The 228,285-nt window shown below is 54.8% G+C and carries 204 protein-coding genes, 5 tRNA genes, 6 rRNA genes and 2 riboswitches (1 of these 217 cut by a window edge); of the genes, 117 read left to right on the top strand and 98 right to left on the bottom strand.

Annotation, left to right across the window (positions count from 1 at the left end):
- A protein-coding gene (gene kup, locus AC6I8N_RS20185) for a low affinity potassium transporter Kup (RefSeq protein WP_021183621.1) crosses the window boundary here: on the top strand, positions 1–1,043 show its 3' portion. Its footprint begins 826 nt before the window's first position; only the last 1,043 of its 1,869 coding nucleotides appear in the window; the start codon falls outside the window, past its left edge; it ends in the stop codon at positions 1,041–1,043.
- Positions 1,044–1,061: 18 nt separating this feature from the next.
- On the opposite strand, the gene qseC is transcribed toward kup, so the two are convergent.
- Both qseC and qseB read right to left on the bottom strand, forming a co-directional pair.
- Positions 1,062–2,393 (bottom strand): quorum sensing histidine kinase QseC, encoded by a 1,332-nt coding sequence (gene qseC, locus AC6I8N_RS20180; protein WP_497829765.1) that lies wholly within the window; start codon positions 2,391–2,393, stop codon positions 1,062–1,064.
- Positions 2,390–3,052, bottom strand: coding sequence for a quorum sensing response regulator transcription factor QseB (gene qseB / locus AC6I8N_RS20175; RefSeq protein WP_497829764.1), 663 nt, complete (start codon positions 3,050–3,052; stop codon positions 2,390–2,392). The genes qseC and qseB overlap by 4 nt, the downstream gene beginning before the upstream one ends.
- Before the next feature lie 181 nt (positions 3,053–3,233).
- On the opposite strand from qseB, the gene AC6I8N_RS20170 reads away from it, so the two are divergent.
- Complete coding sequence (locus AC6I8N_RS20170) at positions 3,234–3,629, top strand: YgiW/YdeI family stress tolerance OB fold protein (RefSeq protein ID WP_497829763.1); 396 nt, start codon at positions 3,234–3,236, stop codon at positions 3,627–3,629.
- A 30-nt stretch (positions 3,630–3,659) separates the two neighbouring features.
- Here AC6I8N_RS20170 and AC6I8N_RS20165 read toward each other — a convergent pair whose 3' ends face one another.
- Entirely contained in the window at positions 3,660–4,415 is a 756-nt protein-coding gene (locus AC6I8N_RS20165; RefSeq protein WP_497829762.1) for a carbohydrate-binding protein, read from the bottom strand.
- Between the two features lie 271 nt (positions 4,416–4,686).
- On the opposite strand from AC6I8N_RS20165, the gene rbsD reads away from it, so the two are divergent.
- From rbsD to rbsR, 6 genes are all read left to right on the top strand, one after another.
- Positions 4,687–5,106: a D-ribose pyranase gene (rbsD, locus tag AC6I8N_RS20160; RefSeq protein ID WP_013511083.1), complete on the top strand. Its 420-nt coding sequence runs from the start codon at positions 4,687–4,689 to the stop codon at positions 5,104–5,106.
- A 7-nt stretch (positions 5,107–5,113) separates the two neighbouring features.
- A complete protein-coding gene (gene rbsA / locus AC6I8N_RS20155) occupies positions 5,114–6,622 on the top strand; it encodes a ribose ABC transporter ATP-binding protein RbsA (RefSeq protein WP_497829761.1) in 1,509 nt (502 codons plus the stop codon).
- Positions 6,619–7,590 carry a ribose ABC transporter permease gene (rbsC, locus tag AC6I8N_RS20150; RefSeq protein WP_021183615.1) on the top strand — a complete coding sequence of 324 codons (972 nt, stop codon included), beginning with the start codon at positions 6,619–6,621 and terminating at the stop codon, positions 7,588–7,590. The genes rbsA and rbsC overlap by 4 nt, the downstream gene beginning before the upstream one ends.
- A gap of 26 nt (positions 7,591–7,616) precedes the next feature.
- On the top strand, positions 7,617–8,492 hold the full coding sequence (rbsB, locus tag AC6I8N_RS20145; RefSeq protein WP_021183614.1) for a ribose ABC transporter substrate-binding protein RbsB: 876 nt from the start codon (positions 7,617–7,619) through the stop codon (positions 8,490–8,492).
- 65 nt (positions 8,493–8,557) lie between these two features.
- Positions 8,558–9,487 (top strand): ribokinase, encoded by a 930-nt coding sequence (rbsK, locus tag AC6I8N_RS20140; RefSeq protein WP_497829760.1) that lies wholly within the window; start codon positions 8,558–8,560, stop codon positions 9,485–9,487.
- 4 nt (positions 9,488–9,491) lie between these two features.
- On the top strand, positions 9,492–10,484 hold the full coding sequence (rbsR, locus tag AC6I8N_RS20135) for a ribose operon transcriptional repressor RbsR (protein WP_367998811.1): 993 nt from the start codon (positions 9,492–9,494) through the stop codon (positions 10,482–10,484).
- On the opposite strand, the gene mdtD is transcribed toward rbsR, so the two are convergent.
- A complete protein-coding gene (gene mdtD, locus AC6I8N_RS20130) occupies positions 10,481–11,884 on the bottom strand; it encodes a multidrug transporter subunit MdtD (RefSeq protein WP_208724445.1) in 1,404 nt (467 codons plus the stop codon). The two genes, rbsR and mdtD, sit on opposite strands and share 4 nt — an antisense overlap.
- A gap of 528 nt (positions 11,885–12,412) precedes the next feature.
- Between mdtD and AC6I8N_RS20125 the strand changes: the two genes are divergently transcribed.
- The 4 genes from AC6I8N_RS20125 (at position 12,413) to rrf (AC6I8N_RS20110) (ending at position 17,456) form a co-directional block, all read left to right on the top strand.
- Positions 12,413–13,954 (top strand): 16S ribosomal RNA (locus tag AC6I8N_RS20125).
- Between the two features lie 90 nt (positions 13,955–14,044).
- Positions 14,045–14,119, top strand: a tRNA-Glu gene (locus AC6I8N_RS20120).
- 214 nt (positions 14,120–14,333) lie between these two features.
- A 23S ribosomal RNA gene (locus AC6I8N_RS20115) occupies positions 14,334–17,235 on the top strand.
- Between the two features lie 105 nt (positions 17,236–17,340).
- Positions 17,341–17,456 (top strand): 5S ribosomal RNA (gene rrf, locus AC6I8N_RS20110).
- Together the 16S, 23S and 5S rRNA genes with 1 tRNA gene alongside form the textbook arrangement of a ribosomal RNA operon.
- 158 nt (positions 17,457–17,614) lie before the next feature.
- Here rrf (AC6I8N_RS20110) and mobB read toward each other — a convergent pair.
- Together mobB and mobA are read right to left on the bottom strand one after the other, a co-directional pair.
- Positions 17,615–18,127, bottom strand: a complete 513-nt coding sequence (mobB, locus tag AC6I8N_RS20105) for a molybdopterin-guanine dinucleotide biosynthesis protein MobB (protein ID WP_021186426.1) — start codon at positions 18,125–18,127, stop codon at positions 17,615–17,617.
- On the bottom strand, positions 18,124–18,699 hold the full coding sequence (gene mobA / locus AC6I8N_RS20100; RefSeq protein ID WP_021186427.1) for a molybdenum cofactor guanylyltransferase MobA: 576 nt from the start codon (positions 18,697–18,699) through the stop codon (positions 18,124–18,126). The genes mobB and mobA overlap by 4 nt, the downstream gene beginning before the upstream one ends.
- 71 nt (positions 18,700–18,770) lie before the next feature.
- Between mobA and AC6I8N_RS20095 the strand changes: the two genes are divergently transcribed.
- The 5 genes from AC6I8N_RS20095 to spfP all read left to right on the top strand — a co-directional run bounded on the left by AC6I8N_RS20095 (position 18,771) and on the right by spfP (position 24,213).
- Positions 18,771–19,046, top strand: coding sequence for a YihD family protein (locus AC6I8N_RS20095; protein ID WP_497830717.1), 276 nt, complete (start codon positions 18,771–18,773; stop codon positions 19,044–19,046).
- 45 nt (positions 19,047–19,091) lie between these two features.
- Positions 19,092–20,078, top strand: coding sequence for a serine/threonine protein kinase (locus tag AC6I8N_RS20090; RefSeq protein WP_021186429.1), 987 nt, complete (start codon positions 19,092–19,094; stop codon positions 20,076–20,078).
- 26 nt (positions 20,079–20,104) lie between these two features.
- Entirely contained in the window at positions 20,105–20,734 is a 630-nt protein-coding gene (gene dsbA, locus AC6I8N_RS20085; protein ID WP_021186430.1) for a thiol:disulfide interchange protein DsbA, read from the top strand.
- 368 nt (positions 20,735–21,102) lie between these two features.
- Positions 21,103–23,889 (top strand): DNA polymerase I, encoded by a 2,787-nt coding sequence (polA, locus tag AC6I8N_RS20080; protein ID WP_497829759.1) that lies wholly within the window; start codon positions 21,103–21,105, stop codon positions 23,887–23,889.
- 276 nt (positions 23,890–24,165) lie between these two features.
- Positions 24,166–24,213 (top strand): small protein SpfP, encoded by a 48-nt coding sequence (gene spfP, locus AC6I8N_RS20075; protein ID WP_071892919.1) that lies wholly within the window; start codon positions 24,166–24,168, stop codon positions 24,211–24,213.
- Between the two features lie 88 nt (positions 24,214–24,301).
- Here the strand turns inward: spfP and yihA are convergent, their stop codons facing one another.
- Positions 24,302–24,940, bottom strand: a complete 639-nt coding sequence (gene yihA / locus AC6I8N_RS20070; RefSeq protein ID WP_021186432.1) for a ribosome biogenesis GTP-binding protein YihA/YsxC — start codon at positions 24,938–24,940, stop codon at positions 24,302–24,304.
- A 621-nt stretch (positions 24,941–25,561) separates the two neighbouring features.
- On the opposite strand from yihA, the gene yihI reads away from it, so the two are divergent.
- Both yihI and hemN read left to right on the top strand, forming a co-directional pair.
- On the top strand, positions 25,562–26,080 hold the full coding sequence (yihI, locus tag AC6I8N_RS20065) for a Der GTPase-activating protein YihI (RefSeq protein WP_497829758.1): 519 nt from the start codon (positions 25,562–25,564) through the stop codon (positions 26,078–26,080).
- Between the two features lie 236 nt (positions 26,081–26,316).
- Positions 26,317–27,690, top strand: a complete 1,374-nt coding sequence (hemN, locus tag AC6I8N_RS20060; protein WP_497829757.1) for an oxygen-independent coproporphyrinogen III oxidase — start codon at positions 26,317–26,319, stop codon at positions 27,688–27,690.
- Positions 27,691–27,721: 31 nt separating this feature from the next.
- Here hemN and AC6I8N_RS20055 read toward each other — a convergent pair whose 3' ends face one another.
- The 4 genes from AC6I8N_RS20055 to glnA form a co-directional block, all read right to left on the bottom strand.
- On the bottom strand, positions 27,722–27,847 hold the full coding sequence (locus tag AC6I8N_RS20055; protein ID WP_021186435.1) for a YshB family small membrane protein: 126 nt from the start codon (positions 27,845–27,847) through the stop codon (positions 27,722–27,724).
- 99 nt (positions 27,848–27,946) lie between these two features.
- The gene (gene glnG / locus AC6I8N_RS20050; protein WP_013511066.1) at positions 27,947–29,356 is read right to left on the bottom strand and encodes a nitrogen regulation protein NR(I); all 1,410 of its coding nucleotides are present in this window, start codon (positions 29,354–29,356) and stop codon (positions 27,947–27,949) included.
- A gap of 7 nt (positions 29,357–29,363) precedes the next feature.
- Entirely contained in the window at positions 29,364–30,413 is a 1,050-nt protein-coding gene (gene glnL, locus AC6I8N_RS20045; protein ID WP_013511065.1) for a nitrogen regulation protein NR(II), read from the bottom strand.
- A gap of 260 nt (positions 30,414–30,673) precedes the next feature.
- Positions 30,674–32,083 (bottom strand): glutamate--ammonia ligase, encoded by a 1,410-nt coding sequence (glnA, locus tag AC6I8N_RS20040; RefSeq protein ID WP_013511064.1) that lies wholly within the window; start codon positions 32,081–32,083, stop codon positions 30,674–30,676.
- A gap of 444 nt (positions 32,084–32,527) precedes the next feature.
- Between glnA and typA the strand changes: the two genes are divergently transcribed.
- The 5 genes from typA (at position 32,528) to fabY (ending at position 37,483) form a co-directional block, all read left to right on the top strand.
- Complete coding sequence (gene typA / locus AC6I8N_RS20035) at positions 32,528–34,348, top strand: ribosome-dependent GTPase TypA (protein ID WP_021186437.1); 1,821 nt, start codon at positions 32,528–32,530, stop codon at positions 34,346–34,348.
- 224 nt (positions 34,349–34,572) lie between these two features.
- Positions 34,573–35,169, top strand: a complete 597-nt coding sequence (yihX, locus tag AC6I8N_RS20030; protein ID WP_021186438.1) for a glucose-1-phosphatase — start codon at positions 34,573–34,575, stop codon at positions 35,167–35,169.
- Between the two features lie 3 nt (positions 35,170–35,172).
- The gene (locus tag AC6I8N_RS20025; RefSeq protein WP_021186439.1) at positions 35,173–36,042 is read left to right on the top strand and encodes a virulence factor BrkB family protein; all 870 of its coding nucleotides are present in this window, start codon (positions 35,173–35,175) and stop codon (positions 36,040–36,042) included.
- Positions 36,039–36,476 (top strand): D-aminoacyl-tRNA deacylase, encoded by a 438-nt coding sequence (dtd, locus tag AC6I8N_RS20020; RefSeq protein ID WP_021186440.1) that lies wholly within the window; start codon positions 36,039–36,041, stop codon positions 36,474–36,476. The genes AC6I8N_RS20025 and dtd overlap by 4 nt, the downstream gene beginning before the upstream one ends.
- 59 nt (positions 36,477–36,535) lie before the next feature.
- Positions 36,536–37,483 carry a fatty acid biosynthesis protein FabY gene (gene fabY, locus AC6I8N_RS20015; RefSeq protein ID WP_021186441.1) on the top strand — a complete coding sequence of 316 codons (948 nt, stop codon included), beginning with the start codon at positions 36,536–36,538 and terminating at the stop codon, positions 37,481–37,483.
- Positions 37,484–37,586: 103 nt separating this feature from the next.
- Here the strand turns inward: fabY and AC6I8N_RS20010 are convergent, their stop codons facing one another.
- The 3 genes from AC6I8N_RS20010 to AC6I8N_RS20000 form a co-directional block, all read right to left on the bottom strand.
- A complete protein-coding gene (locus tag AC6I8N_RS20010) occupies positions 37,587–39,269 on the bottom strand; it encodes an AsmA family protein (protein WP_497829756.1) in 1,683 nt (560 codons plus the stop codon).
- A 119-nt stretch (positions 39,270–39,388) separates the two neighbouring features.
- Positions 39,389–40,768, bottom strand: a complete 1,380-nt coding sequence (locus AC6I8N_RS20005) for a nucleobase:cation symporter-2 family protein (RefSeq protein ID WP_208724437.1) — start codon at positions 40,766–40,768, stop codon at positions 39,389–39,391.
- A gap of 84 nt (positions 40,769–40,852) precedes the next feature.
- A complete protein-coding gene (locus AC6I8N_RS20000; protein ID WP_497829755.1) occupies positions 40,853–41,788 on the bottom strand; it encodes a quinone oxidoreductase family protein in 936 nt (311 codons plus the stop codon).
- A gap of 70 nt (positions 41,789–41,858) precedes the next feature.
- On the opposite strand from AC6I8N_RS20000, the gene AC6I8N_RS19995 reads away from it, so the two are divergent.
- Positions 41,859–42,347 carry a MarR family winged helix-turn-helix transcriptional regulator gene (locus tag AC6I8N_RS19995; RefSeq protein WP_021186445.1) on the top strand — a complete coding sequence of 163 codons (489 nt, stop codon included), beginning with the start codon at positions 41,859–41,861 and terminating at the stop codon, positions 42,345–42,347.
- A gap of 63 nt (positions 42,348–42,410) precedes the next feature.
- Here the strand turns inward: AC6I8N_RS19995 and recG are convergent, their stop codons facing one another.
- From recG to gmk, 5 genes are read right to left on the bottom strand one after another with little or no spacing between them, the layout of a single operon-like run.
- Complete coding sequence (recG, locus tag AC6I8N_RS19990; RefSeq protein ID WP_497829754.1) at positions 42,411–44,489, bottom strand: ATP-dependent DNA helicase RecG; 2,079 nt, start codon at positions 44,487–44,489, stop codon at positions 42,411–42,413.
- Complete coding sequence (gene trmH / locus AC6I8N_RS19985) at positions 44,486–45,181, bottom strand: tRNA (guanosine(18)-2'-O)-methyltransferase TrmH (RefSeq protein WP_021186073.1); 696 nt, start codon at positions 45,179–45,181, stop codon at positions 44,486–44,488. The genes recG and trmH overlap by 4 nt, the downstream gene beginning before the upstream one ends.
- A gap of 3 nt (positions 45,182–45,184) precedes the next feature.
- On the bottom strand, positions 45,185–47,293 hold the full coding sequence (spoT, locus tag AC6I8N_RS19980) for a bifunctional GTP diphosphokinase/guanosine-3',5'-bis pyrophosphate 3'-pyrophosphohydrolase (protein ID WP_021186074.1): 2,109 nt from the start codon (positions 47,291–47,293) through the stop codon (positions 45,185–45,187).
- Positions 47,294–47,313: 20 nt separating this feature from the next.
- Positions 47,314–47,589, bottom strand: coding sequence for a DNA-directed RNA polymerase subunit omega (gene rpoZ, locus AC6I8N_RS19975; RefSeq protein WP_013511051.1), 276 nt, complete (start codon positions 47,587–47,589; stop codon positions 47,314–47,316).
- Between the two features lie 54 nt (positions 47,590–47,643).
- Positions 47,644–48,267: a guanylate kinase gene (gene gmk / locus AC6I8N_RS19970; RefSeq protein WP_036627742.1), complete on the bottom strand. Its 624-nt coding sequence runs from the start codon at positions 48,265–48,267 to the stop codon at positions 47,644–47,646.
- 239 nt (positions 48,268–48,506) lie between these two features.
- Between gmk and ligB the strand changes: the two genes are divergently transcribed.
- Positions 48,507–50,243 (top strand): NAD-dependent DNA ligase LigB, encoded by a 1,737-nt coding sequence (ligB, locus tag AC6I8N_RS19965; protein WP_497829753.1) that lies wholly within the window; start codon positions 48,507–48,509, stop codon positions 50,241–50,243.
- On the opposite strand, the gene AC6I8N_RS19960 is transcribed toward ligB, so the two are convergent.
- The 8 genes from AC6I8N_RS19960 to AC6I8N_RS19925 all read right to left on the bottom strand — a co-directional run bounded on the left by AC6I8N_RS19960 (position 50,190) and on the right by AC6I8N_RS19925 (position 58,064).
- Positions 50,190–50,807 (bottom strand): trimeric intracellular cation channel family protein, encoded by a 618-nt coding sequence (locus tag AC6I8N_RS19960; RefSeq protein WP_013511048.1) that lies wholly within the window; start codon positions 50,805–50,807, stop codon positions 50,190–50,192. The two genes, ligB and AC6I8N_RS19960, sit on opposite strands and share 54 nt — an antisense overlap.
- A 324-nt stretch (positions 50,808–51,131) precedes the next feature.
- Positions 51,132–51,779, bottom strand: coding sequence for an oligosaccharide flippase family protein (locus AC6I8N_RS19955; RefSeq protein WP_036627745.1), 648 nt, complete (start codon positions 51,777–51,779; stop codon positions 51,132–51,134).
- Between the two features lie 75 nt (positions 51,780–51,854).
- Positions 51,855–52,202, bottom strand: coding sequence for a hypothetical protein (locus AC6I8N_RS19950; RefSeq protein ID WP_235056630.1), 348 nt, complete (start codon positions 52,200–52,202; stop codon positions 51,855–51,857).
- Between the two features lie 355 nt (positions 52,203–52,557).
- The gene (locus tag AC6I8N_RS19945) at positions 52,558–52,953 is read right to left on the bottom strand and encodes a polyketide cyclase (RefSeq protein ID WP_497829752.1); all 396 of its coding nucleotides are present in this window, start codon (positions 52,951–52,953) and stop codon (positions 52,558–52,560) included.
- Positions 52,954–53,065: 112 nt separating this feature from the next.
- Positions 53,066–54,211, bottom strand: a complete 1,146-nt coding sequence (locus AC6I8N_RS19940; protein ID WP_497829751.1) for an alanine racemase — start codon at positions 54,209–54,211, stop codon at positions 53,066–53,068.
- Between the two features lie 70 nt (positions 54,212–54,281).
- Positions 54,282–55,703: an efflux transporter outer membrane subunit gene (locus AC6I8N_RS19935; protein ID WP_021186081.1), complete on the bottom strand. Its 1,422-nt coding sequence runs from the start codon at positions 55,701–55,703 to the stop codon at positions 54,282–54,284.
- 169 nt (positions 55,704–55,872) lie between these two features.
- Positions 55,873–56,796 carry a kdo(2)-lipid IV(A) palmitoleoyltransferase gene (gene lpxP, locus AC6I8N_RS19930; RefSeq protein WP_208724428.1) on the bottom strand — a complete coding sequence of 308 codons (924 nt, stop codon included), beginning with the start codon at positions 56,794–56,796 and terminating at the stop codon, positions 55,873–55,875.
- Positions 56,797–57,200: 404 nt separating this feature from the next.
- Positions 57,201–58,064 (bottom strand): YicC/YloC family endoribonuclease, encoded by an 864-nt coding sequence (locus tag AC6I8N_RS19925; RefSeq protein ID WP_208724427.1) that lies wholly within the window; start codon positions 58,062–58,064, stop codon positions 57,201–57,203.
- Between the two features lie 151 nt (positions 58,065–58,215).
- Between AC6I8N_RS19925 and AC6I8N_RS19920 the strand changes: the two genes are divergently transcribed.
- Positions 58,216–58,659 carry a DUF3574 domain-containing protein gene (locus AC6I8N_RS19920; RefSeq protein ID WP_021186095.1) on the top strand — a complete coding sequence of 148 codons (444 nt, stop codon included), beginning with the start codon at positions 58,216–58,218 and terminating at the stop codon, positions 58,657–58,659.
- 79 nt (positions 58,660–58,738) lie between these two features.
- On the opposite strand, the gene AC6I8N_RS19915 is transcribed toward AC6I8N_RS19920, so the two are convergent.
- A complete protein-coding gene (locus tag AC6I8N_RS19915; RefSeq protein WP_036627752.1) occupies positions 58,739–59,923 on the bottom strand; it encodes a NupC/NupG family nucleoside CNT transporter in 1,185 nt (394 codons plus the stop codon).
- 144 nt (positions 59,924–60,067) lie between these two features.
- Here AC6I8N_RS19915 and rph point away from each other — a divergent pair, with 144 nt between their 5' ends.
- Positions 60,068–60,784, top strand: a complete 717-nt coding sequence (gene rph, locus AC6I8N_RS19910) for a ribonuclease PH (protein WP_021186097.1) — start codon at positions 60,068–60,070, stop codon at positions 60,782–60,784.
- A gap of 49 nt (positions 60,785–60,833) precedes the next feature.
- Positions 60,834–61,475, top strand: a complete 642-nt coding sequence (gene pyrE, locus AC6I8N_RS19905) for an orotate phosphoribosyltransferase (RefSeq protein ID WP_021186098.1) — start codon at positions 60,834–60,836, stop codon at positions 61,473–61,475.
- 36 nt (positions 61,476–61,511) lie between these two features.
- On the opposite strand, the gene slmA is transcribed toward pyrE, so the two are convergent.
- The 3 genes from slmA to coaBC form a co-directional block, all read right to left on the bottom strand.
- The gene (slmA, locus tag AC6I8N_RS19900; RefSeq protein WP_021186099.1) at positions 61,512–62,108 is read right to left on the bottom strand and encodes a nucleoid occlusion factor SlmA; all 597 of its coding nucleotides are present in this window, start codon (positions 62,106–62,108) and stop codon (positions 61,512–61,514) included.
- A 117-nt stretch (positions 62,109–62,225) separates the two neighbouring features.
- Positions 62,226–62,684: a dUTP diphosphatase gene (dut, locus tag AC6I8N_RS19895; RefSeq protein ID WP_013511034.1), complete on the bottom strand. Its 459-nt coding sequence runs from the start codon at positions 62,682–62,684 to the stop codon at positions 62,226–62,228.
- Positions 62,662–63,882, bottom strand: coding sequence for a bifunctional phosphopantothenoylcysteine decarboxylase/phosphopantothenate--cysteine ligase CoaBC (gene coaBC, locus AC6I8N_RS19890; RefSeq protein ID WP_497829750.1), 1,221 nt, complete (start codon positions 63,880–63,882; stop codon positions 62,662–62,664). Before coaBC ends, dut begins: the two co-directional genes overlap by 23 nt.
- Before the next feature lie 193 nt (positions 63,883–64,075).
- Between coaBC and radC the strand changes: the two genes are divergently transcribed.
- From radC to mutM, 4 genes are all read left to right on the top strand, one after another.
- Positions 64,076–64,729 carry a RadC family protein gene (gene radC / locus AC6I8N_RS19885; RefSeq protein WP_497829749.1) on the top strand — a complete coding sequence of 218 codons (654 nt, stop codon included), beginning with the start codon at positions 64,076–64,078 and terminating at the stop codon, positions 64,727–64,729.
- A gap of 243 nt (positions 64,730–64,972) precedes the next feature.
- Positions 64,973–65,209 (top strand): 50S ribosomal protein L28, encoded by a 237-nt coding sequence (rpmB, locus tag AC6I8N_RS19880; RefSeq protein WP_013511031.1) that lies wholly within the window; start codon positions 64,973–64,975, stop codon positions 65,207–65,209.
- Positions 65,210–65,220: 11 nt separating this feature from the next.
- Complete coding sequence (gene rpmG, locus AC6I8N_RS19875; RefSeq protein ID WP_001051798.1) at positions 65,221–65,388, top strand: 50S ribosomal protein L33; 168 nt, start codon at positions 65,221–65,223, stop codon at positions 65,386–65,388.
- A gap of 69 nt (positions 65,389–65,457) precedes the next feature.
- Complete coding sequence (mutM, locus tag AC6I8N_RS19870; RefSeq protein WP_415175002.1) at positions 65,458–66,267, top strand: bifunctional DNA-formamidopyrimidine glycosylase/DNA-(apurinic or apyrimidinic site) lyase; 810 nt, start codon at positions 65,458–65,460, stop codon at positions 66,265–66,267.
- Here the strand turns inward: mutM and coaD are convergent.
- The 12 genes from coaD to rfaD all read right to left on the bottom strand — a co-directional run bounded on the left by coaD (position 66,264) and on the right by rfaD (position 78,506).
- Positions 66,264–66,749 (bottom strand): pantetheine-phosphate adenylyltransferase, encoded by a 486-nt coding sequence (gene coaD / locus AC6I8N_RS19865; RefSeq protein WP_497829748.1) that lies wholly within the window; start codon positions 66,747–66,749, stop codon positions 66,264–66,266. The two genes, mutM and coaD, sit on opposite strands and share 4 nt — an antisense overlap.
- A complete protein-coding gene (locus tag AC6I8N_RS19860; RefSeq protein ID WP_021186105.1) occupies positions 66,746–67,522 on the bottom strand; it encodes a glycosyltransferase family 2 protein in 777 nt (258 codons plus the stop codon). Before AC6I8N_RS19860 ends, coaD begins: the two co-directional genes overlap by 4 nt.
- A complete protein-coding gene (waaA, locus tag AC6I8N_RS19855; protein ID WP_021186106.1) occupies positions 67,522–68,796 on the bottom strand; it encodes a lipid IV(A) 3-deoxy-D-manno-octulosonic acid transferase in 1,275 nt (424 codons plus the stop codon). Before waaA ends, AC6I8N_RS19860 begins: the two co-directional genes overlap by 1 nt.
- A gap of 92 nt (positions 68,797–68,888) precedes the next feature.
- Positions 68,889–70,022 carry a glycosyltransferase family 4 protein gene (locus AC6I8N_RS19850; RefSeq protein WP_021186107.1) on the bottom strand — a complete coding sequence of 378 codons (1,134 nt, stop codon included), beginning with the start codon at positions 70,020–70,022 and terminating at the stop codon, positions 68,889–68,891.
- Positions 70,015–71,091: a putative lipopolysaccharide heptosyltransferase III gene (rfaQ, locus tag AC6I8N_RS19845; RefSeq protein ID WP_415175000.1), complete on the bottom strand. Its 1,077-nt coding sequence runs from the start codon at positions 71,089–71,091 to the stop codon at positions 70,015–70,017. The genes AC6I8N_RS19850 and rfaQ overlap by 8 nt, the downstream gene beginning before the upstream one ends.
- Before the next feature lie 72 nt (positions 71,092–71,163).
- Positions 71,164–72,147, bottom strand: a complete 984-nt coding sequence (locus AC6I8N_RS19840) for a glycosyltransferase (protein ID WP_497829747.1) — start codon at positions 72,145–72,147, stop codon at positions 71,164–71,166.
- Positions 72,148–72,168: 21 nt separating this feature from the next.
- The gene (locus tag AC6I8N_RS19835) at positions 72,169–73,422 is read right to left on the bottom strand and encodes an O-antigen ligase family protein (RefSeq protein ID WP_415174998.1); all 1,254 of its coding nucleotides are present in this window, start codon (positions 73,420–73,422) and stop codon (positions 72,169–72,171) included.
- A gap of 35 nt (positions 73,423–73,457) precedes the next feature.
- Positions 73,458–74,450: a glycosyltransferase family 8 protein gene (locus AC6I8N_RS19830; RefSeq protein ID WP_036627767.1), complete on the bottom strand. Its 993-nt coding sequence runs from the start codon at positions 74,448–74,450 to the stop codon at positions 73,458–73,460.
- Between the two features lie 9 nt (positions 74,451–74,459).
- A complete protein-coding gene (locus tag AC6I8N_RS19825) occupies positions 74,460–75,536 on the bottom strand; it encodes a glycosyltransferase family 9 protein (protein WP_497829746.1) in 1,077 nt (358 codons plus the stop codon).
- Positions 75,533–76,510: a lipopolysaccharide heptosyltransferase RfaC gene (gene rfaC, locus AC6I8N_RS19820; protein WP_497829745.1), complete on the bottom strand. Its 978-nt coding sequence runs from the start codon at positions 76,508–76,510 to the stop codon at positions 75,533–75,535. The genes AC6I8N_RS19825 and rfaC overlap by 4 nt, the downstream gene beginning before the upstream one ends.
- 2 nt (positions 76,511–76,512) lie before the next feature.
- On the bottom strand, positions 76,513–77,556 hold the full coding sequence (rfaF, locus tag AC6I8N_RS19815; protein WP_208724418.1) for an ADP-heptose--LPS heptosyltransferase RfaF: 1,044 nt from the start codon (positions 77,554–77,556) through the stop codon (positions 76,513–76,515).
- A gap of 17 nt (positions 77,557–77,573) precedes the next feature.
- Positions 77,574–78,506 carry an ADP-glyceromanno-heptose 6-epimerase gene (gene rfaD, locus AC6I8N_RS19810; protein ID WP_021186115.1) on the bottom strand — a complete coding sequence of 311 codons (933 nt, stop codon included), beginning with the start codon at positions 78,504–78,506 and terminating at the stop codon, positions 77,574–77,576.
- A 231-nt stretch (positions 78,507–78,737) separates the two neighbouring features.
- On the opposite strand from rfaD, the gene AC6I8N_RS19805 reads away from it, so the two are divergent.
- Positions 78,738–79,934 (top strand): glycine C-acetyltransferase, encoded by a 1,197-nt coding sequence (locus tag AC6I8N_RS19805; RefSeq protein ID WP_497829744.1) that lies wholly within the window; start codon positions 78,738–78,740, stop codon positions 79,932–79,934.
- A gap of 10 nt (positions 79,935–79,944) precedes the next feature.
- Positions 79,945–80,973: an L-threonine 3-dehydrogenase gene (tdh, locus tag AC6I8N_RS19800; RefSeq protein WP_497829743.1), complete on the top strand. Its 1,029-nt coding sequence runs from the start codon at positions 79,945–79,947 to the stop codon at positions 80,971–80,973.
- A gap of 30 nt (positions 80,974–81,003) precedes the next feature.
- On the opposite strand, the gene AC6I8N_RS19795 is transcribed toward tdh, so the two are convergent.
- Positions 81,004–81,909 carry a divergent polysaccharide deacetylase family protein gene (locus tag AC6I8N_RS19795; protein ID WP_497829742.1) on the bottom strand — a complete coding sequence of 302 codons (906 nt, stop codon included), beginning with the start codon at positions 81,907–81,909 and terminating at the stop codon, positions 81,004–81,006.
- A gap of 3 nt (positions 81,910–81,912) precedes the next feature.
- On the bottom strand, positions 81,913–83,214 hold the full coding sequence (envC, locus tag AC6I8N_RS19790) for a murein hydrolase activator EnvC (protein WP_208724414.1): 1,302 nt from the start codon (positions 83,212–83,214) through the stop codon (positions 81,913–81,915).
- A gap of 249 nt (positions 83,215–83,463) precedes the next feature.
- Between envC and AC6I8N_RS19785 the strand changes: the two genes are divergently transcribed.
- From AC6I8N_RS19785 to cysE, 5 genes are all read left to right on the top strand, one after another.
- The gene (locus AC6I8N_RS19785; protein ID WP_013511012.1) at positions 83,464–83,895 is read left to right on the top strand and encodes a rhodanese-like domain-containing protein; all 432 of its coding nucleotides are present in this window, start codon (positions 83,464–83,466) and stop codon (positions 83,893–83,895) included.
- Between the two features lie 17 nt (positions 83,896–83,912).
- Entirely contained in the window at positions 83,913–84,167 is a 255-nt protein-coding gene (gene grxC, locus AC6I8N_RS19780; RefSeq protein WP_013511011.1) for a glutaredoxin 3, read from the top strand.
- Positions 84,168–84,206: 39 nt separating this feature from the next.
- Positions 84,207–84,674 (top strand): protein-export chaperone SecB, encoded by a 468-nt coding sequence (gene secB / locus AC6I8N_RS19775; protein WP_021186120.1) that lies wholly within the window; start codon positions 84,207–84,209, stop codon positions 84,672–84,674.
- Positions 84,674–85,693 (top strand): NAD(P)H-dependent glycerol-3-phosphate dehydrogenase, encoded by a 1,020-nt coding sequence (gene gpsA / locus AC6I8N_RS19770; protein WP_036627773.1) that lies wholly within the window; start codon positions 84,674–84,676, stop codon positions 85,691–85,693. The genes secB and gpsA overlap by 1 nt, the downstream gene beginning before the upstream one ends.
- A gap of 67 nt (positions 85,694–85,760) precedes the next feature.
- Positions 85,761–86,579 carry a serine O-acetyltransferase gene (gene cysE / locus AC6I8N_RS19765; RefSeq protein WP_013511008.1) on the top strand — a complete coding sequence of 273 codons (819 nt, stop codon included), beginning with the start codon at positions 85,761–85,763 and terminating at the stop codon, positions 86,577–86,579.
- Here cysE and trmL read toward each other — a convergent pair.
- The 3 genes from trmL to cpxR are packed head-to-tail and all read right to left on the bottom strand — an operon-like array spanning position 86,576 to position 89,156.
- Positions 86,576–87,049: a tRNA (uridine(34)/cytosine(34)/5-carboxymethylaminomethyluridine(34)-2'-O)-methyltransferase TrmL gene (trmL, locus tag AC6I8N_RS19760; protein WP_497829741.1), complete on the bottom strand. Its 474-nt coding sequence runs from the start codon at positions 87,047–87,049 to the stop codon at positions 86,576–86,578. The genes cysE and trmL overlap by 4 nt on opposite strands.
- Before the next feature lie 35 nt (positions 87,050–87,084).
- Positions 87,085–88,461 (bottom strand): envelope stress sensor histidine kinase CpxA, encoded by a 1,377-nt coding sequence (cpxA, locus tag AC6I8N_RS19755; protein ID WP_021186123.1) that lies wholly within the window; start codon positions 88,459–88,461, stop codon positions 87,085–87,087.
- Complete coding sequence (cpxR, locus tag AC6I8N_RS19750) at positions 88,458–89,156, bottom strand: envelope stress response regulator transcription factor CpxR (protein ID WP_013511005.1); 699 nt, start codon at positions 89,154–89,156, stop codon at positions 88,458–88,460. Before cpxR ends, cpxA begins: the two co-directional genes overlap by 4 nt.
- 149 nt (positions 89,157–89,305) lie before the next feature.
- Between cpxR and cpxP the strand changes: the two genes are divergently transcribed.
- The 5 genes from cpxP to AC6I8N_RS19725 all read left to right on the top strand — a co-directional run bounded on the left by cpxP (position 89,306) and on the right by AC6I8N_RS19725 (position 94,085).
- Complete coding sequence (gene cpxP, locus AC6I8N_RS19745) at positions 89,306–89,815, top strand: cell-envelope stress modulator CpxP (RefSeq protein ID WP_497829740.1); 510 nt, start codon at positions 89,306–89,308, stop codon at positions 89,813–89,815.
- 178 nt (positions 89,816–89,993) lie between these two features.
- A complete protein-coding gene (gene fieF, locus AC6I8N_RS19740) occupies positions 89,994–90,896 on the top strand; it encodes a CDF family cation-efflux transporter FieF (protein ID WP_497829739.1) in 903 nt (300 codons plus the stop codon).
- Between the two features lie 208 nt (positions 90,897–91,104).
- Positions 91,105–92,067, top strand: coding sequence for a 6-phosphofructokinase (gene pfkA / locus AC6I8N_RS19735; protein WP_084877898.1), 963 nt, complete (start codon positions 91,105–91,107; stop codon positions 92,065–92,067).
- A 143-nt stretch (positions 92,068–92,210) separates the two neighbouring features.
- Entirely contained in the window at positions 92,211–93,200 is a 990-nt protein-coding gene (locus tag AC6I8N_RS19730; protein ID WP_208724409.1) for a sulfate ABC transporter substrate-binding protein, read from the top strand.
- A 129-nt stretch (positions 93,201–93,329) separates the two neighbouring features.
- Positions 93,330–94,085: a CDP-diacylglycerol diphosphatase gene (locus tag AC6I8N_RS19725; protein ID WP_497829738.1), complete on the top strand. Its 756-nt coding sequence runs from the start codon at positions 93,330–93,332 to the stop codon at positions 94,083–94,085.
- 41 nt (positions 94,086–94,126) lie between these two features.
- On the opposite strand, the gene tpiA is transcribed toward AC6I8N_RS19725, so the two are convergent.
- From tpiA to fpr, 3 genes are all read right to left on the bottom strand, one after another.
- Positions 94,127–94,894, bottom strand: coding sequence for a triose-phosphate isomerase (gene tpiA, locus AC6I8N_RS19720; RefSeq protein WP_013510999.1), 768 nt, complete (start codon positions 94,892–94,894; stop codon positions 94,127–94,129).
- Between the two features lie 120 nt (positions 94,895–95,014).
- Positions 95,015–95,605, bottom strand: a complete 591-nt coding sequence (locus tag AC6I8N_RS19715; RefSeq protein ID WP_497829737.1) for a YiiQ family protein — start codon at positions 95,603–95,605, stop codon at positions 95,015–95,017.
- 104 nt (positions 95,606–95,709) lie between these two features.
- Positions 95,710–96,456 carry a ferredoxin--NADP(+) reductase gene (fpr, locus tag AC6I8N_RS19710; RefSeq protein ID WP_497829736.1) on the bottom strand — a complete coding sequence of 249 codons (747 nt, stop codon included), beginning with the start codon at positions 96,454–96,456 and terminating at the stop codon, positions 95,710–95,712.
- 290 nt (positions 96,457–96,746) lie between these two features.
- Between fpr and emrD the strand changes: the two genes are divergently transcribed.
- On the top strand, positions 96,747–97,943 hold the full coding sequence (gene emrD, locus AC6I8N_RS19705) for a multidrug efflux MFS transporter EmrD (RefSeq protein ID WP_497829735.1): 1,197 nt from the start codon (positions 96,747–96,749) through the stop codon (positions 97,941–97,943).
- Here emrD and glpX read toward each other — a convergent pair.
- The 3 genes from glpX to AC6I8N_RS19690 all read right to left on the bottom strand — a co-directional run bounded on the left by glpX (position 97,933) and on the right by AC6I8N_RS19690 (position 101,426).
- A complete protein-coding gene (gene glpX, locus AC6I8N_RS19700; RefSeq protein WP_497829734.1) occupies positions 97,933–98,943 on the bottom strand; it encodes a class II fructose-bisphosphatase in 1,011 nt (336 codons plus the stop codon). The genes emrD and glpX overlap by 11 nt on opposite strands.
- Before the next feature lie 95 nt (positions 98,944–99,038).
- Positions 99,039–100,553: a glycerol kinase GlpK gene (glpK, locus tag AC6I8N_RS19695; RefSeq protein ID WP_497829733.1), complete on the bottom strand. Its 1,515-nt coding sequence runs from the start codon at positions 100,551–100,553 to the stop codon at positions 99,039–99,041.
- 30 nt (positions 100,554–100,583) lie between these two features.
- Entirely contained in the window at positions 100,584–101,426 is an 843-nt protein-coding gene (locus AC6I8N_RS19690) for an MIP/aquaporin family protein (protein WP_208724402.1), read from the bottom strand.
- A gap of 430 nt (positions 101,427–101,856) precedes the next feature.
- Between AC6I8N_RS19690 and zapB the strand changes: the two genes are divergently transcribed.
- Positions 101,857–102,096: a cell division protein ZapB gene (gene zapB / locus AC6I8N_RS19685; RefSeq protein ID WP_208725598.1), complete on the top strand. Its 240-nt coding sequence runs from the start codon at positions 101,857–101,859 to the stop codon at positions 102,094–102,096.
- Between the two features lie 59 nt (positions 102,097–102,155).
- On the opposite strand, the gene rraA is transcribed toward zapB, so the two are convergent.
- The 6 genes from rraA to priA all read right to left on the bottom strand — a co-directional run bounded on the left by rraA (position 102,156) and on the right by priA (position 109,182).
- Positions 102,156–102,641, bottom strand: a complete 486-nt coding sequence (gene rraA, locus AC6I8N_RS19680; RefSeq protein WP_497829732.1) for a ribonuclease E activity regulator RraA — start codon at positions 102,639–102,641, stop codon at positions 102,156–102,158.
- Between the two features lie 150 nt (positions 102,642–102,791).
- On the bottom strand, positions 102,792–104,123 hold the full coding sequence (hslU, locus tag AC6I8N_RS19675; protein ID WP_208724401.1) for an ATP-dependent protease ATPase subunit HslU: 1,332 nt from the start codon (positions 104,121–104,123) through the stop codon (positions 102,792–102,794).
- Between the two features lie 11 nt (positions 104,124–104,134).
- Positions 104,135–104,665: an ATP-dependent protease subunit HslV gene (gene hslV, locus AC6I8N_RS19670; RefSeq protein ID WP_071883917.1), complete on the bottom strand. Its 531-nt coding sequence runs from the start codon at positions 104,663–104,665 to the stop codon at positions 104,135–104,137.
- Positions 104,666–104,753: 88 nt separating this feature from the next.
- A complete protein-coding gene (gene ftsN, locus AC6I8N_RS19665) occupies positions 104,754–105,632 on the bottom strand; it encodes a cell division protein FtsN (RefSeq protein WP_208724400.1) in 879 nt (292 codons plus the stop codon).
- Between the two features lie 152 nt (positions 105,633–105,784).
- Positions 105,785–106,816, bottom strand: coding sequence for a DNA-binding transcriptional regulator CytR (cytR, locus tag AC6I8N_RS19660; protein ID WP_497829731.1), 1,032 nt, complete (start codon positions 106,814–106,816; stop codon positions 105,785–105,787).
- 167 nt (positions 106,817–106,983) lie between these two features.
- Positions 106,984–109,182 carry a primosomal protein N' gene (priA, locus tag AC6I8N_RS19655; RefSeq protein WP_497830716.1) on the bottom strand — a complete coding sequence of 733 codons (2,199 nt, stop codon included), beginning with the start codon at positions 109,180–109,182 and terminating at the stop codon, positions 106,984–106,986.
- A gap of 226 nt (positions 109,183–109,408) precedes the next feature.
- Here priA and rpmE point away from each other — a divergent pair, with 226 nt between their 5' ends.
- Positions 109,409–109,624, top strand: coding sequence for a 50S ribosomal protein L31 (gene rpmE / locus AC6I8N_RS19650; RefSeq protein ID WP_013510985.1), 216 nt, complete (start codon positions 109,409–109,411; stop codon positions 109,622–109,624).
- A 79-nt stretch (positions 109,625–109,703) separates the two neighbouring features.
- Here the strand turns inward: rpmE and metJ are convergent, their stop codons facing one another.
- Positions 109,704–110,021, bottom strand: coding sequence for a met regulon transcriptional regulator MetJ (gene metJ / locus AC6I8N_RS19645; protein WP_013510984.1), 318 nt, complete (start codon positions 110,019–110,021; stop codon positions 109,704–109,706).
- Positions 110,022–110,298: 277 nt separating this feature from the next.
- Between metJ and metB the strand changes: the two genes are divergently transcribed.
- The 3 genes from metB to metF all read left to right on the top strand — a co-directional run bounded on the left by metB (position 110,299) and on the right by metF (position 115,008).
- The gene (metB, locus tag AC6I8N_RS19640) at positions 110,299–111,459 is read left to right on the top strand and encodes a cystathionine gamma-synthase (RefSeq protein ID WP_013510983.1); all 1,161 of its coding nucleotides are present in this window, start codon (positions 110,299–110,301) and stop codon (positions 111,457–111,459) included.
- Between the two features lie 2 nt (positions 111,460–111,461).
- Positions 111,462–113,897, top strand: coding sequence for a bifunctional aspartate kinase/homoserine dehydrogenase II (locus AC6I8N_RS19635; RefSeq protein WP_497829730.1), 2,436 nt, complete (start codon positions 111,462–111,464; stop codon positions 113,895–113,897).
- A 217-nt stretch (positions 113,898–114,114) separates the two neighbouring features.
- Positions 114,115–115,008 carry a methylenetetrahydrofolate reductase gene (gene metF, locus AC6I8N_RS19630; RefSeq protein WP_208724397.1) on the top strand — a complete coding sequence of 298 codons (894 nt, stop codon included), beginning with the start codon at positions 114,115–114,117 and terminating at the stop codon, positions 115,006–115,008.
- A gap of 126 nt (positions 115,009–115,134) precedes the next feature.
- Here the strand turns inward: metF and ppc are convergent, their stop codons facing one another.
- Complete coding sequence (gene ppc, locus AC6I8N_RS19625; RefSeq protein WP_208724396.1) at positions 115,135–117,786, bottom strand: phosphoenolpyruvate carboxylase; 2,652 nt, start codon at positions 117,784–117,786, stop codon at positions 115,135–115,137.
- 244 nt (positions 117,787–118,030) lie between these two features.
- Positions 118,031–119,179, bottom strand: a complete 1,149-nt coding sequence (argE, locus tag AC6I8N_RS19620) for an acetylornithine deacetylase (protein ID WP_415174988.1) — start codon at positions 119,177–119,179, stop codon at positions 118,031–118,033.
- 167 nt (positions 119,180–119,346) lie between these two features.
- Here argE and argC point away from each other — a divergent pair, with 167 nt between their 5' ends.
- The 5 genes from argC (at position 119,347) to oxyR (ending at position 125,018) form a co-directional block, all read left to right on the top strand.
- Positions 119,347–120,351, top strand: a complete 1,005-nt coding sequence (gene argC / locus AC6I8N_RS19615; protein ID WP_208724394.1) for an N-acetyl-gamma-glutamyl-phosphate reductase — start codon at positions 119,347–119,349, stop codon at positions 120,349–120,351.
- Positions 120,352–120,369: 18 nt separating this feature from the next.
- A complete protein-coding gene (gene argB / locus AC6I8N_RS19610) occupies positions 120,370–121,146 on the top strand; it encodes an acetylglutamate kinase (protein ID WP_208724393.1) in 777 nt (258 codons plus the stop codon).
- Positions 121,147–121,170: 24 nt separating this feature from the next.
- Complete coding sequence (locus AC6I8N_RS19605) at positions 121,171–122,388, top strand: argininosuccinate synthase (RefSeq protein ID WP_415174985.1); 1,218 nt, start codon at positions 121,171–121,173, stop codon at positions 122,386–122,388.
- 73 nt (positions 122,389–122,461) lie between these two features.
- Complete coding sequence (gene argH, locus AC6I8N_RS19600; protein WP_208724391.1) at positions 122,462–123,835, top strand: argininosuccinate lyase; 1,374 nt, start codon at positions 122,462–122,464, stop codon at positions 123,833–123,835.
- A 265-nt stretch (positions 123,836–124,100) separates the two neighbouring features.
- The gene (oxyR, locus tag AC6I8N_RS19595; protein ID WP_013510974.1) at positions 124,101–125,018 is read left to right on the top strand and encodes a DNA-binding transcriptional regulator OxyR; all 918 of its coding nucleotides are present in this window, start codon (positions 124,101–124,103) and stop codon (positions 125,016–125,018) included.
- Here the strand turns inward: oxyR and sthA are convergent.
- A complete protein-coding gene (sthA, locus tag AC6I8N_RS19590; RefSeq protein ID WP_013510973.1) occupies positions 125,001–126,401 on the bottom strand; it encodes a Si-specific NAD(P)(+) transhydrogenase in 1,401 nt (466 codons plus the stop codon). The two genes, oxyR and sthA, sit on opposite strands and share 18 nt — an antisense overlap.
- 193 nt (positions 126,402–126,594) lie before the next feature.
- Between sthA and fabR the strand changes: the two genes are divergently transcribed.
- Positions 126,595–127,239, top strand: coding sequence for an HTH-type transcriptional repressor FabR (fabR, locus tag AC6I8N_RS19585; RefSeq protein WP_208724390.1), 645 nt, complete (start codon positions 126,595–126,597; stop codon positions 127,237–127,239).
- A gap of 18 nt (positions 127,240–127,257) precedes the next feature.
- Positions 127,258–127,614: a YijD family membrane protein gene (locus tag AC6I8N_RS19580; RefSeq protein WP_208716880.1), complete on the top strand. Its 357-nt coding sequence runs from the start codon at positions 127,258–127,260 to the stop codon at positions 127,612–127,614.
- Positions 127,615–127,646: 32 nt separating this feature from the next.
- On the opposite strand, the gene trmA is transcribed toward AC6I8N_RS19580, so the two are convergent.
- The gene (gene trmA, locus AC6I8N_RS19575; RefSeq protein ID WP_208724389.1) at positions 127,647–128,750 is read right to left on the bottom strand and encodes a tRNA (uridine(54)-C5)-methyltransferase TrmA; all 1,104 of its coding nucleotides are present in this window, start codon (positions 128,748–128,750) and stop codon (positions 127,647–127,649) included.
- 115 nt (positions 128,751–128,865) lie between these two features.
- Positions 128,866–129,043: riboswitch (cobalamin riboswitch) on the top strand.
- Between the two features lie 68 nt (positions 129,044–129,111).
- Here trmA and btuB point away from each other — a divergent pair.
- The 9 genes from btuB (at position 129,112) to AC6I8N_RS19530 (ending at position 137,592) form a co-directional block, all read left to right on the top strand.
- Complete coding sequence (gene btuB / locus AC6I8N_RS19570; RefSeq protein ID WP_497829729.1) at positions 129,112–130,986, top strand: TonB-dependent vitamin B12 receptor BtuB; 1,875 nt, start codon at positions 129,112–129,114, stop codon at positions 130,984–130,986.
- Complete coding sequence (murI, locus tag AC6I8N_RS19565; RefSeq protein WP_415174983.1) at positions 130,931–131,785, top strand: glutamate racemase; 855 nt, start codon at positions 130,931–130,933, stop codon at positions 131,783–131,785. The genes btuB and murI overlap by 56 nt, the downstream gene beginning before the upstream one ends.
- 367 nt (positions 131,786–132,152) lie before the next feature.
- Positions 132,153–133,694, top strand: a 16S ribosomal RNA gene (locus AC6I8N_RS19560).
- A gap of 74 nt (positions 133,695–133,768) precedes the next feature.
- A tRNA-Ile gene (locus tag AC6I8N_RS19555) sits at positions 133,769–133,845 on the top strand.
- Positions 133,846–133,953: 108 nt separating this feature from the next.
- Positions 133,954–134,029: transfer RNA gene (locus AC6I8N_RS19550), tRNA-Ala, on the top strand.
- A 204-nt stretch (positions 134,030–134,233) separates the two neighbouring features.
- Positions 134,234–137,135: ribosomal RNA gene (locus AC6I8N_RS19545) — 23S ribosomal RNA — on the top strand.
- Positions 137,136–137,240: 105 nt separating this feature from the next.
- Positions 137,241–137,356, top strand: a 5S ribosomal RNA gene (gene rrf / locus AC6I8N_RS19540).
- A 74-nt stretch (positions 137,357–137,430) separates the two neighbouring features.
- A tRNA-Asp gene (locus tag AC6I8N_RS19535) sits at positions 137,431–137,507 on the top strand.
- 9 nt (positions 137,508–137,516) lie between these two features.
- Positions 137,517–137,592, top strand: a tRNA-Trp gene (locus AC6I8N_RS19530).
- Positions 137,593–137,761: 169 nt separating this feature from the next.
- On the opposite strand, the gene hdfR is transcribed toward AC6I8N_RS19530, so the two are convergent.
- Positions 137,762–138,583, bottom strand: coding sequence for an HTH-type transcriptional regulator HdfR (gene hdfR, locus AC6I8N_RS19525; RefSeq protein WP_021184985.1), 822 nt, complete (start codon positions 138,581–138,583; stop codon positions 137,762–137,764).
- A gap of 121 nt (positions 138,584–138,704) precedes the next feature.
- On the opposite strand from hdfR, the gene AC6I8N_RS19520 reads away from it, so the two are divergent.
- Positions 138,705–139,043 carry a MaoP family protein gene (locus AC6I8N_RS19520; RefSeq protein WP_013510966.1) on the top strand — a complete coding sequence of 113 codons (339 nt, stop codon included), beginning with the start codon at positions 138,705–138,707 and terminating at the stop codon, positions 139,041–139,043.
- A 24-nt stretch (positions 139,044–139,067) separates the two neighbouring features.
- Here the strand turns inward: AC6I8N_RS19520 and AC6I8N_RS19515 are convergent, their stop codons facing one another.
- A complete protein-coding gene (locus AC6I8N_RS19515; protein ID WP_497829728.1) occupies positions 139,068–140,588 on the bottom strand; it encodes a YifB family Mg chelatase-like AAA ATPase in 1,521 nt (506 codons plus the stop codon).
- A gap of 328 nt (positions 140,589–140,916) precedes the next feature.
- On the opposite strand from AC6I8N_RS19515, the gene ilvL reads away from it, so the two are divergent.
- The 6 genes from ilvL to ilvA all read left to right on the top strand — a co-directional run bounded on the left by ilvL (position 140,917) and on the right by ilvA (position 147,475).
- Positions 140,917–141,015, top strand: a complete 99-nt coding sequence (gene ilvL, locus AC6I8N_RS19510) for an ilv operon leader peptide (RefSeq protein ID WP_071783595.1) — start codon at positions 140,917–140,919, stop codon at positions 141,013–141,015.
- A gap of 149 nt (positions 141,016–141,164) precedes the next feature.
- On the top strand, positions 141,165–142,811 hold the full coding sequence (gene ilvG / locus AC6I8N_RS19505; protein ID WP_497829727.1) for an acetolactate synthase 2 catalytic subunit: 1,647 nt from the start codon (positions 141,165–141,167) through the stop codon (positions 142,809–142,811).
- Positions 142,808–143,065 (top strand): acetolactate synthase 2 small subunit, encoded by a 258-nt coding sequence (ilvM, locus tag AC6I8N_RS19500; protein ID WP_013510963.1) that lies wholly within the window; start codon positions 142,808–142,810, stop codon positions 143,063–143,065. The genes ilvG and ilvM overlap by 4 nt, the downstream gene beginning before the upstream one ends.
- A gap of 18 nt (positions 143,066–143,083) precedes the next feature.
- Positions 143,084–144,013 carry a branched-chain-amino-acid transaminase gene (gene ilvE, locus AC6I8N_RS19495; RefSeq protein WP_013510962.1) on the top strand — a complete coding sequence of 310 codons (930 nt, stop codon included), beginning with the start codon at positions 143,084–143,086 and terminating at the stop codon, positions 144,011–144,013.
- Positions 144,014–144,073: 60 nt separating this feature from the next.
- Positions 144,074–145,924 carry a dihydroxy-acid dehydratase gene (ilvD, locus tag AC6I8N_RS19490; RefSeq protein WP_021184982.1) on the top strand — a complete coding sequence of 617 codons (1,851 nt, stop codon included), beginning with the start codon at positions 144,074–144,076 and terminating at the stop codon, positions 145,922–145,924.
- 3 nt (positions 145,925–145,927) lie between these two features.
- Positions 145,928–147,475 (top strand): threonine ammonia-lyase, biosynthetic, encoded by a 1,548-nt coding sequence (gene ilvA / locus AC6I8N_RS19485; RefSeq protein WP_021184981.1) that lies wholly within the window; start codon positions 145,928–145,930, stop codon positions 147,473–147,475.
- On the opposite strand, the gene ilvY is transcribed toward ilvA, so the two are convergent.
- Complete coding sequence (ilvY, locus tag AC6I8N_RS19480) at positions 147,476–148,357, bottom strand: HTH-type transcriptional activator IlvY (protein ID WP_013510959.1); 882 nt, start codon at positions 148,355–148,357, stop codon at positions 147,476–147,478.
- 160 nt (positions 148,358–148,517) lie between these two features.
- On the opposite strand from ilvY, the gene ilvC reads away from it, so the two are divergent.
- Entirely contained in the window at positions 148,518–149,993 is a 1,476-nt protein-coding gene (ilvC, locus tag AC6I8N_RS19475) for a ketol-acid reductoisomerase (RefSeq protein WP_021184980.1), read from the top strand.
- Between the two features lie 256 nt (positions 149,994–150,249).
- Here the strand turns inward: ilvC and AC6I8N_RS19470 are convergent, their stop codons facing one another.
- The 3 genes from AC6I8N_RS19470 to AC6I8N_RS19460 all read right to left on the bottom strand — a co-directional run bounded on the left by AC6I8N_RS19470 (position 150,250) and on the right by AC6I8N_RS19460 (position 153,807).
- Positions 150,250–151,584 carry an MFS transporter gene (locus AC6I8N_RS19470; RefSeq protein ID WP_021184979.1) on the bottom strand — a complete coding sequence of 445 codons (1,335 nt, stop codon included), beginning with the start codon at positions 151,582–151,584 and terminating at the stop codon, positions 150,250–150,252.
- Between the two features lie 276 nt (positions 151,585–151,860).
- Complete coding sequence (yhjD, locus tag AC6I8N_RS19465; RefSeq protein WP_021184978.1) at positions 151,861–152,868, bottom strand: inner membrane protein YhjD; 1,008 nt, start codon at positions 152,866–152,868, stop codon at positions 151,861–151,863.
- A 39-nt stretch (positions 152,869–152,907) separates the two neighbouring features.
- Positions 152,908–153,807: a LysR family transcriptional regulator gene (locus AC6I8N_RS19460; RefSeq protein WP_021184977.1), complete on the bottom strand. Its 900-nt coding sequence runs from the start codon at positions 153,805–153,807 to the stop codon at positions 152,908–152,910.
- A gap of 115 nt (positions 153,808–153,922) precedes the next feature.
- Between AC6I8N_RS19460 and AC6I8N_RS19455 the strand changes: the two genes are divergently transcribed.
- Positions 153,923–154,681, top strand: coding sequence for an SDR family NAD(P)-dependent oxidoreductase (locus AC6I8N_RS19455; RefSeq protein ID WP_497829726.1), 759 nt, complete (start codon positions 153,923–153,925; stop codon positions 154,679–154,681).
- Positions 154,682–154,764: 83 nt separating this feature from the next.
- On the opposite strand, the gene AC6I8N_RS19450 is transcribed toward AC6I8N_RS19455, so the two are convergent.
- The gene (locus AC6I8N_RS19450; RefSeq protein ID WP_497829725.1) at positions 154,765–155,613 is read right to left on the bottom strand and encodes a PhzF family phenazine biosynthesis protein; all 849 of its coding nucleotides are present in this window, start codon (positions 155,611–155,613) and stop codon (positions 154,765–154,767) included.
- 113 nt (positions 155,614–155,726) lie between these two features.
- Between AC6I8N_RS19450 and AC6I8N_RS19445 the strand changes: the two genes are divergently transcribed.
- Positions 155,727–156,350 (top strand): glutathione S-transferase family protein, encoded by a 624-nt coding sequence (locus tag AC6I8N_RS19445; RefSeq protein WP_021184975.1) that lies wholly within the window; start codon positions 155,727–155,729, stop codon positions 156,348–156,350.
- On the opposite strand, the gene AC6I8N_RS19440 is transcribed toward AC6I8N_RS19445, so the two are convergent.
- Positions 156,317–157,807 carry an aminotransferase-like domain-containing protein gene (locus AC6I8N_RS19440; protein ID WP_497829724.1) on the bottom strand — a complete coding sequence of 497 codons (1,491 nt, stop codon included), beginning with the start codon at positions 157,805–157,807 and terminating at the stop codon, positions 156,317–156,319. The genes AC6I8N_RS19445 and AC6I8N_RS19440 overlap by 34 nt on opposite strands.
- 135 nt (positions 157,808–157,942) lie before the next feature.
- Here AC6I8N_RS19440 and AC6I8N_RS19435 point away from each other — a divergent pair, with 135 nt between their 5' ends.
- Entirely contained in the window at positions 157,943–158,530 is a 588-nt protein-coding gene (locus tag AC6I8N_RS19435) for a LysE family translocator (RefSeq protein ID WP_208724381.1), read from the top strand.
- A gap of 40 nt (positions 158,531–158,570) precedes the next feature.
- On the opposite strand, the gene mqo is transcribed toward AC6I8N_RS19435, so the two are convergent.
- Positions 158,571–160,184, bottom strand: a complete 1,614-nt coding sequence (mqo, locus tag AC6I8N_RS19430) for a malate dehydrogenase (quinone) (protein WP_497829723.1) — start codon at positions 160,182–160,184, stop codon at positions 158,571–158,573.
- Positions 160,185–160,693: 509 nt separating this feature from the next.
- The gene (locus AC6I8N_RS19425) at positions 160,694–161,149 is read right to left on the bottom strand and encodes a carboxymuconolactone decarboxylase family protein (protein ID WP_497829722.1); all 456 of its coding nucleotides are present in this window, start codon (positions 161,147–161,149) and stop codon (positions 160,694–160,696) included.
- A 64-nt stretch (positions 161,150–161,213) separates the two neighbouring features.
- On the opposite strand from AC6I8N_RS19425, the gene pdxR reads away from it, so the two are divergent.
- Together pdxR and AC6I8N_RS19415 are read left to right on the top strand one after the other, a co-directional pair.
- A complete protein-coding gene (pdxR, locus tag AC6I8N_RS19420) occupies positions 161,214–162,656 on the top strand; it encodes a MocR-like pyridoxine biosynthesis transcription factor PdxR (RefSeq protein ID WP_497829721.1) in 1,443 nt (480 codons plus the stop codon).
- An 81-nt stretch (positions 162,657–162,737) separates the two neighbouring features.
- Positions 162,738–163,382 (top strand): FMN-dependent NADH-azoreductase, encoded by a 645-nt coding sequence (locus tag AC6I8N_RS19415; RefSeq protein WP_497829720.1) that lies wholly within the window; start codon positions 162,738–162,740, stop codon positions 163,380–163,382.
- Here the strand turns inward: AC6I8N_RS19415 and AC6I8N_RS19410 are convergent.
- Entirely contained in the window at positions 163,372–163,614 is a 243-nt protein-coding gene (locus AC6I8N_RS19410) for a DUF1158 domain-containing protein (protein ID WP_084877774.1), read from the bottom strand. The two genes, AC6I8N_RS19415 and AC6I8N_RS19410, sit on opposite strands and share 11 nt — an antisense overlap.
- 388 nt (positions 163,615–164,002) lie before the next feature.
- Between AC6I8N_RS19410 and mntP the strand changes: the two genes are divergently transcribed.
- The 11 genes from mntP (at position 164,003) to AC6I8N_RS19355 (ending at position 175,292) form a co-directional block, all read left to right on the top strand.
- Entirely contained in the window at positions 164,003–164,575 is a 573-nt protein-coding gene (gene mntP, locus AC6I8N_RS19405; RefSeq protein ID WP_415173616.1) for a manganese efflux pump MntP, read from the top strand.
- The gene (locus tag AC6I8N_RS19400; protein WP_497829719.1) at positions 164,494–164,790 is read left to right on the top strand and encodes a hypothetical protein; all 297 of its coding nucleotides are present in this window, start codon (positions 164,494–164,496) and stop codon (positions 164,788–164,790) included. The genes mntP and AC6I8N_RS19400 overlap by 82 nt, the downstream gene beginning before the upstream one ends.
- A 252-nt stretch (positions 164,791–165,042) precedes the next feature.
- Complete coding sequence (dgcN, locus tag AC6I8N_RS19395; protein WP_021184967.1) at positions 165,043–166,050, top strand: N-acetyltransferase DgcN; 1,008 nt, start codon at positions 165,043–165,045, stop codon at positions 166,048–166,050.
- 1 nt (position 166,051) lies between these two features.
- A complete protein-coding gene (gene dgcA / locus AC6I8N_RS19390) occupies positions 166,052–167,017 on the top strand; it encodes an N-acetyl-D-Glu racemase DgcA (protein ID WP_021184966.1) in 966 nt (321 codons plus the stop codon).
- An 18-nt stretch (positions 167,018–167,035) separates the two neighbouring features.
- Positions 167,036–168,907: an ABC transporter ATP-binding protein gene (locus tag AC6I8N_RS19385; protein ID WP_036626743.1), complete on the top strand. Its 1,872-nt coding sequence runs from the start codon at positions 167,036–167,038 to the stop codon at positions 168,905–168,907.
- Positions 168,908–168,927: 20 nt separating this feature from the next.
- Complete coding sequence (locus tag AC6I8N_RS19380) at positions 168,928–170,469, top strand: glutathione ABC transporter substrate-binding protein (RefSeq protein WP_497829718.1); 1,542 nt, start codon at positions 168,928–168,930, stop codon at positions 170,467–170,469.
- A gap of 145 nt (positions 170,470–170,614) precedes the next feature.
- Complete coding sequence (locus tag AC6I8N_RS19375; RefSeq protein ID WP_021184963.1) at positions 170,615–171,544, top strand: ABC transporter permease; 930 nt, start codon at positions 170,615–170,617, stop codon at positions 171,542–171,544.
- Complete coding sequence (locus AC6I8N_RS19370; RefSeq protein WP_021184962.1) at positions 171,544–172,428, top strand: ABC transporter permease subunit; 885 nt, start codon at positions 171,544–171,546, stop codon at positions 172,426–172,428. Before AC6I8N_RS19375 ends, AC6I8N_RS19370 begins: the two co-directional genes overlap by 1 nt.
- A gap of 2 nt (positions 172,429–172,430) precedes the next feature.
- On the top strand, positions 172,431–173,477 hold the full coding sequence (locus AC6I8N_RS19365; protein ID WP_497829717.1) for a DmpA family aminopeptidase: 1,047 nt from the start codon (positions 172,431–172,433) through the stop codon (positions 173,475–173,477).
- A 73-nt stretch (positions 173,478–173,550) separates the two neighbouring features.
- The gene (locus AC6I8N_RS19360) at positions 173,551–174,372 is read left to right on the top strand and encodes a M55 family metallopeptidase (protein ID WP_021184960.1); all 822 of its coding nucleotides are present in this window, start codon (positions 173,551–173,553) and stop codon (positions 174,370–174,372) included.
- Positions 174,373–174,455: 83 nt separating this feature from the next.
- Entirely contained in the window at positions 174,456–175,292 is an 837-nt protein-coding gene (locus AC6I8N_RS19355) for a fumarylacetoacetate hydrolase family protein (protein ID WP_497829716.1), read from the top strand.
- Between the two features lie 68 nt (positions 175,293–175,360).
- Here the strand turns inward: AC6I8N_RS19355 and AC6I8N_RS19350 are convergent, their stop codons facing one another.
- The 7 genes from AC6I8N_RS19350 to AC6I8N_RS19320 form a co-directional block, all read right to left on the bottom strand.
- A complete protein-coding gene (locus AC6I8N_RS19350) occupies positions 175,361–176,872 on the bottom strand; it encodes a serine hydrolase domain-containing protein (protein ID WP_497829715.1) in 1,512 nt (503 codons plus the stop codon).
- Positions 176,869–177,609, bottom strand: coding sequence for an ABC transporter ATP-binding protein (locus AC6I8N_RS19345; RefSeq protein ID WP_021184957.1), 741 nt, complete (start codon positions 177,607–177,609; stop codon positions 176,869–176,871). The genes AC6I8N_RS19350 and AC6I8N_RS19345 overlap by 4 nt, the downstream gene beginning before the upstream one ends.
- 113 nt (positions 177,610–177,722) lie before the next feature.
- A complete protein-coding gene (locus AC6I8N_RS19340; protein WP_021184956.1) occupies positions 177,723–178,550 on the bottom strand; it encodes an ABC transporter ATP-binding protein in 828 nt (275 codons plus the stop codon).
- Positions 178,551–179,450, bottom strand: coding sequence for an ABC transporter permease (locus tag AC6I8N_RS19335; protein WP_021184955.1), 900 nt, complete (start codon positions 179,448–179,450; stop codon positions 178,551–178,553).
- Positions 179,447–180,457: an ABC transporter permease gene (locus AC6I8N_RS19330; protein ID WP_021184954.1), complete on the bottom strand. Its 1,011-nt coding sequence runs from the start codon at positions 180,455–180,457 to the stop codon at positions 179,447–179,449. The genes AC6I8N_RS19335 and AC6I8N_RS19330 overlap by 4 nt, the downstream gene beginning before the upstream one ends.
- Entirely contained in the window at positions 180,457–182,052 is a 1,596-nt protein-coding gene (locus AC6I8N_RS19325) for an ABC transporter substrate-binding protein (RefSeq protein ID WP_036626742.1), read from the bottom strand. The genes AC6I8N_RS19330 and AC6I8N_RS19325 overlap by 1 nt, the downstream gene beginning before the upstream one ends.
- A 22-nt stretch (positions 182,053–182,074) precedes the next feature.
- Entirely contained in the window at positions 182,075–182,254 is a 180-nt protein-coding gene (locus AC6I8N_RS19320) for a hypothetical protein (protein WP_036626739.1), read from the bottom strand.
- Between AC6I8N_RS19320 and AC6I8N_RS19315 the strand changes: the two genes are divergently transcribed.
- Together AC6I8N_RS19315 and AC6I8N_RS19310 are read left to right on the top strand one after the other, a co-directional pair.
- Entirely contained in the window at positions 182,253–183,317 is a 1,065-nt protein-coding gene (locus AC6I8N_RS19315) for a dipeptidase (protein ID WP_497829714.1), read from the top strand. The two genes, AC6I8N_RS19320 and AC6I8N_RS19315, sit on opposite strands and share 2 nt — an antisense overlap.
- Positions 183,318–183,319: 2 nt before the next feature.
- The gene (locus AC6I8N_RS19310) at positions 183,320–184,234 is read left to right on the top strand and encodes a LysR family transcriptional regulator (RefSeq protein ID WP_497829713.1); all 915 of its coding nucleotides are present in this window, start codon (positions 183,320–183,322) and stop codon (positions 184,232–184,234) included.
- 702 nt (positions 184,235–184,936) lie between these two features.
- On the opposite strand, the gene AC6I8N_RS19305 is transcribed toward AC6I8N_RS19310, so the two are convergent.
- Both AC6I8N_RS19305 and AC6I8N_RS19300 read right to left on the bottom strand, forming a co-directional pair.
- Positions 184,937–186,289: an MFS transporter gene (locus tag AC6I8N_RS19305; RefSeq protein ID WP_497829712.1), complete on the bottom strand. Its 1,353-nt coding sequence runs from the start codon at positions 186,287–186,289 to the stop codon at positions 184,937–184,939.
- A gap of 173 nt (positions 186,290–186,462) precedes the next feature.
- Positions 186,463–187,365, bottom strand: a complete 903-nt coding sequence (locus tag AC6I8N_RS19300; protein ID WP_208724367.1) for a GntR family transcriptional regulator — start codon at positions 187,363–187,365, stop codon at positions 186,463–186,465.
- A 135-nt stretch (positions 187,366–187,500) separates the two neighbouring features.
- Between AC6I8N_RS19300 and AC6I8N_RS19295 the strand changes: the two genes are divergently transcribed.
- Entirely contained in the window at positions 187,501–188,529 is a 1,029-nt protein-coding gene (locus tag AC6I8N_RS19295; RefSeq protein WP_021184948.1) for a zinc-binding alcohol dehydrogenase family protein, read from the top strand.
- A gap of 112 nt (positions 188,530–188,641) precedes the next feature.
- Here AC6I8N_RS19295 and AC6I8N_RS19290 read toward each other — a convergent pair whose 3' ends face one another.
- Positions 188,642–189,559, bottom strand: a complete 918-nt coding sequence (locus AC6I8N_RS19290) for a nucleoside hydrolase (RefSeq protein WP_497829711.1) — start codon at positions 189,557–189,559, stop codon at positions 188,642–188,644.
- A gap of 130 nt (positions 189,560–189,689) precedes the next feature.
- Positions 189,690–189,765, top strand: a riboswitch (Fluoride riboswitch).
- 91 nt (positions 189,766–189,856) lie between these two features.
- On the opposite strand from AC6I8N_RS19290, the gene crcB reads away from it, so the two are divergent.
- Both crcB and AC6I8N_RS19280 read left to right on the top strand, forming a co-directional pair.
- Positions 189,857–190,234: a fluoride efflux transporter CrcB gene (gene crcB, locus AC6I8N_RS19285; protein ID WP_021184944.1), complete on the top strand. Its 378-nt coding sequence runs from the start codon at positions 189,857–189,859 to the stop codon at positions 190,232–190,234.
- A 107-nt stretch (positions 190,235–190,341) separates the two neighbouring features.
- Positions 190,342–191,157, top strand: a complete 816-nt coding sequence (locus AC6I8N_RS19280; RefSeq protein WP_208724366.1) for a sugar phosphate isomerase/epimerase family protein — start codon at positions 190,342–190,344, stop codon at positions 191,155–191,157.
- Here AC6I8N_RS19280 and AC6I8N_RS19275 read toward each other — a convergent pair.
- The 3 genes from AC6I8N_RS19275 to AC6I8N_RS19265 form a co-directional block, all read right to left on the bottom strand.
- A complete protein-coding gene (locus AC6I8N_RS19275; RefSeq protein ID WP_021184942.1) occupies positions 191,154–191,759 on the bottom strand; it encodes an alpha/beta hydrolase in 606 nt (201 codons plus the stop codon). The two genes, AC6I8N_RS19280 and AC6I8N_RS19275, sit on opposite strands and share 4 nt — an antisense overlap.
- Before the next feature lie 11 nt (positions 191,760–191,770).
- The gene (locus AC6I8N_RS19270; RefSeq protein WP_497829710.1) at positions 191,771–192,712 is read right to left on the bottom strand and encodes a glutathione S-transferase family protein; all 942 of its coding nucleotides are present in this window, start codon (positions 192,710–192,712) and stop codon (positions 191,771–191,773) included.
- Between the two features lie 99 nt (positions 192,713–192,811).
- Positions 192,812–193,711: a LysR family transcriptional regulator gene (locus tag AC6I8N_RS19265; protein ID WP_021184940.1), complete on the bottom strand. Its 900-nt coding sequence runs from the start codon at positions 193,709–193,711 to the stop codon at positions 192,812–192,814.
- Between the two features lie 188 nt (positions 193,712–193,899).
- Here AC6I8N_RS19265 and AC6I8N_RS19260 point away from each other — a divergent pair, with 188 nt between their 5' ends.
- Positions 193,900–195,015 carry a GNAT family N-acetyltransferase gene (locus tag AC6I8N_RS19260; protein ID WP_497829709.1) on the top strand — a complete coding sequence of 372 codons (1,116 nt, stop codon included), beginning with the start codon at positions 193,900–193,902 and terminating at the stop codon, positions 195,013–195,015.
- Here AC6I8N_RS19260 and AC6I8N_RS19255 read toward each other — a convergent pair.
- On the bottom strand, positions 195,012–196,844 hold the full coding sequence (locus AC6I8N_RS19255) for an ABC transporter ATP-binding protein (RefSeq protein ID WP_497829708.1): 1,833 nt from the start codon (positions 196,842–196,844) through the stop codon (positions 195,012–195,014). The genes AC6I8N_RS19260 and AC6I8N_RS19255 overlap by 4 nt on opposite strands.
- 63 nt (positions 196,845–196,907) lie before the next feature.
- Between AC6I8N_RS19255 and AC6I8N_RS19250 the strand changes: the two genes are divergently transcribed.
- The 10 genes from AC6I8N_RS19250 to AC6I8N_RS19205 all read left to right on the top strand — a co-directional run bounded on the left by AC6I8N_RS19250 (position 196,908) and on the right by AC6I8N_RS19205 (position 209,248).
- The gene (locus AC6I8N_RS19250) at positions 196,908–197,414 is read left to right on the top strand and encodes a GNAT family N-acetyltransferase (protein ID WP_497829707.1); all 507 of its coding nucleotides are present in this window, start codon (positions 196,908–196,910) and stop codon (positions 197,412–197,414) included.
- Positions 197,415–197,784: 370 nt separating this feature from the next.
- Positions 197,785–199,179: an MFS transporter gene (locus AC6I8N_RS19245; RefSeq protein WP_415173624.1), complete on the top strand. Its 1,395-nt coding sequence runs from the start codon at positions 197,785–197,787 to the stop codon at positions 199,177–199,179.
- A complete protein-coding gene (locus AC6I8N_RS19240; RefSeq protein WP_021184935.1) occupies positions 199,160–200,119 on the top strand; it encodes a 2-hydroxyacid dehydrogenase in 960 nt (319 codons plus the stop codon). The genes AC6I8N_RS19245 and AC6I8N_RS19240 overlap by 20 nt, the downstream gene beginning before the upstream one ends.
- 116 nt (positions 200,120–200,235) lie before the next feature.
- On the top strand, positions 200,236–201,402 hold the full coding sequence (locus AC6I8N_RS19235; RefSeq protein WP_497829706.1) for an HD-GYP domain-containing protein: 1,167 nt from the start codon (positions 200,236–200,238) through the stop codon (positions 201,400–201,402).
- 108 nt (positions 201,403–201,510) lie between these two features.
- Positions 201,511–201,600 (top strand): K(+)-transporting ATPase subunit F, encoded by a 90-nt coding sequence (gene kdpF / locus AC6I8N_RS19230; RefSeq protein WP_071783594.1) that lies wholly within the window; start codon positions 201,511–201,513, stop codon positions 201,598–201,600.
- Positions 201,600–203,279: a potassium-transporting ATPase subunit KdpA gene (gene kdpA, locus AC6I8N_RS19225; protein ID WP_497829705.1), complete on the top strand. Its 1,680-nt coding sequence runs from the start codon at positions 201,600–201,602 to the stop codon at positions 203,277–203,279. The genes kdpF and kdpA overlap by 1 nt, the downstream gene beginning before the upstream one ends.
- Positions 203,280–203,286: 7 nt before the next feature.
- On the top strand, positions 203,287–205,335 hold the full coding sequence (kdpB, locus tag AC6I8N_RS19220) for a potassium-transporting ATPase subunit KdpB (RefSeq protein WP_497829704.1): 2,049 nt from the start codon (positions 203,287–203,289) through the stop codon (positions 205,333–205,335).
- A gap of 11 nt (positions 205,336–205,346) precedes the next feature.
- Complete coding sequence (gene kdpC / locus AC6I8N_RS19215; protein WP_021184930.1) at positions 205,347–205,919, top strand: potassium-transporting ATPase subunit KdpC; 573 nt, start codon at positions 205,347–205,349, stop codon at positions 205,917–205,919.
- A 101-nt stretch (positions 205,920–206,020) separates the two neighbouring features.
- Positions 206,021–208,696, top strand: a complete 2,676-nt coding sequence (kdpD, locus tag AC6I8N_RS19210) for a two-component system sensor histidine kinase KdpD (protein WP_021184929.1) — start codon at positions 206,021–206,023, stop codon at positions 208,694–208,696.
- 54 nt (positions 208,697–208,750) lie between these two features.
- Positions 208,751–209,248, top strand: a complete 498-nt coding sequence (locus AC6I8N_RS19205; RefSeq protein ID WP_013510903.1) for a TIGR00645 family protein — start codon at positions 208,751–208,753, stop codon at positions 209,246–209,248.
- 28 nt (positions 209,249–209,276) lie between these two features.
- Here AC6I8N_RS19205 and AC6I8N_RS19200 read toward each other — a convergent pair whose 3' ends face one another.
- Positions 209,277–210,218 carry a LysR family transcriptional regulator gene (locus AC6I8N_RS19200; RefSeq protein ID WP_497829703.1) on the bottom strand — a complete coding sequence of 314 codons (942 nt, stop codon included), beginning with the start codon at positions 210,216–210,218 and terminating at the stop codon, positions 209,277–209,279.
- Positions 210,219–210,310: 92 nt separating this feature from the next.
- Between AC6I8N_RS19200 and AC6I8N_RS19195 the strand changes: the two genes are divergently transcribed.
- From AC6I8N_RS19195 to AC6I8N_RS19185, 3 genes are all read left to right on the top strand, one after another.
- Positions 210,311–211,519, top strand: coding sequence for an MFS transporter (locus tag AC6I8N_RS19195; protein ID WP_208724355.1), 1,209 nt, complete (start codon positions 210,311–210,313; stop codon positions 211,517–211,519).
- Positions 211,520–211,611: 92 nt separating this feature from the next.
- Entirely contained in the window at positions 211,612–211,938 is a 327-nt protein-coding gene (locus AC6I8N_RS19190; protein ID WP_021184926.1) for a hypothetical protein, read from the top strand.
- A gap of 173 nt (positions 211,939–212,111) precedes the next feature.
- On the top strand, positions 212,112–213,008 hold the full coding sequence (locus AC6I8N_RS19185; protein WP_208725596.1) for an alpha/beta hydrolase: 897 nt from the start codon (positions 212,112–212,114) through the stop codon (positions 213,006–213,008).
- Positions 213,009–213,016: 8 nt separating this feature from the next.
- Here AC6I8N_RS19185 and AC6I8N_RS19180 read toward each other — a convergent pair whose 3' ends face one another.
- Positions 213,017–213,931, bottom strand: coding sequence for a bestrophin family protein (locus tag AC6I8N_RS19180; protein ID WP_208724354.1), 915 nt, complete (start codon positions 213,929–213,931; stop codon positions 213,017–213,019).
- A 238-nt stretch (positions 213,932–214,169) separates the two neighbouring features.
- Between AC6I8N_RS19180 and AC6I8N_RS19175 the strand changes: the two genes are divergently transcribed.
- Positions 214,170–214,811 carry a hydrolase gene (locus AC6I8N_RS19175; protein ID WP_021184923.1) on the top strand — a complete coding sequence of 214 codons (642 nt, stop codon included), beginning with the start codon at positions 214,170–214,172 and terminating at the stop codon, positions 214,809–214,811.
- Here the strand turns inward: AC6I8N_RS19175 and AC6I8N_RS19170 are convergent.
- Complete coding sequence (locus AC6I8N_RS19170; RefSeq protein ID WP_497829702.1) at positions 214,808–215,704, bottom strand: LysR family transcriptional regulator; 897 nt, start codon at positions 215,702–215,704, stop codon at positions 214,808–214,810. The two genes, AC6I8N_RS19175 and AC6I8N_RS19170, sit on opposite strands and share 4 nt — an antisense overlap.
- A gap of 95 nt (positions 215,705–215,799) precedes the next feature.
- Here AC6I8N_RS19170 and AC6I8N_RS19165 point away from each other — a divergent pair, with 95 nt between their 5' ends.
- From AC6I8N_RS19165 to AC6I8N_RS19155, 3 genes are all read left to right on the top strand, one after another.
- Positions 215,800–216,621, top strand: coding sequence for an SDR family oxidoreductase (locus tag AC6I8N_RS19165; protein ID WP_497830715.1), 822 nt, complete (start codon positions 215,800–215,802; stop codon positions 216,619–216,621).
- Positions 216,622–216,667: 46 nt separating this feature from the next.
- Entirely contained in the window at positions 216,668–217,804 is a 1,137-nt protein-coding gene (locus tag AC6I8N_RS19160; RefSeq protein WP_497829701.1) for an epoxide hydrolase family protein, read from the top strand.
- A gap of 144 nt (positions 217,805–217,948) precedes the next feature.
- The gene (locus tag AC6I8N_RS19155) at positions 217,949–218,965 is read left to right on the top strand and encodes a zinc-dependent alcohol dehydrogenase family protein (protein WP_208724351.1); all 1,017 of its coding nucleotides are present in this window, start codon (positions 217,949–217,951) and stop codon (positions 218,963–218,965) included.
- 124 nt (positions 218,966–219,089) lie between these two features.
- On the opposite strand, the gene AC6I8N_RS19150 is transcribed toward AC6I8N_RS19155, so the two are convergent.
- From AC6I8N_RS19150 to gorA, 3 genes are all read right to left on the bottom strand, one after another.
- Positions 219,090–219,869, bottom strand: coding sequence for an L-threonylcarbamoyladenylate synthase (locus tag AC6I8N_RS19150; RefSeq protein WP_021184918.1), 780 nt, complete (start codon positions 219,867–219,869; stop codon positions 219,090–219,092).
- A 320-nt stretch (positions 219,870–220,189) separates the two neighbouring features.
- Positions 220,190–221,122, bottom strand: coding sequence for a nucleoside recognition domain-containing protein (locus AC6I8N_RS19145; protein WP_497829700.1), 933 nt, complete (start codon positions 221,120–221,122; stop codon positions 220,190–220,192).
- A gap of 231 nt (positions 221,123–221,353) precedes the next feature.
- Positions 221,354–222,706 carry a glutathione-disulfide reductase gene (gene gorA, locus AC6I8N_RS19140; RefSeq protein WP_415173631.1) on the bottom strand — a complete coding sequence of 451 codons (1,353 nt, stop codon included), beginning with the start codon at positions 222,704–222,706 and terminating at the stop codon, positions 221,354–221,356.
- Positions 222,707–222,831: 125 nt separating this feature from the next.
- Between gorA and rnz the strand changes: the two genes are divergently transcribed.
- Entirely contained in the window at positions 222,832–223,743 is a 912-nt protein-coding gene (rnz, locus tag AC6I8N_RS19135; RefSeq protein WP_497829699.1) for a ribonuclease Z, read from the top strand.
- Positions 223,744–223,749: 6 nt separating this feature from the next.
- Here the strand turns inward: rnz and AC6I8N_RS19130 are convergent, their stop codons facing one another.
- Positions 223,750–224,592 (bottom strand): 23S rRNA (adenine(2030)-N(6))-methyltransferase RlmJ, encoded by an 843-nt coding sequence (locus tag AC6I8N_RS19130; RefSeq protein WP_021184914.1) that lies wholly within the window; start codon positions 224,590–224,592, stop codon positions 223,750–223,752.
- 186 nt (positions 224,593–224,778) lie between these two features.
- On the opposite strand from AC6I8N_RS19130, the gene prlC reads away from it, so the two are divergent.
- The gene (gene prlC / locus AC6I8N_RS19125; protein WP_021184913.1) at positions 224,779–226,821 is read left to right on the top strand and encodes an oligopeptidase A; all 2,043 of its coding nucleotides are present in this window, start codon (positions 224,779–224,781) and stop codon (positions 226,819–226,821) included.
- 8 nt (positions 226,822–226,829) lie between these two features.
- Positions 226,830–227,579: a 16S rRNA (guanine(1516)-N(2))-methyltransferase RsmJ gene (gene rsmJ, locus AC6I8N_RS19120; RefSeq protein ID WP_497829698.1), complete on the top strand. Its 750-nt coding sequence runs from the start codon at positions 226,830–226,832 to the stop codon at positions 227,577–227,579.
- 52 nt (positions 227,580–227,631) lie between these two features.
- On the opposite strand, the gene uspA is transcribed toward rsmJ, so the two are convergent.
- Positions 227,632–228,066 (bottom strand): universal stress protein UspA, encoded by a 435-nt coding sequence (gene uspA, locus AC6I8N_RS19115; RefSeq protein WP_013510885.1) that lies wholly within the window; start codon positions 228,064–228,066, stop codon positions 227,632–227,634.
- Between the last annotated feature and the right edge of the window lie 219 nt (positions 228,067–228,285).

The raw sequence follows: 228,285 nt of genomic DNA, 5'->3' as shown, positions 1-228,285 counted from the left end.
CGTTCTTCCTGCTGGCCCCCGATTGGGCGCTGATTCCGTTGTTGATCCTCGCCACGCTGGCGACGGTGATTGCCTCGCAAGCGGTGATTTCCGGCGTGTTCTCGTTAACGCGTCAGGCGGTGCGTCTCGGCTATCTGCCGCCGATGCGTATTATTCACACCTCTGAGATGGAGTCCGGCCAAATCTATGTGCCGGTCATCAACTGGCTGCTCTATTTCGCGGTGTTGATTGTTATCGTCAGCTTCGAACACTCCAGCAACCTCGCGGCGGCATACGGTATCGCGGTGACCGGTACTATGGTGCTGACCACCATTCTTTCCTGCACTGTGGCGATCAAAAACTGGCACTGGAACAAAATTGCCGTCAGTTTCATTCTGGTGGCAATGCTGTGTATCGATGTCTCGCTGTTCTCTGCCAACCTGGTGAAAATCTTCTCCGGCGGTTGGTTGCCGCTGTGTCTGGCGCTGGTGATGTTTATCGTCATGACCACCTGGAAAAGCGAGCGTTTCCGTCTGCTGCGCCGTATGCATGAACACGGCAATTCGCTTGAGGCGATGATTGCCTCGCTGGAGAAATCGCCGCCGGTGCGAGTTCCTGGTACCGCAGTGTATATGTCGCGTGCATTGAACGTGATTCCGTTTGCGATGCTGCACAATCTCAAACATAACAAGGTGTTGCATGAACGCGTGGTGCTGCTGACCTTGCGTACCGAAGATGCGCCTTATGTACATAACGTACGACGTGTGACGATTGAACAGCTGTCGCCCACGTTCTGGCGCGTGGTAGCCAGTTACGGCTGGCGTGAAACGCCTAATGTGGAAGAGATTTTCCATCGTTGCGGGCTGGAAGGGCTGAACTGCCGCATGATGGAAACCTCGTTCTTTATGTCACATGAATCGCTGATAATTGGCGACCGTCCGTGGTATCTGCGTCTGCGCGGTAAGTTGTTCCTCGCCCTGCAACGCAATGCGCTGCGCGCACCGGATCAGTTTGAAATCCCTCCTAATCGGGTGATTGAGCTGGGAACCCAGGTCGAGATTTAATGTTGTTGTGCGCGTCCGTTACCAGCTTAGCGTGACGCGCAACCCCCCTGCTTCTCTCTGACTGAATGCTACGCGGATAGCGTGCAGTTGCGCGATATTCTTCACAATCGACAGCCCCAGCCCACTGCCGGTTTGCGTTTGTCCCGGAGGACGCCAGAAACGTTCGCCCAGGCGCGTTAATGCCTCAACACTAACCCCTGGGCCATTATCATCGATAGTCAGGGTGCGAGCGGTCAGGTTCACTGTTACCTGCCCTCCGTCAGGGGTATAACGCAGCGCGTTATCCAGCAGATTGCGCAGCATTAAAGCCAGCAGAAGTTGATGACCGTTCATCACCGGTTGGAATGTCGTGTGTAACTGCAAATCGATATGTTTCTGTTCAGCCTGGGGAAAATGCTCGGCTAACACGCTTTGCAGCAGCGGGGCCAGGGCGGTTGGCTGGAATTCACTGCGCAGATCATCCGCCTCCACTCTGGAGAGCGTCAGCAGTTGATCCACCAGCCGGGTGGCACGCTGGATCCCGGTATCCAGTTGTTGTAGCGCCCGTTTGCGTACGATCTCATCGTCATCTGCCAGTTGGATCACTTCACTCTGCACCCGCAGCGCCGCCAGCGGGCTGCGCAACTCGTGAGCTGCATCGGAGGTGAAGCGGCGTTCACGCTGCACCAGGTCCGCCATGCGGCTGAACAAACCATTCAATGCCAGTACCAGCGGTTGGACTTCTTTCGGCAGGCGCGCCAGGGGTAACGGTGTGTCATCATCGGCTGCGCGCTGGTGGAGTGAGGCGGTGAGGCGTTTTAACGGGCGCAGTTCAAACCACACCAGCGCCAGCAGCAGTGCCAGCATAAAAGGCAGTGCAATCAGCCACGGCACAATGCTGCTTTGCGCCAAATCGCTGATCATATCGTCGCGGTAATCCCACTCCTGTCCCACTACCACGCGATAGCGTTGATCGGGCGACGTTAGCCACAGCAGACGCCAACTGTCATCATCACCGCGCAGGTGTCCATTGCGAAAACCATCGCGTCCATCCGCAAACTGCAAATCACGACCCTTTTCGCCATCATTGAGCAGCAACTTGCCATCACCACTAAAAATGGCGAAAGCCAGCGCGTCATCATCCTGTTTACCGCGATGATGGTTCAGTAACGCCTTGTTTTTCGGCAGAGTGACGTTTTGCAGCGTGGCTGGTTCGAGCGCCAGCAGGCGCTTGGCAAACAGCATTTGCTGGGTATCAAACAGTTCATTGACGGTTTCGCGTGTCTGATGCCAGGCGCTCAGGCTGGCGCTGCCCCAGCACAGCATGATCAACAAGATAAAACCGATGGCGAGGCGCAGGAACAGACTCATTCTGCCGCTCCCAACGTATAACCGACGCCATGCACGGTACGGATAAACTGGCTGCCGAGCTTTTTACGCAGATGATGGATATGCACCTCGACAGCATTGCTGGAGACATCGTCATCCCAGCTATAGAGTTTTTCCTCCAGCTGGCTGCGTGTCAGGACCCGGCCGGGATTACGCAGGAACAGTTCCAGCAACGCCAGTTCACGGCTTTTCAGGGGGATCGGTTCGCCAGCAACCATCACGCTGTGGCTTGCAGGAGACATTACCACCTTGCCATGACGCAGCTCCGGCTGTAACTGACCATGACGTCGACGAATCAGTGCCTCCAGGCGTGCAGCCACTTCGGCCAGGGCAAAAGGTTTGCCAAGATAGTCATCCGCGCCCAGTTGCAAACCCTGAACCCGCTGATCGAGCGCATCGCGTGCCGTGAGGATCAATACCGGTACATCCTGACCTTGCTGACGCCATTGGCGCAGAATATCGAGTCCATCTTGTTCCGGCAGTGACAAATCCAGAATCACTGCATCCCAGGGGGCGGAGTTCAACGCCTGAAATCCAGCTTCGCCTGAAACCAGCCAGTCCACGCTGAAACCGAGTTTGGTCAGGCCGACTTTGAGGCCGTCGCCAATCAAGGTGTCGTCTTCAATCAATAAAATCCGCATGTATGCTCCTCCCTTTAGCCTGGAGTTATACGAAGCAGAAGCGTTCATGTACAGGAGAAATCACGACATTTGACCTGATTTTCACGAATTTTAATAAATTGATCGGCCTTAAGATCCTGTTAAGAACCTTATGTTGAAATAGCCCCCGTCTTCCGCACATTCATGGAGAAGAGGTGAAAATATGAAAAAGCATGCAGCACTTTTCGCAATCATTGCACTGGCTTCCATGCCGGTTCTGGCGGCACAGCAGGGTGGATTTGTTGACCCGAATGCGCCGGCGGTACAAAGTCACTCCGGTGGCTTTCAGGCTGGTAACACCAGTGTCGTGACGGTTAAGCAGGCTGAGGAGATGAAGGACGATAGCTGGATCACCGTGCGTGGTTATCTGGATAAGCAAATCGGCAAAGAGGATTATCTGTTCCGCGATGATACCGGCACCATGAAGGTTGAAATCGATCACAAACGCTGGGGCGGGCAAACCATTTCGCCAAAAGATCGCGTTGAGTTAACCGGTGAGTTGGATAAGGATTTCAACGCCATTGAACTGGACGTGAAACAGGTCAGAAAACTCCCCTGATAATCTGGCGGGGCTGCTCCGGCAGCCCGCTTATAATTCCAGCCAGACGGAATGTTCTCCTGGCGTATTCCCCTGCGTCCAGTACGCCGCTTTCCAGGCTTTTCCCTGCCAGCTGACTTTATCTTTGCGGGAATAAGACATTGATTTGTTCCATTCCCGCAACTGCTCCGGATCTGCAAACTTCCAGCCTGCGCCATTAGCGGGTGTAGATTGTGTCCATTTTGTCGCGATGTACTTAATCCCGGCGAAGGTGACCTTATCTCCCGCCATATATGTGTTTTCTTCACCCCAGTCGGGAAATTCAGTGGGTTTAGCCAGATTTTCCTCAACGGATGAATAAAACGGGGAAATGGCGGTCATGGTGACTTGCCGGGTATCGATGTTGCCATCTTTGTCCGTTACGCTGACTTCATAAACTGCAATGCCGGTATGGTTTGTCGGGACCAGCGCTGTTGCTTTCGCTTGATTAACCTCGGTTCTCCATCCTCCCCCCGGTTTTTCCTGCAACCAGAAGACACCCTTTCCTTCTGCTACTCGCCAACGGAAAGAGACAGCATTCTGACTTGCAGAAGCATCCAGTTCATACAGGACGGATTCTTCTGCTGAACTTGTAACACTAAAATCGGCAGAAGCGATGGCGACAGGGCCTGTCGTGGCGTAATTAGCTGTTATGTCCCCCTCATTGGCATAAGCGGCGGCCACCAGTGAAACGGTAATCAAGCTGGTGAGTGCTTTTAATTTAAAATCCATTAGCTTCGATCCTTCGATTCCTGCGTTGTTATCCATGACAAATACACATTTCGTTACCTCTGAAAAAACTTAACATAAGGATGAGAAGGGAATTTCTTCTGACTGCGTGGGGTATTTCTCTTCTTCATTGTGAAAATTCTTATGCTGTTGTCAGCGGAGGTTGATTTATTCCTCGCCTAACTCAAATATTTTCTGGCACAAGCGAAACGTTTCGATGGTGATCACATTTCCGTGATGCCGCCATTGAGTTGCTATGCATTTTTTATACACTCCGGTCAGCGAAACGTTTCGCTGTGGAGTGGAAGAAATGAAAAAAGGTCGCTTGTTAAACGCTGAAATCTCTCATGTGATTGCCCGTCTGGGACACACGGATACGCTGACGATTGCCGATGCGGGTTTACCCATTCCTGTGGGGCCGCAACGTATTGATCTGGCGCTGACGCCGGGTACGCCCGAGTTTTTACAGGTTGTTGAGGTGGTCACTCAGGAGATGCAGGTTGAGAGCGCCCTGATGGCGGAAGAGATCAAGCAGTTCAACCCGCAGCTCCATAGCGCACTGCTCGCCGTGCTCGATGCCTTGCAACGACACCAGGGAAATACCATCGCTATTCGTTACACCAGTCATGAACAGTTCAAACAACAGACTCAGCGTAGTCAGGCGGTCATTCGCAGCGGAGAGTGTTCTCCGTATGCGAATGTCATCCTGAGCGCGGGCGTTACCTTCTGAGGCCGCTATGCAACCGTTATTGCAACTCAAAGGGATTGAAAAGTCATTTCCCGGTGTGAAAGCGCTGAAAGGGGCTTCACTGGCCGTCTGGCCTGGTCGGGTGATGGCGCTGGTGGGAGAAAATGGTGCCGGTAAATCCACCATGATGAAAGTGCTGACCGGTATTTACAGCATGGATGCCGGATCGCTGCATTGGCTGGGTAAAGAAACCACGTTCTCCGGGCCAAAAGCGTCTCAGGAAGCGGGCATTGGCATCATTCATCAGGAACTTAACCTGATCCCGCAATTGACGGTGGCGGAGAACATCTTCCTTGGCCGCGAATTTGTGAACCGTTTTGGCCGCATCGAGTGGAAAAAGATGTATGCCGAGGCGGATGCGCTGTTAGCGCGTCTGAACCTGCGTTTTAACAGCCATAAGCTGGTGGGTGATTTGTCGATTGGCGACCAGCAGATGGTGGAGATCGCCAAGGTTCTCAGCTTTCAGTCGCGCGTCATCATCATGGACGAGCCGACGGATGCGCTGACCGATACCGAAACCCTGTCATTGTTCCGCGTGATCAATGAGTTGAAAGCGCAGGGTTGCGGCATTGTCTACATTTCCCACCGCATGAAAGAGATCTTTGAGATTTGCGATGACGTCACGGTGTTCCGTGACGGTCAGTTTATTGCCGAACGTCCAGTCAGCGAGCTGAGTGAAGAGAGCCTGATTGAGATGATGGTCGGACGCAAGCTGGAAGAACAATACCCGCATCTTGACCAGGCTCCGGGTGTCGTGCGTTTGCAGGTGGAAAACCTGAGCGGACCGGGAGTGCATGACGTTAGCTTTAACCTGCGTAAAGGCGAAATTCTGGGCGTTTCCGGCCTGATGGGCGCGGGGCGTACCGAACTGATGAAGCTGTTATATGGCGCACTGCCACGTAGCGGCGGAAAAGTCACGCTGGATGGTCGTGATGTGGTGACGCATGCGCCACAGGATGGTCTGGCAAATGGCATCGTCTATATCTCCGAAGACCGCAAACGCGACGGTCTGGTGCTGGGCATGTCGGTAAAAGAAAACATGTCACTGACCGCGCTGCGCTACTTCAGTCGGGGTAATGGCAGCCTGAAACACGCGGAAGAACAGTTGGCGGTGGGCGATTTTATCCGCCTGTTCAATGTAAAAACCCCGTCGATGGAGCAGCCGATCGGCCTGCTTTCTGGCGGTAATCAGCAAAAAGTGGCGATTGCCCGTGGGCTGATGACGCGACCGAATGTCTTGATCCTTGATGAACCGACGCGCGGTGTGGACGTTGGGGCAAAAAAAGAGATTTATCAGTTAATTAACCAGTTTAAAGCCGATGGGCTGAGCATCATCCTGGTGTCGTCCGAAATGCCGGAAGTTCTGGGCATGAGCGATCGCATTCTGGTGATGCATGAAGGCCATCTGAGTGGCGAATTTACCCGTGAGCAGGCTACCCAGGAATCCCTGATGGCAGCGGCAGTCGGTAAGCAACACAGCGAGGAGTTAGTTGTATGAGTACCCAAACCTTACCCGCCAGCCGTCGCTGGTTCAGCAAAGCCTGGTTGCTGGAGCAAAAATCGCTGATTGCGCTGATTGTGCTGATCGCCGTGGTCGCCAGCCTCAGCCCGAATTTCTTCACCGTCGCCAACTTGTTCAACATCCTGCAACAGACCTCGGTCAACGCCATTATGGCGGTGGGAATGACGCTGGTGATCCTGACCTCTGGCATCGATCTGTCCGTTGGCTCGCTGCTGGCGTTGACCGGCGCGGTGGCCGCCTCGATTGTCGGGCACGAAGTTAATGCGCTGGTGGCGGTAGCGGCTGCGCTGGCATTGGGTGCCTTGATTGGCGGCATCACCGGCACCATTGTGGCACGCGGCAAAGTACAGGCGTTTATCGCCACCCTGGTGATGATGCTGCTGCTGCGTGGCGTCACTATGGTTTACACCGACGGCAGCCCAATTAATACCGGCTTTAGCGACAACGCCGATCTGTTTGGCTGGTTCGGTATTGGTCGCCCTCTGGGCATCCCGACCCCGGTATGGTTGATGGCGGTGGTGTTCGCGCTGGCCTGGTACATGCTGCATCACACGCGTCTGGGGCGTTATATCTACGCGCTGGGTGGCAATGAAGCGGCCACGCGTTTGTCTGGTATCAACGTTAACCGCGTCAAAATTATCGTCTATTCACTGTGCGGCATGTTGGCGGCGCTGGCGGGCACCATTGAGGTAGCGCGTCTTTCATCAGCGCAGCCGACAGCGGGCACGGGTTATGAACTGGATGCGATCGCCGCTGTGGTGTTGGGCGGTACCAGCCTGGCGGGAGGTAAAGGTCGCATCATGGGGACGCTGATCGGGGCATTGATTCTCGGCTTCCTGAACAACGGCCTCAATCTGTTAGGTGTCTCCTCTTACTATCAAATGATTGTAAAAGCAGTGGTAATTCTGCTGGCAGTGCTGGTGGATAACAAAAGCAGTAAATAACTCTGACCTTCACACAGGATGAATTAATGAAAAAGTTAACCGCATTGGCCGTCATTCTTGGCGCCACTCTGAGTGCCAGCGCGATGGCGAAGGATACTATCGCTCTGGTGGTTTCTACCCTGAACAACCCGTTCTTTGTGGCGCTGAAAGATGGCGCACAGAAAGAAGCCGACAAGCTGGGTTATAACCTGGTGGTGCTGGACTCGCAGAACAACCCGGCGAAAGAGCTGGCGAACGTGCAGGACCTCACCGTGCGTGGCACCAAGCTGATGCTGATTAACCCAACCGACTCTGATGCCGTAGGCAACGCCGTGAAGATGGCGAACCAGGCGAATATTCCGGTGATCACCCTCGACCGCGTAGCGTCACAGGGTAAGGTGGTGAGTCATGTGGCATCTGACAACCGCTTTGGCGGCAAAATGGCGGGTGACTTCATTGCGAAGAAACTGGGGGATGGCGCGAAAATCATCGAGTTGCAGGGTATTGCCGGTACGTCAGCGGCGCGTGAGCGCGGTGATGGCTTCAAACAGGCTGCCGATGCACATAAATTCAATATCCTCGCCAGCCAGCCAGCGGATTTTGACCGTACCAAAGGTCTGAACGTGATGCAGAACCTGTTGCAGGCGCATCCGGATGTGCAGGCTGTATTCGCACAGAACGACGAAATGGCGCTGGGCGCACTGCGCGCACTGCAAACCGCCGGTAAAACCGATGTGGTGGTGGTGGGCTTTGACGGCACCGCTGACGGTGTAAAAGCGGTAGAAGCCGGTAAACTGACTGCGACCGTTGCGCAGATGCCTGACAAGATTGGTATCATCGGCGTAGAGACTGCGGATAAAGTATTGAAAGGTGAAAAAGTGCAGGCGATCAACCCGGTCGATCTGAAACTGGTTACCAAATAACACGCGAAGAAAAGCAGGGCAACGCGCCACCATTGAGGTGGCGCAACTTTGATGGATCACTCCCTATGAGCAAAAGCGCAAAACTGGCCGTACTTGGCAGCATCAATGCCGATCACATCCTTAACCTCGCCCACTTTCCACGTCCGGGCGAAACGGTGATCGGGAAACAGTATCAGATTGCCTTTGGCGGCAAAGGGGCTAATCAGGCGGTAGCAGCCGGGCGCGCAGGTGCCGATATCGCCTTTATTGCCTGTGTGGGCGCTGATGATATTGGCGAGCGTATCCGCCAGCAGCTGCAACAGGACCGAATTGATACCGCGCCGGTGGAAACCGTAGCGGATGAAGCCACCGGTGTGGCGATGATCTTCGTGAATGGCGAAGGTGAAAACAATATCGGCATCTATTCCGGTGCCAATGCGGCGTTAACGCCTGCCTGCGTTGATCGCCATCAACAGGTGATCGCGGATGCAGATGCGTTGTTGATGCAACTGGAATCGCCGCTGGAAAGCGTGCTGGCGGCGGCGAAAATCGCCAAAGCGCAGCAGACGCAGGTGATTCTTAATCCGGCTCCTGCCACGCATCTTTCCGATGAATTGCTGGCGCTGATTGATATCATCACGCCGAACGAAACCGAAGCGGAAATTCTTACCGGCATCGCAGTGAAAAGCGATGAAGATGCGGCCCGTGCAGCGGCGGCATTGCACAGCAAAGGTATTCAGACGGTGTTGATTACGCTGGGCCGTCGCGGTGTATGGTTGAGCGAGAAAGGCGAGGGTGTGCGCATTCCTGGCTTTAGCGTACAGGCTGTCGACACCATCGCGGCTGGCGATACCTTCAATGGCGCGTTTATTACCGCCCGTCTGGAAGGTGTCTTGATGCATGATGCGGTACGTTTCGCGCATGCGGCGGCGGCTATTGCCGTTACGCGCCCAGGCGCTCAGCCCTCGGTGCCGTGGCGTACCGAGATTGATGCCTTCCTGCAACAACAGGGCTAAGCGTTTGGCTACCATGAAAGATGTCGCCCGTCTCGCGGGCGTCTCCACCTCCACCGTTTCACACGTCATTAATAACAATCGCTTTGTTAGCGAGCAGGTGCGTGAAAAGGTGGAGCAGGCCATCCGTTCCCTGAATTACGCCCCATCTGCCCTCGCACGTAGCCTGAAAATAAATCAGACACGCACCATTGGTATGCTCCTGACGGCCAGCAATAATCCCTTCTATTCCGAAGTGGTGCGCGGCGTTGAGAACAGTTGTTATGAGCGTGGCTACAGTTTGATTCTGTGTAACACCGAAGGTGATGAGGAGCGCATGAATCGCAGCCTGGAAACGCTGTTGCAAAAGCGCGTTGATGGCCTGCTGATCATGTGTACGGAAACCCACCTGCCCTCGGCGGATATTCTGAATCGCTATCCGTCGATTCCGATGGTGATGATGGATTGGGCACCGTTTGAAGGGCGTGGCGACATTATTCAGGATAACGCGCTGCTGGGCGGTGAGATGGCCACCCAGCATCTGATCGATCGTGGCTATCGTCGTATTGCCTGCATTGCCGGGCCGCTGGATAAAACCCCGGCGCGACTGCGTCTGGATGGCTTCCAGAAAGCAATGTCCAACAGTGGATTGCCGGTGCTGCCGGGCTACGTCGTTGATGGTGACTTTGAGTTTCAGGGTGGTTTTAACGCCATGAATCAGTTGCTGACGCTGGATCCGCTGCCGGAAGCGGTCTTTACCAGCAATGATGCGATGGCTGTGGGTGTCTACCATGCGCTGTTTCAGGCTGGTCTGCGCGTACCGCAGGATATTGCGGTGATGGGATACGACAACATTGAATTGGCGCGTTATCTCACGCCGCCGTTAAGCACCGTCCATCAGCCAAAGGATGAGTTGGGAGAGCTGGCGATTGATACCCTGATTCATCGCATGAGCGATCCCGACGCCAGTCAGCAAACGCTGGTCCTGACGCCGGAGCTGGTGGAGCGCGGTTCGGTTTAAGCGCTTTTCTTCTTTTTATCGCGGTTAGTGATCAAATGGCGGCCATCGCCATTGCGCAGCAACATAAAGGTAAACGCGGCCAGTACCGTGATCACCCCCATCGTCAGGAAGGTGGCATGGAAATGTTGCACCGTGGTGCCGTCAAATTCCTGATAAAAGCGCAACACGGCGGCACTCACCGCCACCCCAAAGCTGATGGACAGTTGCTGCGTTACCGCCAGCACGCTATTGCCACCGCTGGCGTTCTCATCATTCAGATCCGCCAGGGTGATGGTGTTCATCGCCGTGAACTGTGTCGACATTGCCATTCCCAGCACAAACAACGCCAGCAGCAGCAATAACACACTTCCTCCTGGCGTTTGCAGCGAGAAGGAGGCAATCAGGAAGCCGATAATGACCGAAATACCAACCAGCGTGTGGCGATAACCAAAGCGTCGCAAGACCTGGGTAACGGTGGATTTCGCCAGTAACGAACCGATGGCGGTCGGCCCCATCATGCAACCGGCGATAATCGCGGGATAACCAAAGCCAACCTGCAACATCAACGGCATCAGAAAGGGAATACAACCAGTTCCAAGACGTGAGGCGATATTGCCAATGATGCCGATGGAAAAGGTGCGGGTTTTAAACATCGGCAAACTGATTAACGGTGCCGGATGGCGGCGCGCATGTACTATATAAAGAAGCAACAACAATACACCGGTAAACAGGACGGCGGTTGCCTGCCAGGGCGACACAATACGTTCGCCGAACAGTTCGATGCCAATCGAGATCAACACTAAACCTACGCCAAATAACACAAAGCCGCCAAAGTCGAAGCGGCGTTTGGGTGTCGTGAAATCCGGCATGTACTTGCGCGCATAAAAAATACCAAGCAGGCCGATGGGAATGTTAATCAGGAAAATCCAGTGCCAACTGGCATAGGTGACCAGCAAGCCGCCGAGCATGGGACCGAGTATCGGCCCAACCAGACCGGGCATGGTGACAAAGTTGAGAACCGGCAGTAATTCACTGCGTGGATAGGCTCGCAGCAACGCCAGTCGCGCAACGGGCATCATCATGGCTCCGCCAATCCCCTGCACCACGCGCGAAATTACCAGCAGGCTCAGGCTGCCAGACAAGGCGCAGGCCAGTGAACCGAGGGTAAACAGGGTTACTGCAAGGATAAAGATTTTGCGTGTACCGAAGCGATCGGCCAGCCAGCCGCTGACAGGAATTAGCATCGCTACGGTCAGTGTGTAGCTGATAACGGCGGATTGCATGGCAAGGGGAGAGCGTTGGAGGCTGGTCGCAATGGCAGGGAGCGCGGTGTTGAGGATAGTGGCATCAAGCGATTGCATGAAAAATGCCATAGCGGCGATCCAGGGCAAACCGGCCATACTGCGCGCGGAGCGAATCATTTAAAGTCCTTCTTTAATAAAATTCTGTCTGCAGCAGGGGAAAAACTGCGATTGGACCAACAGGATAGCACTTACGTTTGAGGCCATTACGATGATTTGTGCCGAGAGGGCGGCGCTTTTGGCTGTTTCTTCATCGCAAAATGCCTGTTTTTAAATCGTTCGTATAAAAAAGTAGCGCCCAGTCAATTTTTTGCAATAAACGCTTGTCAGTCAGAATTATCTCCCTATAATGCGCCTCCACTGACACGGCAAAGCGGCAACGCAGACGGTCAGCAAGGGACGAAGTGATTCATCCCGCCAGAGAAAAATCTCGAAAAAGAGATTGACTCTGAAGGAGGAAAGCGTAATATACGCCACCTCGCGACAGACGGTTAACCCGCTGCTCGCACTGCTCTTTAACAATTTATCAGACAATCTGTGTGGGCACTCGCAGGATTGATATCAAAAGTCTACGGACTTAAAAAATATCAAGTCTCAAGAGTGAACACGTAATTCATTACGAAGTTTAATTCTTTGAGCATCAAACTTAAATTGAAGAGTTTGATCATGGCTCAGATTGAACGCTGGCGGCAGGCCTAACACATGCAAGTCGAACGGTAGCACAGAGGAGCTTGCTCCTTGGGTGACGAGTGGCGGACGGGTGAGTAATGTCTGGGGATCTGCCCGATGGAGGGGGATAACTACTGGAAACGGTAGCTAATACCGCATAACGTCGCAAGACCAAAGTGGGGGACCTTCGGGCCTCACACCATCGGATGAACCCAGATGGGATTAGCTAGTAGGTGGGGTAACGGCTCACCTAGGCGACGATCCCTAGCTGGTCTGAGAGGATGACCAGCCACACTGGAACTGAGACACGGTCCAGACTCCTACGGGAGGCAGCAGTGGGGAATATTGCACAATGGGCGCAAGCCTGATGCAGCCATGCCGCGTGTATGAAGAAGGCCTTCGGGTTGTAAAGTACTTTCAGCGGGGAGGAAGGGATGATGTTTAATACGCATCATCATTGACGTTACCCGCAGAAGAAGCACCGGCTAACTCCGTGCCAGCAGCCGCGGTAATACGGAGGGTGCAAGCGTTAATCGGAATTACTGGGCGTAAAGCGCACGCAGGCGGTCTGTCAAGTCGGATGTGAAATCCCCGGGCTTAACCTGGGAACTGCATTCGAAACTGGCAGGCTAGAGTCTTGTAGAGGGGGGTAGAATTCCAGGTGTAGCGGTGAAATGCGTAGAGATCTGGAGGAATACCGGTGGCGAAGGCGGCCCCCTGGACAAAGACTGACGCTCAGGTGCGAAAGCGTGGGGAGCAAACAGGATTAGATACCCTGGTAGTCCACGCTGTAAACGATGTCGACTTGGAGGTTGTGCCCTTGAGGCGTGGCTTCCGGAGCTAACGCGTTAAGTCGACCGCCTGGGGAGTACGGCCGCAAGGTTAAAACTCAAATGAATTGACGGGGGCCCGCACAAGCGGTGGAGCATGTGGTTTAATTCGATGCAACGCGAAGAACCTTACCTGGCCTTGACATCCAGAGAACTTAGCAGAGATGCTTTGGTGCCTTCGGGAACTCTGAGACAGGTGCTGCATGGCTGTCGTCAGCTCGTGTTGTGAAATGTTGGGTTAAGTCCCGCAACGAGCGCAACCCTTATCCTTTGTTGCCAGCGATTCGGTCGGGAACTCAAAGGAGACTGCCGGTGATAAACCGGAGGAAGGTGGGGATGACGTCAAGTCATCATGGCCCTTACGGCCAGGGCTACACACGTGCTACAATGGCGCATACAAAGAGAAGCGACCTCGCGAGAGCAAGCGGACCTCATAAAGTGCGTCGTAGTCCGGATTGGAGTCTGCAACTCGACTCCATGAAGTCGGAATCGCTAGTAATCGTAGATCAGAATGCTACGGTGAATACGTTCCCGGGCCTTGTACACACCGCCCGTCACACCATGGGAGTGGGTTGCAAAAGAAGTAGGTAGCTTAACCTTCGGGAGGGCGCTTACCACTTTGTGATTCATGACTGGGGTGAAGTCGTAACAAGGTAACCGTAGGGGAACCTGCGGTTGGATCACCTCCTTACCTGAAGATACTTTCCTTCGAAGTGCTCACACAGATTGTCTGATGAAAACGTAATGAGCAAGACGGCTGCGAAGTCGTGACACTTCATGTGTCCCCTTCGTCTAGCGGTTAGGACTCCGCCCTTTCACGGCGGCAACAGGGGTTCGAATCCCCTAGGGGACGCCACTTGCTTGGTGACAGGTGAAAGGTGTCGCTGCTCAGTATCTCAAAACTGGCTTACGAGTCATGTTTGAGATATTTGCTCTTTAACAATCCGGAACAAGCTGAAAATTTGAAACGACACGTTGTTTCATTTCTCCGTAATAAGAAATGAAAGCGATGTGTTCGAGTCTCTCAAATGCTTGCAGTCTGCATGCGTGAAAACGTCTGTGGGTTGTGAGGTTAAGCGACTAAGCGTACACGGTGGATGCCCTGGCAGTCAGAGGCGATGAAGGACGTGCTAATCTGCGAAAAGCGTCGGTAAGGTGATATGAACCGCAACAGCCGACGATGTCCGAATGGGGAAACCCAGTGCACTTGTGCACTATCGTTAACTGAATACATAGGTTAACGAGGCGAACCGGGGGAACTGAAACATCTAAGTACCCCGAGGAAAAGAAATCAACCGAGATTCCCCCAGTAGCGGCGAGCGAACGGGGAACAGCCCAGGACCTGAATCAGTTTGTGTGTTAGTGGAAGCGTCTGGAAAGTCGCGCGATACAGGGTGACAGCCCCGTACATGAAAATGCACATTCTGTGAGTCCGATGAGTAGGGCGGGACACGTGGTATCCTGTCTGAATATGGGGGGACCATCCTCCAAGGCTAAATACTCCTGACTGACCGATAGTGAACCAGTACCGTGAGGGAAAGGCGAAAAGAACCCCGGCGAGGGGAGTGAAACAGAACCTGAAACCGTGTACGTACAAGCAGTGGGAGCACCTTCGGGTGTGACTGCGTACCTTTTGTATAATGGGTCAGCGACTTATATTCTGTAGCAAGGTTAACCGTATAGGGGAGCCGCAGGGAAACCGAGTCTTAATTGGGCGTTAAGTTGCAGGGTATAGACCCGAAACCCGGTGATCTAGCCATGGGCAGGTTGAAGGTTGGGTAACACTAACTGGAGGACCGAACCGACTAATGTTGAAAAATTAGCGGATGACTTGTGGCTGGGGGTGAAAGGCCAATCAAACCGGGAGATAGCTGGTTCTCCCCGAAAGCTATTTAGGTAGCGCCTCGTGAACTCATCTCCGGGGGTAGAGCACTGTTTCGGCTAGGGGGCCATCCCGGCTTACCAACCCGATGCAAACTACGAATACCGGAGAATGTTATCACGGGAGACACACGGCGGGTGCTAACGTCCGTCGTGAAGAGGGAAACAACCCAGACCGCCAGCTAAGGTCCCAAAGTCATGGTTAAGTGGGAAACGATGTGGGAAGGCCCAGACAGCCAGGATGTTGGCTTAGAAGCAGCCATCATTTAAAGAAAGCGTAATAGCTCACTGGTCGAGTCGGCCTGCGCGGAAGATGTAACGGGGCTAAACCATGCACCGAAGCTGCGGCAGCGACACTATGTGTTGTTGGGTAGGGGAGCGTTCTGTAAGCCGCTGAAGGTGGACTGTGAGGTCTGCTGGAGGTATCAGAAGTGCGAATGCTGACATAAGTAACGATAAAGCGGGTGAAAAGCCCGCTCGCCGGAAGACCAAGGGTTCCTGTCCAACGTTAATCGGGGCAGGGTGAGTCGACCCCTAAGGCGAGGCTGAAAAGCGTAGTCGATGGGAAACAGGTTAATATTCCTGTACTTGGTGTTACTGCGAAGGGGGGACGGAGAAGGCTAGGTTATCCGGGCGACGGTTGTCCCGGTTTAAGCGTGTAGGCTTGCATTCCAGGCAAATCCGGAATGCTTTAAGGCTGAGGCGTGATGACGAGCCACTACGGTGGTGAAGTAACTGATGCCCTGCTTCCAGGAAAAGCCTCTAAGCTCCAGGTAACACGAAATCGTACCCCAAACCGACACAGGTGGTCAGGTAGAGAATACCAAGGCGCTTGAGAGAACTCGGGTGAAGGAACTAGGCAAAATGGTGCCGTAACTTCGGGAGAAGGCACGCTGGCATTAGGTGAAGGGACTTGCTCCCGGAGCTGAAGCCAGTCGAAGATACCAGCTGGCTGCAACTGTTTATTAAAAACACAGCACTGTGCAAACACGAAAGTGGACGTATACGGTGTGACGCCTGCCCGGTGCCGGAAGGTTAATTGATGGGGTTATCCGTAAGGAGAAGCTCTTGATCGAAGCCCCGGTAAACGGCGGCCGTAACTATAACGGTCCTAAGGTAGCGAAATTCCTTGTCGGGTAAGTTCCGACCTGCACGAATGGCGTAATGATGGCCAGGCTGTCTCCACCCGAGACTCAGTGAAATTGAAATCGCTGTGAAGATGCAGTGTACCCGCGGCAAGACGGAAAGACCCCGTGAACCTTTACTATAGCTTGACACTGAACATTGAGCCTTGATGTGTAGGATAGGTGGGAGGCTTTGAAGTGTGGACGCCAGTCTGCATGGAGCCAACCTTGAAATACCACCCTTTAATGTTTGATGTTCTAACGTAGGCCCGTAATCCGGGCTGCGGACAGTGTCTGGTGGGTAGTTTGACTGGGGCGGTCTCCTCCCAAAGTGTAACGGAGGAGCACGAAGGTTGGCTAATCCTGGTCGGACATCAGGAGGTTAGTGCAATGGCATAAGCCAGCTTGACTGCGAGAGTGACGGCTCGAGCAGGTGCGAAAGCAGGTCATAGTGATCCGGTGGTTCTGAATGGAAGGGCCATCGCTCAACGGATAAAAGGTACTCCGGGGATAACAGGCTGATACCGCCCAAGAGTTCATATCGACGGCGGTGTTTGGCACCTCGATGTCGGCTCATCACATCCTGGGGCTGAAGTAGGTCCCAAGGGTACGGCTGTTCGCCGTTTAAAGTGGTACGCGAGCTGGGTTTAGAACGTCGTGAGACAGTTCGGTCCCTATCTGCCGTGGGCGCTGGAGAATTGAGGGGGGTTGCTCCTAGTACGAGAGGACCGGAGTGAACGCACCACTGGTGTTCGGGTTGTCATGCCAATGGCATTGCCCGGTAGCTAAGTGCGGAAAAGATAAGTGCTGAAAGCATCTAAGCACGAAACTTGCCCCGAGATGAGTTCTCCCTGACTCTTTGAGAGTCCTGAAGGGACGTTGAAGACGACGACGTTGATAGGCCGGATGTGTAAGTGCAGCGATGCATTGAGCTAACCGGTACTAATGACCCGTGAGGCTTAACCTTACAACGCCAGAGGCGTTTTGAGTTGAGAGACGCGAGAATTTTCAGCTTTGTTCGAACGGATTGATTCGTATGGCCTGTGAGGGCGGTACGGATAAACAGAATTTGCCTGGCGGCTGTAGCGCGGTGGTCCCACCTGACCCCATGCCGAACTCAGAAGTGAAACGCCGTAGCGCCGATGGTAGTGTGGGGTCTCCCCATGCGAGAGTAGGGAACTGCCAGGCATCAATTAAGTGAAGAAGCCCTGAACGAAAGTTCAGGGCTTTTTTACGTCTGCGCATTTCGTAGCGGCGCGATTTATCGCGCAGGTTTTACGTGAAGCTGCGCTGAAATGCGCGCGATAAATCGTATCGCGACGAATATGATGCGTATCAGAAAAAAATCACGGATTTTTCTGTGAAAAACACCATTCAGCAATGAAATTGGCAACCTGCTGTGGCTGATTAATATCCAGAGCGGCCACTGGCAACGCCACTTCCACATCACTCGCCACCGCAATCACGTAATCATCGAGTAAGTCGGTAATATTCCCCTTCACACCTGTGCGCCACAACACGATCTTGGCAACCGGTTCGTCTTTGAATCCTTCAACCAGTACCAAATCCAACGAAGAACTGTCCATTCGTGCCGTCATCTGATGCAGAGTTAAGGGCTTATCTGGAGTCTCGCACATCAATGCCCAGCGCTGATTACTGGCAACGATCACCTGATCCGCCCCCGCTTTTCGCAGCAGAAAACTGTCTTTTCCCGGCGTATCAACGTCCATATTATGATGCGTGTGCTTAATCAGTCCCGGGCGGATCCCTTGTGCTTTCAGCAATGGGATCACTTTTTCCAACAAGGTGGTTTTACCCGTTCCGCTCCAGGCAGCAATCGCCAGCAAAGGTATCGTCATGATGGTATTTCCTCATCCCGTAAGTCGTCTGGCGTGTTGATATTACGGAATGCCGATTCAGGATCAGGAAAGGTCACCGCATGGCCGCCACTTTCCCGTAAAAACTGCATCAGACGACGTTCCCCACTCAACAGCCAGGCTTCGAGTGCATCGGCTAAAGAGCGATTAACTAAAGCCAGTGCCGGATGATCGCGTAAGGATGATTTCACCCACACCGCCGGGGCATCGGCTTTGCTTTGCCATAAGCGCGCGACGAAATCATCAGGGATCCACGGGGTATCGCAGGCACAGAATGCCACCCATTCGGATGGGCTGTGACGCAAACCGCTCAGCATTCCCGCCAGAGGGCCGGGGTAATCCGGCAACGAGTCGCTGACAACCTGACAACCGCTTAACTGATAACGATCAATGTTGCGGTTGGCGCTTATCAACACAATATTGACCTGTGGCCGAAAACGGCGCAGAACGTGTTGATAAAGTGGTTCACCTTGCAACAGCAACAATCCTTTATCCTCACCGCCCATACGGCGCCCCTGGCCACCTGCCAGAATCACGCCGGTTAATGCTGTCATCTTCGTCTCCTTATCAATAGTGGACGATACTTACAGGCTGGCAGCCTCACACCTGCATAAAGGAAAAAATGATGAAATATCACCGTCTCAACGAACTGCTCGAACTTCTGCAACCTGCGTGGCAGAAGGAGTCTGATCTTAACCTGTTGGCATTTTTACAAAAACTGGCCCAGGAATCAGGTTTCAGTGGCCCATTAAGTGAATTAACCGACGACATATTGATTTACCATCTCAAAATGCGTGATGCAGACAGTGATGCTGAGATTCCCGGTCTGAAAAAGGATTATGAAGTGGACTTCAAAACCGCGCTATTACGCGCACGCGGTGTGATTAAGGACGATGAGTAGTGCTATCCTTGCGCATTAAAGCAAAGGTAACACACAGGCGAAATGATGAGCGAAGCCACCTTTAATTTCCAGACGTTGAACCCAGATGTGATCCTCGATGCACTTTGGGACACGGGTCTGCGCGTAGAATCTGGCTTAACCGCCCTCAACAGCTATGAAAACCGCGTTTATCAATTCAGTGATGATGAGAAACGTCGCTATGTGGTGAAGTTTTATCGCCCGCAGCGCTGGAGCGCTGGCCAAATCCTGGAAGAACACCAGTTTGCGCACGATTTACTGAATGATGAAGTACCGGTTGCCGCACCTCTGACGTTACAGGGAAATACACTGAACAATCATGCCGGTTTTATGTTCGCGGTATTTCCCAGTCTGGGTGGGCGGCAGTACGAAACCGATAATGAAGAACAGATGGAGTGGGTCGGTCGCTTTCTGGGACGGATTCATCAAACTGGTCGCCAAAAAGACTTTCAGCAACGTCCAACCATCGGACTGGATGAATATATTTTACAGCCGCGCCAACAGCTCGAGCAGAGCATGCTGGTGCCGGATGCGCTCAAAGCACAACTGATGGCGGCGATAGACAGATTGAGTCACACACTGCATCAGATATGGCACACGCGCTGGCAGCCGTTGCGACTACATGGTGACTGCCATCCCGGCAATATTCTATGGCGTGATGGCCCCATGTTTGTCGATCTTGATGATGCACGTACCGGACCGGCGGTACAGGATCTGTGGATGCTGGTGAATGGCGATCGGCAGGAACAACTTATCCAGTGGGATATTTTACTGGAGGCTTACAATGAATTCAGTGACTTTGATATACATGAATTGTCACTGATTGAACCTTTACGCGCGATGCGCATGGTTTATTATTTAGCCTGGGTCGTGCGTCGCTGGCAGGACCCTGCTTTTCCGCGTGCTTTTCCGTGGATGACCGATGAAGATTTTTGGCGTCGGCAAATTACACTTTTTACCGAGCAGGAAAAGCTGTTACACGAACCGCCGTTGCAGCTTAGCCCGCAATTTTAATGAAGCAGTCAGGAGAATTTTTCACGATGAAAAAGATTTGGTTCGCGCTGGTAGGTTTAATGCTGGCATTTAGCGCCTCCGCGGCACAATTTACCGATGGCAAACAGTATGTCACGCTGCCGAAACCCATCGCCGGTGAACCGCAGGTAATGGAGTTTTTCTCTTTCTTCTGTCCGCATTGCTATCAATTCGAACGCGTTTATCATGTCAGCGATGCCGTGAAAAAGAATCTGCCTGCCAACACTAAAGTAACTAAATATCACGTTGATTTCCTGGGGGGTGATTTTGGCCCGGTAGTGACGCACGCGTGGGCAGTAGCAATGGCGCTGGGGGTAGAGGATAAAGTCACGGCTCCAATCTTTGATGGTATCCAGAAAACTCAGACGGTCACTGATGCGGCTAGCCTGAAAGATACCTTTATTAAGGCTGCGGGGATTACCTCTGAAGATTACGATGCAGCGTGGAACAGCTTTGCGGTTAAAGCGCTGGTTGCGCAGCAGCAGAAAGCCGCTTCCGATGTAAATCTCCAGGGCGTACCGGCGATGTTTATCAATGGCAAATACATGGTTAACAACGGTGGCCTTGATACCAGTTCGATGGACAATTTCGTGGCAGATTACGCCAACGTAGTGAAATTCCTCGTCGAGAAGAATTAATTTAAGCAGTTAAAACGCCGGCTATGTCGGCGTTTTTCAATTATCCCTCAGCCTTTTATTTACCTTCCTGCTGCAAACCTTGTGGTTAATATCCACATGGACGATCATCTTTTCAAAAAGATGCTTGCTATCACGGAAACTTAATAACCATATGAAAAACATCAGTTTTTACTGGGTGTTTACTTGTGTTTAAAGGAAATAACAATACGTTATGAAATTTACGCACAAAGTTATCCACAATAAGATCCCTGCGATCCACCCCGCGTAATGAGGAAAAAGCATCACATCTTCTGGTGCTAATTCAACATTCGTCTCCGGTTATGGCATCCTTATACATCTCTTAATCGCAACGAAGAAAAATCAAACTTATGGCGCACATTGCAGAAAATCCCCTGATTCTGGTAGACGGATCCTCCTATCTCTACCGTGCATATCATGCCTTTCCGCCCCTGACCAACAGCGCAGGCGAGCCAACTGGCGCCATGTATGGTGTTCTCAACATGTTGAAAAGCCTGTTGATGCAGTATCAACCCAGCCATGTTGCTGTGGTCTTCGATGCGAAAGGAAAAACATTCCGCGATGAATTGTTCGAGCACTACAAGTCACACCGCCCCCCTATGCCTGACGACTTGCGTGCGCAGATCGAACCGCTCCATGAAATGGTTAAAGCAATGGGCTTGCCTCTGCTGGCGGTAACCGGTGTGGAGGCGGACGACGTCATCGGCACGCTGGCACTGGAAGCAGAAAAGCAGGGACGAGCGGTACTGATCAGTACCGGTGATAAGGATATGGCCCAATTGGTCACGCCTGGCATCACGCTGATCAACACCATGACCAATACGGTGCTCGGGCCAGAAGAGGTTGAGCAGAAATATGGTGTGCCACCCTCACTGATTATCGATTTCCTCGCCATGATGGGTGACAGCTCGGATAACATTCCTGGCGTACCCGGCGTGGGTGAAAAGACTGCGCAAGCTCTGCTGCAAGGGCTGGGTGGCATGCAGTCTATCTATGACAACCTGGAAAAAGTGGCCGACCTGTCATTTCGTGGTGCCAAAACGATGGCGGCGAAACTGGAACAGAATCGTGACGTGGCATTCCTTTCTTATCAGCTGGCAACCATTAAAACCGACGTAGAACTGGAACTCGGCTGTGAGCAGCTGACGGTGAATGATCCGGATGTCGCCGTACTACAGACGCTATTCAGCCGGTATGAATTCAAGCGCTGGCTGGTCGATCTGCAAGAAGGAAAATGGTTGCAGGGCAAAAAGGGCAACGCGCAGGCACCGCAAGCACTGCCGGATCAGCCTGTGGCCAAAGCTGAAACGGCGAGTGTGTTGTCATCTGATGGTTATGTCACCATTCTGGATCAAGATACCTTTGCGAGTTGGTTAGACAAGCTGAAAACAAGCGAGCTGTTTGCTTTCGATCTGGAAACCGATTCGCTGGATACCCTGAGTGCCAACATTGTGGGTATCGCCTTTGCCGTTGCCCCGGGTGAAGCAGCCTATCTGCCGGTGGCCCATGATTATCTTGATGCTCCTGATCAGCTGGACAGAGCTGAAGTACTGGCTCAACTGAAACCTTTGCTGGAAGACAGCAACGCCGCCAAAGTCGGGCAAAATCTCAAATACGATCGCGGCGTTCTGAAGAACTATGACATCGAGCTGAACGGTATTAAATACGACACCATGCTGGAGTCATATTGTCTGAACAGCGTGGGTGGGAAGCACGATATGGACAGCCTCGCAGCGCGCTGGCTGAATCATAAAACCGTTACCTTTGAAGAGATTGCCGGGAAAGGTAAAAATCAACTGACCTTTAACCAGATTGCCATCGAGCAGGCAGGGCATTACGCCGCAGAAGATGCGGATGTCACCTTGCAGTTGCATCTGAAAATGTGGCCGGAGCTGGAGAAAGAAGCGGGTCCGAAAAAAGTCTTCACAGAGATCGAGATGCCGCTGCTGAAGGTGATCTCCCGTGTAGAACGCAATGGCGTGTTAATTGATCAGAACATCCTGGCAAAACATTCCCAGGAGCTAACAACACGTCTGGCTGAGCTGGAGCAGCAAGCGCACGAGCTGGCGGGTGAGCCGTTCAACCTCTCTTCAACCAAACAGTTGCAAACCATTCTGTTTGAAAAGCAGGGGATCAAACCGACGAAGAAAACCCCGGGTGGCGCGCCATCAACCAGTGAAGAAGTGTTGGCGGAGTTGGCGCTCGATTATCCGTTGCCGAAGGTGATACTGGAACATCGTGGTTTGTCGAAGTTGAAATCAACTTATACCGATAAATTGCCGCTGATGATCAACCCGGTCACCGGTCGAGTGCACACTTCATACCACCAGGCGGTTACGGCAACCGGTCGTTTGTCATCCACCGATCCCAACCTGCAAAATATCCCGGTACGCAACGATGAAGGACGGCGTATTCGCCAGGCGTTTATTGCCGGACCGGATAAGCGCATTGTCGCGGCGGACTACTCACAGATTGAGCTGCGTATTATGGCGCATCTGTCGCAGGATAAGGGGCTGCTGGACGCTTTTGCGCAAGGGGAGGACATTCACCGTGCTACCGCAGCAGAAGTGTTTGGAGTGGCGCTGAGTAAGGTTTCTGGTGAACAGCGCCGTAGCGCGAAAGCGATCAACTTTGGTTTGATCTACGGGATGAGTGCATTTGGCTTGTCGCGGCAGCTGAATATCGGTGCCGGTGAAGCGAAAAAGTATATGGATCTCTACTTTGAACGCTATCCGGGCGTATTGCGTTACATGGAAGAGACACGGGAGCTGGCGGCGGAGAAAGGCTATGTTGAGACCCTGGATGGTCGCCGCCTGTGGCTGCCGGACATCACCTCCAGCAACGCGATTCGCCGTAAAGCAGCAGAGCGTGCGGCGATCAACGCCCCGATGCAGGGAACGGCGGCGGATATTATCAAGCGTGCGATGATTGCGGTGGATGGTTGGTTACTGCAACAAAATGACGACAACGTCAAAATGATCATGCAGGTGCACGATGAATTGGTGTTTGAGATTCATCAGGACGCGGTGGACAGCGCCAGCGACAAGATCCGTCAATTGATGGAGAGCAGCATGAAGTTGGACGTTCCGTTGCAGGTTGAGGTCGGTACCGGCGAAAACTGGGACCAGGCACACTAAGTCACACCTCATAAGCGGTGAAAAGCCGCTTATGACAATGTCATAAGAAAAAAGTTTACTTAATCGGTTCAGCAAGCCGGTAAAGCGGTCTGTAAAATGCGCGTTTTGTAACTGCTTAACGTCTAAGCATTTTTTTGGTAATTAAACTACATCGGATGCGCGTTTTTGTGACGAACCTGGTAAAAAAGATGTCGATTCCTGAAACTAAACAACAAAAAATCCTTTGTGGGTCAGGAAAAATCAGGTAAAGTTTCTCGCGTAGGGTACAGAGGTAAGATGTTCTATCTTTCAGACCTTTTACTTCACGTAATCGGATTTGGCTGAATATTAGCCGCCCCAGTCATTTATGACTGGGGCGTTTTTTATTGGGCGTTTATCTGAAAATGCGGGTCATTACACCCGCAGAGACGCGTTATGCAGAGGGCGGGGTGTCATCTTCCTGTGCCGGTTCCAGTTCACTGAACCAGTTATCCAGTTTTTGACGCAGTTTATCGACACCCAGCTTCTTCAGGGACGAAAACATTTCGACCTGCACATCCCCCTGAAAAGCCAGCGACGCTTCGCGTACCATATTCAGTTGTGCTTTACGTGCGCCAGAAGCCAGCTTGTCAGCTTTGGTCAGCAACACTAAAACCGGGATCTGACTCTGCACCGCCCATTCAATCATCTGTTGGTCTAGGTCTTTCAGTGGATGACGAATATCCATCAGCACCACCAACCCCTTCAACGCCTGACGTTTTTGTAGATATTCCCCCAGCGCGCGTTGCCATTTGCGCTTCATCTCCTCAGGGACTTCGGCGTAACCATAACCGGGTAAATCCACCAGACGTTTGCCTTCCACCACCTCAAACAGGTTGATCAGTTGGGTGCGACCCGGCGTTTTACTGGTACGCGCCAGGCTTTTTTGGTTGGTCAGGGTATTCAGCGCACTGGATTTGCCTGCATTCGAGCGACCGGCAAAGGCAACTTCAATGCCTGTATCTGAAGGCAAGTGACGAATATCCGGGGCACTGAGAACGAAATGGGTGATGTGATAGTTCAAAGCAGACAAAGTAAAACTCCAGCAAAATGATTCACGCAATTGCGCAGAGTATACCTGTTATGGCGCAAAAGTGCCCGATGGCGTCTTTGCGCGCCATTTTGTAAGAGATATGCGATAAGTGCTGCCAGTCATTAACGTTTCTCGTTACTAGGTTATGAATGTTTATTTTTTAATTTCAATGAATTAATAAAATTCGTGGCATTTTCACTATAAATAAGAGAAGCGTCTTACTTGTTCATTTTACCTATTGGTCTACATTTGGAGTCAGTGCAAGGCCGCACGCATCAGATGATGTGCTCAGGAGCGTCAGGGGGGACGAAGAGCAGGCAGGACTCGATTCAGGAACGAATCGGACAAGGACAGGGAAATTCGCAGGAGCGATTTGGCGAGGGAAAAACCGGGACGTTGTGAGCCATTAATGGATTTATCTCGTGTTTCCTTCGTATGAAGGTGCGAAATAAGGCGACAGCATTGGCTGTCGCCTTTTTTCTTTGTCTGCTTTCTGCTAGATTTCGCCGCAATTCTATACCTTAAATCATTCGGGCTGCGGGAAGGCGAAAAGCGCACTCACCTCACCAGTCCGTAATATGACGGGTATATACTGATTAAAAATTGCCGAGACCCAACACCATGAAGCAACCTGCACAATCCCCCCGCGGCAAACCGGCCGCGAAAGCGAAACGTAAATCGCGTGAAGATTTGAATCTTGAAGCGCGCGACCGTAAACGCGACAAAAAGCACCGTGGCCATGCTGCGGGTAGCCGGGCGAATCCGGAAAAACAGGCCGCAGGAAAAGGTCAGGGCAAAACTGCCCAGGATCCGCGTCTGGGCAGCAAAAAACCGATTGCCCTGGTGGCGGAAGGACAAACTTCAGTCGTGAAAAAACCGGCTCCTAAAGCAAAAGCGGAAAAAGCTCGCCTCACACCGCAGGAAGAGCTGGCAAAGCTGGAGAATGATGAGCGTCTGGATACATTGCTGGATCGTCTGGAAAGCGGTGAAACGCTGAGCGGTGAAGAGCAGGCCTGGCTGGATGAAACGCTGGACCGTATCGATGAGCTGATGGAAACGCTCGGTATCGCGTTGGATGATGACGCTGAAGATGATGAGCAGGCGGAAGAAGACATGATGCGCCTGCTGAAAGGCAAATAAGGGCATTTTTGATCGGCATGCGTATGTGCGCATGCCACGCTAAACAGGTATTGACCGATGTTTTGGCCTGGATCAATTTTAGCGCTGCTGCTGGCATGTTATCTCATCAGCTTATTGTTTAAACTACGCCGTCTGTCGCGCCTGAAGTCGCGTTTACGCCGGGTTTCTGCTCGTCACCCTGTTCACTCTTCTGCTTCGCGACCCGCCTTCAGACGACGTCACCGTAAGGAGTGAGCATGTCATCGCAGCAGATTGAATGGGATCAGCGGCTAATAGAAAAGTATAATTACGCCGGTCCACGCTACACCTCCTATCCTACTGCGCTGGAATTCAGTGAGAATTTTGGCGAAGCCGATTTTCAGCAAGCGGTGGCTCGCTATCCCGAACGTCCTCTCTCACTTTATGTGCATATCCCGTTTTGCCATCGCCTGTGCTACTTCTGCGGTTGCAATAAAATCGTCACGCGTCAGCTGCATAAAGCGGACCGTTACCTTGATGTGCTGGAGCAGGAAATCCGTCAGCGTGCACCGCTGTTTGCCGGGCGTAGCGTCACCCAGCTGCACTGGGGCGGGGGCACGCCTACGTTCCTTAATCAACAGCAGGTAAGCCGGCTGGTGGGCCTGTTGCGCAGCCATTTTCTCCTTGCTGATGATATCGAAATGTCGATCGAGATTGATCCGCGCGAAATTGAGCTGGAGATGATCGATCATCTGGGCGCGCTGGGTTTCAACCGCCTTAGCATGGGCGTACAGGATTTCAATAAAGCGGTGCAGGAGAAGGTCAATCGCGTGCAGGATGAGGCAATGATCTTTGCGCTGGTGCAACGTGCGCGTGAGCAGGGTTTTCGCTCGGTCAGTATCGACCTTATCTACGGATTGCCCCTGCAAACGCCAGAGAGTTTTGCATTTACCTTGCAACGCGTTATCGACCTCAACCCTGATCGTCTCAGCGTATTTAATTACGCGCATCTGCCCGCGTTATTCGCCGCCCAACGCAAGATCAAAGATGATGAGCTACCTAGTGCTACGCAAAAGCTGGAAATTTTGCAGCAGACCATTGCCACGTTAACCGGTGAAGGCTATCAGTTCATTGGTATGGATCACTTCGCCCGGCCGGACGACGAACTGGCGGTGGCGCAGCGTGCTGGCAAATTGCACCGTAATTTTCAGGGATATACCACGCAGGGTGAGACGGACTTGCTGGGGCTGGGGGTGTCGGCAATAAGTATGATCGGCGACAGTTACGCGCAGAACCATAAAGAGTTAAAAACCTGGTACGCCAGCGTGGAGGAGCAAGGTAACGCGCTATGGCGCGGCCTGACCCTTAGTGACGATGATTGCCTGCGTCGTGATGTTATTAAGGCGCTGATTTGTAACTTCGCACTGGATTACGCGGCTATTGAGGCGCAGTGGCCGATCGCCTTCAGGCGCTATTTTGCTGAGGATTTGCAACTGTTGGCACCGCTGGTGGCGGATGGTTTACTGGAACAGCATGAAAGGGGATTGCGCATCACTGGTGTGGGCCGCCTGCTGATCCGTAATATCTGCATGTGCTTTGATGCGTATCTGCGGCAGAAAGCGCGCCAGCAGCAGTTTTCGCGGGTGATTTAAAACGACAAAGGGAGCCAAGGCTCCCTTTGTATTAACTGAACAGACTCACGGTAATGGCGCACATCACAGCAGCAATGGCCGTTTGCGGTGAATGGCTGGCCGCGTTGCCGATCGCCGCGATGTTATGCGTGATCACCTGGATGACTGACTGGAACATGTTCTCTTCTCCCGATTGCCGCCCGTATGATACTGAACGGCACCGGTCTGTACAGATGGGGTGAGCATAAAAATCGTGCAATAAGCCCGCTTTTTACACTTACTCCATGCCCAGCTCTTTCAGTTTACGTGTCAGGGTATTACGTCCCCAGCCAAGCAAACGCGCCGCTTCCTGTTTATGTCCCTGCGTATGACGCAAAGCGGTTGTGAGCAGGGTGCGCTCCATCTCCGGCTGTGCCTCAGATAGCAGGTTTTGATGACCGGAGCGCAGTGCACGATCCGCCCATTGTGCCAGTAAGGTGGCCCAGCTATCCGGCAGCGACTGCACCGGACTTTCCGGCGTACTGGATTCAAACAGTTCAGCGGGCAGATCCTGAATCAGTACTTCCTGGCCCGCAGCCATCACGGTCAGCCAGCGACAGGTATTTTCCAGCTGGCGCACGTTACCGGACCAATGCAAACGCGTCAGCGCCGCTTCGGTTTCCGGGTGCAAAATTTTCGCCTCTACACCCAGTTCGCGTGCAGCAACTTGCAGGAAGTAGCGGGCCAGGCGCGGAATATCTTCACGACGTTCACGCAGCGGTGGCAGATGAACACGAATTACGTTGAGACGATGGAATAAGTCTTCACGGAATTTGCCTTCCTGTACGCGCATTTCCAGGTTTTGGTGGGTTGCGGCGATGATACGCACATCCACTTTAACTGGCGCATAACCGCCAACACGGTAGAACTGACCATCGGCCAGCACGCGCAGCAGGCGGGTTTGCACGTCGAGCGGCATATCGCCGATCTCATCAAGGAACAGCGTACCACCATCAGCTTGCTCAAAACGTCCCTGACGAATCTGATTGGCACCGGTAAATGCGCCTTTCTCATGACCAAACAGCTCAGACTCAATCAAATCTTTGGGAATCGCCGCCATGTTCAGCGCGATAAAGGGGGCTTTAGCGCGCGGGCTATGGCGATGCAGGGCATGCGCCACCAGTTCTTTACCGGTCCCGGATTCACCGTTAATCAGCACGCTGATAGAAGAACGCGACAGACGGCCAATAATGCGAAACACATCCTGCATCGCTGGCGCTTCACCGATAATATCGGTCGTCGGGCCGCTTACCGGTTGATTGCGCGGCTGCTGCTGCTCCTGATAGTGGCTGATGGCGCGTTCTACCAACGCGACCGCTTCATCAATATCAAATGGCTTTGGCAGGTAATCAAAAGCACCCTGCTGATAAGCACTGACGGCGGCATCCAGATCGGAGTGCGCCGTCATAATGATGACCGGCAGCATCGGATGGCGCTGTTTGATTTGTTTCAGCAATGCCAATCCGTCCATGCCTGGCATACGAATATCTGACAGTAAAACATCTGGGGTTTTGGTCGAGAGCGCTTCCAGCACCTCGTTGCCGCTGTCAAACGTTGCACAGCTCAAACCGGCTCCAGTGAGCGCACGTTCAAGCACCCAGCGGATGGAGCTATCGTCATCGACGATCCAGACTATCCCTCGTTGCATAGAAACCTCACTGGCGAATAGGCAGGTAAACCGAGAATTCGGTGTGACCAGGCCAACTGTTAAATTCTATTTTTCCTGAATGCTGATCGATCAGACTGCGGGCAATCGACAGACCTAAACCGGTGCCGCCTTCGCGCCCACTCACCATCGGATAGAACAGCGTATCCTGCAGTTGAGCCGGAATGCCTGGGCCGTCATCTTCAATATCAATGCGTGCCACCAGGCGATATCGCACACCATGCAGCGTTAACTGGAACGCGGTGCGGGTGCGGATAATAATTGTGCCGCCTTCTTCACCCAACGCCTGAAGCGCGTTGCGTACTACATTCAGCAGAACTTGTTCGATTTGATCCGGGTCGTGTGGCAACTCCGGCAGGCTGGGGTCGTAATCACGCACCAGCGAAACGTTATCCGGCAACTCCATCGACACCAGATTGACCACGCGTTCAGCCACCTGATGAATGCTTTGAGTGACATGCAAACCAGGCTGCTGAGGGCCAAGCAAACGATCTACCAGATTTCTCAGTCGATCGGCTTGCTCAATAATGACCTTGGTATATTCATTCAGCGAAGGGTCGGGTAGGGCGCGAGATAGTAATTGCGCGGCACCACGCAAACCCCCCAGCGGGTTTTTAATTTCATGTGCCAGACCACGTACTAAATCGCGGGCGGCGACCTGCTGAGCATGCTGAATTTGTTCCTGACTGAGGCGGCGTTGATTATCCATCGGCGCCATTTCCAGCAAAATTAAGCCATCAGGCAGACGTTGCGCCGTGAGCGACATAATATGCGCGCGGCCATCCACCACTAAGGTCACTTCGCTGTCTGTAAAGCCCTGGCCGGCCTCAAGACTCTCGCGCATAACCTCAATATTCAGCGAAAAATAGCCGGTTAATTCAGGTAACGGCGTGCCAAATAATTTCCGTGAACTCTGCGCCAGTAATTGCTGTGCCGCCGGATTGGCGTAATGAATAACTAATTCATTATCAACCAGCAAAATACTGTTTATCAGGGAGTTGAGAATCTGCCCCGCATCGGGCAGCGTGCCAGTTGCCATACAGCGTTCCTCTGCACTAATTTAGTGCATTATAGCCTTTGGTTGTAAAAACCGTAATTTGAACGATGAATTCGTGGAGAAAAAAGCCCATCCGAAGATGGGCTGAAAGTTTCCACGGCAACAAAAAATCTTCAGCGTCTTTCGTGCCGCAGCCGCGTTGGCTGCCCTCACTCACCCGGGTCACTGAGCTATCTCAGCTCCCCGGGATCCATTCGGCTGCCGCCTTGCTGCAACACGAAATCCGCGGAATATTTAATTAATTACACGCTGTAGTACAGCTCGAACTCTACCGGGTGCGGAGTCATGCGAACGCGGTCGTTTTCAGACTTACGCAGTTCGATGTACGCGTCGATAGCGTCGTCGGTGAACACGCCACCACGGGTCAGGAACTCGCGGTCTTCGTTCAGGCAGTTCAGCGCTTCTTCCAGTGAACCAGCCACTTTTGGAATCTCAGCTTCTTCTTCCGGCGGCAGGTCATACAGGTTTTTGTCCATTGCATCGCCCGGGTGGATCTTGTTGATGATGCCGTCGAGGCCAGCCATCAGCAGCGCGGTGAATGCCAGGTACGGGTTAGCAGCCGGGTCCGGGAAGCGCGCTTCAATACGACGTGCTTTCGGGCTGGCAACAACCGGGATACGGATTGAAGCAGAACGGTTACGGGCAGAGTAAGCCAGCATTACCGGAGCTTCGTAGCCTGGGACCAGACGCTTGTAAGAGTTGGTGGTCGGGTTAGCCAGGGCGTTGATGGCTTTAGCGTGCTTGATGATACCGCCGATGTAGAACAGAGCAGTTTCAGACAGGCCGCCGTATTTGTCGCCAGAGAACAGGTTCACGCCGCCTTTAGACAGAGACATGTGGCAGTGCATACCTGAACCGTTGTCACCGAACATCGGCTTCGGCATGAAGGTTGCAGTTTTGCCGTAAGCGTGAGCAACGTTGTGAACAACGTATTTGTAGATCTGAATTTCGTCAGCTTTTTTGGTCATGGTGTTGAAGCGGGTTGCCACTTCGTTCTGACCAGCAGTTGCCACTTCGTGGTGATGAGCTTCAACCACCAGACCCATCTGCTCCATGGTCAGACACATAGCAGAACGGATGTCCTGAGCTGAGTCAACCGGCGGAACCGGGAAGTAACCACCTTTGATGGCCGGACGGTGGCCTTTGTTGCCGCCTTCGTATTCTTTACCGGTGTTCCATGCTGCTTCGATATCGTCGATAGCAACGTGTGAACCAGAAGTTGAAGAACCGAAACGGATGTCATCGAACAGGAAGAATTCCGGCTCAGGTCCGAACAGAACGGTATCAGCGATACCAGAAGAACGCAGGAAGTCTTCTGCGCGCTTGGCGATAGAACGCGGGTCGCGATCGTAGCCCTGCATGGTGCCTGGCTCAAGGATGTCACAACGGATGATCAGCGTCGGATCTTCGAAGAACGGGTCCAGAACGGCAGTGGTTGCGTCCGGCATCAGTACCATGTCTGATTCGTTAATGCCTTTCCAGCCACCGATGGAGGAGCCATCGAACATTTTGCCTTCTTCGAAGAAGTCAGCGTTAACCTGGTGAGCAGGGATAGTAACGTGCTGTTCTTTACCTTTGGTATCGGTAAAACGCAGGTCAACAAACTTAACTTCGTGCTCGTTCATCATCGAGAGAACGTGTTCAGCGGACATACTCAACTCTCCTGGAAATTGTCATTGTCGTCGTGGTGAGAGAACTTCGTTGCCTGGAATGTGTCATGGGTTCTGACATCTCCTAACCAAAGATCTCGGCAAGCTCTTCAACCGTTGTGCAACTGTCGTTTTCGCTTGAGAATACCAAAGCGAATTCTGTGCCAACTTTATTACAGCGGATAAAATCGTGCTGTGATGCGCCCTGTCGTGAGTCGGTGACTGCACCAGGATGGATTTGATGCACCGATATGGTGCCTTTATGGCAAATAAAAGCACCATTTCAGTGCAAAATGCCATCGCAGTGCAGATTAATGCACCGCAATTGGTGCTAAAAACCAGCGCTGTAAGAAACTTTAGGCGAAATCTGTGATCATGTTCAGTCTTCCGCTTAATCCGTGTACAATAGCGCGTTATTTCTATTTCTATAATGCCTGAGGCAAAGCTGTGACCGAAAATTTGCGTAACATCGCCATCATCGCGCACGTTGACCACGGTAAGACCACCCTGGTTGATAAACTGCTGCAACAGTCCGGTACTTTTGACGCCCGTACCGAAGCGACTGAGCGCGTAATGGACTCCAACGATTTGGAGAAAGAGCGTGGAATCACCATCCTCGCGAAAAACACCGCCATCAAATGGAATGACTATCGTATCAACATCGTTGATACCCCGGGACACGCCGACTTCGGTGGTGAAGTTGAGCGCGTGATGTCCATGGTGGACTCGGTGCTGCTGGTTGTCGATGCGATGGATGGCCCGATGCCGCAAACTCGCTTCGTAACCAAAAAAGCCTTTGCTCACGGCCTGAAGCCGATTGTTGTTATCAACAAAGTTGACCGTCCTGGCGCGCGTCCGGACTGGGTGGTTGACCAGGTATTTGACCTGTTCGTTAACCTTGATGCGACTGACGAACAGCTGGACTTCCCGATCATTTACGCTTCTGCGCTGAATGGTATCGCAGGTCTGGATCACAACGACATGGCCGACGACATGACCCCGCTGTATCAGGCGATTGTTGACCGTGTTTCTCCGCCGCAGGTTGAAGTAGAAGCGCCGTTGCAGATGCAGATCTCTCAGCTGGACTACAACAACTACCTGGGTGTTATCGGTATCGGCCGCATCAAACGCGGTAAAGTGAAGCCGAACCAGCAAGTTACGATCATCGACAGCGAAGGCAAAACCCGTAACGGTAAAGTCGGTAAAGTGCTGGGCCACCTCGGTCTGGAACGTATCGAAAGCGACCTGGCAGAAGCGGGCGACATCATCGCGATCACCGGTCTTGGTGAGCTGAACATCTCTGACACCATCTGTGATCCGCAGAATGTGGAAGCGCTGCCAGCCCTGAGCGTGGACGAGCCGACAGTAACCATGTTCTTCAACGTCAACACCTCACCGTTCTGCGGTAAAGAAGGTAAGTACGTGACCTCGCGCCAGATTCTGGAGCGTCTGAACAAAGAACTGGTACACAACGTTGCGCTGCGCGTTGAAGAAACCGCTGATGCTGACGCCTTCCGCGTTTCAGGTCGTGGTGAACTGCACCTGTCCGTACTGATCGAAAACATGCGTCGTGAAGGCTACGAGCTGGCGGTATCCCGTCCGAAAGTAATCTTCCGTGAGTTCGAAGGCCGTAAACAAGAGCCGTTCGAAAACGTTACCCTCGACATCGAAGAAACCCACCAGGGTTCTGTGATGATGGCGATGGGTGAGCGTAAAGGCGACATGAAAAACATGGATCCAGATGGTAAAGGCCGTGTGCGCCTTGACTACGTGATCCCAAGCCGTGGCCTGATCGGCTTCCGTAACGAATTCATGACCATGACTTCAGGTACCGGTCTGCTGTACTCCACCTTCAGTCACTACGACGACGTGCGTCCGGGCGAAGTGGGTCAGCGTCAGAACGGCGTACTGATCTCTAACGGTCAGGGTAAAGCGGTAGCCTTCGCCCTGTTCGGTTTGCAGGATCGCGGTAAGCTGTTCCTCGGCCACGGTGCAGAAGTTTATGAAGGCCAGATCATCGGTATTCACAGCCGTTCTAACGACCTGACCGTAAACTGCCTGACCGGTAAAAAACTGACCAACATGCGTGCGTCAGGTACCGACGAAGCGACCACTCTGGTTCCGCCAGTGAAAATGACGCTGGAGCAGGCTATCGAGTTCATCGATGACGACGAACTGGTAGAAGTAACTCCACAGTCAATCCGTATTCGTAAACGTCACCTGACCGAGAACGACCGTAAGCGTGCGTCTCGCGGCAGCAAAGACTAAGCGAACATATAGAGAAAGCCCCGCAATGCGGGGCTTTTTTTTGCCTGAGTGTCGGGCAATTGTCTGATAAATGTGCAAGGCCAATTCTGCATGTAACCCGCGTGCGAGCTGAAAAAGAGAAGAGTGCGCCCGCTTCCAGATCGGGCATTTCCCCGCCACCCCGCCTGTTCAGCCTTCGCATTTGCCGCTAGAGTGAATGATCCAGGGAATATAAAGGAGGCGTCATGCTCTACATCTTTGATTTAGGCAATGTGATTGTTGATATCGATTTTAACCGGGTACTTGGCGTCTGGAGTGACCTGGGGCGAGTGCCGCTGGCAACGCTACAAAGCCGTTTCCGCATGGATGAAGCCTTCGAACAACACGAACGCGGCGAAATAAGCGACCCGGAGTTTGCTGCCCGGATATGTGAGCAGCTCGATGTGGCGCTGAGTTATGAACAATTCACCGCAGGCTGGCATGCCGTGTTTATCGATGTACGCCCAGAGACGCTGGCGCTGATGAACCAGCTGCGTGCAGATGGACACCGGGTGGTGATCCTCTCCAATACTAACCAGTTGCACTTTGAGTTCTGGCCGTCGCAATTTCCCGAGGTCCAACAGGCTGCCGATAAACTCTACATGTCGCAGGATATTGGTATGCGTAAACCCGAAGCCCGCATCTATCAGTTCGTGCTGGATAACGAAGGCTTTACGGCTGACCAGGCGGTATTTTTCGATGATAACCCGCCCAATATCGAGGCCGCTCGTGCGCTCGGCATTGAAAGTGTGTTGGTTACCGACAGCAAAACCGTGCCAGCCTGGTTCGCGAGTCATCGCTGAGTGATGTACCTGCGCCATTTGCGCCACTCCTGGCATGCCTTTTTCCTGTGGGTCAAACTGCTGTGGCGGCGCATTGATGAAGACAACATGACGACACAGGCAGGTAACCTGGCCTACGTCTCATTGTTGGCACTGGTGCCCCTGATTGCCGTGGTCTTTGCGCTGTTTGCCGCCTTCCCGGTGTTCTCCGATATTAGCGTGCAGCTCAAAAACTTCATTTTTACCAATTTTATGCCAGCGGCAGGCAACACCATTCAGCGCTATCTGGAACAGTTCGTCGCCAACGTCAATAAGATGACCGCCGTGGGCGCTGTAAGCCTGATCGTCACCGCGCTATTGTTGATGCATTCGGTAGACAGTGCGTTGAACGTTATCTGGCGCAGTGATAAAAAACGGCCAATGGTGTACTCGTTCGCGGTCTACTGGATGATTCTCACCCTTGGTCCACTGCTGGCGGGAGCGAGTCTGGCGATCAGCTCCTACCTGCTGTCGCTGCGCTGGGTGAGCACCTCTGGTGTCAACAGCCTGATCGAGCAGGTGCTACGCGTCTTTCCTCTCTTGCTCTCGATTCTCGCTTTCTGGTTGCTGTACAGCATTGTACCTACCCGCCGCGTTCCCGGACGCGACGCGCTGGTGGGCGCAGTTGTTGCGGGCCTGCTGTTTGAGCTGGGCAAAAAAGGCTTTGCGCTCTATGTTACGATGTTTCCCTCGTATCAGTTGATTTACGGGGTGTTGGCCGTAATCCCGATTCTGTTCCTGTGGGTTTACTGGACCTGGTGTATTGTGTTGTTAGGGGCAGAAATTACCGTCACGCTGGATGACTATCGTCAATTAAAACTGCGTGAACGAGAAAAAGAACGAGAGGAAACATGATTGCTTTGATTCAACGCGTCAGTCGCGCCAGTGTCAGCGTCGACAACGCGGTGGTAGGGGAAATTGGTGCCGGTTTGCTGGTGTTGCTGGGTGTTGAAAAGGGCGACGATGAGAAAAAAGCACAACGGTTGTGTGAGCGCGTTCTGGGCTATCGCATTTTTGCTGATGAGAACGACAAGATGAACCTTAACGTACAGCAGGCAGGTGGCAGCGTGCTGGTAGTGTCGCAGTTTACGCTGGCTGCTGATACCCAAAAAGGCATGAGACCCTCCTTCTCTGGCGGCGCTGAACCGGCAGAAGCTGAACGTCTCTATGAATATTTCAGCGCCTGCTGCCGTGAGCAGGGCGTATCTACCGCCAATGGCCGCTTTGCCGCCGATATGCAGGTTGAGCTGGTTAACGATGGTCCGGTGACCTTTTGGTTGCAGGTGTGAGATTTTCAGCCGAGCGGCAAGGGATCAGCCACGTAAGCTCCGAACGAGAGAATCACTTTATGTATCATCTTCGCGTACCGCAAACCGCTGAAGAACTGGATATGTACTATCAGTTCCGTTGGGAAATGTTACGAAAACCATTGCGGCAGCCGCAGGGTTCCGAGCGTGATGCATGGGATGCGTTGGCCCATCATCAAATGGTGGTGGACGAACAGGGCAAGCCGGTCGCTGTCGGGCGGTTATACATTAATGCTGAAAATGAAGCGGCTATCCGCTTCCTTGCCGTTCACCCGTCAGTCCAGGGTAAAGGCTTGGGTACATTGGTGGCGATGACGCTGGAATCAGTGGCGCGCCAGGAAGGGGCAAAACGCGTGACCTGTAGCGCGCGTGAAGATGCCGTCGAATTCTTTGCCAAGCTGGGGTATGTCAATCAGGGGGAGATCACCGCGCCGCAAACCACTCCGGTACGCCATTTCCTGATGATTAAACCGGTGGTGACGCTCGATGATATCCTGCACCGCGCCGACTGGTGCGGGCAGCTCCAGCAGGCATGGTATGAGCATATCCCGTTAAGTGAAAAAATGGGCGTGCGAATTCTGCAATATACCGGGCAGAAGTTTGTCACCACCATGCCGGAAACCGGCAACCAAAACCCACACCATACGTTATTTGCCGGTAGTCTGTTCTCACTGGCGACGCTGACCGGTTGGGGGTTGATCTGGCTGCTGCTGCGCGAGCGTCATCTGGGCGGCACCATTATTCTTGCCGATGCGCACATTCGTTACAGCAAACCGATTAGTGGCCGGCCGGGGGCGATTGCCGATCTCGGTTCGTTGAGTGGCGATCTCGATCGTCTGGCGCGCGGGCGTAAAGCGCGGGTGCAGATGGAGGTTGAACTGTTTGGTGACGATGAGCTGGGGGCGGTGTTTGAAGGGGTATATATCGTTTTACCTGCCGATTCCCAGGGGGCACTGGAAGAGGGTGGCTCTGGCGCGCGGATTGATTAATTAAATCTTGCATACACCGTAGCGGCGCGATTTATCGCGCGGGTTTTGAACGCCGTGAAAACCGCGCGATAAATCGCGCCGCTACAGGGTGTGGTTAGCGTGTTTACGGCTGAACCTGCCCGTCATGCATGGTCTGTTGCACCGACTGGGTATCGGTTGTTACCGACAGATTGCCATTGACGCTTGGACGTAGTGGTGACGCTGCGTTCAGCGAACCGTTCACCTGCAACAATAAATTGCTATTTCCGTTCAACGGCAACGCTGGCCAGCCCCAATTTTGCAGGATATTTGCCGGGACCGCCTGGCCTTTCAGATGCAGCGTCAACGCACGTTGCGGCTGCTGGTTGACCGTAGCCGTCCCCTCCAGTAAACCGCTGCCATTAAAGGCACTCAGTTCATTGACCTGAATCTGTTGATCATCTGCGCTGAAGCTAATTGACGGATGACGTAAATCAGTACGGTTAAAGGTCGCCTCGGCGGCGTTAAAACTGGCTTTACCGGCCCAGAACCCCCATTGCTGCTGTCGGGCCAGCAGCAGGTTTTCACCGCTGCCATCCAGTGCCGTCATCTGGAATGGAAACGCCGGATTGATATCAATAATCAGGTTGCGGTTGGCGGTCACACGTTTCACCAGTACGCTGTCGAGCCACGTTGGTAAGCTCTGTTGCCAGCGGTCGCGCCAGTTCTGCGGCAGGGTATATTCCAGTCCGGCTACCGCCAGTTCATCCAGCGTCAGGCGTTTATCACTGCGCGTCCAGTTACCGCTGGCACGGATGACGCCATTGGCCCAGCGGGAACTGAACTGCGTCAGCGCGATGCCCTGCGTTGAGAAGTCGGCATTCACGATGGGGTCATTCAGTTCAAAGGTACCGTTAATAAAATTCCCGGCATTCATCGCCAGAGAACCGTCTTCGCTCTGCCAGTCATTACCGCGCCAGGTGAAATTCTTCAGGGTTAAATCGAGGTCAGTGACCGCCCAATCCGGCCCTTGCAAACGTGCATCAGTCATATCCAGGCGATTAATTGTCACCGAGGGCACATCACTGATCGGGTTGAGGAAATCGAGCAGATCTTTATGGGTTTGCAGGCGGATATCATTGAGGCGCAACTGGTTAATCTTCCAGTTGCCCTGCGCATCACGTTCGGCATCACCGGTCATCGATCCACGCGCCAGATCGGCCCCAATATTACTCAGCACCAGACGATGTTGTGCCACATTACCTTGCAGCAACACGTTATTTCCCTTCACACCATCCAGGGTCATCTCACCCGCGCTCATCTGAAACTGCGCATCGCTACCCAACATATCATTGGCAGTTGGCTTCCACGGTAAAATGCCACCGTTCACCTTGCGGGCAAACATCGGTAACGCACTGCCCGGACTATCAATGCGCATATTGTTGAGCTGCAAACGGTTGGCCTGAAGCGGCAGCGCGTTATCCGGGGTCAGGTTAGCCAGATTCACTTCGCCGTCACGCAATTCGATGCTGCTAAAGTGCAGTGGATCGCTGAACTGTACCAACGCCAGCCCGAGATCAACGCGTTTCGCGACCAGCACGGCCGGTTGACCATCGTGCCCAAAGCTAAAGTCATCGAGGACGATATGTGAAGGGGAAGAGAAGTTGTGTTCGATTTTACTGAGGGAAAGATGCCAGTCGGTTTTATCACTCACCCAACGGCTAAACCAGCCTGCACCCCACTGTGTTTGCAGCAACACATACAGGATGACCAGCGCCAGCAGAATTAGCAGCAGTAAGGTAAGGAAAAATTTGCCTAGAAATTTCATTGCATCCATCCCGATCTTTTATCCGGTAAGAGGTTGTTATGCCTGAATTACCGTTACAGCTCAACAGCCTGGATGTAAAAGCGGATAAATATCAGGCAGGCCTCAGCCTGCCGTGAGTATTACTTTTCCTGGGGGAAGACGAGATTGAGCACGATAGCGGTGATTCCGCCAGCGGCAATGCCTGATGAAAGCAGGGTTTTCAGCCAGTCTGGGGCGAATTGCAGAATCAGTGGCTGCTGAGAAACACCAAGGCCAACAGCCAGCGACAGCGCGATAATCATAATCGCGCGGCGATTCAATGGCTCGCGAGAAACGATGCGTACCCCGGAAGCCGCGATCGTACCAAACATCACTATCGTTGCGCCGCCCAGTACCGGTTCAGGAATGTGCTGCACAAATCCGCTGACCGCCGGGAACAACCCGAGCACAATCAACATCAGTGCCACTACAAAGCCCACATAGCGGCTGGCCACACCGGTCAGCTGGATCACGCCATTATTCTGGCCAAAACAGGAGTTTGGAAACGTATTGAACAATGCGGATACAAAAGAGTTAAGACCATTGGCCAGCACGCCCCCTTTCAGGCGTTTCATATACAGCGGGCCGCTCACCGGTTGCTCAGAAACGTCAGAGGTGGCGGTAATATCGCCGATGGTTTCCAGGGAGGTCACCATAAAGACCAACATCAACGGAATCAGCAGATTCCAGTCAAAACCAAGGCCGTAGTAGAGCGGTGATGGCACCGAAACCAGCGCCTGATTGGTCGGGGTGGTATTTTCCGGCAGCATACCTAACGCCCATGCCAACAAATAGCCAACGGCCATAGCGATCACCAGCGAGGCGACACGCAAATAAGGATTACGCTGACGGTTGAGCAGAATAATCACCAACAACACCGCGCCAGCCAGCAGCAGGTTTTTCGGTGCGCCAAAACTGTGATCGTTCATGGCTGCAAAACCACCGCCGATGGAGGTTAGCCCAACCTGAATCAGCGACAAACCGATGATCATCACCACAATGCCAGAAACCAGCGGCGTGATAATGCGACGAGCCAGATGCAGCACGCGGGACAGCACCATCTCGGTGCAGGAGGCGACCATCAGCGTTCCAAACAGCGCTGCCATCATGGTGGGAATATCGGCCCCTCCATTTTTCAGCGCCATGCCACCCATAATCAACGGGCTGACAAAGTTAAAACTGGTGCCCTGAATTGACAGCAGCCCGGAACCGACCGGTCCCCAGGTTTTGATTTGCAGAATCGATGCGACGCCAGAGGCAAACAGCGACATGCTAATAATGTGCTGGGTGTCCTGTGCCGGCAGGCCCAGCGCCTGACAAATCAGCAGCGCGGGGGTAATTACCGCGACAAACATCGCCAGCAGATGCTGGCAGGCAGCAAACAGTGTTTGTGGCAACGGTGGGCGATCTTCAAGACGGTAAATCAATTCACTTTTTGCCGCATTGGCAGGCTGGCGGGGTTCAGCGGTATCGACGGACATGGTGGACGTTCTCAATCACAACAAAGGGGGCGATTTTAAACCGATGCCGAATGAAAGCAAACGTTTGCAATGCCCCTCACCACCTCAGAGCGTAAATACCGTACGGCAACGGCTATCGTCTTCACCCCAGGCGCTATGGACTTCACTCAGTGGTCGCATCTGGAAGGGAATCGAAAAATCGCTTTGCGCTGCGGCTGTCAGTAGCTCGCCGATACAAGCCACCAGTTCGCTATTGGATACGCTACCGAGGCCGCTGCCCATTAGGGTCAGTCCAGAGGAGCGCAGTAACTTGCTGTGCAATGAGATCTCCTGGCCGCTGAGGGAACCAATTTGCACAAAACGGACCACCTTCTCACCACCGGCCACCGCCGCCTGCATGATATCGAGCGCGCTCTGGCCCCACAGATAATCCAGCACCACATCAATGCCTTCAGCCATCAGCGCGGGCAGAGCGGTCGGTAACGCATCAAGGGTCAGCGTAATATCTGCCCCCTGGGTGTGAAGTTGTTCCAGTACCGCACGGTTGCGTCCGGTGGCAATAATTTTTCCGGCACCAAGATGACGCGCGATACGCACTGCCAGTCCACCTGATGTCCCGGTTGCGCCATTGATTAGCACAGTTTCGCCTTGTAGCAAACGTGCGCGACGCGTTAAAGCCGCCCACGAGGACATACCCGGATTGGCAAGTGCAGCAGCCAGCACCGGATCGAGCGTTTTCGGTAGCGGTACGATAGCCTCGGTGGGCACCCGTGTTTTTTCCGCCATACTTCCCCAGGGGGCGTTAAATGCCAGGAAGTACACCGGGTCGCCATTGTTGAGATAACCGGTGCCATCGATCCCGGTAATAAACGGATAGTGCGTGGCCGAGCTGTAATGGGTACCTGCGGCACGCGCCTTCGCCAACTGGCTAATGGCGGCGGCTTTGACTGTGACCACAACCTGGTGGTCATCGGCTTGAGGTTCAGGGAAATCGCTGTATACCGGCAGTTCGCCTGCTGCGGAAACTATTGCTGCTTTCATGTTTTCACCTTCAGTTAATCGGAATATATGTGTATTATGCACACATTATTCCTGTCTCTGGATGCCGTCAATGAAAAGCGTGCAAAATACACATAATAGTTCAGCTTTCGATGATCTGCATAATGCGTTACTGACCATTGTTGGGACGTTCAACCGCCCACAACGTGATGAATTACTAATAAAAGAATCCAATATTCAGCTTGATCGAGCGCTGTTTCCGCTGCTGGTGCAGATCAGTCGTTTCGGTCCGATTGGTGTGGTTGAACTGGCGGATCGGGTTGGGCGTGACTACACCACCGTCAGTCGACAGGTCGCGAAGCTGGAGGAAATTGGTCTGGCGCAGCGCCAGAAGAATACAAAGGACAAGCGCGTCAATGAAGCGGTCATTACGGCTGCGGGTAAAGTGATGACCGACAAAATCGATGCGGCACGGAGCAGGATTTACGGTGAGGTGTTTCAGGCGTGGCAGGAGAATGAGCGTGTTGAGCTGGCGCGGTTACTGCAAAAATTTGTCGGGGATTTTACCGCGCTGGAGCGTGATAAAAACACGGGGGCCTGACCCATTCGTAGCGACGCGATGTATCGCGCGGGGTTTTCCTGCAACACGCACGAAATCGCGCCGCTACGCGTTGCTGTAGCGTTCGGTTTCCGGCAGCCAGCGCTCAATCAACGCCACGGCCTGCTCAGGATAATGCTGATGGATATGGCGTGCCACGCGCTGAACTTCCGGGATCATGCCCTGATCACGCAGCAAATCGGCGACTTTGAACTCGGCGTTACCGGTCTGGCGCGTGCCAAGCAGTTCACCGGGACCACGAATCTCCAGATCATGCTGGGCGATAACAAAGCCGTCGTTGCTGTCACGCAACACCTGCAAACGCTTTTGTGCCGTTTTACTTAGCGGTGCTTTGTACAGCAACACACAATGCGAGGCGACCGCACCACGCCCGACACGTCCACGCAACTGATGCAGCTGCGCAAGGCCGAGGCGTTCCGGGTTTTCGATGATCATCAGACTGGCGTTCGGCACATCCACTCCAACCTCGATGACCGTCGTGGCGACCAGCAGTTGGATTTCATTGGCTTTAAATGCCTGCATCACCGCCTGCTTTTCAGCCGGTTTCATACGGCCATGCACCAGCCCGACCTGGAGATCCGGCAACGCGACTTTTAGCTCTTGCCAGGTCGCTTCGGCCGCCTGTGCCTCCAGCAGCTCAGACTCTTCAATCAGCGTACAGACCCAATACGCCTGACGACCTTCCTGGCAGGCGCTTTGCACACGCGTGATGATATCGTTACGGCGGCTGTCGGGGATCGCGACGGTGGTGACCGGGGTTCGGCCTGGCGGTAACTCATCAATGGTAGAAGTATCGAGATCCGCGTAGGCGGTCATCGCCAGGGTGCGTGGAATCGGTGTCGCGGTCATGATTAGCTGATGCGGATGAAAACCCTGTTCTTCGCCCTTTTCCCAGAGTGCCAGACGCTGGTGGACGCCAAAACGGTGTTGTTCATCGATAATCACCAACGCCATGCCGTTAAATTGTACCTGCTCCTGAAACAGCGCATGGGTACCGACCACCATCGCTACCTGCCCGCTGGCAATCGCCTCCTGCTGCGCCTGACGAGCCTTACCTTTTTGCTTACCCGCCAGCCAGCCCACCTCAATACCGAGAGGCGCAAACCATTGGCGGAAATTATTAGCGTGCTGTTCGGCGAGCAATTCGGTGGGGGCCATCAGCGCCACCTGCTTGCCGTGGGCAATCACATTTAACGCAGCCATTGCCGCGACCAACGTTTTGCCCGATCCCACATCGCCTTGCACCAGACGCATCATCGGGAAGTCGTGTACCAGATCGCGCTCAATTTCCGCGACCACCCGTTGCTGCGCGCCGGTAGGGGAGAACGGCAGGGCGGCCAGCAATTTATCGACCAACTGATGATTGGCCGGCATCGGCAGCGCGTGATGGCGCTGTGCACCAGCGCGCATTGCCAACATGCTGAGGTTATGTGCCAGCAGTTCTTCCATAATTAACCGGCGCTGTGCCGGATGACGGCCCGTTTCCAGCTCGCTCAGACGCAAATCAGGTGGCGGGCGATGCAGAGTACGCAATGCGTCTGGCAGGCTAATCAATCCACCGCTCAGTTCCGGCGGCAACAGCTCGGCAATGGCGCAGGTTTCCAGCAGCGTCAGCGCCTGATCGGTCAGGTTGCGCAGCGTTGCCTGGCGGATACCTTCGGTGGTGGGATAAACCGGCGTCAGGGTTTCCTGCAACTCAACGCTGCTGTGTTCGCCCTGAATGCGATATTCGGGATGGATAATCTCTGCACCGCGCTGACCGCGTTTAATCTCGCCGTAAGCAGTGACGCGACGGCCTGACGCCAGGCTGTTTTTCATCCCGGCATTGAAGTTGAAGAAGCGCATGGTCAGCACGCCAGTGCCATCGCTGATTTGGCACACCAGCATACGGCGGCGGCCAAAGGTGATTTCACTGCTCAGCACTTCACCTTCCACCGTGGCCCAGATGCCCGGCAGCAGGTCATTAATACGATAGAGTTGGGTGCGATCTTCGTAGCGCAGCGGCAGGTGCAGCAGCAGATCCTGGATGGTAAACAGGCCAATTTTGGCCAGTTTCGCCGCCTGGCTGGCGCCGACGCCGGTCAGGGTACTGAGCGGAATGGCATCCAGCAGACGGCCTTTCATTTTTTGCCCGTCGCTTGCATTGTTGCCCACCATTCGGCATCGGCTTCCACTTCACCGAGGTCGTTGATGTGCGGATAGGGTAATCCTTTTTGCTTCGCCACGCGTGCCAGAACCGGGTAACCCCCTTCGAACAGCAGGCGCTGCTGCTCCTCTTCATCCAGCAAACTGTAGGTACGCTGGTACATACCGGCATTTTGTCGCTGGCGTTGTGCTTCATACAGAATCAGCGCGGAAGCGACTGAGACATTAAGCGACTGCACCATGCCAACCATTGGGATAATGATGTCCTGATCCGCGAGGGCCAGCGCTTCTGCGGTGATACCGGTTTTTTCCTGACCCATCAGAATACAGGTGGGACGTGTGTAATCGATCTCGCGAAAATCCACGGCCTTGGCCGACAGGTTCGTCGCCAGCACCTGCATACCCTGCGTCTTCAGATGGGATACGGCTTCAGCGATATTGCGATGCGTTTTGACCTTCACCCAACTGTTGCTACCAGCGGAGGCCGATACCATGGTGCGCATGCGCACGCTGGGCCAGACCGCATGGACCTCATGGATACCGACAGCATCGGCCGTGCGAATTACCGCCGAGACATTGTGCGGCTTATGCACCTGTTCCATACAGACGGTGAGATCGTGCTGGCGCAGGGCCAGCATCTCGCGGATACGAGCAAAACGTTGATCGTTCATGCACTAATTACGATTTCGGTGAACTTTAATCACATCGGGCATTACGCGAATTTTACGCATAATGTTAGCCAGATGGACGCGATCGTGCGCGGTCAGACGGATAAAGGCGCTATAAACACGGCCGTCTCGTTCTTCGGTATTGAGACTTTGAATGTTTGAACCGGCGGTATTGATGGCCGCCGTCAGGTTTGCCAGCGCGCCCTGATGGTTGAACATGTCGACTTTAATTTCGGCGACAAATTCCTGATCGGTCACTTTATCCCATTCTACCGGCATGAACTTTTCTGGTTCTTTCTGGTAGCCGCGAATATTGCGGCAGGACTCGTGGTGCACCACCAGGCCTTTACCAGGGCTGACGTGTGCAACGATCGGATCGCCCGGAATCGGGCGGCAGCATTTGGCGAAGGTAATCAGGACGCCATCAGCACCTTTAATTGGCAACTTATTACGTTTGTTGCTGACGAGTGGTGCTGAGTTCTCTGATTGCAGCAGATTTTTCGCCACCACTACGCTCATCGCGTTGCCCAGACCAATTTCCGCCAGCAGATCATCCATACTGGTCAACTTCATGCGTTCCAGCTCGCGCTGGATATTTTCTGCCGGAATTTCAGCCAGTTTACGGCTACCACCCAGCGCATGGCTTAGCAGGCGACGGCCGAGGTTAACAGAATCTTCGCGTTTGAGGTTTTTCAGCAACTGGCGAATCTTGGCGCGCGCTTTGGAACTGACGACAAAGTTAAGCCAGGCGGCGTTGGGTCGGGCACCCGGCGCGGTAATAATTTCGATGGTTTGCCCGCTGGTGAGTGGCTGCGACAGCGGATAAGGCTGGCGATCAACGCGTGCGCCGACACAGGCATGGCCAATATCGGTATGGACCGCATAGGCAAAGTCGACAGGTGTTGCGCCAGCGGGCAGTTCGACAATGCGGCCTTCAGGCGTGAACACATAAATCTCGTCCGGGAAGAGATCTGATTTCACGCTTTCAATAAATTCAAAGGAGCTTCCCGCGCTTTGTTGCAACTCCAGCAGGCTTTGCAGCCAGCGCTGGGCACGTACTTGCGCGGTGGTGCCGCTTTCACCGGCCTGTTTATAGGCCCAGTGTGCCGCAACCCCCATTTCCGCCATCTGATCCATATCTTCGGTACGGATTTGCACCTCAACCGGCACGCCGTGCGGGCCAATCATCGAGGTATGCAAAGATTGATAGCCGTTGGCCTTGGGGATAGCGATGTAATCTTTGACGCGTCCAGGACGCGGTTTGTACAGACTGTGCATCTGTCCGAGTACGCGATAGCAGGTATCTAAATCTTTCACGATGACGCGAAAGGCGTAAATATCCATGATCGAGTGAAATCGTTGCTCTTTCAGATGCATTTTGCGGTAGATCGAATAGAGATGCTTCTCACGGCCACTGACGCGACAGGGAATCCCAGCCTCTTGCAGGCGACCGTCAATCTCAGAAAGAATCTTCTGGATCATCTCTTTACGGTTACCGCGCGCCGCTTTAACCACCTCTTTGATGACCCGATAGCGGTTCGGGTACAACGCTTCAAAGCCCAGCTCCTCCAGCTCGGTTTTCAGGTGATGAATACCGAGACGGTGGGCCAGCGGGCTATAAATTTCGAGGGTTTCTCGTGCGATACGACGGCGTTTATCCGGTCGCAGCGAGCCAAGCGTGCGCATGTTATGGGTGCGGTCAGCCAGTTTGATCAGAATGACGCGGATGTCCTGCACCATCGCCATGATCATTTTGCGGAAGTTTTCAGCCTGGGCTTCTTTCTTATCCCGGAACTTCAACTTATCGAGTTTTGACACCCCTTCAACCAGTTCGGCAACGCTTTTGCCAAACAGTTGTTCCATGTCCTGGTAAGTTGCGGGGGTATCTTCGATAACATCATGTAGCAACGCGGCCATCAGCGTTTCGTGGTCGAGTTTCATCTCGGCCAGAATGCAGGCAACGGCAACAGGATGGGTGATATAAGGCTCACCGCTGGAGCGTGTTTGCCCCTCGTGGGCATCACGCGCGACAAGATAAGCTTGCTTGAGGCGCTTGATTTGCTCCTCAGGCAAGTATTTTTCAATCAGTTGATTGAGGCTTTCAAACAGATACAAGGTTGACCTGCAGGCTGCTGTTAACGACGACCTTCAGCGATAGCGGTAACGGCTTGTAATTCAGCGGCTTCCTGCTCTTGCTGTTCCTGACGATCACGCACATCCAGAATCTGGTTGGTGATCAGACCTTCTTCGATTTCGCGCAGCGCGATAACGGTGGCTTTATCGTTTTCTTCCGGAACCAGCGGATCTTTGCCGCCTACCTGCATCTGACGTGCACGACGTGCAGCGACCAACACCAGGTCAAAACGGTTACCAATTTTTTCTACTGCGTCCTGAACGGTTACGCGTGCCATAGGTGTGCTACTCCACAGATGAAGAAATGACTGGGCATAATACTGAAAGTGAATTCAGACTGCCAATAGTTTGCTGATTAAAGCATCATGTCGCGATTTCTGGCGACTCATGCGCAGACGTTCTGCGCGAATAATGGTTTTCAGATCGGACAACGCCAGATCAAAATCATCATTCACAATTAAATAATCGTATTCGGCATAGTGGCTCATTTCCGCCACGGCCTGCGCCATACGGCGGGCAATCACCTCTTCGCTATCCTGGCCACGGCCGCGCAGACGGCGATCCAACTCTTCCGTTGAGGGTGGCAAAACAAAAATGCTGCGTGCGGCAGGCATTTTCTGGCGGATTTGCTGCGCACCTTGCCAGTCGATATCCAGAAAAACATCAACGCCGGTTGCCAATACACGTTCAATGGCCGCACGGGAGGTGCCGTAATAGTTGCCAAAGACTTCCGCATGCTCAAGGAAGGCATCCTCGGCAATCATGGCTTCGAATTCCGGTTTCGACACAAAAAAGTAATGTTCACCATGACTCTCACCGGGGCGCACGCCACGGGTGGTATGGGAAACAGACACTTGCGTATCGTATAACGGTTGTGTCTTCAACAGCGCCTGAATCAGACTGGATTTACCTGCGCCGCTGGGGGCAGAAACAATATAGAGCGTGCCTTGAGCCATGATTTTCTTGAATTGAGTAAAGAGCGGAGTCGATTTCCTGCACAGTATACACGGCTTATGCCCGCCACGCAGCGTTTGCCGCCGCGTCAGGCGCATTTCTTTTTTTGTGAGGTTGCTCCAGCCGTATTGTTCAGTGCTGCAAATCGTGAAAAAACGCGGGAACATAACATCCAGAATTCTTTTTCGCTGCTGGCTGCCAGATGCAGGGTGTTCTCCAATAGACAAAAAGGAGAACGAAGATGAAAGGATACATGGTTTTGTTGTTATGGCTCTTCAGCGCGGGGGTATTGGCCGAGAGGGTTTGTCCCAACTGGTCCCCGGTACGGGCTGGGCAGGAGATTACGCAGTTACAAACCCAACTCCGACACTGGGATGATGCCTATTACCGGCAGGGACAGAACCTGGTAAGCGATGCTGATTACGACAGCCTGCAACAACGTCTGCAACATTGGCAGCTGTGCTTCACGCCAGACATGGCGACTTACGCGGCACAACCCACAACAGACGGCACTGCGCAGCACCCGGTGGCACATACCGGCGTGCGCAAATTGCGTGACCAGCGGGCTGTCATGGAGTGGATGCAGGGTAAGTCAGATGTGTGGGTCCAGCCGAAGGTTGACGGTGTGGCCGTCACATTGATTTATCGTCAGGGGCGGTTGGCCTCTCTGGTCAGTCGTGGTGACGGCCTGCGCGGTGAAGAGTGGCGGGATAAGGCAGCCATGATCCCGGCTATCCCGCAGCAGATCAGCACCAATCAGAATGAAGTGGTGCTGCAAGGGGAATTATTTTTGCAGATGACCGATCATCAGCAGGCGCAGGATGGTGGCAGCAATGCCCGGGCACAGGTGGCGGGCGCGATGATGCGCCGTGATGCCACTCCGTTGTTGGCGCAACTGGGGGTGTTTATCTGGGCGTGGCCGGACGGTCCGGCGTCCATGTCAGAACGGCTGGCACAATTGTCGCGCTGGGGATTTGACCTGACCGAACGCTGGAGCGAACGGGTCAATGATGAGGACGAGGTAGCAAGCTGGCGCGATCGCTGGTTTCAGGGAAAATTACCCTTTGCCACCGATGGTATTGTTATCCACCAATCGCCTGTTCGCATGGGGCGTGACTGGCAGCCCGGGCAGGGCAACTGGTCAGCTGCGTGGAAATATCAACCAGCGGAGATCAGCAGCGAAGTGCGTTCGGTGGAGTTCAATGTCGGACGAACCGGAAAAATCGCGGTGGTTTTGAATCTTATCCCGGTGCAGCTGGATGATAAAACCGTGCGCCGGGTCAATATTGGTTCGCTACGACGTTGGCGTGAGCTGGATGTGATTGCAGGCGATCAGGTGGCATTGGTTCTCGCCGGATTGGGCATTCCGCGTGTTGAACGGGTTATCTGGCGTGTTGGACTGCGCGAATACCCCGACGCACCACAAAGCAGCGATTTTAATGAACTCAGTTGTCTGGCATTCAATGCACCGTGTCGGGCACAATTCCTGTCACGCCTGAGCTGGCTCAGCGAAAAATCAGTGCTGGGTATTAACGGTATACAACGCAGCACCTGGCAACGCTTACTGGATAGCGGCACCATCACCCATCTGTTTTCCTGGCTGGAACTGACTCCCGAACAAATCGCTCAGGTGGCTGGGATATCACCGACGCGGGCGCAACAGATCTGGCGGCGGTTTAATCAGACCCGCCAGCAACCGCTACGCCGTTGGGTGATGGCGCTGGGCTTGCCGATACCGCGTGCCGCATTACAAGCCTTGCCTGACACTCAGTGGCAACAATTGCAGATGCGCACGACGGAGGGCTGGCAACAGCTACCGGGTATTGGCAGCACGCTGGCGCAACGGATTGTGACCATGCTGCACGATCATCAGGTGCAGCAACTCATCACGTTTTTACAGCAACAGGCGATCCCCGGCGGAGCATCAGTGATCGGGATGGGGATAGTTGAAAATCGGCAAGCCGAGGCGGAACCGTAGCGCCAGCAGGCGAGCGAAAAAGCCGAACAATAGGGTGACGATTACCACTACCTCATTGGCCAGCGATGTTTTCAACAGCAGGATATAGAGCCAGCCTGAGGCGAAGGCGACAGCGGCATACAATTCTTTCTGAAACACCAGCGGGATGCGATTGCAGAACATATCGCGCAGTACGCCGCCAAATACACCGGTGATGACTGCGCTAATCGCGGCGATAACTGCGGTATGGCCCCCATCCAGTGCCACCTGGGCACCTATTATGGAGAAAACCACCAGGCCCAACGCATCCAGCACCAGGAAGACTTTGCGCAGATGATTCATCAGCGGTGCTACCACCGTGGTGATTACCGCCGCCGCCGCAACAATCATGATGTATTCGGGATGCTTAACCCAACCCAGTGGATAATGGCCGAGTAGAATGTCACGTACCGATCCGCCACCAATCGCGGTAACGGAAGCGATAATAATGACGCCAAACAGATCCATTTTGCGTCTGCCTGCCGCCAGCGCACCAGTCATGGCCTCGGCGGTGATACCAATGATGTAGAGAACGGTTAACAGCATAGAGCACTCCAGATAATTGGCGGCAAGGCTAAAGATTTCCCAGAGTGTAGACCACTGAGATTTTCTAAAAAAGTGACATCGGATTAGTTGTTTTGATATTAGTTGCTTTATAAGGCCTGTTTTACGGGGGTGTGAGGATAGATGTTTCTTATTCGCATTATAAAAAATGATGTGAATGGTGTGTTCAGTATGCGCCAATCCGGCTTAACGCATGTGGACAGAAGGGAGAAGTTGCCGGCGTGGAAAAGAAAAAAGCGTGCTGGCAAGCAGCACGCGAACGCATCCTCTCAGATGCCCAGAGCCCACCATACAGACTTGTTTTTATTATCCGTTTCTTGCTCGCATACCGGCAAAGCTTTTCAGGCTAAAACGGTATTCAGGTTGGAACCATGAACGGCCGTAGTAGCAGTAGACCAGCATGCGAATTGAGACCATCGCCAGGTAACCCCAGATAGCACAGAGTACTGAAGGGGTCAGCCACACGGTGAACAAGGTCACACTCAGTCCAACCAGCACTGACAAGATTTCTGTAAATGCAATTCGAGTGAATTGTTTTTCTCGCTGCAATATGGCGCGGTAATGTTGCCCTTGCGGAACAATAATGAAAATCACCGAAATCATTTCCAGCATAATTGCCAGTTCGGGCTGATTCATTATTCGGCTAAAAAGATCGCTACCAATAAACATGACGGCGAAAATTAATAGCCCAAGCAACATGTTCCCCCAATAAAGAACGGAGAGATCGCTGACGCTTAAATTTTGGTTGCGAATAGCGGAGTTGCCAAATCCGCGATCGGCTAATGTGTCTATAACTAATAAACATGCAATGGCAACGGCAAGTAAATTTAACTCGTTTGCCTGTAATATTTGCGCCAGAAGTGAAAGCTGTAATACACCGATGCCAATGATTTTTATTGATGACAATATTGACCACTTGGTAGCGCCGGTCAGATTTCTTACACGTATCGTCATACTCTGCTCGTTATGGTACATGTACCAGTGCAATTTGAGGGTCGCCCGGGCGACAAGGCCAGAGCACAGGTTTCATCAGTGCAGCCAATCCTGGCGAAGCCCTGAAATACCTTTCAGTGATTGCCATGTAATGATGCATTCGATCAAATGATGTTCTGAATTTAAAAAGACGCCCCTGGTGTGCAATTGTTTTTGTGTCATAGCACTATCTCCTCCTGTCAGAAGAAAATCAGCCAGATCACGATAAAATCCATTTTGATAATTATATTCCCCAGCCAAAATCCTTCTGGCAATCTCAACGAATTCTCTTTCTGACAATAAAGGATAGGTTGAGCGGTCCATGTTATTTACCCTGCCATTGTTATTATTAAGTACTGCTGTGTGTAAGGGAGTTATACCGTGTTTTATTTGAATTAACACCATGAGAAAACTCCTATAAATGACACTCAATAATAAATGGTTTTGGTTTTTTCATCTAAAAATATAATGAGAAGGGTAAGGGACTTATTAGTCTTTTACGTTATTGTCAGAGAGGGTAAATAACGTTTTTCAGCCCGGATAAAAAAAACGTCAGAAAATCAGTGGACCTGAAGTGAGAGATGGCTTCCGTACCAGGAAAATTCCTGGTACGGAAGCGTTAGCCAAACTGGTGGTTACAATGAAAAACGGCCAGAAAATGTGCAAAACAGTTAAAGGCTTTGGTGAAGAAAAATTGTTTGTCAGTGCCGATTACTGCCAGAGAATAGCTGAGTAAGAAAGTTTTTATAATTCATTGATTCTAATGGGTTAAAAGGTGGAGAAGGTTATCCAGATCACGTTTTACCCATGCAACGTCTTGGGCAAATTTCTCATCAGACATCAGTGGCTGACGGTAAACGACCATCACCACCTCGGCACCTTGTTCGTTCGCAATCACCCGCATCGGCATGTAGATCTCCTTACCGATGCCGGTATCGATCCAGTGATCCATTACGCCAAATGGATTGTGCGGCGTGAAACGAATCTTTACCGTGCCTTCAGGTCCTTTGGCTTTCCAGATATTCCCTTCCTGCGTTAGCGTGCTGCTACTTAGCCCGCTTGCCCATTTTGCGAAACACTCGGGTTTCCAGATGGTTTCATATAAATCTAACCAGTTACGTGGAATGGTCAGAGTCACTGTCTGAGATGGCAGCATGGGACCTCCTGTTGGGCGGATAAAGAGGCATTAAAGCACGCGGTCACCGGGCTGGAAACGGCCCGGTGCCGGAAGTGTGGCGCAGAAGAGGTTTCCAGAAAAAGCCTCGTGGTCAGATGAACTTGCCCCGTCCCTCTATGTTGAGCACTTCAGCCAAACCGTCGGCATGGCGCAACACAAAGCGGTCGGACTGTGCCACAACCGCACAACTGTGGTTGGGGAAGATACGCAGTAGCGCCCCCACAGCGGGAGCCTGATGGCTAAATTGCAGGAAGCCGTGTTCCTCGGATAATTTCACCACCTCAAATTGATTCCCTTGCTCATCCACGGCAATGCCGAAACCGCTGGCATTGGTGCCGTGGGGGCCTTTATCGGAGCTGAGCATTTTGGAGCCCGCATCGATAATGGCGTAATGCGTATTCACCGCCACCACGCGCGTGACCACACTTAACGCCAGCGCGTCTGGCGTGCATAAGCCTAAACGCCAGGCCGTCAGATCAAGTAACGCGTAATTACCGGGACGAATTTCATTGCTGCCTTCCGCAACCGGGGCCGCCAGTGCCGTGGGGGTTGAGCCGACAGAGATTGGGCAAGGCGTAAATCCCGCAGACATCAGGCGTTGCTGAACACCACGCATCAGTGCGATTTCCTGACGGGCAACCTCGCAGATGGCGGCGGGATGACCGGCACCATAAGCCTGGCCGGCATGAGAAACCAGCCCGGAAAAAGGAAGTCCGGCGGCATTGATAGCTTCAGCCAGCGTCAGCGCAGCATCACTTTCAGGATCGACCCCCACCCGATGCAGCCCAACATCCACCTTGATGGCAACCGCCAGCTCCGCTGTCGGCTGTTGCTGATGCGCTGTTGCTAACGCAGACACGCCATTCAGGGAGTCAGCAATGCAGGTAATACGGGCATGGTTTTCTGCGGCGACCTGAAGTAATTCGGTCAACGTATCGGCCAGCACCACCGGATAAGCCAGTAGCAGGTCACGCTCGCCCCCTAAAATAAAGGCGACACCTTCGCTCGGTTTTGACACCGTAACACCACGCGCGCCAAGCGCTCGTTGTTGCCGGGCTATCCAGACGCTTTTATGGGTTTTGATATGAGGACGCAGAGCAACGCCAGCCGCATCGGCTTTTTGTTGCATCTGCTGAAGATTGCGTTGCAGGCGAGCTGCATCAATCTCCATAAAAGGGGTAAGTCGGTCAGCAATAAGAGGCCGGAGCCAGCCAGCCTCAATATCTTGTTCCATCATGATTATCCGCAGGTTGAGCCAATGAGCGAACCATCATTCACCAACCTGCGGCAGAATACCAGCCATCCGCTTAACTGTGGGGCGTAGCATCCCCGTTATGGAATCCACCACCTAAATCTTCAATCAACACCACCGCCAGATTGATCTGCTGGGCTTTAAGCGCCACCAGTTTCTGGTCGGATTCGATTAACTGATTCTGGATGGTCAATACGTCCAGATATGGACGCAGGCCCGCTGCATATTCGCGGTTCAGGTCATCCCAGGCACTGTGAATCAGCTGGTTGGCACTTTCCTGCTGTGCCAGTTGGTCCTGAATGGACTGCAACTGGGTGATGGTATCGCTGACATTACCCAGCGAGCTAATCAGCAGTTTGTTGTATTGCGCCACCGCCAGATCCCAGTTGGCATCACTTTCAGCTAAATCGGCACGGCGCTTACCGGCATCAAAAATTGGCAGCGACAGGCTTGGCCCAACATTAAAGAAGCGGCTCGGCGCGCCAAACAAAGCGTCACCCAGCAGTGAGCGTGTACCGGCTTCCGCCACCAGGTTGATATTGGGATAGAACTCGGTTTTGGTCGCGGCGATGTCTTTCGCTGCCGCTTCTACTCGCCAACGTGCGGCGACTACGTCCGGGCGGCGACCCAGCAGATCGGCTGGAATATTGCCTGGCAGCAGTGCAGCGGTGGGTACGTTCAGTTTCGCTGGCTTCAGGTTATGCCAGTAATCCGGGCCTTTGCCGACCAGCGTCGAAAGTTGAATACCGGCGTCGGTGACGTCCTGTTTTGCTTCCGTAAGCGAGGCTTCAGCGGTTTTTTGCTGCGATAACGCCTGCTTGTATTGATAGTCAGACGTGAGTCCGGCGGAAACATATTGCTGCTGAATTTTGGCGATGCCATTGGCACGATCGGCGGCCTGTTTTGCCAGATCGGCATTGGTCCACGCCAGATTAAGGTTGTTCCATGCACGCGTGACGTTAGCGGCCAGGGTTAACTGGCTGGCCTGGCGATCCAGTTCGCTGGCGCGCGCCTGGCCGAGTGCTGCTTCGGCTGCATCTTTCTTCCCACCCCATAAATCAAAGGTGTAGCTCAGACCTACGTTGGCGGTACGCAGCGTACTGTAGGTTTTGCCCTGTAGCAGCGGGTCGTCCACTTTTGCTACCCGTGAGCGGGTAATCCCGGCGTTAAGATCGACATCCGGATAACGTTCAGCGTTGGCGGCGATAACCTGTGCATTGGCTTTGTCGGCCTGGGCGTTTACTACTTGCAGGTCTGGGCTGGAGGCCATGGCATCGTTAATCAGATGATTAAGCTGAGCATCGTCAAAACTTTGCCACCATTGCGTTTTCGGCCAGTTAGCGGTGCTGAAGTGGGCATTTTTCAGCGTGTCCTGTGCCTGCAATGTATTGGCATCAAGCATATGGTTGCTGGTATGTAAGCCGTGAGGATTGGCGCAACCGGCCAGCAGCGCGCTGGCAACCGCAATTGCGAGCATCGCTCGCCGGGGTGAAGTCAAAAGCAGAGTCATAAGTTTGGTCAGGAAAAGGAAATGGCGACCATTACAAAAGGCTGTGCAAATTTTGACAAACCTGTTTTTCGTTAAGAATGGTTGTGAAATGTTTTTTTGGCGGGTCAGGCAGCAGGCCGGAGCCTGCTGCATCAGGTCAGACGTAGAGCGACGCTTCACCTGGCGGGCGGGTTTTAAAGCGGCGATGCAGCCAGAGATATTGCTCAGGTGCACGCAGGATTTCACGCTCGATCACTTTGTTCATGTAAGCGGCCGCAGCGGATTCATCATCATGTGGGTAGTTTTCCAACTCCGGCTGGATGATCAACTGATAGCCGTTTTTCTGCGGATTACGAATCAGCACGATAGTCAGCATCGCCGGGCGAGCCAGACGTGATAACACAAAAGTCCCGTTGGTCGTTGCCGCTTTCTCAACGGCAAACAGCGGCGCAAAGACACTGCCCTTCGGGCCGTAGTCCTGGTCTGGAGCGAACCAAACGGCTTCGCCCTGTTTCAGCGCCTGCACCATGCCACGCAGGTCACGCCGGTCAATCATGGCTTTGTTGGAACGCATACGGCCTTTGGTTTGCGCCCACTCCATCGCCTGATTGTTATGTTTGCGATACATCGCCATCATTGGCTGGCACAGCCCGGTGATGCGGCCGCCCAATTCCAGCGACATAAAATGCACGCCAATTACCATCACGCCTCGTTTATGGTCTTGGGCGGTTTTCAGGTTGGCCATACCACTCACCTGAAACAACTGGCGCACCCGACGATCCGACCAGAACCAGGCAATGCCCGTTTCCGCCAGCGCCATGCCCAGGGAGGCAAAGTTGCCCGCGATCATCTGCTCTTTCTCTTCATCACTGATGTGAGGAAAGCAGAGTTCAATATTACGACGCGTAATGCGCTCGCGGCGTTTCAGGAAGCGGCGTGACAGTTTGCCAGCACCGGCCCCGAGACGGATAAGGATGGGGTAAGGAAGTTGTACCAGTAGCCATAACACGCCCAACCCAAACCAGGTAAACCAGTAGCGAGGGTGGAGGAGTTGAGAGCAGAACTGCCCGGTTTTTTTCATAACACCTTCATGTGATCAGTGAATGTATCGCACATAGAAGCAGGTCCAGGTGTTCAGGGCGCGGTACAGCAGTCTTAATTTCGACCAGCAGATTAGCAAATAGTGCCGTTAAAGAAACCTAATCTCCGCAATCTTTAAGATTGAATGGATTCATTGAACGGGGAATTATTAAGAAGAATTATCTTGATAACGGACAGATATATCTTGATTAACAATAGATTATAAGCGAATTGGGAGGCTCTTAACACTGTCGAAGTGGTAAAGGGGTGCCCCAAAAAGACATGGATGGGTACGAATCTTTACGCATTATTTACGTTGCGCGTTGAAAAAAATCGACTAGCGAACAGGAACTATACTGATTTGTTGTACTGCCCCCCGGCAGAAACGGGGGGGCAGTACAGATGTTACTCAATATTCTGAATCTGCTCGCGCATCTGCTCAATCAACACTTTCAGCTCAATTGCTGACGCGGTGATGTCGGCGTTAATCGATTTCGATGCCAGGGTGTTCGACTCACGGTTGAACTCCTGCATCATAAAATCGAGGCGACGACCGACCGCTTCTTTCTTCTTCAGAATGTTGAAAGTTTCTTTTACATGCGCGTCCAGGCGGTCCAGTTCTTCGGCGACATCAATACGCTGCGCCATCATCACCAGTTCCTGCTCCAGACGATTGTTTTCTAACTGGACTTCGGCTTCTTCCAGTTTGGTCACCAGACGTTCGCGCTGCCACTTTAATACTTCAGGCATCTGCACACGAACTTTGCTGACCTCCTGGGTTACGCCATCAAGGCGCTGTTCAATCAGGGTTTTCAGAGCTGCACCTTCGGTTTCGCGCGCGGTGATAAAGTCATCGAGTGCACCATCCAGCGCGGCCAGCAGTTCGGCATTAATGGCGTCGAGATCCTGCTCTTTTGCTGACATCACACCCGGCCAGCGCAGAATATCCAGTGGATTGATCGCACCTTCATCGCTCTGCATTTTCACCCAGTTGGCCGCCTGGACCAGCTGTTTTGCCAGTGATTCGTTGAGAATCAGTTCGCCCTGCGCGCCCGGATCGGCATCAAAACGCAGGTTGCACTCAATTTTGCCGCGTGTCAGTCGGTTGCGAATACGCTCGCGAATGACGGGTTCCAGGCTGCGGAACTGCTCTGGCAGGCGGATGTAGGTTTCCAGGTAGCGCTGGTTAACGGAGCGGAGTTCCCAGGCGGCGCTGCCCCAGTGGCCTTTGGCTTCGCGACGTGCGTAAGCGGTCATACTGCGGATCATAAGCGATACTCGTGTGAAGAAAATTTAGTGAATTATAGCGAGCTACGCTATGGCATGACAGGTAAAAGCCTGAAATATGGGCAGCTAAGCACTGGCCTTTTCAAACCAGACACCTATGATAGCGACGGGCATTCAGTTCAGGGAAATCTGTATGGCAACAAAATTTATCGCATCTTTCGCATTGGCATTGCTGCTGGCAGGCTGTCAGACGCATCCCACCACCATCACCCAGTCTGCGCCAACCAGCACGCCGACGCCGGTGTGTGCCGGTGGGGATATGATGATGCAAACCACGTTGTGGTTTGGCATGAGTAAACCGCAGGGCGGCACGGTGACTGAGCAGGAGTGGCAGCATTTTGTCGATAGCGATGTTACGCCGCGCTTCAAAGATGGCTTGTCGGTATATGACGCCAAAGGGCAGTGGCTGGGGGAGAATGGCAAACTGGCGCGTGAAAACAGCAAAGCGCTGATGCTGATTCATTCGCCAGATCGTGCCAGCTCAGACAACATCAACGCATTGCGTGATATCTATAAGAAACGCTTCAGCCAGGAATCGGTAATGCGGGTTGATGGTCTGGTGTGCGTGGGTTTTTAAAATAGTTTCCGTAGCGGCGCGATTTATCGCGCGGGTTTTTCTGGCAGCGCGCGATAAATCGCGCCGCTACGAATTCGTATCAGATAAACAATCCGGCAAACGCTGCGGAAAGCAAACTGACCAGCGTTGATCCGTACACCAGTTTCCAGCCGAAGCGCGATACCACGTTACCCTGCGCTTCGTTCAGCCCTTTAATCGCTCCGGCGACGATGCCGATCGAGGCGAAGTTGGCGAACGACACCAGGAATACCGACAAAATCCCCAGACCGCGCGGCGTCATTTCGGCGGCCACTTTTTTCAGCTCGATCATTGCCACAAATTCATTGGCAACCAGTTTGGTCGCCATGATGCTGGCCGCCTGTAACGCATCCGCAGAGGGAATGCCGACCAACCAGGCGAACGGATAAAATACGTACCCCAGTAATTGCTGGAAACTGTAGCCGAACACGGCAGCAAACAGCGCGTTCACGGCGGCAATCAGCGCGATAAAACCAATCAGCATCGCCAGAATAATCATCGCTACTTTGAACCCGGCGAGAATGTATTCCCCCAGCATTTCAAAAAAGCTCTGATCCTCATGCAGCTTATCGAGCGCGATATGTTCTTCATCCTGTGCGCGCGTCGGGTTGATGATCGACAGGATAATAAAGGTGCTGAACATATTGAGCAGCAGCGCAGCGACCACGTATTTCGCTTCAATCATCGTCATATAAGCGCCAACGATGGAGAGAGATACCGTGGACATCGCCGTTGCCGCCATGGTGTAGAGGCGCGGCGCGGAGATATCACCCAGAATACCTTTGTAGGCGATGAAGTTTTCCGATTGCCCAAGAATCAGGGTGCTGACCGCGTTAAACGACTCCAGTTTGCCCATGCCGTTAACTTTTGACAGCAGGGTGCCGACCAGACGAATCAACAACGGCAGAATTCGCCAATGCTGCAAAATACCGATTAGTGCAGAGATAAAAACAATCGGGCAGAGCACGCCGAGGAAAATAAACGCCAGGCCCTGTTTACTCATACCGCCGAAGACAAAATCGCTGCCCTGAGCTGCGAAGGTCAGCAGCGTTTCGAAGAAACCACCCACAGAACTCACCACCGCCAGGCCGCTGGCGGAGTGCAGGAAAAACCAGCCGAGTGCGGCTTCTACCAGCAGCAATTGCAGAATAAAACGTGGACGAATCTGTTTACGGTCGTGGCTGACCAGAAGCGCAAGGGCAAAGATCACCACCAGCGCCAGCAGGAAATGGAGTATCGCTGTCATCATTTATCTTTTTAAGTGGGAAAACGCGCATTTAGCCACAGAGCGAGCGGAATTTCATCTGCGATTGTGCCGCCTCAGGACAGGACAGGCGCAGAGGAAGTCCGTATAATGCGCAGCCAAACCTAAGCAAGCCGGAGAGAAACCATGCGTCCAGCAGGCCGACACGCCAATCAAGTGCGTCCCGTCACCCTCACTCGTCACTACACCAAACATGCCGAAGGCTCGGTCCTTGTTGAGTTCGGTGAAACCAAAGTGCTGTGCACTGCCACCGTTGACGAAGGCGTACCGCGTTTCCTCAAAGGCCAGGGGCAAGGCTGGGTCACCGCCGAGTACGGCATGTTGCCGCGTTCTACGCACAGCCGTATGGCGCGTGAAGCGGCTAAAGGCAAACAGGGTGGCCGCACGCTGGAGATTCAGCGCCTGATCGCTCGCTCCCTGCGCGCCGCAGTCGATTTGCAGGCGCTGGGTGAATACACCATCACGCTGGATTGTGACGTGATTCAGGCCGATGGTGGCACGCGCACCGCGTCCATCACCGGGGCCTGTGTAGCACTGGCTGATGCTCTCAACAAGCTGGTGGCGGATGGCAAACTGAAATCCAGTCCGTTGAAAGGCATGGTCGCCGCCATTTCTGTCGGTATCGTTGAAGGCGAAGCGCGTTGCGATCTTGAATATGTGGAAGATTCTGCCGCAGAAACCGATATGAACGTGGTGATGCTGGAAGATGGCCGCATGATTGAAGTGCAGGGCACGGCAGAAGGTGAACCGTTCAGCCATGACGAGTTGCTGCAACTGCTGGCGCTGGCGCGCGGCGGGATTGAGCAATTAATTGTGGCGCAGAAAGCGGCGTTAGCAGATTGATGTAACAGGCGACCAGAGAGTCGCCTTTTCTTTATTTGAGGAGTGAGAAATGAAAGCCTGGCAGCGTCAGTTTATTGAGTTCGCCCTGAACAAAGGGGTATTGAAGTTTGGTGAGTTCACCCTGAAATCCGGGCGCAAAAGCCCTTATTTCTTCAATGCTGGTCTGTTTAATACCGGGCGTGATCTGGCGTTGTTAGGTCGTTTTTACGCGCAGGCCCTGGTGGATGGCGGTGTTGATTTTGACCTGCTGTTTGGTCCGGCTTACAAAGGCATTCCTATCGCCACCACCACTGCGGTAGCACTGGCCGATCATCATGACCGTGACGTGCCTTACTGCTTCAACCGTAAAGAAGCCAAAGATCACGGCGAAGGTGGCCTGTTGGTTGGCAGCCCGCTCCAGGGCAAAGTGATGCTGGTGGACGATGTGATCACCGCAGGTACGGCGATTCGCGAATCAATGGACATCATCAACGCCCATAACGCCACTCTGGCGGGCGTGCTGATATCTCTCGATCGTCAGGAGCGTGGTCGTAGTGACATCTCGGCGATTCAGGAAGTGGAGCGCGATTACCGCTGCAAAGTCACGGCAATCATTACTCTGGCGGAATTGATTGATTATCTGGAAGAGAAGCCGGAGATGGCAGACCATCTGGCGAAAGTGCGCGCGTATCGTAAAGAGTACGGGATTTAATCATCCGTTGCGGCGCGATTTATCGCGCCGCGACAGTTAAACCAGCTGTGCCGCCAACAATGGCCAGCGGGTATCGAAATCCGCGGTGGGACGATAGCGGAATTCAGAACGGACATAGCGCGACAGCAACCCTTCGCAGAATGCCAATAGCTGGCTGGCGAGCAGGGTTTCATCGGTCTGGAAGCCTTCACCATCACGCATCTTCTTCTCCTTCATCACCTGGCGTAGCTGCACTTCAATGCGCTCAAACAGCTGATTGATGCGTCCTTGCAGGCGGTCCTGCTCAAACATCAATGCGTGGCCGGTCAGAATACGCGTCAGTCCCGGATTACGCTCACCAAATCCCAGAAGCAATTGCACGATAAGACGCAGGCGCGCCACCGTCTCTTTTTCATCTTTCAGGATTAGATTGATGCGCGTAATCAGGCTGTCTTCGATAAACTCGATCAGGCTGTCAAACATGCGTGTTTTGCTGGGAAAGTGACGATAGAGTGCCGCTTCAGAAACACCTACACTGGCCGCCAGTTTCGCGGTGGTGATGCGTTGGCTACCATCGCTCGACTCCAGCATTTGCGCCAGTGCCTGCAAAATTTCTTCGCGACGGTTGCGCTTCGCGACCTTTTTTTCTGCCATGACCTTCAAGACCCCTGAAATTCACCATAAACAGGCAACACTCACGCGTCTGCCCTGTGTTCAATGCGCACAGAGCAGAAAAGAAGCAAGGGCAGAGGCGTAAGCGAAAAGCGCGTGTTACTGACGGCCAGAGTGACCGAAGCCGCCCGCGCCACGCACGCTGGCGTCAAAATCTTCCACCAGATTAAACTCGGCTTGCACCACAGGTACAAAGACCAGCTGTGCCAGACGGTCACCTGGGTTCAGCGTGAAGCTATCCTGCCCACGATTCCAGACAGAAACCATCAGCTGACCCTGATAATCGGAGTCGATCAAACCCACCAGGTTACCCAGCACGATGCCGTGCTTATGGCCAAGACCGGAGCGAGGCAGAATGACAGCCGCGAGGCTGGGATCGCCAATATGAATCGCCAGGCCAGTCGGTACCAGCACGGTGCTGCCTGGGGTGATTTCCAGTGCCTCATCCAGACAGGCGCGTAAATCCAGTCCGGCTGAACCCGAGGTTGCATAAGTCGGCAGCGGGAACTCAGTTCCTACGCGCGCATCAAGAATTTTAACGTCGATTTTTTTCATCATAACGGCTGACAATCTCGTCTAATAATTGTTGGCCAAGGAGCGTCTTATCACTGAGCGGTAAGACTTTTTCTCCTTCCTGCCAAAAAAGGTGAAGAGCATTGGTGTCGCTATTGAACCCCTGGCCCGCTTTTGCCACATCATTGGCGCAAATCAGGTCGAGATTTTTACGTACCCGTTTTTGCCGCGCGTATTCTTCCACATTCCGGGTTTCGGCGGCAAACCCGACGACATAGGGACGGCCCTCTTTGAGTGCCGCCACCCCCGCCACGATGTCGGGATTCTTCACCAGTTGCAGTGTGACATTATCATCGCCACCCTGTTTTTTGATTTTCTCTGCGGCAATATTTGCCGCCCGGTAGTCTGCCACGGCTGCGCTGGCAATGAAAATATGTTGTTGGCTGATTTGCGCCATCACTGCCGCTTCCATCTCCTGAGCACTCGTGACATCCACGCGCTGCACCCATGCGGGTGTGGGCAACGTGACCGGACCGGCAACCAACGTCACTTTCGCCCCGCGTCTGGCGGCGGCGGCGGCAATGGCAAACCCCATTTTACCTGAGCTGTGATTGGTGATGTAACGTACCGGGTCGAGAGCCTCACGGGTCGGACCGGCGGTGATCATAATGTTGAGATGTTGCAGATCGTTGACGGGTGAGGCCCATTCCAGCGCATAAGCTACAATCGCCAGCGGATCGAGCATCCGTCCCGGTCCGATATCGCCACAGGCCTGGCTGCCGCTGTCTGGTCCCCAAATCAACACACCACGCGCATGCAGGCGTTGCAGGTTCTCCTGCGTAATGGCAGCACGATACATTTGCTGATTCATGGCAGGCACGATGGCAATCGGGGCCGCGGTTGCCAGACAGGTTGTGGTCACCAGATCGTTCGCCATGCCAGCGGTGACGCGGGCAATCAGGTCAGCGGTAGCCGGTGCCAGCAAAATCAGGTCTGCCCATTTCGCCAGCTCAATGTGGCCCATTGCGGCTTCGGCTGCCGGGTCAAGCAGATCGTCAAGTACCGGATACCCCGATACGGCCTGGAGGCTGAGGGGCGTAATAAACGCTTTGGCCGCTTCGGTCATCATCACACGCACATCGGCACCGCGATCGCGCAATCGTCTTACCAGTTCCGGTGCTTTATAGGCTGCAATGCCGCCACTTACGCCCAGCAGAACTTTTTTTCCGGCTAATCCCGTCATTTTCAATCGCCTCGGTTCAACGCAGATTGCCGCGCCAGGCGCGGCAGATAACGCAACTTTACCACAAAAACCACTCGCTCCATTTTCACGGGTTGCGACCTTTGCGAGGCGGCTCTGAAAACCCCATAAACTGGCTGGATTTCACCACGTTGCTGGTTCAGGATGGCCACAACGCAGGGAAGAGGGTGTAATCATGGAACTGGCACCAAGAGAGAAACTGGCGTCGAAGGGCGCTGAAGCGCTGAATGATGAGGAGCTGCTGGCGATTTTTTTACGTACCGGTTCCTGTGGTGTCAGCGTGATGGTACTGGCGCGGCAGATGCTGAATGAATTTGGCTCGCTGTATGGCATCATGAGTGCCAGCAAAGAGCGGTTGGCAGATATCAAGGGCATTGGCATGGCCAAGATTACGCAGATTCAGGCGGTGGCTGAGACGGGTAGGCGTTTTTTTGCCAGCCAGCTGGCGCGCGAGGACGTAATGGAAAATCCTCAGATAACACGCCACTACCTGCAAAGCGTGTTGGCGCATCAGGAGCGGGAAATTTTTATGGCGCTGTTTCTCGACAATCAGCACCGCGTTTTACAGGCGCAAAAAATGTTTTCCGGCTCAATAAACAGCGTTGAAGTCCATCCGCGCGAAATTGTGCGTGAAGCGCTAAAACTCAATGCGGCGGCAGTGATTCTGGCACACAATCACCCCTCAGGCATTGCCGAACCCAGCCGCGCTGACCGGGAAATTACCCAAAGAATCAGCAAGGCGTGTACGCTGCTGAATATCCGACTGCTTGATCATCTGGTGATCGGTCATGGCGAGTTTACGTCCTTTGCCGAGCGTGGCTGGCTGTAATTCTGGTGACGAAACCGGCGGAAACGGTGTGTTTTTGCGCGATCCATAGGGATCTTTATTTGTTCGGGACTTGAGCACCAGCGCTGACCGGCGTATACTACGCCACCTTTGAGAATCTCGGGTTTGGCGTTTGGGCCAGCTTAGCGGGTTCACATGGAACTCGCCTGGGCGGGCTAAGGCCTGACGAGGCGGCCAAAACCTAGTTTTTAAAGCTCGAGCTGATTTGATTTTTGGAGAATAGACATGTCACGAGTCTGCCAGGTAACTGGAAAGCGTCCGGTGACCGGTAACAACCGTTCCCACGCATTGAACGCGACGAAACGCCGTTTCCTGCCGAACCTGCACTCACACCGTTTCTGGGTTGAGAGCGAGAAGCGCTTCGTTACTCTGCGTGTATCTGCTAAAGGTATGCGTGTTATTGATAAGAAGGGCATCGATACGGTTCTGGCCGAAATCCGCGCCCGTGGTGAGAAGTACTAAGGAACTGAATCATGGCTAAAGGTATTCGTGAGAAGATCAAGCTGGTTTCCTCTGCTGGTACAGGTCACTTCTATACCACCACGAAGAACAAACGTACTAAACCTGAGAAACTGGAACTGAAAAAGTTCGATCCGGTTGTACGTCAGCATGTGATCTACAAAGAAGCTAAAATTAAGTAATTTTAGTGTTCTGCGAAAAACCCGGCTTCGGCCGGGTTTTTTGTTTCTGCGGTTCGTTGAGGAGATGAGATGCCTGAATTACCCGAGGTAGAAACCAGCCGACGCGGCATAGAACCCCATTTAGTGGGCGAAACCATTCTGCACGCCGTCGTGCGCAATTCCCGCTTGCGCTGGCCAGTTTCCAGCGAAATCCACGCGCTAAGCGACCAGCCGGTTCTGAGTGTACAGCGTCGTGCGAAATATCTGCTGCTGGAGTTGCCGCATGGCTGGATTATCATTCATCTCGGCATGTCCGGTAGCCTGCGCATGCTTCCCGGCGAACTGCCACCGGCCAAGCATGACCATGTTGATTTGGTGATGAGTAACGGCAAAGTGTTGCGTTATACCGATCCGCGTCGCTTTGGTGCCTGGCTGTGGGCCCATGACCTGGCGGGCAGTAGCGTGCTGGCGCATCTCGGTCCGGAACCGCTCAGCGACGAATTTGATGGCGACTATCTGTTTGAAAAATCTCGCGGTAAACGCACGGTGATCAAACAATGGCTGATGGATAACAAAGTGGTCGTGGGCGTGGGAAACATTTACGCCAGCGAATCGCTGTTTACTGCCGGGATCATCCCTGATCGTCCGGCGATGAGCCTGAGCCAGACTGAAGCGACGCTCTTGGCCAATACCATCAAGGCAGTATTGTTACGCTCGATTGAGCAGGGCGGCACGACGCTGCGTGATTTTCTGCAAACCGACGGCAAGCCAGGCTATTTTGCCCAGGAATTACAGGTTTATGGTCGGGCCGGTGAGCCGTGTCGTGCCTGCGGCACGCCAATCGTCAGTGGCAAGCATGGGCAACGCAGCACCTTCTGGTGTCCACGCTGCCAGCATTAAGGCTGCGTTAACTTACTCAGCAGTGCCTGATGTACCACGGCAGGTAGAAATGCCTGCACGTCGCCCTGGTGACGTGCCACTTCTTTTACCAGCGAAGATGAAACAAACGAGAAACCTTCGGATGGCATCAGAAACACGCTTTCGAGGTCAGGCAGCAGATGGCGATTCATATGTGCCAGCTGTAGCTCATATTCGAAGTCAGAGACAGCACGCAGGCCACGCACCAACACATTCGCCTGTTGAGCCTTGGCGAAATTTGCCATCAAATCGCTGAAGCCGATCACCTCAACATTTCCCAGATTCGCTGTGACCTGACGTGCCAGATTAACACGTTCATCCAGGCTGAACAGCGGCTTTTTACTCGGACTGGCGGCAATTGCCAGCACGATGTGGTCGAACATCCGGGCTGCGCGTGTGACGATATCCAGATGACCGAGAGTAATGGGATCGAAGGTGCCGGGATAAATCGCTTTGGTGCTCATACGCGGCCTTGTGTTGAGGTGTGATGCAGCGCCCACAGCGCCGAATATTTATTGAAGGTGTACTGCGCGTTAACCACAGCCAGAATCCAGCCTTGTTTACCATCAAGGAAACCCGCACGCAGCAGCAAGGTTTTCAGAAATGCCCCAAGCGTGTGACTGAAGATGGAGAAAATTCCGCAGCGTTTGCCGCGCTGAAAGCGCTCCTGAGCCCAGGCTTCAGCGTAGTTCAACTGTTTGCGCTGGAACACCACCAAATCGCGGCAGGTCAGATGTTGTAAATCCCCCTCCAGCCTGACGACCGGGGCACCTTGCGTTTCCAGCGACTCATGCACCAGATTATCGTTGTAGTTCAGGTGGCGCGGATACAGGCGCATCACGCGATCGGGATACCAACCGCTGTGCCGCATAAAGCGGCCAAGAAACAGGTTGCTGCGGTTCAGGCTGTAGACGGTAGCGGCAGGAGGCTGCGCCAACACCTGCTCGATGGCGTGGCGTAGCGGCGGGGTAACGCGCTCATCGGCATCGATCATCAAAATCATATCGCCACTGGCCCTGGCTTGTGCGCGCTGACGTTGTTTGCCAAATCCTGCCCAGGCTTCCGCCTGGTAAACCTGAGCGCCATGCTGACGAGCAACCTCAGCGGTTGCATCATGGCTACCGGAATCCAGCACCACGATCTCATCCGCCCAACTGACGGAAGCCAATGCCTCCGGCAGCAGTTCCGCTTCATTTTTGGCGATCATCACCACGGAGAGACGTTGGCGTTGCGACATTAGTGTGCTCGCGGTGGCAAATGGGGTTCGAGTAAATGTAGCAGACGCTGTAATGCACCCTGATTTTGATGCAGTACGTCAACGGCGTGGCGACCATAGTAGCGACGATAGTCATCATCCTGTAGTAGATTGGCGACTTCTTTCTCCAGTGACACCACATCGGTCACGGTAATCAGCCCTTCCGCCTGTTGCAGCCTGGCGCAGATATCTTTGAAGTTCCAGATATGCGGGCCCATCAGTACCGGAATCGCATGGGCGGCGGGTTCGAGCGGGTTATGACCGCCACGTTCCACCAGGCTGCCGCCGACAAAGGCCAGATCGGCAATCCCGTACAACAACATCAGTTCACCCATGGTATCGCCAATCACCACCTGGGTAGCACTGGAAGGGATCTCGCCGCTGCTGCGTAGCGTAAAACTGAAACCACGCTTCTGCGTCAGTTCACAGGCATCTTTAAAACGTTCCGGATGGCGCGGTACCAGAATCAGCAGCAGGTCGGGAAATTGCGCCAACAGACGGCGATGCGCATCCAGCACAATCGCTTCTTCACCATCGTGGGTGCTGGTGGCAATCCACACCGGGCGACGCGGTGCCCACTGGCGACGTAGCGTGACAGCTTTAGCTGCCAGCTCCGGCGTAACTGAGATATCAAACTTCAGGCTACCGGTGACCGCCAGATGTGAACGTTTTAGCCCGAGGCTGAGAAAACGGTCGCCATCTTCCTGATTCTGCGCCGCAATCAAAGTGATGCGTTGTAGAAGGTCGCGCATAAAACCGCCCAGCTTTTTGTAGCCTTTCGCGGAGCGTTCCGAGAGACGCGCATTGGCAATCACTAACGGGATCTGACGCTGATGCAGAATACGGATAATGTTGGGCCACAGCTCGGTTTCCATGATGATCACCAGTCTGGGATTGACCGTATCAAGGAAACGATTGATGGCACCCGGCAGATCGTAAGGCAGATAAACGTGATGCACATCTTTGCCAAACGCCGATTGTGCTCGTTCTGAACCGGTGGGTGTCATGGTGGTCACGGTAATCGGCAGTGTCGGGTAGCGATGGCGTAGCGCGCGCACCAGCGGCACCGCAGCGAGGGTTTCTCCCACCGAAACTGAATGCAGCACAATGCCGTTCGGCTCAACTTTTCCACTGCAATAGCCATAGCGCTCCGCCCAGCGTTTGCGATACGCCGGGGCTTTTCGACCGCGCAGCCACAGGCGCAGCCAGATAAGAGGCTGGATCAGGTAGAGCAGGGCTGTGTATAGAATCGTCATAGTTATCGTTACGACAGGTTCGCGTCAAAAAGCATAAGAAATCAAGATGACGGCATGTTATCAGAAACCTGACGCCTGCTCATACCCCTTCGTCAAACAGGCTTAAGCACTTGCTGGTAAAGCGAGGTCAGCGCTTGTGCCAGTCGTTGTGGACCATAAGGTTCAATTCTGCGGCGTGCGGCCTCACCCAGTGCGGAGTTCTGCGAAAGTGATGGAATTGCCAGCACGGCTTCATTCAACGCTTTGATATCCAAAGCATCACATACGAAGCCTTCCTGACCAGCCTGAATGAATTCAGCGCCGCCGCAACCGGTACTGGTGATCACCGCCAACCCGCAGGCCATGGCTTCCAGCACCACGTTCGGAAAAGGATCATAGAGTGTCGGCAGCAGCAAGGCATCGGCAGCATGATAGAAAGGCTGCACGTCCTGCTGCACACCAACAAATCTCAGGCGATCCAGACAATTCAGTTGGTTAGCCAGCTGCTGATAACGCGACATCTGCTTGTCCTGGCCGACGACAACCAGGAAGCGATCGCTGCGTGCAACGGCTTCAATTGCCGCTTTTAAGCCTTTGCGTTCAAAACCGGAGCCGACATAAATCATCACCGTCGCGTTCTGCGGCAGCCGGAGCTGCTGGCGTGATATGTCGCGCTGTGCTGCGGTAGCCGGTTGAAAACGTTGGCTATCAATAGCGTTGTGAATGACATGGATCTTGCTGGCATCTAACGAGAAACAACGCAAAATATCCTGCTTTACCATCTCTGAATTACAGATTACCGCTTTCAGCGACGGTGCATTGAACATTTCGCGTTCGGCCTGTAATACGTAGCGATGATAAGGGCTAAGCGAGGCGCTCAGGCGCTGCCATGATGAGACAATACGCGCGCGTTGCTCCAGCCAGACACGATGCACGCCATCGCCTGCGCGAAAGATATCGCAACCCGCAATACGCTCGTGGCTCTGCACGATATCAAACTTTTCCCGTTCCCAGCAGGCGCGGGCGGCCACGGCAAAGCCACGCTCACGCGAGACACGGCCAAATTTGGTCGGATTGCAAATGTGCAAATGCCAGGCCGGGTTTGGCGTGCCTTGCCAGCTGCGAGTAATGATATTGAGGTCCAGTTGCTCACTGTCCAGTGCTTCCAGCGCGCGCGAAATAAAGCGCTCGGCCCCGCCGTCCGGACGATACTTCTGCCGGACAATTGCCAGGCGTAGCTTAGTCATGCAAAAAACTCCTTGCCGCGGCGACCACATCGGCAACCGGGATGATCGCTAAGTAGCGCTGGTGCGTTTTGGTGTCGATGGAGTCAGGGTCGGGCAGGGGGCCGTAATCACCGGCCCAGATTATGCGATTGTTATCGCCCCAGGGACGCCAGAACTGTAGCTTAGTGGGGCCAAACAGCGCCAGGCAGGGCGTATCAAGCGCGGCAGCCATATGCATCGGCGCGGAATCGACACCAATAAACAATCGGGCTTTGGCGATCAGTGCCGCCAGTTGTGGCAAAGAGAATTGACCGGCGAGTGATACGACATTGTCGCTCTGACACAGGGACCGGATACGTTCAATCATCGCCAACTCTTTTTTATCCGGGGCGGAGGTCAGCACCACGGTATGACCGTCTGCGGCCAGAGCGTCGATTAACTGCGCGACTTTTTCATCATCCCAGCATTTGAATTCCCAGCGTGAAGTGGGTTGCACTACCACATAAGGTGCATTGACCTGTTGCCGGGCTAATATTTCCTGCACTTTTTGCTGGTCGGCGGCGCTGAAATGCATAGACGCTTTGGCCCCTGCCGCAGTGATGCCGAGAGGGGACAGTGCCGACATATTTTGTTCAACGGTGTGGAGATTACCGTGATCATCGGTACTCACCAGCAGGTTATGGCACCAGCGCCAGATGGCGCTATCGCGCTTGTGAAAGGCGAAACCAATACGAACCGGGGAACCAGAAAGTTTGGTGAGAATGGCGCTACGCCACTGATCCGCCAGATTAATCACCAGATCGTAATGGCACGCGCGTACAGCAGAAATCAACGCAACTTCATGGCGGAATTTCTGCCAGCCGCCTTCCTTTTTCCAGTTGCGATCGATGATGTGCAGTTGCCGAATGGCCGGATGAGCTTCCAGCATTGGGCGCGTTTCTTTATACAACAGGACGTCAATATTGGCTTGTGGGTAACGTTGGCGAAGTGCATTGATCACCGGCGTGGTCAGCAGCATATCGCCATGATGGCGCAGCTTTATCAGCAGAATATTTTGGGGTGAAAAGTGGTCTGGAATCGGGCTTGCCATACTAAATGATCTCAAAATTCAGTGAGCTGATTGTAGGGCAAACCCACCAGGGGTGAAAGCCAGGCGCGGCGCTTATTTCTTACGCCAGCGATAAAGACGACTTAGCCACAACAGCAACTGATACCATTGCCGGATGCCACGCGCATTACGCAGCATACGCCTATGCGTTTGGGTCGCGAAGAGGTCATGAATGATCGCCTGGCGCGCACCCGCATCGGGTTCACGGCGAATACTATGGCAGACGCTCAACGCTTCGTGCGTAATCTGATAATGAAACGCCGGGTAGATTGTCACTTTATGCTGGTAGCGGGCATTGATCTCCTCCAGCATTTGGGCAATTTTCAGGTAATGGCGTTGATAGGCCACATTCTTTTCACCCGTGCGCTTGCGATTGCTGACAGAACTATCGTGCATGTAATAACGATAAAGCACGCGATCGGTGTAGCGGACACGTCGAGCGTTGAGCATGAATTCCGTCGTCCAGGGAATATCCTGATGATGTAACCCAGGTGCAAAATACAACTGTAGTTGTTCAATTAACTCGCGACGATAAATACCCAGCCAAACAACATGCATATAGCGATGGGTCTTCAGCGCCCGATTTAACCATTCCGGACCACTCAGTACTCCGGTGGACCTTAATCGGTCATGGGGTATCAACGGCTTGATAAGTTGGCTGGCTTGAAAAAACCATTCGGCATTGCACTGGGCGGCATCGAGGTTATCACTTTCAGCCATTTCGACTAAGGTCTGATACATCGTCGGATTCACGGTGTCATCGGCGTCTGGAAAAGTCACATATTTGCCGCGTGCTACGGCCAGACCCGCGTTTCGCGCGCGTGATACACCACCATTCGGTTGATGGATTACCCTCACCTGAGCGTGCTGCTGTGCATAAACATCAGCACGCTCACCGGAGCCATCGGTAGAACCATCATTGACAATGATGATCTCCAGATTGGTCAGCGTCTGCGTCAGCAGTGATTGCATAAAAGAGTCCAGCATCACCCCGGCGTTGTACATTGGGGTGATGATGGAGAGGAGAGGGAAGGGCATACTTTCTTTCATCGCTCGTGTTTAATCATGGTGCCTGGAATGCTCGGTTTTTACCTGTCGCGTCATCATAAAATATCCCCACACCAGAAGAATGAAGTAGGGAGATTCTCGGTTATAAAATTGCGAGTCGCCCATACTAAAATAGATAACCGGGATAGCTAATAATAAAGCTTCGTAGCGCGGAGATTTACCAAATAACGGCACCAGCAATAAACCAAGAAAAAAGCCCAGCATGATCATCCCGCCAACGATGCCTTGCAATGAAAAGCTTTCAACGAGATCGTTGTGGGTATGGTATTGAATATTGAGATAGGCGATTTCATTTTTCGGCTGATGTTTATCCAGCCATTCTTTCGTTTCCAGACTGCGCGTGTCGGCACTTTGCCCCCACGGATGCTGCGTGAAGGCCCATAATCCTGCCTGCCACATGCCAAATCGTCCACCAATTGAGGTGCTCGGATCCCCTGCGGAATATTGCTGAACCTCGGTTTTAACCGTCTCTACGCGGTCAAATAGTTGGTCTGAGTATTTGCTGAGGCTAAAAATACCGGTAAGCAGGATGGCTGAAAAAATGCCCAGCCAAATCAATCGTGAACGCCCGGGGGTGGTCACAATGTGATGCAACATACTGGCAATGCAGAACAGGCTGAACAATAAAATAGCGGAACGCGTTTGGGTAACGCCGAGTAAAATAAAGGAGACAACCAGGGTGATAAAATATGGCGCGGCGTAATGTCGGGGAAAAACACGGCGGAGAGACCACAAGGTCACCAGCGAAAGCACTGTGAACATGTAAGCCCCAGAGGTTGCCGCATCTGAATTAATTTTAGGGCGTTCTCCGGTATGGATAACTTGTTCTATCCCAATACAGGCTACAACGAAAATCGTGAGACACAAAATCAACGTCCCAACCTGGACCAGACGGGCAGGCAATCGCCATTCAGGAGACAGGCGATAGACGCAGTAAATGACAAACGCCCCCAGAATCATTCTTTTTCCACTGATTTTATAGTGTTCAGCAATCAGTGGTAACTGGTGGTTAATCGTTGTGATTGCCCAAACCCACTTACTCAGGCCTAAAAGTAGGACCAGGGTAGGTATCCAGTAAAAATAGAGTTTTTTCTCGCGCCACACCAGCCAGGCGAAGCTAAAAAACGAGATGTAGGTAAGCATGTAATAGGCGTTGCGGGAAATCTCTCCGGAGACAAAGAAAAATGCCATCGAGATTATTGTGAGAGAATAAAATATTATCCCTCTTCCCTGTTCAGTTTTCATGAGTTTAGAAATTTCAGCAATGCGCATCATCATTCTTATTTAAAAAATTTATGTTTAATATAATTAAGCATCCAGAAGAGACTGGCAGCGTACTCTTTTTTATGGAATTTTATCCGGGCAAAACGTTTCATCTCTTTATGATGACGAGGTTTATCAAGATGCAGTGATGACCAGGGAGATAAACGATAATAATCTAAATAAAGATGTGAAAGATTACCGCCGCTCCATGCATGCCAGGGTTTGCATTTTCCAGTGTAGTGGATCATGACAGTATCATTAGGGGTGCTAAAATTATGCCAGACCTTGTTCGCAATGATGTCATAAATAAAATTGTATTTATCCGGCAATATCAGGGTGTCATTTTCCAGAAGAATATTTAATGCGTCCTGATCGGGGAATCCAAAATTTGCACCCTGAGCAACTAATAAATCTATTATTTTCTGGGTGGTGTCATTCGCCAGCCAACGCGGGATATTGATCAACATAAAACCAGAGTTAAAATAATTGCCTTGTTTAAGGCCCAGCTTCGGACATTGATTCTGGCGTGCACGTACGGTGTCATTACTGGCACACAGGATGACATGGCTGATATCCAGCGTGAATAGCGGAGAATAATCTCCCACCACTAATGTATCGGCATCAAGGTAGAAAACACGATCGCTATAGCGAGCGACAGTTTCCGGGATCAGGAACCGATAATAAATACTCTTTGGATAGCGTCCGACTGCGGGCAGCTTTTCCAGCCAACTGTCATTGAAAAGATGGAGTGTTATGGCGAGCGGCTGGTTACCGGCCAATTGCTTCAGGCGATCAATATCATCATCAGCTAATGTATCGGTAAATATATGAATATGAAAAGCCGTAGTGGGATGGTGCTTTAGCAATGAAAAGAGGGTAATACCCATTCCTCTGGCATAGTTATGATTAATGCCAAATGCAACATGTATAACCGATTCGTCGTTGTGAGGCAGCGTGTTAAGCAGTGTTTCGCTTTGCTGGACGGCCTCAGTATGAAGGTGTGTTGCCATTATGCTGTACTACCCCTGACTATTTTCAATAAATTTGCTAATTTTCATAAGCTTATCTTCATTCAGACCAAACAGAACTTCGGCGGGCTGTTCAAATTTAAATCGAGTGGCGAAGACAAAGGTTGAGGCTTCAATGTTGTCGGGTCCAATAAACAAGACGCGATATACCGGACGCTGCTCTCTGATTTCACAGGGGCCATAGAACATAATTACCGGAACTTGCTGAGCATCGGCAATATAGGCATTTCCCGAATCAGATGCGATGTAAAAGTCCATCTGTGAGATAGCCCAGGGCACATCTTCTAAATTCAGCTGACCAATCAGGCTGATAATGTTTTTTTTGTCAGCAGTCAGCGTTAATAATTCATCCAGCCAGGGTTGTTCCGCCGGGGGTCCAAAAACATAAAACGTACAAGGTAGGGAGGACAATGACTCAATGATCTGAGCCCAGATGGCAGCAGGGATAGTCTTGGCTTTATTTCCGGCAGAGATACTGATGCCAATCTTTATACCTTGTACGGGAGTACTAAGCGGCAGGGGAATCGTGGTCGGAACATACAAAGGCGAGGTGGCATGTTTGGGAAAATCGGTATAGCGATAATCCCGATTAATGAGTTTCAGGTAGCTATCCAGCGTCAAACTCTGCCTGGTATGCTCAACGATGCCCGTCGCGCTACGATAAAACACTTTATGGTAGGACTTACGAACATAGGTCAGTAAAAATTGCTTATTTGGCGCATTGCATAATGACGCGAAGAACAGATTAACACTATTCGGCTGTGTCAGATAAACATTGTCGTAGCGATTCATCAGGGTAAACGCCAGACAAAGTTTGCTCCATAAGCTGCGCTTTGCGTCTTCAATCAGATAGTAATGGGCGATGGTGTCATCATGGCGTACCAAAGGCTCTACAGCACGGCTGATTAAAACGTCAGATCGGCCTAATGCACGCAACATCGGTGTTATATTAATAAAATCGCCGATCTTCGCTGTCTGGATGACTAAACTTTTTCCGGTGGGTTTTTTAAAAAGTTTCATCATGTACTGCAATGGCAGCAGCATCAGATAGATCAGAACATAATTCATTTTACGTCTTCCGCTATTACAGTCTGAAGATGTGCCATTACTTCATCGGCTACCAAATCACCCAATGCTCTGGTTGGAGAAACAAGCGCCATCTGATTCTTCCCATATCCACCAATCAGCCCCGGATCCGTTGGGCCATACAGGGTGATGTTCGGGCGATCCAATGCTGCCGTAAGATGGCTCAACCCGGTATCAACGGAAACCACAGCGCATGCTCCTGCCAACTGGCGAGCCACCTGCTCCAGTGTCAGACGTGGCAGCACCTCAACATGGTCAAAACCTTCCGCCAGACGCAACGCGCGCTGATGCTCATGTTCGGCACCCCAGGGTAATTTCACGCGCAGACCGGTTGGTTGCACCAATTTAATGAGCTCGCGCCAGTGTGCTTCCGGCCAATGTTTATTGTCACGCGTCGTCGCGTGTAAAAACACCAGATACTGATGCGCATCTTGCGGCAGTGAACTCAGGAAATGTCCGGCGATCGCATAGTCACCCTGCGTGGTTGGTTTTTCATAACCGAGGCTTTTCGCGAACAGTTCACGAGTACGTTCTACCGCGTGCTGCTGTTTATTGATTTCATGGCGTTTGTCATACCACCAACTGGCGAAGGGTTCGCGAGCGCTGCGGCTGTCCTGTCCGTGCTTCACGCCTTTTGCCAGGCGAGTGACCAACGCTGCGCTTTTGATCAACCCTTGCGCATCAATCACCACATCGTACTGACGTGACTGCAACTCACGTTTAAATAACACGCGTTCTTCACGTTGCTGGCTGCCGAACCAATGCTTGCGCCAGCGGCGAATGGCGACCGGCATGACTTTATCCACGGCAGGATGCCATGCTGGAATTTGGGCAAAGTTTTCTTCCACCGCCCAATCAAAACGAATGCCGGGAATGGCCTGCATCGCATCAGTCAATGCAGGCAGGGTGTGCAGTACGTCGCCCATTGAGGACGTTTTCACAATCAGGACGTGCATGTTTACTCCTGCGCCGCAGTTAGCAAAGCGCTTAATTCCTGGTGCACGCGCATCGGTTGAATATCGATCAGACTCTGGTGATAACCTTCTGCGGCATCCCCTTTCCGAACTTTGTGATAGCCGGTGATCAGGCGAATGACTCGCGCCTGATGTGACAATGGCGGCGTGAAGTCAGGGCTGCTTGGCCCGTACAATGCGACCAGCGGGCGATTGAGCGCAGCGGCAATATGCATCAATCCGGAATCATTGCTCACCACCGCAGCACAGTGCGCCAGCAGAATGACCGCCTGCTCCAATTGGGTATCACCCGCAAGGTTTTTACAGTGATGGCGCGCGGCTTCCGGCAGGGTCTGCACAATGGTATCGCCGGTTTCGCGATCTTTAGCCGAACCGAACAGCACCACCTGATAGCCTTCGCTGATGAGTTGTTCCGCCAACGCAGCATAATGATAATGTGGCCAGCGTTTTGCCGGACCAAACTCAGCGCCGGGGCAAAAGCCAATGACAGGACGATCGGCAGAAAGTCCAAACTGGGCGGCCGTCATGCGTTTCTCATCGTCTTCAACTCTGAGCTGCGGCCACAACAATGGCTGCGGTAGCTGCTGCGCAGATGGCACAGGTTTGTCGTAGCCCAACGCCACATAACGCTGAACCATTAACGGAAACGCTGCTTTATCCAGCACCCGCACATCATTCAATACGCCGTAACGCAGCTCACCACGCCAGCCAGTACGGCGTTTGATTCCGGCAAAAAACGGTACCAGCGCCGACTTGAAGGAGTTCGGCAGCACATAAGCGCGATCGTAGCCACTCGCCTGTAAGGTTTTGCCCAGCCGACGACGTTCGCCCAGCGCCAGGGCACCATGACCGAGTGGCATCGCCAGCGCCTGATTGACTTCCGGCATACGTGACAGCAGCGGTCGGCACCAGGCGGGTGCCATAACATCAATAACAGCCTCAGGATGCTCAGCCTTGAGCGTGCGATAGAGACTTTGCGACATCATCATATCGCCGACCCAGGAGGGGCCAATAACCAGAATTTTCATCGCTGCTGCCGGATCCCTTATGCGTTACGGTTCAGCCACACCATATATTCCGCAACCCCCTGGGCCACGGTTTTGAACGGCTTGTCATAACCCGCCGCACGGAGCCTGGTCAGATCTGCCTGGGTGTAGGCCTGATAGCGGCCTTTCAGCTTGTCCGGGAACGGGATGTATTCGATCTCGCCCTGCTGATGGAATTTCAGCACCGCGTCCGCCACTTCCTGGAAGGACTCCGCACGGCCGGTACCGCAGTTGTAAATGCCAGAGATACCATTTTCCCAGCACCACAGGTTCACCGCAGCCACGTCATCAACATGGATGAAATCGCGACGGAAAGTATCGCTGCCTTCAAACAGCTTTGGATTTTCGCCGTTGCTGATTTGCGTGTTGAGGTGGAATGCTACGCTGGCCATGCTGCCTTTATGGCCTTCACGCGGGCCGTACACATTGAAGTAACGGAAGCCGCACACCGGCGAATCCGCTTCCGGCAGAATCTGGCGCACGTAGTGGTCAAACAACATTTTCGAGTAGCCATAAACGTTGAGCGGCTGCTCGTATTGACGCTCTTCGATAAAGTTGTCGTTACGACCGCCGTAGGTGGCGGCAGAAGAGGCGTACAGGAAGGGGATTTCACGTTCCAGGCAGAAGTGCAGCAGATCTTTGGAATACTGATAGTTGTTGTCCATCATGTATTTGCCGTCCCACTCGGTGGTGGCTGAGCAGGCACCTTCGTGGAACACCGCTTCAATCGGCCCCAGATCTTCACCGGACATGATGTAGGTGAGGAATTCCTCTTTATCCATGTAATCAGAGATGTCCAGATCCGCCAGGTTCACGAATTTGGTGCCATCTTTCAGATTATCCACCACCAGAATGTCAGTATGACCGCGATCGTTCAACGCCTTGACGATGTTGCTGCCAATCATGCCAGCGCCACCCGTTACGATAATCATGTGCTTTGCCTTTAAACAGTTGGGGTGAAACAGGAGGTTTCACGCACTAATACCTAACATCATAACATTTCAGCCCGCAGCAGGCAGCCAGATGACTCCGGAAGGCCGTCATATTTCACGTTCGCAGCGTGAACTATGCTGCAAAATGGAGATTTCATCGGCTGAAATGTCGTTGATACGCTTTTCTATCAGTAATATGTGCCAAAATTTTGCTATATGAGGAGCAGAATCATGTCCAGTCGATTTTATTCGCAAATCCGTCAACAACTTGAGACAACGCGTCAGGATGGATTGTTCAAACAGGAACGCACGATTACCTCGCCACAACAGGCAGAAATCAATGTTGGCAACGGTCAGCCGGTCATCAATTTTTGCGCCAATAATTATCTGGGGCTCGCGAATCATCCGGCGTTAATTCAGGCCGCCAAAGAGGGAATGGATACACACGGTTTCGGCATGGCTTCAGTGCGCTTTATCTGTGGAACTCAGGACATCCATCAGCAATTGGAACTTAAGCTGGCTGAGTTCCTCGGCATGGAAGACGCTATTCTCTTTTCCTCCTGCTTTGACGCGAATGGCGGCCTGTTTGAAACCTTGTTGGATGCGGAAGATGCCATTATTTCGGATGCGCTTAATCATGCCTCGATCATTGATGGTGTTCGCCTGTGCAAAGCGCAGCGCTACCGCTATGCCAACAACGATATGAACGAACTGCGAGCCCGGCTGGAGGATGCACGCGACAACGGTGCGCGTCATATCCTGATTGCCACCGATGGGGTGTTCTCCATGGACGGCGTGATTGCCAACTTGCAGGGTATTTGCGATCTGGCGGATGAGTTTGATGCGCTGGTAATGGTGGATGATTCACATGCGGTTGGCTTTGTCGGGGCCAGTGGTCGCGGCACTCATGAATATTGTCAGGTAATGGATCGCATCGATATTTTGACCGGGACGCTGGGTAAAGCGCTTGGTGGGGCGTCCGGGGGGTATGTTGCCGCGAAAAAAGAGGTCGTTGAATGGCTGCGTCAGCGCTCACGCCCTTATCTGTTCTCCAACTCACTGGCCCCGGCCATTGTCGCTGCGTCGTTGCGAGTTCTGGAAATCCTCAGTGAAGGTGATGGATTGCGCCAGCGTCTGTGGGAAAACGCGCGCTATTTCCGCGAGAAAATGACCGCCGCCGGGTTTACCCTGGCCGGTGCCGACCACGCCATCATTCCGGTGATGCTTGGGGAGGCAAAAGTCGCGCAGGAGTTTGCCCGTTTGCTGCAACAAGAAGGGATCTACGTGACGGGTTTCTTCTATCCGGTGGTGCCAAGAGGCCAGGCGCGTATCCGTACCCAAATTTCAGCAGGTCATACCCAGGCGCAACTGGAACATGCGGTAGCGGCCTTCACCCGTATTGGTCAGCAGTTGGGCGTTATCGTCTGAGGAGCCGGCAATGAAAGCACTCGCGAAATTAAAAGCAGAAGAAGGCATCTGGATGATCACCGATGCGCCGATCCCTGAACCCGGTCATAACGATCTGCTGATAAAAATCCGGAAAACCGCCATCTGCGGTACTGATATTCACATCTACAACTGGGACGACTGGTCGCGTAAAACCATCCCGGTACCGATGATCACTGGCCATGAATATGTCGGGGAAGTGGTGGCTATCGGCCAGGAAGTGAAAGGCTTCACGATCGGCGATCGCGTGTCGGGTGAAGGGCATATCACCTGTGGCCACTGTCGTAATTGTCGGGCCGGGCGTACCCACCTATGCCGCAACGCCATCGGCGTTGGGGTGAATCGCCAGGGGTGCTTCGCCGAATATCTGGTAATTCCCGCCTTTAACGCCTTCAAAATCCCTGACAATATCTCCGATGAACTGGCGGCGATTTTTGACCCATTCGGTAATGCCGTACATACCGCCTTGTCGTTTGATTTAGTGGGCGAGGATGTGTTGATTGCCGGTGCCGGGCCAATTGGCATCATGGCTGCTGCGGTGTGCAAACATGTCGGTGCACGCAATGTGGTGATCACGGACATCAACGAATATCGCCTCGATCTGGCACGCAAAATGGGTGTCACACGCGCTGTCAACGTTGCACAGGAGAATCTGCGTGACGTGATGGTATCCCTCGGTATGACCGAAGGCTTTGATGTTGGGCTGGAGATGTCCGGCGCGCCTCCGGCGTTTCGTAGCATGCTGGAAGTGATGAATCACGGTGGACGTATTGCGCTGCTTGGCATCCCGCCGGGTGAGATGGCGATCGACTGGAACCTGGTGATCTTCAAGGGGCTGTTTATTAAAGGCATTTACGGACGAGAGATGTTCGAAACCTGGTATAAAATGGCGGCGTTGATTCAATCCGGCCTCGATCTGACGCCAGTTATCACCCACCGTTTCCCTGTTAATGACTTCCAGCTAGGGTTTGACGAGATGCGTTCCGGTCACTCAGGCAAAGTGGTGCTGAGTTGGGACTAGGTGATTACCCGGCTTTCAGGCCGGGTCTTATTAAAAAAGCTGCTTAAGCGAATCGATGAGTGGGCTTTCAACAATACTTTCTTCCAATATATCAACAGCCCGACTCTGCGGCACTGGAGCCAATGGTTTGCTGACCTTACAGATGCCAGGCGCCCGGAAGTGCGGCTGTGGCTCAGGTTGTGTTTTGGTCGGTGGCATTGTGGTGCCCGGATGCAGTGGCTCATTCAGCAACTGGCTGGGTCTTACCAGGGTGATATCGGCAGGTAAGGTTGGCAGCATTTGTTGCAGGACCCGCACCGTATTGGGATGAGGGTGCCCGATCGCAATGGCATAGCCATCACGCTGCGCCAGTTTTACTGCGCGGGTGAATTGCTGGCGAATAGCGGCATCATCTTGGCTGTCATCAAGAAATACCCGACGTTTCAGCACCTTAACATGGGTACCCTGCGCTGCGGGAATTGACTGGCTATTGCCGATGGTCATGCTATCCAGAAAGTAAAAGTTATAGTGATTCAGTACCTGCATCACTTTCTGCATTCCCGGCAGACTTGAGGTCATCTTGCTGCCCATATGGTTGTTCAGGCCTACCGCGTAGGGCACTTTACCAACGGCATCACGAATAATGCGTTCAATTTCCGCACTGGACATCTCCGGGGTGAGCGTATCCTTCTCCAATGGCTGCTTGCTGAGAGGGGCCATTGGCAGATGGATAAGAACTTCATGCCCGCTTTGATGAGCTTTTGTCGCCATCTCGCGGGCATAGGTTGCATTGGGTAGTACGGCAACAGAAACTGCGGCAGGCATCTGCAACACTTTGTTCTCTTCGACTGGTCGATAGCCAAAGTCGTCAATGACGATGGAGAGTTTGCCTGCATGGGCGGAAAGTGACAAAAACAGGCCGCACAAGGCGGCAGAGAGTTTATGAGGTTGAAACAAAGCTTATCTTCCTAACCACGGCAGTGGGTTTACGGCCTGTCCCTGACGCCGGATTTCAAAATAGAGTGAGGGCGTACCGCGGCCGCCACTGGTACCTACCAGGGCAATAGGCTGTCCTGCCTTCACCTGGGCACCGACACTCACCAGCGCACTTTGATTGTAGCCGTAAAGGCTCATATCGCCTTTACCGTGTTCCAGCACCACAACCAGACCGTAGCCTTGCAGCCAGTCGGCCATTAATACGCGCCCATCGGCGATGGCTTTCACTTCGGTTCCTTCTGGCGCATCAATCACCAGACCTTTCCAGCGTAATTCACCCTGCATGGTTTCACCGAAACGGTGCTCCACACGTCCACGCACCGGCCAGACAGCCTGGCCGCCGGGACGGCCAAGCCCACCGGTACGCGCCATCAGCTCACGCTCGCTCTGCGTGGGTTGGTAGCTGGAACCTTTGGCTTTCGCCTGTGCCTGACGCTGACGGACTTTCTCCGCCTCGCGAGCCTCACGCTCGGCGCGTTCGCGTGCTTCACGTTCCGCTTTGGCAATTTTGTCTTGCAGGCGACTTTCGTTCTGGCGCATTTGCACCAGGTCAGCCTGGTCTTTTTGCAGCGAACTTTCCAGGGCCGTCAGGGTTTTCTTACGTGCCGCACTGGCGGATTCCAGTTTGCCCTGCTGCGTCTGCTGCTGTGCGAGGAGATTTTTTTGCTGCTGCTGTTTGTCCTGCAATGCCTGACGCTGTTCCGCTAACTGTTGCTGCGTCTGCTTCAGGTCATCAATATTCTTTTGGCGTGCCGCATTGAGGTAGCCGAAATACGCGAGGATACGTTCACTGCGTTGTGCTTCTTCACCGCCCAGCAATAGCTGTAGGCCGTTGTGTTGTCCCTGGCGGAAGGCGGCATCAAGTTGTTGTGCCAGCAATTTTTCCTGCTGCGCTTGCTGTTTTTCCAGCCGGGCGATGGAGGTGTTGAGTTGGGTTATGTCGTTGTCGAGCGCGCTCAGGCTGTTGCGGGTTTCGCGTAACTGGCGACTGGCCTGCGCAATCACTTTTTCCTGGCTTTCCAGCTGATTCAGCAGTTTGCTGCGCTGCTGTTTTTGTGCCTGAACACTTTTCTCTTTTTCGGCAATATTCTGCTGAATGGATTTCAACTGAGATTTGCTGTCATCGTCACTGTGCGCAAGGGGCGGCAATAACAGAGCGCCCGCACAGAGCAGGCTGAGGGAGAGTGCGGACCAGCGTGATGACAACGGATGCGCTGGGCCGTTGTGACAGGTCCTTGTTGGTAAAACAATCGCTTTTCCCTTCATAGTCGCTAATTATTCCACGATGAACAGCCGCTTACCAGTTTACCGGGCCGGGTTTTGCTTTTCCAAACATGTCGGCCATCAGCTTACAAGCATAAACTTTGTCTCAATTTTGCGATTAGAACACTTTTTTTGGAAAATGACGCACAAATCGTAACTCTGACCCCTTAGCGACTGTACATGCGAGGTGGCGCAGGTATACTCAGAACCCTTGTTTTAGCTTATTAGCCCGGTCTGGAGTCGTTACCCCTCATGCAAGAAATTATGCAGTTTGCAAGCAATCACCCCATCCTCAGTCTGGCATGGGTTGTGTTACTCGTTCTGGTGATTGTAACCACCGTTAAAGGTATGTTCTCTAAAGTAAAAACTATCAGCCGTGGCGAAGCGACGCGTCTGATTAACAAAGAGGACGCGGTGGTGGTAGATGTTCGTTCGCGCGACGACTACCGCAAAGGACACATTTCTGGGGCGCTGAATGTAGCGGCGGCAGACATCAAAAAAGGCAGCTTTGGCGAGCTGGAAAAGCATAAGTCTCAGCCCATAATTGTGGTATGTGCCACGGGCCAGAGCGCTGGCGAACCGGCAGCACAGCTGAGCGCAGCTGGCTTCACGCAGGTATCTGTCCTTAAAGACGGCGTGAGCGGCTGGAGCGGTGAAAACCTGCCGCTGGTACGCGGTAAATAATTCGCAGAGGTAACTGCATGGCTAATGTTGAGATTTACACCAAAGCGACCTGCCCCTATTGCCACCGGGCAAAGGCGTTGCTGAATCAGAAAGGTGTGACGTTTCAGGAGCTTCCTATCGATGGGGATGCGGTGAAACGTGAAGAGATGATTCAACGCAGCGGCAGAACGACGGTGCCACAGATCTTTATTGATGCGCAGCACATTGGTGGCTGCGATGATCTCTTTGCGCTGGATGGGCGCCAGGGACTTGATCCCTTATTACAGGCATAACTTACGGCCACACAATTCTAACTCACAGGATTTTGTAACATGTCAGAACATAGCACCAACGAAATGCAGTTCCAGATTCAACGTGTTTACACTAAAGACGTCTCTTTCGAAGCGCCAAACGCGCCTCAGGTGTTCCAGAAAGAGTGGGAACCGGAAGTGAAGCTGGATCTGGACACCGCGTCCTCTCAGCTGGCTGATGAAGTCTATGAAGTGGTGCTGCGTGTGACCGTGACCGCCAGCGTCGGCGAAGAAACTGCATTCCTGTGCGAAGTTCAGCAGGCGGGTATCTTCACCATCAGCGGTATCGAGGGCACTCAGATGGCGCATTGCCTTGGTGCATACTGCCCGAACATTCTGTTCCCGTATGCGCGTGAATGCATCACCAGCCTGGTTTCTCGCGGTACTTTCCCGCAACTCAACCTGGCGCCAGTCAACTTTGATGCGCTGTTCATGAATTATCTGCAACAGCAGCAGAGTGAAGGCGACGCACCACATCAGGATGCCTGATGACTACACGCAACGCTTCAATTAGCGTCCTCGGTGCCGGCTCGTACGGCACCGCACTCGCCATCACGCTGGCGCGCAATGGCCACCCGGTTTTGCTCTGGGGCCATAACCCTTCAAGTGTCGCGCAACTTCAGTCCGACCGTTGCAACACCGCTTTTCTGCCCGATGTACCTTTCCCCGACAATCTCGTTCCTGAAGCGGACTTAGCCCAAGTGGTTAACGCCAGCCGCGATCTGCTGGTGGTAGTGCCGAGCCATGTCTTCGGTGACGTTCTGATGCAACTTAAGCCACATTTACACGCAGACTCACGTATTGTCTGGGCGACGAAGGGGCTGGAGAAAGAAACCGGGCGTCTGTTGCAAGATGTGGCGCGTGAAATCCTGGGGGATGATATCCCGTTGGCGGTGATCTCTGGACCGACCTTCGCCAAAGAACTGGCGGCAGGTTTACCCACAGCCATCGCACTGGCCGCGACGGATGCGCAGTTTGCTGACGATTTGCAGCAAAAGTTGCATTGCGGGAAAAGCTTCCGGGTGTACAACAACCCCGATTTTATCGGTGTGCAACTGGGCGGTGCGGTCAAAAACGTCATTGCTATCGGCGCTGGCATCTCTGATGGTATCGGCTTTGGCGCGAATGCCCGCACGGCGTTGATTACTCGTGGCCTGGCGGAGATGAGCCGACTTGGCGCTGCTCTCGGGGCCGATCCGACCACATTTATGGGGATGGCGGGGCTTGGCGACCTGGTATTGACCTGTACCGATAATCAGTCACGCAATCGTCGTTTCGGCATGATGCTGGGACAGGGCGAGAACGTGGATGAGGCGCAACGCATTATCGGACAAGTTGTAGAAGGTTACAGAAATACCAAAGAAGTCAGAGCATTAGCTGCGCGTGTTGGGGTGGAGATGCCAATAACCGAGCAGATTTATCAGGTATTATATTGCGAAAAATCAGCGCGAGAGGCAGCATTGAGTTTACTTGGCCGTGCACGGAAGGACGAAAACAGCCAAAGCTGAAGCAGCATGCCCAGCCTTATCACCTGGAGCGCCCCTCAGGCGCTTTTTTTATCGGGAGTACACAGCAATGTCGTCTGAAGAGTTAGAACTGGTCTGGAACAACATCAAAGCGGAAGCCAGAGCGCTGGCTGATTGTGAACCCATGCTGGCCAGTTTTTTCCATGCGACGTTGCTCAAGCACGAAAACCTCGGTAGCGCGCTCAGCTACATGCTGGCGAACAAACTGGCTAACCCGATTATGCCTGCCATCGCGATTCGCGAAGTGGTGGAGGAAGCCTATCGCGAAGACCCGTCGATGATCGTGTCGGCTGCATACGACATCCAGGCGGTGCGCCAGCGTGACCCGGCGGTCGACAAATATTCCACACCGCTGCTGTACCTGAAAGGCTTCCACGCCCTTCAGGCTTATCGCATTGGCCATTGGTTGTGGAAGGAAGGTCGCCGTGCGCTGGCCGTCTATCTGCAAAATGAAATCTCGGTTTCTTTTGCTGTCGATATTCACCCGGCAGCGCGCATTGGTCATGGCATCATGCTCGACCACGCCACTGGCATCGTTATCGGTGAAACCGCAGTGGTGGAGAACGATGTCTCTATCCTGCAAAACGTCACGCTGGGTGGTACCGGCAAAACCAGCGGCGATCGCCATCCGAAGATTCGTGAAGGGGTGATGATTGGTGCGGGTTCTAAAATTCTTGGCAATATTGAAGTGGGACGCGGGGCCAAAATTGGTGCCGGTTCTGTGGTGCTCCAGTCGGTGCCGCCGCATACCACCGCCGCAGGCGTTCCGGCACGTATTGTCGGTAAGCCTGCCAGCGATAAGCCTTCGATGGATATGGACCAACACTTCAATGGCTCGCCGGGTTTTGAATACGGCGACGGCATCTAGCTCTTGATCAGTGCGCCAGCATAATCCAACTGGCGCCACGCTTCGTATACCACCACTGACACCGCGTTCGACAGATTCATGCTGCGACTTTCCGGCATCATCGGGATGCGAATCTTTTGCTCCGGTGGTAGCGCGTTAAGAATGTCGGCGGGTAAGCCACGGCTTTCCGGTCCAAACACCAGATAATCCCCCGTCTGATAGCGTACGGCGCTGTGCGCCGGGGTGCCTTTGGTCGTGAGCGCAAATAACCGCTGTGGAGCTTCAGCCGCAACGAATGCTGCGTAATCGGTATGATGTTTGATGGCGGTGAATTCGTGGTAATCCAGCCCGGCACGACGCAGACGCTTATCATCCCAGCCAAAACCCAGTGGGTGAATCAGGTGCAGCTGAAAACCGGTATTGGCGCAGAGACGGATGATATTGCCGGTGTTAGGCGGGATTTCAGGTTCAAATAAAACGATGTTTAGCATAAGGCCCCCGGGAACGAGGGCCGAAGCATAACAAATTATTGCCGGGCGGAGTACAACGGTAACCAGAGCGTCAGACGCAGACCACCAAGTGGGCTGTCATCGGCTTTCACCCAACCACGATGTTGTTGCACCGCGGTTTCGACGATTGCCAGACCGAGGCCGGTGCCACCAGATTCACGATCGCGTGCCTCATCAGTGCGGTAGAACGGGCGGAAAATTTGCTCACGATCTTCCGGGCTAACGCCTGGGCCATCATCATCTACATGAACGGTAATGCCCTCGATATCCACCGAGAAACTGACGCTGATGTGGGTGTGCGAATAACGCAGCGCATTGCGTACAATGTTTTCCAACGCACTTTCCAGCGCATGGGGGTTGCCATACAGAGGCCAGGGTCCCGGCGGATAGGGCACATCCATACGTTTACCCATCTGCTCCGCTTCGAATTTGGCATCTTCCAGCACATCATTCCACAGCTGATTGGCTTTCATCGCTTCGCTGACTAACGCGTTTTTATGCTGGGTGCGCGACAGCACCAGCAGGTCGTTAATCATCCCATCCAGACGCTGGGCTTCGGTTTCAATACGCTCCAGTTCTTTGCCTTCTCCGTGACGTCGGCGCAGAAGCGCGGTGGCTAATTGCAAACGCGTGAGCGGTGTACGTAACTCATGGCTGATGTCCGACAGCAGGCGTTGTTGGGCTGTCATCATGCGCTCAAGTGCGCTCACCATCTGGTTGAAGCTTGAACCTGCGGCAAGAAACTCCTGTGGTCCCGATTCCAGTTCCGGGTGTTGCCGCAAGTTTCCGCTCGCCACTTCATCCGCGGCATGCTTAAGCTTGCGCGCCGGGCGCGCCAGACTCCATGCCAGCCACAACAATAGCGGGGAGCTGATCAGCATGGTGACGATGAGCAGCAGCAACGGACGATCAAACAACAGATTGACGAAATCGAGTTGTGAACTGGTGGCGGGACGGATGAGATACAGCTGGTAGTTATCTTCGCCATCACGCACGGCAAAGGGACCGACCATCTCAACCCGTCCATACTTTTTCTTCTGCGGATGATCTGCATTGTCGGACTGACCAATAAAGTTGCGGATAACCTGCATTTCGTTGTGCTGGGCACCAATTACGCGCCCTTCACTGGTCACCAGCAGCAGCCGTTGGCCTGGCGGTGCCCATTTCTCAATTGCGCGGAATAACCGACGCCACCACATCAAATCATTCGGTGGGTCCTGCGACAGTTCTGCTTCAACATGCTGTTCAATCATGATGCCTTGCCGCTGCTCACTTTCCAGCAGCGAGGTCATCTGACGCGAGTCGAGTTTAGGTACCATTAATACCAGCATCAACACCAGCGCCAGGGTAAGCCAGAAGATGGCGAAGATGCGGGTGGTCAAACTTCCAATCATGATGCCGAAACCATCAGGTAGCCACGTCCGCGCAGGGTTTTAAACCACGGATGACCATCACGACGTTCCGGTAATTTACGACGTAGGTTAGAAATATGCATATCGATGGCACGATCAAACGGTGTCAGGCGCTTACCCAGCACTTCCTGGCTGAGATGTTCGCGTGAAACCACCTGGCCAAGATGCTGTGCCAGCAGATAAAGCAGGGTGAACTCAGTACCGGTGAGATCCAGTGTTTCATTATCGAAACTGGCCTCCTGGCGACCTGGATTCAGGCGCAAGCAATCCACTTCCAGCGTTGGCGAGCTGTTGTCGTGCTGCTGTTGCTGCTCACTCCAGTTGGAACGACGCAGAATGGCACGGATACGCGCGACTAATTCACGATCATTAAAAGGTTTTGGCAGATAGTCATCCGCGCCCAATTCAAGGCCAAGGACGCGATCCAGTTCACTCCCACGGGCGGTCAACATAATCACCGGAGTCTGGTGTTGCTGACGTAGTTCTTTCAGCGTATCGATGCCGTTCTTTTTCGGCATCATGACATCAAGCAGCAACAGGTCTACGGTGTTATCAAGAAGGTTGAGTGCCTGCTCGCCATCGCTGGCAACCATTACCTCAAAACCTTCCATTTCAAGCAGTTCTTTAAGCAGCGAAGTCAATTCGCGGTCATCATCAACCAACAGGATCTTATTCATTTTTTATTGCCCTCCGCAGGCAAAATACCGTGTTCCTATGTTGCCAATCCAACGCTTTACGTAGTTTTACACCCCCTGACGGATGTTTGCAGCTATCGCCGTACACTAGCCCTCGTTGAATCGCAAAACGGAACGAACTGGGGGTAACGATGCGCAACTTAACCGCCGTCGTCATTGCCTCAGCGATGGTTCTCAGTTACGTCAGCGCAGGAGCTGCGGAGACGACGATTGACGAGATGCATCAAAATGGCGGATTGACGACAGGCAGTATGACGCAAAATCCGCAAAGCCACATGTTTGATGGCATTGAATTGACTGAACAGCAACGGCAACAAATGCGAGACCTGATGCAACAAGCGCGCCTGGAGCGTCCCGCTGTCAGCTTTCAGGATATAGAAACCATGCATGACCTTGTCATTGCAGACAAATTTAACGAATCGGCCATCCGCTTGCAGGCAGAAAAAATTGCCCAAGCCCAGGTAGAGCAAAACATTGTGATGGCTCGGGTTCGTAACCAGATGTACCACCTGCTAACGCCTGCCCAGCAAGCGACAGTGCAGAAGAATTATGAGCGGCGTCTTAATGAAATGCGCCGGCTTTCAGAATTGCAGCCATCATCACCGCTGCAAGCAGTGAGTAGTACCAGCAGTAACCAGTAACATAGTATCCCTGTTTTCCTTGCCATAGACACCATCCCTGTCTTCCCCGCCATGATGGCGGGGTTTTTTTTATCTGTCGATTAAGCTCCCTAATAAACGGCCAATTCAGGCAGCGCTAAACCGCAAATGATAAACTTGTGCCATTCAGAGATGACGCGCGCGTCCGTGAGGCATTGGTATGGAAAAATCTTACGCAAAACTGGTGAAGCGTGCAGCACTGGCTGCTACGGTGATGGCAATATCGTTACTCGTGGTGAAAATTTTTGCCTGGTGGTACACCGGTTCGGTCAGCGTGCTGGCGGGCCTGGTGGACTCACTGGTAGATATCGCCGCGTCACTCACCAATTTGCTGGTGGTGCGTTATTCACTGCAACCTGCTGATGAGGACCACACTTTTGGTCACGGTAAAGCCGAATCACTGGCCGCGCTGGCGCAAAGCATGTTTATTTCGGGTTCGGCATTGTTCCTGTTTCTGACCGGTATCCAGCATCTGGCCTCACCAGAAACCCTGCATGCGCCGTTGGTGGGTATTGTGGTTACGTTAATTGCACTCGGTTCTACGTTGGTGCTGGTCACTTTTCAGCGCTGGGTGGTAAGACATACCCGTAGCCAGGCGATTCGCGCAGATATGTTGCATTACCAGTCTGATGTGATTATGAACGGTGCGATTCTGATGGCTCTGGGGTTAGCCAGCTATGGTTTTGCACGGGCTGATGCGTTGTTTGCGCTGGGGATTGGCGTATATATCCTTTATAACGCGTTGCGCATGGGCTATGAGGCGGTGCAGTCGTTACTGGATCGTGCTTTACCGGAAGAAGAACGTCAGGCGATCATCGGTGTGATTGCCAACTGGCCCGGCGTACGTGGCGCACATGATCTGCGCACCCGTCAGTCCGGTCCAACGCGTTTTATCCAGCTGCATCTGGAGATGGATGATCACCTGCCGCTGGTTCAGGCACATAAGGTCGCCGACCAGATTGAGCGGGCGATTCGCGACAAGTTTCCCGGTTCAGATGTGATAATCCACCAGGACCCTTGTTCGGTAGTGCCAGAAAATCAACAAGGCTTTTTCCAGTTTTAATACTTAATAATCATGCCGTTAAGTTATAAAAATGACGTAACGCTAACAACTTTGTAAAAAAATAGCGAAAACTTGTCTGACCTGAATCAATTCAGCATTCAGCCTTTGATATACTATCTCACAACTATAAGGCCGTGCGATCGCGAGCTGGTTACCGCAGAGGCACTGGCGAGAATAATCCCTAGCTTTGAACAATCCAGAGGTTGTCATGATCAAAAAAATCGGAGTACTGACCAGCGGCGGCGACGCCCCAGGCATGAACGCAGCCATTCGCGGAGTCGTACGTTCCGCGCTGAGTGAAGGACTTGAAGTTTTTGGTATCTACGACGGCTATCTGGGACTCTATGAAGACCGGATGATCAACCTTGATCGCTACAGTGTCTCCGACATGATCAACCGTGGTGGTACCTTCCTCGGCTCTGCGCGCTTCCCGGAATTTCGTAACGAAGAAGTCCGTCAGGTTGCCATCGAAAATATGAAAAAGCGCGGGATTGATGCGTTGGTGGTGATTGGCGGTGACGGTTCTTACATGGGTGCTAAGCGCCTGACAGAAATGGGTTTCCCGTGCATTGGCTTGCCGGGCACCATTGATAACGATGTGGCCGGTACTGACTACACCATCGGTTATTTCACCGCGTTGGAAACCGTCGTTGAAGCGATTGACCGTCTGCGCGATACCTCTTCTTCACATCAACGCATTTCGATCGTAGAAGTGATGGGCCGCTACTGTGGTGACCTGACGCTGGCGGCGGCGATTGCTGGCGGTTGTGAGTTCATCGTGCTGCCAGAAATTCCGTATACCCGTGAAGAACTGGTTGCCGAAATCAAAGCCGGTATCGCCAAAGGTAAAAAACATGCCATCGTGGCGATCACTGAACATATCTGTGATATCGACGATTTGGCGCATTACATTGAAGCGGAAACCAAACGCGAAACGCGTGCGACCGTACTGGGCCACATTCAGCGTGGCGGCGCGCCTTGCGCTTATGACCGCATCCTGGCGTCGCGTATGGGTGCTTACTCTATCGAGCTGCTGTTGCAGGGCTACGGTGGCCGCTGTGTCGGCATCCAGAACGAGAAGATGGTGCATCATGACATCATTGACGCGATTGAAAACATGAAGCGTCCGTTCAAACGTGACTGGCTGGATACCGCGAAAAAACTCTACTAATCAAAAAAATCAGGCGCGTTATTGAACGCGCCTTTTTTATCTCTGCTTATATTCCCCTCGGTTATAACAGCTTATTTTTAATTCTTTAATCCGTGGATTAGTTTGTGTCAGTCTTGTTCTATAACGACTTCGGAGAGCAAGCAATGAACAAGTGGAGTATTGGTGTCACCCTGTTACTGGCTTCTACCAGTGTTCTGGCAAAGGATATTCAGCTGTTAAACGTGTCTTACGATCCGACGCGTGAACTGTATGAGCAGTACAACAAAGCGTTTAGCGCACATTACAAACAGGAAACCGGCGACAACGTGGTGATCCGCCAGTCACATGGAGGGTCTGGCAAACAAGCCACCTCGGTCATTAACGGAATCCGTGCCGACGTGGTGACGCTGGCGTTGCAGTCCGACGTTGATGCCATTGCCGAGCGAGGCCGTATTGATAAGAACTGGATCAAACGCCTGCCAGATAACTCTGCACCTTACACCTCTACCATTGTCTTCCTGGTGCGCAAAGGGAACCCGAAAGGGATCCACGACTGGGGCGATTTAATCAAACCGGGTGTCTCGGTGATTACACCAAACCCGAAAACCTCCGGCGGCGCGCGCTGGAACTATCTCGCGGCCTGGGGCTGGGCATTAGATCAAAACAACGGCGATCAGGCTAAAGCTCAGGCGTATGTCAAAGCGCTGTTCAAGAACGTTGAAGTGCAGGATTCCGGTGCGCGAGGCGCGACCAACACCTTTGTAGAACGTGGCATTGGTGACGTGCTGATCGCCTGGGAAAACGAAGCTTATCTGGCGGTTAACAAGCTGGGTAAAGATAAGTTTGAAATCATCACCCCGAGCGAATCGATCCTCGCAGAACCCACGGTGTCGGTGGTGGATAAAGTGGTAGACGAGCAGGGCACACGCAAAGTCGCGGAAGAGTACCTGAAATATCTCTACTCGCCGGAAGGACAGACCATCGCTGCGGAAAACTTCTACCGTCCACGCGATGAAGCGGTGGCGAAGAAATTTGCCAGCACCTTCGCGCCGGTAAAACTGTTTACTATCGACAGCAAATTCGGTGGCTGGGATAAAGCACAGAAAACCCACTTCTCCGATGGCGGAACTTACGATCAGATTATGAAACCGTAATCGTTTTGCCATCGTCTTATCACGGTCAGCGCAAGCTGGCCGTTTTGCTTTTCTGGCGTGGTGAAAGTCCGTGACATTCGTCACGCGACAGGCGAGGATGCAGGCAGATGATGAACAGAGGATCGAGCCATGCAGGGAAGCCGCCGTGCCCTGAGTCTGATTATCTTACTGCTTGCCGTTGTGGTTGCCGGTTTATTGCTGGCCGCCGGACACTTCCAGAAAAATTCTAATGCCTTGTGGCAAATCATCAGCGAGAAGTGCCTGCCAGGCATGACGCAAAAAGGCGACCCCGCACCCTGTCAGCGGGTGGATGTGGCAAAAGGTTACGTTACGCTGAAAGATCTCAATGGCCCTTTGCAATATCTGCTGATGCCAATCGAAAAAATCACCGGAATGGAAAGCCCACTGTTGTTGAACCCGAACACGCCAAATCTGTTTGCGGATGCCTGGCATGAGCGGGTATTGCTGGCACAGCGCCGTGGTAAACCTATTGAGGATAGCGCGCTATCGCTGGCGATTAATTCGCAATATGGACGCACGCAAAATCAGCTACATATTCATATTTCTTGCTTGCGACCAGATGTGCGTCAGCGGCTGGATTTGCTGGCTCCACAGCTTAACGAGCAATGGCAAAGTGAAGTGCTGCAAAACCACCGTTATCAGATCCGTACCCTGACAGCTACGCAACTGGCACAGCAGAGTGTTTTTATTCGTCTGGCAACGGAAGTCCCTGACGCCCGTTCGGAGATGGGTAAATACGGCATGGCGCTGGCTGCGTTACCGGATGGTCGTCTGGCGTTGATGGCAATTGAACGTAACTGGACTCGATTAAATAGCGGCTCGGCAGAGGAATTGCAGGATCATCGCTGCCAGATTCTGCAATAAAAAAGGCGGCTCATCAGCCGCCTCGTCAGATATCAGAATACTCAGGCGTTTTTCGCTGCCGCTGCGGCTTTGACGATCACGGCAAAGGCGTCAGCTTTCAGCGATGCACCACCAACCAGCGCACCATCGATGTCCGGCTGAGTAAACAGCTCTGCGGCATTTTTATCGTTTACAGAACCGCCGTACTGAATGATAACCTGAGCAGCAACTGCGGCATCTTTCTTCGCAATATGGTCACGAATAAATTTGTGTACCGCCTGCGCCTGCGCCGGAGTGGCTGACTTGCCGGTACCAATCGCCCATACTGGTTCGTAGGCAATCACGGCACCCTGGAAGGCTTCCGCACCCTGAGTTTCCAGCACTGCATCGATCTGACGTGCGCAGACTTCTTCTGTTTTGCCTGCTTCATTCTCTGCGTCAGTTTCACCAATGCACAGCACCGGTACCAGACCTGCGGCTTTCAGCACAGCGAATTTCTTCGCGATAAATTCATCGCTTTCTTTGTGATAAGTACGACGCTCAGAGTGGCCGATGATGATGTATTTAGCACCGATATCCTTCAGCATGTCAGCTGAAGTTTCGCCGGTGAAAGCACCAGACAGGTTGACGTCCACGTTCTGAGCACCCAGCGCAATGTGGCTACCGGAAATGGCATGTTTCGCCTGGCCAAGGTAAAGTGCCGGTGGTGCAATTGCCACGCCGCAACCCTCAACACCTGACAGCTCTTTACGCAAACCTGCGATCAGCTCTTCCGTCATGTGCTTGCTGCCGTTCAGTTTCCAGTTACCCATAACCAGTGGATGTCGCATTCTTTCCTCCGCATAACGCGATTCATGAAATAGCGCTGCTCAGTGGCAGCGATGTCTGCCAGACAGTATAGAGATCAAATATGCTGCTGGCTTTGCTTTTCGTCATTTTTGCCGGGGTGATCAGGGGGTGGCGAGTGCCAGTTTTATCGGCTCGACGGCGAAGGTCAAACCCTTGTCGCCATTGTCGGCAACGACAAAACGCAACGCACCTTCATTACGGGCAAAATAGCGTGAACCTTTGCCTGCACTGAGCAGCGAATCGAGTTTTTTGCGTCCATCTTCCGCTGATAAGCCGGGAGAGAAAAAGCGTAGCAGGGCAGTCATGTAGGCCATCGCCTTTTCCTGGGCATTCTTCTCGTCGGGACCGGGTAGCGGGAGCCAGGTAATTTGCAGGGTTTTGATCTTCCCGGTGCCTTGCTCCAGGGCCGTGGAGGCGTACAGCGTTTCGTTGATTTTGCTGGCAGCACGCGTCAGACTGCTTTTGTCATCGCGACTGTCGATAGCGCGATACTCCAGCAACTGCAAGTCAGGATTGGCGGCATTGTACTTTTCACGAAACTGCGCAATGGTCATATCAAAGGTGGGCGCACCAGGGAGCAAATAGGGGGCAGCAGGCAGATGATCGCTGCGATCCTGTGGTGGTGTGTCGTCTGCCCAGACGGGAAATGTCAGTGCGAGGCTGAGCAGCAACGCGCCTGGCAAATTCTTCATTGCTTCGGTCCTAACCCAATAACGTAGGCCACGATTAGAACGGTTTTTACCGGCGAAAGTCAAAACCCACGCCGGTAAAAAACTGTCATTATTCGTGGTGAATCTTACCAGTAGTGTTCGCTGCTCATATGCCCGGGTTTACGTTTGAAATGTTTACGCATATCGCGGCTGTCTTTCAGCAATTGTTGGGTGTCGCGTACCATTTGCGGATTGCCGCACAACATGATGTGACTGCTCTCGGCATCCATCGATAACCCGACCGACCGCTCCAGTTCCCCACTTTCGATCAGCTGAGGGACCCGTCCGTGCAGCGAACCTGCAATCTGTTCACGGCTGACCACCGTCTCAATGCGTAATTTGCCCTGATAACGTTGCTGCAATTGCTGCATCAGGGGCAGAAAACTGAGATCGGCGGCAAGGCGAGCCGCATGCACCAGCACGATATTCTCAAAACGTTCCAGTCCGTCCCCTTGTTGCAGAATCGACAGATAGGGACCAATCGCGGTGCCGGTTGCCAGCATCCACAGCGTCTGACAATCGGGGATCTCATCCAGCACAAAAAAACCGGAGGCTTCTTTGGTCACCATCAGCTGATCACCGGGACGCAGTGCCTGGAGCCTTGGGCTGAGTTTGCCTTCTGGTACCGTCACCAGATAGAACTCCAGCAGCGGGTCCTGCGGTGCATTGACGTAAGAATAGGCACGCTGCACGCGTTCACCGTCGATTTCCAGCGCCAGTTTGGCAAATTGCCCGGCAATAAAAGGATCGATCGGCGCCCGCACGCGCAGGCTGAACAGGGCATCGGTCCAGTTTTTCACCTCTTGTACTTCAGCATTGACCCACTCTGCCATGCTCACTCCTTATTGTTGATTTTTCAGGCATGTCACTATCTTCGTCAGCAGCCGGGAAGATTTCCAGTCTTTACGGGGGTAAATGGCTCTCAGCGACAAATGCAGCGCACTTAGCTTCAACTGTAGCGGACGCTTTACAAGCTGGTGTCGCAGCTTGACGATGATCGGGCAACTGCTTTGTACTCAACCCTCGCTTTGTCATCGAATCCTGATATTTTTGCCGCCATTCATGACGGCCAGCCTTTTTTACTGCTGTCTTTACTTTGTTTATCAGGCAGACATTTTGTTCCATGTTGATATCTAAAACGGAAAACCGCCTGCTGCTGTTGATGCTGATTGTGCTGGTCGCTGTCGGACAGATGGCGCAAACCATCTATGTACCCGCTATGGCAATCATGGCGGATGCGCTCAGCGTGCACAGTGGCGCGATGCAGCAGGTGATGGCGGGCTACTTAATGACCTATGGTGGATCGCAACTGATCTATGGTCCGCTGTCAGATAGCATCGGGCGGCGACCAGTGATCCTTGCCGGGATGACGATCTTTGCTGCGGGCGCGTTGATCGCATTGTTCGCTCCCTCGCTGCATATCCTGGTGCTGGGCAGCGCGATTCAGGGATTGGGTACCGGCGTGGCCGGTGTGATGGCGCGTACCATGCCGCGCGATTTGTATGCCGGTGTGGCGTTACGGCAGGCCAATAGCTTACTGAACATGGGAATTCTGGTCAGTCCGTTGCTGGCCCCGGTGATCGGGGCGCTGATGACCAAATTATTTGGCTGGCATGCCTGTTTCGCTTTCCTGCTGTTGTTGTGCGTTGGCGTGACGCTGGCGATGGCGCGCTGGTTACCGGAAACCCGACCGACCGAAACGGCGGTGACACCTTTTATGCGGCGCTACGCCACCCTGCTCAGTGATGGTAACTTCGTCCGTTATCTGCTGCTGCTGATTGGTGCGCTGGCGGGGATCGCGGTATTTGAAGCCAGTTGTGGCGTGCTGCTGGGGGGTGTGCTCGGTCTGGATGGTTTGACGGTCAGTATCCTGTTTATTCTGCCGATCCCGGCGGCTTTCTTCGGTGCCTGGTTTGCCGGGCGCGAGCAGAAATCCTGGCACATGCTGATGTGGTATGGCGTAAACAGTTGCCTGCTGGCAGGCTTGATGATGTGGGTGCCGTCCTGGTTTGGCGTGATGAACATCTGGACGTTGCTGGTGCCTGCGGCGCTGTTTTTCTTCGGCGCAGGGATGCTGTTTCCGCTGGCAACTTCCGGCGCGATGGAGCCGTATGCGTGGCTGGCTGGCAGCGCCGGTGCGCTAATTGGCGGTTTACAGAACCTCGGTTCCGGTCTGGTGGCGTGGCTGTCAGCGTTGATGCCGCAGCGCGATCAGTTCAGCCTCGGCATGCTGATGTTCGTTACAGCGCTGGTGATGTTACTGTGCTGGTGGCCGCTCTCACGCCATCCCGAGAGCGGCAAGCAGACGGTTACAGGATAAACGGATGCAGCGCCGCGTCTTTACGGTCCAGATAATGGATCGACTGGATGCGGCGAATGGTACGGGATTTACCGCGAATCAGCAGGGTTTCACTGGTGGCGATGTTACCTTTACGGGTAATGCCTTTAAGTAAGTCGCCGGTAGTGATGCCGGTGGCGGCAAAAATCACGTTATCGTTACGCGCCATTTGTTCCAGGGTCAGCACTTTACCCGCTTCAATGCCCATCGCGGCACAGCGTTCCAATTCCTGCTCACCAAGGCGGCGATTCTCCTCGCTGTCACCTTTGACCTGATGGCGCGGCAGCAAACGCGCCTGCATATCGCCATCCAGTGCACGGATCACCGCGGCGGATACCACACCTTCCGGCGCACCGCCAATGCCATACATGACATCGACTTCGCTGTCGGGCATACAGGTCAGAATCGATGCTGCGACATCGCCATCCGGGAAAGTAAACACACGTACACCGAGTTGCTGCAACTGCGCAATCACCGCATCGTGGCGCGGTTTCGCCAGAATCGACACCGTTAGCTGACTGAGCGCTTTGCCCAGCGCTGCGGCGATATTCTTCAGGTTAGTTTCCAGCGGTAGGTTGAGATCGATAGCGCCTTGTGCGCCCGGTCCGACAATCAATTTTTCCATGTACATATCAGGTGCATGCAGGAAGCTGCCTTTATCACCCACCGCCAGCACTGCCAGCGCATTGGCCTGGCCCAGTGCGGTCATACGCGTGCCTTCAATCGGATCGACGGCGATATCGACGGCATCGCCCTGGCCGGTTCCGACTTTTTCGCCGATGTACAGCATCGGCGCTTCATCGATTTCGCCTTCACCGATCACAATCTGGCCGTCGATATTGATGGTGTTCAGCATAATACGCATGGCGTTGACAGCAGCGCCGTCGGCAGCATTCTTGTCGCCGCGTCCTAACCAGTGATAGCCCGCCAGCGCGGCGGCTTCGGTAACGCGGGAAAATTCAATCGCGAGTTCTCGTTTCATGGTCTGCACCTGACAAAAAACAGGCGGGCAGTGTAGCACAGCGGGGAAAAGCGGCGGGAAAAACCCGCGGCAGGGAGCCGCGGGTCGAAGGGGCATTAATCGTCCTGTTCTTCCCAGGCCTGAGAGCGAGCCACGGCTTTCTTCCAGCCAGCGTAACGGAAATTACGCTCGGTGGTTTCAATGCTCGGACGGAATTCACGTTCAATGACGGCTTTGGAACGCACTTCTTCCAGGTCATTCCAGAAACCGACCGCCAGACCGGCCAGATACGCTGCACCCAACGCGGTGACCTCACGCACTTCCGGACGCTCCACACGGGTGCCAAGGATATCGGCCTGGAACTGCATCAGGAAGTTGTTGGCAACGGCACCACCATCCACGCGCAAAGATTGCAGGCGGGTGTTAGCGTCGTTCTGCATCGCTTCCAGCACATCACGCGTCTGGAAGGCAATCGACTCCAGGGTAGCGCGAATAATGTGGTTACCGTTAACACCACGGGTCAGACCGAAAATGGCACCGCGAGCATACGGGTCCCAATACGGAGCACCGAGGCCGGTAAAGGCGGGCACCATATATACGCCGTTGCTGTCTTTGACTTTCTGCGCGAAATATTCGGAGTCAGCGGCATCGCTGAACAGCTTCATCTCGTCACGCAGCCACTGAATCGCCGCACCACCGATAAACACCGCACCTTCCAGCGCATAGTTCACTTCACCACGCGGGCCACAGGCGATGGTGGTCAACAAACCGTGGGTCGAGGTTACCGCTTCAGTGCCGGTGTTCATCAACATAAAGCAACCGGTGCCGTAGGTGTTTTTCGCCATACCCGGTTGAACGCACAGTTGGCCGTACAACGCTGCCTGTTGGTCACCCGCAATACCTGCGATTGGAATACGCGTACCGCCTTTACCACCAATGTTGGTCTGGCCGTAGATTTCAGATGAACCTTTTACTTCTGGCAACATTTCACGCGGAATGTCGAGGATTTCGAGCATACGCTCATCCCACTCCAGCTTGTGAATGTTGTACATCATGGTACGAGAGGCGTTGGTGTGGTCGGTGATGTGCACACGGCCCTGGGTCATTTTCCATACCAGCCAGGTATCCACCGTACCGAACAGCAACTCGCCACGTTTTGCACGCTCACGCGCACCTTCAACGTTATCGAGAATCCACTTCACTTTGGTGCCGGAGAAGTAGGGGTTAATCACCAGACCGGTGGTGTGCTGGATATACTCTTCCAGACCCTCTTTCTTCAATTTATTACAGTAATCCGCAGTACGCGGATCCTGCCACACGATGGCGTTGTAAACCGGGTTGCCGGTGGCTTTGTCCCAAACGATAGCGGTTTCACGTTGGTTGGTAATACCAATGGCGGCGATTTCGTCCGAACGGATGTTAGCGTGAGCCAGCACTTCAACCAGGGTTGAACTTTGTGATGCCCAAATATCCATCGGATCATGCTCAACCCAACCCGCTTTCGGGTAGATCTGAGTGAATTCGCGCTGAGAGACGGCGACGATGTTCGCGTCGTGGTCCAGTATCACGGCGCGTGAACTGGTTGTGCCCTGGTCGAGCGCGACGATGTATTTTTTATCTGTCGTAGTCATATGATTTTCCTGATGATCTAAATGTGAAACTTAGGCTTTACGCTGCTCAGCATGCGCAACCGGACTTTCTGACTTGCTGGTTGCTACGCTCGGCAGGTGTCGTGCAATCAGAGCGCGGTAACCAAAGGCACCGAGACAGGCACCGACCAGCGGGCCAAAAATCGGAACCAGGAAGTAAGGAATATCTTTACCACCGGTGAAGGCGACGCTACCCCAGCCTGCCAGCCATGCAAAAACTTTCGGGCCGAAATCACGCGCCGGGTTCAGGGCGAAGCCAGTGAGCGGACCCATTGAACCACCAATCACAGCAACCAACAGACCAATCAGCAGCGGGGCCATTGGGCCACGCGGCACACCGTTACCGTCATCGGTCAGCGCCATGATCACCGCCATCAGCACGGCGGTAATAACCATCTCAACCAGGAATGCCTGACCTACACTGATATGAGGGTTGGGATAGGTTGAGAAGATCCCGGCCAGTTGCAGACTGTCTACGCTGCCGCGCACCATCTGATGGCTTTGCTCGAAATCGATAAACAAACTGTAGTAAAGACCGTAGACCAGCGCCGCCGCACAGAACGCACCGGCAACCTGCGCCACAATGTAAGGCAGCACTTTGCGGCCTTCAAAGTTGGCGAACAGGCAAAGCGCTACGGTCACTGCTGGATTGAGATGAGCGCCTGAAACCCCAGCACTCAGATAAACCGCCATGGAGACAGCTAAACCCCAGATAATACAAATCTCCCATTGACCGAAGCTGGCTCCGGCAAGTTTCAGAGCAGCAACACAGCCCGCGCCGAAAAAGATAATCAAACCGGTACCAAGAAATTCGGCGATGCACTGACCTGTTAGCGTATTCGTTGTCTGACTCATAATGGCATTCCTGAAGCGAGGTTAAATTTTATCAGTTGTTGTTCTCAATCCGTTGAGTCACCCAGCTCTCTTGTAGGGCTGCTGTAAATTTATCGTTAACGAGCATAAACGAGAAATAGCGAAATTGAATTCTGTGTGGTCTGTCATAAAAATGCGCGTTTTCGCGTTTTTTGCGGTTTTTTAAGCACTATTTCCCCTACAGCCAATAAGGAATTTCTCGACGAGATGGAAAATATGCTCCTTGTGGCGCTTTTTTTTAGGCATTAACTGAAAAGTGTTACAGACTTCCTTCGCAAGCCTTGCGCCGCTGGACTTGCCGGGGCGCGCTACATACAATCGGGACATCGTTGCTGGCCACGTCATGGACGGGCGCGCGTTGCGTCTGGTCAGCACCATCAACGCCTTGCAAGATTTAGGAGAGGTCAGAAAGATGTCATTTGAAGTGTTCGAAAAACTGGAAGCGAAAGTACAGCAGGCGATTGATACCATCACCCTGTTGCAGATGGAAATCGAAGAGCTGAAAGAGCAGAACAATCACCTGAAGAATGAAGTACAGCAATCTTCAGGCAATCAGGATGCGCTGGTGCGTGAAAATCAGCAGCTGAAAGAAGAACAGCATGTGTGGCAGGAGCGTTTACGCGCACTGCTGGGAAAAATGGAAGAAGTCTAAGCGTACTTTGAACGGCTTATCACAACGGGTGCTGATGGCACCCGTTTTCGTTTCCGATGCTATTCGATATCAAGTGCGTCTTCAGACAGGATCATACCGGTATTGTCGGCGTAGAGATGATCGCCGGAAAAGAAAGTCACGCCACCAAAGTTGACGCGCACATCGCTCTCACCGATACCTTCACCAGCGGCACCCACCGGGATGGCTGCAATCGCCTGAATACCAAGTTCCAGCTCTTCCAGTTCGTCGACCTGACGCACCGAGCCGTACACCACAATTCCTTCCCACTCGTTTTGTACTGCCAGGCGTGCCATCTCGGCATCAACCAGCGCGCGACGCACCGAGCCGCCGCCATCGACCAGCAGGACTCGACCCCGGCCATTCTCTTCCAGCAGGTCATACAACAGGCCGTTGTCTTCAAAACATTTCACTGTGGTTATCTGGCCACCGAATGAAGTGCGTCCACCAAAGTTCGAAAAAAGCGGTTCAACAACGTTCACTTCTTCATGGTAGATGTCGCAGAGTGCAGATGTATCGTATTTCATAGTGATGTCGTCTGTTTGCCACAGGAGCGGTAAGTATATCGCTATCTGGCAAGTGTTGGCAAAATCATCACCTGCTAAAAAAAGCGCTACATCAATATCCTGTGCAAAAAAAAGCCCGGCACAGTGGCCGGGCTTCGCTGTAGCGATGACTTACAGGATAAAGCGGCTAAGGTCTTCGTCAGCCACCAGTTGGTCCAGATGCTTACCAACATATTCAGCGTCGATGGTGATGGACTCACCGTTACGATCGCTGGCGTCGTAGGAGATATCTTCCATCAGACGCTCCAGCACGGTATGCAGACGACGCGCACCGATATTCTCGGTGGTTTCGTTGACCTGCCATGCGGCCTCGGCGATACGACGGATACCATCCTCGGTAAAATCAACGTTCACACCTTCGGTTGCCATCAGCGCTTTATATTGTACGGTGACAGAGGCGTTCGGTTCAGTCAGGATGCGCTCGAAATCATTCACCGTCAGTGCCTGCAATTCCACACGAATCGGCAGACGCCCCTGTAATTCCGGGATCAGGTCCGACGGACTGGCCACCTGGAATGCACCCGAAGCAATAAACAGGATATGGTCAGTTTTCACCATGCCGTGTTTGGTCGAAACGGTGCAGCCTTCTACCAGTGGCAGCAGGTCACGCTGAACACCTTCACGCGAGACATCCGGGCCAGACGTCTGGCCGCGTTTACAGATTTTGTCGATCTCATCGATAAACACGATGCCGTGTTGTTCAACGGCTTCGATGGCGTCCTGTTTCAGCTCTTCCGGGTTCACCAGTTTGGCGGCTTCTTCTTCAATCAGCAGCTTCAGGGCATCTTTGATTTTCAGCTTACGCGGCTTCTGCTTCTGACCACCCAGGTTCTGGAACATGGATTGCAACTGGCTGGTCATCTCTTCCATACCCGGCGGTGCCATGATCTCCACACCCATTGGTGCGGCTGCCAGATCGATCTCAATTTCTTTATCGTCCAGCTGACCTTCACGCAGTTTCTTGCGGAAAGCCTGGCGTGCGGCTGAAGGTTCCGAGGCGTGCTCTGGCTGGCCCCAGTTATTTTTGGCCGGCGGGATCAGCACGTCGAGAATGCGCTCTTCTGCCATCTCCTCGGCACGGTATTTGTTCTTCTCAATCGCCTGAATGCGCACCATTTTTACGGCAGCGTCAGTCAGATCGCGAATGATGGAGTCCACTTCTTTCCCGACGTAGCCAACTTCGGTGAATTTGGTGGCTTCCACTTTGATGAACGGCGCATGAGCCAGTTTAGCCAGGCGACGGGCAATTTCGGTTTTACCGACACCGGTCGGGCCGATCATCAGAATGTTTTTCGGGGTGACTTCATGACGCAGCTCTTCGTCGAGCTGCATACGACGCCAGCGGTTACGCAGCGCAATCGCCACAGCACGTTTTGCGCCGTCCTGGCCGATAATAAAGCGATTCAGTTCGCTGACAATCTCGCGGGGAGTCATCTCAGACATGGTTTTGATCCTTACGCCTTAGACGGTAATTCTTCGAAGTTAACGTTATGGTTGGTGTAGATGCAGATATCACCCGCGATATCGAGCGCTTTCGCCACGATATCCTTAGCACCCAACTCAGTATTTTCCAGCAGGGCGCGTGCTGCGGCCTGGGCGTAAGGTCCACCCGAACCGATGGCAATCAGATCATTTTCTGGTTGGATGACATCACCGTTGCCGCTGATGATCAGTGAAGCCGATTCGTCAGCCACTGCCAGCAGCGCTTCCAGACGACGTAGCATCCGGTCGGTACGCCAGTCTTTAGCCAGCTCAACCGCAGCCTTCACCAGATGACCCTGGTGCATTTCCAGCTTGCGTTCGAACAGTTCGAAGAGGGTGAAGGCATCTGCGGTGCCGCCAGCGAAACCGGCAATCACTTTGTCGTTGTAAAGACGACGCACTTTTTTAACGTTGCCTTTCATTACGGTATTGCCGAGAGTAGCCTGGCCATCACCGCCAATCACTACCTGGCCGTTGCGTCGCACACTTACTATTGTTGTCACGGGCAGACCCCTTGTTGCAGTAGAAAAGGACTCCGCGCACCGGGCGCGGAGTATCATGCAACCTGATATGGGGTAAATTGAGAGGGTTTCAACCCCCCAATGCGAGGGGAATACAGTTTCCGTGACCGGAACTGTGCAGGCGTTTTACGGTGCTGTCAGCGCTGCTGCGATCTTTAAATGGCCCAATGACCACGCGATTCCAGCCGCCACCGGTAGTGATCCGGCTTTCAAAACCTTCGAAAGCGAGCGCGGCGCGAGCAGACTCGGCCTGCTCGGTGCCTTTGAATGAACCACACTGCACCATCCAACGTTGTGACGGCGCTTTCTCGACGGGTTTCGCCTTCACCGTTTCCTGTGGCCGGGTTTGCGGCTCTGGCTCACGGGTAATCGGAGCGGGTTGCTGGCGGGTTACCGGCTGTTGCTGTTGGGCTTGCTGCTGACGTTGCAACTGTTGTTGCTGAACCTGCTGCTGACGCTGCAATTGTTGCTGCTGCTGTTGGCGCTGCAACGTTTGTTGACGTTGCGCCGGGGTTTGTTCATTCCACGGCACTTCATTCAACTGGGTTGGCTGCTGACGCATATCTGCCTGCATCTGTTCCAGTAGCTGGCGTTGTTCATCGGTCAACTGCGTTTGTGATTGTATTCCGCCACCTGCTGAAGGTTCAGTGGGCGTAGGGACAGTGAGCTGACGATTCTCCAGCTCTTTGATGTATTTCCAGCGCTCTTCCGGCTTCGGCGGTAAGCCATTACCGGCTGCTTTATGGTCCGGGATAACCGGTGACTCTTCTTTCTTATGATGGGAGATGAACCATAAGCCACCGGCAAAGGTGACCAGTACAGCCGCAGCCAGTACGATCATCAGTTTGGAGGTGCCAGAACCGCCCTTACTTTTCTTGCTGCGGCCTGTGCTTTTTTTGCGACGCGTCCCTGTTGAACGCCCGCGGCCTACGTAATCTCTTTGTGCCACTCTCGTTCTGATACCCTTTAAAAAATGCGGGCCTGTAAATGTGCTGTTAATTGCCCGGCAAGGAATGCGCCATGTTACTCAAGGGCTGGAACTTTGACCAGCGAAGACTGCCTTAAGAATCCGCTGAAAATGCGCTGTAAAGGTAGTCATTTTTAACGTTTTGCGACAGGGGCGGTGCTGCCACGCACACGTAATTCCGCATCGAGCAAGCGTGAACCATTGTTGACGCGCTTGCCTTGTAACTCATCCAACAGCAACAACATCGCTTCACGGCCAATATCAAAGCGCGGCTGAGCAACGGTGGTTAATGGGGGATCGTAATATTGCGCCAGTTCGATATCGTCGAAACCCACCACGGAGAGATCCTGAGGGATACGCATACCCAGCTTGCGAGCCTGGTTCATGGCACCCAGCGCCATCAAATCGCTATGACAAAACAGCGCTTTTGGTGGGTTAGGCAAACTCATCAGCTGCTTCAGCGCCGTGGCTCCGGCTTCAAAGGTAAAATCACCGTGCACAATCAGCGAGGGATCGACCGGGAGATTACTGCGCCGCAGCGCCTGGATGTAGCCCTGTAAACGGTACTGGCACAACGGAACATGTTCTGGACCGGTAATGCAGGCAATCTGGCGATGGCCCAGTTGCAACAGGTGATTCACCGCCTCGAAAGCGGCGGTCAGGTTATCGATATGCACCGTAGGCAGCGCCATTTCAGGTGCGAATTCGTTACCCATCACCATTGGCGGCAGGTTACGTTGATCTTCAACTCCCGCCTCAAACGGCAGTTGTGAACCGAGTAGCACCATGCCATCAATCTGACGCGTCAGCATCAGGTTGAGAAAGGTTTTTTCCTGCTGGTTCTGGTGGGCGCAATCGCCAATTAACACCAGGTAACCCTCTTGCGCCGCGGTCACTTCTACGCCACGGATAATCTCGCTGAAAAAGGGATCACAGATATCCGGCACGATGACGAGGATAGTTTGTGTTTCACCGCGTTTGGCGTTGCGCGCCAGACCGTGAGGTGCATACCCGACGGCAATCACTGCCTGTTCCACCTTCTGTCGGGTGGCTGCCGAGACTTTTTCCGGGTTCATCAACGCGCGAGAAACCGTGGCGGTCGAAACGCCCGCTTTCTCAGCCACATCTTTCATGGTGGCGGTGGTTGAGGGTTGCTTCTGGTCCAACGTTTTACTCCTGACGCGGTACGGCGCGTTGAATTTCTGACTAAAGGCGGGCATCTGTCGGGTCGGCACTATTGTTAACCGAACCGCGGGCAGTGTTGTTACTTAATTTGCATAAAAATTGTGACTTGTGCGACTTTTTTCGATCCGCCTCGCAGATATGACGCGACTCAGCTCTCAGTCGGGTCAATATCCAGCGTCCATTTGACTTTACGGGCGGCGGGTAACGTTGAGAGCAGTGGCAGCGAGCTACTCAGCAGCTGCTGCAGCCGTTTGCGCGATGGGTGTTGCAGCAACAGCTGCCAACGCCAGCGTCCACTGCGCTTGGGTTGCAACGCCGGAACGGGTCCCATCAGCCACAGCGCCTGATCTTTCAACGGGCTGGCCTCGATCAGGTTACGTAACTGATTGAGAAACTCGGCGGCCTGCTGGTTATCCATATCTTCGGCGCGAAATAGCGCATGGCTGGTCCACGGCGGTAGATGCACAGACTGACGCTCCAGTAGCGTCTGCTCGGCAAAGGCAAAATAACCACGATGCAACAGGGTTTGCAGCAGCGGATGTTCCGGGTGGTGCGTCTGCAACAGCACTTCTCCCTGTTTACCTGCACGGCCCGCGCGGCCTGCAACCTGAGTATAGAGCTGTGCGAAACGTTCAGCGGCGCGGAAATCGGCGGAGAACAGCGCGCCATCAACATCTAACAACGAAACCAGCGTAACATCCGGGAAATGGTGGCCTTTTGCCAGCATCTGCGTGCCGACCAGAATGCGTGCGCCACCGCGATGCACATCCGCCAGGTGTTGCTCCAGCGCGCCTTTGCGGCTGGTGGTATCACGATCGATGCGGGACACCGGCACGCCGGGAAATAGCGTACCGAGCTGCTGTTCTAACTGCTCGGTTCCGACACCCACCGGCATCAAGTGGGTTGATCCACATTGTGGGCACTGATGCGGCAACGGGCGTTGACTGTCGCAATGGTGGCAACGCAGCTGACGATGGTGCTGATGCAGCGTGTAGTAGCGATCGCAGCGTTGACACTCGGCTAGCCAACCACAGTCGTGGCACATCAGGGCCGGTGAGAAGCCGCGGCGGTTGAGGAACAACAGTACCTGATTATTTGCCTGTAAATGCTGACGCATTTTGCCCAGCAGGGCTGGGGCCAGACCGCCTTTCAGTTGTTGTCCTTTCAGATCAATCAATTGCTGCAACGCCGGTTTAGCGTTACCGGCGCGTTTGGTGAGGTTGAGCTGACGATATTTGCCATTGCGCACGTTGTGCAGCGTTTCCAGCGCGGGCGTGGCCGATCCCATTACAATCGGGATATCTTCCTCATGGGCGCGAAACACCGCCAGGTCGCGCGCCTGATAACGCCAGCCTTCCTGCTGTTTATAGGAACTGTCGTGCTCTTCATCAATAATGATCACGCCGGGACGTGCCAGCGGCGTAAACAGCGCCGATCGGGTGCCAATCACAATCGCGGTTTCACCACTGCGCGCCCGCAGCCAAACGGCGAGGCGCTCGCTGTCATTCAGCGCCGAGTGCAGCACATCAATCGGCGCATCGAAACGCTCACGAAAGCGGGCGATGGTTTGCGGCGTCAGGCCAATTTCCGGCACCAGTACCAACGCCTGTTTACCGCGCGCCAGCACGTTTTCCAGCACGCTCAGGTAGACCTCCGTCTTCCCTGAGCCGGTGATCCCGGCCAGCAACCAGGCAGCATAGCGATCGTCTTCGCTGCGAATCGCGCCGACCGCCATGGCCTGATCGGTGTTAAGCCGCAGCCTCTCCCCTTTAACGGCAAACGTGTCCCGCCAGTCGTGTAATGGCGCAGCGTGCTCACGCAGATCACACAAGCCTTTGGCACGCAGTGCCTGCAAGGCCGCATCGGTGAGATCGTGGTCGCCAATCTGATGACGATAGAGTGGCTGCTGGCGCAGTGCCGCCAGCGCCTGCTGCTGTTTGCGGGCGCGTTTCAGGCTATCCAGCGCCACTTCACGCCCGGTGTCATTGATTACCCATTGCCACAGCGGGGCTTCCTGCGCCGGTTTGCCCTGGCGCAACAGCACCGGCAAGGCATGGTTCAACACTTCGCCCAACGGGGAGTGATAATACTGCGCTGCCCACTGCAAAATGCGCCACAGCGCGGGTGAATAGAGGCTGCTGTCATCCAGCACCGCATCAATCTGCTTTAGTTGTGTCAGGGGCAGGTCGCTGGTTTCGCGTATGCCGACCACAATGCCCACCATTTTCCGGTTGCCGAATGGCACGCTGACGCGCACGCCTGTCACCGGCAGCGGTGCATCGGCAGGCAGCAGGTAGTCAAACAGGCGAGGCAGCGGAACGGGCAGGGCAACCTGAACAACGGGCATGTCGATCTCTATCCGGTTCTGTAATAAGGAGAAGTAGTGTACACGCTGACGCGTCGAGCGGATATCCATCCGCGCCATTTGCCAAAAGCGGTCATTTTCTGTATACTGCGCCGCCTTTGATGAGAAACGCTCGTCAAAGATTACACATTAATTGTTCAACCGCGTGTGGTGCTGTGCAGGTATAGCCTGGCACGGAGAGCGACACGGCCTTTTATGAGGTTCTCCCATGAAACAAGGTATTCACCCGAAATACGAAGCAGTGACCATCACTTGCTCTTGCGGTAACGTGATCAATACTCGCTCTACTATGGCTCACAACCTGAACCTGGACGTGTGCGGCAAATGCCACCCGTTCTACACTGGTAAGCAGCGTGTTGTTGACACCGGTGGCCGTGTTGATCGCTTCAACAAGCGTTTCAGCCTGCCGACCAGCAAGAAATAAGATTTGTTTGTCGTCGACGCCTGTGGGTGTCGGCTACAAGAAAAAACCCAGCTTCGGCTGGGTTTTTTTGTTTCTGGCGTCAGTATTCCCAGGTATCGGGATTGATGCCCATCTCACGCATGATCTTCTTCGCTTCTTCCGGGATCTCATCACTACGCTCTTTACGCAGATCTACGTCGTCCGGCAGAGGTTGGCCGGTGAAGGCATGCAAAAAGGCTTCGCACAGCAGTTCACTGTTGGTGGCATGACGCAGGTTATTAACCTGACGACGGGTGCGCTCATCCGTTAGAATTTTCAGCACTTTCAGCGGGATAGATACCGTGATCTTCTTGACCTGCTCGCTCTTCTTACCGTGCTCAGCGTAAGGGCTGATATATTCGCCGTTCCATTCAGCCATGGGTTACCTTAATCAATAAAAGTGGAATGTGGGGAAATCCGTTGATTATGCCCGATTTCTTGGTGCCTGACCCCTGAAAATGCAGGTTTTATGCTTAAACATCACTTTCCCGGAGAAAGCGCGCTGAACACCAGGCGATGACGCGTAATTTTAGCGGGTATTGATGCTTTGCTCAATCTATACGCAAAGACATTTAGATGTCCAGATGTATTGACGTCTATTGTCGGAATGCTATCCTGTTGCCTCTTCTTTTTACTCTTCAGGAACAGTAAGCACCATGACGCGTAAACAGGCAACCATCGCAGTGCGCAGCGGTTTGAATGATGACGAGCAATATGGCTGCGTTGTCCCACCGATTCACCTCTCCAGCACCTATAACTTCCTTGACTTCAACCAGCCACGCGCCCATGACTACTCTCGTCGTGGTAACCCGACGCGTGACGTGGTGCAACGTGCGCTGGCAGAACTGGAAGGTGGCGCAGGTGCGGTATTAACCAATACCGGCATGTCAGCGATTCATCTGGTGACCACCGTGTTCCTGAAGCCGGGTGATTTGCTGGTGGCACCGCACGATTGCTATGGCGGCAGCTATCGTCTGTTCGACAGCCTGAGCAAGCGCGGCGCGTACCGGGTTAAGTTTGTCGATCAGGGCGATAAAGCGGCGTTACAGGCGGCTCTGGCAGAAAAACCGAAGCTGGTGCTGGTGGAAAGCCCCAGCAATCCTTTATTACGCGTGGTGGATATTGCCGCGATTTGTCAGGCCGCGCGTGAAGCGGGTGCCATCAGCGTGGTGGATAACACCTTCCTCAGCCCGGCACTGCAAAACCCGCTGGCGCTGGGTGCCGACCTGGTGATTCACTCCTGCACCAAATACCTGAATGGCCACTCCGATGTGGTGGCGGGTGCGGTGATTGCTAAAGATCCGGCATTGGCGACGGACCTTGCCTGGTGGGCCAACAACATTGGTGTAACCGGTGCGGCCTTCGACAGCTATCTGCTGCTGCGTGGCCTGCGTACTCTGGGGCCGCGTATGGCGGCCGCACAGCGCAATGCGCTGGCAATTGTTGATTACCTAAAGCAACAACCGTTGGTGAAAAAACTGTATCATCCTTCCCTGCCGGAAAATGCCGGTCACGAGTATGCGGTACGTCAACAGCGCGGCTTTGGTGCCATGTTAAGTTTCGAGCTGGACGCCGACGAAGCGCGCCTGCGTCGTTTCCTCAAAGCGTTGCAGCTGTTCACGCTGGCTGAGTCACTGGGTGGTGTTGAGAGCCTGATATCGCACACCGCCACCATGACGCATGCCGGCATGTCGGCCGAAGCGCGTGCCGCAGCGGGAATTTCCGAAACGTTGCTACGTATTTCTGTCGGAATTGAAGATCACGAAGATTTAATCGCCGATCTGGATAATGCATTCAGGATCGCAGCCGAGGGGTAACCATGACGATTTCAGCAGGCGCGGGAACGCCGACCAGTAAGCAGTTGCATAAATTTGGTGGCAGTAGCCTGGCCGATACCCGTTGCTATCAACGCGTTGCCAGCATCATGGCGGATTACAGCCAGCCGGGCGATTTGATGGTGGTTTCTGCCGCAGGCAGTACCACCAACCAGCTGATCAGTTGGCTCAAGCTGAGCCAGAGCGATCGGTTGTCAGCGCACCAGGTGCAACAGGCGTTACGGCGTTTTCACAGCGAGCTGATTGCATCGCTGTTACCGGCTGAAATGGCAGAAACCCTCACCGCGACTTTTATTCGTGATTTGGAAAAACTGGCGGCGCTGTTGGATGGCACCATTACCGACGCGGTATACGCCGAGGTGGTAGGGCACGGTGAAATCTGGTCAGCACGGCTGATGGCGGCGGTGCTGAGCCAGCGTGATATCGAAGCCGTATGGCTGGATGCCCGCGATTTTCTGCGTGCCGAGCGTGCCGCGCAACCGCAGGTTGATGAAGGAAAATCCTGGCCGCTGTTGCAGGCGCTGCTGACACAGCATCCGCATCAGCGTCTGGTAGTAACCGGTTTTATCAGCCGTAACGATGCCGGTGAAACCGTGCTGCTAGGCCGTAACGGCTCGGACTATTCCGCCACGCAGATTGGTGCGCTGGCCGGTGTCGGACGCGTAACCATCTGGAGCGACGTGGCCGGGGTGTATAGCGCTGACCCGCGCAAGGTGTCGGATGCTTGCCTGTTACCGTTGCTGCGCCTCGATGAGGCAAGTGAACTGGCACGTCTGGCTGCACCGGTGCTGCATACCCGTACCTTGCAGCCAGTGTCGAATAGCGATATCGACCTGCAACTGCGTTGTAGCTACCAGCCGGAACAGGGTTCGACGCGCATTGAGCGAGTGCTGGCCTCGGGCACGGGCGCACGCATTGTTACCAGCCACGATGACGTCTGCCTGATTGAAATCCAGATCCCCAACAGCCATGATTTCGCCACCCTGAATAAAGAAATCGATCTGCTGCTGAAGCGCGCACAATTGCGTCCATTAGCGGTGGGTACCCATCCTGATCGCCAGTTGCTGCAACTGTGCTACACCTCGGAAGTGGTGAACAGCGCCTTTAACCTGTTGCAGGACGCGGCGTTGCCTGGCCATTTGCAACTGCGTGATGGTTTAGCGCTGGTAGCGTTGGTGGGAGCGGGAGTCACGCGTAACCCCCTGCACAGCCATCGTTTCTGGCAACAAATTAAAGACCAGCCGGTGGAGTTTGTCTGGCAGTCAGAAGAACATATCAGCATCGTGGCAGTACTGCGTGTCGGCCCGACCCAGCATCTGATTCAGGGTCTACATCAGTCGCTGTTTCGCGCAGAAAAGCGTATTGGCCTGATGCTGTTTGGTAAAGGCAATATCGGCTCCCGCTGGCTGGAGTTGTTTGCGCGCGAGCAGGAGACGTTGTCGGCACGCACCGGATTCGAATTTGTGCTGGCAGGGGTGGCAGACAGTCGCCGCAGCCTGCTGAGCTACGACGGTCTTGATGCCAGCCGCGCCCTGGCTTTCTTTGATGATGAAGCCGAGGAGCGCGATGAAGAGTCGTTGTTCCTGTGGATGTGCGCGCATCCGTTTGATGATCTGGTGGTGCTGGACGTTACCGCCAGTGAGCCGCTGGCGCAGCAGTATCTCGATTTTGCCAGCCACGGCTTCCACGTTATCAGCGCCAACAAGGTGGCTGGTGCGTCGAACAGCCAGAGTTGGCGACAGATTCGTGATGCTTTCACCAAAACCGGCCGCCATTGGTTGTACAACGCCACCGTGGGTGCGGGTCTGCCGGTGAACTATACGGTGCGCGATTTGCGTGAAAGCGGTGATTCGATTCTCGCCATCAGCGGCATCTTCTCCGGGACGCTCTCCTGGCTGTTTTTGCAGTTTGACGGCACCGTGCCGTTTACCGAATTGGTGGATCAGGCGTGGCAGCAAGGGCTGACCGAGCCGGATCCACGCGTTGACCTCTCCGGTCAGGATGTGATGCGCAAGCTAGTGATTCTGGCGCGTGAAGCGGGCTATAACATCGAACCCGACCAGGTTCGCGTGGAGTCGCTGGTACCCGCCAGCTGCGAAGGCGAATCGATTGATCACTTCTTTGAGAATGCTGATGAACTGAATGATCAGATGATCCAGCGTCTGGAAGCGGCACAGGAGATGGGGCTGGTGCTGCGCTATGTCGCGCGTTTCGATGCCAATGGCAAAGCGCGTGTTGGCGTAGAAGCGGTGCGTCCGGAACATCCGTTGGCGGCGCTGCTGCCGTGCGATAACGTGTTCGCCATTGAAAGTCGTTGGTATCGTGATAACCCGCTGGTCATTCGTGGGCCAGGTGCCGGGCGTGATGTTACCGCCGGAGCCATCCAGTCGGATATTAACCGCCTCGCGCAACTGCTGTAACCCGCCTTATGATGCAGACGGTGACGGGCCGTCTGCATTTTTCATTTTTTCCCCACCATCGTGAAATTCCTTCATGTTGGTTGAATATTTGTCACGCCTGGACATTAATTTTCAGTTGACGCTAAGTCGGGAATCGTTCATTTTGTGCATCTGGACGTCTAAACGTATGGATGTTCGAAAACCACAAATAATCGATGTGTGAAGGTGAGGTAACAGGATGAGTTTCTTTCATGCCAATCAGCGCGAAGCGCTGAATCAAAGCCTGGCTGAGCTGAACGGGCAAATTAATGTCTCTTTTGAGTTTTTTCCGCCACGTACCAGCGAAATGGAAGCAACCCTGTGGAACTCTATTGACCGTCTTAGCAGCCTGAAGCCGAAATTTGTTTCGGTTACCTATGGTGCCAACTCGGGCGAGCGTGACCGTACCCATAGCATTATCAAGGGCATTAAAGAGCGCACAGGTCTGGAAGCAGCACCGCATCTGACCTGCATCGATGCCACGCGTGATGAGTTACGCACCATCGCGCGCGATTACTGGAACAGCGGCATTCGCCATATCGTCGCGCTGCGCGGCGATTTACCACCGGGTAGCGGTAAACCGGATATGTACGCGTCTGATCTGGTCGAATTGCTGAAAGATGTGGGCGATTTTGATATCTCGGTTGCCGCCTATCCTGAAGTGCATCCGGAAGCGAAAAGCGCACAGGCAGACTTGATCAACCTGAAACGCAAGATTGATGCCGGTGCTAACCGTGCCATCACGCAATTTTTCTTCGACGTCGAAAGCTACCTGCGCTTCCGCGACCGTTGTGTGGCGACCGGTATCGATGTGGAAATCGTGCCGGGCATTCTGCCGGTGTCCAACTTCAAGCAGTTGCAACGCTTCGCCACCATGACTAACGTGCGTGTGCCGGGCTGGATGAACGCGATGTTTGAAGGGCTGGATGATGACGCGGAAACGCGCAAAATGGTCGGTGCGAACATTGCGATGGATATGGTGAAAATCCTGTCGCGTGAAGGGGTGAAAGATTTTCACTTCTACACCCTGAACCGTGCGGAGATGAGCTACGCGATTTGCCACACCCTGGGTGTACGACCTCATCATAATTAGTCATACAAACTCGTAGCGGCGCGATTTATCGCGCAATCCCATGCGCGATGCCAGCAGAACCCGCGCGATAAATCGCGCCGCTACGGGCCACATCAAGAAGGGGCCGAAGCCCCTTGATATGTCTGCTTAACCGGTATTACGCATACCCGCTGCGACACCCGCGATAGTCACCATCAATGCTTGCTCAACACGCGCATCTGGCGCATCACCACGCTCTTCCTGCGCACGCGAACGGTGCAGCAATTCAGCCTGCAACACGTTCAGCGGGTCGGTGTAGACATTACGCAGCGCGATGGATTCGGCAATCCACGGCTGATCCGCCATCAGATGCGCATCGTTGGCGATGGTCAGCACTGCTTTGATATCCGCATCCAGTTGGTCACGCAGTTGCTGGCCCAGCGGCCACAATGATTTATCCACCAGACGCTGATCATAATATTCCGCCAGCCACAGGTCGGCTTTCGAGAACACCATCTCCAGCATGCCAAGACGGGTGGAGAAGAATGGCCAGTCGCGGCACATCGCTTCCAGTTGATCCTGGTGGCCTTGCTCCATCGCTTTCTGGATTGCCGCACCGGCACCCAGCCAGGCTGGCAGCATCAGACGGTTCTGCGTCCAGGCAAAAATCCACGGAATCGCGCGCAGCGACTCCACGCCACCGGTGGCGCGGCGTTTGGCCGGGCGTGAACCCAATGGCAGTTTACCCAGTTCCTGTTCCGGCGTTGCGGAGCGGAAATAGGGAACGAAATCAGGATTTTCACGTACATAGCCACGGTACATCGCACAGGAGTGAGCCGACAGACCGTCCATAATGTCGCACCATTCGCTTTTTGGCTCCGGCGGCGGCATCAGGTTGGCTTCGAGAATCGCACCGGTGTACAGCGACAGGCTGGCGATAGTCACTTCCGGCAGGCCGTATTTGAAGCGGATCATCTCACCCTGTTCGGTCACGCGCAGGCCACCTTTCAGGCTACCCGGCGGCTGCGACAGCAGCGCAGCATGCGCCGGTGCGCCACCACGACCAATGGAACCGCCGCGTCCGTGGAACAACGTCAGGGCGATACCGGCTTTTTCACAGGTCTTGATTAATGCGTCCTGGGCCTGATACTGCGCCCAGCTTGCGGCCATCACGCCAGCATCTTTCGCGGAGTCAGAATAACCAATCATCACCATCTGCTTACCCTGGATAAAGCCGCGATACCAGTCGATGCCCAGCAGCTGGCTCATCACGTCGTTGGCGTTGTTCAGGTCGTCGAGCGTTTCAAACAGCGGTGCCACTGGCATGGCGTAGGTGATACCGGCTTCTTTCAGCAGCAGATGCACCGCCAGCACGTCGGATGGCACTTTTGCCATGGAGATGACGTAAGCGGCAATCGAGCCTTGCGGCGCTTCGGCTGCCACTTTGCAGGTATCCAGCACTTCGCGGGTATTATCGCTCGGCTCCCACTGGCGTGGCAGCAGGGGACGTTTGGAATTCAGTTCACGGATCAGGAAAGCCTGTTTGTCGGCTTCTGACCAGCTTTCATAATCACCGAGGCCGAGATAGCGCGTCACTTCAGCAATCGCTTCGGTATGACGGGTGCTCTCCTGACGCAGATCGATACGCACCAACGGCACGCCAAAACACTTCACGCGGCGCAGCGTATCCAGCAGCTGACCATTAGCGATGATGCCCATGTCGCATTGTTGCAGTGACTGATAGATGGCAAACAGCGGTTGCCACAGCTGATCGTTGGACACCAGCAAATCAGCAGGGCGTGGCACGCGCTCGCCTTTCAGACGACGCTCCAGGAAGGCCTGGGTGCTCATCAACTGACTACGGATGCGTTTCAGAATCACGCGGTAGGGTTCCAGCGCTTCCGGGTCGCCACACAGTTCACGTACTTCGTCGCTGCACTCGGACATTGACAGCTCGGAAATCAGCACGCCGACATCGCGCAGGAACAGGTCGGCAGCTTTCCAGCGGCCGAGCTGCATAGCCTGTCGCGTGATGGTAGCGGTAACGTTCGGGTTGCCGTCGCGGTCGCCGCCCATCCAGGAGGTAAATTGTACCGGGACAAAATCCACTGGCAGCTGCATACCAAAGGTTTCTTCAACCTGCTCGTTCAGCTCGCGCAGAAACGCCGGTACGCCTTCCCACAGGCTGTTTTCCACCACGGCAAAGCCCCATTTGGCTTCATCAACCGGGGTCGGGCGATATTTACGAATTTCATCGGTGTGCCAGGCCTGGGCAACCAGTTGGCGCAGACGACGCATCACTTGGTTGTATTCATATTCGGTGATATCGCTATGGTCGAGCTGTTGCAGGCAGCTATTCACCTCAACCAGCTTATGAATCAGCGTCCGACGCGTGATCTCGGTTGGGTGCGCAGTCAGCACCAGCTCCAGCGACAGTGACTCAATCGCCGCGCGGATATCGCTCTCATTCAGGTCTTTCTGCTGCTTCAGGCGATCGAAGGTGCTTTTCAGCAGCTCCGGGTGGTTGGCACCTTCGCCACTGCGCGCAATGGTCTGATATTGTTCAGCCACGTTGGTAAGATTCAGGAACTGGCTAAATGCACGCGCCACCGGCAGCAACTCGTCATTGGACAGGTTTTGCAGCGTGGACAGCAGTTCCTTACGATGAGTGTCATTTCCGGCACGGGATGACTTAGAGAGTTTGCGGATGGTCTCCACCTTATCGAGGATGTTCTCTCCCAGTGCATCCTTTATCGTATCCCCGAGCAGTTTGCCGAGCATACTGACATTACTTCGCATTGCGGAATATTGTTCGTTCATGTGACCCTGACACCCTTATCGTCTTTTTAATTCATATACCCAACGGGCATAACTTCGTCTTTTATCTAGCCACGTATCGCTCTGTTCGTCAATTGCCTTAAACTGACGAAATTTCGCTGCTAAATGCTGGAAATTCAAAGAATTTAACCAGAGCGAAGCGAGATAAGTTATTCTTATTATTAAATCCCGAACATTGACGGGGCATTTTGCTGATTAAACAGTGAAATGCCCCATCGATTGTCCATCAGTGACAAAAATGATGGACAACCTGCGTGATGAGCGCATGGGTTGGCTTAATAAATGCGGTATCAATAAATTCATCAGGCTGATGGGCCTGATTGATAGAACCGGGGCCTAACACCAGCGTTGGGCAAAGTTGCTGAATAAACGGTGCTTCGGTGCAGTAGTTCACCACTTCTGTCGGCGTACCCAGCAGTTTTTCCACCACTTTCACCAGTTCATGGTCGACCGGGCACTCGTAACCCGGAATCGGCGGATGCAGTTCACCGACGGTCAAACGACCCGGCCAACGCTCACTCACCGGAGCCAGCGCTTCATTCAGCAGACCATCCAGATCACTCAGGGTTAACCCCGGTAACGGTCGAATATCCATATGCAGTTCGCAGCAGGCGCAAATACGGTTAGCGGCATCGCCGCCGTGAATATGACCAAAGTTCATGGTCGGGTACGGAATGGCGAAACCGTCATGGTTATAACGGCTTTTCAGCGTATTACGCAGCTGCATCAATTGGGTGATGGATTCATGCATCAGCTCAATGGCGTTCACGCCGCGTGAGGGATCGCTGGAGTGGCCCGATTGTCCCTGAATACGAATCACATTGGAGAGATGGCCTTTGTGCGCGCGCACTGGTTTCAGCGAAGTCGGTTCGCCGATGATGGCGCAGTCCGGGCGCAGTTGGGTGGATTCAGCGAAGTACTTCGCGCCTGCCATCGTCGTCTCTTCGTCGGCGGTGGCAAGAATGTAGAGTGGTTTGCTCAGTTTGGTCACGTCAACGTCACGCAGCGCATCCAGAATAAAGGCGAAGAAGCCTTTCATATCTGCCGTGCCTAAACCGTAAAGCTTGTTGTCATGCTCAGTCAGGGTAAAGGGATCGCGCGTCCAGCGGCCATCATCGAACGGAACCGTGTCGGTATGGCCTGCTAATAATAAGCCACCCGCGCCGGAACCCGTGCGCGCCAGCAGGTTAAATTTATGCCGTGTACCTGGTACAGGTTGCACTTCAGTATCGAAGCCAAGATCGCGAAACCAGCCCGCCAGCAAATTGATTAAAGTTTCATTGCTCTGATCGAGCGCGGCGTCGGTGGCGCTGATCGATGGTGTGGCAATCAGCTGGCGGTAGAGTTCGATAAAAGGTGGTAATTTTGTCTTCACTGTTGACGGTCCTTGGGTTAGGATGTATCAATATTCATGCATTAATAGTGAATAAAAATACATTAACGTCGTCTGCATGTGAACAGTAAATCTTTGCAAACGGCATCGTGGGCAACGGGGCAAGGCCGCGACCCGGAACGTGTGACTGTAATAAGGTATACAGCCTGATGTTGAATACGCTGATCGTTGGTGCCAGTGGTTACGCTGGCGTAGAGCTTGCCACCTACCTGAATCGCCATCCGCATATGAACATAACCGCTTTAGCGGTTTCAGCGCAAAGCCCGGATGCCGGAAAGTTACTTTCAGACCTGCATCCGCAGTTGAAAGGTATTGTCGACCTGCCATTGCAGCCGCTGAGCGATGCCGCTGAGTGGGCGGATAAAGTCGATGTGGTGTTCCTCGCCACCGCACATGAAGTCAGTCACGATCTGGCGCCGGAATTCCTGAAAGCCGGTTGCGTGGTATTTGATCTCTCCGGTGCGTTCCGTGTTAACGACGGTGCTTTCTACAATCAATATTACGGTTTCACCCATCAACACGGCGACTGGCTGGACAAAGCGGTTTACGGCCTGGCGGAATGGCAGCACGAAAAAATCAAAGAAGCCCAGCTGGTGGCGGTACCGGGATGCTACCCGACCGCCTCTCAACTGGCGTTGAAACCGCTGGTGGAAGCGGGCCTGCTGAATCAAGACCAGTGGCCGGTGATTAACGCGACCAGCGGCGTTAGCGGTGCCGGGCGTAAAGCCAGCGTCACTACCAGTTTCTGTGAAGTCAGCCTGCAACCTTATGGCATCTTCAATCATCGCCACCATCCGGAAATTGTTGCCCATCTCGGTACGCCGGTGATCTTTACGCCGCATCTGGGCAACTTCCCGCGTGGCATTCTTGCTACCGTCACCTGCCGCCTGAAACCGGGCGTCAGCGAACAGGACGTGGCAGAAGCTTTCCATAACGCCTACCACGACAAACCGCTGGTGCGTCTGTATAAGAAAGGTGTGCCTGCGTTGAAAGGTGTGGTTGGCCTGCCATTCTGTGATATCGGTTTTGCCGTGCAGGGTGAGCACCTGATTGTGGTTGCCGCAGAAGATAACCTGCTGAAAGGTGCTTCTTCGCAGGCGGTGCAGTGTCTGAATATTCGTTTCGGCTTCCCCGAAACACTGTCTCTGATTTAACGGGCGAGTAAGTAAACCATGACCAATCCTCTGATTATTAAACTGGGTGGCGTCCTGCTGGATAGCGAAGAAGCGCTGGCTCGCCTGTTCGATGCGCTGTTGGCGTATCGTAACGAGTATCAGCGTCCGCTGATCATTGTGCACGGCGGCGGCTGCCTGGTGGATGAGCTGATGAAGAAGCTCGCGCTGCCGGTGAAAAAGAAGAACGGTTTGCGCGTGACGCCAGCCGATCAGATTGACATTATTACCGGTGCCCTGGCGGGTACGGCGAACAAAACGTTGCTCGCCTGGGCGAAGAAATATGGCATCAACGCGGTGGGCCTGTGCCTGGGTGATGCGGGTCTGGTAAATGTGGCGCAGTTTGATGAAGAATTGGGCCACGTCGGTAACGCCACACCGGGCAACCCGGCATTGATCAACACCTTGCTGGGCGCGGGTTATATGCCGGTGATCAGTTCCATCGGGATCACTGATGGTGGCGATCTGATGAACGTCAACGCTGACCAGGCGGCGACTGCGCTGGCGGCCACCATTGGTGCGGATCTGGTACTGTTGTCTGATGTCAGCGGCATTCTCGATGGCAAAGGTCAACGCATCGCAGAGATGACGGCCGCGAAAGCGGAACAGCTGATCGCCCAGGGCATTATTACCGATGGCATGATTGTTAAAGTTAACGCAGCGCTGGACGCGGCACGTACTCTGGGTCGCCCGGTGGATATTGCCAGCTGGCGTCATGCTGAACAGCTGCCAACCCTTTTCAACGGCGTGTCGATTGGCACCCGGATTCTCGCTTAACGATACTGATTCAAGGATTACGAAATGCAAACGCAAGGCATCAAAAAAATTGTTCTGGCTTACTCCGGTGGCCTTGATACGTCTGCCATCATTCCATGGCTGAAAGAGAACTACGGCGGCTGTGAAGTGGTCGCGTTCGTGGCGAATATCGGTCAGGACCCGGCAGATCTGGAAGGCGTTGAGAAGAAAGCGCTGCAATCCGGTGCCTCTGAATGTCATGTGGTTGACCTGCGCGAAGAGTTCATCAGCGAGTACGTTTACCCGGTGCTGCAAACCGGTGCGCTGTATGAAGGCACCTACCTGCTGGGTACCTCAATGGCGCGTCCGATTATCGCCAAAGCGCAGGTTGAGCTGGCGCTGAAAGTGGGTGCCGATGCCCTGTGCCACGGCGCCACCGGTAAAGGTAACGACCAGGTACGTTTCGAAACCACCTACACCGCACTGGCACCACAGCTGAAAGTGGTGGCACCGTGGCGTGAATGGAACCTGCGTTCGCGTGAAGCGCTGCTCGACTACTTGAAAGAGCGCAACATCCCGACCACCGCGTCGCTGGAAAAAATCTACAGCCGTGATGAAAACGCCTGGCACATCTCCACCGAAGGTGGCGTGCTGGAAAGCCCGTGGAACGCACCGAACAAAGATTGCTGGGTGTGGACCGTTGACCCGCTGGAAGCACCGGATCAGCCGGAAAACGTCACCGTGACCGTGGAAAAAGGTCGCGTGGTTGGCGTTAACGGCGAGAAGCTGAGTCCGTTCGCCTGTCTGGAAAAACTGAACGCGCTGGGTGCGAAACACGGCGTAGGTCGTATCGACATCGTGGAAAACCGTCTGGTCGGCATCAAATCTCGTGGTTGCTATGAAACCCCGGGCGGCACCATTATGGTTAACGCGCTGCGTGCCGTTGAGCAGCTGGTGCTGGATCGCGACAGCTTCAAATGGCGTGAGCAGCTGGGCCAGGAGATGTCATACGTGGTGTACGATGGCCGTTGGTTTGCACCGCTGCGTCAGTCCATCCAGGCTGCGGCTGAGTCCCTGGCTGAACTGGTGAACGGTGAAGTGGTTCTGCAACTTTACAAAGGTCAGGCGACAGCGATTCAGAAAAAATCGATCAACAGCCTGTATTCAGAAGAGTTTGCGACCTTCGGCGAAGACGAAGTGTACGATCACCGTCACGCGGGTGGCTTTATCCGTCTGTTCTCACTGTCTGCACGCATTCGTGCACTGAACGAGCAGAAGAAGTAATTCCGCACCAACGACATAGTTTCAAGGGCGGCTACGGGCCGCCCTTTGTTTAACCGTATTCAGGAGTATTCAGATGGCACTTTGGGGTGGACGCTTTACCCAGGCAGCAGACCAACGCTTCAAACAATTCAATGATTCGCTGCGTTTCGATTATCGCCTGGCGGAGCAGGACATCATCGGTTCCGTCGCCTGGTCAAAAGCGCTGGTGACGGTTAATGTTCTGAGCAGCGACGAGCAGCAGCAGTTGGAGGCGGCGCTGAACGCGTTGCTGGCCGAAGTGCGTGCCAATCCCGAGCAGATTCTGCAAAGCGATGCCGAAGACATTCATAGCTGGGTCGAAGGCAAGCTGATCGACAAAGTCGGCGCACTGGGTAAAAAACTGCATACCGGTCGTAGCCGTAACGACCAGGTCGCCACCGATCTGAAACTGTGGTGCAAAGAGCAGGTTGCAGTGCTGTTGGATGCCACTCGCGAGCTGCAAAAAGCGCTGGTTGCCACTGCCGAAGCCAATCAGGATGCAGTGATGCCGGGTTATACCCATCTGCAACGCGCCCAGCCGGTGACCTTTGCGCACTGGTGCCTCGCCTATGTCGAAATGCTGGCGCGTGATGAAAGCCGTTTGCAGGATACGCTGAAGCGCCTTGACGTCAGCCCGCTTGGCTGCGGCGCATTGGCCGGGACTGCATACGAGATCGATCGTCAGCAACTGGCGGGCTGGTTGGGTTTCGCCTCCGCCACGCGCAACAGCCTCGACACGGTATCTGACCGTGATCATGTGCTGGAACTGCTGTCTGATGCCTCTATCGGTATGGTGCATCTGTCGCGCTTTGCTGAAGACATGATCTTCTTCAACACCGGCGAAGCTGGGTTTGTCGAGTTGTCGGATAAAGTCACTTCCGGTTCTTCTCTGATGCCACAGAAGAAAAACCCCGATGCGCTGGAACTGATCCGTGGCAAATGTGGCCGTGTACAAGGCGCGCTGACCGGTATGATGATGACGCTGAAAGGCTTGCCGCTGGCGTACAACAAAGATATGCAGGAAGACAAAGAAGGGCTGTTTGACGCGCTCGACACCTGGCTGGATTGCCTGCATATGTCAGTGCTGGTGCTGGACGGTATTCAGGTGAAACGTCCACGTTGTCAGGAAGCGGCGGAGCAGGGCTATGCCAACTCTACCGAACTGGCGGATTATCTGGTCGCCAAAGGCGTACCGTTCCGCGAAGCGCACCATATTGTCGGCGAAGCGGTGGTGGAAGCGATTAAGCAGGGCGTGGCGCTGGAAGCGTTAAGCCTGGCGCAACTGAAGCAATTCAGCGCAACGATTGAAGAGGATGTCTATCCGATCCTGTCACTGCAATCCTGCCTGGATAAGCGTAACGCCCGTGGCGGCGTGGCACCGCAGCAGGTAGCTCTGGCGATTCAGGAAGCGCAGCAGCGTCTGAAGTAAGCCAATAAAAAAAGCGGGCTATGATATAGCCCGCCAACCTCTAGCTTCGGAATTTCATCTTGTTATAGGCACATCATCAAAGGGCAGGCACTCCAGCCAGCTCAGTGATTTGTCAGACTGATTGCAGGTGTTACTCCGTACTCTTTCAGCCTTTTTTCATATTGCTTCTGATGGCACTTATTATTCCTGTCAGTGGCTTGATAGGGCTAATCGTTCATTGCTATTCTATCTATCGCCACGGGCTATCGTGGTTCGGAGGATATCAATGAACATTCGTGATCTGGAGTATCTGGTTTCGCTTGCGGAGCATCGTCATTTCCGCCGTGCAGCGGATGCCTGTCATGTCAGTCAGCCAACGTTGAGCGGACAAATTCGTAAGCTGGAAGATGAATTAGGCGTTATGTTGCTGGAACGCACCAGCCGCAAGGTTTTGTTTACCCAGGCAGGGCTGCTGCTGGTAGACCAGGCTCGCACCGTGCTGCGTGAAGTCAAGGTGCTGAAGGAGATGGCGAGCCAGCAGGGCGAAACTATGTCCGGGCCACTGCATATTGGCCTTATCCCCACCACTGGCCCTTATCTGCTGCCGCACATCATCCCGATGCTGCATCAGACTTTCCCCAAGCTGGAGATGTATCTGCACGAAGCTCAGACGCAGCAGTTGCTGGCGCAACTCGACAGCGGCAAGCTTGACTGTGCAATTCTGGCGTTGGTGAAGGAGAGCGAAGCCTTTATTGAGGTGCCGCTGTTTGATGAACCGATGAAACTGGCGATCTACGAGGATCATCCGTGGCACGATCGCGACCGTGTTCCTATGTCGGATCTGGCGGGTGAAAAGCTGCTGATGCTGGAAGATGGTCACTGCCTGCGCGATCAGGCGATGGGTTTCTGCTTTGAAGCCGGTGCGGATGAAGACACTCATTTCCGTGCTACCAGCCTGGAAACGCTGCGCAATATGGTCGCCGCAGGGAGCGGAATCACCTTACTGCCGTCGCTGGCGGTGCCAAATCAGCGCGTGCGTGATGGCGTTTGCTATCTGCCTTGTTACAAGCCGGTACCACAGCGCACCATCGCGCTGGTGTATCGTCCGGGATCGCCTCTGCGCAGCCGCTATGAGCAGCTGGCAGAAGCAATTAAAACCCATATGCAGGCTTATCTCGATAACACGTTAAAACAGGCGGTTTAAGCCATTTAACGCGGCTACGCGATAGGCTTCGGCCATCGTGGGGTAGTTAAAGGTGGTATTCACGAAATATTCAATCGTGTTACCGCCATTTTTCTGCTCCATGATGGCCTGGCCGATATGGATGATCTCTGCCGCACGTTCACCAAAGCAATGAATTCCCAAGATTTCTTTGGTTTCACGATGGAACAGAATCTTCAAACTTCCCACATTCATGCCGACAATCTGCGCGCGCGCCAGATGTTTAAACTGCGCACGTCCCACTTCATAAGGCACTTTCATTGCCGTCAGCTGCTGCTCAGTTTTGCCGACTGAACTGATCTCCGGAATGGTGTAAATCCCGGTAGGAATGTCTTCAATCAGGTGCGCCGTTGCTTCACCTTTCATGATGGCCTGGGCAGCGATACGTCCCTGGTCATAGGCGGCGGAGGCAAGGCTGGGATAACCAATCACGTCGCCGACCGCATAGATATGAGGCTGTGCCGTCTGGTACATGCTGTTGACCTTCAGCAGACCGCGACCATCCGCCTCAAGACCGACATTTTCCAGCGCCAGTGAATCGGTATTACCGGTGCGGCCGTTGGCGTAAAGCAGGCAATCCGCTTTCACTTTTTTGCCGGATTTAAGGTGCATGATGACGCCATCATTCACACCCTCAATCTTCTCAAACTCCTCGTTGTGACGAATCACCACGCCGCTGTTCCAGAAGTGGTAAGACAGCGAATCTGACATCTCCTGATCAAGGAACGCCAACAGACGATCACGGGTGTTGATCAGGTCAACCTTGACGTTCAGCCCACGGAAAATTGAGGCGTATTCACAGCCGATCACCCCGGCACCATAGATAATGACGTGGCCCGGTTCATGGTGCAGATTAAGAATCGAATCGGAGTCATAAATACGTGGATGGGTGAAATCGACGTCAGCCGGATGATAAGGGCGCGAACCACAGGCGATAACAAATTTCTCTGCGGTCAGGCGCTCGCGGGTGCCATCTGGCTGCTCTACTTCGATGGTGTTGGCATCAACAAAATGCGCATCGCCCTGATACAGCTCACAGCGGTTACGTTCATAAAAGCCCTGCCGCATTGCGGTTTGTTGGCTGATGACGTTTTCCGTGTGATTGAGGATATCCGCAAAGGAGGAACGCAGAAGCCGGGTATGATCACTGTAGAGAGGATTTTGATTGAACTCGATAATACGGCTGACAGCATGACGTAACGCTTTGGAAGGGATGGTGCCCCAGTGAGTACAACCGCCGCCGATGTTATGGTAGCGTTCGATCACTGCGATGCGCGCTCCCTGCTTCACCAGCCCCATGGCCGCACCTTCACCGCCCGGACCGGAGCCAATCACAATGGCATCGTAATCGTAAGACTTTTGCATACCAGTACGTCCTATGTTTCTATACATTTTTACAACGAGATTCTAACATCTCGCCGCGCACTTCTGAATTCTATCAGTGATTTTTGCCCACTTTTGACAAAGTGTGAGGTTAACAGGCGGTCACAAACTTTGCGCCGCTGTACGCTGAAAAGTTTGTTATAGTGCCTGCCTGATTACTCACAAGGCAGAGAGAATGGGCGTCAGAGCGCAACAAAAAGAACGTACAAGACGTACACTGATTGAAGCCGCCTTCAGTCAGCTAAGTGCAGAAAGGAGTTTTGCCAGCCTGAGTTTGCGTGAAGTTGCGCGTGAAGCCGGTATTGCGCCCACCTCATTTTACCGTCATTTCCGGGATGTGGATGAACTGGGTTTGACGATGGTTGACGAAAGCGGCCTGATGCTGCGTCAGCTGATGCGTCAGGCACGCCAGCGCATTGCCAAAGGCGGAAGCATTATTAAAACTTCTGTTGCAACTTTTATGGAGTTTATCGGGAACAATCCCAATGCTTTTCGTCTCTTATTACGCGAGCGCTCCGGAACGTCGGCGGCGTTTCGTGCTGCTGTAGCGCGTGAAATTCAACACTTTATTGCCGAACTGGCGGATTACCTTGAGCTGGAAAACCGCATGCCGCGTAGCTTCACCGAAGCACAGGCCGAAGCGATGGTCACCATCGTGTTCAGCGCCGGTGCGGAAGCGCTGGATGTGGATATTGAACAGCGTCGCAAGCTGGAAGACCGTCTGGTGCTACAGCTGCGGATGATCGCCAAAGGTGCTTATTACTGGTATCGCCGGGAGCAGGAACGGCTGGCGGTAACACTGGAAAAACCCGAAGAGTAATGTGATAAGGATAATGAAATGATTGAGCAAAACCCCCGCGATAAAGGAACGCTTTTACTGGCTTTTATCACCGGTTTGGCCATCAACGGCTCCTTTTCGGTGCTGTTCAGTGCATTTGTACCATTTTCAATTTTTCCGCTGATCGCCCTTGGCCTGGCGGCATGGTGTCTGCATCAGCGTTACCTGAACCGTAATATGCCGGACGGCATGCCGTCACTGGCGGCGGCGTTTTTCCTTTTGGGGATTCTGGTCTACAGCGCGCTGGTGCGAGCGGAGTACCCGGATATTGGCTCCAACTTTATCCCGACCATCCTGATGGTCGCGCTGGTGTTCTGGATTGCGACGCGCTTTAAGCGACCGAAGAACAAGAATTAAAAAAACGGGAACCTCAGGGTTCCCGTTTTTTATTAGGCTTTGCGCGTCAAAAGTACGCCGCTTTCCATATGATGGGTATAGGGGAACTGATCAAACAACGCGAGACGTGCAACCTCATGGGTTTCTGCCAGCGTGGCGAGGTTATCGCACAGCGTTTGTGGATTGCAGGATATATAGAGGATACGTGGATAAGCCTGCACCATCTTGACCGTTTCGGCATCCAGCCCGCTACGCGGAGGGTCGACGAAAATGGTTTCACATTGATAACTTTGTAGATCAATGCCTTCCAGTCGGTTAAAGCTACGCACGCCGTTCATTGCCTGAGTAAATTCCTCGGCGGCCATACGGATGATTTGCACGTTATCAATGTGGTTAGCGGCGATGTTGAACTGCGCGGCGGCTACCGAGGGTTTGGCAATTTCGGTGGCTAATACACGACGGAAATTACGCGCCAGCGCCAGGGAGAAATTACCGTTGCCGCAATACAGCTCCAGCAGGTCTCCGCGCGCGTTTTGCGTCACGTCCAGCGCCCACTCCAGCATCTGAATATTCATCGCGGCATTCGGCTGGGTAAAACTGTTCTCCACCTGACGATAAATCAGTTCTTTGCCCGCCACCGGCAGACGCTCATCGATGTAATCGCGATCGAGACAAATTTTGGTTTTGGTCGCGCGCCCAATCAACTGCACATCAAAACCTTCGGCGCGCAGGGCGTCACGTAATGCGCTGGCTGCCAGTTGCCACTCCTCTTCCAGTTTGCGGTGGTAGAGCAGGGAAATGACGATCTGATTGCTCAGGGTCGACAGGTAATCGATCTGAAACAATTTATGGCGCAGTGCACGGTTATCACGGGCAGCGTTGATCATTTTGGGCATTAGTTGGTTGATCAACTCGCTGGCGGCCGGAAATTGATCGACACGAATACGCTGTTTGGTCTGCTGATCAAAGATGATGTGATACAGATCGTCGCCATCATGCCAGATGCGGAATTCGGCTCGCATACGGTAGTGACTGACCGGTGAACGGAACACCTCCACCTCTGGCGCAGCAAACGGTGCCATCATCGCCTGTAAACGGCTGACTTTTTCTGCCAGTTGCGCGTCATATTGTTCAATCGGGAGCTGTTCGGGTGTCATCTTCAATCCTGATAATAAGCCTGCTTGCCGGGCGATTGTAGGCATTCGATTGCTGTTGTCCAGCCTTGTGCAAAAGAAGATGGCTGGAAGTCTGGATTTCTGGCCTTCTTGTCCGTAGACTGCGACGGCCGGCCTCCTTGAGTTAAAAGGGAATCCAGTGTGAATCTGGAGCTGACGCGCAGCGGTAAAGAATGTCGTGGTGATTGCTGATGCAGACACTGTCCTGCGGGATGGGAAGTCTTCACCATTAATGATTCTCAGCCCGAAGACCTGCCGGTGTGACGTCGCAATTCGTACGGTCATCGCGTGCTATCGATCGTATGCCTGCGGCATCCTGCTTTGTCTTTTGGATGCTATAACAATGAAAAAAACACATGCTTCGCTGTTTGCCTTCAGTGCAACGGCGGTGTCCCTCTGGGCGCAATTTGGCTATGCCCAGCAGGATGATGATACGCAAATCGTTACCGCTAATCGTTTTTCACAGCCAGTTTCTTCCGTGCTGGCGCCCACGACAGTTGTTACCCGCGAAGACATTGACCGCTGGCAGGCAAAAAGCCTCACGGATGTGATGCGTCGCCTGCCTGGCGTGGATATTGCGCAAAACGGTGGCATGGGCCAAAGCAGCTCCATGTTTATTCGTGGCACCAACTCCAGCCACGTCCTGATTCTGATTGACGGTATTCGTTTGAATCAGGCGGGCATTTCCGGATCGTCCGATCTCAGCCAGATTCCACTCTCGCTGGTACAACGCATCGAATATATTCGTGGCGCGCGTTCGGCGGTGTATGGTTCTGACGCGATTGGTGGTGTGGTGAACATCATCACGGGTCGTGATAAAAACGGTACCACGCTGACCGCAGGCGTTGGGTCGAAAGGCTACCAGAGCTACGATGGCGCTACCCAGCAGCAACTGGGCGATGCGACTAAGCTGACGCTGGCGGGCAACTATACCTACACCAAAGGCTACGATGTGGTGGCAAACCTGCCCGACATCTATGGCGATCCGGCGCAGAAAGACCGCGACGGTTTCATGAGCAAAACGCTGTACGGTTCGCTGGAGCATCAGTTTAGCGATCAGTTCAGCGGTTTCGTACGCGGTTATGGTTTTGACAACCGCACCGCTTATGATGGCTATCCCACTTATGTGGAACCCAACACCTTTGTCGATACCCGCCAGCTCTACAGCCAGACCTGGGATACCGGACTGCGCTTCAACCAGGGTATCTATTCATCGCAGCTGATTGCCAGCTACAGTCATACCAAGGATTACAACTACAGCCCACAGCTTGGCAAATATGACGCCACGGCATCGCTGAATGATGTCCAGCAATACAACCTGCAATGGGGCAACTCGGTACAGGTGGGGCATGGTACGGTGAGTGGCGGTGTTGACTGGCAGAAACAAACCTCAGAACCAGGCACCAATTCTACCGTTGAAGGCCAGGAACAACGTAACACCGGTATATACGCCACCGCTCAACAGCAGTTTGGTAGCGTGACGCTGGAAGGCGCCGTGCGCGGAGATGACAACAATGCCTTTGGCTGGCATAACACCTGGCAGAGCAGCGCCGCCTGGGAGTTTGTTGATGGTTATCGCGTGTTTGCCTCTTACGCGACCGCCTATAAAGCGCCGAATCTGGCCCAGCTTTATAGCCAGACTTATGGCAACCCAAATCTGAAGCCGGAAGAAAGCAAGCAGTGGGAAAGTGGTTTTGAAGGTTTAACCGGGCCGGTCAACTGGCGTGTGTCGGGCTATCGCAATGACATCGATAACCTGATTGATAGCGATCCGAACACCTATGTTTACTACAACATCGATAAAGCGCGTATTAAAGGTGTGGAAGCCACGGCGTCTTTCGATACCGGTCCACTGAGTCATACCGTCTCTTATGACTATGTTGACGCGCGTGATGCCGAGACCAATCAGCAATTGTTGCGTCGTGCTAAGCAGCAGGTGAAATACCAGCTCGACTGGACGGTCTTCAATTTCGACTGGTCCATCACTTATCACTACCTCGGTGAGCGTTACGACAACGATTACAACCACTCCTATACGGCACAGCGCATTAAATTGGGCGGCGTAAGTTTATGGGATCTGGCGGTATCGTATCCGGTCACCTCTCAGCTCACCGTTCGTGGTAGAATTGCCAACCTGTTCGATAAAGACTACGAGACAGTGTATGGCTACCAAACTCCAGGAACGGAGTACTACCTCAGCGCCAGCTACAGCTTCTGATCTGCGTCCCACCGTGCTGGTTTTTGACTCTGGCGTCGGTGGGCTCTCCGTCTATGAGGAGATTCGGCAATTGCTGCCGAATCTCCATTATCTCTACGCCTTCGACAATGAAGGTTTTCCTTACGGTGAAAAAACCGAAACCTATATTGTCGATCGCGTTGTGGCGATCGTTGAGGCGATTACGCAGCGCTTTCCACTGGCGCTGGTGGTGATTGCCTGTAACTCGGCCAGTACAGTTTCTTTGCCAGCCCTGCGTGCAAAGTTTGACTTCCCAGTGGTCGGGGTGGTGCCCGCCATTAAACCTGCCGCACGCTTAACGCGTAATGGGGTAGTGGGTTTGCTGGCGACACGCGGTACGGTAAAACGTCCTTATACACACGAACTGGTGGCGCAATTCGCTCGCGAATGCCAAATCAAGATGCTGGGCTCGGCAGAATTGGTAGAGCTGGCCGAGGCAAAGCTGCACGGTGAAGAGGTGCTGCTGGAGGATGTACGTCGTGTGGTGCAACCCTGGCTGCGGATGAAAGAGCCGCCCGATACGGTAGTGTTAGGCTGTACTCATTTTCCTCTGCTGCGTGACGAGTTGCAGTTGGTGCTGCCGGAAGGGACGCGGCTGGTGGATTCCGGCGCGGCAATTGCGCGTCGTACCGCCTGGTTGTTGGAGCATGCGGCACCTGTTGCGCTTTCTGATGCGCCTAACATGGCATTTTGTACGCAGATGAATGAAGAAGTGCTGCAATTATCACCGGTTCTGCAACGTTATGGCTTCCCATTGATGGAAAAACTGGCGCTTTTGTGATGTTTCGTTGAAAAAAACAGCACTCAGAAATTAATTTGCATTTAGCGCTTGTCAGCCTCAAAGAACTCCCTATAATGCGCCTCCACTGACACGGAACAACGGCTTACGAAGCGATGTGTTGGTGAGGTCGCCTTAAGTGGCAACCTTCAGAAAAGCAAAAATAAATGCTTGACTGAAAACGCGGAAAGCGTAATATACGCAACCCGCGCCACACGAGAAATGTGGCACTGCTCTTTAACAATTTATCAGACAATCTGTGTGGGCACTCGCAGGATTGATATCAAAAGTCTACGGACTTAAAAAATATCAAGTCTCAAGAGTGAACACGTAATTCATTACGAAGTTTAATTCTTTGAGCATCAAACTTAAATTGAAGAGTTTGATCATGGCTCAGATTGAACGCTGGCGGCAGGCCTAACACATGCAAGTCGAACGGTAGCACAGAGGAGCTTGCTCCTTGGGTGACGAGTGGCGGACGGGTGAGTAATGTCTGGGGATCTGCCCGATGGAGGGGGATAACTACTGGAAACGGTAGCTAATACCGCATAACGTCGCAAGACCAAAGTGGGGGACCTTCGGGCCTCACACCATCGGATGAACCCAGATGGGATTAGCTAGTAGGTGGGGTAACGGCTCACCTAGGCGACGATCCCTAGCTGGTCTGAGAGGATGACCAGCCACACTGGAACTGAGACACGGTCCAGACTCCTACGGGAGGCAGCAGTGGGGAATATTGCACAATGGGCGCAAGCCTGATGCAGCCATGCCGCGTGTATGAAGAAGGCCTTCGGGTTGTAAAGTACTTTCAGCGGGGAGGAAGGGATGATGTTTAATACGCATCATCATTGACGTTACCCGCAGAAGAAGCACCGGCTAACTCCGTGCCAGCAGCCGCGGTAATACGGAGGGTGCAAGCGTTAATCGGAATTACTGGGCGTAAAGCGCACGCAGGCGGTCTGTCAAGTCGGATGTGAAATCCCCGGGCTTAACCTGGGAACTGCATTCGAAACTGGCAGGCTAGAGTCTTGTAGAGGGGGGTAGAATTCCAGGTGTAGCGGTGAAATGCGTAGAGATCTGGAGGAATACCGGTGGCGAAGGCGGCCCCCTGGACAAAGACTGACGCTCAGGTGCGAAAGCGTGGGGAGCAAACAGGATTAGATACCCTGGTAGTCCACGCTGTAAACGATGTCGACTTGGAGGTTGTGCCCTTGAGGCGTGGCTTCCGGAGCTAACGCGTTAAGTCGACCGCCTGGGGAGTACGGCCGCAAGGTTAAAACTCAAATGAATTGACGGGGGCCCGCACAAGCGGTGGAGCATGTGGTTTAATTCGATGCAACGCGAAGAACCTTACCTGGCCTTGACATCCAGAGAACTTAGCAGAGATGCTTTGGTGCCTTCGGGAACTCTGAGACAGGTGCTGCATGGCTGTCGTCAGCTCGTGTTGTGAAATGTTGGGTTAAGTCCCGCAACGAGCGCAACCCTTATCCTTTGTTGCCAGCGATTCGGTCGGGAACTCAAAGGAGACTGCCGGTGATAAACCGGAGGAAGGTGGGGATGACGTCAAGTCATCATGGCCCTTACGGCCAGGGCTACACACGTGCTACAATGGCGCATACAAAGAGAAGCGACCTCGCGAGAGCAAGCGGACCTCATAAAGTGCGTCGTAGTCCGGATTGGAGTCTGCAACTCGACTCCATGAAGTCGGAATCGCTAGTAATCGTAGATCAGAATGCTACGGTGAATACGTTCCCGGGCCTTGTACACACCGCCCGTCACACCATGGGAGTGGGTTGCAAAAGAAGTAGGTAGCTTAACCTTCGGGAGGGCGCTTACCACTTTGTGATTCATGACTGGGGTGAAGTCGTAACAAGGTAACCGTAGGGGAACCTGCGGTTGGATCACCTCCTTACCTGAAGATACTTTCCTTCGAAGTGCTCACACAGATTGTCTGATGAAATTTAAAGAAGCAGTAAAACCCTCGGCAGGCTTGTAGCTCAGGTGGTTAGAGCGCACCCCTGATAAGGGTGAGGTCGGTGGTTCAAGTCCACTCAGGCCTACCAAATTCTCCCGATTTCTGCGTTGTGACAACGACTCGCATACCTGATGTATGCTTCGCGTCGTCACGCCTTGAACTCGAAAGAATTGGGTGAAGGGTTTTGCGAATCATTGGGGCTATAGCTCAGCTGGGAGAGCGCCTGCCTTGCACGCAGGAGGTCAGCGGTTCGATCCCGCTTAGCTCCACCATCAACGACCCCACGTTGATAAAAAAACTTCCGAATGCATTTTCGAGTGCATTGCGAAGTTATTGCTCTTTAACAATCCGGAACAAGCTGAAAATTTGAAACGACACGTTGTTTCATTTCTCCGTAATAAGAAATGAAAGCGATGTGTTCGAGTCTCTCAAATGCTTGCAGTCTGCATGCGTTGCAAAACGCCTGTGGGTTGTGAGGTTAAGCGACTAAGCGTACACGGTGGATGCCCTGGCAGTCAGAGGCGATGAAGGACGTGCTAATCTGCGAAAAGCGTCGGTAAGGTGATATGAACCGCAACAGCCGACGATGTCCGAATGGGGAAACCCAGTGCACTTGTGCACTATCGTTAACTGAATACATAGGTTAACGAGGCGAACCGGGGGAACTGAAACATCTAAGTACCCCGAGGAAAAGAAATCAACCGAGATTCCCCCAGTAGCGGCGAGCGAACGGGGAACAGCCCAGGACCTGAATCAGTTTGTGTGTTAATGGAAGCGTCTGGAAAGTCGCGCGATACAGGGTGACAGCCCCGTACATGAAAATGCACAGATTGTGAGTCCGATGAGTAGGGCGGGACACGTGGTATCCTGTCTGAATATGGGGGGACCATCCTCCAAGGCTAAATACTCCTGACTGACCGATAGTGAACCAGTACCGTGAGGGAAAGGCGAAAAGAACCCCGGCGAGGGGAGTGAAACAGAACCTGAAACCGTGTACGTACAAGCAGTGGGAGCACCTTCGGGTGTGACTGCGTACCTTTTGTATAATGGGTCAGCGACTTATATTCTGTAGCAAGGTTAACCGTATAGGGGAGCCGCAGGGAAACCGAGTCTTAACCGGGCGTTAAGTTGCAGGGTATAGACCCGAAACCCGGTGATCTAGCCATGGGCAGGTTGAAGGTTGGGTAACACTAACTGGAGGACCGAACCGACTAATGTTGAAAAATTAGCGGATGACTTGTGGCTGGGGGTGAAAGGCCAATCAAACCGGGAGATAGCTGGTTCTCCCCGAAAGCTATTTAGGTAGCGCCTCGTGAATTCATCTCCGGGGGTAGAGCACTGTTTCGGCTAGGGGGCCATCCCGGCTTACCAACCCGATGCAAACTACGAATACCGGAGAATGTTATCACGGGAGACACACGGCGGGTGCTAACGTCCGTCGTGAAGAGGGAAACAACCCAGACCGCCAGCTAAGGTCCCAAAGTCATGGTTAAGTGGGAAACGATGTGGGAAGGCCCAGACAGCCAGGATGTTGGCTTAGAAGCAGCCATCATTTAAAGAAAGCGTAATAGCTCACTGGTCGAGTCGGCCTGCGCGGAAGATGTAACGGGGCTAAACCATGCACCGAAGCTGCGGCAGCGACACTATGTGTTGTTGGGTAGGGGAGCGTTCTGTAAGCCGCTGAAGGTGGACTGTGAGGTCTGCTGGAGGTATCAGAAGTGCGAATGCTGACATAAGTAACGATAAAGCGGGTGAAAAGCCCGCTCGCCGGAAGACCAAGGGTTCCTGTCCAACGTTAATCGGGGCAGGGTGAGTCGACCCCTAAGGCGAGGCTGAAAAGCGTAGTCGATGGGAAACAGGTTAATATTCCTGTACTTGGTGTTACTGCGAAGGGGGGACGGAGAAGGCTAGGTTATCCGGGCGACGGTTGTCCCGGTTTAAGCGTGTAGGCTTGCATTCCAGGCAAATCCGGAATGCTTTAAGGCTGAGGCGTGATGACGAGTCACTACGGTGATGAAGTAACTGATGCCCTGCTTCCAGGAAAAGCCTCTAAGCTCCAGGTAACACGAAATCGTACCCCAAACCGACACAGGTGGTCAGGTAGAGAATACCAAGGCGCTTGAGAGAACTCGGGTGAAGGAACTAGGCAAAATGGTGCCGTAACTTCGGGAGAAGGCACGCTGGCATTAGGTGAAGGGACTTGCTCCCGGAGCTGAAGCCAGTCGAAGATACCAGCTGGCTGCAACTGTTTATTAAAAACACAGCACTGTGCAAACACGAAAGTGGACGTATACGGTGTGACGCCTGCCCGGTGCCGGAAGGTTAATTGATGGGGTTATCCGTAAGGAGAAGCTCTTGATCGAAGCCCCGGTAAACGGCGGCCGTAACTATAACGGTCCTAAGGTAGCGAAATTCCTTGTCGGGTAAGTTCCGACCTGCACGAATGGCGTAATGATGGCCAGGCTGTCTCCACCCGAGACTCAGTGAAATTGAAATCGCTGTGAAGATGCAGTGTACCCGCGGCAAGACGGAAAGACCCCGTGAACCTTTACTATAGCTTGACACTGAACATTGAGCCTTGATGTGTAGGATAGGTGGGAGGCTTTGAAGTGTGGACGCCAGTCTGCATGGAGCCAACCTTGAAATACCACCCTTTAATGTTTGATGTTCTAACGTAGGCCCGTAATCCGGGCTGCGGACAGTGTCTGGTGGGTAGTTTGACTGGGGCGGTCTCCTCCCAAAGTGTAACGGAGGAGCACGAAGGTTGGCTAATCCTGGTCGGACATCAGGAGGTTAGTGCAATGGCATAAGCCAGCTTGACTGCGAGAGTGACGGCTCGAGCAGGTGCGAAAGCAGGTCATAGTGATCCGGTGGTTCTGAATGGAAGGGCCATCGCTCAACGGATAAAAGGTACTCCGGGGATAACAGGCTGATACCGCCCAAGAGTTCATATCGACGGCGGTGTTTGGCACCTCGATGTCGGCTCATCACATCCTGGGGCTGAAGTAGGTCCCAAGGGTACGGCTGTTCGCCGTTTAAAGTGGTACGCGAGCTGGGTTTAGAACGTCGTGAGACAGTTCGGTCCCTATCTGCCGTGGGCGCTGGAGAATTGAGGGGGGTTGCTCCTAGTACGAGAGGACCGGAGTGAACGCACCACTGGTGTTCGGGTTGTCATGCCAATGGCATTGCCCGGTAGCTAAGTGCGGAAAAGATAAGTGCTGAAAGCATCTAAGCACGAAACTTGCCCCGAGATGAGTTCTCCCTGACTCTTTGAGAGTCCTGAAGGGACGTTGAAGACGACGACGTTGATAGGCCGGATGTGTAAGTGCAGCGATGCATTGAGCTAACCGGTACTAATGACCCGTGAGGCTTAACCTTACAACGCCAGAGGCGTTTTGAATTGAGAGACGCGAGAATTTTCAGCTTTGTTCGAACGGATTGGTTCGTATAGCCTGTGAGGGCGGTGCGGATAAACAGAATTTGCCTGGCGGCTGTAGCGCGGTGGTCCCACCTGACCCCATGCCGAACTCAGAAGTGAAACGCCGTAGCGCCGATGGTAGTGTGGGGTCTCCCCATGCGAGAGTAGGGAACTGCCAGGCATCAATTTAAGGTATTTACCTGAAAAGGTAACACCGGTTATCAGCGAGACCCCGCTGGTAATGCAGTATTCGGTGGTGCGGTAGTTCAGTCGGTTAGAATACCGGCCTGTCACGCCGGGGGTCGCGGGTTCGAGTCCCGTCCGCACCGCCACCCTCATTTAGGGGCGTAGTTCAATTGGTAGAGCACCGGTCTCCAAAACCGGGTGTTGGGGGTTCGAGTCCCTCCGCCCCTGCCAGAAAACAATCCTTTGCTTAGGCAAAGGATTTTTTTTGCCTAAAATAACCTGCATATTTTCACTACCCTCTCCTGGATACTTTTCTCCAGCACAAAATGCTCAGATCGTTTAGTGATGGAGGGAATTGAGCTTCACCAATATCCACTCAAACCCTTCTGATTTTATTACATCAATGTGTTAATACCGGATATTTGAGCAACTGGCGAATATGCGCCTGCTGATCACTATTTTGTAGCCAGACCGCATATAGTGGTCTGACAGCGACAGGCGTATCAGGAATAACCATCAGATCGCTGTAAATGCTATGCCAAAAATCAGGCAAAAACGCGCAAGCACCAGTCGTATGCAGCAATTCTCGGGTAACATGCGCCGATGTTGTCGTTAATACCGGAACGTCATCACTGGACAGATAGTTTTCATGTTGGTGAAAATCTGCTCCCCATTCCAGTTTGATGTAATCATATTTTTCACGCTTCTCAGTTTTACGCGCACGAAATAATGCGAGTGAAATGTGGCCAATTTGCTGGCTGGTCAATTCATCCATCTTTGGCGCTTCGGTGGTGATCAAAAGATCAAGCTGCCGCTCATGTAACTGCTTTACCAGCAAATGCCGTTGCGCAATACGCGCTTCAAGATGAAGGCTTTCTCTGTTCTCATAAAGCGATTGTAACCAGGGGGTTAGATAAGCCTCCCACAGTGATGCGCTGGCCCCAATAGAAAGCTCATGATGCTGCTGTGTATGGGAGACTTCCTTTTTTGCCATCAGCCAGGTACTCATCAGGCTTTCTGCGTAAGGTAATAAGCGCTCGCCCGCAGAAGTCAGCCGAATGTTATTACGATGGCGCGTAAAAAGGTTAACGCCCAGCTGGTTTTCCAGTTGGCGAATGCGAAAACTAACGGCAGATTGCGTGAGGTAAAGCGCTTCAGCAGCACGCCCGAAATGGCGAGTTCTGCTCACTTCGAGGAAAGTTTTCAGTAATTCCGTATCCACAGCATTCTCCCAAAAAATGTTTGTCGTATTGATTTAAATGTTTTGTTTTACACTCTGTCAAGCCTATCTAATACTCCGCGCCATAAATAGCACGGCCATATGAGAATCAGGAGCGTGTAAAATGGCGGATAGCTTCGCAACAACGAATCGTTTCTTTGATAACAAGCATTACCCTCGTGGTTTTTCGCGTCATGGTGATTTCACCATTAAAGAAGCTACGCTTCTTGAGCGCCACGGTTTTGCCTTTAATGAACTGGACCTGGCAAAGCGTGAGCCAGTGACGGAAGAAGAACGTTTATTTATTGAAGTATGTCGTGGTATTCGTGAGCCGCAAACGGAAGCTGAGCGTGTATGGTCGAAATATACCGCACGTATCAAGCGTCCTAAGCGTTTTCACACGCTTTCCGGCGGTAAGCCGCAAATGGACAGCGTCGAAGATTACAGCGACAGCGAAGACTAAGAAACGGGGCATTGGCCCCGTTTTTTACTCCAGACTTTTGTGTAGAAAAATCATCAAGCGATCAATACTGCGATACCCTACCGCTTCCTGAATATGATGCCGGGTAATTCGCGGCTCTCCTGCCAAATCGGCTATCGTTCTCGCCACCTTTAGAATGCGCTGCCAGGCACGTACTGACAGGCCAAGTGAATTCAGCACCTCTTCAAGCCACTTTGCATCTTCGTCAACCAGCTCACACCAGCGCTGTATTTCTGCATTCGAAAGATGTGCGTTCACTTTCCCACTGCGGTTGATTTGACGTTGTCGTGCCGCAACCACACGTTGTAGCACCTCTGCGCTACTCTCACTGCGCTGCTGTTTCTGGCTAAGTGTACCGCTGGGTAACAGCGGCACTTCGAGGGAGAGATCAAAACGGTCAAGAAAAGGGCCGGAAAGACGGCTCAGATAGCGCAATACCTGCTGTGGAGTGCATCGGTTATGGTTTCCCTGATAATGGCCAGTTGGGCTGGGGTTCATTGCACCAATTAACTGAAAACGCGCTGGATAGGTAACTTTGGCGCGGGTGCGAGAGATGGCAATCTCACCGGACTCAATCGGCTCGCGTAGCGCATCCAGTACCCGACGTTCGAACTCAGGTAACTCATCCAGAAAAAGGACACCATTGTGCGCCAGCGAAATTTCACCCGGACGGGGTAAGGAACCGCCGCCAATCAATGCATACAGCGAAGCGCTATGATGTGGTGCGCGGAAAGGGCGTTTACGCCATTGTTGTTGAAGGTTGCCGCTACTGACCAGGCCGGCGATAGCCGCACACTCCAGTGCCTCCTTGTCATTCAACGGGGGCATAATGCCGGGCAAGCGTGTGGCCAGCATGGTTTTCCCGGTTCCCGGCGGACCCAGCAGCAGCAAATTGTGACCGCCTGCGGCGGTAATCTCCAATGCCCGTCGTCCTTGTTCCTGCCCAATAATATCGCTCAGATCCTGGCTGTCGTTGTCGATGCTGTCAGGCTGATAACGAGCAATGGGTAACTCCGTCTGATTATGCAGAAAGGCGCAAATCTCCAGCAGATGTTTACCAATCAGGGTTGTGCCTTGCTGAATTAAACCTACATCCTGTTGATTCTGTTCAGAGAGTACCATTTGTCTACCCGCCTGGAGGGCTGCCATAGCCGCAGGAATGGCAGCCTGAACGCCACACAGCGCCCCGTTCAGTGCTAATTCACCCAGGAATTCATATTGCCCGAGTTTCGCGTCAGGAAGCTGCTCTGAGGCGGCGAGAATCGCAATGGCGATCGGCAGGTCGTAGCGCCCACCTTCTTTAGGGAGATCGGCAGGGGCGAGATTGATGGTGACGCGCTTTGCCGGAAAGGTAAATCCGCTGTTGATGATAGCGCTGCGCACCCGCTCACGCGCTTCTTTCACCGTGGTTTCTGGTAAACCCACCAGCGTTAAGGCAGGCAGGCCGTTGCTAATATGCACTTCCACCGTTACCAGCGGTGCCTGCACACCCAGCGCCGCGCGTGTCAAAACCCTTGATAAAGACATAACCACTCCTTGTTGGTTCTATCTTGCAGGGCTTTATAAGGAAGGCCTAATCGGGATGATCAGAATTACGCGCAGGTTTCCATCATTTCGCTGCGAATTTCTGCCTGTTCACGTATTTTGGATGCGGGTTCTCAGAACGAAATCGAATGTTACGACGCGGTCGTAATGAATATTTATCACAAATACAAATAACCGTTTACTTACAAGGTGATAACCACTTCCGTGCCGTTGCGTCATAAAAATTTCTGATGAAAATTATTGTCAATGCCCGGATAACTATGGTAACTCTGTAGGTATTACTTCGAACAATCGAAAAAACGAACAACACATGAAAGCCCTTCTACAAGTGATTAGCCTAGTCGTGATTAGCGTGGTGGTGATTATTATCCCACCGTGCGGGGCTACGCTTGGAGAAAGAAAGGCTTAAAAATCAAGCCTGGAATTCGAAAAACCCCCGCACCGCAAGGTCCGGGGGTTTTTTTTCGACCAGGTAAAATATCAGCGAATCATCGAGGAACAGATAATGAACAGTAGCATAAAATTCTGTTGTTCCCGCAGGGATACAGGAGAATAACCATGACAGGTGCACAGTGGGTAGTTCAGGCTTTACGCGCGCAGGGTGTTGATACAGTGTTTGGTTATCCTGGCGGTGCCATCATGCCAGTGTACGATGCGCTCTACGATGGCGGCGTGGAACACCTACTGTGTCGGCATGAGCAAGGTGCAGTGATGGCGGCGATTGGTTATGCTCGCTCTACTGGCAAGACCGGCGTCTGTATTGCCACCTCTGGCCCTGGCGCAACTAACCTGATCACCGGCTTAGCCGATGCAATGATGGACTCCATCCCGGTGGTTGCCATTACCGGCCAGGTTGCTTCTCCGTTTATCGGCACCGATGCGTTCCAGGAAATTGACGTTCTCGGCTTGTCACTGGCCTGCACCAAGCATAGCTTCCTCGTTGAGTCCCTTGATGATTTACCTTCAGTCATGGCTGAAGCCTTCGCCATCGCCCAGTCTGGCCGCCCAGGTCCGGTACTGGTTGATATCCCGAAAGACATCCAAATCGCTGATGGCGATCTCACGCCGCACCTGCTGCCGGTTGAAGAGGCGTTGAGCCATTCACCGCAGCATATCGCGGAAGCGCGCGCCCTGATGGCGCAGGCGAAAAAACCGATGCTTTATATCGGTGGTGGCGTGGGTATGGCGCAGGCAGTCCCTGCGTTACGTGCGATGGCGATCGATACCGGCATCCCGATGGTCGCCACGCTGAAAGGCTTGGGTAGCGCGGATGCCAACAGCGATCTTTACCTCGGCATGCTGGGGATGCACGGCACCAAAGCGGCTAACCTGGCGGTCCAGGAGTGCGATTTGCTGATCGCGGTTGGTGCGCGTTTTGACGACCGCGTTACCGGTAAGCTGGACACCTTCGCGCCACACGCCAGCGTTATCCATATTGATATCGACCCCGCCGAACTGAACAAGCTGCGCCGTGCGCACGTCTCGTTGCAGGGTGATTTGAATCAGGTGCTGCCCGCGCTGAGCATGCCGCTGCAAATCGATGCATGGCGCACCGAAGTTAAAGCGCTGAAGGCCGAATTCAACTGGCGTTACGATCATCCAGGCGAAGCAATCTATGCCCCGCTGCTGCTGAAGCAGTTGTCCGATCGTAAAGCCGATAGCGCAGTGGTGACCACTGACGTGGGTCAGCATCAGATGTGGGCAGCGCAGCATATGTCATTCAGCGCGCCGGAAAACTTTATTACCTCCAGCGGCCTTGGCACCATGGGCTTTGGCCTGCCGGCTGCGGTAGGTGCCCAGGTGGCCCGTCCGAACGATACCGTCATCTGCGTATCTGGTGACGGCTCAATCATGATGAACATTCAGGAGCTGGGTACCATTAAACGCGGCAAACTGCCGGTTAAAATCCTGCTGCTGGATAACCAGCGCCTCGGCATGGTACGCCAGTGGCAGCAGCTGTTCTTTGATGGTCGCTACAGCGAAACCATCCTTACTGATAACCCCGATTTCCTCACGCTGGCCAGCGCTTTTGATATCCCCGGCCAGCGCATTAGCCGTAAAGATCAGGTCGACGCCGCCCTTGATGCTCTGCTGAACAGTGAAGGTCCATACTTCCTGCATGTTGCGATTGATGAGCATGAAAACGTCTGGCCTTTGGTACCGCCTGGTGCCAGCAACGCAAACATGATGGAGAAAACCGTATGAACCAGCATCAATTGTCTATCGAAGCGCGCTTCCGCCCTGAAATATTGGAGCGCATTTTGCGCGTCGTGCGCCACCGTGGTTTCCAGGTGTGCACCATGAACATGGCATCAGCCGCGAATGCCGAAAATATTAATATCGAAATGACCGTTGCCAGCCAGCGCTCTGTCGATTTACTGTCTTCGCAGTTAAGCAAACTGATGGATGTCGCTTGCGTCCAGATCCAACAACAGACAACACAACAAATCCGTGCCTAGTCGCGAAAGGAAATAACAATGAGTACGAAGAAAGCAGACTTTATTTGGTTCAATGGGGAGATGGTTAAGTGGGAAGACGCCAAGGTCAGCGTCATGTCTCACGCGTTGCATTACGGTACTTCGGTGTTTGAAGGCGTGCGTTGCTACGACTCACACAAAGGCCCGGTGGTGTTCCGTCATCGTGAACACATGCAGCGTCTGCACGACTCCGCCAAAATCTACCGCTTCCCGATCAAAGCCAGCGTAGATGAGCTGATGGAAGCCTGCCGTGAAGTGCTGCGCGTCAACAAACTGAAAAGCGCTTACATCCGTCCTCTGGCCTTCGTAGGCGACGTGGGCCTGGGTGTGAACCCGCCAGATGGCTACACCACCGATGTGATCATCGCTGCGTTCCCTTGGGGTGCTTACCTGGGTGCTGAAGCGCTGGAGCAGGGCATCGACGCGATGGTTTCTTCATGGAACCGCGTAGCCCCGAACACCCTGCCGACCGCAGCGAAAGCCGGTGGTAACTACCTTTCTTCTCTGTTGGTGGGTAGCGAAGCTCGTCGCCACGGCTATCAGGAAGGTATCGCTCTCGACACCAACGGCTATATTTCAGAAGGTGCTGGTGAAAACTTGTTCGAAGTGAAAGATGGCATTCTGTTCACGCCTCCGTTCACTTCTTCTGCGTTGCCGGGCATCACCCGTGACGCCATCATCAAACTGGCAAAAGACATGGGTATCGAAGTTCGCGAGCAGGTGCTGTCACGCGAATCACTGTACCTGGCTGACGAAGTGTTCATGTCTGGTACTGCGGCGGAAATCACTCCGGTTCGCAGCGTTGACGGAATTCAGGTGGGCGCAGGCAAATGTGGTCCGGTGACCAAACGCATTCAGCAGGCATTCTTTGGCCTGTTCACTGGCGAAACTGAAGACAAATGGGGCTGGCTGGACCAGGTTAACCCATAACACGTTTTTTCGCGGACGCAGTAGCGTCCGCGACATTATCCTTACTGGAGTAAATAGAGCATGCCTAAGTACCGTTCCGCCACCACCACCCATGGCCGTAACATGGCGGGTGCCCGTGCCTTGTGGCGCGCGACAGGAATGACCGACGCCGATTTCGGTAAGCCGATTATCGCCGTGGTCAACTCATTCACCCAATTCGTGCCTGGCCACGTCCACCTGCGCGATCTCGGCAAACTGGTCGCTGAACAAATCGAAGCGGCTGGCGGTGTGGCTAAAGAGTTCAACACCATTGCGGTGGATGACGGTATCGCCATGGGTCATGGCGGCATGCTGTATTCACTGCCTTCGCGCGAGTTGATCGCTGACTCCGTCGAGTACATGGTCAACGCCCACTGTGCCGATGCGATGGTCTGCATCTCCAACTGCGACAAGATCACCCCGGGAATGCTGATGGCCTCGCTGCGCCTCAACATTCCGGTGATCTTCGTTTCCGGTGGCCCGATGGAAGCGGGTAAAACCAAGCTGTCTGACAAAATCATCAAGCTGGATCTGGTGGATGCGATGATTCAGGGGGCGAACCCGAACGTCAGCGATGCCGATAGCGAGCAGATTGAACGTTCCGCCTGCCCGACCTGTGGTTCCTGTTCTGGTATGTTCACCGCCAACTCGATGAACTGCCTGACCGAAGCGCTGGGTCTGTCACAGCCAGGTAACGGTTCGCTGTTGGCGACCCATGCTGATCGTAAGGACCTGTTTATCAATGCCGGTAAGCGCATCGTTAACCTGACCAAACAATATTACGAGCAGGATGATGCCCGCGTACTGCCGCGTAATATCGCGAGCAAAGCCGCGTTTGAGAACGCCATGACGCTGGATATCGCGATGGGCGGCTCCACCAACACCGTACTGCACCTGCTGGCCGCCGCGCAGGAAGGCGAAATCGACTTCAACATTTCTGATATTGACCGTCTGTCACGCAAAGTGCCGCATCTGTGTAAGGTGGCCCCGAGCACCCAGAAATATCATATGGAAGATGTGCACCGCGCGGGTGGCGTAATCGGCATCCTCGGTGAACTGGATCGCGCTGGCCTGTTGCACACTGACGTGCGCAACGTGCTGGGTCTGAACTTGCGTGAAACCCTGGATCAGTACGACATCATGCTGACCAAAGACGAAGCGGTTAAAAAGATGTTCCGCGCCGGTCCGGCCGGTATTCGCACCACTCAGGCGTTCTCGCAGGATTGCCGTTGGGACACGCTGGATGACGACCGTCAGGAAGGTTGTATCCGCACCCGTGAATTCGCTTTCTCGCAAGACGGTGGTCTGGCGGTGCTGTACGGCAACCTGGCGGAAGATGGCTGTATCGTGAAAACCGCTGGTGTGGACAAAGAGATCCTCACCTTCAAAGGCCCGGCCAAAGTTTACGAAAGCCAGGACGATGCGGTTGAAGCGATTCTCGGCGGTAAAGTGGTCGCGGGCGATGTCGTGGTGATTCGCTACGAAGGGCCGAAAGGTGGACCGGGCATGCAGGAAATGCTCTATCCGACCACCTACCTGAAATCGATGGGCCTCGGCAAAAGCTGTGCGCTGATCACCGATGGTCGTTTCTCAGGCGGTACCTCCGGTCTGTCTATCGGCCACGCTTCACCGGAAGCGGCCAACGGCGGCACCATCGCGCTGGTGAAAGACGGCGACATCATCGAAATCGACATCCCGAACCGTGGCATCAAGCTGGCGGTGCCGGAAAACGAACTGCACGCACGTCGTGAAGAGGAAGAAGCCCGTGGTGATGCAGCGTATACGCCGCATGGTCGTGAGCGTCAGGTCTCCTTCGCCCTGCGTGCTTATGCATCACTCGCGACCAGCGCTGACAAAGGCGCGGTGCGCGATAAGTCTAAGCTGGGAGGCTAACAGATGGCTGAGTCTCAACCGCTACCCGCGGCGCCTTGCGGCGCGGAGTATTTGCGCGCGGTATTGCGTTCACCGGTGTACGAAATTGCACAGGTCACGCCGTTACAGAAAATGGAAAAAATTTCATCGCGTCTTGGCAACACCATTCTGGTGAAGCGTGAAGATCGTCAGCCGGTGCACAGCTTCAAGCTGCGCGGGGCTTACGCGATGATTGCCGGGCTGACTGAGGAGCAGAAAGCGCGCGGCGTGGTGACGGCATCCGCTGGCAACCACGCGCAGGGCGTAGCCCTCTCAGCCAGTACCTTAGGCATCAAATCACTGATTGTGATGCCGCTGGCCACGGCAGATATCAAGGTTGATGCGGTGCGCGCATTTGGCGGTGAGGCTTACCTGTTTGGTGCCAACTTCGACGAGGCAAAAGCCAAGGCGATTGAACTGGCGGAGCAGCAAGGTTACACCTTCGTTCACCCGTTTGATCATCCGGCGGTGATCGCCGGGCAGGGCACGCTGGCGATGGAACTGTTGCAGCAGGATGCGCATCTCGATCGCGTTTTCGTACCGGTCGGTGGCGGTGGTCTGGCGGCGGGTGTGGCGGTGCTGATCAAGCAACTGATGCCGCAGATTAAGGTGATTGCCGTTGAGTCAGAAGATTCAGCCTGCCTGAAAGCGGCGCTGGATGCCGGTCATCCGGTTGATCTGGCGCGTGTCGGTTTGTTTGCTGAAGGTGTGGCGGTGAAGCGTATCGGCGACGAAACCTTCCGCCTGTGCCAGGAGTATCTGGACGACATCATCACCGTGGACAGCGATGCTATTTGCGCCGCGATGAAAGATCTGTTCGAGGATGTGCGTGCGGTGGCGGAGCCTTCCGGGGCGCTGGCGCTGGCCGGGATGAAAAAATACATCCAGCAGCACAACATCAAGGGCGAACGTCTGGCGCATGTGTTGTCGGGGGCCAACGTCAACTTCCACGGTCTGCGCTACGTCTCCGAGCGCTGCGAACTGGGCGAGCAGCGTGAAGCGTTGCTGGCAGTCACCATCCCTGAGCAACAAGGCAGCTTCCTGAAGTTCTGCCAGACGCTGGGCGGTCGTTCCGTCACTGAGTTCAACTATCGTTACGCCGATGCCGACAACGCCTGCATCTTCGTTGGCGTGCGCTTAACGCGCGGGCTGGAGGAACGTAGCGAAATCATCAGCCAGCTCACGCAGGGTGGTTATAACGTGGTGGACCTCTCCGACGATGAGATGGCCAAGCTGCACGTCCGTTACATGGTCGGTGGTCGTCCTTCCAAACCGTTACGTGAGCGCCTGTTCAGCTTCGAGTTCCCGGAAGCACCCGGTGCGCTGCTGAAGTTCCTGCAAACGCTCGGTACGCACTGGAATATCTCGTTGTTCCACTATCGCAGCCACGGCACCGATTACGGTCGTGTGCTGGCGGCGTTTGAACTGGGTGATGATGAGCCGCGCTTTGAGGAGCATCTCACGGCGCTGGGTTATGACTTCCACGACGAAGCCAATAACCCGGCGTTCCGCTTCTTCCTCGCCGGTCAGTAACTACAGCAGGTTCCAGAAGGCATTGATAAGCGGCTCTCCGAGCCGCTTTTTTTGTACGCAAACGCCCAGCTCGAGCGGCGCGACCGACTCGACGTTCTCCAGCACCAGCACGCGATTACGTACCGGTTCCGGGCTGTTTTCCAGTACCACGTCCGGCAGCAGCGCAATGCCACATCCCAGCGCCACCATCGACACAATCGCCTCATGGCCCGACACCGTGGCATAAATCAGCGGATTGGGAATGCGGCGACGGCGAAACCACAGGTCGATCCCCCGGCGTGCAGGCCCTTGTTCCGGCAGGATAAACGGAATCAGCGACCAGTCTGGCTCGTCCTGGGTCGCCTGATTCCGCACCGGGCAGGGCAACGCCGGGGCGATCAGGACCAGCGGAATCAGCCCAAGTGGCGTAAAATCTATGCTGGCGGGCAGCGATTCAGGGCGACCGGCAATCGCCAGGTCGGCCTCACCAGACTGCACCATCTCAATCGCATCGGCGGCATCGCCGGTGGTGAGCTTGATCTCCACCTGCGGATGTTCAGCGCGAAAGCGGTCGAGAATCGGTGGCAAATGGCTATAGGCTGCCGTGACCGAACAAAACAGACGTAACTCGCCACTGAGCGAGGGGCCGTTCAAGTCCATCACATGACGCAGTTGTTGATATTGCAGCAGGGTTTGCTGGGCAAACTGACGCAACCTTTCACCGGCCTCGGTGAGTGTCACGGTCCGGTTATCACGCAGAAACAGCGCGTGGCCGACATCCTCCTCAAGGCGCTGGATTTGGCGCGACAGGGTAGATGGGCTGACATGCATGGCGCGTGCTGTGCGGCCAAAGTGGCAGCTCTCGGCCAGATGGAGGAAGAGTTTCAGGTCTCGTAAATCCATGCGCGGGTAACCTCAAAGTAATATTGCAAATCCTGCAATGTGACCTTGTAAATATATCAATTTAAGCAACAGATTTCCTGTCATATGATGGGGTCATTCGCGACACTGATAACAGCGTCGTTACTGAACAAAGCAAACACAACATCAAACCGGAGTACCCATGGCTAACTACTTCAACACTTTGAACCTGCGCAACCAGTTAGCGCAGTTAGGCAAATGTCGTTTCATGGCGCGCGATGAATTCGCGGATGGCGCCAGCTTCCTGAAAGGGAAAAAAGTCGTCATCGTTGGCTGTGGTGCTCAGGGCCTGAACCAGGGTCTGAACATGCGTGATTCCGGTCTGGATATTGCTTACGCCCTGCGTGCCGAAGCGATCGCTGAGAAGCGTGCTTCTTTCCGCAAAGCGACCGATAACGGCTTCAAAGTGGGTACTTACGAAGAGCTGATCCCGCAGGCTGACCTGGTGGTTAACCTGACGCCAGACAAGCAGCACTCTGCTGTAGTTCAGGCGGTACAGCCGCTGATGAAAGACGGCGCAGCGCTGGGCTACTCACACGGTTTCAACATCGTTGAAGTGGGCGAAACCATCCGTAAAGACATCACCGTTGTCATGGTAGCGCCGAAGTGCCCGGGTACTGAAGTGCGCGAAGAGTACAAGCGTGGCTTCGGTGTGCCGACCCTGATCGCAGTTCACCCGGAAAACGATCCGAAAGGCGAAGGCCTGGCGATTGCTAAAGCCTGGGCCTCTGCGACCGGTGGTGACCGTGCGGGCGTGCTGGAATCCTCTTTCGTTGCGGAAGTGAAATCTGACCTGATGGGTGAGCAGACCATCCTGTGCGGTATGTTGCAGGCCGGTTCTCTGCTGTGCTTCGATAAGCTGGTGGCAGAAGGCCACGATGCGGCTTACGTTGAAAAACTGATTCAGTTCGGCTGGGAAACCATCACAGAATCCCTGAAGTTCGGCGGCATCACCCTGATGATGGATCGTCTGTCTAACCCGGCTAAACTGCGTGCTTACGCGCTGTCTGAGCAGCTGAAAGGCATCATGGCTCCGCTGTTCCAGAAGCACATGGATGACATCATCTCTGGTGAATTTTCCTCCGGCATGATGGCTGACTGGGCCAACGACGACAAAAACCTGCTGACCTGGCGTGAAGAAACCGGTAAAACCGCGTTCGAAACCGCACCGCAGTTCGAAGGTAAAATCGAAGAGCAGGAATACTACGACAAAGGCGTTCTGATGGTGGCAATGGTGAAAGCGGGCGTTGAGCTGGCATTCGAAACCATGATCGACGCGGGCATCATTGAAGAGTCTGCTTACTATGAATCACTGCACGAGCTGCCGCTGATTGCTAACACCATCGCACGTAAGCGCCTGTATGAAATGAACGTGGTTATCTCTGATACTGCAGAATACGGTAACTACCTGTTCTCCTTCGCGGCTGTACCGCTGCTGAAAGAGTTCATGACCACCCTGCAACCGGGCGACCTGGGCAAAGCAGTGGAAGGCACTCAGGTAGACAACGCGCAGCTGCGTGACGTGAACGAAGCCATTCGTCAGCACCCGATCGAAGCGGTTGGCCGCAAACTGCGTGGCTACATGACCGACATGAAACGTATTGCCGTAGCGGGTTAATCCGTTCGCGACACAGTTTTCAGCAACGAAAAACCCCGGCTTGCCGGGGTTTTTTTTGGGTTAAGGTGCGCGTTGTTACCCTCACCCTAACCCTCTCCCGCAAGCGGGAGAGGGAACTGATCGAGCATATGGCACATCTCCCTCTCCCTCATGGGAGAGGGCCGGGGTGAGGGTTAGGGTGAGGGTAACAGCACGCACCTACCCCCCAATAAAAAACCCGGCCTGAGCCGGGTTTCGCATTTAACACTTCAACGCATCACACTGCTTCATACAGCGTCTGATTACGTGTCTCTTTGCAGGCAATCAACGCAATCAAGGTCAATGCCGCCATCGAAGCCAGATAAAAACCCACCGCCTGCAAACCGTAGTTCGCGTTCAGCCAGGTCGCGATATAAGGTGCAACGGATGCCCCCAGAATCGACGACAGGTTATAGGAGAACGAAGCACCGGTATAACGCACTTCAGTCGGGAACAGCTCTGGCAGCAACGCACCCATCGGGCCAAACGTCAGGCCCATAATGCTCAGGCCGAGCAGCAGGAAGCCCATCACCAGCACCTGCGAACCCGAACCAAGCAGCGCCGGGAACATAAAGGCGAACGCGATAATCATCAGGGTAATGGTGATCATGGTTTTACGGCGACCGAAACGGTCAGCCAGCAGGCCAGCAATCGGCACCATCACACCAAAACCAATCACCGCCACCATCAGCATCCACAGGAAGCTGTTACGTGAATAACCCAGGCCGACCGGCGCTGGCGCCGTGCCGTAGCTCATGGAATAGACGGTCATGATGTAGAACAGCGTATAGGTGGCGAGCATGATAAAGGTGCCGAGAATGGTCGCCACAAGATGTTTGCTCAGCAGGGTGCCAATCGGTACGCGTACCTGCTTCTTCTCTTTCTGCACTTTTGCGAATACCGGGCTTTCATGCAGCGATACGCGAACATACAAACCGATAATCACCAGTACGGCGGAGAGGATAAAAGGTACACGCCAGCCCCATTGCATAAACTGCTCGTCAGTCAGCAGCCAGGAGAGCAGCAGGAAGGTACCGTTAGCGAAGAAGAAGCCAATCGGTGCGCCAAGCTGCGGGAACGATCCGTACAGCGCGCGCTTTTTCGCCGGGGCATTTTCGGTTGCCAGCAACGCAGCACCTCCCCATTCGCCCCCGAGGCCCAGACCCTGACCAAAACGTGCCAGCGCCAGCAGCAGCGGTGCAGCTACACCAATGGTTTGATAACCAGGCAGCAGGCCGATCAGTACGGTCGATACCCCCATAGTCAACAGGGAAGCCACCAGGGTGGCTTTACGGCCCACGCGGTCACCAAAGTGACCAAACACCGCTGAACCAATTGGACGCGCGACGAAGGCGATGGCAAACGTCGCCAGCGACTGTAGCGTCGCGACCGTGGCATCACCCTGTGGGAAGAAGATATGCGGGAAAACAATCACCGCCGCAGTGGCGTAAATATAGAAATCGAAGAATTCAATCGCGGTGCCGACAAGAGACGCTACGACCACTTTGCCGCGTGAATTGACTGGCGCATCGTCGTGTTTTTTGTCGAGTGGTTCTGTGATGGAGGCTTGCATAACTGTTTCTTAATTGTAAATTGAAACAAAGAATCTTACGCACCTGTTTTGCGTCATTCAATGGCGAAAAACCGCGTCACAACAGGCTTTTTCGGCGAAAAAGAGGATAATTTCTGAGTTCATGCAATCGGCGGCGGATGGGAAGGGGAACGGCGGCTTTTTTGGCGGGAATCTCTGCAAAAGGGCCAAATAAAAGTGACCCTTTAGCGATTCCTGCTGGGTTTTGCCGCAAAAACAGCCAATGGGGAACATTTTTGGCTGTTGCGGCAAATGTAACTAATGTTGCTGGTGGGGTTGTGGCATCTCTTTATCATCTTTATATCTGGCGGTGGCGATCCAGGCGGCGCAGAACAGTGTGAGACGCGCAAAGAAGTAGAAAAATGCCATCAGACCTAATACCGAACCAAATGCCGCACCGGAGGGGGAGGTCGCCAGTTTCGGCAAGGTAATGGTCATGACAAACTTAATCACCTCAAAGCCAACAGCCGCCAGCAGCGTACCGCGAAACAGCGCTTTCTTACGCGGCTTGTGGCGCGGCAAAATCCAGAAAATCCACAGGAAGAGTAAATAGTTAGCAAAGATAGAGATACTCAAAGTAATGATGGTCATCGCCGGGCGTAACCACTCAATATGATCCAGCCCCAGCGCCTGCACAATCGCGGCCTGCGCCGCCCCGGCCACCGAGGTCAGCGACAAGGTGATGACCAGCGCCAGCATCAGACCGGTGAGTGAGATAAAATCACGAATGTATCGCTTCCAGAATTTTTCCTGATCATCAGGTTTCCGTTCCCACACATCACGCGATTGCGCGCGAATCGCTTCGCGCAGGTTACCCATCCAGTTAATGCCTGAATACAGCGCCAGCAGCAGGCCGGTCAGGCCGACGGTAGCACGCTGTTGAATCGCCGTATTGACGGTGTTTTTCAGGGTATTGGCAAGGTTAGGATCGCTGATACTGTTGACGATTTTGTTGATCAACTCCGTGAGTAAATCCTGATTCGACGCCAGCACAAAACCGACCGCCGCAAAGGAGACCATCAAAATCGGTATCAATGAGAGAAACGAGAAGTAGGTAATGGCGGCACCAAACTGGCTGCCGAGACGATCATTGAACCGCTCCAGCGCGCGCAAAAAATGGGCTACCGCCGGGATGGCCTGAAACCAGGTCGCGAAGCGTGAGACATGCACAATCGAGCGGTCCACATGCTGATTACCGGTTTTCAGATCAATGAGCGGCTTTTGCCCGGCCGCTTTTTCCTGATTTTTTTCGTCCGTCATAGACATTCATCATCCTGTTCACAGCGAAATTAAAATTATAGCCTGCTAAGTGACGTACTCCTGCAAGACCTGGCTTAACCACTCCATAAACACCCGCACCCGGCGTGCAACATTGCGTCGATGCGGATAGAGCAGCGAAATCGGCATCGGTTTAGCCGGAAAATGATGCAGCACTTCCACCAGTTGCCCGGACTCCAGCAATGGCTGCACGCCAATCGCCGGCACCTGAATAATCCCCAACCCGGCAATACACGCCGCACGATAGGTTTCGGTGCTGTTGACGGTTACCACGCCGCCGGTTTGCACGTAATGCGTCTGCTTGCCATCAAAATATTCAAAGCCAGGCGATGGCTGGCCCAACTGCTGGGTATAGTGCACCATCGCATGTTGCGATAAATCTTCCAGGCGCACCGGCATACCGAAGCGGGAAAGGTAATCGGGGCTGGCGCAGTTAATCAAGGCATGGGTTCCGATTTTACGCGCGATCAGGCCGGAATCTTTCAGTTCCCCCACGCGTATCACGCAGTCAAATCCCTCACGGATCACATCCACCTGGCGATCGCTGCTGCTAAGCTCAATCTCAATGCCGGGATAGTGCTGCAAAAACTCCGGCAATCGCGGCAGGATAAAACCGGTCGCCATCGCTACCGACATATCCACGCGCAATTTGCCGCTCAGCGTCGCCGGATCGTGTTGAAACAGGCTGTCCATATCATCCAGCATCGACAACAAATCGAGGCAGCGATCGTAATAAACCAGCCCATCCTGGGTGAGATGGACACGTCGCGTAGTGCGATGCAGCAGCCGTGTACCCATTTGATTTTCCAGCGCCTGTAACTGGCGCGATACGCTGCCTTTTGGCAAACCAAGGCTCTCTGCCGCGCGGGTAAAACTGCCCATTTCTGCCACCCGCACAAAAACCTGCATTGCGTGAATTTTATCCATGTTGTTCACCTATTGTTGTTGTTAGTGAAACAGTGCAGCGCATTACAACGAGTTTATAGATCAAACCTCAGAGAATATCCTTGAAACGTGTTCAATTTTGCAACAGGAGCGAATCATGAGTCACAAAATTGCGTTGATTACTGGCGGCAATCGCGGTTTAGGCAAGAATGCCGCGCTAAAACTGGCCGCAAAAGGCACCGATATTATTTTTACTTACCGCAGCCATGCAGAAGAAGCTGAGGCGGTGGTGAAGGAGATTGAAGCGCTGGGTGCGCGTTCTGCCGCGCTGTTGCTGGATGTCGGCGATACGCGTCAGTTTGATGGCTTTGTCAGTCAGGTTAAAGAGGCGCTGCAAAAGGTGTGGCAGCGAGACAACTTTGACTATTTAGTGAACAACGCCGGTCACGGTCACTACAAGCTGTTCAGCGAAACCACCGAGGACGAGTTTGATGCACTGGTCAACGTGCATTTCAAAGGGCCGTACTTCCTTACCCAGAAGCTGCTGCCGGTGATTATTGATGGTGGTCGTATCCTCAATATCTCCAGCGGTCTGACGCGTATCACTTATCCAGGGTCCAGCACCTATGCCTCCATGAAAGGGGCGATGGAAGTGTTGACGCGCTACCAGGCGAAGGAATTGGGCGAACGGCGTATCCGCGTCAACATCCTGGCACCAGGGGCGATTGAGACGGATTTTGGCGGTGGCCGCGTACGCGACACCAAAGAAATCAATGACACCATTGCCTCGCTGACGGCACTGGGCCGCGTGGGACTGCCGGATGATATCGGCGACGCGGTCAGCGCAATTCTGAGCGATGAAACTGGCTGGATCACCGCCCAGCGTATCGAAGCGTCCGGCGGGCAAGCACTGTAATCAACCGCGCAATAAATTGTGCCGCTACAAATATGTGCAGATACCGTAGCGGCGCGATTTATCGCGCAATGTGCATCGGTGCCTTAGCGTTCGATGGTGCCGTCGATCACCGTCACTGTCTGGCCGCCAATCCAGATGGCCTCTGGCGTGAAACTGACCTGAATGCGTCCTTCACGCTGAACCACGCTGCCCTGACGAGCGCGGTAGTCGCGGGTATCGCCCTGTGACGCCAAATAGCGCGCCAGGCAGGCATTGGCGCTGCCGGTCACCGGATCTTCCACCAGGCTACCGTTCTCTATAAACAGCGCGCGCAATTCATATTGTTCGCTTTCACCTTGTGGTAGCGGGCCAAACGGGGCGATGCCATTCACCTTGGCGTGTTTCTGCAAGCGCAGCAGATCACTGGCGTTGGCCTTAATCTCCCGCACTGCTGCGGCGCTGGTCATCGGTAACAGCAGCCAGCGGATCCCCATATCCACCACCGTAGGCGACTGGCTTTCATCCAGGGCGTCGCTATTAATGGCGCTGCCGATCAGCGCATCGCTGAAGGGAGTCAGGGTGGCTGCCGGGGCGGCGAAAGCCAGCGCTCCGTCAGTGCTGATCCTGACGTCCACCAGGCCAACGCCACACTCCTGCACGATTTTGCCCGGCGTCTTCAGCGGCCAGCCCGCCTCAAGCAGCGCATGCGCGGTGCCAAGCGTCGGATGCCCGGCAAACGGCAGCTCACCACCGGGGGTAAAGATGCGCACCCGATAATCCGCCGCGGCATCCTCCGGTGGCAGCACAAAGGTGGTTTCCGACAAATTGGTCCAGCGCGCAATCGCAGCCAATTGCGCATCGCTCAATCCCTGTGCATCCATAATCACCGCCAGCGGATTGCCGCGAAAGGCTGATGAGGTAAAGACATCCACTTGTTTAAACGCGACCTTCATTGTCACTCCTTCCTCGTTGAGGTGGTCTGAAATCCTGATTTACATGATGTTGATTGCTAAAGGTAATCATTAGGGCTATGAATAGATTAACAATTATGCAACCGGAGTTCGCTATGTTAAAAATTCTTGGCCGCACATCATCAATTAACGTGCGCAAAGTTTTGTGGCTTTGTGCTGAGCTGGATATTCCTTACGAGCACGAAGTCTGGGGCGATGAAAACAAATCCCTGCACTCTCCCGAATTTTTGGCGCTTAACCCCAATGCCATGATCCCGGTGATTATCGAAGACGATTTCGTCATGTGGGAGTCCAATGCCATTCTGCGCTATCTCGCCACCAGTTACGGCGGCGAGTGGCTCTACCCGGAAAACCCGCGCGCCCGTGCGCCGATCGATCAATGGACTGACTGGCAAGCCACTGAACTTAACACCTCATGGCGCTACGCGTTTATGTCGCTGGTGCGCAATTCACCCGCCCACCAGGATGAACGTCTGCTGGCGGCAGCCTGCAAAGGCTGGAATCACACTATGGGTATTCTCAACCAGCAGTTGGAAAAAACCGGGCGCTACGTAGCAGGTCGTAACTTCACTCTGGCGGATATCCCGGTCGGTCTGGCGGTGAACCGCTGGTTTGAAACTCCGCTGGAACATGCCGACCTGCCAGCGGTACGCACCTATTACGAACGCCTGACCGAGCGCGAGGGTTACACCACCTGGGGCCGTAACGGCACGCCTTGATCCTGTCCTGGCGGCAGACCGCTTAATTCGCAGGCCAGCGCGCCAGTGCGCTCCAGTGCCCAGGTATAACGCGCATCGAACGGATAGCAGCAGGAGAGGCGCAGCGCATGGGTGTAGCGCTCACTCAGTGAGTACAGCGCACCCGGCGTGACGCAAATTTGCTCCTGCAACAACCGATGAAACATCTCCACGGTATCCACTTTTCCCGGCAGTTCGACCCAAAACACAAAGCCACCGCGCGGCAGGGTAGCGCGCGTTCCCTGCGGGAAATGGCGGGCGATAATGCCACGCGCTGCATCAAGATTGGCAGCATAGCGGCGACGCAGGGTGCGCAGGTGGTGATCGTAGCCACCGCTGGCGAGAAACTCCGCCAGCACTTCGCTCAGCAGGCGGGACTCCGACATCGACGACACCGCCTTCAGCCGCGCAATTTTTTCGTGAAAACGCCCGGCGGCGGTCCAGCCGATGCGAAAATCGGGTGCGACGGTTTTGGTAAAGCTGGTGCAGTAAATCACCCAGCCATCGTTGTCGAAGGCTTTAACCGGCGGTGACAACGGCCAGTCAAACTGCAATTCGTCGTACAGACCGTCTTCAATCAATGGAAGATGGTAAGTATTTACTAACTTCGCCAGACGTTTCTTATTCGCCAGCGGCATCACGTAGCCGAGTGGGTTCTGCGCGCCGGGCATGGCGATCAGCGCCTGAATACGCTGTTCCTGGAGCAGCATCTCCAGGGCATCCAGCGATAATCCCTGCTGTGGATCGGTGGGAATCTCCAGCGCTTTCAGCCCCAGTGAAGCCAGCAGTGGGAAGAGAAAGAAGTAGGTGGGGGATTCCAGCCCGACACAGTCTCCGGGTTTGGTTACCGCGCGCAGCGCCAGTTGTAGAGCTTCCATGCAGCCGTGAGTGAGGGTGATGTCCTGCGCGGTAAGGTTTATCCCGGTATGCAGACTGCGGCGGGCAATCTCCTCCCGTAAGCGCTCACTACCCGGCGGAAGCGCGTAACGACCAACTATTTGCGGGTTGCGGCGTAAAACGCTGGCGGTTATCCGGCTCAGACGGGCTGACGGATACAATTCAGCATCTTGTGGGCAGGCCAGCGAGATATTGGTGTAGTCCGGGTTGTTCTGCGCGGCAAACACCTGCTCAATCAGCGCCAGCTTTTGTGTACTCGGGTCATCCACCTTCGCGCGCATTTTCTGTACCGGACGTGTCAGCGCAGGTAACACGCTGCGTACATAATACCCGGACTGAGGACGTGCCTCGATCAGGCCGCGATCTTCCAGAATTTGCCAGGCATTGAGTACCGTATTGATACTCACCTGATGGGATTGTGCTACCCGACGTATGGCGGGCAGGCGTTTACCGGGCTTCAGTGTTCCCTGGTGGATAGATTCCGCAAAGCTGTCGGCGAGCTGCTGATATAGCGTCTGGCCGGATGAAAGAGGAAGGGACACAAAAGCCTCCGCATTTGATGGGTACAATTATCAATTTGGCAAACTGTAACCATAACAATAGTCATTTTGTGTCTCTGTTTCCATTGCGTTGTGACGATTAGCATGAAGTCATGTTGATCAATCAGGAACTGCATCATGCTCGATCCCTCTTTCTTCAGTTATGTCACCGTTATGTCGATCACCCCCGGCCCGAACAACCTGCTGCTTGCCACTTCCGGGGTGAATTTTGGCTTTAAGCGTACTTTGCCTATGGTGTTCGGCATTATGCTGGGCTGTGCGATGCAGGTGGTACTGGCGGGGGTAGCGCTGGAGGTGCTGCTGCACTGGATGAGCGCGATTCGCCTGCCGTTAACGCTGGTAGGATGTGGCTACCTGCTTTGGCTGTCGTGGAAGATTTTTCGTGCGGGAGCGCCCGAGGCACGAGACAGCGTTCAGCCGATGACCATCCTGAGTGGTGCCTTGTTTCAGGCGGTCAATCCCAAAGCCTGGTTAATGGCGAGTAACGTGGCGTTGATGTATGCCAACAGCAATGGGGTGGCGGCGATCGTGGTGGGATTTGCGCTGCTGAACCTGCCGTGCATTTTGATCTGGGCGGCGCTGGGAGATCGCTTGCGCAACCACCTGCAAATTGCGTGGAAGCGCCAGGCCTTCAACAGCCTGATGGCGTTGTCGCTGGTGGTGACGACCGGGTGGATGTTGTACGACGCGTTGCAGTTGGTGTAAGAATACGAAACGGCGCGATCAACCGCGCCGTTACAGGTATTTACTTGCCGACGACGTGCGCGGTTTCGCGGCCTTCGTCGTTCGCGGCCATCGGTGTCACCGGTGCGTAATCGAGTTGCAGCACGCGACTGGTTTCTGCCAATACTTTCTCGGTCAGTGCCACGTCACCGTTGAGTTTACGGCCCCAGGATGGAATAACCATGCGGATTTTGGTCTGCCACTCAGGCGAACGCATCTGCTCCGGGAAGGCCTTCGCCATCAGCTCCAGCATAATCGGTGCGGCAGTCGATGCCCCCGGTGATGCGCCCAGCAGCGCCGAAATCGTGCCATCTTGTGAGGTGACCACTTCGGTGCCAAGACGCAACACGCCGCCGTCTTTCTCATCGTTCTTGATGATCTGCACGCGTTGACCTGCCGTCACCAGACGCCAGTCTTCCTGCTTCGCCTGCGGTACATAGGCGCGCAGGGCGTCCATACGGTCGCTATCGCTTTGCAGCACCTGATCAACCAGATATTTCACCAGATCGAAGTTTTTCAGCCCAACCTGCATCATTGGCATCAGGTTGCTGCCATTCATCGCGCCGAACATATCCAGCAGCGAACCTTGCTTGAGGAATTTGGTGGAGAAGGTGGCGAAGGGACCAAACAGCAGCACCTGCTTGCCATCCAGCACGCGGGTATCAACGTGCGGCACGGACATCGGTGGTGCGCCGACAGAGGCTTTGCCATACACCTTCGCCATATGCTGCTGCACCACGTCCGGGTTCTCTGTCACCAGGAACGAGCCGCCCACCGGGAAACCGGCATAGCCTTTCACTTCCGGGATGCCCGATTTTTGCAGCAGCGGCAGTGCTGCGCCGCCTGCGCCGATAAACAGCTGACGGGCGTTGAGCACACGGCTTTCGCCACTGTCGGGATTAAACAGGCTAACCTGCCAGCGACCATCACTCAGGCGCTTGATATCACGCACTTCCTGGCGCATCCGCAGGCGGAAATTGGCTTTCTTCTCCAGGGCGGCGATCAGCTGGCGCGTCACTTCACCGAAGTTCACGTCGGTGCCCATTTCGGTCCAGGTGGCAGCCACTTTCTGTTTTTTGTCGCGACCATTCATCACCAGCGGAATCCACTGCGTGATTTGATCGCGTTCTTCTGAGTATTCCATGCCACGGAACAGGGTGCTTTTTTGCAGCGCCTGGAAGCGTTTGCGCAGGAATTCGACGTTGTCGTCGCCCCAGACGAAGCTCATGTGCGGCGTACTGTGGATAAAGCTTTTCGGATTGCGCAGATTGCCTTTCTGAACGTGATACGCCCAGAACTGACGGGAAATCTGGAACGATTCGTTAATCGCCACCGCTTTAGAAATATCGATGCCGCCATCCGCCTTCTGCGGCGTGTAGTTCAGCTCCGCCAGCGCAGCGTGACCGGTACCGGCATTGTTCCAGCCATTGGATGACTCTTCCGCTACCGTAGCCAGGCGTTCGACCATCTCAATAGACCAATCCGGCTCCAGGTCTTGCAACCAGGTTCCTAAAGTAGCGCTCATGACGCCAGCGCCAATTAACAGCACATCAACGTCTTTTCGTTCCTGAAGGTTTGCGCTTTCCATGCCAGCGGCGCTTACTGCCAGCGCCAGATTTACCGCAGTTTTGCTCATGAGGCGACATCTCCTCTTCTGTTGACCTGAAGTTCAACAGGTTCGCAGGCGAAACAGCCACGCTTCTTTCGAGCGCGTCGCGCTGTTTCTCAAAGGTTAAGACTCAGGTTAAGTCGTGGGGGTGCTAACGGTTAACTGCACGTTATGCATAGTCATTCGAATATAACATTCTCGTATCGGAATTAAACGTTTGTTTATTTTTTAAAGGCAGAAATGATTCAGCATAAGAATTAATCGGCGGAACCCGCTTGTCATAAGGGATTTTTATCCCTTAATCAGACGGTTACGGCAATGTCTATGTTGCGACATTGTGATGCTTTTGTGCGGATTTTTACGGGGTTAACACCAAAGGGTTAATGTTAACATTATGATAATATTGAATTTAAAGAAAATTGATTTTTTATGCGATTTTTATGTTGCGCGATATTTCGCCTGGTTGTGTAAAAATAATGTTACATTTGTGTGATGACTTATTCAGGCGCGAGCTACCGCGCCCGTCAGAAGAAATTTCAATCACGCGGTGCACTATCGGGTAACTTTTTCAGACTGATCGCCAGCCGGTTATAGGTATTCATCAAACCGATTGCCACGTTGAGATCCACAATCTCCTTATCGCTGAACACTGCTTTCACTTGCGCAAACAACGCCTCGGGCGCACCCTGGCTGGCAATCAGCGTCAGGCTCTCGGCCCACGCCAGCGCTGCCTGTTCGCGGTCATCAAACAGCGTGCCTGATTCATGCCATACCTGGGTTAACACAATTTTGTGCCACGGCATGTCGGCTTTGTGCAGTGCCTGGGTGTGCATATCGATGCAGTAAGCACAGCCGTTAATCTGCGAAACGCGCAGAAATACCAGCTCCAGCAGGCTGTGCGACAGGTCGGTTTGTGTCAGATAGCTATAAACGCCACCCAGGGCTTTCATCGCACCGGGCGCGGCGCTGTAAAAATCGATACGTTGGCTCATCTTTCGTTCCTCAATCAGTTAAGGTTTTCATCTGCATTGTTCACTGCCATATGGAGCAACAAAAGTGCCAAAAAATGACAAAAGCAGTGGCCCATTCGCCCTGACATTGGATCGCAGCGATACGCGAGGGTTGAGTGAACAACTGCACCAGCAACTCAGTATGGCGATTGCCGAAGGGCAACTGGTGGCCGGTGCGCGCTTGCCATCATGCCGTGATCTGGCAGTGCAACTGGGCGTGGCGCGCGGTACGGTGCGTCGCGCTTATGACATGTTGGTAGATAGCCAATTGTTGGTGGCAAAAGGGGCGGCAGGCACCTTTGTGGCGGCTGCGGCGTTAAGCCAGCCGCCGCGCGCGGCGGTGGCTGCGACAGGGTCCGCTCTGCTCGACATGGTGTATGACTTCGACACGGCACCGCTGACTTTCCAGATGGGCGTCCCCGCCAGCGACGCTTTTCCGGCCAAAGTCTGGACACGCGTAGTACAACGGCAGGCGCGCCAGCAGGCCAGCCAGTCACGCGGCTATCCCGATCCGCGCGGCAGCCAGGCGCTGCGCCAGGCGCTGGTGGGCTATCTGGCGGTGGCGCGCGGGATTCATTGCCAGGCAAGTCAGATCCTGGTAACCAATGGCTACGCGGGCGCGCTGGGTTTGATTGCGCTGGCGCTCGGCCTGCACGGCCAGCAGGCGTGGATGGAAGAACCCGGTTTTATGCTGGCACGCGCGGCATTGCAGCACATGCATGTAACGCCGGTCGGCATCCCGGTGGATGCTGAAGGCTTGCGGGTGGAGGAGGGGAAGGTACGCGCGCCTGATGCTGCATTTGCCCTGGTCACGGCCGGACAGCAGGCACCGCTTGGGGTAACGCTCTCGCTGGCACGCCGCCAGGCGTTGCTGGCATGGGCCAGCTCCCAACAGCGCTGGATCGTGGAAGATGACTATCTCGGCGAACTGCAACTCGGCAGCCGTGCCGCTCCGGCGTTGGCGGCGATGGATAGCGACGGGCGAGTGATCCACGTCGGCACCTTCAGTAAAACCCTCAGCCCCAGCCTGCGGCTGGGATTTGTCGTGGTGCCGCCCGGTCTGGCGGCGCGCTTTGCCGACACCAGCGCACTGCTGGCACCCGCCTCCTCTGCGCTGCTGCATGATGCGGTAGCCGAATTCCTGCGTGAGGGCCATTTCCTGCGCCATTTGCGGCGTATGAAGCGGGTCTATCATGAGCGGCTGGAGGGGATTGTTGCGGCATTACGCCCGCATTTTACTGATGTTCAACGCGCCGGTCTGGCAGTGATTGTCCGTTTGCCCGCAGGCACGCCAGACCAGCAAATTGCCCGTGAGGCGCTGGCCTATGGCCTGGCACCTTCACCGCTCTCCATCTGGTTTCAACACGAAACCGGACGACAATATGGTTTCCTGCTGGGGGTGACCCAGTTACCACGCGAAGGGTTTGCGCGCTGTGCCGAACGGCTGAAATGGCTGGTGGATGCGCATCAACCACGCATGGACCAGTAAAAAACCGCATTCTTGTGCCTTTTACTGGTCCAATGGGAGGATTAAGGTACGCCTCATTGCAACGAATGAGGAATCTGAGTGATGAAACTGTTACACGTTGATGTCAGCCCAAAAGGTGCCAAATCCAACTCTCGCGCGTTAAGTCGTTATTTTGTTGAACGTTTGCAGGCGCAGCTCCCTGCGTTGCAGGTGGAGTATCTCGATCTGGACCAGCATCCGGTGAGCCATGTCAGCGGGGAGTTTGCCCAGGCGACTTACACACCGGAGGAACAACGCACGCCACGTATGAAAGCGGTACTGGCAGATTCCGATCGCCTGTGTGCGCAACTGCTCGATGCCGATGCCTTGCTGTTCGCTATGCCGATGTACAACTGGAGTATGCCGTCGGCCTTCAAAGCCTATATTGATGCCATTATTCGCACCAATCTGACGTATCACTTTGATGAACAACAAAATGTGATTGGAAATCTGACGCGCCAGAAAGCGCTGTTTCTGACTACGCGTGGGGCAAGCCTGCAACCAGGTTCGCCCTATGCTGACATGGACGCCTTAACGCCCGCCCTGCGCGCTGCCTTTGGCTTTATCGGCATCCAGGCACCGCAGTTTGTCAACGCGGAACCGCTGGCATTTGCGGACCAGGCCGCACGGGAAGCGGGCCTGGCGCAGGCGTATCGCGATCTGGATGCGGTGGTGACGCAATGGACCGATGCTGCGGTTACTGCCTGAACCAGCGTCGCCAGACGAAGCGAATAACGAAAAATTCAATCGCGCCCAGCAGTAAAAACCACAGACAAAACACAATGGTGTAAAGCTGATTCAGATCCTGCAAATGAAAGCGGGTTTGCAGGCTCTTTGCCATCGCCAGGCTAAAGGCTGGCGCAGGCAGCAGCAGCGCGGAGAGAAAGCCCAGCAGTAAAATGCCGCCAGGGATAATCAGGGTTTCTAACGGGTTTTTCATCGCAAAATTCCACAACAAGTCGCGCATATAGCGTAGCGGCGCGATTTATCGCGCGGGTTTTAAATAACCGTGAAAATAGCGCGATAAATCGCGCCGCTACCCGAATTCGTGCAATAGCATCAAATCGCGCGGGCATTAGCGCACAAAGCCCCACAGGGCGCAATCCCTGGGACGACAGGCTGAATAATTTTCTTCTATTCCATCGACTTAGCAGCAGAAATAGCGAGAGTTAAGAGTTATAGCCTTTGCTATACTTAAAGCCCTGATTTTACTGTCTTTTTTTTAGTTAATTTGCGTGCTAGACTGCGCGCACTTTTTCATTACTGAACAATAAATGCGGACAAACTCCAGGCTTATACGCCTTTTGCTCCGCGTCGACTGAAAAATCATGACATTTTTCGCAACCCTGATTCTGGCTTTTGGTATGTCAATGGACGCTTTCGCCGCAGCACTTGGCAAAGGCGCGTCACTGCATCGCCCAGATTTTAAAGAGGCACTGCGCACCGGTCTGATTTTCGGTGTGATTGAAATGCTCACCCCGCTGATTGGTTGGGCAATTGGCCTGGCGGCCAGTCGTTATGTAATGGCATGGGATCACTGGCTGGCCTTTGGCCTGCTGACCCTGCTCGGTGGCCGTATGATGATGGCGGGCTTAAGTCAGACCGCCGGTGAACCCTGTGATCCGCCGCAGCGTCACGGTTTTATGGTGCTGGCGTTAACCGCGGTAGCCACCAGCCTGGATGCCCTGGCGGTGGGTGTTGGCCTGGCGTTTTTGCAGGTGAACATCGTCATGACCGCTATCACCATCGGCGCAGCCACCACCGTCATGGCGACCACCGGCGTGATGGTGGGACGCTTTATTGGCCCGGTATTGGGCAAATGGGCGGAAGTGCTGGGAGGCGTTGTCCTGATTTGTATCGGTTCCACCATTCTGGTGGAACATCTGGGTTGGTTCAGTTAAGGTCTTTCGTATCGGCAGATTGTGCAGATGCGAAAAACCTGCAATTTTGTGATCTGGTTCAAAGTTTCTTGCTTAAAAAACAGGCTGGGGATATACTTTTTTTAGTATTTCTCAACTTATTTTTAATCAGGTGCTTTATGAAACGGTTCTTCAAATACGTGTTTCGTGCTTATGTTGAAACTTACAAACACGTACCGCCGGGTGCTTTAAACTAAGCGCTCCGCACGCAACCCTCGATAATCGCGGTCAGGGATCGACCGGTGATTATCAATGATTTTCTTATCTCTCCCGCGCATTCTCTCCCCAATTTCTCCCTGAAAACGTCGTTTTACCCCTTCAGTCATCAGATTTAGATCTGGCTATAGCCTGAGGTTATACCCCGCCACTAAACAAGCATTCGTCACCCTCGCCAGCAGCATGGAATAGTCAGCTCAGGTCCTTTTCACCTGTCTGATACGAGAAACATCATGCTGATCCCGCAACCTTATTTGCTTTTCCTTGGCGACGTAACCGATCCACTGGCGGCTAAAACCGCGCGCGGCATCCACGTCTGGCGTCCTGAGCAGTGCGTTGGCGAAATCAAACTGCCTGGCTGCACCGTGAGCCTTGGTCTGGAAGAGATCGACATCGCCACCGCCAAAGCGCGTGGCGCGAAAACCCTGGTGCTCGGTACCGCCAACGCCGGTGGTTACCTGCCGCAGCACTGGCTGGATACCGTGCGCAACGCCATCAAAGCCGGTATGAACGTTGCCAGCGGCCTGCACCATCGTTTGGTGGATGAGCCTGAGCTGGTGGCGCTGGCACAGGAATTCGGCGTTGAACTGTTTGATATCCGCCATATGCGTCCGAAGCTGGACGTTGGCAGCGGCAAAAAACGTACCGGTAAGCGTGTACTTACTGTCGGCACCGACTGCTCAGTAGGCAAGATGTACACCTCGCTGGCGCTGGAAGCCGCAATGCGTGACATCGGCCTGAACGCAGATTTCCGCGCCACCGGTCAGACCGGTATCCTGGTTGCGGGTGCCGGTATCGCGATCGATGCGGTGATTGCTGACTTTATCGCGGGTGCGGTTGAAGCGTTATCACCGGCTAACGAGGCCGATCACTGGGACATCGTTGAAGGCCAGGGTTCCTTGTTCCATCCGTCCTACGCCGGTGTTTCGATGGGTCTGATCCACGGTGCGCAGCCGCAGTGGCTGGTGATGTGTCATGAGATGGGCCGCCCACATATGCGCCATCTTCCGCATCAACCGATGGTCAGCCTGAAAGATTGCGTGGAAGCTAACCTGCGCGCCGCCACCGTCACCAGTGACTCGGTGCAACTGGCCGGTTTCGCTATCAACACCTCGAACTACAGCGAAGAAGAAGCGCGCGCCTACTGCGCCGAGGTCAGTGCCGAGTTTGGCGTACCTGCCACCGACCCGGTGCGCTTTGGTATCAGTGACATCGCGGCGCTGCTGAAGGAGCGTGGCTAAGATGCGGCGCATGCAGATTGAAGTGCTGGAGCTGCCGCTGGCGCGCCCGTTTGCCATCTCGCGTGGCACGCGCACCGCAGTGACGGTGATTCGCGTCACCCTGGAGCAGAATGGCTTTATTGGTCGCGGCGAATGTACACCTACGCCGCGTTACGACGAAACGCCAGAAAGCGTCAACGCCGAGCTGGAAGCGATGCGCGCTGACATCGAAGCAGGCCTCAGCCGTGTCGATCTGCAAACCCGTCTGCATGCCGGTTCAGCGCGTAACGCGCTGGACTGCGCGCTCTGGCGGCTCGACGCTGCGCTGGCGAAACAGTCAATCTGGCAGCTGACGCAGCAGGAGCAGCCAATTTCGGTGATCACCGCCGAAACGCTCAGCCTGGACAGCGTTGCCAATATGGCGGAAGCGGCAGCCGATGCGGTATCGCGTGGCGCGATCCTGCTGAAAATCAAACTTAATCGTGACGACATTCTGGAAAAAGTGGCGGCGATCCGCGCTGCGGCCCCGTACGCCACGCTGATTATTGATGCCAACGAAGCCTGGTCTGGTGTGGATCTGCACAGCCTGCTTAACGCGCTGCTGCCGTACAACATCGCGATGGTCGAGCAACCGCTACCGGCCGGTCAGGATCAGGATTTACAGCGTTTCACCCATCCGATTCCGGTGTGTGCTGACGAGAGTTGCCACACGCGGGAAGACATTGCGCAACTGCGCAATCGCTACGAAATGATCAACATCAAGCTGGATAAATGCGGCGGGTTAACCGAAGCGCTGGCGATGGTGGCTGAAGCACAAAAGCTGGATATGCGCCTGATGGTCGGCTGCATGCTGGGTTCATCGCTGGCGATGGAAGCGGCGCTGCCAGTGGCGATTGCGGCAGAACATGTCGATCTGGATGGCCCGATTTGGCTGGCGGCAGACAGCTCGCCATTCCTCTCCTATTCCCAGGGCCGAATCTGGCTATAACCCGCACGCGGAGCAACGATGACGGACACTTCACTTATGCACAACGCCGCCAGCGTTGCCGGTTCCGCGACTGCGCCGGTACTCGCTATTCAGGACCTCAGCGTCAGCTTTCGCGGCCGAAGCGGCGTTAGCCAGGCGCTGAAAGGCATCAATTTCGAAATACATCAGGGCGAAATCGTCGCCGTGGTTGGCGAGAGTGGATCGGGTAAATCGGTCACCTCGCTGGCGGTGATGGGGTTGCTGGCGGCGTCAGGCCGTATCGATCGCGGCAGCATCCAGTTCCGCGATCGTCGTGGTCAACTGCATCAGCTGGAAAAACTCAACGAAACCCAGCGCCGCGCTTTGCGTGGCCGCGAAATGTCGATGATTTTTCAGGAGCCGATGACCTCACTGAACCCGGTGTTGCGCGTCGGCGATCAGCTGACGGAAGCGCTACGCGACCAGCAAATTTGTGGCAAAGCCGAGGCCGAAGCGCGTGCGCGCGAGCTGCTGCGCCAGGTGCGTATTGCCGATGTCGATCGCGTGATGAAAAGCTACCCGCACTCGTTGTCGGGTGGGATGCGGCAGCGTGTGATGATTGCGCAGGCGCTGGCCTGCGACCCGCAATTGTTGATCGCCGATGAGCCGACGACCGCGCTCGACGTTACGGTGCAGGCGCGCATTCTGCATATCTTGCGCGATCTGCAACGTGCCAAACAGATGGCGGTGCTGTTTATTACCCACGATATGGGCGTGGTGGCGGAAGTCGCCGACCGTGTGGTGGTGATGTATCGCGGCGATGTGGTGGAACAGGGCACGGTGGCGGAGATTTTCAATGCGCCGCAGCATCCTTACACCAAAGCCTTGCTGGCGGCGGTGCCGAAACTCGGTGACATGCGTGAACACGCCTGGCCGCAACGCTTTCCGCTGCTCGGTGCCGCGCCAGCCGATAATGCCGAACAGCGCACCGCGCGTTATGACGACAAACCGCTGCTCGATGTCCGTGGCCTGAAAGTGTATTACCCGATTCGCAGCGGCATCTTCTCGGCGCTGACTCACCAGGTACATGCGGTGGAGCAGATCGATTTCACGCTGTGGCCGGGAGAAACCCTGGCGATTGTTGGCGAGAGCGGCTGTGGCAAATCCACCACCGGTCGCGCGTTGATGCGTTTAATCAACAGCGATGCCGACAGTATCCATTTCCAGGGTAACGAAATTGCCAACCTGAAAGAGGCCCAGTTTCAGCCGCTCAGGCGTGAAATCCAGATGGTATTTCAGGACCCCTATGCCTCACTCAATCCGCGCTTAACCGTGGGGTTCACCATTGCCGAGCCGCTGCTGCTGCATGGCGTGGTGAAGTCACTGGAGGAGGCGACGCCGCAGGTGGAAGCGTTGCTGAAAAGTGTTGGCCTGCTGCCGGAACATGCGCGCCGTTATCCGCATGAGTTTTCCGGCGGCCAGCGTCAGCGCATCGCGATTGCCCGTGCAATGGCGCTGAAACCAAAAGTAATTATCGCTGACGAGGCGGTCTCTGCGCTGGATGTGTCGATTCAGGCACAGGTGGTGAACCTGATGATGGATCTGCAACAACAAACCGGTGTGTCGTGGATTTTTATCTCGCATGACATGGCGGTGGTGGAGCGTATCGCCAACCGCGTGGCGGTGATGTACCTCGGCCAGATTGTGGAGCTGGGACCACGCCAGTCGGTGTTCAATAACCCGCAACATCCCTATACCCAACGGCTGCTGGCTTCGGTGCCAGTGGCAGATCCACAGAACCGTCCACAACGAACTTTCGAAGACAGCGAGATCCCCTCGCCGCTACGCAAGGTGGGAGAAACGGTCATTAAACCCCGTTATCGCCAGGTTGCTCCGCAGCACTGGGTCGCTGACGGCATTGTTTCGCGCTAACCCCAATACCAGGAGATTTTATGAACCCGTTTTTCCGTCGCACCTCGCTCGCTCTCGGACTTACCCTCTCCCTGGCGGCTGCCGCACAGGCGCAGGATCTGCACATCTCAATGTATGCCGATATCACTGGCCTTGATCCGCACGATACCTCGGACAACGTCAGCTATTCGGTGCAGAGCGGTATCTTTGAACGCCTGTTCCAGTTTGATGCCCAGATGAAGCTGCAACCCTGGCTGGCGACCGGCTACACCAGCAACGACAGTGCCACCGAATTCACCCTGACGCTGCGCAAAGGCGTGACCTTCCAGGACGGCACGCCGTTCGATGCGGAAGCGGTGAAAGCCAACCTTGAACGCCTCGCCGATCAGACCAAAGGCCTGAAGCGCAACAGCCTGTACAAGATGATCGCGAAAGTCACGGTACTGGCCCCGGATCAGGTCAAAGTTGAGCTGAACCAGTCGTTTGGTGCTTTTATCAACACCCTGGCGCATCCGTCGGCGGTGATGTGGAGCCCGGCAATCCTCAAGCAGTACCCGGACGAAGCGCAGCTGCGTCTGCATCCGGTGGGTACCGGTCCGTTTAAGTTTGTTGACTGGCAGCCGGGTAAAGCGGTTGACCTGACCAAATACGATGGCTACTGGCAGAAAGGTTGGCCGAAAGTCGATAACGTCACCTTCTCACCCAGCCCGGAAGATGCCACGCGCGTGGCCGCGCTCAAATCCGGTCAGGTGGATGCGATCTGGCCGTTGCCGTCCGATCTGATCAGCACCGTGCAGAACGACAGCAAGCTGGCGATCCAGCGCGATCCGAGCATTTACCTGTACTACATGGCGATCAACACCCAGCACAAACCGCTGGCGGATCTGCGCGTGCGTCAGGCGATCAACTACGCCATCGATCGCAATCTGTGGCTGAAAGTGGCGTTTGCCGGTATGGGCAAGCCAGCCAGCTCCGCCATCCCGGAAGGGGTACAGTTCTGGCAAAAGCAGAGCGACCCGAACTACCGTTACGCACCGGATGAAGCCAAAGCGCTGCTGAAAGCGGCGGGTTATCCGAACGGTCTGGATCTGAAGCTGTGGACCACCAACGCCACTGCCAGCGTGCGTGCGGCGCAGTTCCTGAAAGCGCAGCTCGCGACCGCAGGCATTCGCGTCACCGTGACGCCAATGGATTCCGGGACGCGCAACGCCAAACTGTGGGGCGTGAAGGATCCGAAGCAGGCGGAATTTGACCTCTACTACGGCGGCTGGTCCACCTCTACCGGTGATGCGGATTGGGCACTGCGCCCGTTGTACGCCACCGAATCCTGGGTGCCGACCTCATACAACGTGTCGTACTACAGCAACCCGGCAGTGGATAAAGCGATTGCCGGTGGCCTGGCCACCGCTGACCCGGCGAAACGTGGTGTGGCGTATGCCGAAGCGCAGAAGCTGCTGTGGAAAGATGCCCCGGTCGCCTTCCTCGGTACGCCAGACAACCTGGTGGGTAAACGCAGCAACCTGAGCGGCGTGTCGATGCTGCCAGATGGCAACTTCCTGTATACCCAGGCGGCGTTTAAGTAAGACATCGCTGTGACCCTCACCCCGGCCCTCTCCCGCAAGACGGGAGAGGGAGGTAGTGATGGTGCTCGATCAGTCCCCTCTCCCGCTGGCGGGAGAGGGTTAGGGTGAGGGCCCCACCGCTCGCACCATCACAAAAAGGAAACGCATGTTCGCATACATCATTCGTCGTCTGCTGGAGATGATCCCGGTACTGCTGGTGGTCTCGCTGCTGGTATTCGGCTTCATCAAACTGCTACCGGGCGATCCGGCACGTATCTACGCCGGGCCGGATGCACCGCTGGCGGCGGTGGAAGCCGCGCGTCAGCATCTTGGTCTGAATGACCCGCTGCCGCAGCAATATCTGCACTGGCTGGGCGGCCTGTTTCGCGGCGATCTCGGCGTCACCTATCGCACGCAACAACCGGTGCTGGAAGTGATCAAAAAAGGCTTTATGCCGACCATGTGGCTGGCGCTGGCGGGCTTTGCCTGGTCGGTGATTCTCGGTCTGTTTCTGGGTGTGCTGGCGGCGCTGAAACGCGGTAAATGGCAGGACTGGACGCTGATGAGCGTCGCGGTGGGCGGTATCTCAATGCCGACTTTCTGGCTGGGCCTGCTGCTGATTCAGTTTGTTGCCATGCCGTTTGGTTTGTTCTCGGTCAGCGGCTTCAACAAGCCCACCGATATCATCCTGCCCGCCATTACCCTTGGCTCCTCGGTGGCGGCGGTGATGGCACGCTTTACCCGATCTGCGTTCCTGGAAGTGGCACAGGAGGATTACGTGCGTACTGCCAAAGCGAAGGGGCTACGTAATCGGCTGGTCACCTGGAAACATGTGATGCGCAATGCGCTGATCCCGGTGATCACCATGCTTGGTTTGCAGTTTGGTTTTCTGCTGGGTGGATCGATCGTAGTGGAAAGCGTGTTCAACTGGCCGGGATTAGGCTGGCTGCTGATCGAATCGATCAAAGCGCAGGATCAGCCGGTAATTCAGGCGCTGGTTATGCTGTTTGTCTTTGAATTTATTGTAATTAACCTGCTGGTGGATCTGCTGTACGCAGTGGTTAACCCGGCAATTCGCCTGCGACAGGAGCCGTGATGAGTCTGCAATCTCTGCCTGCCAACACGCAGGAGGCGATCCGTTCGCCGTGGCGCGATTTTCTCCACGCCTTTGTGCGCAATCCACTGGCGCTGGTATCGGGCGGTTTTGTGTTGCTGCTGGTACTGGTGGCGATTTTCGCCCCGTGGCTGGCCCCGTGGGACCCGATGGCACCAGACTGGATGGCGCTGTCGTCACCGCCGTCTGCCGCGCACTGGATGGGCACCGACGATCTCGGCCGTGACCTGCTCAGTCGCATTATCTTTGGCGCACGTATCTCGTTATATGTTGGCGTTGTGTCAGTCACGCTTGGCATGGTGGTGGGCGTGATGCTTGGCTTGCTGGCGGGCTACTATGGTCGCTGGATCGACATGCTGATCATGCGTGGTTCTGATGTGCTGTTCGCCTTCCCCGGTATGCTGCTGGCGATTGCGGTGGTGGCCATTCTCGGGCCAGGTCTGAATAACGTGATTATCGCGGTGGCGGTATTCAGCGTACCGGTGTTTGCCCGCATCGTACGTGCGTCGACCTTATCGCTGAAGCAGGCCGCCTATGTGGAAGCGGTACGCTGCGCCGGTGCGCCGGACCGGGTGATCCTGCTGCGCCATATCCTGCCGGGTACGCTGTCGAACGTGATTGTCTACTTCACCATGCGCATCGGCACCAGTATTCTCACTGCAGCCGGACTGAGTTTTATTGGTCTTGGCCCGGAGCCGGACGTCCCGGAGTGGGGCAACATCCTCGCGATGAGCCGCAACATGATGATGGCAGGCATGTGGCACGTCAGCGTCTTCCCTGGACTGGCGATTTTTATCACGGTGCTGGCGTTTAACCTGCTGGGCGATGCCCTGCGCGATACGCTTGATCCCAAACTGAAGAGTTAAACATGGATTTTCAACAGATGCAGCGCGACCTGCTGCTGCAACGCTGGCGTGAAACGCGCCAGCTCGGTCAGCCGCGCAGCGCCAGTGGGCCGACCAACCTGATCAGCGATGTTCCCGGCGTGCGCGTCGGCCATGCCACGTTGGCAGAGGATGAGATCCAGACCGGCGTCACCGCGATTGTGCCGCCGGGCGACAATCTGTTCCAGCAACCGCTGCCCTGCGCGGCCGCGGTGTTTAACGGCTTTGCCAAGCCGGTTGGTCTGGTACAGGTGGAGGAGCTGGGCGTATTGCAGACGCCAATCCTGCTCAGCAACACCCTGGCAGTCGGCACGCTGTTTACCACCCTGGTGCGTGATGCCATCAGTCGCAACCCGGAACTGGGCCGCAGTTCGCCTACGGTTAATCCGCTGGCGCTGGAGTGCAACGACGGCTGGCTGAACGACATCCAGGCGCTGGCGGTGACGGAAGCACTGGCGCAGCAAGCCCTGCACCAGGCGCAGCCCGATTTCCCCCGTGGCAGCGTGGGGGCCGGGCGCGGTATGAGCTGCTTCAGCCTGAAAGGCGGCATTGGCAGCGCCTCGCGTCTGATCCCTTCATTGAATGCCACGCTGGGCGTGCTGGTACTGGCGAACTTTGGCGCACTGACGGCGTTAACGCTGGATGGCGTGCGCCTCGGCGAGATGATCTCCCCGTTGCTGCCGGAACTGACGCCACAGCGCGATGCGGGTTCCATCATCATCATTATGGCGACCGATGCGCCGCTGGATGCTCGTCAGTTGAAGCGCGTGGCAAAGCGCGCGGGTGCCGGCCTGGGACGTCTTGGCAGCTACTGGGGTCATGGTTCCGGCGATATCGCGGTAGCCTTTTCCACCCAGGGCCAACCACAGCCACCGGACGATGCGGCGCTGGAACCCTTGCTCGCTGCCGCCGCCGATGCCACTGAACACGCGGTGCTGGATGCGTTGCTGAGTGCCGAAGCCGTTACCGGCTTCCGCGGCCACCACCGCCCGGCATTGACGGATGTTTTAGACAAACTGGCGCAACCATAACTTCCTGGTATTCTTGCGCGATAAATCGCGCGGTTTTGGCTTGTAACATGATTAACGGAACAAACATCACCCTATGAAAATCTTTATCTCCGCCGATATCGAAGGCATCGCGGGCGTGATGCGCCCGGAACAATGTTCACCCGGACATGCGGAATATCAGCTGGCGCGTGGATTGATGGAACAGGAAGTCAATGCCGCCATCGACGGGGCGTTTGCCGGTGGTGCCACTGAAGTGGTGGTGGCCGACAGCCACGCGCAAATGACCAACCTGCGCGCAGAAAATATCGATGCGCGTGCCCGGCTGGTGCAGGGTAAACCGCGTGGTTTGTCGATGGTCGAAGGGCTGGAGCAGCAACCGTTCGATGGCCTGTTTTTTATCGGTTATCACAGCGCGGCAGGAGAGCCGGGCGTGCTGGCGCACACCATTAACGGTCGCGCGTTCTGGCGCATCCATATCAACGGCAAAGTGATGGGCGAGAGCGATATCTATGCCGCTGCGGCTGCCGAACAGGGCACACCGCTGTGGCTGGTGAGCGGCGACGATCAGCTCAAGGGTTGGATGGGCGAGCATTATCCATCGGTGGACTACGTCTGCGTAAAACGCGCGATTTCCCATACCTGCGCAGAATCCATCAGCCCGCAGGCGGCGCAAAACGCCATTCGCGCGGCGGCGACGGCGGCAGTGCAGCGTGCCAGTCAGGTCAGCACCACCCGCCTCAGCGCCCCTTATGAGATGCAGCTCCAGGCGAGCAAACCGGTGCTGGCCGATCTGTTCAGCCTGATCCCCGGTGTAACACGTATTGATGCGGTAACGGTGGGCTATCGTGCCGAGCAGATGGGGACACTGATCAGCCTGCTGAGTGCCTTCTCATATCTGGCGAGTACGCAAAATTAAGCCACATCGCGCGCAGGTCGTACCGCTTTCCTGTGCGGCTTTTGGTAACCTGCGCGCGATTTTTTTATTCCAACGAGGCAGTCATGCAGCTTTGCAGTTTTTATCTTATTGACCAGGCAACAAAAAGTTATGGAATCGTGCAGGAACAGGGTGTGGTGGATCTCGGCAAACGCCTCGGTGCCGAATGTCCCGACCTGAAAACCCTGCTGCAACGTGGTGCGCAGAGCGACCTGGCGGCGTTTCACGCGCTGCCTGCCGATTACCCCTTCAATGCTATCCGTTTTCTGCCGGTGATTGAGAATCCGGGTAAGGTGTTTTGCGTTGGGATGAATTATGCCGACAAACGCAAAGAGTTTGCTGAAACGCTTGAAGCGCCGACCTTATTTGTGCGCTTTGCCGATTCGTTGGCGGCTCATGAGCAGCCGCTGCTGAAACCGGTCACTACCCAGGAGTTTGACTATGAAGGCGAGCTGGCGGTGATCATCGGCAAACCGACGTATCGGGTCAAAGCGGATGAAGCGTTGGCCCACGTCGCCGGTTACAGCTGCTTTATGGATGCCACCGTGCGTGACATGCAGTTCACCTGGTTCACTGCCGGAAAAAACTGGCCGCAAACCGGGGGTTTTGGCCCGTGGATGACCACCGCGGATGAGATCCCCGATCCACAACAGTTGGCGATTAAAACCTGGCTGAATCAGCGTGAAGTACAGAACGACACCACCGCCAGCATGGTGCATCCGGTAGCGAAGATCATCGAATACATCTCGGCATTCAGCCCGCTGGCGGCAGGGGATGTGATCATCACCGGTTCACCGGGCGGCGTCGGTAAGAAACGCACGCCACCGCTGTTTATGTTCCCCGGCGATGAGATTGAAGTGGAGATCGAAAAAATCGGACGCCTGCGTCACCCTATTGCGTGATAAATCACGCCGCTACTGATGGGTGCAATCATTTGTCGCGGCGCGATTCATCGCGGGGGTTTTGGTGCTTAGCGCGTAAACGCCACCACACGGCTGCGGTTCAGCAGCAGCCGCACGCTATCGCCGCTGCGCGCCAACACAAAACGTTTTTCCCACGGACCATCCAGCGCGGTAGCCAGCACGCGATCGCCGCCCAGCGACTGCAGCGTGGCACGAATCGCCGCCGGGCCGATGCCCATCGTCAGCGCATCCCCTTCAATCACCATTTCACTGCGCCACTGCGGCGCAAACCAGCATCCTTGCAGGTTATCGAGGCTGGCGCTATCGGGCTGCACCGGCACAAAACGGCGCGCGGCATGGCCGATTTCACCAACAATCGCCGCACCGTCGTGGCGTAACTGCATGGGGAAGGTACTGGAAAGGGAGACGGCGTCGCCGTGACGCTCGTCGCGCCACAGAGTTTCACTGGCACCGAGCCAGGTGGCGGTAACGCCGTTAATCTCCAGCCAGTCGGCGGCATCCGGTGCCACATACAAACCGGGCGTCAGATCGTGCCCCTTCTCCGGCAACGTGCGGCCCAGCGCCGCCGCCAGGATACGCAGTGCGCTTTCGGAGGTGGTGATATCTTCGCGGTTGGCGACCAGAGCCACCCCAATCTTCAGTTCCGGGTGCAGCAGGAAGTAACTTTTATAACCGGCATGGGAACCGCCATGACCAAACAGCGTCTGGCTACCGAGCGTCGAGCTGGTGATGCCAAGGCCATAACCGCTGGTGCGTCCATCGTTGAGATTGCGCGGCGCACTCAGCCGTTGCAGCACGCCTGCACCGGGACCGGTGTCTGCCAACAGCGTTTGCAGCCAGCGCGTCAAATCATGCAGGCTGCCGGTCACGCTGCCGGATGCCGACAGATGCAGACCGGCGCTGGAAAGCTGCCACTGCTGCCCATTATTCCAGTAACCCGGCACCAGACCGGGGACGATATCAAACCAGCTTTCCGGGGCGAACAGGTTGATATCCAACGGTTCGCAGACGTATTGCTGCAACAGGTCGTTGAACAGCACGCCTTTGGCTTTCAGCGCTTCTTCCACCAGACGATAACCGGTGTTGGTGTAGGAAATCTCGCTACCGGGTGGATAACTGAGATCGCCTTCGCGCGCCACGAAAGCCAACAGGTCAGCGGCGGTGGTGGCGTTGTAGACCGACAAACCGAGCAGCGACAGGGTTTCACGCACATCCGGCAAACCGCTGCTCATATCCAGCGCCTGGCCGACGGTTACTGAACCATTAGCGCCGGTCAATTGCGGCAGATGCTGGGCCAGGGTGTCTTCCAGTCGCAGATAGCGGCGGCCTGGCCCGGTCACCAGTGCGGCAAACAGATGTTTGGTGATGGAGGCAAAGCGCACCACGCTGTCGGCGGTGAACGGCGTTTGTTGGGCCAGATCGGCCAAACCGGCACAGTGGGTAGAGTGAATATGGTGAGCATCGAACAGCACGATGGCCCCGCCGGGTGCGCCGGGTTGTTGCCAGCTTTGCACAATTGAGTTTGCAACATCTGCGGCCTGTTGCCAGTGGGCTGTCATGCCGGTTCCTCCAGCGTCATGCTGAGATCAAAAAGTTGCGCGGTGTGCGGATGCTGGATGCGGCGGGCGCGCAGGTCATCGGCGCTTAGCTGCTCCACCATCTCGCCATGTTGCATCACGCCAATGCGCTGACACAGGTGCGTCACCACCGCGAGGTTGTGTGTCACCATAATGTAGGTCAGTTTGCGTTCGCTGCGAAGATCGCTAAGTAAATTAAGGATTTCCGCCTGCACCGACACATCAAGTGCGGAGGTCGGTTCATCCAGCAGCAGCACTTCCGGCTCGGCAATCAACGCGCGGGCAATCGCCACACGCTGACGCTGCCCACCGGAGAGCTGGTGGGGATAACGGAACCGCACCGCCGCAGGCAGGCCCACTTCGCTCAGAGCCTGGCTGATGCGTTGCTCGGCACGATCGAGCTGATGTACCAACAACGGTTCGTGCAGGATACGGTCAATGGTCTGGCGTGGATGCAGCGAACCGAACGGGTCCTGAAACACCATTTGCACCTGACGAAAAAAGGCCCGGCTGCGTTTGGCACTCAGCGCCTGACCACCGAAGGTCATGCTGCCTTGCCAGTGTTCATTCAGGCCCGCCAGCGCCCGCAGGATGGTGGATTTGCCGGAACCGCTTTCGCCGACCAGACCAAAACTTTCGCCGTTACCAACGGCAAAGCTGACGCCTTTCACCACGGTGTGCGCACCAAAGGCGATGCGCAGATTATCGATTTGAATCATGTGTTTTGCTCGTTTAGCTAATCATCCGATCCAACTCGCGCGATAAATCGCGCCGCTACAGGCCGCACCAGACCGTGGCGGCGCGATTCATCGCGCAATTTCGGAAACGCTTATTAATCCCGCCACGCCGCATCGCGCTGCAACACCGGCAACCTCTCGCGCGGATGGCGCAACGATGGCAGGCAGGCCAGCAATCCGCGGGTATAAGGATGCTGCGCCTGTTGTAGCTGTCCGGCTTCCAGCAATTCGACGATCCGTCCGGCGTACATCACCGCCACGCGATCGCAGAAATGCGACACCAATGGCAGATCGTGGCTGATCAGGATCAACCCCATGCCGCGCGCAGAAACCAGATCGTCAATCAGTTTCAGGATCTCGGCCTGCACCGTGGCATCCAGCGCGCTGGTGGGTTCGTCAGCAATCAGCAGCTCCGGGTCCGGTGCCAGCATCATGGCGATCATCACGCGCTGACCCATGCCGCCAGAAACTTCATGCGGATAGCGTTTTGCCACCGTCTCGGGATCGCGGATTTTGACCTGTTCCAGCAACTCAATCGCCGCCTGCATCGCCGCTTTTCTGCTGCCGCCTTTGTGCTCGCGCCAGGCTTCGGCAATCTGCTGGCCGATGGTCATCACCGGATTCAGCGAATATTTCGGGTCCTGCAAAATAAAACCAACGCGTTTGCCGCGAATCTGGCGCAGCACTTTTTCGCTGGCGCCGCGCAGATCGATACCATCAAAACGCAGCACATCTGCCGTGACTTCGGCATTGCCCGGCAGCAATTGCATCAGGCTGCGCGCTGTCAGCGATTTGCCGGAGCCGCTCTCGCCAACAATGGCGAACTTCTCGCGGCCAACGCTAAAGCTGACGCCACGCACTGCTTCAAAAGTCTCAGCACGATTGCGGAAGGCAATGCGCAGATTTTCAATTTCCACCAACATTTAGCGCTCCTTCGGGTCCAGCACGTCGCGCAGACCGTCGCCAAGAAAGTTGAACGCCAGCGACGTCAGGAAAATAGCGATACACGGCATCAGCGGCACCCACCATTCGCTGAACAGGAAACGGCGCGCGGTCGCGATCATCGTGCCCCATTCCGGTGAAGGTGGCTGTGCCCCCATACCAAGAAAGCCAAGGCTTGCAGCGGTGATGATGATCGAACTCATGTCGAGGGTGACGCGCACAATCAGGCTTGGCACACACAACGGCATGATATGGCGCAGAATAATGCGTAATGGCGCTGCCCCGGTCAGACGACTGGCTGCGATAAAATCGCTGTTGCGGAACTGCAACGTCTCCGCACGCGCCAGGCGCGCATAGGGCGGCCACGCGGTGAGGGCGATGGCCAGCACCGCACTTTCGACACCCGGTTTCAGCGCGGCGACAAATGCCAGCGCGAGAATCAGGCGCGGGAAGGCGAGGAAGATATCGGTCAGACGCATCAGCGCCTTGTCGACAAACCCGCCGGCATACCCGGCGATACAGCCAATTAACAGGCCGAGCGGGGCGGTCAGCAACACCACGGCGATCACCATGCCAAGCGTGGTGCGCCCGCCATAAATGATGCGCGTCCAGACATCGCGCCCCAGTTCATCGGTGCCGAGCCAGTGTGCCCAGGACGGTAACGCAAGGCGGTTATCCAGATGCTGCGCGCCAGGATCGAACGGTGTCAGCAGCGGGGCAAACAGCGCCAGCAGCAACATCAGGAAAATGACCAGCAGCCCCGCCATCGCCAGCGGGTTACTGCGCAGGCTGAGCCACAGACGATAGCGACGGCCCCACACCGCCTGGCGGCGGTTAGCTGGCGTGTCATCAAGTAGCCAGTCACGAGAGAAAAAGATCATTTTACGCGCGGGTCCCAAAGTCGATAGAGAAGGTCAGCCAACTGGTTTAGCAGCACATACACGGTGCCGACCAGCAAGGTTGCGCCCACCACCGGGTTCATGTCGGCATTCATCAGCGAGGTGGTGAGATACTGCCCGAGGCCCGGCCAGGCAAAGACGTTTTCCGTTACCACCGCGCCTTCCAGCAGTCCGGCGTAGGTCAGCGCCAGCACCGTCACCAGTTGCACCGCCACGGTGGGGAAGGCGTGACGCCAGATCACCCGAGCCGCAGATAAGCCCTTGGCGCGTGCCGTAATCACGAACTCGCCGCTCAGGGCGTTGAGCATAAAGGTACGCGTCATACGCGTGATGTAGGCCATGCTGAAATAAGCGAGGATCAACACCGGTTGCGCCATATGCGCCAGCGCATCGCGGAAAGCGTCATATTCACCTGCCAGCAGCGAGTCGATGGTGAGGAAACCGGTGACCTGCGGCACCATATCCTGCCAGATGATGTCCTGACGTCCCGGTCCTGGCGCGATACCCAGCACCGCGTAGAACACCAGCAAACTGAGTAACGCCAGCACGAACACCGGCAGCGAGTGGCCGGCGAGGCACACTACGCGGATGGTTTGATCCACCCAGGTGCTTTGCCGCACCGCCGCCCACACGCCCAGCGGGATACCGATCAACGCGGCGATAATAATCGCCGCCGTTGCCAGCTCCATAGTGGCAGGGAAGAAACGTGCGATATCGGTGGTGACCGGATTGGAGGTCAGAATCGATTTGCCGAGATCGCCATGTAACAGCTGATTGAGGTAATGACCAAACTGGATGTAAAGGGGCTGATCCAGCCCCATCTCCGCACGTACGCGCTCCACAACGGACTGCGGCGCGTTATCACCGACCGCTGCCAGCACCGGATCGGTGGGCATCACGCGGCCAATGAAAAAGGTCAAAACCGACAGGCCAAACAGCGTCAGCACCAGGCTGCTCAGGGTGCTGACGATTTTCTTCAGTAACGGCATCAGGCTTTTTTCACCTGCTCATACGGCCATTGTTCCAGCACCGTCATATGGACATCGCTGATATTTTTGCCGACGGCGACGTTTTTGGTTTTCTGCATCATGTAGATAAACGGACTCTTCTCGCGACCCAACTGCTGAATCTGGTGATACAGCGCAATACGTTTGGCCGGATCGGCTTCGTGCAGCGCCTGCTCGGTCAGCTTGTTGAACTCATCATCAGACCAGCTACAACGCCAGGCCAGCGTGCGGTTGCGCGCGTTGTCGCTGTTGTCGGTGTTAACGCAGAAGGCTTCGGTATTGGAGTTCGGGTCGAAGTAATCCGCACCCCATACGGTCAGCGCCAGTTGATGCTGACGGGCGCGCATTTTGGTCAATACCTGACGGTTTTCCGCCGCAATCAGCGACACTTTGATGCCAATCGCGCCCAGTTGGGTCTGAATCGCCTGGGCGATATCCGGGTATGGCTGCATCGAGTAGTGGTCGAGGGTGATTTCAAACCCGTCCGGATAACCCGCTTCCGCCAGCAACGCTTTGGCTTTGGCGACATCTTTATGGAATGGGTTGTCGTCCAGCGCGGCCGGGAAACCGCTCGGCAGGAAACTCTGATGGGTGGTGAAGCTCATCGACAGAATGTTTTTCTGGATGCTGTCGTAATCCAGCGCCCATTTCAGGGCCTGCCATACCTGCGGTTTTTTCAGGTATTCGTTATTGGTGTTGCACGACATCAACATCACGGACGAGAGGGACTGATTGACCAGATTGACCGCTGGATCGTTTTTTACCTGCAACAGTTGTTCGGTGGTCAGGTCATAAGCGGCATCGACATCGCCTTTTTTCAGCATCAGTGCCTGGGCCGCCGGATCGGCAATATGTTTCAGAATCACGCGTTTAATTTTGCTTTGGTTAGCAAATTGCGGGCTGAGTTCCAGAATAACGGTTTCGCTGGCTTTCCAGGTGCGCAGGGTAAAGGCACCGGAACCGGCGCTGTGCTGTTTCAGCCAGGCGTTACCGAAGTCGTTGTTCTGCTGGTTCGCCAGGCACGCTTTCTTCGATACGATGCTGCCGACGGTGGCTGACAGGCAATACAACAGGAAGCTTTCAGCGGCCGGTGCGCCCAGTTTCATCTCCAACGTATGGGTGTCTTTCGCTGTCACCAACTGGGTGACGTTATCTTTGGTAAAGCCAAATTGGTTAATGATAAACGCCGGGCTTTTATCCAGTTTCACGATACGTTCGATGGAGAACGCTGCATCTTCGGCAGTAACGGGCGTGCCGTCGGCGAATTTAGCCGCCGGATCGATGTGGAAGGTATAAACGCTGTTGTCGGCGTTCACTTCCCAGCTTTTTGCCAGCGCGCCAATCACTTTGTCGGCCTGCTGTGGGTCCGGCATGACCAGCTTCTGATACAGGTTGCCGCAGATCTGGCCGCCGATAGCTTCAAAGCTTTCATGCGGGTCGAGGCTGGTCATGTTATCCAGCTGCATCGCCATCACCAGCATGCTGGGGGGCGTGGCAGCAAAGGCAGAATTGAGGCTGAGATACGAAAGGAAGGGCACTGCGGTGCATCCTGCAAGAAAACGTCTTCTGGTTACCATGACAACTCCAACTTATTGATTATTAAAATAAAAAAATTATTATTTGCTGTTTTTTGTCTTGACATTCCCGCCGGGCAGGAGGATTAATAACAGGCATTAAGCCTTTTGTTTCATACGCAGCCGCTTGCCCTGTTTCGGTGCATTGCGCCCCATCAACTGGCAGCGTTTGCGCTTTCCCCTGAACAAGAAACGGATACAACATGTCTGACTCGCCGAACGCCAACCGGATTGCCATCCCGGTTTTTGATGGTCACAACGATGTCCTCAACAAACTGTGGCAACACCATCAGCCCGATGCCGTGAATGTTTTTTTCAACGGCACTGAATCAGGCCAGATGGACTTTCCCCGCATCCGGCACGGAAATATGGTAGGTGGGATTTTTGCCACCTGGGTGCCATCACACCCGCTAGTTGCAAGAAGTGCGCCAGACCTCTCAGATTTTCCTCATGAAATTATCAGCACTGCGCGCGATGCCACCTTCTCCATGCTGGCGTTATTGCTGCGGATTGAGCAGGCGTCGCAGGGCCAGGTAAAAATCTGCCGCAGCGTGCGTGATATTCGTGAATGCATGAGTAAAGGGGTTTTGGCGGTGGTGATGCATGTTGAAGGGGCGGAAGCGCTGGATACGCATGGCGAGCTGCTGGACATCCTCTACGCCAGCGGGTTACGTACCCTGGGGCCGCTATGGAGCCGTCCGAACCAGTTTGGCAACGGCGTCCCCTTCCGTTATCCCTCCTCGCCTGATATCGGCAATGGTCTGACGGCGGCAGGTAAACAACTGGTGCGTGACTGTAACCAGCGCCGCATCATGGTGGATCTGTCACATATGGATGAAAAAGGTTTCTGGCACACCGCTGAGATCAGCGATGCGCCGCTGGTGGCGAGCCACTCCAATGCGCATGCGCTGAGTGCCCAGTCACGCAATCTCACCGATCGTCAACTGGCAGCGATTGCGGAAACTCAGGGTTTTGTCGGCGTGAACTTTGCGGTGCCGTTCCTGCGTGAAGACGGCGATCGTCACGCGCCCACCACGGTGGATGCCATCGTGCGGCATGTGGAATATCTGCTGGAAAAAGTGGGTGAAGATGGCGTCGGCTTTGGTTCCGATCTGGATGGCGCGACCATGCCGGGCGATATGAAAGACGTGGCCGGTTTCCCGCTGGTGGTGGATGCGTTAGCGGCGCGCGGTTATTCGCAAGAGTTGCTGGAGAAAATTTGCTACGGCAACTGGCTGCGTGTGCTTGAAGCCACCTGGGGCGAATAATCGTGCGATTGCGACATATTGAGGTGTTTCAGGCGATTGTGCAGACCGGCAGCATCAGCGGTGCGGCGCGCCTGCTTAATGTGTCGCAGCCGAATGTCAGCCGGGTGTTGAACCACGCCGAGCAGCAGCTTGGTTTTGCGCTGTTTGAACGGCGCGCCCAGGGGATGATTGTGACGGCGGAAGGGCGGCGTTTGCTGCCGGAAGTGGAAGAACTGTATCAACGCTTACAGTCCATTACCGAGCTGACGGAGCAACTGCGGCGTGGCGAAGGACAGACAGTGCGCGTTGGTGCGGCGCATGCTTTTGGTCAGATGGTGCTGGCCCCGGCGCTGGTCACCTGGCGACAACAGGCGGCATCGGTCAGCGTGGAGTTGGTCACCGAACATTTCAGCACCCTGTGTCGCAGCATCCTCGATAATCAGCTCGATTTCGCGCTGGTATTTGGTCAGCAGGTGGATGCTGACCTGCTGGCGGAACCTTTGTTTCAATCCTCAATGGTGGCGCTACTGCCGCTGCATCATACCCACAACGAACCGGTCACCCTTGAATGGCTGTGCGCCAATAACCTGCTGATGATGCAAAGCCAGGACCCGTTGGGCCGTGTGCTGCATCGCGCGCTGCGGGATAAGGGGTTAAATCCGGGGGTGTCGTTGTCGATTAAAACCTACTCGGTGATTGCCGACATGGTGCTGGCGGGCGGCGGCGTAGGGATCGTGGATCTGTTTACCGCCTGTCGTTATGCCGATCAGCTGAAGCTGCTGCCAGTGGCACAGCCGTTGCCGTTTGAGGTGATGCTGATTAGCCGGCGTGACCGGCCTCAGTCGCAATCGACCCTGCAACTGAAACAGGTGATTCGTAATAAGTTGTGGGAGATTGCGCGGCAGTGTGAATCACGGTTTTTTACGGTGAAACCTTAGGGGGGCGTTTGCACTTGCGTGATTTCGTTCGCCACAGGCTGAAGTAGTTTCAGTTCGCCGGTGCGGCGACCGAGCAAAGGGCGCCTGGCCGCGCCCTCTGCACTCCCCGGCCCTGCGCCAGCCTCCCTCGCCGCTACGCGGTACCTTCGCTCATTCATGCTGCCGACGGACCGGCGTCGATTCGCTCCTGCTCAACGCCGCCTTTCGCCGCATCCATGCGGCTCATCCTGGCAGCATTCATTCGCTCAGCGAGTCCGGATGGCGCCCCACCCCCGCTGCATGCCTTTTACTTATCTGTTTTTTTCTTTTCGCTTTTATTTTTTGTGTTTTGTTTTCTGTTTTTTGTTTTTTCTGCGGTCTTTCAGACGGTGGGGGGCGGCATCCGCAGCGCCGAGCGCAGAGGGAAGGCCAGGCCGAGCCGCATGGATGCGGCGAGAGAGCGGAATGAGCCAGGGATGGCGAATCTGCGCGTGCCGTAAGGCCTGAGTGATAAGCGAGGGAACAGCGCGGAGCGCTGCGCGAGGACGGCGCAGGGCGCGGATTGTTAAGGCCCGCGCCCTCGGGCCTTAACCCGTCCGCCTGCACGTTGCAGCTGAAACTCCACAATGCCTGGCGGGCGGAACCTACTCAGAGTTAAACCGCTGCTGGCGGGCGGAACCTACTCATAGTCAAACCGCTGCGGCGGGCGGAACCTTTCCAGAATCAAACCCCATCCGTAATCGGTTTACGCACCAACAACAGATACGCCAGCGCCCCTACCACCGTCACACCGGCACAAATCATCAGCGCCAGGCTGAAGGATTTGGTGGTGTCCAGCACCCAACCGGTAACAATCGGCGCGAACGAAGCGAACACAAAGCTGGCAAAGTTCTGGATACTGCCGACCGACGCCGTCATGCGTGCAGTCACGTTGGCATGAATCAATCCCCAGCAGGACGTACCGGCAAAATGGATACAGAACAGCGCCATCCCAATCAGCGTCACCGCGCTGGTGGTGTCAGTGGCACGGGTGACGAAGGCGGTAAATGCCGCTGACAGCAACATGCCGCTGACAATGCTCACCTTACGCACCTTCACTGCATTTATCCCACGACGCACCAGCGCATCCACCACATAGCCGTTGAGCAACATCCCGGCGGCACCGAACAGGAACGGAATCGCCGCCAGTAAACCGGTGCTTTTCAGGTCGAGGTTATAGGTGGATTGCAGGTAGCCCGGCAGCCAGGCGATATACAGCCACGCGGTGTAGTTGATGCCGCTGAAACCAATCATCATGCCCCACATGGTGCGTTGCTTAAACAGACCACGCCACTCGGCAAAACTGATCGGCTCCTTGCGTGATGCCACGCTACCCGCCTGTAAATAATGGATCTCTTCTGCGCTCAATTTGTTGTTGTCGCGATCGCGGTAGGTCAGATACCAGCCGATAGCGAGGAACATCCCCAATACGCCGATGGTGACAAACATACCGCGCCAGCCCAGCACCAGCATCATCGCTGCCAGAATGGGCGGGGCAATCGAAAGGCCAATCATCGAGGCGGCGTTAAACATCCCCATCGGCATACCGCGATCTTTGATGTTGAACCAGTCGTTGATCACCTTCACGCCGCACGGGTTCATCGGCGCTTCGCCAATACCCAGGCCAATACGCACGAGGATAAATTGGGTGAAGTTATGCACCATACCGGCGGCGGCCTGGAACAACGACCAGAAGAACATGCCAATCGCCAGCATAATGCGCGGGCCTTTGCGGTCCAGCAGTGCACCGCACGGCAGCTGCGCCAGACCATACGCCAGCGAAAACGCTGACAACAGTACGCCAATCTCGGTGGCCGACAAACCCAGCTCGCCGCGAATGGTCATATTGGCGACGGACAGGGAACTGCGGTCAAGATAGTTAATAATGGCGGCGAACAGCAGCAACAACATCGCTGTCATCTGAATCTTTCTGATGCGCGGTGAGCGCACCACATCGCCGCGTGAAGGGACAAATTCGCGTCCATCTGCGGCTGGGGCTGGCGCTGTCTCGCGACCACGAGCCGACGTATTTTCCATTGCAACCTCCCGGATCTGGGTACTTATCGTTATCAGTCAGTGTGGGGTTCTGTGGTCGCCAACCGATGCGACCTCAACAGATGGTTCCGAGACTAGAAGCAAAGATGACAGGATGTTGCAAAGATGTTTCTGATTCGTGCGGGAGCTAATGCTTTGTGGTTTTTAATCGGTTTTTAATTGTACTGACGGATCGAGCGGATCATCGAGGTTTTGGCGGTGTCGAGATGGGCATGCAATGCACACAGCGCTTCCACATCCTGACGGCTAATCAACGCGGTGAGGATCGCCATATGTTCCTCCAGTGCCACGATATTACGCTGCTTTAAATCGCTTTCATCCCATTGATAATGCGAGTGAAAAATCACCGAGATGATCTCCAGCGATTGATTAAAAAATGGGTTGTTGGCGGCGGAAAGAATCAACGAATGCATCTCCTTATCCAGTGCGGCGAAGTGGCGGTAATCGCTGGCAATGGTGTCTCGCATCGCACGGTGCCGGTCGAGTAAATCGCGTGCCTGAATCCAGCGCTCATCCTCCGATGCCAGATTGAGAAAGCGATTTAACGCGTGGGTTTCCAGCATTTCACGCAGCTCAAACAGTTTTTCCGCGTAATTCTGGTCGAACTTTTTCATGCGCCACTGACCGCGCTTCACCGGCTCCAGCAGGTTGTAGCGCATAAAACGCAGCAAAAATTCACGCACCACCACCGGGCTGACCTTCACCCGCTGCGCCAGTTGCAGCTCGGTAAAGGTATCACCCGGCATCAGTAGCCGCTGGTTGATCAAATTAAAAAATGCCTGCTCAAATTGCGTGGCCTGCTGCTCAATCGGTGGAGTGAGGGCACTGAAGCCATCTTCATCGCTGGGGTTACGCACGATGACATACGTCTCATCCACTTTATCCAGAATGCCGCGCTGGTGCAGGTAATGCAGGGTGTGGCGCACCGTGGTACGGCTGATATTGAACATCTCCGCCAGCGCCGCCTGCGGGGGTAAAGGCGAACGGATATGGCGCTGCGCGATGCCTTCCAGCATTTGGTTGATAACGTTCTGACGCAGATTCTGGCTTCGGCTCATAACAGGCTCCGGTTTTTTATTTATTAAAAACCATCGAAAGCCCAAAAAAATCGTTCTGTCTCACACTTTTGCGTGCGCAACAAGCCGTTAACATCGATTCTCGCCATAACTGTGACATCAGCACAGGAGAAACCTATGACAAGCATGAAAACCCTGGTGGTGGCGGAACCGCGTAGCATGGTGTGGCAGCAGCGTGCCAGACCGACCCCGGCCGCCCACGAGGTTCTGATCAAACCGATTACCGCCGGGATTTGCGGCACCGATATCCATGCCTGGGCGGGGAACCAGCCGTTTTTCAGTTATCCACGCGTGTTGGGCCATGAGCTATGCGGCGAAGTGGTGGCGCTGGGCGCTGAGGCGAGCGGCTTTACGCCGGGGCAACGTGTGGCGTTGATCCCGTACGTCGCCTGCCAGCAGTGCGACGCTTGTCAGAGCGGCAAAACCAACTGCTGTGAAAACATCTCGGTGATTGGCGTGCATCAGGATGGTGGTTTCTGTGAACTGCTCAGCGTACCGCAAAACAATTTACTGGCGGTGGATGATGTCGCACCGGAAGCGGCAGCCTTGATCGAGCCATTCGCCATCAGCGCCCACGCGGTGCGCCGGGCTGCGGTGATGCCGGATGAGCAGGTGCTGGTGGTCGGTGCCGGGCCGATTGGCCTGGGTGTGGCGGCAATTGCCGCAGCAGCGGGCGCGCAGGTGGTGGTGGCGGATACCAGCGAGCAGCGGCGGGCGCATGTCGCGCAGCAACTGGGGCTGGCAACCATCAACCCGCTGGATGCGGATTTTGACGCCACGCTGCGCGCGCAGTTCGGTGGACGCCTGGCAGCCAAAGTGATCGATGCCACCGGCAGCCCGGCAGCAATGAACGGCGCGGTAAAACTGATTCGTCACGGCGGCACTATTGTGTTTGTCGGCCTGCACAAAGGCGACCTGGTGATCCCCGATACCGAATTCCACAAAAAAGAAACCACGCTGATGGGCAGCCGCAATGCCACGCGCGAAGATTTCGACAAAGTGCGCGCACTGATGGCGAGCGGCCAGTTACGTGCTGACATGATGCTCAATCGGCATTATGACTTCTCCACCCTGGCGGAAACCTTTGAACCCGAGGTGATCAACAATCGCGAACTCATCAAAGGCGTCATTCACTTCGCCCGTTAAGTTTTCATCGGGCACCGCACCGTGGGTGTGCGGTGCCGCAAAAATCGCGTGATAAATCACGCCGCTACAGGCCATCAATCATCCCAGTAGCGGCGCGATTTATCGCGCGTCTTTACGCCTGCAATGTGGCGAAAAAGTGCTGGCGCACTGCGTCAGCCTCCACCCCAAGACACAGGCGCTGGGCACGCAACCCGGCAAAGGGATCATGGCGTGAGGCGAGGGCGTTGAGGCGGCGTAACGTCTGCCCGCTGCTGATACCTTCCGTCACCACGCGTACCGGCGCTTCCGTGACGTGAAAGGCGTGCGGCAGTGCCAGCCAGGAAAGGGTCAGGGTGTCGTGCAGTGCCATACCCGCAAACCCCTCTTTTTCCAGGCTATACGCCAGATAGGGACGGCAGATGGCGCTCAACACCGGTTGATTAAGTTGATGTACTTCATTTGCGGTAATCAACACCTTATGGGTGACATCCAGCGGCAGTACCACCACTTTTAACGCCGAGGACAGCACCTGGTCGGCGGCATGCGGGTCTTTCCAGATATTGAACTCGGCGAACGGCGTAACGTTGCCGCTGTGTCCGTCGGTGCCGAATGCGCCACCCATGATCACCAACTCTTTCACCAGCGGAATAATATCCGGGGCCTGATTGATTGCGCTGGCAATATTGGTCAGCGGGCCAATCGCCACCAGGGTGATGGCATGCGGGTGAGCGCGCACGCTGTCGATAATAAATTGTACCGCGCTGGGGGCCTGATCGCTGTGTGGGTTAGGGAAGGCATCGCCCAAACCATCTTCCCCATGCAGACGCGCCGGTTCAGAAGGGGTCAGCGCCAGCGGACGTGAACACCCGCGATACACCGGGGCATCAATAGTCATTTTCTCGCAAAACAGCCGGGCGTTTTTCACCGCCTGGCCCACCGGAACATTGCCAAATACCGTGGTGATACCCAGTAATTTCTGGGTGCGCGCGGCATACGCCAGCGCAAAGGCGTCATCCACGCCGATATCGGTATCAAAAATCAGGGTGCGCATGAGGATCTCCAGTTAATCGCTGCCGTCCAGGTTAAAACATAAATGTGTTGGGTGATACACCAATTTGTCCGGACGATTACCTTGCGCAACGTCACATATTGTTTGCCAGCGCCAGCCATCGTATTATCAACCCCCTCAAGGTGATGGCGTGCCACCTTCCCCAACCGCCGTTCTGGCAACAGACGGCTGATGACGCCTGACAACACTCTTATCCCTGCGCGGGAGACGGCGGTGTGTCAGGTGTTTTTCTGTCCTGCCGCGGCCCTGCGCGTTTCAAACATCAGGAGCTACACATTTATGTTGAAGTCGCTGTTGGCTGTTATGCTCGGTGGTGCCGTGGGTTGTACACTGCGCTGGCTGATTTCCCTCCGTTTTAACACGCTATTCCCCAATCTGCCGCCCGGCACCTTAATGGTGAATCTGATTGGTGGATTTATTATTGGTGCTGCACTGGCCTGGTTTTTAAAGAATCCACAGCTTGATCCGGCCTGGAAATTGCTGATTGTCACCGGTTTGTGTGGCGGTTTGACCACCTTCTCCACCTTCTCGGCAGAAATTGTCGTGCTGATCCAGGCAGGCAAATATTTCTGGGCGATGTCGAGCGTGATGGTGCATGTGATCGGTTCTTTATTGATGACCTTTGCCGGTTTCGCCGTGGTCAATCTGCTGGGCTAAACGGAGCGCTTGAAATAACCTTTAAGAGGTAGATACTGGTCAGAGTTCTGTGCGTGTGACGCACAGAACGTGTCACCGATTTATCCGGACGATTAAGGAGCACGTTGATGAGTAGTCACCCCAAATTCCTTAACCTGGTGTTGTTAAACGGTGAGCCCGAAGAGAAATTGCGAGCAGCGCATGCCGCGGGCTTTGATCAGGTTGAAATCTGGCGTGAAGATGTTCAGGCCAGCGCGCAGGGTACCCTGGCGCTGGCGCAATTGGCCGCTCAGCAGCAGCTTACGTTTACCAACTTGCAGGTATTACGCGATTTTACCGGTGCGCCGGATCGTGAACGTCAGCAGAAACGCGAAGAACTGCGTCAGTTTATTCAGGTCGCTCAGGCGCTGGGCTGTGACACCATTCAGGCACCGGCCACCACGCGTGAAGATTGCCTCGCGGAACGTATCGATGAGGATTTGCAGTGGATGGCGTCGGAAGCCGCGCGCTACAAAATGCGTATCATGTACGAGCCAATGGCGTGGTGCAGCGTCGATAACACCCTGCCGCTGGCGTGGGAGCGCCTGCAACGGCTGGATCAACCCAACATTGGTTTGGTGGTCGATCTGTTCCACATCTGTGCGCGGGGCGGCGATGCTTCGCAGCTGGATGGTATCCCCGCCGATCGCATCTATGAAGTGCAGCTGTGCGATATGGCGGCACTGCCGCCGCAGAACAATGACGCCATTATCGATATTGCACGTCATCAGCGTTTATTACCGGGTGACGGCATCATCGAAGTGGAGCGTTTTGTCGATAAGCTGAAAAGCGCCGGTTACAACGGCCCGGTTGGCATCGAGGTGTTTAACGATGCGTTAAAAGCGCAGCCACCGGCAGTGGCGGCGCAACAGGCGTGGACTGCGCTGAATCGCTACTGGCCTTAATCCTGCAAACATTGCGCGATAAAGGCAGCCGCCTGCATCGCGCCCTGCGAAGAAATGGTGTGGCCGGTGGCCGGTTCAAAACGTGTTTCCAGCGTCACACCCGCGGTTTTCAGGCGCAGCGCGGCGGATTCGCTCTCGGTCCAGGGGATCACGCCGTCAGCGTGGCCGTGGATCAACAGCGCAGGCGTCAGCGGCTGCGGCGTCAGGGCACCGTCAAAGGCCAGACGGCCAGAGAATGCCACCACACCCGCCAGCGGATGACGACCCGACGCCAGCGCATCCAGCGCCATAATCGACCCCTGCGAAAAGCCCACCAGAATCACTTTATCCCAGGCATCGGTAAAGCCATGCTGTGCCATTAATTGCTGTAGCGTGGCATCGAACGCAGCGCGCGCTTCACGCACCCGTGCCGGACGGTTTTCCACGGTGACGCCGTTCAGGCTAAACCACTGATAACCCATGCCGTGTTCAAACGGATAAGGCGCATTCGGTGAGGCGAACGCCACATCCGGCAACAGGCTGGCCCAATGCTGGCCGAGTACCGCCAAATCGTCACCATTGCTGCCGACGCCGTGCAGAAAAATCACTAACGCTTTTGCCATCTTACCGCTCCTTAAAAACCGTATTCCGCCATATCCGGGCCAACCGGCACGATACCATTCGGGTTCAGTGCTTTGATGGAATAGTAGCCCTGTTTGATATGGTCGATATTCACTGTCTGACGCACGCCGGACACCGACAGCATACTCTTCAGGTAACGATCGAGCAGCGGATAGTCGCGCAGGCGGCGCAGGTTGCATTTGAACAGGCCGTGGTAAGCTGCGTCAAAGCGGATCAGCGTCACAAACAGGCGGATATCGGCTTCGGTCAGGCGCTCACCCAGCAGGAAAGTACGGCCATCGCTCAGGCGTTCCTCCAGCTCATCCAGTTGGCTGAAAACATCCTGAAATGCCTGCTGATAGCTGATTTGCGTGGTGGCGAAACCGGTGCGATACACGCCGTTATTCAGACGCGGATAGATCGATTCGTTGATCGCATCGATCTCGCTGCGCAGATCCTGCGGATACAGATCGAGGCTGTTATTGGCCAGATCGCCGAATCCGCTGTTCAGCATCCGCAGGATGTCGGCGGATTCGTTATTCACAATGGTTCCGGTTTTTTTGTCCCACAACACCGGCACAGTGGCACGACCGGTGAAATCAGACGCGGCGCGGGTATACAGCTCGTGCAGATATTCGGCGTTATTCAGCGTATCGCGATCGGCGCCGGGATAATCGCCGAAATGCCAACCCTGGTCACCCAGTTGTGGCTCCACCACCGACACGCTGATTACCTGCTCCAATCCTTTGAGGTTGCGGGCAATCAGGGTACGTGAAGCCCACGGGCAAATCAGCGCCACATAGAGGTGATAGCGATCCGGCTCGGCGGCAAACTCGCTGGAACCATCGGCGGTGATCCAATGGCGAAAACTGGATGTCTGACGGACAAAGCCGCCCTGTTTATCGGTGGCCTGTACCGGATGCCACTCTGCGCTCCACTTACCGTTTACCAACATCGCTCTGCTCCTCTGTGGTGATGTTGGTTAGCTTAACCCGCTGCCGGATGGGTGATAATCCGGGCAAAATGGCTTTCATTGCTTCCAGAATGGAAGGAATCAGCCCGGTGGATAATGACGGAAATGCTCGGCGAGAAAGTCGATCAGCAGACGGGTTTTCTGTGCCAGATGGCGGGCCGGAGGATAAAGTGCAAACAGGCCGAGCGGCGGGGTGGCAAAGGCATCCAGCAGCGAGACGATCTCACCGCGTTGCAGGGCCGGCGCGGCGATAAAACCCGGTAAGCGCGCGATGCCCAGCCCGGCCAGTGCCGCCTGTAAACAGGCTTCGGTATTGGAAAAACACAGGCGACCGCGAATTGGCATATTAACGCTATCGCCGCATGGGGTGACGAACGGCCAGTGCCAGGGATCGCGGAAATTGGTGTCGCTGATACATTGGTGTGCCGCCAAATCGCGCCAGTGCTGCGGCGTGCCGTGTTGCTGGAGATACCCCGGCGAAGCCGCCACGCGCACCGGCACATCACCGAGGCGGCGGGCAATCAGGCTGCTGTCATCCAGCTTGCCAATCCGAATCGCCATATCAAACCCTTCATCGACGATATTCACCGCCCGATCGGAGAAGTTCACGTCCAGTTCGATTTGCGGATAAGTGCGGGCGAACTCCACCAGCACGCTGGCGAGCACGGCGGTGCCAAAGGTGCCGGGGGCGCTGATCTTCAGGCGTCCGGTGGGAGTCGTTGCGCTTTCACGCACCGTGGCATCGAGGGTATCGAAGGCTTCCAGCAGGCTTTTTACCCGTTCGTAATAAGCGCGCCCCACTTCAGTGGGAGAGAGGGCGCGTGTGCTGCGTTTAAACAACTGCACACCCAGCTCCTGCTCCAGTTTGGATACCAGCTTTGACGCCTGGCCGCTGCTGGTGCCAAGCCGCGCGGCGGCACCGGCAAAGCTGCCGACTTCCAGCACGGCAACAAACATACGGTCACAATCAAGACGATCCATGACGTTTCCTGATGGCAAACAAAAGCGGAGTATATAACGTCTGATGGATCCGTAGCGGCGCGATTTATCGCGCGCTTTTTTCCGGTACAGCGCTCTGGTTTAAGTTCGCATTCGGTGCGCTGCACCTTTCCCCCGGCGGCAAAACCTGTTTGACTACAGGTTTGCTGTTATCTGGCCGGGAGCCGTGGATGTCCTTGCTTCACCTGTCATCGCTGGCGGAGATTAGCGCCGCCGCGTGGGATGCATTGTTACCTGACGATCAACCGTTTTTACGCCACGCTTTTTTGCTGACGCTGGAAGAGAGCGGCAGCGTGCGGCCGGAAAGTGGCTGGCAGCCGGATCACCTTATCTGGCGCGAACAGGGTGAAGTGCGTGCCGCGCTGCCGGGCTATCGCAAACGCAATTCGTGGGGCGAATATGTGTTCGATCACGCCTGGGCCGATGCCTGCCAGCGGGCGGGCATTCCTTATTATCCCAAATGGCTGGGGGCGATTCCGTTCAGCCCGGTGACCGGTGCGCGCCTGCTGGGCGATGCCGCCCCACTAATCGCACAGTTACCGGATTACCTGCGTCAGCACGGTCTGAGCAGCGCCCATATCAACTTCACCACGCCGCACGCCAATGCCTTGCTCGAACAGGCCCCGGACTGGCTGGCACGTCTTGGCATTCAGTATCACTGGCACAACCGGGGCTACCGGGATTTCCAGGATTTTCTCGATACCCTGATGTCGCGTAAACGTAAACAGCTACGCAAAGAACGCGAGCAGGTGGCGAGTAACGGCTTTGCTTTTGACTGGTATCGTGGCGATCAACTGCGTGAAGATCAGTGGGATTTTATTTATACCTGCTACGCCAATACCTATGCGGTACGCGGTCAGCGTCCCTACCTGACGCGGGATTTTTTCAGCCTGCTGGCCGAACGGATGCCGCACAGCATCCGGGTGTGCATCGCTTCGCTGCAACGACAGCAGGCAGCGATGGCGTTCTGCCTGGTGGATGGTGAGACGTTGTATGGCCGCTACTGGGGCTGCCTGGCGGAGTTTGACCGGCTGCACTTCGAAACCTGTTTTTACCAGGGAATGGACTACGCGATGGCCGAGGGGTTAGCGCGCTTTGATGCGGGTGCGCAGGGCGAACACAAACTGGTGCGAGGCTTCGAGCCGCAGGTCACCCACTCGTGGCATTATCTCAGCCATGCGGGGTTACGGGCGGCGGTGGACGATTTTCTGCAACAGGAGCGGGCAGGGATACGCGCCTGGGAGGTTGAGGCGCGCGACGCCCTGCCGTATCGACGCGGCGATTAATCCACGCCGACAAAACCTCCGGTCTGATGCTGCCACAGGCGCGCGTACAAACCGTTGTGCGCCAGCAGCTCGCGGTGATTACCCATCTCGACAATTTGCCCCTGCTCCAGCACCACCAGACGGTCCATTTTGGCAATGGTGGAGAGACGATGGGCGATGGCAATCACCGTTTTGCCCTGCATCAGCGTTTCCAGACTCTCCTGAATGGCCGCTTCGACTTCCGAATCCAGCGCTGAGGTGGCCTCATCCATGATTAGAATCGGCGCATCTTTGAGCAGCACGCGAGCGATGGCGATACGCTGGCGTTGCCCTCCCGACAGCTTCACGCCACGTTCGCCGACGTGCGCATCCAGCCCGGTGCGGCCCTGCGGGTCAGACAGCAGCGGAATAAACTCGTCGGCACGCGCACGGCGAATCGCCTGCATCAGCTCCGCTTCGGTGGCATCCGGGCGGCCATACAACAGGTTTTCGCGAATTGAGCGGTGCAGCAGCGAGGTGTCCTGGGTGATCATGCCAATCTGACCACGCAGGCTTTCCTGGGTGACGTTGGCGATGTTCTGGTCGTCAATCAGGATGCGGCCACCGTTCAGGTCATACAGCCGCAGCAGCAAATTCACCATCGTCGATTTACCGGCACCGGACGGGCCGATCAGACCAATTTTCTCCCCCGGCTTGATGTTAAGGTTGAGGCGATTGATCACCTGACGACCGCCGCCGTAATCGAAGCGCACATCCTCAAAACGGATCTGGCCGCGCGTCACCTGCATCTGCTGTGCGGCGGGCGCGTCCTGCACGCTGAGCGGCTGGGAAATGGTGTTCAACCCATCCTGCACCATGCCGATATTTTCGAAGATGCCGTTCACCACCCACATGATCCAGCCGGACATGTTTACCAGGCGAATCACCAGGCCGGTTGCCAGCGCAATCGCGCCGACGCTAATCAGCGACTGGCTCCATAACCACAGCGCCAGACCGGACGTGCTGACAATCAACAGTCCGTTAAGGGTCGACAGCGTGATATCCATGCTGGTGACCATGCGGCTGGCGTGCTGGGTTTTGTCGGTTTGCTCCTGAATCGCTTCGCGCGCATAACGTTTTTCCAGATCGTTATGGGCGAACAGCTTGATGGTGGCGATATTGGTGTAGCCATCGACAATGGTGCCCATCAGCTTCGAGCGCGCCTCGGAAGACACCACCGAACGCTGTTTCACGCGCGGCACAAAGAAACGCAACGACAGGCTATAGGCGACCAGCCAGATAATCAGCGGGATCATCAGCCGCCAGTCGGCCTCGGCAAACAGCACCAGCGAGGTGATGGCGTAGATCAAAACGTGCCAGATGGCATCCACCAGTTGCACCGCCGAATCACGCAGCGAGTTACCGGTCTGCATAATGCGTTGCGCGATACGTCCGGCAAAATCGTTCTGGAAAAAGTTCAGGCTCTGGCGCAGCACGTAGTTATGATTTTGCCAGCGGATCAGGCTGGTCATGCTGGGGCTGATGCTTTGATGCACCAGCAGATCGTGCAAGGCAATCACGATGGGGCGGAAAATTAGCGCCACCGCTGCCATCCACAGCAAAATCTGCCAGTTATCAGTAAACAACGTCGCCGGAGTCGAGTGGTTAACCAGATCGATAATGCGGCTGAGGTAGCTGAACAGCGCCACTTCAATCAGTGCCTGCGCCAATCCAACAATCAGCAGGGCGAGAAAACTCGGCCAGACCTGACGCAGATAGTAGAGATAAAACGGCCAGACAGTGGAAGGGGGAGAATCCGTTGGTGCATCCTGGAAAATATTGATAAAACGTTCAAAACGGCGATACAGCATAGCGTCACTCTTTCCGTCTCATTGAATCATTCAGCTTAGTGTAATTTCCAGGAGAATAGCGATATGGATTTGATTATCCGTGGCCGTGAACCGCGTGATGCGGCGGCATACCAAAGGTTGTTTAGCCAACCGGCGGTTTATGAATGGACCACGCAGCTACCCTTTCCCAGCGTTGCTACCTGGGAGAAAAAATTTGAGAAAATGGATGCGGAAGGCTTCATTGCGTTTGTGGCTGAAATCGACGGCAACCTGGTGGGGGAGCTGACGTTATTTGTTGAACATCGGCCCCGCACCCGCCACAGCATCAGCTTTGGCATCAGCGTTGACCCGGCATTCAGTGGGCGCGGTATCGGTGAAAAACTGATCCGTACCGGCATGGATTACGCCTTTAACTGGCTGGGTGTGCAGCGTATGGAGCTGGAGGCGTTTCACGATAACCAGCGTGCACTGCGCCTGTACCAGCGTCTCGGTTTTCAGCACGAAGGGGTGCGGCGTAAAGCCTGCCTGCGAAATGGCGAGTACCACGATATCGTGGTGATGTCGGTGTTGCGGGAAGAGTGGGCGCAATGAATTGCGCCGCTACCGATCACACCGGTCCGTAGCGGCGCGATTTATCGCGCGGATTTTTCCCACAGCGCACACGAAATTGCGCCGCTACGTAATGTGTTAGCCTGCTCATAGTTGCATCACGAATGATTTTCTTCGACCTGGCGCACACTCCCGGCTTTTGCTGCCGGAAGATTTAGGGTTCTGTGCAGCACCGCACCCTCCTTTGTGGCATCCGCCAAAACGCGTGCGAAATTCCCCCTGCAATTCCCCCATCCGCACAATGACCGCGCCATGTCCGGCTCTCTATATTTTCTCAACAGGGAAATTTAAGCGGTATTCCTGAATACATCATCCGGGGCAGGAGGCTCCCCCTGATTAAGGAATTCACCCCATGTCACAACAAAAAAACGCTGGCCGTACCAGCCATGTCCGTATCTGGGTCCTGATGTTGATCCTGTTTCTTTCCGTCGTGGCCTACGCCGACCGCTCGATCCTGTCGATCTCTGGTTCAGCGATCAAAGAGGAGTTTGGGCTATCGGCGATCCAACTGGGGCTGATCCTCTCCGCCTTTAGCTGGGCCTACGTGATCGGCCAGATTCCCGGAGGATTGTTCCTCGATCGCTTCGGCACCAAAAAGGTTTATGGCGTAACGCTGGCGCTCTGGTCGCTTGCCACCATTGCGATGGGTTTTGTTGGTGAGTTTTCCAGCGGCATGACGGCGGCGCTGGCGCTGATGTTTGCGTTGCGCTTTGTCCTCGGTCTGATCGAGGCACCCAGCTTTCCGGCCAACGCTCGCGTGGTGATCATGTGGTTCCCCAGCGCGGAACGTGGGCGCGCCTCGTCGCTCTTCAGCTCGGCGCAATATTTTGCCGTGGCGATCTTCTCACCGCTCTCCGGCTGGCTGGTTTCGCGCTATGGCTGGGAGTGGCCGTTCTTTGTGCTGGGCGGCATCGGCGTGCTGGCGGTGTTTGTCTGGGCGGCGTACATGCGCAGCCCGAAACAGCACCCGCAGGTGTCGGAAAACGAACTGCGCCATATCGTGGATGGTGGCGCGCTGGTGGACATCGATGCGGCGCAAACGCTCAAAGCCCGCCCGGCACTGAGCAAAGCGATGTTCAAAAAACTGCTCAGCAACCGGATGCTGTGGTGCGCCTACATCGGTCAGTACTGCATCATCGCGCTGAGTTACTTTTTTATCACCTGGTTCCCGATCTACCTGGTGCAGGCGCGCGGCATGAACATTCTTGATGCCGGGTTTGCCACCATTGCTCCGGCGTTGTTTGGTTTTGCCGGTGGCATCAGCGGGGGCTTCATCTCGGATAAGCTGCTGGCGCGTGGCTGGAGCATCTCCTGGGCGCGTAAAACGCCCTATATCGTCGGCATGCTGATGGCGGCGACGCTGATTCTCGCGGCGGTGATCCCGAGCAACGTCGGCATCATCGCCATCATGTCCTTCGCCTTCTTTGGCAAAGGGGTCGCCGCCGGAGCGGGTACCTGGACGATAGTCAGCGATACCGCGCCGAAAGAAGCGGTGGGCCTGGCCGGTTCGATCTTCAACGGCATCGGCAATATCGCGGGTTTTCTCACGCCGCTGCTGTTCGGCATCATCGTTGGCGTGACCGGTAGCTATAGCATCGGCCTGGTGTTTGTGGGCGCGCACTGCGTGGTCGCTGCCTTGCTGTTCTGGCTGGTGATGGGACCGATCGAACGTGTCGGCGAGGAGCAGGAATCTGGCGTTACATCGTATGAAAAACAGGGGAAAGAAGATGGCATCAACGCAGTTTAAGGTATTGATGAAAGGTCCGTTACTGCCGGTACGCTTGCAGGACAACCTGGATGCGCAGTTTACCACTTACCGCCTGTGGCAGCAGGATGATCAGGCCGCCTGGTTGGCACAGCACGGCGCGGAAATTGACGCGCTGGTTACCAGCGGCAACGCGTTGATGGGCGCCAGCGCCGAGTTGATGGACCAACTGCCCAACCTGAAAGTGATTTGCAGCAACGGTGTGGGCTATGACGCCATCGACATCGCAGCAGCCGAGGCGCGCGGTATCGTGGTGACCAACACTCCTGGTGTGCTCAACGCCTGCGTCGCCGACACCGGCATGGCGCTACTGCTCGATGTAGCACGCCGGATCAGTGCGGCGGATCGTTACACGCGCGCAGGACAATGGCAGAGCCAGGGGCGTTATCCGCTCACCACCAAAGTGGGGGGCAAGGTGTGCGGCATTGTCGGCTTGGGGGGCATTGGCAAAGCGCTGGCGAAGCGCGCCCAGGCCTTTGATATGGATATTCATTACTACAATCCACGTTCACGGCCGGATGTCCCTTATACCCGCCATGATTCGTTGTTGTCGCTGGCACAGCGCGCCGACTTTTTGGTGCTGACGCTGCCGGGTGGCGCGGCGACCCATCATCTGGTGGATGCCGGGGTACTGCGTGCGCTCGGACCCAAAGGCTTTCTTATCAACATCGCACGCGGCAGCGTGGTGGATGAACAGGCGCTGATCGCCGCGCTGGAAGCCGGTGAAATCGCCGGGGCCGGGCTGGACGTGTTTGAACAGGAACCCGCCGTTCCCGCGGCGCTGCGCCAGCGTGATGATGTGGTCATCACCCCGCATCTCGCCAGCAGCACCGAGGAGACGATGGCGGCGATGGCAGATTTGGTATTTGAAAATCTGCTGGCCTTTGCACAAGGCGAAGCGGTACTGACCAGGGTGGTTTGACCGAAGTAGCGGCGCGATTTATCGCGCCATTCCGCAGATCGCACAAAACCGCCTGAAGATATTTTGTTCAGCTGCCGATATCTCTCTACCATCCACTGATATTAAGGAGAGATATCGTGATAAAGCTGATAACCGTTGACGAACTGCGGCCGGGGATGTTTGTCCACAAACTGGAGGTGTGGTGGATCAAAGACAAACGCATTCGCAACCAGATGCTGATCACTGATAAACGCCAGATCGCCTGGATCCGTAATGAAGGGATCCTTGAAGTCTGGATCGATCTTGATAAATCGGTGCAGGCACCACAGAAGCCACCTGAACCGAAAAAAGAAATTCCGCAAACGCCGTTTTTTCACGAAATTGACCAGGCGCAGGCGATCTTTACCCAGGGTAAACCCCAGGTGCTGGCAATGTTCAACGAAGCGCGCCTTGGGCAGGGCCTCGACCTCAACTATACCCTGAACCTGGTGGACGAAATCGCCGGATCGCTGACGCGTGAACCCACCGCGTTACTCAGCATGGCGCGCTTGAAAAACCATGACGACTACACTTATCTGCACTCGATGGCGGTATGTGGTTTGATGATTTCGCTCGGTAAAAAACTCGGGCTGGATGAACAACAGCAGCGGCGCGTAGGCATGGGCGGATTGCTGCATGATGTCGGCAAGGCGGCGGTGCCGCTGGAGATTCTCAACAAACCTGGCAGGCTCACCCCGGAAGAGATGGCGATCATGCGCCAACATCCGATTGTCGGCGCGCAGATGCTGATGGAAGCCGACGCGGATGAGGATTTACTGGATATTACGCTCCATCATCATGAAAAAATGGATGGCAGCGGCTATCCGCATGGCCTGAAAGGGGAAGAGATCAGCCTTTTTTCACGTATGGCAGCGGTGTGCGACGTGTACGATGCCGTGACCTCCGATCGCCCCTACCGTAAAGGCTGGACCCCGGCTGAAGCGATGCACAACATGCTGAGCTGGCGTGGCCACTTCGATATCAAATTGCTGCAAACCTTTGTGCGTTCCATTGGTATCTATCCGGTGGGATCGCTGGTGCGGCTGGCCTCCGGGCGAGTAGCGCTGGTGGTACAAGCCGGTGAGCAATCGCTGTTGAAGCCGAAAGTGCATGTCTTCTGGTCGCTGCATGCGCAGCGGGAAATCAAACCAGAAGAGCTTGATCTCGGCGACAGCTTTTGTACCGACAGCATCACCGGTGCCGAAGACAGCAGCATGTGGCATAACATCGATCTCAATCGTATCTGGGCGCTGGAAAGCGCCTGATTTTCGACCATTTTTATACTTTTTTTACGCCCGCCAATCGCCTTTTTACCTCTTCTTTATATCGTCGCGTGCATGCTTGCAGCACAACCAAATCCTCTGGAGGTCGCTGTGAGTGTGGGCGTGATAACCGGCATCGTGCTGGTGTTTTTATTACTGGGCTATCTGTTTTATGCCCTGCTTAACGCGGAGGCATTCTGATGGCTGCCAATGCATTTCTGCTGATCGCGGTGTATTTGCTGGTGCTGATGGTGCTGGCGCAGCCGCTTGGGCGTTATCTGACGGTAATGATTAACGATAAGCCGCTACTGCCACGAATCGAACGTGTGCTGTGGCGCGTGGTAGGTGCGGAAGATGACGCGATGCGCTGGCCGCATTATCTGCTGGCGATTCTGCTGTTCAACATCCTCGGCGGTATTTTGTTGTTTGTGATCCTGATGGCTCAAGGCGCATTGCCGCTTAACCCTCAGCATCTGCCCAGTCTGAACTGGGACCTGGCACTGAACACCGCCATCAGTTTTATCACTAACACCAACTGGCAGGCTTACGGTGGTGAAAGCACCATGAGTTATTTCAGCCAGATGGCAGGCTTGACGGTACAAAACTTCCTGTCAGCAGCGACCGGGATTGCGGTGGCGTTTGCACTGATTCGAGGTTTTGCCAATCGCTCACTGGCGACGTTAGGTAACGCCTGGCGCGATTTGACCCGCATCACCGTTTATGTGCTGCTACCCATCAGCCTGTTGCTGGCCTTGTTTTTCGTCAGTCAGGGCAGTATCCAGAATTTCGAACCCTATCACGCCCTTACCACCCTGGAAGGTGGAAAACAGACTCTGGCACTGGGACCCGTTGCTTCACAGGAAGCCATCAAAATGCTTGGCACCAACGGCGGCGGTTTCTTCAACGTCAACTCCGCACATCCGTTCGAGAACCCCAATGCGCTGACCAACTTCGTGCAGATGCTGAGTATCTTCCTGATCCCGGCGGCGCTGTGCTTCGCGTTTGGTCAGCAGGTGGGCGATCGTCGTCAGGGGCATATGTTGCTGTGGGCGATGACGCTGATGTTTGTGCTGGCAGTGGTCACCATTATGTGGGCTGAGCTGCGCGGCAATCCGCATTTCCTGACGTTGGGTGCAGACAGTGCCATCAACATGGAAGGTAAAGAAACACGATTTGGCATTCTCAACTCCAGCTTGTTTGCCGCCATCACGACTGCGGCTTCATGCGGAGCAGTGAATGCGATGCACGACTCCTTCACCGCGCTGGGCGGCATGGTGCCGATGTGGTTGATTCAACTGGGTGAAGTGGTGTTCGGCGGCGTGGGGGCCGGGTTGTACGGCATGTTGTTGTTCGTGCTGCTGGCGGTGTTTATCGCGGGCCTGATGATTGGCCGTACCCCGGAATTCCTCGGTAAAAAAATCGACGTCTGGGAGATGAAGATGACCGCGCTGGCGATTCTGGTGACGCCGACGTTGGTGTTGATCGGCACGGCGCTGGCGATGATGACCGAAGCGGGCCGGGCCGGTATGGCTAACCCCGGCACCCACGGTTTCAGCGAGGTGCTGTACGCCGTCTCTTCGGCTGCCAACAACAACGGCAGCGCCTTTGCCGGTTTGAGCGCCAACACGCCATTCTGGAACCTGCTGCTGGCGGTCTGCATGTTCGTTGGTCGCTTCGGCATCATCATTCCGGTGATGGCGATTGCCGGTTCGCTGGCGGTGAAAAAAGTGCAACCGGTGGGTAACGGGACACTGCCGACGCACGGCCCGCTGTTTGTCGCCCTGCTGATTGGCACCGTGCTGCTGGTGGGTGCGCTGACTTTCATCCCCGCACTGGCGCTTGGTCCGGTGGCGGAACATCTGCAATTAATTCAGGGATAACGGAATCATGAGTCGTCAACAACTGGCCCTGTTTGATGCGCGACTGACGCGCGTCGCTATGCTGGATGCGGTGAAAAAACTCGATCCACGCGTGCAGTTTCGCAACCCGGTGATGTTTCTGGTGTGGCTCGGTAGCGTGCTGACCAGCGTACTGGCGATCGGCATGGCCGCAGGGCAATTAAACGATAGCGCCGGTTTTACCGCCGGGGTGGCGGTCTGGCTGTGGTTTACCGTGCTGTTCGCCAACTTCGCGGAAGCGCTGGCGGAAGGGCGCAGCAAAGCCCAGGCCAACAGCCTGAAAGGGGTGAAAAAAAGCGTCGATGCGAAAAAACTGGCGGAGCCGCACTACGGAGCCGCCTGGAAAGCCGCGTCGGCGGATAGCCTGCGCAAAGGCGATGTGGTGCTGGTGGAAGCGGGTGACATCATTCCGTGCGATGGCGAAGTGCTGGAAGGGGGGGCGTCGGTGGACGAAAGCGCCATTACCGGCGAATCGGCCCCGGTGATCCGTGAATCCGGCGGTGATTTTGCCTCGGTGACCGGCGGCACGCGCATACTTTCCGACTGGCTGGTGATCCAGTGCAGCGTTAATCCGGGGGAAACCTTCCTCGACCGCATGATCGCTATGGTGGAAGGTGCCAAACGCCGTAAAACCCCGAATGAAATTGCGCTGACCATTCTACTGGTGTCGCTCACCATCGTGTTCCTGCTGGCGACCGTCACGTTGTGGCCATTCTCTGCCTGGGGCGGTACGCCGGTCAGCATCACCGTGCTGGTCGCGCTGCTGGTGTGCCTGATCCCCACCACCATCGGTGGCTTATTGTCGGCAATCGGCGTGGCGGGGATGAGCCGTATGCTCGGCGCGAATGTTATCGCCACCAGTGGCCGTGCGGTGGAAGCGGCGGGTGACGTTGATGTTTTGATGCTGGACAAAACCGGCACCATCACCCTCGGCAACCGTCAGGCGACGCAGTTCCTGCCAGCGCCCGGCGTCAGCGAACAGCAACTGGCCGATGCAGCGCAACTGGCCTCGCTGGCGGATGAGACGCCTGAAGGGCGCAGCATTGTGGTACTGGCGAAGCAGAAGTTTAATCTGCGTGAGCGTGACCTCAGCAGCATGGGGGCCAGCTTTATCCCGTTCTCAGCGCAAACGCGGATGAGCGGCGTGAACGTGCAGGATCGCCTGATTCGTAAAGGGGCGGTGGATGCGGTGCGCCGCCATATCGAAGCCAGCAATGGCCGCTTCCCGGCGGAGGTGAATGCCGCGGTGGAAGAGGTGGCGCGTGCCGGTGGCACGCCGCTGGTGGTGGCGGAAGGTGCTCAGGTTTTGGGCGTGGTGGCGCTGAAAGATATCGTAAAAGGTGGCATCAAAGAGCGTTTTGCCGAACTGCGCAAAATGGGCATCAAGACCGTGATGATCACCGGTGATAACCCGTTAACCGCCGCCGCGATTGCGGCTGAAGCGGGCGTGGACGATTTTCTCTCGGAAGCGACCCCGGAAGCCAAGCTGGCGCTGATTCGCCAGTATCAGGCGGAAGGGCGGCTGGTGGCGATGACTGGCGATGGCACCAACGATGCCCCGGCACTGGCGCAGGCTGATGTCGCGGTGGCGATGAACTCCGGCACCCAGGCGGCAAAAGAAGCGGGCAATATGGTCGATCTCGACTCCAACCCGACCAAGCTGCTGGAGGTGGTGCACATCGGGAAACAGATGCTGATGACACGCGGCTCACTGACCACCTTCAGTATCGCCAACGACGTGGCGAAATATTTCGCCATCATCCCGGCAGCGTTTGCCGCCACCTATCCGCAGCTCAACATGCTGAATGTGATGCAGCTGCACTCCCCCAACTCCGCCATTTTGTCTGCGGTAATTTTTAACGCGCTGGTGATTGTGTTCCTGATCCCACTGGCCCTGAAAGGGGTGAGCTACCGCCCGCTGAGTGCCGCTGCGTTGCTGCGCCGCAACCTGTGGATTTACGGGGTGGGTGGGCTGGTGGTGCCGTTTATCGGCATCAAAGCGATTGATGTGTTGCTGACCCTGTTGGGCTTGGCGTAAGGAGAAGAGAAATGAGTCAGTTACGTCCGGCTATTGTATTGTTAGTGCTGCTGGCGGTCATCACGGGTGGCGTATATCCGCTACTCACCACCGGCCTGGCGCAATGGTGGTTCCCGACGCAGGCCAATGGTTCGCTGCTGGAGCAGAATGGTGAGGTGCGAGGTTCTGCCATGATTGGTCAGGCATTCAGCCAACCCGGTCATTTCTGGGGCCGCCCGTCGGCCACTGGCGACAGCGCCTATAATCCGCTGGCTTCCAGTGGCAGCAATCTGGCAGGCAACAACCCGGCGCTGGATAAAGCGGTGGCGGAGCGCGTCGCGGCGCTGCGTGCCGCCAATCCACAGGCCCCGACGGCGGTTCCGGTTGATCTGGTGACCGCTTCGGCCAGCGGCCTCGACCCGGATATCTCCCCGAAAGCTGCGCTGTGGCAGGCACCGCGCATTGCAGCAGCGCGCCAGATGCCGTTGCAGGAGGTTGAAGCCTTGATTGCACGCCATACTGAACGTCCGTTGCTGCCGTTTACTGGCGAAGAGACGGTGAACGTGCTGCGGTTAAATATGGCACTGGATGCATTAAACAACTAACACCGTAGCGGCGCGATTTATCGCGCGGTTTTGTGCACGCGGTGGGAAAAATCTGCGCGATAAATCGCGCCGCTACGGATCGGAGAGATAACGGACTGAACATGAACGACGAACTGCCGCGCCCGGACCCCGATGCGCTGCTGCTGAACCACAGCGATAGCCATCGCGGCAAACTCAAAATCTACTTTGGTGCCTGTGCCGGGGTGGGGAAAACCTACGCCATGCTCCAGGAGGCGCAACGTCTGCGTGCCCAGGGACTGGATGTGCTGGCGGGCGTGGTCGAAACCCACGGCCGTGATGAAACCGCCGCCCTGTTGCAGGGGCTGGCGGTTTTGCCACGTCGCGCCACCGGCCGTTCACGGCACGCGGAGTTCGATCTGGATGCCGCGCTGGCGCGCCATCCAGCGGTGATCCTGATGGATGAACTGGCGCACACCAACGTGCAGGGTTCACGCCATCCGAAGCGCTGGCAGGACATTGAAGAGTTGCTCGATGCCGGTATCGATGTGATCACCACCGTCAACGTGCAGCATCTGGAAAGCCTGAACGATGTGGTCGGTGGTGTTACCGGTATTCAGGTGCGCGAAACCGTGCCCGATCCCTTCTTCGATGCCGCGGACGAAGTGGTGCTGGTGGATCTGCCTCCCGATGATCTGCGTCAGCGGCTGAAGGAGGGCAAAGTCTACGTTGGCGACCGCGCCGAACGTGCTATCGAAAACTTCTTCCGTAAAGGCAATCTGTTTGCCCTGCGTGAACTGGCGCTGCGCCGTACCGCCGACCGGGTCGATGACCAGATGCGTGCCTGGCGCGATCAACAGGGACGCGACAAGGTGTGGCACACGCGAGATGCCATTCTGTTGTGCATAGGCGATGACACCGGCAGTGAAAAGCTGGTGCGTACCGCTGCACGGCTGGCGGCACGGCTTGGCAGCGAGTGGCACGCGGTGTACGTGGAAACGCCACGCCTGAATCGCCTGCCGGAAGCGCGTCGCCGCGCCATTCTGCGCACGCTGCAACTGGCGCAGGAGCTGGGGGCGGAAACCGCCACTTTGTCCGATCCCGACGAGGCACGCGCGGTACTGCGCTACGCCCGTGAACACAACCTCGGCAAGATCGTCACTGGCCGCCAGCCACAGCGGCGCTGGCGGCGTGACAGTTTTGCCCAGCGGCTCGGTGAACTGGGGCCAGACCTCGATTTGCTGGTGGTGGCGCTGGATGAACCGGTACGTGATGCCCCTTCGCAGCTAAATGGTCAGCGCGCCAGCGCGGAAAAATGGCGTATGCAGCTCCGCGGCTGCCTGATGGCGCTGGTGTTGTGCATCCTGGTTACCGCCGCAGGTCGCTGGTTGCTGGTTGAGTTTGCCCCGGCCAATGGCGTGATGATCTATCTGCTGGCGGTGGTGATTGTCGCGCTGCGCTTTGGTCGCTGGCCGTCGGTCTTCGCCACGGTGATCAACATCCTCGCCTTTGACCTGTTCTTTGTGGCACCTACCGGCACCGTGGCGGTGTCGGATCTGCAATATCTGGTGACTTTCGGGGTGATGCTGGCGGTGGGGGTGATTGTCGGTAATCTGACGGCAGGTGTGCGTTACCAGGCGAGGGTGGCGCGTTATCGCGAGCAGCGGGCACGCCATCTGTATGAGATGGCGAAGTCGCTTGGCAGCGCGTTGACGCCACAGGATATCGCCAGCACCAGCCAGCGGGTGATTGAGGTGACGCTTCAGGCTCGCAGTCTGCTGCTGCTGCCGGATGAGCAGGGCGAGTTGCAGGCGGTGGGGGAAAGCAGCATGGGCACGCCACCGGACCTGGGCATTGCTAAGTGGAGCTACAGCAAAGGGCAACCCGCCGGGGCCGGTACCGATACCTTACCGGCGGTGCCGTACCAGATTCTGCCGCTGAAAAGCGGCAACCACTGCCGTGGCCTGCTGGTGGTGGAGCCAGAGAATTTACGTCAGCTGATGATCCCGGAACAGCAGCGGCTGGTGGAAACCTTCACCGTATTGATCGCCAACGCACTGGAACGGATGGCGCTGTCGCAAAGCGAAGCCGCTTCGCGCCTGGCGGCGGAGCGCGAGCAACTGCGTAACGCGTTGCTGTCGGCGCTGTCGCATGACCTGCGCACGCCGCTGACGGTGTTATTCGGTCAGGCGGAAATGCTGATGCTCGACCTTGCCAGCGAACAGCCGAAATATGTCGCACAGGCTAATCAGATCCGCGAGCAGACGCTAAGTACCATCCGGCTGGTCAGCAACATGCTGGATATGGCGCGCATCCAGTCTGGCGGGTTGAATCTGCGTGAAGAGTGGGTGGCGCTGGATGAGGTGATCGGTGGGGCGCTGAGCAGCATGGGCCCCTCGCTGAAAGGCCATGACTTCACCCTCGATCTGCCTGCTGAGCTGGTGTTGATCAAAGGCGACAGCAGCATGCTGGAGCGGGTGTTTACCAATATCATCGAAAACAGCCTGAAATATGCCGGGAACGCGGCACAGCATGGCATTCGCGCCTGGCGTGAAAATACCCGGCTGGAAATCGCCATTTGGGATAGCGGCCCGGGGATTGCGCCGGATGCCCTGACACGCATCTTTGATAAGTTTGCCCGTGGCGATAAAGAATCGGCCGTGCCGGGCGTGGGTCTCGGACTGGCGATTTGCAAAACCATTGTCGAATCTCACGGTGGACGCATCTGGGCGGAGAACCGTCCCGAAGGCGGCGCTTCGTTCCGGCTCTCGCTGCCGCTGCCGCCGCCTCCTGAAATTTCTGAAGACGGGCTGAAATAACTTCACATTTGTTCGGTTATAATCGCCGACTTGTCGGTTGATTAATGGGAAATTATGGAACGTTTTACCGAGAACCTGATGTATGCATCGCGCTGGTTGCTGGCACCGGTTTACATCGGACTTTCACTGGGATTGCTGGCGCTAACGATTAAGTTTTTCCAGGAGATTTTTCATCTGTTGCCTGACATCCTCAGCATCGGTGAAAACGATCTGATTCTGCTGCTGCTGTCGCTGGTGGATATGACGCTGGTTGGTGGCCTGCTGGTAATGGTGATGCTGTCCGGTTATGAGAACTTTGTTTCTAAGCTGGATATCGCCGAACACAAAGAGAAGCTGAGCTGGCTCGGCAAGATGGATTCCGGTTCGCTGAAGAATAAAGTGGCGGCGTCGATTGTGGCGATTTCCTCAATTCACCTGCTGCGGGTGTTTATGGAAGCGCGCAACGTCGCCAATGATAAACTGATGTGGTTTGTGATTATCCACCTGACGTTTGTGCTGTCGGCGTTTGTCATGGGTTATCTGGACAATATGTCCAAAGCAGAGAAAAAATAATTCCGTAGCGGCGCGATTTATCGCGCCGCTACGACGGCACTCTTCCTGCGGGTTGTGTCCCCGCTAACTGCGGCATCACTTCGCGAATCATGGCAAAAAACTTCTGCAACCTCGCCGGGTAGTAACTGGCCCACGGATAGGTTAGCCATACCGGTAACGGCGGTGCTTGCCACTCTGGCACCAGTTGAATCAAATCGCCGCGCGCCAAATCCTCCTGCACTACCCATGACGACACCACGGCCGCGCCCATGCCCGCCAGTGCGGCTTTGCGTACCGCGTACAGGCTGTCGCTGGCCAGGCGTGGGCTGATCGCCAGATTCACCGGATGCCCGTCGCTCAGGCGTTGGAGCGCTATCTCGCCGTGATAAAAACTGGTGAGCGCCAGCCACGGCAGATGCGGTAACTGTTCAACCTTTTCCACCGGCGGATGCGCGGCCAGTAACGACGGGGCAGCCACGACAAAACGCGGCACCTCCGCCAGCAGAATGGCCACCACTGAAGGGTCGGTCGGCGCACCGACCTGAATGGCACAGTCGACGTTTTCGGCGACAAAATCGGGCGTGCGGTCGTTCAGCATCCACTCCACATTCAGACGCGGATAGCGTTGCAGATAATCCACCAGCGGGGCGACCAACTGATCCTGGCCAAACGCATGCGGCGCCCGCACCCGCAACGTACCCACCGGGTCATCGCTGGCACCGGTCAAATCATCTTCCAGCGCGTACCAGGTGGCGAGCAGTTGGCGTGCCTGCTGGTAGCAACGCTCGCCGTCATCGGTGAGTTTCAGCGCATGGGTGGTGCGCAGAATCAGCTTTAGCCCCAGCCGCTGCTCCAGCGCCTGCAAACGGCGGCTGATGGTCGGTTGGGTGGTGCCGAGTTGCGCGGCAGCAGCCGACAAGGAGCCGCTCTCCACGATGCGAATAAAGGTTTGCATCAGCTCGATGCGATCAACGCTGGAAAGATTGCTCATACGTACCACGTATAACGGTTTTGCTTTTCATCAGTCTACCGCGTATGGCTGTGACGCGCTTTAATAAACGCACTTTCACGGGGGAACCGAATATGTCTGCCATGACGCAATCATCTGAACAGATCACTGAGTCACTGCCCACACCGCTGGTCTTTACGCTGGCGGCGGGTGCCGGTCTGAGTGTCGCATCGATTTACTACAGCCAGCCGATGCTGGATATCATCAGCAAACAATTTAACGCCAGCATTGGCAGCGTCGGCATGGTGCCGATGCTGACGCAGGCAGGCTATGCGCTGGGCATCCTGCTGCTGGCTCCGCTTGGCGATCGCCACGATCGTCGTACCATCATCCTGATAAAAGGTTTGCTGCTGATGGCGGCGCTGCTGCTGTGTGGTTTCTCCGGCGGCCTGAACGCGCTGCTGATCGCCAGCTTTGTTACCGGCTTAACCGCCACCGTGGCGCAGGATATCGTTCCGGCGTCGGCAGCGCTGGCCCCGGAACGTAGCCGGGGGAAAACCGTGGGTACGGTGATGACCGGGCTGTTGGTCGGCATCCTGCTCTCCAGGGTGGTGAGCGGCGTGGTGGCGGAGTACTTCGGCTGGCGCACCATGTACCTGGTGGCCGCCGCAGCGGTACTGATGATCAGCCTCGCCCTGTGGCGCGTGCTGCCACGCTTTACACCGGGCACCTCGGTGAGTTATCCGCGTCTGCTGCTGTCGCTGGCGCATCTGTGGCAGCATCACCAGACGCTGCGCCGTGCCGCACTGGCGCAAGGCTTGCTGTCCGTGGGTTTTAGCGCCTTCTGGTCAACGTTGGCGCTGATGCTGAGCGATCGCTTCCATCTGGATAGCGCAGTGGCAGGTGCCTTTGGCCTGGCGGGTGCCGCCGGTGCGCTGGCCGCACCGCTGGCGGGGAGCTTTGCCGACCGCATTGGTCCGGCCCGTGTGACCCAATATGGTGCCACGCTGGTCATGGTGTCTTTTGCCCTGATGTTCCTGTTGCCGGTGTTGCCGGTATCCGCCCAGCTTGGGTTAATCATCATCAGTACCGTCGGTTTTGACCTCGGCGTACAGGCGACGCTGGTGGCGCATCAGACGCTGGTCTATAGCCTCGCACCGGAAGCGCGTAGCCGTCTTAACGCCCTGATGTTCACCGTGGTGTTTATCGGTATGGCAACCGGTGCCGCGTTGGGTAGTCTGGCGTTGGCGCACTGGGGCTGGACCGGTGTGGTAGCGCTCTCGACCCTGGCGGCGGCGATCAGCCTGATGATTCGTCTGGCGAGCCGCCACCTGAAAAACTGATGTGGCAGGCTGTCTGATGAATTTAGTTGCATGGATGGCAACAGGTGCGCAACATGGGGCATCGCAATTTCTGGCAACTACAGGAGCCTGTTATGAAAGTTTGGTTGCTCGCCCTCATTGGGCTGTCACTGTCGACCAGTGCGCTGGCGGAAGATCCCAACGCAGACGCGGAACAAAACGTCTATGCCAGCCAGTTGTGCCATCTGGTAAGCAGCGAAAAAAGCACCGGAACGATGGACAGTTATGTGACAAAAATGAAGGCGCAAATCGCCAGCGGCCAGTCGGAATTCGATGAAGAGATGGCGCAGGAAGTGATCAGCGGTTGGTTACAGTTGGGCGAGGATGAACGCAGCCAGTTGCGTCATAACCAGCAGCAATGCGAACAGACGGTGATGACGCAATTTCAGCAGGAAGATTAAATCTTTTTATCGACCGGGGTAGCCCTAAAATTCGCGCCATTTTTGGCGCGTTTTTTATAGCTTTTTTGTACAGATTGCGTACATAATCGCCAGCGTTTGGCATTGGACTTGCATCACCATAACGAGACACAGCCTCAAGGCTGTCCCTTTCCTGACAGTGGCTTCACAGCATGATGATAACGCGTCGCCGCCTTTTGCTGGCAACCGGGGCAACAGTACTTTCGATGACCACAGGCAAACTGTTTGCCCGTGATGACATTATCCCTCTCTGGCCGGAAGATCCGCCCGGCGGCGGTGGCCCATCGGGTTTGTTGCGTGTCAGTGCCAACGGTTCCTGGTCCAACATTGTCTCTCCGGCTATCCAGCGTTTTCGCCCGGAAAATCCCAATGGCGAAGCGGTGCTGATTGCGGCGGGCGGCGGTTATAAATGGATCGGTATGGGGCGCGAGGCCTGGCCCGTAGCGCGCTGGCTCAATGCCAACGGCTACACCGCCTATGTGCTGAGTTACCGCTTACCGGGCGAGAAGTGGCAGGCGGGCCATCTGGCCCCGTTGCAGGATGCGCAGCGCGCGATTCGTCTGGTCCGTTCCTTTGAACGCAAAGTCCATGTGCTGGGATTCTCGGCGGGCGGTCATCTGTTGGGAATGGCGGCGGCTCGCCCTGATTTCGACAGCTATCCGGCGCAGGACCCGCTTGATGAGGTGGTGCCGAAAGTGGACAGCGTCGGCCTGATCTATCCGGTGATCACCCTTGAAGCACCGTATCAGCACACCAACACCCATTTGATGATGGTGGGGAAAAACGCCACCCCGGCGGAAGAGGCCAACTGGTCGGTACAGAACTTTGTTACCCACAACTATCCGCCCACCTTTCTGGCGCAGGCGGAAGATGACCACACCTCTAATCCGTATAACACCGAATTAATGCGTGATACCTGCCGCCGTATGCGCGTGCCAGTGGAGCTGATCGAGCTGAGCAGTGGCGGGCACGGTTTTGGCCTGGGTAAAGCGGGAACGCCAGCGGCACTGTGGGATCAGGCTTACACGCGCTGGCTGGACCATCTGGGCTAAGCTGTGGCTTACGTAAGATTAAAATATTTATCCGGCTGCAACGGTTCCGGCAACGGATCACCGTTCATCGCCTTCAGGTTACGCTCAATCGCCACACAAATGGCGTCCAACGGTAGGTCATTCGGCGCGGTACCAAACGGGTCTTCCAGTTCCTCCGCCAACGATTCCAGCGACAAAAAGGTGTAAGAGATAAACACCGACACCAGTGGCGTCATGGCGTGCAGATCTGACACCAGCGCAAAAGGCAGCAGGGTGCAGAACAGATACACGGTACGGTGCAGAATCAAACTGTAGGCAAAAGGAATCGGCGTGCTGGCGATACGATCGCATCCGCCCAGTATCGTGGAAAGATGATTCAGGTTCTCATCGATGCTTTGCCAGACAATATCCGACACATGCCCTTCATGTCGTTGTTGCGCCAGCCACTCCCCCATACACATCAAAATCTGCGTGGTCGCCAGCGGCTGATGTAGCACCGCATTGTGCCAGCGCGGCGGCAGGGTGCGCTGCAAATCCGTCAGCGGGTCCGTGCGGCGAAGTTGATGTTTCAGGCTCAGATTGAAGGCAATTTGCAGATCGGCAAATTCACGCGCCTGATCCAGGCTGAGCGTGCGAATACTTTTTACCTGGCGCAACAGGGAGCGCTGGGTAATCAGCAATGTCCCCCACAGGGTGCGGGCTTCGGTAAAGCGTGCGTAGCTGGCGTTGTTACGAAAGCCAAGGAAGATGGCGATCGACACACCAATCAGGCTAAACGGCGCGGTGGTCAGATGGATACCGAGCGTTTCATACCAGGGAAAACCGAGGATGGCGACAAGCGACATCAGCAGGTTGAGTGACAGACGGAACAGGATGCTGGTGAGCACCGAACCATGCCAGTCAAACAGCCGCAGGAACCAATGCTGGTGGGGGCGAACAATCATTTTTGCGATGGTGAATTTTTGATTTTGTGATCACAGGTTACGCCTGTCTTCACCGACTGATCAACGTTGTTTCGCAGGCTTTTGGCGAGGGAATGGTGGTTTTTTTCAATTAAATCAATCTTCTAAAATCGTTTTGAACAACTTATAAAATTCTTTCCGTTATCTCTTCAGCGCGGCTTTTTTTAAAGTTCATCTCAACGACACAACACACAAAACCTATACCGCTGAGGAATTTACCATGTCTAAACTTGACCTGCTCGACCCGCAAAACTCTACCCTGATCTTCATCGACCACCAGCCGCAGATGGCATTTGGCGTGGCCAATATCGATCGCCAGCAGCTCAAAAATAACACCGTTGCCCTGGCAAAAGCGGGCAAGATTTTCGACGTGCCGGTGATTTACACCTCGGTGGAAACCGAAAGCTTTAGCGGCTACATCTGGCCGGAACTGCTGGCGGTACACCCGGAAGCGAAGCCGATTGAGCGAACCTCAATGAACTCATGGGAAGATGCCAAATTTGTTGCCGCGGTAGAAAAAACCGGACGTAAAAAGCTGATTATCTCCGCGCTGTGGACCGAAGTGTGCCTGACCTTCCCGGCACTGATGGCGTTGAAAGCGGGTTATGAAGTCTATGTGGTGACTGACACCTCAGGCGGCACCAGCGTGGATGCCCACGAACGTTCGGTACAACGGATGGTGCAGGCCGGTGCGGTGCCGGTGACATGGCAGCAGGTGTTGCTGGAGTACCAGCGCGACTGGTCACGCAAAGAGACCTATGACGCGGTGATGGACCTGGTGCGTGAGCACAGCGGTGCCTACGGTATGGGCGTTGATTATGCCTACACTATGGTGCATAAAGCGCCGCAACGTCAGCTTTAATAGGGCAGATGCGTTTTCAGGGCATCGATAAACAGCCGTAGCGCCATCGACTGATGGCGGTTAGGTGGAAACCACAAGGCGATGCCCGCCGACTGCACACGCCACTCGGCCAGCAACTCCACCAGCTGGCCGTTGGCTAATCCTGCGCTGGCGTACGGCAGCGGCAGGTAAGCGATGCCTAAACCGCTGATGGCCGCCTGGGCCATCAGCGCATTGTTGTCGAGCGTCAGCGTACCCGGCACATCCATTTCCAGCGACTCCCCCTGCCGTTGATATTCCCAGCGATAGCGTTTACCACTCGGCAGCCGCTGGCGGATGCACTGGTGCTGCTGTAAATCCTGCGGATGCTGTACCGGCGGATGATCAGCGAGGTAAGCCCCGGCTGCCACGGTAACAAACGTCAGCGGGCCGCCAAGCGGCACTGCCACCATATCCTGCGGCACGTCTTCAATCAGCCGAATGCCGGCATCAAAACCCTGCGCGGTGATATCCACCAGTGCACCCTGCGCGGCGAGGTCCAGTTCTATTTGCGGATATTGGACGCTGAACGCCGGAATAACATGCGTTAGCAGCAAGCCAATTGCCGCATCGCTGGCGCTGATACGTAGCGTGCCGGAATGCTGCTGGCGCTGAGCGCTGACGTCAAACAGCACCTCGTCCATCTCATTCAATAGCGGCGTCAGCCGGCTGAGCAACTGCTGGCCTGCCTCGGTCAGTGCCACGCTTCGCGTGGTGCGCTGAAACAACTGTACACCCAGATTGTGTTCCAACCCTTTCACCAGATGGCTGAGTGAGGAACGTTTTAGCCCGAGCATTTCGGCGGCGCGGCGAAAGCTGCGCTGCTCCGCCAGCGTTCTGATGGCTTGCAGTTCATGCCACGAAGGTCTTCTCATTGGTGGTTTTTCCTCACCAGGTCATGCGCGATTAGGGAGACGATAACCACCAGTAAAGCGATCTACCATCAGGTTTTCAACAGGAGGAAACAATGATGAAAACCTGGTTAATTACCGGTGCCAGCAATGGGCTGGGTCGTTTGATGAGTGAACGCTTACTGGCGCGTGGTGATGTTGTGATTGCCTGCGTTCGTCGGGTGGCGGCGATGGCTGACCTGCAACAACGCTACGCTGAACGTTTGCAGGTTATTGCGTTGGATCTGGCGCAGACCGCCACCATTGCACCCGCCATCACGCAAGCTTTTGCCAGCGCCGGGCGCATTGATGTGGTGGTGAGCAACGCCGCTTACGGCCTGTTTGGTGCCGCCGAGGAGCTGAGTGATGCGCAAATTGAACGGCAAATTGCCACCAACCTCACCGGCTCGATTCAGCTGATTCGTGCAGCGATTCCGCTGCTGCGTCAGCAGGGCGGCGGTCGCATTGCCCAATTGTCGTCGGAAGGCGGCCAGGTGGCTTATCCCAACTTCAGCCTGTATCACGCCACCAAATGGGGCATTGAGGGTTTTGTTGAGGCGGTACGCCAGGAGGTCGTGAGCTTTGGCATCGACTTTTTGTTGGTGGAACCTGGCCCGACAGCGACCAACTTTGGTGCCGGACTGGATGTGGCTACGGCGCTGGAATGCTATCGCGCTACCGCCTCGGGCGAGCTGCGACGCAGGTTGCAGTCAGGGGAGTTTGCCATCCTCGGTGATGCAGAAAAATGTGTGACAGCGATGATCACCACCCTGGAACAGCCGCAGATGCCGTTGCGACTGGCTCTTGGCAGCACCGCTTATCAGCACATTGATATGGCCTTACAAAATCGTCTGGCGGAGTTGCATACGCAAAAAGCACTGGCCTATGGCGCGGATGCCTGAGCAGACTACAGTAGAGGCAGAGCCTGATTAAACTCCAGGAGTTGCTATGTCTGTGCAATCCTTTCAGATTGATATCGCGCAATCACAGTTGGATGACCTCGAATGGCGTCTGCGCCAGACGCGCTGGGCGGCGACCCTGCCCGGCGCTGTGTGGCAGAAAGGCACCGCGCCTGATGAGCTAAAAGCGTTGGTGGATTACTGGCTGCATCAGTATGACTGGCGTCAGCAGGAGCACGACCTTAACCAGCTTGGGCATTATTACTGGCGGCAGGATGAGACGCAGATCCATTTTGTCCATCAACGCGGCAACGGGCCTGACCCGTTGCCGCTGTTGTTGACTCACGGCTGGCCCGATTCGTTTTTGCGCTACCAGAAAATTATCCCGCTGTTGACCGATCCGGCACGTTTTGGTGGCAAGGCGGAGGATGCGTTCGATGTTATCGTGCCATCGCTACCGGGCTTTGCCTTTTCGGCCTGCCCGCCGGGCGGGGTTAACAACGCGCAAATCGCCGATCTCTGGGCGCAGTTGATGACCGAGTTGGGCTACCCGCGTTTCGCCGCCAGCGGGGGCGATATTGGTTCTGGCGTCACCCGCTACCTTGCGGTGCAGCATCCCGACAGGTTGGTGGGTATTCACCTCACCGATATCGGGTTGGTACGCCCGTTGATGCAGGCGACCGGTGCAGATCTTACCGATGAAGCGCGCGACTATCAGGCGGCAGCGATGAAATGGATTACGCAGGAAGGGGCGTATATGGCGCTGCAATCCACCAAACCGCAAACCCTGGCATTCGCGCTCAATGATTCCCCGGTCGGACTGGCAAGCTGGATTCTGGAGAAATTCCACAGTTGGGGTGATTGCCAGGGCAATGTGTTTGGCCGCTTCAGCAAAGATGAGCTGCTCAATAACATCATGTTGTACTGGCTTACCGCTAGCTTCGGCACTTCAGCCAACCTCTATTACGAAAACAGCCACTCGCTTCCGCCGATGGCGAAAATCACCGTGCCGACCGGGTTGACGCGTTTTCCGTATGACCTGATGCCGCCGCCGCGCCACTGGGCAGAGCAGAATCTGGCTATTCGGCACTGGCATGAATTGCCACGCGGTGGGCATTTTACCGCGATGGAGGAACCAGAGTTGTTGGCGCAGGAGATTCGGGCGTTTTATCAGCCATTGCGCTGAAAGGTATCATTTCTGGCGATATCTAAAATCAAAAATCACGATTTCCGTGATGTCTTCTCCTTTGTCATGCTGAGCACCATCGGAAAAGGCAGGGATTCGCTATCACTGCCACACTTACCTTTTTGCTGACGAGGATGACTGACAATGCAAGCGATGATCTTAAAAAGCCCCGGTGGACTGGAGAATTTGCAATTGGTGGACCTGCCGGACCCCGGCAAACCTGGGCCGGGTGAAATCCGGGTGGCAATTCATGCCACTTCACTGAATTTCCACGATTTACTGGTCGCCCAGGGGGCCATTCCGACCGCTGATGGCCGCATTATGATGGCAGACGGCGCGGGGGTGGTGGAAGAGATTGGCGCTGGCGTCAGCGAATTTAAGGTGGGCGATCATGTGGTATCCGGCTTCTTCCCGCAGTGGCAAGATGGATTATCCTCGGCTCAGGTCGGAAACTTTGCCCAAACACCGGGCGATGGTGCGCACGGTTTTGCCGCAGAAGTGGTGGTGCGTCCGGCCAGCCACTTCACCCTGGCACCAAAAGGCTGGCGACATGCGGAAGCGGCGACCATCACTACCTCCGGTCTGACGGCCTGGCGCGCCTTGGTGGGTGATGCGCAGATCAAAGCGGGTGATACCATTCTGACGCTGGGTACCGGTGGCGTGTCCATCACCGCGCTGCAAATTGCCAAAAGCATGGGCGCACGGGTGATCGTCACCTCCTCGTCCGATGAAAAGCTGGCGCGTGCGCGCGAGCTGGGCGCGGATGAGGTGATTAACTATCGCAGCACGCCGGAGTGGGGCAAAGCGGTGCAGCAATTGACGCAGGGTCAGGGTGCGGATGTGGTGATTGAGCTGGGCGGTCCCGGCACGATGGCGCAATCGATCGAAGCGGTGCGTGTCGGTGGTCATATTGCGTTGATCGGTGTGCTGACCGGGCGTGAAGGCGTGATCCCTACCTCGCTGTTAATGGCAAAGCAGGCGCGCATTCAGGGATTGATTGTCGGCCATCGCCGCCAGCAGCAGGACTTTGTGCGCGCACTGGAGCAGACCGGCATTCGTCCGGTGATCAGCGACAGTTACGGCACCCTGGGAGATCTACCGGCCGCGTTTCAGCATCAACAAAACGCCGGTCACTTCGGCAAGATTACGGTTGAGTGGTAAATTTCATTGCGCGATAAATCGCGCCGCTACCGTATCTGCAAAGTTTCATCACGACGCGATTCATCGCGCTGTTATGAACAATATGTGCAAGGTTTCGTAGCGGCGCGATTCATCGCGCTACAAATTAATAATAATCGCCGTGACGATAATCCCACGAAGGGAAAATATCGGACAGCAGCGACATAATCTTATCAACATCAAGACCTTTGCGGATCAGCACCGGACAGGGTGTGATTTTGCGCTCGCCTTTTTGCTCCGGGATTAAACGACCTTCATTATCCACCATCGACACCATCACTCCCTGCTCATAACGCACTTTGTTGTCGTCGTTGGGTTGAATGGATTTCACGTAATCGTTGGCAGCAATAATTAAATCGGCACGGGATTCAATGCGTTCGCCAATACCTTCAACCAGACCACGGTTGCCCTGACCGGATGGGTTAGCGGAACTGGCAAAGGAGAATTTACCGTGTTTTTCCCACAATTCTTTTGCCAGTATTTCACCCGGCTTGCCGAATTTAATCACGAAACAGCTGGTCTGGCGGCCATCCATCATTAACGCTTTGGAACCGTCAGCCGGAATACGCGACAACGCATCTTCACGCCACGGTAAGATGCAGCCCAGCAGAATGTCCTGATCCCAGTGGCGTTGATACAGTTCGTCGATTTCCGGGTTGAGCTGTGCCAGGGAACGCAGTTGCTCCAGCGAGCCGCACAGCACCACGCCTGGCTTGTTGCGATTACGGTTTTTCGCCTCGAACTTGCGTTCCAGGCCGGCTTTATCGGAGGTCATAATGATGTAGCCGACCTTGGTGGGGCTGACGATCATGCCGCCCTCTTTGGCAAGAATGTCGATGGCTTCGTGCTGTAACCCGCCATTCCAGGTTATTTTTTTACCGCTCATGGATAGACCCTATCTGCATACAAAATATGACGCACAGGAATATTACCTGCGATGAATATAAGGGATTACGTTATTAACCAGATATTTCTTCAGGGTATGTGCTGCCGATATTTATTAGCAGGCAAACCATTAGAGTTATAGGGTTAATTGCAGCGTTCAGCAATAATCGTTTCGGGATAATAATACTAACAATAACCGTCATGCAACTGATGAAAATAACGATAAAATAGATAGGGTTAATTTTAAATAACGCTTAATAACTGTGGTGTTATTTAGAAAATTGAAGCGCTAAACAGGTGGTTACCTGTTTAGCGTTGCGTTTAAAAAAGGAAAGAATGCGCCGTGGTGCGCAGCGCGATACCTAACAGAATACCCGGTACGGCGAAACGGAACAGTCGTGGGAAGCGACTGGACAGGCCGAGGAAAATGCCGATGCCGGGCAGGTCGAAGGTCTGAATCAACAAACCTGCCGACGCGTTAATATTGTGGGCGCTGTACAACCCTTTTTCCACCAGACCCGCAATGACGCCATAGTAGGCCGTGCCGCCTGCCAGGCATTTGGTGAGTGCGGGCAGAATGTAGACCTCGGAAATATTCAGTCGGTCCAGCAACGGAGACAACCACCGGGTCAGCAATTCTACGCCACCGGCCTCTTTCAGAATGCCGACTACCGATAAGGAGAGGATCAACATCGGTAGCGAGCCAAGCGCCAGACGAATCGCATCGGAACCGGCATTATTGATAATGGCAATCAGGCCGGGCTTCGCTTCGTTATGACTGATTCCCTCGTCTTCATCACGCAGCGCGACGGCAGAGAGCTTACGACCAAAAAAGTGGTAAGTGGTGGAAGCCGCCACGATGCCTCCAGAAATCGAGATCAGTATGGCCGCCCCCCAATGCAGACCGGCAGGAATCAAAGGATAAAAGGCATTTGCCTGGCCCATGGCAAATAACATGCTGAGCGTGGCAGCCATATGGCGATCGGAGGTGCCACGTTTTTCCATAATCGCCAGGGCGGCGAGCGGAGCGGCGAAACTGACAAAATTTAACTGGATGAGGGCAAATAACGCCAGCCCGGTAATACCCAAAGGTTTTAATAACGGCGTGGTATGACGCACAATAAAATCGAGTACGCCTTTTGCCTCCAGATATTTCATCACAAATAACATAACAACCATGATGGGAATCAGCGTATACAGCGCCACATCCACCGAGGCTTTACCCGCCGACATAATAATACTGATGATATTCATGCCTGATTCTGTTCCTTGCTACTTAATCCCCGCTGCGCAAAATAAATATTCACATCAGCCTCCCTCTGCCAAATAATTCACCAAAAAACAGCCACGCGATAAATACGTTAGCGTCTGCAAAGGGAGAAATGTTATCCCGGCGAGCGAGGATTGAGTAGCAAAGAAACAGAGTTTTTGTCTGGAAGGGTAAGGGAGGAAAGCCAGCATGCAGTAACATGCTGGCCGGGTTAGTTAGCGCATCGTCACAAACTCTTCCGCTGCGGTCGGGTGGATCGCCACGGTGTTGTCGAAGTCTTTTTTGGTGGCACCCATTTTCAGCGCCACTGCAAAGCCTTGCAGCATCTCATCCATGCCAAAACCGATACCGTGGATACCGACGATTTTCTCTTCCGGTCCTACGCAGACCAGCTTCATCCGGCATGGCTGACGGTGTTGGGTGACGGCGGTGTACATGGCGGTGAAGGCCGATTTGTACACTTTCACCTGATCATCGCCGTACTGCTCACGCGCCTGGGGTTCGGTCAGACCGACGGTGCCAATCGGCGGGTGGCTGAACACTACGGTCGGGATATTGTTGTAATCCAGATGTTCGTCCGGCTTGTTGTTGAACAGACGCTCAGACAAGCGACGGCCTGCTGCTACCGCTACCGGTGTCAGCTCGACTGCGCCGGTGTTGTCACCGACCGCGTAAATGCCCGGCACGCTGGTGTTCTGGAACTTATCCACCTTGATATAACCTTTCTCATCCAGCGCCACGCCAGTGACGGCCAGATTGAAGTTATCGTTGGCCGGTTCACGGCCAATCGCCCATACCAGGCAATCTACGGTTTGCTCCTGACCGTTTTCCAGTTGCAGCGTCAGGCTGCCGTCAGCGTTTTTGATCACCGCTTGCGGGATGGAATCGGTATGCAATGACGGGCCTTCAGCCTGCATCACTTCAACCAGCGTATCGGTGATCAGCGGGTCAAAGCTGCGCAGCGGCGCGTGCTTACGCACAAACAGGTGGGTTTCCGCGCCCAGCGCGTTGACCACCCCTGCCAGCTCCACGGCGATATAACCGGCTCCGACTACCGCCACACGTTTTGGCAGCGCATCCAGCTCAAAGAAGCCGTCGGAGTCGATGCCGTATTCTGCTCCCGGCACGTTGGGATGGCCTGGACGGCCACCAGTGGCGATCAGGATATGATCAGCGGTAATGGTTTCACCGTTCACTTCCACGGTGTGCGCATCAACAAAACGGGCGAAGCCTTTGATTACTTCAACCTTGTTCTTGCCCAGCACGTTGTCGTATGAGGTGTGGATACGATCGATATAGGCGCTGCGATTTTTCACCAGGGTTGACCAGTCGAAGCGGTTAACCGTGGTGTCGAAGCCGTAATCCGGGCCATACAGGTGAATAGCTTCGGCAATCTGCGCCGCGTGCCACATCACTTTTTTTGGTACGCAACCTACGTTGACACAGGTGCCGCCCAGCTCTTTGGCTTCAATCAGGGCGCATTTCTGGCCGTACATCGCTGCACGGTTAATGGAGGCGATTCCGCCGCTGCCGCCGCCAATGGCAAGGTAGTCAAAATGTCTGGTCATCAGATGTGTCCATTTGCAGGAAGAAAAATTGGGTTAGAGTGTAACGCTGACAGGGGAAAGGGCGCAAAGATTGCACCTATGATTGTGATAGGGTTGGATCAAAACCCATTACAGGGAAGCACCGTATGCAACTGACATTTCTTGGCACCGGCGCAGGTGCGCCAAGCCTGCAACGTAACGTCACCGCCATTGCGTTGACCTTATCCAAACGGGGTGACACCTGGTTGTTCGATTGTGGTGAGGCGACGCAGCATCAATACATGCGTTCGGCGCTGAAACCGAGCAAGCTGGAAAAAATCTTTATTACCCATCTGCACGGCGACCATATTTTTGGTCTGCCCGGATTACTCACCAGTCGCTCGATGGCGGGCTTAAAAGAACCACTGACCATCTATGGTCCGTCAGGTATCCGTCAATTCATCGAGACGGCGCTGAGCCTGAGCGGCTCCTATACCAGTTTTCCGCTGGAAATCGTGGAAATCGCCGCCGGGCTGGTGTTTGACGACGGTGATTTCCGTGTCACCGCCTGGCCGATGAACCATATTGTGGAGTGCTACGGCTACCGCATCGAACAGCATGATACCCCCGGTTTTCTTGATGCTTCGCGCCTGAAAGCGGAAGGGGTGCCGCGTGGGCCGTGGTATCAGCAACTGAAGCAGGGCGAGCGTGTCCGGTTGGAGGATGGGCGCGAAATTAATGGTGCTGAATATCTGGGGCCGTCCACCAAAGGCAAGGTGGTGGCGATTTTTGGCGATACCGGGCCGACTGAGGTGGCGTTGCAACTGGCGGCTGATGCCGATGTGATGGTGCACGAAACCACGCTGGAGGCGGCGCTGGCGGAGAAGGCCAACAGTCGCGGCCATTCCACCACGATACAAACGGCAGAAGTGGCAAAACAGGCCGGGGCTAAGCGGTTGATCGCCACCCATTTCAGCTCGCGCTATTTGTCACAGGATCGGGAGAGATTGCTGGCGGAGTGCCAGTCCATCTTTGCGGCGACGGAGCTGGCACATGATTTTGCGGTGTTCGAGATTTAGTGCGCCTTACTCCGGCACAATCCACTCAATACGAGTATGACCGGTGCCTGCTGGCACCAGTTTCTGATGCAGCCACGGCAGCAGTTCTTTCATCTGCTGCTCCAGCTTCCACGGTGGGTTAATCACAATCATCCCCGAAGCGGTCATGCCACGCTGGTCGCTGTCCGGGCGGACGGCCAGCTCAATCTGCAAAATGTTGCGAATGCCGGTGGCTTGCAGATCTTTGGTCATATGTTTGATCTGCTGACGTAGCACCACCGGATACCACAACGCGTAGATACCGGTACTGAAACGCTTGTAACCTTCCTGAATGCCTTTCACCACGTCCTGATAATCGCTTTTCAGCTCATACGGCGGGTCGATCAGGATCAGGCCACGGCGCGTTGGCGGTGGCAGCTTGGCTTTCAACTGCTGATAACCATCGGCACGCTCGACACGCGCACGGCTGTCTTTGCTGAATTCATTGCGCAGCAGCGGATAATCGCTGGAATGCAGCTCGGTGAGTTGCAGTTTATCGTCCTGGCGCAGCAGATGGCGGGCAATCAGCGGTGAACCCGGATAGTAGCGCAGGGTGCCGTTAGGGTTCAGGTTACGGATCGCTGAGAAGTAAGGCTTCAGCAGTTCCGGCGCATCCGGCTGCTGCCAGATACGCGCGATGCCTTCCAGATATTCACCGGTACGCTCGGCGTGCTCACCGCTCAGCTGGTAACGTCCGGCACCGGCGTGGGTATCCAGATAGAGGAAAGGCTTCTCCTTCTCCATCAGGGCGGTCAGGATCAGGCTCTCAACGGTGTGTTTGAGCACGTCGGCATGGTTGCCGGCATGAAAACTGTGGCGATAACTCAGCATAAAAAAGAGGGGTCCGCGGTTGGATCAAAGAATTCACTACATCGTATGTGGCGGGATTATAGCCGCGCTGGATAAAAATTGCTGACGTTTCGGGGCAGCATTGATTTTCCGCTAATCAGGCCGCATGTTAGTAAGATTGCGTTGCGCGACCGATCGCGCCCCATACTCCATAAAAGGACTGCGCTTATGACCAATCCGTTACTTACGCCTTTTACCCTTCCGCCTTTTTCTGCCATCAAACCTGAGCACGTTGTTCCTGCGGTAACCGCCGCACTGGACGACTGCCGTGCGGCGGTGGAGCGCGTAGTGGCACAGGGCGCGCCTTATAGCTGGGATAACCTGGTACAACCGCTGGCAGAAGTGGATGATCGCCTCGGGCGTATTTTTTCGCCGGTCAGCCATCTGAACTCGGTAAAAAACAGCCCGGAACTGCGTGAGGCTTATGAGCAGACGCTGCCGCTGCTGTCCGAATACAGCACCTGGGTTGGTCAGCATGAAGGACTGTACCAAGCGTATCGTGACCTGAAGCAGGGTGACAACTATGCGGCGCTGGATATCGCCCAGAAGAAAGCGGTGGATAACAGCCTGCGTGATTTCGAGTTATCGGGTATCGGACTCGATAAAGAAAAACAGAAACGCTATGGCGAGATTGCCGCGCGTCTGTCTGAGCTGGGTTCGACCTACAGCAACAACGTCCTCGATGCCACTCAGGGCTGGAACAAACTGATCACCGATGAAGCGGAGCTGTCCGGTATGCCGGAAAGTGCGCTGGCGGCAGCCAAAGCGATGGCGGAAGCCAAAGAGCAGGAAGGCTGGTTGCTGACGCTGGATATCCCGAGCTATCTGCCGGTGATGACCTACTGCGACAACGCGGCGCTGCGTGAAGAGATGTATCGCGCCTACTCAACCCGTGCGTCTGATCAAGGCCCGAACGCCGGTAAATGGGATAACGGCCCGGTGATGGCGGAAGAACTGGCGCTGCGCCACGAACTGGCCCAGTTGCTCGGCTTTGATTCCTTTGCGGATAAATCGCTGGCGACCAAAATGGCGGAAAGCCCGTCTCAGGTGATCGATTTCCTCACTGACCTTGCTAAACGCGCCCGTCCACAGGGTGAGAAAGAGCTGGCCCAACTGCGCGCCTTCGCCAAAAAAGAGTTCGGCGTCGACGAGATGAACCCGTGGGATCTGACTTACTACGGCGAAAAGCAGAAGCAGCATCTCTACACCATTAGCGATGAGCAACTGCGTCCCTATTTCCCGGAAGCGCGTGCGGTGAATGGCCTGTTTGAAGTGGTGAAACGTATCTACGGCATCAGCGCGCAAGAGCGTAAAGATGTCGACGTTTACCACCCGGATGTGCGTTTCTTCGACCTGTTTGATGAAACCGGCGAACTGCGCGGTAGCTTCTACCTCGACCTCTACGCGCGTGAGCACAAACGCGGCGGAGCCTGGATGGACGACTGTGTCGGCCAGATGCGCAAAGCCGATGGCAGCCTGCAAAAGCCGGTGGCTTACCTCACCTGTAACTTCAACCGTCCGGTGCAGGGCAAGCCTGCGTTGTTCACCCATGATGAAGTGACCACGCTGTTCCACGAGTTTGGTCATGGTCTGCATCATATGCTGACGCGTATCGAAACCCCTGGCGTGTCCGGTATCAGCGGTGTGCCGTGGGATGCGGTGGAACTGCCGAGCCAGTTTATGGAGAACTGGTGCTGGGAACCGGATGCGCTGGCGTTTATCTCCGGCCACTATGAAACTGGCGAGCCGCTGCCGAAAGAACTGCTGGATAAAATGCTGGCAGCGAAAAACTACCAGGCGGCGCTGTTTATCCTGCGTCAGCTGGAGTTCGGCCTGTTCGATTTCCGTCTGCACACCGAGTTTAACCCGCAGCAGGGCGCGCAAATCCTCGAAACCCTGCGTGAGGTGAAGAAGCAGGTGGCGGTGGTGCCCAGCCCGGAATGGGGCCGTTTCCCGCACGCCTTCAGCCATGTGTTTGCGGGTGGCTATGCCGCAGGTTACTACAGCTACCTGTGGGCCGACGTGCTGGCTGCCGATGCTTACTCACGCTTTGAAGAAGAGGGTATCTTTAACCGTGAAACCGGTCAGTCGTTCCTCGACAACATCCTGACGCGTGGTGGTTCTGAGGAGCCAATGGAGCTGTTTAAACGCTTCCGTGGCCGTGAACCGCAACTCGATGCGATGCTGGAACATTACGGGATTCAGGGATAAGCCTGCTTGTGAAAATCGGTTTAATTGATGAAACAGGCGCCGGAGACGGCGCCTTATTACATTTGGCCCAGCGCTGGGGACTGGAGCAGGATGAGCAGTCGCCACTGGCGCTGGTGCTGACTGCCAGCCATCTTGAGCTGCGTAAACGCGACGAGCCAAAGCTGGGCGGCATTTTTGTTGATTTCGTCTCTGGCGCGATGGCGCACCGGCGTCGTTTTGGCGGTGGGCGCGGTGAAGCAGTGGCGAAAGCGGTGGGTATCAAGGGTGATTACCTGCCGGATGTGGTCGATGCCACGGCCGGATTAGGACGCGATGCCTTTGTTCTGGCCGCGCTGGGCTGCCGGGTGCGCATGCTGGAACGTCATCCGGTGGTGGCGGCGTTGCTGGAGGATGGTTTACGTCGGGGTTATGACGATGAGGAAATCGGCGGCTGGCTGCGCGAGCGATTAACGCTGCTGCATGTCGTCAGCCAGCAGGCGCTGAGTGAAATCACTCCCGCGCCAGATGTGGTGTATCTCGACCCGATGTATCCTCACCGGCAAAAAAGCGCGATGGTGAAAAAGGAGATGCGGGTATTCCAGTCTCTGGTGGGCGCGGATGAGGATGCTGATGCACTGCTGGAACCGGCGCGGCGTCTGGCGAAAAAACGTATTGTGGTGAAGCGCCCGGATTACGCCCCGCCGTTAGCGGGTGTGGTGACACAGTCAGCGGTGGTGACCAAAAGCCATCGTTTTGATATCTATCCGCCGCTAAGCTGATATTTGCACATATCCGCTACAAAAAATCAGGCCGGTTTCCCGGCCTGATGTGTTATTCGTCGTCATCGCGCAACGGCACAATCAACATATCAATATGCACCGTATTAATGAGCTGGCGCGCTGAGGACATCAGCTTGCTCCAGAAGTCCTGATGGTGGCCACATACCACCAAATCCACATCATATTTTCTAATCGCATCCACCAGCACCTGACCGAGGTCACCGCTACCGCTCAGGGTTTCACTGATGGGGTATCCGGCGTTGGTCGAAAGTTCTTTCAGTGCGGTATGCGTCTCTTCAGAGATGCGTTTCTGCATATCACCCAAATTGACGTCAATCAGCCCGGTGTAGAGGTCTGAATAATTCACATCAACGTGGATTAATGAGATTTTCGCATCATAGGGACGTGCCAGTGAGACGGCTTTTTCAACCAGTAACTGGCTTTCAGGGGAAAGGTCTACTGCAATCAGGATGTGTTTATAAGCCATGATATAACTCCTTTCACAAGATTCTGGGGGCAACCCGAATTCCTGCCACGTCACGGCTGGCGAAATCCTTTGCGCATAACGGCGATAAGCGCCACCCATCGAGATTTATGCTTTGCAGGCGGTTTGTTGTTATACCCCCCAGTATAGCCAGAGTTGTTAACAAATGCTGCAAGGCGCTGCGCCGCTGTGAGGAAGATCAAGGGTTATCGCTTTTTTCGC

Source organism: Pantoea sp. X-Soil-TKNS-1279 (assembly GCF_059730565.1).
Note: the sequence above shows the minus strand (reverse complement) of the source record. Positions and strands in the feature narration are given on the sequence as shown.

What these genes read in the sequence shown, in the direction of transcription:
- AC6I8N_RS19715 (WP_497829737.1), bottom strand. Translation starts at nt 95,605, where the DNA reads ATGAAGAATTTGCCAGGCGCGTTGCTGCTCAGCCTCGCACTGACATTT.
- mntP (WP_415173616.1), top strand. Translation starts at nt 164,003, where the DNA reads ATGACATTTTTCGCAACCCTGATTCTGGCTTTTGGTATGTCAATGGAC.
- AC6I8N_RS19385 (WP_036626743.1), top strand. Translation starts at nt 167,036, where the DNA reads ATGACGGACACTTCACTTATGCACAACGCCGCCAGCGTTGCCGGTTCC.
- murI (WP_415174983.1), top strand. Translation starts at nt 130,931, where the DNA reads ATGGCTACCAAACTCCAGGAACGGAGTACTACCTCAGCGCCAGCTACA.
- AC6I8N_RS20055 (WP_021186435.1), bottom strand. Translation starts at nt 27,847, where the DNA reads ATGTTCCAGTCAGTCATCCAGGTGATCACGCATAACATCGCGGCGATC.
- yihI (WP_497829758.1), top strand. Translation starts at nt 25,562, where the DNA reads ATGAAGCAACCTGCACAATCCCCCCGCGGCAAACCGGCCGCGAAAGCG.
- oxyR (WP_013510974.1), top strand. Translation starts at nt 124,101, where the DNA reads ATGAACATTCGTGATCTGGAGTATCTGGTTTCGCTTGCGGAGCATCGT.
- metB (WP_013510983.1), top strand. Translation starts at nt 110,299, where the DNA reads ATGACGCGTAAACAGGCAACCATCGCAGTGCGCAGCGGTTTGAATGAT.
- kdpA (WP_497829705.1), top strand. Translation starts at nt 201,600, where the DNA reads ATGGCTGCCAATGCATTTCTGCTGATCGCGGTGTATTTGCTGGTGCTG.
- gpsA (WP_036627773.1), top strand. Translation starts at nt 84,674, where the DNA reads ATGACTACACGCAACGCTTCAATTAGCGTCCTCGGTGCCGGCTCGTAC.
- rfaC (WP_497829745.1), bottom strand. Translation starts at nt 76,510, where the DNA reads ATGCACGTCCTGATTGTGAAAACGTCCTCAATGGGCGACGTACTGCAC.
- AC6I8N_RS19425 (WP_497829722.1), bottom strand. Translation starts at nt 161,149, where the DNA reads ATGAGCCAACGTATCGATTTTTACAGCGCCGCGCCCGGTGCGATGAAA.
- rbsD (WP_013511083.1), top strand. Translation starts at nt 4,687, where the DNA reads ATGAAAAAAGGTCGCTTGTTAAACGCTGAAATCTCTCATGTGATTGCC.
- trmL (WP_497829741.1), bottom strand. Translation starts at nt 87,049, where the DNA reads ATGCTAAACATCGTTTTATTTGAACCTGAAATCCCGCCTAACACCGGC.
- AC6I8N_RS19785 (WP_013511012.1), top strand. Translation starts at nt 83,464, where the DNA reads ATGCAAGAAATTATGCAGTTTGCAAGCAATCACCCCATCCTCAGTCTG.
- AC6I8N_RS19960 (WP_013511048.1), bottom strand. Translation starts at nt 50,807, where the DNA reads ATGCTGTTAACCGTTCTCTACATCATTGGTATCACCGCCGAGGCCATG.
- AC6I8N_RS19850 (WP_021186107.1), bottom strand. Translation starts at nt 70,022, where the DNA reads ATGACTAAGCTACGCCTGGCAATTGTCCGGCAGAAGTATCGTCCGGAC.
- cysE (WP_013511008.1), top strand. Translation starts at nt 85,761, where the DNA reads ATGTCGTCTGAAGAGTTAGAACTGGTCTGGAACAACATCAAAGCGGAA.
- AC6I8N_RS19360 (WP_021184960.1), top strand. Translation starts at nt 173,551, where the DNA reads ATGAAAATCTTTATCTCCGCCGATATCGAAGGCATCGCGGGCGTGATG.
- qseB (WP_497829764.1), bottom strand. Translation starts at nt 3,052, where the DNA reads ATGCGGATTTTATTGATTGAAGACGACACCTTGATTGGCGACGGCCTC.
- AC6I8N_RS19335 (WP_021184955.1), bottom strand. Translation starts at nt 179,450, where the DNA reads ATGATCTTTTTCTCTCGTGACTGGCTACTTGATGACACGCCAGCTAAC.
- btuB (WP_497829729.1), top strand. Translation starts at nt 129,112, where the DNA reads ATGAAAAAAACACATGCTTCGCTGTTTGCCTTCAGTGCAACGGCGGTG.
- radC (WP_497829749.1), top strand. Translation starts at nt 64,076, where the DNA reads ATGGAACTGGCACCAAGAGAGAAACTGGCGTCGAAGGGCGCTGAAGCG.
- AC6I8N_RS19450 (WP_497829725.1), bottom strand. Translation starts at nt 155,613, where the DNA reads ATGAAGGTCGCGTTTAAACAAGTGGATGTCTTTACCTCATCAGCCTTT.
- AC6I8N_RS19940 (WP_497829751.1), bottom strand. Translation starts at nt 54,211, where the DNA reads ATGATGGAACAAGATATTGAGGCTGGCTGGCTCCGGCCTCTTATTGCT.
- AC6I8N_RS19605 (WP_415174985.1), top strand. Translation starts at nt 121,171, where the DNA reads ATGCAAACGCAAGGCATCAAAAAAATTGTTCTGGCTTACTCCGGTGGC.
- AC6I8N_RS19460 (WP_021184977.1), bottom strand. Translation starts at nt 153,807, where the DNA reads ATGGATAAAATTCACGCAATGCAGGTTTTTGTGCGGGTGGCAGAAATG.
- metJ (WP_013510984.1), bottom strand. Translation starts at nt 110,021, where the DNA reads ATGGCTGAATGGAACGGCGAATATATCAGCCCTTACGCTGAGCACGGT.
- argC (WP_208724394.1), top strand. Translation starts at nt 119,347, where the DNA reads ATGTTGAATACGCTGATCGTTGGTGCCAGTGGTTACGCTGGCGTAGAG.
- AC6I8N_RS19240 (WP_021184935.1), top strand. Translation starts at nt 199,160, where the DNA reads ATGGCATCAACGCAGTTTAAGGTATTGATGAAAGGTCCGTTACTGCCG.
- emrD (WP_497829735.1), top strand. Translation starts at nt 96,747, where the DNA reads ATGTTGATATCTAAAACGGAAAACCGCCTGCTGCTGTTGATGCTGATT.
- mobA (WP_021186427.1), bottom strand. Translation starts at nt 18,699, where the DNA reads ATGACAGCATTAACCGGCGTGATTCTGGCAGGTGGCCAGGGGCGCCGT.
- AC6I8N_RS19300 (WP_208724367.1), bottom strand. Translation starts at nt 187,365, where the DNA reads ATGAGCCGAAGCCAGAATCTGCGTCAGAACGTTATCAACCAAATGCTG.
- rpmB (WP_013511031.1), top strand. Translation starts at nt 64,973, where the DNA reads ATGTCACGAGTCTGCCAGGTAACTGGAAAGCGTCCGGTGACCGGTAAC.
- coaBC (WP_497829750.1), bottom strand. Translation starts at nt 63,882, where the DNA reads ATGACGGGATTAGCCGGAAAAAAAGTTCTGCTGGGCGTAAGTGGCGGC.
- hslU (WP_208724401.1), bottom strand. Translation starts at nt 104,123, where the DNA reads ATGTCTGAGATGACTCCCCGCGAGATTGTCAGCGAACTGAATCGCTTT.
- AC6I8N_RS19950 (WP_235056630.1), bottom strand. Translation starts at nt 52,202, where the DNA reads ATGGTGTTAATTCAAATAAAACACGGTATAACTCCCTTACACACAGCA.
- pfkA (WP_084877898.1), top strand. Translation starts at nt 91,105, where the DNA reads ATGATCAAAAAAATCGGAGTACTGACCAGCGGCGGCGACGCCCCAGGC.
- AC6I8N_RS19470 (WP_021184979.1), bottom strand. Translation starts at nt 151,584, where the DNA reads ATGCAAGCCTCCATCACAGAACCACTCGACAAAAAACACGACGATGCG.
- dgcN (WP_021184967.1), top strand. Translation starts at nt 165,043, where the DNA reads ATGCTGATCCCGCAACCTTATTTGCTTTTCCTTGGCGACGTAACCGAT.
- ilvY (WP_013510959.1), bottom strand. Translation starts at nt 148,357, where the DNA reads ATGGATTTACGAGACCTGAAACTCTTCCTCCATCTGGCCGAGAGCTGC.
- AC6I8N_RS19690 (WP_208724402.1), bottom strand. Translation starts at nt 101,426, where the DNA reads ATGAGTCAGACAACGAATACGCTAACAGGTCAGTGCATCGCCGAATTT.
- envC (WP_208724414.1), bottom strand. Translation starts at nt 83,214, where the DNA reads ATGAAGGGAAAAGCGATTGTTTTACCAACAAGGACCTGTCACAACGGC.
- lpxP (WP_208724428.1), bottom strand. Translation starts at nt 56,796, where the DNA reads ATGAAAAAAACCGGGCAGTTCTGCTCTCAACTCCTCCACCCTCGCTAC.
- AC6I8N_RS20005 (WP_208724437.1), bottom strand. Translation starts at nt 40,768, where the DNA reads ATGTCCGTCGATACCGCTGAACCCCGCCAGCCTGCCAATGCGGCAAAA.
- AC6I8N_RS19835 (WP_415174998.1), bottom strand. Translation starts at nt 73,422, where the DNA reads ATGAAAACTGAACAGGGAAGAGGGATAATATTTTATTCTCTCACAATA.
- AC6I8N_RS19830 (WP_036627767.1), bottom strand. Translation starts at nt 74,450, where the DNA reads ATGGCAACACACCTTCATACTGAGGCCGTCCAGCAAAGCGAAACACTG.
- AC6I8N_RS19455 (WP_497829726.1), top strand. Translation starts at nt 153,923, where the DNA reads ATGAGTCACAAAATTGCGTTGATTACTGGCGGCAATCGCGGTTTAGGC.
- tdh (WP_497829743.1), top strand. Translation starts at nt 79,945, where the DNA reads ATGAAAGCACTCGCGAAATTAAAAGCAGAAGAAGGCATCTGGATGATC.
- AC6I8N_RS19160 (WP_497829701.1), top strand. Translation starts at nt 216,668, where the DNA reads ATGTCTGTGCAATCCTTTCAGATTGATATCGCGCAATCACAGTTGGAT.
- sthA (WP_013510973.1), bottom strand. Translation starts at nt 126,401, where the DNA reads ATGCAAAAGTCTTACGATTACGATGCCATTGTGATTGGCTCCGGTCCG.
- yhjD (WP_021184978.1), bottom strand. Translation starts at nt 152,868, where the DNA reads ATGTCTATGACGGACGAAAAAAATCAGGAAAAAGCGGCCGGGCAAAAG.
- rbsC (WP_021183615.1), top strand. Translation starts at nt 6,619, where the DNA reads ATGAGTACCCAAACCTTACCCGCCAGCCGTCGCTGGTTCAGCAAAGCC.
- AC6I8N_RS19190 (WP_021184926.1), top strand. Translation starts at nt 211,612, where the DNA reads ATGAAAGTTTGGTTGCTCGCCCTCATTGGGCTGTCACTGTCGACCAGT.
- uspA (WP_013510885.1), bottom strand. Translation starts at nt 228,066, where the DNA reads ATGGCTTATAAACACATCCTGATTGCAGTAGACCTTTCCCCTGAAAGC.
- polA (WP_497829759.1), top strand. Translation starts at nt 21,103, where the DNA reads ATGGCGCACATTGCAGAAAATCCCCTGATTCTGGTAGACGGATCCTCC.
- ilvD (WP_021184982.1), top strand. Translation starts at nt 144,074, where the DNA reads ATGCCTAAGTACCGTTCCGCCACCACCACCCATGGCCGTAACATGGCG.
- AC6I8N_RS19150 (WP_021184918.1), bottom strand. Translation starts at nt 219,869, where the DNA reads ATGAGCGGTAAAAAAATAACCTGGAATGGCGGGTTACAGCACGAAGCC.
- AC6I8N_RS19305 (WP_497829712.1), bottom strand. Translation starts at nt 186,289, where the DNA reads ATGGAAAATACGTCGGCTCGTGGTCGCGAGACAGCGCCAGCCCCAGCC.
- AC6I8N_RS19925 (WP_208724427.1), bottom strand. Translation starts at nt 58,064, where the DNA reads ATGATCCGCAGTATGACCGCTTACGCACGTCGCGAAGCCAAAGGCCAC.
- AC6I8N_RS19165 (WP_497830715.1), top strand. Translation starts at nt 215,800, where the DNA reads ATGAAAACCTGGTTAATTACCGGTGCCAGCAATGGGCTGGGTCGTTTG.
- AC6I8N_RS19380 (WP_497829718.1), top strand. Translation starts at nt 168,928, where the DNA reads ATGAACCCGTTTTTCCGTCGCACCTCGCTCGCTCTCGGACTTACCCTC.
- AC6I8N_RS19375 (WP_021184963.1), top strand. Translation starts at nt 170,615, where the DNA reads ATGTTCGCATACATCATTCGTCGTCTGCTGGAGATGATCCCGGTACTG.
- AC6I8N_RS19255 (WP_497829708.1), bottom strand. Translation starts at nt 196,844, where the DNA reads ATGCTGTATCGCCGTTTTGAACGTTTTATCAATATTTTCCAGGATGCA.
- rraA (WP_497829732.1), bottom strand. Translation starts at nt 102,641, where the DNA reads ATGAAATACGATACATCTGCACTCTGCGACATCTACCATGAAGAAGTG.
- kdpB (WP_497829704.1), top strand. Translation starts at nt 203,287, where the DNA reads ATGAGTCGTCAACAACTGGCCCTGTTTGATGCGCGACTGACGCGCGTC.
- glnL (WP_013511065.1), bottom strand. Translation starts at nt 30,413, where the DNA reads ATGGCAACTGGCACGCTGCCCGATGCGGGGCAGATTCTCAACTCCCTG.
- pyrE (WP_021186098.1), top strand. Translation starts at nt 60,834, where the DNA reads ATGAAAGCCTGGCAGCGTCAGTTTATTGAGTTCGCCCTGAACAAAGGG.
- glnG (WP_013511066.1), bottom strand. Translation starts at nt 29,356, where the DNA reads ATGCAACGAGGGATAGTCTGGATCGTCGATGACGATAGCTCCATCCGC.
- rbsB (WP_021183614.1), top strand. Translation starts at nt 7,617, where the DNA reads ATGAAAAAGTTAACCGCATTGGCCGTCATTCTTGGCGCCACTCTGAGT.
- ligB (WP_497829753.1), top strand. Translation starts at nt 48,507, where the DNA reads ATGAAAGGATACATGGTTTTGTTGTTATGGCTCTTCAGCGCGGGGGTA.
- AC6I8N_RS19325 (WP_036626742.1), bottom strand. Translation starts at nt 182,052, where the DNA reads ATGGTAACCAGAAGACGTTTTCTTGCAGGATGCACCGCAGTGCCCTTC.
- AC6I8N_RS19860 (WP_021186105.1), bottom strand. Translation starts at nt 67,522, where the DNA reads ATGTCGCAACGCCAACGTCTCTCCGTGGTGATGATCGCCAAAAATGAA.
- AC6I8N_RS19155 (WP_208724351.1), top strand. Translation starts at nt 217,949, where the DNA reads ATGCAAGCGATGATCTTAAAAAGCCCCGGTGGACTGGAGAATTTGCAA.
- ilvG (WP_497829727.1), top strand. Translation starts at nt 141,165, where the DNA reads ATGACAGGTGCACAGTGGGTAGTTCAGGCTTTACGCGCGCAGGGTGTT.
- AC6I8N_RS19350 (WP_497829715.1), bottom strand. Translation starts at nt 176,872, where the DNA reads ATGACAGCCCACTGGCAACAGGCCGCAGATGTTGCAAACTCAATTGTG.
- trmH (WP_021186073.1), bottom strand. Translation starts at nt 45,181, where the DNA reads ATGAACGATCAACGTTTTGCTCGTATCCGCGAGATGCTGGCCCTGCGC.
- AC6I8N_RS19275 (WP_021184942.1), bottom strand. Translation starts at nt 191,759, where the DNA reads ATGGCAAAAGCGTTAGTGATTTTTCTGCACGGCGTCGGCAGCAATGGT.
- qseC (WP_497829765.1), bottom strand. Translation starts at nt 2,393, where the DNA reads ATGAGTCTGTTCCTGCGCCTCGCCATCGGTTTTATCTTGTTGATCATG.
- mqo (WP_497829723.1), bottom strand. Translation starts at nt 160,184, where the DNA reads ATGAGCAAAACTGCGGTAAATCTGGCGCTGGCAGTAAGCGCCGCTGGC.
- glpX (WP_497829734.1), bottom strand. Translation starts at nt 98,943, where the DNA reads ATGAAACGAGAACTCGCGATTGAATTTTCCCGCGTTACCGAAGCCGCC.
- recG (WP_497829754.1), bottom strand. Translation starts at nt 44,489, where the DNA reads ATGAAAGGCCGTCTGCTGGATGCCATTCCGCTCAGTACCCTGACCGGC.
- AC6I8N_RS19635 (WP_497829730.1), top strand. Translation starts at nt 111,462, where the DNA reads ATGACGATTTCAGCAGGCGCGGGAACGCCGACCAGTAAGCAGTTGCAT.
- AC6I8N_RS20090 (WP_021186429.1), top strand. Translation starts at nt 19,092, where the DNA reads ATGAGCGAAGCCACCTTTAATTTCCAGACGTTGAACCCAGATGTGATC.
- AC6I8N_RS19435 (WP_208724381.1), top strand. Translation starts at nt 157,943, where the DNA reads ATGCTCGATCCCTCTTTCTTCAGTTATGTCACCGTTATGTCGATCACC.
- zapB (WP_208725598.1), top strand. Translation starts at nt 101,857, where the DNA reads ATGTCATTTGAAGTGTTCGAAAAACTGGAAGCGAAAGTACAGCAGGCG.
- AC6I8N_RS19730 (WP_208724409.1), top strand. Translation starts at nt 92,211, where the DNA reads ATGAACAAGTGGAGTATTGGTGTCACCCTGTTACTGGCTTCTACCAGT.
- AC6I8N_RS19340 (WP_021184956.1), bottom strand. Translation starts at nt 178,550, where the DNA reads ATGTTGGTGGAAATTGAAAATCTGCGCATTGCCTTCCGCAATCGTGCT.
- grxC (WP_013511011.1), top strand. Translation starts at nt 83,913, where the DNA reads ATGGCTAATGTTGAGATTTACACCAAAGCGACCTGCCCCTATTGCCAC.
- rfaQ (WP_415175000.1), bottom strand. Translation starts at nt 71,091, where the DNA reads ATGGCAAGCCCGATTCCAGACCACTTTTCACCCCAAAATATTCTGCTG.
- AC6I8N_RS20165 (WP_497829762.1), bottom strand. Translation starts at nt 4,415, where the DNA reads ATGGATAACAACGCAGGAATCGAAGGATCGAAGCTAATGGATTTTAAA.
- cpxR (WP_013511005.1), bottom strand. Translation starts at nt 89,156, where the DNA reads ATGAATAAGATCCTGTTGGTTGATGATGACCGCGAATTGACTTCGCTG.
- AC6I8N_RS19295 (WP_021184948.1), top strand. Translation starts at nt 187,501, where the DNA reads ATGACAAGCATGAAAACCCTGGTGGTGGCGGAACCGCGTAGCATGGTG.
- AC6I8N_RS19270 (WP_497829710.1), bottom strand. Translation starts at nt 192,712, where the DNA reads ATGTTGGTAAACGGTAAGTGGAGCGCAGAGTGGCATCCGGTACAGGCC.
- AC6I8N_RS19515 (WP_497829728.1), bottom strand. Translation starts at nt 140,588, where the DNA reads ATGTCTTTATCAAGGGTTTTGACACGCGCGGCGCTGGGTGTGCAGGCA.
- fabR (WP_208724390.1), top strand. Translation starts at nt 126,595, where the DNA reads ATGGGCGTCAGAGCGCAACAAAAAGAACGTACAAGACGTACACTGATT.
- rnz (WP_497829699.1), top strand. Translation starts at nt 222,832, where the DNA reads ATGCAACTGACATTTCTTGGCACCGGCGCAGGTGCGCCAAGCCTGCAA.
- ilvA (WP_021184981.1), top strand. Translation starts at nt 145,928, where the DNA reads ATGGCTGAGTCTCAACCGCTACCCGCGGCGCCTTGCGGCGCGGAGTAT.
- ilvE (WP_013510962.1), top strand. Translation starts at nt 143,084, where the DNA reads ATGAGTACGAAGAAAGCAGACTTTATTTGGTTCAATGGGGAGATGGTT.
- fieF (WP_497829739.1), top strand. Translation starts at nt 89,994, where the DNA reads ATGGAAAAATCTTACGCAAAACTGGTGAAGCGTGCAGCACTGGCTGCT.
- rfaF (WP_208724418.1), bottom strand. Translation starts at nt 77,556, where the DNA reads ATGAAAATTCTGGTTATTGGCCCCTCCTGGGTCGGCGATATGATGATG.
- AC6I8N_RS19520 (WP_013510966.1), top strand. Translation starts at nt 138,705, where the DNA reads ATGGCGGATAGCTTCGCAACAACGAATCGTTTCTTTGATAACAAGCAT.
- AC6I8N_RS19250 (WP_497829707.1), top strand. Translation starts at nt 196,908, where the DNA reads ATGGATTTGATTATCCGTGGCCGTGAACCGCGTGATGCGGCGGCATAC.
- rpmE (WP_013510985.1), top strand. Translation starts at nt 109,409, where the DNA reads ATGAAACAAGGTATTCACCCGAAATACGAAGCAGTGACCATCACTTGC.
- AC6I8N_RS19245 (WP_415173624.1), top strand. Translation starts at nt 197,785, where the DNA reads ATGTCACAACAAAAAAACGCTGGCCGTACCAGCCATGTCCGTATCTGG.
- AC6I8N_RS19290 (WP_497829711.1), bottom strand. Translation starts at nt 189,559, where the DNA reads ATGCGCACCCTGATTTTTGATACCGATATCGGCGTGGATGACGCCTTT.
- AC6I8N_RS19840 (WP_497829747.1), bottom strand. Translation starts at nt 72,147, where the DNA reads ATGCCCTTCCCTCTCCTCTCCATCATCACCCCAATGTACAACGCCGGG.
- cpxA (WP_021186123.1), bottom strand. Translation starts at nt 88,461, where the DNA reads ATGATTGGAAGTTTGACCACCCGCATCTTCGCCATCTTCTGGCTTACC.
- AC6I8N_RS19915 (WP_036627752.1), bottom strand. Translation starts at nt 59,923, where the DNA reads ATGACAGCGATACTCCATTTCCTGCTGGCGCTGGTGGTGATCTTTGCC.
- argH (WP_208724391.1), top strand. Translation starts at nt 122,462, where the DNA reads ATGGCACTTTGGGGTGGACGCTTTACCCAGGCAGCAGACCAACGCTTC.
- AC6I8N_RS19280 (WP_208724366.1), top strand. Translation starts at nt 190,342, where the DNA reads ATGAGTAGTCACCCCAAATTCCTTAACCTGGTGTTGTTAAACGGTGAG.
- AC6I8N_RS19265 (WP_021184940.1), bottom strand. Translation starts at nt 193,711, where the DNA reads ATGGATCGTCTTGATTGTGACCGTATGTTTGTTGCCGTGCTGGAAGTC.
- AC6I8N_RS19185 (WP_208725596.1), top strand. Translation starts at nt 212,112, where the DNA reads ATGATAACGCGTCGCCGCCTTTTGCTGGCAACCGGGGCAACAGTACTT.
- AC6I8N_RS19330 (WP_021184954.1), bottom strand. Translation starts at nt 180,457, where the DNA reads ATGCCGTTACTGAAGAAAATCGTCAGCACCCTGAGCAGCCTGGTGCTG.
- ilvM (WP_013510963.1), top strand. Translation starts at nt 142,808, where the DNA reads ATGAACCAGCATCAATTGTCTATCGAAGCGCGCTTCCGCCCTGAAATA.
- gorA (WP_415173631.1), bottom strand. Translation starts at nt 222,706, where the DNA reads ATGACCAGACATTTTGACTACCTTGCCATTGGCGGCGGCAGCGGCGGA.
- coaD (WP_497829748.1), bottom strand. Translation starts at nt 66,749, where the DNA reads ATGAGCACCAAAGCGATTTATCCCGGCACCTTCGATCCCATTACTCTC.
- gmk (WP_036627742.1), bottom strand. Translation starts at nt 48,267, where the DNA reads ATGGCTCAAGGCACGCTCTATATTGTTTCTGCCCCCAGCGGCGCAGGT.
- fabY (WP_021186441.1), top strand. Translation starts at nt 36,536, where the DNA reads ATGTATCATCTTCGCGTACCGCAAACCGCTGAAGAACTGGATATGTAC.
- ppc (WP_208724396.1), bottom strand. Translation starts at nt 117,786, where the DNA reads ATGAACGAACAATATTCCGCAATGCGAAGTAATGTCAGTATGCTCGGC.
- AC6I8N_RS20025 (WP_021186439.1), top strand. Translation starts at nt 35,173, where the DNA reads ATGTACCTGCGCCATTTGCGCCACTCCTGGCATGCCTTTTTCCTGTGG.
- cpxP (WP_497829740.1), top strand. Translation starts at nt 89,306, where the DNA reads ATGCGCAACTTAACCGCCGTCGTCATTGCCTCAGCGATGGTTCTCAGT.
- waaA (WP_021186106.1), bottom strand. Translation starts at nt 68,796, where the DNA reads ATGACGATTCTATACACAGCCCTGCTCTACCTGATCCAGCCTCTTATC.
- AC6I8N_RS19320 (WP_036626739.1), bottom strand. Translation starts at nt 182,254, where the DNA reads ATGTTGTATCCGTTTCTTGTTCAGGGGAAAGCGCAAACGCTGCCAGTT.
- kdpD (WP_021184929.1), top strand. Translation starts at nt 206,021, where the DNA reads ATGAACGACGAACTGCCGCGCCCGGACCCCGATGCGCTGCTGCTGAAC.
- metF (WP_208724397.1), top strand. Translation starts at nt 114,115, where the DNA reads ATGAGTTTCTTTCATGCCAATCAGCGCGAAGCGCTGAATCAAAGCCTG.
- mutM (WP_415175002.1), top strand. Translation starts at nt 65,458, where the DNA reads ATGCCTGAATTACCCGAGGTAGAAACCAGCCGACGCGGCATAGAACCC.
- dut (WP_013511034.1), bottom strand. Translation starts at nt 62,684, where the DNA reads ATGATGAAAAAAATCGACGTTAAAATTCTTGATGCGCGCGTAGGAACT.
- AC6I8N_RS19825 (WP_497829746.1), bottom strand. Translation starts at nt 75,536, where the DNA reads ATGAATTATGTTCTGATCTATCTGATGCTGCTGCCATTGCAGTACATG.
- AC6I8N_RS19725 (WP_497829738.1), top strand. Translation starts at nt 93,330, where the DNA reads ATGCAGGGAAGCCGCCGTGCCCTGAGTCTGATTATCTTACTGCTTGCC.
- AC6I8N_RS19370 (WP_021184962.1), top strand. Translation starts at nt 171,544, where the DNA reads ATGAGTCTGCAATCTCTGCCTGCCAACACGCAGGAGGCGATCCGTTCG.
- AC6I8N_RS19180 (WP_208724354.1), bottom strand. Translation starts at nt 213,931, where the DNA reads ATGATTGTTCGCCCCCACCAGCATTGGTTCCTGCGGCTGTTTGACTGG.
- AC6I8N_RS19365 (WP_497829717.1), top strand. Translation starts at nt 172,431, where the DNA reads ATGGATTTTCAACAGATGCAGCGCGACCTGCTGCTGCAACGCTGGCGT.
- prlC (WP_021184913.1), top strand. Translation starts at nt 224,779, where the DNA reads ATGACCAATCCGTTACTTACGCCTTTTACCCTTCCGCCTTTTTCTGCC.
- rph (WP_021186097.1), top strand. Translation starts at nt 60,068, where the DNA reads ATGCGTCCAGCAGGCCGACACGCCAATCAAGTGCGTCCCGTCACCCTC.
- kdpC (WP_021184930.1), top strand. Translation starts at nt 205,347, where the DNA reads ATGAGTCAGTTACGTCCGGCTATTGTATTGTTAGTGCTGCTGGCGGTC.
- AC6I8N_RS19175 (WP_021184923.1), top strand. Translation starts at nt 214,170, where the DNA reads ATGTCTAAACTTGACCTGCTCGACCCGCAAAACTCTACCCTGATCTTC.
- AC6I8N_RS19345 (WP_021184957.1), bottom strand. Translation starts at nt 177,609, where the DNA reads ATGATTCAAATCGATAATCTGCGCATCGCCTTTGGTGCGCACACCGTG.
- AC6I8N_RS19145 (WP_497829700.1), bottom strand. Translation starts at nt 221,122, where the DNA reads ATGAATATCATCAGTATTATTATGTCGGCGGGTAAAGCCTCGGTGGAT.
- AC6I8N_RS19995 (WP_021186445.1), top strand. Translation starts at nt 41,859, where the DNA reads ATGAAAAGCGTGCAAAATACACATAATAGTTCAGCTTTCGATGATCTG.
- rpmG (WP_001051798.1), top strand. Translation starts at nt 65,221, where the DNA reads ATGGCTAAAGGTATTCGTGAGAAGATCAAGCTGGTTTCCTCTGCTGGT.
- rbsA (WP_497829761.1), top strand. Translation starts at nt 5,114, where the DNA reads ATGCAACCGTTATTGCAACTCAAAGGGATTGAAAAGTCATTTCCCGGT.
- argB (WP_208724393.1), top strand. Translation starts at nt 120,370, where the DNA reads ATGACCAATCCTCTGATTATTAAACTGGGTGGCGTCCTGCTGGATAGC.
- AC6I8N_RS19410 (WP_084877774.1), bottom strand. Translation starts at nt 163,614, where the DNA reads ATGAAAAACCCGTTAGAAACCCTGATTATCCCTGGCGGCATTTTACTG.
- priA (WP_497830716.1), bottom strand. Translation starts at nt 109,182, where the DNA reads ATGCCCGTTGTTCAGGTTGCCCTGCCCGTTCCGCTGCCTCGCCTGTTT.
- tpiA (WP_013510999.1), bottom strand. Translation starts at nt 94,894, where the DNA reads ATGCGACATCCACTGGTTATGGGTAACTGGAAACTGAACGGCAGCAAG.
- trmA (WP_208724389.1), bottom strand. Translation starts at nt 128,750, where the DNA reads ATGACACCCGAACAGCTCCCGATTGAACAATATGACGCGCAACTGGCA.
- AC6I8N_RS20095 (WP_497830717.1), top strand. Translation starts at nt 18,771, where the DNA reads ATGAAATATCACCGTCTCAACGAACTGCTCGAACTTCTGCAACCTGCG.
- AC6I8N_RS20000 (WP_497829755.1), bottom strand. Translation starts at nt 41,788, where the DNA reads ATGAAAGCAGCAATAGTTTCCGCAGCAGGCGAACTGCCGGTATACAGC.
- dtd (WP_021186440.1), top strand. Translation starts at nt 36,039, where the DNA reads ATGATTGCTTTGATTCAACGCGTCAGTCGCGCCAGTGTCAGCGTCGAC.
- glpK (WP_497829733.1), bottom strand. Translation starts at nt 100,553, where the DNA reads ATGACTACGACAGATAAAAAATACATCGTCGCGCTCGACCAGGGCACA.
- AC6I8N_RS19955 (WP_036627745.1), bottom strand. Translation starts at nt 51,779, where the DNA reads ATGACGATACGTGTAAGAAATCTGACCGGCGCTACCAAGTGGTCAATA.
- AC6I8N_RS19195 (WP_208724355.1), top strand. Translation starts at nt 210,311, where the DNA reads ATGTCTGCCATGACGCAATCATCTGAACAGATCACTGAGTCACTGCCC.
- AC6I8N_RS19205 (WP_013510903.1), top strand. Translation starts at nt 208,751, where the DNA reads ATGGAACGTTTTACCGAGAACCTGATGTATGCATCGCGCTGGTTGCTG.
- AC6I8N_RS19170 (WP_497829702.1), bottom strand. Translation starts at nt 215,704, where the DNA reads ATGAGAAGACCTTCGTGGCATGAACTGCAAGCCATCAGAACGCTGGCG.
- AC6I8N_RS19920 (WP_021186095.1), top strand. Translation starts at nt 58,216, where the DNA reads ATGGCAACAAAATTTATCGCATCTTTCGCATTGGCATTGCTGCTGGCA.
- AC6I8N_RS19580 (WP_208716880.1), top strand. Translation starts at nt 127,258, where the DNA reads ATGATTGAGCAAAACCCCCGCGATAAAGGAACGCTTTTACTGGCTTTT.
- ilvC (WP_021184980.1), top strand. Translation starts at nt 148,518, where the DNA reads ATGGCTAACTACTTCAACACTTTGAACCTGCGCAACCAGTTAGCGCAG.
- AC6I8N_RS19400 (WP_497829719.1), top strand. Translation starts at nt 164,494, where the DNA reads ATGGGCGGAAGTGCTGGGAGGCGTTGTCCTGATTTGTATCGGTTCCAC.
- crcB (WP_021184944.1), top strand. Translation starts at nt 189,857, where the DNA reads ATGTTGAAGTCGCTGTTGGCTGTTATGCTCGGTGGTGCCGTGGGTTGT.
- slmA (WP_021186099.1), bottom strand. Translation starts at nt 62,108, where the DNA reads ATGGCAGAAAAAAAGGTCGCGAAGCGCAACCGTCGCGAAGAAATTTTG.
- AC6I8N_RS19805 (WP_497829744.1), top strand. Translation starts at nt 78,738, where the DNA reads ATGTCCAGTCGATTTTATTCGCAAATCCGTCAACAACTTGAGACAACG.
- AC6I8N_RS19200 (WP_497829703.1), bottom strand. Translation starts at nt 210,218, where the DNA reads ATGAGCAATCTTTCCAGCGTTGATCGCATCGAGCTGATGCAAACCTTT.
- dgcA (WP_021184966.1), top strand. Translation starts at nt 166,052, where the DNA reads ATGCGGCGCATGCAGATTGAAGTGCTGGAGCTGCCGCTGGCGCGCCCG.
- yihX (WP_021186438.1), top strand. Translation starts at nt 34,573, where the DNA reads ATGCTCTACATCTTTGATTTAGGCAATGTGATTGTTGATATCGATTTT.
- fpr (WP_497829736.1), bottom strand. Translation starts at nt 96,456, where the DNA reads ATGGCAGAGTGGGTCAATGCTGAAGTACAAGAGGTGAAAAACTGGACC.
- AC6I8N_RS19130 (WP_021184914.1), bottom strand. Translation starts at nt 224,592, where the DNA reads ATGCTGAGTTATCGCCACAGTTTTCATGCCGGCAACCATGCCGACGTG.
- AC6I8N_RS19415 (WP_497829720.1), top strand. Translation starts at nt 162,738, where the DNA reads ATGAAACTGTTACACGTTGATGTCAGCCCAAAAGGTGCCAAATCCAAC.
- ilvL (WP_071783595.1), top strand. Translation starts at nt 140,917, where the DNA reads ATGAAAGCCCTTCTACAAGTGATTAGCCTAGTCGTGATTAGCGTGGTG.
- dsbA (WP_021186430.1), top strand. Translation starts at nt 20,105, where the DNA reads ATGAAAAAGATTTGGTTCGCGCTGGTAGGTTTAATGCTGGCATTTAGC.
- rfaD (WP_021186115.1), bottom strand. Translation starts at nt 78,506, where the DNA reads ATGATTATCGTAACGGGTGGCGCTGGCATGATTGGCAGCAACATCGTC.
- AC6I8N_RS20170 (WP_497829763.1), top strand. Translation starts at nt 3,234, where the DNA reads ATGAAAAAGCATGCAGCACTTTTCGCAATCATTGCACTGGCTTCCATG.
- AC6I8N_RS19260 (WP_497829709.1), top strand. Translation starts at nt 193,900, where the DNA reads ATGTCCTTGCTTCACCTGTCATCGCTGGCGGAGATTAGCGCCGCCGCG.
- AC6I8N_RS19945 (WP_497829752.1), bottom strand. Translation starts at nt 52,953, where the DNA reads ATGCTGCCATCTCAGACAGTGACTCTGACCATTCCACGTAACTGGTTA.
- glnA (WP_013511064.1), bottom strand. Translation starts at nt 32,083, where the DNA reads ATGTCCGCTGAACACGTTCTCTCGATGATGAACGAGCACGAAGTTAAG.
- hemN (WP_497829757.1), top strand. Translation starts at nt 26,317, where the DNA reads ATGTCATCGCAGCAGATTGAATGGGATCAGCGGCTAATAGAAAAGTAT.
- mdtD (WP_208724445.1), bottom strand. Translation starts at nt 11,884, where the DNA reads ATGATTCGCTCCGCGCGCAGTATGGCCGGTTTGCCCTGGATCGCCGCT.
- rbsK (WP_497829760.1), top strand. Translation starts at nt 8,558, where the DNA reads ATGAGCAAAAGCGCAAAACTGGCCGTACTTGGCAGCATCAATGCCGAT.
- secB (WP_021186120.1), top strand. Translation starts at nt 84,207, where the DNA reads ATGTCAGAACATAGCACCAACGAAATGCAGTTCCAGATTCAACGTGTT.
- rpoZ (WP_013511051.1), bottom strand. Translation starts at nt 47,589, where the DNA reads ATGGCACGCGTAACCGTTCAGGACGCAGTAGAAAAAATTGGTAACCGT.
- AC6I8N_RS19315 (WP_497829714.1), top strand. Translation starts at nt 182,253, where the DNA reads ATGTCTGACTCGCCGAACGCCAACCGGATTGCCATCCCGGTTTTTGAT.
- mobB (WP_021186426.1), bottom strand. Translation starts at nt 18,127, where the DNA reads ATGACGATACCTTTGCTGGCGATTGCTGCCTGGAGCGGAACGGGTAAA.
- AC6I8N_RS19355 (WP_497829716.1), top strand. Translation starts at nt 174,456, where the DNA reads ATGCAGCTTTGCAGTTTTTATCTTATTGACCAGGCAACAAAAAGTTAT.
- AC6I8N_RS19935 (WP_021186081.1), bottom strand. Translation starts at nt 55,703, where the DNA reads ATGCTCGCAATTGCGGTTGCCAGCGCGCTGCTGGCCGGTTGCGCCAAT.
- AC6I8N_RS19445 (WP_021184975.1), top strand. Translation starts at nt 155,727, where the DNA reads ATGTTAAAAATTCTTGGCCGCACATCATCAATTAACGTGCGCAAAGTT.
- AC6I8N_RS20010 (WP_497829756.1), bottom strand. Translation starts at nt 39,269, where the DNA reads ATGAAATTTCTAGGCAAATTTTTCCTTACCTTACTGCTGCTAATTCTG.